The 225,410-nt window shown below is 72.4% G+C and carries 201 protein-coding genes, 1 tRNA gene and 5 pseudogenes (1 of these 207 running past the window's edge); 78 read left to right on the top strand and 129 right to left on the bottom strand.

What is annotated here, in order from left to right; genetic code table 11:
• On the bottom strand, positions 1-463 hold the beginning of the coding sequence (locus ACTYVM_RS07610) for a glycerophosphodiester phosphodiesterase (RefSeq protein ID WP_445525151.1). 761 nt of this gene lie to the left of the window's left edge; only the first 463 of its 1,224 coding nucleotides appear in the window; its start codon is at positions 461-463; its stop codon lies beyond the left edge, outside the window.
• Between the two features lie 319 nt (positions 464-782).
• Here ACTYVM_RS07610 and ACTYVM_RS07605 point away from each other — a divergent pair, with 319 nt between their 5' ends.
• Complete coding sequence (locus ACTYVM_RS07605) at positions 783-1,544, top strand: lysophospholipid acyltransferase family protein (protein ID WP_445525150.1); 762 nt, start codon at positions 783-785, stop codon at positions 1,542-1,544.
• Positions 1,545-1,583: 39 nt separating this feature from the next.
• Here ACTYVM_RS07605 and ACTYVM_RS07600 read toward each other — a convergent pair whose 3' ends face one another.
• The 5 genes from ACTYVM_RS07600 to ACTYVM_RS07580 all read right to left on the bottom strand — a co-directional run bounded on the left by ACTYVM_RS07600 (position 1,584) and on the right by ACTYVM_RS07580 (position 7,654).
• Positions 1,584-3,095 (bottom strand): MFS transporter, encoded by a 1,512-nt coding sequence (locus tag ACTYVM_RS07600; RefSeq protein ID WP_445525149.1) that lies wholly within the window; start codon positions 3,093-3,095, stop codon positions 1,584-1,586.
• Positions 3,092-3,658 (bottom strand): TetR/AcrR family transcriptional regulator, encoded by a 567-nt coding sequence (locus ACTYVM_RS07595; protein WP_445525148.1) that lies wholly within the window; start codon positions 3,656-3,658, stop codon positions 3,092-3,094. The genes ACTYVM_RS07600 and ACTYVM_RS07595 overlap by 4 nt, the downstream gene beginning before the upstream one ends.
• A 111-nt stretch (positions 3,659-3,769) precedes the next feature.
• Positions 3,770-4,741 carry an aldo/keto reductase gene (locus ACTYVM_RS07590; protein ID WP_445525147.1) on the bottom strand — a complete coding sequence of 324 codons (972 nt, stop codon included), beginning with the start codon at positions 4,739-4,741 and terminating at the stop codon, positions 3,770-3,772.
• Between the two features lie 142 nt (positions 4,742-4,883).
• Positions 4,884-6,311, bottom strand: a complete 1,428-nt coding sequence (argH, locus tag ACTYVM_RS07585; RefSeq protein WP_445525146.1) for an argininosuccinate lyase — start codon at positions 6,309-6,311, stop codon at positions 4,884-4,886.
• Between the two features lie 149 nt (positions 6,312-6,460).
• Positions 6,461-7,654: an argininosuccinate synthase gene (locus ACTYVM_RS07580; protein WP_445525145.1), complete on the bottom strand. Its 1,194-nt coding sequence runs from the start codon at positions 7,652-7,654 to the stop codon at positions 6,461-6,463.
• Between the two features lie 160 nt (positions 7,655-7,814).
• Between ACTYVM_RS07580 and ACTYVM_RS07575 the strand changes: the two genes are divergently transcribed.
• Both ACTYVM_RS07575 and ACTYVM_RS07570 read left to right on the top strand, forming a co-directional pair.
• Positions 7,815-8,402: a pyridoxamine 5'-phosphate oxidase family protein gene (locus ACTYVM_RS07575; protein WP_445525144.1), complete on the top strand. Its 588-nt coding sequence runs from the start codon at positions 7,815-7,817 to the stop codon at positions 8,400-8,402.
• 3 nt (positions 8,403-8,405) lie between these two features.
• On the top strand, positions 8,406-8,840 hold the full coding sequence (locus ACTYVM_RS07570; protein WP_445525143.1) for a hypothetical protein: 435 nt from the start codon (positions 8,406-8,408) through the stop codon (positions 8,838-8,840).
• Here ACTYVM_RS07570 and ACTYVM_RS07565 read toward each other — a convergent pair.
• Both ACTYVM_RS07565 and ACTYVM_RS07560 read right to left on the bottom strand, forming a co-directional pair.
• Positions 8,794-10,332, bottom strand: a complete 1,539-nt coding sequence (locus ACTYVM_RS07565; RefSeq protein ID WP_445525142.1) for a sensor histidine kinase — start codon at positions 10,330-10,332, stop codon at positions 8,794-8,796. The two genes, ACTYVM_RS07570 and ACTYVM_RS07565, sit on opposite strands and share 47 nt — an antisense overlap.
• Positions 10,333-10,379: 47 nt before the next feature.
• The gene (locus ACTYVM_RS07560; protein WP_445525141.1) at positions 10,380-11,129 is read right to left on the bottom strand and encodes a response regulator transcription factor; all 750 of its coding nucleotides are present in this window, start codon (positions 11,127-11,129) and stop codon (positions 10,380-10,382) included.
• Between the two features lie 155 nt (positions 11,130-11,284).
• Between ACTYVM_RS07560 and ACTYVM_RS07555 the strand changes: the two genes are divergently transcribed.
• From ACTYVM_RS07555 to ACTYVM_RS07535, 5 genes and pseudogenes are all read left to right on the top strand, one after another.
• The gene (locus ACTYVM_RS07555) at positions 11,285-12,637 is read left to right on the top strand and encodes a ferredoxin reductase family protein (protein WP_445525140.1); all 1,353 of its coding nucleotides are present in this window, start codon (positions 11,285-11,287) and stop codon (positions 12,635-12,637) included.
• A 7-nt stretch (positions 12,638-12,644) separates the two neighbouring features.
• On the top strand, positions 12,645-13,157 hold the full coding sequence (locus ACTYVM_RS07550) for an FMN-binding protein (protein WP_445525139.1): 513 nt from the start codon (positions 12,645-12,647) through the stop codon (positions 13,155-13,157).
• A 93-nt stretch (positions 13,158-13,250) separates the two neighbouring features.
• Positions 13,251-14,633 (top strand): ferredoxin reductase family protein, encoded by a 1,383-nt coding sequence (locus ACTYVM_RS07545; protein ID WP_445525138.1) that lies wholly within the window; start codon positions 13,251-13,253, stop codon positions 14,631-14,633.
• Between the two features lie 74 nt (positions 14,634-14,707).
• Positions 14,708-15,163, top strand: a pseudogene (locus ACTYVM_RS07540) (FMN-binding protein); the annotation flags it as partial.
• 67 nt (positions 15,164-15,230) lie between these two features.
• A complete protein-coding gene (locus ACTYVM_RS07535; protein ID WP_445525180.1) occupies positions 15,231-15,968 on the top strand; it encodes an FAD:protein FMN transferase in 738 nt (245 codons plus the stop codon).
• Between the two features lie 24 nt (positions 15,969-15,992).
• Here ACTYVM_RS07535 and ACTYVM_RS07530 read toward each other — a convergent pair whose 3' ends face one another.
• The 5 genes from ACTYVM_RS07530 to argC are packed head-to-tail and all read right to left on the bottom strand — an operon-like array spanning position 15,993 to position 20,859.
• The gene (locus ACTYVM_RS07530) at positions 15,993-16,532 is read right to left on the bottom strand and encodes an arginine repressor (protein ID WP_400031684.1); all 540 of its coding nucleotides are present in this window, start codon (positions 16,530-16,532) and stop codon (positions 15,993-15,995) included.
• Between the two features lie 19 nt (positions 16,533-16,551).
• Positions 16,552-17,736: an acetylornithine transaminase gene (locus tag ACTYVM_RS07525; protein WP_445525179.1), complete on the bottom strand. Its 1,185-nt coding sequence runs from the start codon at positions 17,734-17,736 to the stop codon at positions 16,552-16,554.
• Between the two features lie 41 nt (positions 17,737-17,777).
• Positions 17,778-18,686, bottom strand: coding sequence for an acetylglutamate kinase (gene argB, locus ACTYVM_RS07520; RefSeq protein ID WP_445525137.1), 909 nt, complete (start codon positions 18,684-18,686; stop codon positions 17,778-17,780).
• Positions 18,683-19,834, bottom strand: coding sequence for a bifunctional glutamate N-acetyltransferase/amino-acid acetyltransferase ArgJ (argJ, locus tag ACTYVM_RS07515; RefSeq protein ID WP_445525136.1), 1,152 nt, complete (start codon positions 19,832-19,834; stop codon positions 18,683-18,685). Before argJ ends, argB begins: the two co-directional genes overlap by 4 nt.
• Entirely contained in the window at positions 19,831-20,859 is a 1,029-nt protein-coding gene (argC, locus tag ACTYVM_RS07510) for an N-acetyl-gamma-glutamyl-phosphate reductase (RefSeq protein ID WP_445525135.1), read from the bottom strand. The genes argJ and argC overlap by 4 nt, the downstream gene beginning before the upstream one ends.
• 232 nt (positions 20,860-21,091) lie before the next feature.
• On the opposite strand from argC, the gene ACTYVM_RS07505 reads away from it, so the two are divergent.
• From ACTYVM_RS07505 to ACTYVM_RS07475, 7 genes are all read left to right on the top strand, one after another.
• Entirely contained in the window at positions 21,092-22,468 is a 1,377-nt protein-coding gene (locus ACTYVM_RS07505) for an extracellular solute-binding protein (protein ID WP_445525134.1), read from the top strand.
• Entirely contained in the window at positions 22,446-23,429 is a 984-nt protein-coding gene (locus tag ACTYVM_RS07500; RefSeq protein ID WP_445525133.1) for a carbohydrate ABC transporter permease, read from the top strand. Before ACTYVM_RS07505 ends, ACTYVM_RS07500 begins: the two co-directional genes overlap by 23 nt.
• Entirely contained in the window at positions 23,426-24,304 is an 879-nt protein-coding gene (locus ACTYVM_RS07495) for a carbohydrate ABC transporter permease (protein WP_445525132.1), read from the top strand. Before ACTYVM_RS07500 ends, ACTYVM_RS07495 begins: the two co-directional genes overlap by 4 nt.
• Positions 24,304-25,404 carry an ABC transporter ATP-binding protein gene (locus ACTYVM_RS07490; protein WP_445525131.1) on the top strand — a complete coding sequence of 367 codons (1,101 nt, stop codon included), beginning with the start codon at positions 24,304-24,306 and terminating at the stop codon, positions 25,402-25,404. The genes ACTYVM_RS07495 and ACTYVM_RS07490 overlap by 1 nt, the downstream gene beginning before the upstream one ends.
• Complete coding sequence (locus tag ACTYVM_RS07485) at positions 25,401-26,717, top strand: CehA/McbA family metallohydrolase (RefSeq protein WP_445525130.1); 1,317 nt, start codon at positions 25,401-25,403, stop codon at positions 26,715-26,717. Before ACTYVM_RS07490 ends, ACTYVM_RS07485 begins: the two co-directional genes overlap by 4 nt.
• Before the next feature lie 96 nt (positions 26,718-26,813).
• Entirely contained in the window at positions 26,814-29,507 is a 2,694-nt protein-coding gene (locus tag ACTYVM_RS07480) for a glycoside hydrolase family 38 N-terminal domain-containing protein (protein ID WP_445525129.1), read from the top strand.
• A 123-nt stretch (positions 29,508-29,630) separates the two neighbouring features.
• Positions 29,631-30,098, top strand: coding sequence for a DUF6314 family protein (locus ACTYVM_RS07475; protein WP_445525128.1), 468 nt, complete (start codon positions 29,631-29,633; stop codon positions 30,096-30,098).
• Here ACTYVM_RS07475 and ACTYVM_RS07470 read toward each other — a convergent pair.
• Together ACTYVM_RS07470 and ACTYVM_RS07465 are read right to left on the bottom strand one after the other, a co-directional pair.
• A complete protein-coding gene (locus tag ACTYVM_RS07470; RefSeq protein WP_445525127.1) occupies positions 30,080-30,673 on the bottom strand; it encodes a histidine phosphatase family protein in 594 nt (197 codons plus the stop codon). The genes ACTYVM_RS07475 and ACTYVM_RS07470 overlap by 19 nt on opposite strands.
• A gap of 178 nt (positions 30,674-30,851) precedes the next feature.
• The gene (locus tag ACTYVM_RS07465) at positions 30,852-32,327 is read right to left on the bottom strand and encodes an aminotransferase-like domain-containing protein (RefSeq protein WP_445525126.1); all 1,476 of its coding nucleotides are present in this window, start codon (positions 32,325-32,327) and stop codon (positions 30,852-30,854) included.
• Between ACTYVM_RS07465 and ACTYVM_RS07460 the strand changes: the two genes are divergently transcribed.
• Together ACTYVM_RS07460 and ACTYVM_RS07455 are read left to right on the top strand one after the other, a co-directional pair.
• Positions 32,326-33,240, top strand: coding sequence for a DMT family transporter (locus ACTYVM_RS07460; protein WP_445525125.1), 915 nt, complete (start codon positions 32,326-32,328; stop codon positions 33,238-33,240). The two genes, ACTYVM_RS07465 and ACTYVM_RS07460, sit on opposite strands and share 2 nt — an antisense overlap.
• Positions 33,241-33,363: 123 nt before the next feature.
• Entirely contained in the window at positions 33,364-33,564 is a 201-nt protein-coding gene (locus tag ACTYVM_RS07455) for a DUF1918 domain-containing protein (RefSeq protein WP_400031712.1), read from the top strand.
• Position 33,565: 1 nt separating this feature from the next.
• Here ACTYVM_RS07455 and ACTYVM_RS07450 read toward each other — a convergent pair whose 3' ends face one another.
• A complete protein-coding gene (locus ACTYVM_RS07450) occupies positions 33,566-34,810 on the bottom strand; it encodes a glycoside hydrolase family 10-like protein (RefSeq protein ID WP_445525124.1) in 1,245 nt (414 codons plus the stop codon).
• 171 nt (positions 34,811-34,981) lie between these two features.
• Between ACTYVM_RS07450 and ACTYVM_RS07445 the strand changes: the two genes are divergently transcribed.
• Positions 34,982-35,854, top strand: a complete 873-nt coding sequence (locus tag ACTYVM_RS07445; protein WP_445525123.1) for a 3-hydroxybutyryl-CoA dehydrogenase — start codon at positions 34,982-34,984, stop codon at positions 35,852-35,854.
• Positions 35,855-36,200: 346 nt separating this feature from the next.
• On the opposite strand, the gene pheT is transcribed toward ACTYVM_RS07445, so the two are convergent.
• From pheT to infC, 7 genes and pseudogenes are all read right to left on the bottom strand, one after another.
• Complete coding sequence (pheT, locus tag ACTYVM_RS07440; protein WP_445525122.1) at positions 36,201-38,714, bottom strand: phenylalanine--tRNA ligase subunit beta; 2,514 nt, start codon at positions 38,712-38,714, stop codon at positions 36,201-36,203.
• Positions 38,714-39,835 carry a phenylalanine--tRNA ligase subunit alpha gene (gene pheS, locus ACTYVM_RS07435; protein WP_445525121.1) on the bottom strand — a complete coding sequence of 374 codons (1,122 nt, stop codon included), beginning with the start codon at positions 39,833-39,835 and terminating at the stop codon, positions 38,714-38,716. The genes pheT and pheS overlap by 1 nt, the downstream gene beginning before the upstream one ends.
• 158 nt (positions 39,836-39,993) lie before the next feature.
• Positions 39,994-41,148 carry a sensor histidine kinase gene (locus tag ACTYVM_RS07430; RefSeq protein WP_445525120.1) on the bottom strand — a complete coding sequence of 385 codons (1,155 nt, stop codon included), beginning with the start codon at positions 41,146-41,148 and terminating at the stop codon, positions 39,994-39,996.
• A gap of 50 nt (positions 41,149-41,198) precedes the next feature.
• Positions 41,199-42,062 carry a TrmH family RNA methyltransferase gene (locus ACTYVM_RS07425; RefSeq protein ID WP_400031722.1) on the bottom strand — a complete coding sequence of 288 codons (864 nt, stop codon included), beginning with the start codon at positions 42,060-42,062 and terminating at the stop codon, positions 41,199-41,201.
• 183 nt (positions 42,063-42,245) lie between these two features.
• A complete protein-coding gene (gene rplT, locus ACTYVM_RS07420; RefSeq protein WP_006141703.1) occupies positions 42,246-42,629 on the bottom strand; it encodes a 50S ribosomal protein L20 in 384 nt (127 codons plus the stop codon).
• Between the two features lie 111 nt (positions 42,630-42,740).
• On the bottom strand, positions 42,741-42,935 hold the full coding sequence (gene rpmI / locus ACTYVM_RS07415) for a 50S ribosomal protein L35 (protein WP_007829094.1): 195 nt from the start codon (positions 42,933-42,935) through the stop codon (positions 42,741-42,743).
• A 113-nt stretch (positions 42,936-43,048) separates the two neighbouring features.
• Positions 43,049-43,712 (bottom strand): annotated as a pseudogene (gene infC / locus ACTYVM_RS07410) (translation initiation factor IF-3).
• 400 nt (positions 43,713-44,112) lie between these two features.
• On the opposite strand from infC, the gene ACTYVM_RS07405 reads away from it, so the two are divergent.
• Positions 44,113-44,481, top strand: coding sequence for a DUF1844 domain-containing protein (locus ACTYVM_RS07405; RefSeq protein ID WP_445525119.1), 369 nt, complete (start codon positions 44,113-44,115; stop codon positions 44,479-44,481).
• Positions 44,482-44,528: 47 nt separating this feature from the next.
• On the opposite strand, the gene ACTYVM_RS07400 is transcribed toward ACTYVM_RS07405, so the two are convergent.
• The gene (locus tag ACTYVM_RS07400) at positions 44,529-45,281 is read right to left on the bottom strand and encodes an SseB family protein (RefSeq protein ID WP_445525118.1); all 753 of its coding nucleotides are present in this window, start codon (positions 45,279-45,281) and stop codon (positions 44,529-44,531) included.
• 189 nt (positions 45,282-45,470) lie between these two features.
• On the opposite strand from ACTYVM_RS07400, the gene ACTYVM_RS07395 reads away from it, so the two are divergent.
• A complete protein-coding gene (locus ACTYVM_RS07395) occupies positions 45,471-46,148 on the top strand; it encodes a serine hydrolase (protein WP_445525117.1) in 678 nt (225 codons plus the stop codon).
• 59 nt (positions 46,149-46,207) lie between these two features.
• Here ACTYVM_RS07395 and mycP read toward each other — a convergent pair whose 3' ends face one another.
• Positions 46,208-47,380, bottom strand: a complete 1,173-nt coding sequence (gene mycP / locus ACTYVM_RS07390; RefSeq protein WP_445525178.1) for a type VII secretion-associated serine protease mycosin — start codon at positions 47,378-47,380, stop codon at positions 46,208-46,210.
• Between the two features lie 38 nt (positions 47,381-47,418).
• Complete coding sequence (locus ACTYVM_RS07385; RefSeq protein WP_445525116.1) at positions 47,419-48,252, bottom strand: hypothetical protein; 834 nt, start codon at positions 48,250-48,252, stop codon at positions 47,419-47,421.
• Between the two features lie 1,235 nt (positions 48,253-49,487).
• Between ACTYVM_RS07385 and ACTYVM_RS07380 the strand changes: the two genes are divergently transcribed.
• Positions 49,488-50,690, top strand: coding sequence for an amino acid deaminase/aldolase (locus tag ACTYVM_RS07380; RefSeq protein WP_445525115.1), 1,203 nt, complete (start codon positions 49,488-49,490; stop codon positions 50,688-50,690).
• Positions 50,691-50,724: 34 nt separating this feature from the next.
• On the opposite strand, the gene ACTYVM_RS07375 is transcribed toward ACTYVM_RS07380, so the two are convergent.
• Genes ACTYVM_RS07375 through ACTYVM_RS07365 form a run of 3 tightly spaced genes read right to left on the bottom strand, consistent with a single transcriptional unit; the run spans position 50,725 to position 52,734 of the window.
• Positions 50,725-51,654, bottom strand: a complete 930-nt coding sequence (locus ACTYVM_RS07375; protein ID WP_445525177.1) for a DUF2510 domain-containing protein — start codon at positions 51,652-51,654, stop codon at positions 50,725-50,727.
• Between the two features lie 37 nt (positions 51,655-51,691).
• Positions 51,692-51,829 (bottom strand): hypothetical protein, encoded by a 138-nt coding sequence (locus tag ACTYVM_RS07370; RefSeq protein ID WP_445525114.1) that lies wholly within the window; start codon positions 51,827-51,829, stop codon positions 51,692-51,694.
• Complete coding sequence (locus tag ACTYVM_RS07365; protein WP_445525113.1) at positions 51,826-52,734, bottom strand: LysR family transcriptional regulator; 909 nt, start codon at positions 52,732-52,734, stop codon at positions 51,826-51,828. The genes ACTYVM_RS07370 and ACTYVM_RS07365 overlap by 4 nt, the downstream gene beginning before the upstream one ends.
• Before the next feature lie 71 nt (positions 52,735-52,805).
• Between ACTYVM_RS07365 and ACTYVM_RS07360 the strand changes: the two genes are divergently transcribed.
• Positions 52,806-53,978 (top strand): TDT family transporter, encoded by a 1,173-nt coding sequence (locus ACTYVM_RS07360; RefSeq protein WP_445525112.1) that lies wholly within the window; start codon positions 52,806-52,808, stop codon positions 53,976-53,978.
• On the opposite strand, the gene ACTYVM_RS07355 is transcribed toward ACTYVM_RS07360, so the two are convergent.
• The 4 genes from ACTYVM_RS07355 to ACTYVM_RS07340 all read right to left on the bottom strand — a co-directional run bounded on the left by ACTYVM_RS07355 (position 53,890) and on the right by ACTYVM_RS07340 (position 59,168).
• On the bottom strand, positions 53,890-54,609 hold the full coding sequence (locus ACTYVM_RS07355; protein WP_445525111.1) for a helical backbone metal receptor: 720 nt from the start codon (positions 54,607-54,609) through the stop codon (positions 53,890-53,892). The genes ACTYVM_RS07360 and ACTYVM_RS07355 overlap by 89 nt on opposite strands.
• Positions 54,609-55,175 carry a helix-turn-helix domain-containing protein gene (locus ACTYVM_RS07350; RefSeq protein ID WP_445525110.1) on the bottom strand — a complete coding sequence of 189 codons (567 nt, stop codon included), beginning with the start codon at positions 55,173-55,175 and terminating at the stop codon, positions 54,609-54,611. Before ACTYVM_RS07350 ends, ACTYVM_RS07355 begins: the two co-directional genes overlap by 1 nt.
• A gap of 293 nt (positions 55,176-55,468) precedes the next feature.
• Positions 55,469-58,087 carry an ABC transporter permease/substrate binding protein gene (locus ACTYVM_RS07345; RefSeq protein ID WP_445525109.1) on the bottom strand — a complete coding sequence of 873 codons (2,619 nt, stop codon included), beginning with the start codon at positions 58,085-58,087 and terminating at the stop codon, positions 55,469-55,471.
• On the bottom strand, positions 58,080-59,168 hold the full coding sequence (locus tag ACTYVM_RS07340) for a quaternary amine ABC transporter ATP-binding protein (protein ID WP_445525108.1): 1,089 nt from the start codon (positions 59,166-59,168) through the stop codon (positions 58,080-58,082). The genes ACTYVM_RS07345 and ACTYVM_RS07340 overlap by 8 nt, the downstream gene beginning before the upstream one ends.
• A gap of 205 nt (positions 59,169-59,373) precedes the next feature.
• Here ACTYVM_RS07340 and ACTYVM_RS07335 point away from each other — a divergent pair, with 205 nt between their 5' ends.
• Together ACTYVM_RS07335 and ACTYVM_RS07330 are read left to right on the top strand one after the other, a co-directional pair.
• Positions 59,374-60,303 carry a 5'-3' exonuclease gene (locus ACTYVM_RS07335; protein ID WP_445525176.1) on the top strand — a complete coding sequence of 310 codons (930 nt, stop codon included), beginning with the start codon at positions 59,374-59,376 and terminating at the stop codon, positions 60,301-60,303.
• A 103-nt stretch (positions 60,304-60,406) separates the two neighbouring features.
• Positions 60,407-61,255: a siderophore-interacting protein gene (locus ACTYVM_RS07330; RefSeq protein ID WP_445525107.1), complete on the top strand. Its 849-nt coding sequence runs from the start codon at positions 60,407-60,409 to the stop codon at positions 61,253-61,255.
• 50 nt (positions 61,256-61,305) lie between these two features.
• Here ACTYVM_RS07330 and ACTYVM_RS07325 read toward each other — a convergent pair whose 3' ends face one another.
• The 4 genes from ACTYVM_RS07325 to ACTYVM_RS07310 form a co-directional block, all read right to left on the bottom strand.
• The gene (locus ACTYVM_RS07325) at positions 61,306-62,082 is read right to left on the bottom strand and encodes an ABC transporter permease (RefSeq protein WP_445525106.1); all 777 of its coding nucleotides are present in this window, start codon (positions 62,080-62,082) and stop codon (positions 61,306-61,308) included.
• Entirely contained in the window at positions 62,079-63,107 is a 1,029-nt protein-coding gene (locus ACTYVM_RS07320; RefSeq protein WP_445525105.1) for an ATP-binding cassette domain-containing protein, read from the bottom strand. The genes ACTYVM_RS07325 and ACTYVM_RS07320 overlap by 4 nt, the downstream gene beginning before the upstream one ends.
• A 190-nt stretch (positions 63,108-63,297) precedes the next feature.
• A complete protein-coding gene (locus ACTYVM_RS07315; RefSeq protein ID WP_400031752.1) occupies positions 63,298-63,945 on the bottom strand; it encodes a PadR family transcriptional regulator in 648 nt (215 codons plus the stop codon).
• Positions 63,946-64,063: 118 nt separating this feature from the next.
• Positions 64,064-64,645 (bottom strand): GNAT family N-acetyltransferase, encoded by a 582-nt coding sequence (locus ACTYVM_RS07310; protein WP_445525104.1) that lies wholly within the window; start codon positions 64,643-64,645, stop codon positions 64,064-64,066.
• A gap of 77 nt (positions 64,646-64,722) precedes the next feature.
• Between ACTYVM_RS07310 and ACTYVM_RS07305 the strand changes: the two genes are divergently transcribed.
• Entirely contained in the window at positions 64,723-65,673 is a 951-nt protein-coding gene (locus ACTYVM_RS07305; protein ID WP_445525103.1) for an RluA family pseudouridine synthase, read from the top strand.
• A 17-nt stretch (positions 65,674-65,690) separates the two neighbouring features.
• Here the strand turns inward: ACTYVM_RS07305 and ACTYVM_RS07300 are convergent, their stop codons facing one another.
• The 14 genes from ACTYVM_RS07300 to ACTYVM_RS07235 all read right to left on the bottom strand — a co-directional run bounded on the left by ACTYVM_RS07300 (position 65,691) and on the right by ACTYVM_RS07235 (position 80,223).
• The gene (locus tag ACTYVM_RS07300; RefSeq protein ID WP_445525102.1) at positions 65,691-66,260 is read right to left on the bottom strand and encodes a DUF742 domain-containing protein; all 570 of its coding nucleotides are present in this window, start codon (positions 66,258-66,260) and stop codon (positions 65,691-65,693) included.
• Positions 66,257-66,664, bottom strand: coding sequence for a roadblock/LC7 domain-containing protein (locus tag ACTYVM_RS07295; protein WP_445525101.1), 408 nt, complete (start codon positions 66,662-66,664; stop codon positions 66,257-66,259). Before ACTYVM_RS07295 ends, ACTYVM_RS07300 begins: the two co-directional genes overlap by 4 nt.
• Entirely contained in the window at positions 66,661-68,277 is a 1,617-nt protein-coding gene (locus tag ACTYVM_RS07290) for an ATP-binding protein (RefSeq protein ID WP_445525100.1), read from the bottom strand. Before ACTYVM_RS07290 ends, ACTYVM_RS07295 begins: the two co-directional genes overlap by 4 nt.
• A 353-nt stretch (positions 68,278-68,630) precedes the next feature.
• Positions 68,631-71,483, bottom strand: a complete 2,853-nt coding sequence (locus ACTYVM_RS07285) for a DEAD/DEAH box helicase (RefSeq protein ID WP_445525099.1) — start codon at positions 71,481-71,483, stop codon at positions 68,631-68,633.
• A gap of 75 nt (positions 71,484-71,558) precedes the next feature.
• Positions 71,559-72,533 carry a twin-arginine translocase subunit TatC gene (tatC, locus tag ACTYVM_RS07280; protein ID WP_445525098.1) on the bottom strand — a complete coding sequence of 325 codons (975 nt, stop codon included), beginning with the start codon at positions 72,531-72,533 and terminating at the stop codon, positions 71,559-71,561.
• A gap of 49 nt (positions 72,534-72,582) precedes the next feature.
• Positions 72,583-72,879, bottom strand: coding sequence for a Sec-independent protein translocase subunit TatA (gene tatA / locus ACTYVM_RS07275; protein WP_445525097.1), 297 nt, complete (start codon positions 72,877-72,879; stop codon positions 72,583-72,585).
• Between the two features lie 255 nt (positions 72,880-73,134).
• On the bottom strand, positions 73,135-73,329 hold the full coding sequence (locus ACTYVM_RS07270) for a hypothetical protein (protein ID WP_400031764.1): 195 nt from the start codon (positions 73,327-73,329) through the stop codon (positions 73,135-73,137).
• Positions 73,330-73,339: 10 nt separating this feature from the next.
• Positions 73,340-73,633, bottom strand: coding sequence for a hypothetical protein (locus ACTYVM_RS07265; protein ID WP_445525096.1), 294 nt, complete (start codon positions 73,631-73,633; stop codon positions 73,340-73,342).
• Positions 73,630-74,715, bottom strand: coding sequence for a helix-turn-helix transcriptional regulator (locus tag ACTYVM_RS07260; protein WP_445525095.1), 1,086 nt, complete (start codon positions 74,713-74,715; stop codon positions 73,630-73,632). The genes ACTYVM_RS07265 and ACTYVM_RS07260 overlap by 4 nt, the downstream gene beginning before the upstream one ends.
• Positions 74,716-74,734: 19 nt before the next feature.
• Entirely contained in the window at positions 74,735-75,760 is a 1,026-nt protein-coding gene (locus tag ACTYVM_RS07255) for a helix-turn-helix transcriptional regulator (RefSeq protein ID WP_445525094.1), read from the bottom strand.
• A gap of 139 nt (positions 75,761-75,899) precedes the next feature.
• Entirely contained in the window at positions 75,900-76,271 is a 372-nt protein-coding gene (locus ACTYVM_RS07250; RefSeq protein WP_400031770.1) for an FKBP-type peptidyl-prolyl cis-trans isomerase, read from the bottom strand.
• Positions 76,272-76,362: 91 nt separating this feature from the next.
• Complete coding sequence (locus ACTYVM_RS07245) at positions 76,363-77,364, bottom strand: FKBP-type peptidyl-prolyl cis-trans isomerase (protein WP_445525093.1); 1,002 nt, start codon at positions 77,362-77,364, stop codon at positions 76,363-76,365.
• Between the two features lie 219 nt (positions 77,365-77,583).
• On the bottom strand, positions 77,584-78,945 hold the full coding sequence (pafA, locus tag ACTYVM_RS07240) for a Pup--protein ligase (protein ID WP_100567758.1): 1,362 nt from the start codon (positions 78,943-78,945) through the stop codon (positions 77,584-77,586).
• A 9-nt stretch (positions 78,946-78,954) separates the two neighbouring features.
• Positions 78,955-80,223, bottom strand: a complete 1,269-nt coding sequence (locus ACTYVM_RS07235) for an MFS transporter (protein ID WP_445525092.1) — start codon at positions 80,221-80,223, stop codon at positions 78,955-78,957.
• A gap of 121 nt (positions 80,224-80,344) precedes the next feature.
• Between ACTYVM_RS07235 and ACTYVM_RS07230 the strand changes: the two genes are divergently transcribed.
• Positions 80,345-81,361 carry a LacI family DNA-binding transcriptional regulator gene (locus ACTYVM_RS07230; RefSeq protein WP_445525091.1) on the top strand — a complete coding sequence of 339 codons (1,017 nt, stop codon included), beginning with the start codon at positions 80,345-80,347 and terminating at the stop codon, positions 81,359-81,361.
• An 80-nt stretch (positions 81,362-81,441) separates the two neighbouring features.
• Here ACTYVM_RS07230 and prcA read toward each other — a convergent pair whose 3' ends face one another.
• The 6 genes and pseudogenes from prcA to arc all read right to left on the bottom strand — a co-directional run bounded on the left by prcA (position 81,442) and on the right by arc (position 87,327).
• Entirely contained in the window at positions 81,442-82,194 is a 753-nt protein-coding gene (gene prcA / locus ACTYVM_RS07225) for a proteasome subunit alpha (RefSeq protein ID WP_445525090.1), read from the bottom strand.
• Positions 82,195-82,251: 57 nt separating this feature from the next.
• Positions 82,252-83,097 carry a proteasome subunit beta gene (gene prcB / locus ACTYVM_RS07220; protein WP_445525089.1) on the bottom strand — a complete coding sequence of 282 codons (846 nt, stop codon included), beginning with the start codon at positions 83,095-83,097 and terminating at the stop codon, positions 82,252-82,254.
• Positions 83,049-83,234: pseudogene (locus ACTYVM_RS07215) on the bottom strand (endonuclease domain-containing protein); the annotation flags it as partial. The pseudogene ACTYVM_RS07215 and the gene prcB, both read right to left, overlap by 49 nt.
• A gap of 181 nt (positions 83,235-83,415) precedes the next feature.
• Entirely contained in the window at positions 83,416-83,634 is a 219-nt protein-coding gene (locus tag ACTYVM_RS07210; protein WP_100567752.1) for a ubiquitin-like protein Pup, read from the bottom strand.
• A gap of 180 nt (positions 83,635-83,814) precedes the next feature.
• On the bottom strand, positions 83,815-85,326 hold the full coding sequence (dop, locus tag ACTYVM_RS07205) for a depupylase/deamidase Dop (RefSeq protein WP_445525088.1): 1,512 nt from the start codon (positions 85,324-85,326) through the stop codon (positions 83,815-83,817).
• A 234-nt stretch (positions 85,327-85,560) separates the two neighbouring features.
• The gene (gene arc, locus ACTYVM_RS07200) at positions 85,561-87,327 is read right to left on the bottom strand and encodes a proteasome ATPase (protein WP_445525087.1); all 1,767 of its coding nucleotides are present in this window, start codon (positions 87,325-87,327) and stop codon (positions 85,561-85,563) included.
• A gap of 242 nt (positions 87,328-87,569) precedes the next feature.
• On the opposite strand from arc, the gene ACTYVM_RS07195 reads away from it, so the two are divergent.
• A complete protein-coding gene (locus ACTYVM_RS07195; protein ID WP_445525086.1) occupies positions 87,570-87,875 on the top strand; it encodes a ferredoxin in 306 nt (101 codons plus the stop codon).
• 68 nt (positions 87,876-87,943) lie between these two features.
• Here the strand turns inward: ACTYVM_RS07195 and ACTYVM_RS07190 are convergent, their stop codons facing one another.
• The 3 genes from ACTYVM_RS07190 to ACTYVM_RS07180 all read right to left on the bottom strand — a co-directional run bounded on the left by ACTYVM_RS07190 (position 87,944) and on the right by ACTYVM_RS07180 (position 91,347).
• A complete protein-coding gene (locus ACTYVM_RS07190; protein WP_445525085.1) occupies positions 87,944-88,522 on the bottom strand; it encodes a hypothetical protein in 579 nt (192 codons plus the stop codon).
• Between the two features lie 174 nt (positions 88,523-88,696).
• Positions 88,697-89,599, bottom strand: coding sequence for a tRNA (adenine-N1)-methyltransferase (locus ACTYVM_RS07185; RefSeq protein ID WP_392305983.1), 903 nt, complete (start codon positions 89,597-89,599; stop codon positions 88,697-88,699).
• A 50-nt stretch (positions 89,600-89,649) separates the two neighbouring features.
• Positions 89,650-91,347: a site-2 protease family protein gene (locus tag ACTYVM_RS07180; protein WP_445525084.1), complete on the bottom strand. Its 1,698-nt coding sequence runs from the start codon at positions 91,345-91,347 to the stop codon at positions 89,650-89,652.
• A 171-nt stretch (positions 91,348-91,518) separates the two neighbouring features.
• Between ACTYVM_RS07180 and ACTYVM_RS07175 the strand changes: the two genes are divergently transcribed.
• Positions 91,519-92,721, top strand: coding sequence for a RecB family exonuclease (locus ACTYVM_RS07175; RefSeq protein WP_445525083.1), 1,203 nt, complete (start codon positions 91,519-91,521; stop codon positions 92,719-92,721).
• Between the two features lie 14 nt (positions 92,722-92,735).
• Positions 92,736-93,407 (top strand): response regulator, encoded by a 672-nt coding sequence (locus tag ACTYVM_RS07170; protein WP_225076125.1) that lies wholly within the window; start codon positions 92,736-92,738, stop codon positions 93,405-93,407.
• A 93-nt stretch (positions 93,408-93,500) separates the two neighbouring features.
• Here ACTYVM_RS07170 and ACTYVM_RS07165 read toward each other — a convergent pair whose 3' ends face one another.
• From ACTYVM_RS07165 to metH, 3 genes are all read right to left on the bottom strand, one after another.
• A complete protein-coding gene (locus ACTYVM_RS07165; RefSeq protein ID WP_445525082.1) occupies positions 93,501-95,105 on the bottom strand; it encodes an ABC transporter substrate-binding protein in 1,605 nt (534 codons plus the stop codon).
• Between the two features lie 419 nt (positions 95,106-95,524).
• Positions 95,525-96,226, bottom strand: coding sequence for an HAD family hydrolase (locus ACTYVM_RS07160; protein ID WP_445525081.1), 702 nt, complete (start codon positions 96,224-96,226; stop codon positions 95,525-95,527).
• Between the two features lie 177 nt (positions 96,227-96,403).
• The gene (gene metH / locus ACTYVM_RS07155; RefSeq protein WP_445525080.1) at positions 96,404-99,922 is read right to left on the bottom strand and encodes a methionine synthase; all 3,519 of its coding nucleotides are present in this window, start codon (positions 99,920-99,922) and stop codon (positions 96,404-96,406) included.
• 303 nt (positions 99,923-100,225) lie between these two features.
• Between metH and ACTYVM_RS07150 the strand changes: the two genes are divergently transcribed.
• The 5 genes from ACTYVM_RS07150 to ACTYVM_RS07130 all read left to right on the top strand — a co-directional run bounded on the left by ACTYVM_RS07150 (position 100,226) and on the right by ACTYVM_RS07130 (position 106,843).
• Complete coding sequence (locus tag ACTYVM_RS07150) at positions 100,226-100,990, top strand: IclR family transcriptional regulator (RefSeq protein ID WP_445525079.1); 765 nt, start codon at positions 100,226-100,228, stop codon at positions 100,988-100,990.
• A gap of 648 nt (positions 100,991-101,638) precedes the next feature.
• Positions 101,639-102,433, top strand: a complete 795-nt coding sequence (locus tag ACTYVM_RS07145) for an MIP/aquaporin family protein (protein WP_445525078.1) — start codon at positions 101,639-101,641, stop codon at positions 102,431-102,433.
• Between the two features lie 81 nt (positions 102,434-102,514).
• A complete protein-coding gene (glpK, locus tag ACTYVM_RS07140; RefSeq protein ID WP_445525077.1) occupies positions 102,515-104,074 on the top strand; it encodes a glycerol kinase GlpK in 1,560 nt (519 codons plus the stop codon).
• Positions 104,075-104,092: 18 nt separating this feature from the next.
• Complete coding sequence (locus ACTYVM_RS07135; RefSeq protein WP_445525076.1) at positions 104,093-105,709, top strand: glycerol-3-phosphate dehydrogenase/oxidase; 1,617 nt, start codon at positions 104,093-104,095, stop codon at positions 105,707-105,709.
• A gap of 144 nt (positions 105,710-105,853) precedes the next feature.
• Positions 105,854-106,843: a PAC2 family protein gene (locus tag ACTYVM_RS07130; protein ID WP_445525075.1), complete on the top strand. Its 990-nt coding sequence runs from the start codon at positions 105,854-105,856 to the stop codon at positions 106,841-106,843.
• 61 nt (positions 106,844-106,904) lie between these two features.
• Here the strand turns inward: ACTYVM_RS07130 and mshC are convergent, their stop codons facing one another.
• The 4 genes from mshC to ACTYVM_RS07110 all read right to left on the bottom strand — a co-directional run bounded on the left by mshC (position 106,905) and on the right by ACTYVM_RS07110 (position 110,369).
• The gene (gene mshC / locus ACTYVM_RS07125; RefSeq protein WP_445525074.1) at positions 106,905-108,134 is read right to left on the bottom strand and encodes a cysteine--1-D-myo-inosityl 2-amino-2-deoxy-alpha-D-glucopyranoside ligase; all 1,230 of its coding nucleotides are present in this window, start codon (positions 108,132-108,134) and stop codon (positions 106,905-106,907) included.
• A gap of 75 nt (positions 108,135-108,209) precedes the next feature.
• Positions 108,210-109,049: an Rv2133c family protein gene (locus ACTYVM_RS07120; RefSeq protein WP_445525073.1), complete on the bottom strand. Its 840-nt coding sequence runs from the start codon at positions 109,047-109,049 to the stop codon at positions 108,210-108,212.
• A complete protein-coding gene (locus ACTYVM_RS07115) occupies positions 109,013-109,603 on the bottom strand; it encodes an Rv2134c family protein (protein WP_445525072.1) in 591 nt (196 codons plus the stop codon). Before ACTYVM_RS07115 ends, ACTYVM_RS07120 begins: the two co-directional genes overlap by 37 nt.
• Before the next feature lie 79 nt (positions 109,604-109,682).
• Entirely contained in the window at positions 109,683-110,369 is a 687-nt protein-coding gene (locus tag ACTYVM_RS07110; RefSeq protein WP_445525071.1) for a histidine phosphatase family protein, read from the bottom strand.
• Positions 110,370-110,430: 61 nt separating this feature from the next.
• On the opposite strand from ACTYVM_RS07110, the gene ACTYVM_RS07105 reads away from it, so the two are divergent.
• A complete protein-coding gene (locus ACTYVM_RS07105) occupies positions 110,431-111,432 on the top strand; it encodes a magnesium and cobalt transport protein CorA (protein ID WP_445525070.1) in 1,002 nt (333 codons plus the stop codon).
• A 13-nt stretch (positions 111,433-111,445) separates the two neighbouring features.
• Here ACTYVM_RS07105 and ACTYVM_RS07100 read toward each other — a convergent pair whose 3' ends face one another.
• Both ACTYVM_RS07100 and ACTYVM_RS07095 read right to left on the bottom strand, forming a co-directional pair.
• Positions 111,446-112,234, bottom strand: a complete 789-nt coding sequence (locus ACTYVM_RS07100) for a ferritin-like domain-containing protein (protein WP_445525069.1) — start codon at positions 112,232-112,234, stop codon at positions 111,446-111,448.
• Positions 112,235-112,507: 273 nt separating this feature from the next.
• A complete protein-coding gene (locus ACTYVM_RS07095) occupies positions 112,508-113,563 on the bottom strand; it encodes an LLM class F420-dependent oxidoreductase (protein WP_445525068.1) in 1,056 nt (351 codons plus the stop codon).
• A 172-nt stretch (positions 113,564-113,735) separates the two neighbouring features.
• Here ACTYVM_RS07095 and ACTYVM_RS07090 point away from each other — a divergent pair, with 172 nt between their 5' ends.
• Both ACTYVM_RS07090 and ACTYVM_RS07085 read left to right on the top strand, forming a co-directional pair.
• Positions 113,736-114,719 (top strand): aldo/keto reductase, encoded by a 984-nt coding sequence (locus ACTYVM_RS07090; protein WP_445525067.1) that lies wholly within the window; start codon positions 113,736-113,738, stop codon positions 114,717-114,719.
• A complete protein-coding gene (locus tag ACTYVM_RS07085) occupies positions 114,716-117,250 on the top strand; it encodes a helix-hairpin-helix domain-containing protein (RefSeq protein WP_445525066.1) in 2,535 nt (844 codons plus the stop codon). Before ACTYVM_RS07090 ends, ACTYVM_RS07085 begins: the two co-directional genes overlap by 4 nt.
• An 84-nt stretch (positions 117,251-117,334) precedes the next feature.
• Here ACTYVM_RS07085 and ACTYVM_RS07080 read toward each other — a convergent pair whose 3' ends face one another.
• Positions 117,335-118,033: a hypothetical protein gene (locus ACTYVM_RS07080; RefSeq protein WP_445525065.1), complete on the bottom strand. Its 699-nt coding sequence runs from the start codon at positions 118,031-118,033 to the stop codon at positions 117,335-117,337.
• A 47-nt stretch (positions 118,034-118,080) separates the two neighbouring features.
• Between ACTYVM_RS07080 and ACTYVM_RS07075 the strand changes: the two genes are divergently transcribed.
• Complete coding sequence (locus ACTYVM_RS07075) at positions 118,081-118,269, top strand: DUF5703 family protein (RefSeq protein WP_003989151.1); 189 nt, start codon at positions 118,081-118,083, stop codon at positions 118,267-118,269.
• Positions 118,270-118,343: 74 nt separating this feature from the next.
• Here the strand turns inward: ACTYVM_RS07075 and ACTYVM_RS07070 are convergent, their stop codons facing one another.
• From ACTYVM_RS07070 to ACTYVM_RS07060, 3 genes are all read right to left on the bottom strand, one after another.
• Complete coding sequence (locus ACTYVM_RS07070; RefSeq protein ID WP_445525064.1) at positions 118,344-119,198, bottom strand: chaplin; 855 nt, start codon at positions 119,196-119,198, stop codon at positions 118,344-118,346.
• Between the two features lie 191 nt (positions 119,199-119,389).
• A complete protein-coding gene (gene chpH / locus ACTYVM_RS07065) occupies positions 119,390-119,623 on the bottom strand; it encodes a chaplin ChpH (protein WP_445525063.1) in 234 nt (77 codons plus the stop codon).
• A 168-nt stretch (positions 119,624-119,791) separates the two neighbouring features.
• Entirely contained in the window at positions 119,792-121,117 is a 1,326-nt protein-coding gene (locus ACTYVM_RS07060; protein ID WP_445525062.1) for a M20/M25/M40 family metallo-hydrolase, read from the bottom strand.
• A gap of 195 nt (positions 121,118-121,312) precedes the next feature.
• On the opposite strand from ACTYVM_RS07060, the gene ACTYVM_RS07055 reads away from it, so the two are divergent.
• Positions 121,313-121,400, top strand: a tRNA-Leu gene (locus ACTYVM_RS07055).
• 99 nt (positions 121,401-121,499) lie between these two features.
• Here ACTYVM_RS07055 and ACTYVM_RS07050 read toward each other — a convergent pair.
• Positions 121,500-122,792, bottom strand: a complete 1,293-nt coding sequence (locus ACTYVM_RS07050) for a phosphoribosyltransferase family protein (RefSeq protein ID WP_445525061.1) — start codon at positions 122,790-122,792, stop codon at positions 121,500-121,502.
• Positions 122,793-122,799: 7 nt separating this feature from the next.
• Complete coding sequence (locus ACTYVM_RS07045) at positions 122,800-123,111, bottom strand: dsRBD fold-containing protein (RefSeq protein WP_400031841.1); 312 nt, start codon at positions 123,109-123,111, stop codon at positions 122,800-122,802.
• Positions 123,112-123,288: 177 nt separating this feature from the next.
• Here ACTYVM_RS07045 and ACTYVM_RS07040 point away from each other — a divergent pair, with 177 nt between their 5' ends.
• On the top strand, positions 123,289-123,663 hold the full coding sequence (locus ACTYVM_RS07040; RefSeq protein ID WP_400031843.1) for a YchJ family protein: 375 nt from the start codon (positions 123,289-123,291) through the stop codon (positions 123,661-123,663).
• Positions 123,664-123,675: 12 nt separating this feature from the next.
• On the opposite strand, the gene ACTYVM_RS07035 is transcribed toward ACTYVM_RS07040, so the two are convergent.
• Positions 123,676-124,380, bottom strand: coding sequence for a FadR/GntR family transcriptional regulator (locus tag ACTYVM_RS07035; protein WP_445525060.1), 705 nt, complete (start codon positions 124,378-124,380; stop codon positions 123,676-123,678).
• A gap of 142 nt (positions 124,381-124,522) precedes the next feature.
• On the opposite strand from ACTYVM_RS07035, the gene ACTYVM_RS07030 reads away from it, so the two are divergent.
• Together ACTYVM_RS07030 and ACTYVM_RS07025 are read left to right on the top strand one after the other, a co-directional pair.
• The gene (locus ACTYVM_RS07030; protein WP_445525175.1) at positions 124,523-125,062 is read left to right on the top strand and encodes a gluconokinase; all 540 of its coding nucleotides are present in this window, start codon (positions 124,523-124,525) and stop codon (positions 125,060-125,062) included.
• A gap of 79 nt (positions 125,063-125,141) precedes the next feature.
• On the top strand, positions 125,142-126,539 hold the full coding sequence (locus ACTYVM_RS07025) for a GntT/GntP/DsdX family permease (protein WP_445525059.1): 1,398 nt from the start codon (positions 125,142-125,144) through the stop codon (positions 126,537-126,539).
• A 130-nt stretch (positions 126,540-126,669) separates the two neighbouring features.
• Here ACTYVM_RS07025 and ACTYVM_RS07020 read toward each other — a convergent pair whose 3' ends face one another.
• The 4 genes from ACTYVM_RS07020 to ACTYVM_RS07005 all read right to left on the bottom strand — a co-directional run bounded on the left by ACTYVM_RS07020 (position 126,670) and on the right by ACTYVM_RS07005 (position 130,688).
• Positions 126,670-127,296: a cytochrome b/b6 domain-containing protein gene (locus tag ACTYVM_RS07020; RefSeq protein WP_445525058.1), complete on the bottom strand. Its 627-nt coding sequence runs from the start codon at positions 127,294-127,296 to the stop codon at positions 126,670-126,672.
• Complete coding sequence (locus ACTYVM_RS07015) at positions 127,280-128,023, bottom strand: molybdopterin-dependent oxidoreductase (protein ID WP_445525057.1); 744 nt, start codon at positions 128,021-128,023, stop codon at positions 127,280-127,282. The genes ACTYVM_RS07020 and ACTYVM_RS07015 overlap by 17 nt, the downstream gene beginning before the upstream one ends.
• A gap of 87 nt (positions 128,024-128,110) precedes the next feature.
• Positions 128,111-129,682 carry an APC family permease gene (locus ACTYVM_RS07010; protein WP_445525056.1) on the bottom strand — a complete coding sequence of 524 codons (1,572 nt, stop codon included), beginning with the start codon at positions 129,680-129,682 and terminating at the stop codon, positions 128,111-128,113.
• 55 nt (positions 129,683-129,737) lie between these two features.
• Positions 129,738-130,688: a hypothetical protein gene (locus tag ACTYVM_RS07005; protein WP_445525055.1), complete on the bottom strand. Its 951-nt coding sequence runs from the start codon at positions 130,686-130,688 to the stop codon at positions 129,738-129,740.
• A gap of 436 nt (positions 130,689-131,124) precedes the next feature.
• Between ACTYVM_RS07005 and ACTYVM_RS07000 the strand changes: the two genes are divergently transcribed.
• The 4 genes from ACTYVM_RS07000 (at position 131,125) to ACTYVM_RS06985 (ending at position 135,122) form a co-directional block, all read left to right on the top strand.
• The gene (locus tag ACTYVM_RS07000) at positions 131,125-132,036 is read left to right on the top strand and encodes a DMT family transporter (protein ID WP_445525054.1); all 912 of its coding nucleotides are present in this window, start codon (positions 131,125-131,127) and stop codon (positions 132,034-132,036) included.
• Between the two features lie 206 nt (positions 132,037-132,242).
• A complete protein-coding gene (locus tag ACTYVM_RS06995) occupies positions 132,243-132,758 on the top strand; it encodes an NUDIX hydrolase (protein WP_445525053.1) in 516 nt (171 codons plus the stop codon).
• Positions 132,759-132,870: 112 nt separating this feature from the next.
• Entirely contained in the window at positions 132,871-133,893 is a 1,023-nt protein-coding gene (locus ACTYVM_RS06990) for a phosphotransferase family protein (protein WP_445525052.1), read from the top strand.
• Positions 133,894-133,898: 5 nt separating this feature from the next.
• Positions 133,899-135,122 carry an acyl-CoA dehydrogenase family protein gene (locus tag ACTYVM_RS06985; protein WP_445525051.1) on the top strand — a complete coding sequence of 408 codons (1,224 nt, stop codon included), beginning with the start codon at positions 133,899-133,901 and terminating at the stop codon, positions 135,120-135,122.
• Positions 135,123-135,210: 88 nt separating this feature from the next.
• Here ACTYVM_RS06985 and ACTYVM_RS06980 read toward each other — a convergent pair whose 3' ends face one another.
• Together ACTYVM_RS06980 and ACTYVM_RS06975 are read right to left on the bottom strand one after the other, a co-directional pair.
• Entirely contained in the window at positions 135,211-135,804 is a 594-nt protein-coding gene (locus tag ACTYVM_RS06980; RefSeq protein WP_445525050.1) for a TetR/AcrR family transcriptional regulator, read from the bottom strand.
• A gap of 155 nt (positions 135,805-135,959) precedes the next feature.
• Complete coding sequence (locus ACTYVM_RS06975) at positions 135,960-136,724, bottom strand: SDR family oxidoreductase (RefSeq protein WP_400031865.1); 765 nt, start codon at positions 136,722-136,724, stop codon at positions 135,960-135,962.
• A 187-nt stretch (positions 136,725-136,911) separates the two neighbouring features.
• Here ACTYVM_RS06975 and ACTYVM_RS06970 point away from each other — a divergent pair, with 187 nt between their 5' ends.
• Positions 136,912-138,153, top strand: a complete 1,242-nt coding sequence (locus ACTYVM_RS06970; RefSeq protein ID WP_445525049.1) for an exo-beta-N-acetylmuramidase NamZ family protein — start codon at positions 136,912-136,914, stop codon at positions 138,151-138,153.
• 96 nt (positions 138,154-138,249) lie between these two features.
• Here the strand turns inward: ACTYVM_RS06970 and ACTYVM_RS06965 are convergent, their stop codons facing one another.
• Positions 138,250-141,045, bottom strand: a complete 2,796-nt coding sequence (locus tag ACTYVM_RS06965; RefSeq protein WP_445525048.1) for a penicillin acylase family protein — start codon at positions 141,043-141,045, stop codon at positions 138,250-138,252.
• A gap of 251 nt (positions 141,046-141,296) precedes the next feature.
• Between ACTYVM_RS06965 and ACTYVM_RS06960 the strand changes: the two genes are divergently transcribed.
• Entirely contained in the window at positions 141,297-141,899 is a 603-nt protein-coding gene (locus ACTYVM_RS06960) for a hypothetical protein (protein WP_400031871.1), read from the top strand.
• Between the two features lie 185 nt (positions 141,900-142,084).
• On the opposite strand, the gene soxR is transcribed toward ACTYVM_RS06960, so the two are convergent.
• Entirely contained in the window at positions 142,085-142,561 is a 477-nt protein-coding gene (gene soxR / locus ACTYVM_RS06955; RefSeq protein WP_400031873.1) for a redox-sensitive transcriptional activator SoxR, read from the bottom strand.
• A 111-nt stretch (positions 142,562-142,672) separates the two neighbouring features.
• On the opposite strand from soxR, the gene ACTYVM_RS06950 reads away from it, so the two are divergent.
• Positions 142,673-143,134, top strand: a complete 462-nt coding sequence (locus ACTYVM_RS06950) for a MaoC family dehydratase (protein WP_445525047.1) — start codon at positions 142,673-142,675, stop codon at positions 143,132-143,134.
• A gap of 20 nt (positions 143,135-143,154) precedes the next feature.
• On the opposite strand, the gene ACTYVM_RS06945 is transcribed toward ACTYVM_RS06950, so the two are convergent.
• Complete coding sequence (locus tag ACTYVM_RS06945) at positions 143,155-143,778, bottom strand: TetR/AcrR family transcriptional regulator (protein ID WP_445525046.1); 624 nt, start codon at positions 143,776-143,778, stop codon at positions 143,155-143,157.
• Between the two features lie 101 nt (positions 143,779-143,879).
• Complete coding sequence (locus tag ACTYVM_RS06940; protein ID WP_400031879.1) at positions 143,880-144,167, bottom strand: YiaA/YiaB family inner membrane protein; 288 nt, start codon at positions 144,165-144,167, stop codon at positions 143,880-143,882.
• 159 nt (positions 144,168-144,326) lie between these two features.
• Here ACTYVM_RS06940 and ACTYVM_RS06935 point away from each other — a divergent pair, with 159 nt between their 5' ends.
• Entirely contained in the window at positions 144,327-144,968 is a 642-nt protein-coding gene (locus ACTYVM_RS06935) for a TetR/AcrR family transcriptional regulator (protein WP_445525045.1), read from the top strand.
• Between the two features lie 94 nt (positions 144,969-145,062).
• Complete coding sequence (locus ACTYVM_RS06930) at positions 145,063-145,986, top strand: DMT family transporter (protein WP_445525174.1); 924 nt, start codon at positions 145,063-145,065, stop codon at positions 145,984-145,986.
• A gap of 21 nt (positions 145,987-146,007) precedes the next feature.
• On the opposite strand, the gene ACTYVM_RS06925 is transcribed toward ACTYVM_RS06930, so the two are convergent.
• From ACTYVM_RS06925 to ACTYVM_RS06895, 7 genes are all read right to left on the bottom strand, one after another.
• A complete protein-coding gene (locus ACTYVM_RS06925) occupies positions 146,008-147,090 on the bottom strand; it encodes a Zn-dependent alcohol dehydrogenase (protein WP_445525044.1) in 1,083 nt (360 codons plus the stop codon).
• A 14-nt stretch (positions 147,091-147,104) separates the two neighbouring features.
• Complete coding sequence (locus ACTYVM_RS06920; RefSeq protein WP_445525043.1) at positions 147,105-148,493, bottom strand: aldehyde dehydrogenase family protein; 1,389 nt, start codon at positions 148,491-148,493, stop codon at positions 147,105-147,107.
• Between the two features lie 152 nt (positions 148,494-148,645).
• On the bottom strand, positions 148,646-150,022 hold the full coding sequence (locus ACTYVM_RS06915) for an ABC transporter ATP-binding protein (RefSeq protein WP_445525042.1): 1,377 nt from the start codon (positions 150,020-150,022) through the stop codon (positions 148,646-148,648).
• Positions 150,023-150,246: 224 nt separating this feature from the next.
• A complete protein-coding gene (locus ACTYVM_RS06910; RefSeq protein ID WP_445525041.1) occupies positions 150,247-151,077 on the bottom strand; it encodes a class F sortase in 831 nt (276 codons plus the stop codon).
• Entirely contained in the window at positions 151,064-151,729 is a 666-nt protein-coding gene (locus tag ACTYVM_RS06905; protein ID WP_445525040.1) for a hypothetical protein, read from the bottom strand. Before ACTYVM_RS06905 ends, ACTYVM_RS06910 begins: the two co-directional genes overlap by 14 nt.
• Positions 151,730-151,906: 177 nt before the next feature.
• On the bottom strand, positions 151,907-152,524 hold the full coding sequence (locus tag ACTYVM_RS06900; protein WP_445525039.1) for a TetR/AcrR family transcriptional regulator: 618 nt from the start codon (positions 152,522-152,524) through the stop codon (positions 151,907-151,909).
• A 7-nt stretch (positions 152,525-152,531) separates the two neighbouring features.
• Entirely contained in the window at positions 152,532-153,188 is a 657-nt protein-coding gene (locus ACTYVM_RS06895) for a nuclear transport factor 2 family protein (RefSeq protein ID WP_445525038.1), read from the bottom strand.
• A 142-nt stretch (positions 153,189-153,330) separates the two neighbouring features.
• On the opposite strand from ACTYVM_RS06895, the gene hmgA reads away from it, so the two are divergent.
• From hmgA to ACTYVM_RS06880, 3 genes are all read left to right on the top strand, one after another.
• Positions 153,331-154,641 carry a homogentisate 1,2-dioxygenase gene (gene hmgA, locus ACTYVM_RS06890; protein WP_445525037.1) on the top strand — a complete coding sequence of 437 codons (1,311 nt, stop codon included), beginning with the start codon at positions 153,331-153,333 and terminating at the stop codon, positions 154,639-154,641.
• A gap of 280 nt (positions 154,642-154,921) precedes the next feature.
• Positions 154,922-155,671, top strand: a complete 750-nt coding sequence (locus ACTYVM_RS06885) for a GntR family transcriptional regulator (RefSeq protein ID WP_445525036.1) — start codon at positions 154,922-154,924, stop codon at positions 155,669-155,671.
• A gap of 26 nt (positions 155,672-155,697) precedes the next feature.
• Positions 155,698-156,870, top strand: a complete 1,173-nt coding sequence (locus ACTYVM_RS06880) for a type ISP restriction/modification enzyme (protein WP_445525035.1) — start codon at positions 155,698-155,700, stop codon at positions 156,868-156,870.
• Between the two features lie 10 nt (positions 156,871-156,880).
• Here the strand turns inward: ACTYVM_RS06880 and ACTYVM_RS06875 are convergent, their stop codons facing one another.
• The gene (locus ACTYVM_RS06875; protein ID WP_445525034.1) at positions 156,881-157,594 is read right to left on the bottom strand and encodes a TetR/AcrR family transcriptional regulator C-terminal domain-containing protein; all 714 of its coding nucleotides are present in this window, start codon (positions 157,592-157,594) and stop codon (positions 156,881-156,883) included.
• Positions 157,595-157,658: 64 nt separating this feature from the next.
• Between ACTYVM_RS06875 and ACTYVM_RS06870 the strand changes: the two genes are divergently transcribed.
• From ACTYVM_RS06870 to ACTYVM_RS06860, 3 genes and pseudogenes are all read left to right on the top strand, one after another.
• On the top strand, positions 157,659-158,651 hold the full coding sequence (locus ACTYVM_RS06870; protein WP_445525033.1) for an ATP-binding cassette domain-containing protein: 993 nt from the start codon (positions 157,659-157,661) through the stop codon (positions 158,649-158,651).
• Positions 158,648-159,430, top strand: a complete 783-nt coding sequence (locus tag ACTYVM_RS06865) for an ABC transporter permease (RefSeq protein WP_445525032.1) — start codon at positions 158,648-158,650, stop codon at positions 159,428-159,430. The genes ACTYVM_RS06870 and ACTYVM_RS06865 overlap by 4 nt, the downstream gene beginning before the upstream one ends.
• Positions 159,431-159,587: 157 nt before the next feature.
• Positions 159,588-160,819 (top strand): annotated as a pseudogene (locus tag ACTYVM_RS06860) (CaiB/BaiF CoA transferase family protein).
• Positions 160,820-160,861: 42 nt separating this feature from the next.
• On the opposite strand, the gene ACTYVM_RS06855 reads toward ACTYVM_RS06860, so the two are convergent.
• Together ACTYVM_RS06855 and ACTYVM_RS06850 are read right to left on the bottom strand one after the other, a co-directional pair.
• Complete coding sequence (locus ACTYVM_RS06855) at positions 160,862-161,128, bottom strand: hypothetical protein (protein ID WP_390828021.1); 267 nt, start codon at positions 161,126-161,128, stop codon at positions 160,862-160,864.
• 278 nt (positions 161,129-161,406) lie between these two features.
• The gene (locus ACTYVM_RS06850; protein ID WP_445525031.1) at positions 161,407-162,216 is read right to left on the bottom strand and encodes an SGNH/GDSL hydrolase family protein; all 810 of its coding nucleotides are present in this window, start codon (positions 162,214-162,216) and stop codon (positions 161,407-161,409) included.
• Between the two features lie 262 nt (positions 162,217-162,478).
• Between ACTYVM_RS06850 and ACTYVM_RS06845 the strand changes: the two genes are divergently transcribed.
• From ACTYVM_RS06845 to ACTYVM_RS06820, 6 genes are all read left to right on the top strand, one after another.
• The gene (locus tag ACTYVM_RS06845; protein ID WP_445525030.1) at positions 162,479-162,901 is read left to right on the top strand and encodes a hypothetical protein; all 423 of its coding nucleotides are present in this window, start codon (positions 162,479-162,481) and stop codon (positions 162,899-162,901) included.
• Position 162,902: 1 nt separating this feature from the next.
• A complete protein-coding gene (locus ACTYVM_RS06840; RefSeq protein ID WP_445525029.1) occupies positions 162,903-163,997 on the top strand; it encodes a GNAT family N-acetyltransferase in 1,095 nt (364 codons plus the stop codon).
• A 392-nt stretch (positions 163,998-164,389) separates the two neighbouring features.
• The gene (locus tag ACTYVM_RS06835; protein ID WP_445525028.1) at positions 164,390-165,211 is read left to right on the top strand and encodes a glycosyltransferase family 2 protein; all 822 of its coding nucleotides are present in this window, start codon (positions 164,390-164,392) and stop codon (positions 165,209-165,211) included.
• Entirely contained in the window at positions 165,208-166,278 is a 1,071-nt protein-coding gene (locus ACTYVM_RS06830; RefSeq protein ID WP_445525027.1) for a glycosyltransferase family 2 protein, read from the top strand. The genes ACTYVM_RS06835 and ACTYVM_RS06830 overlap by 4 nt, the downstream gene beginning before the upstream one ends.
• On the top strand, positions 166,275-167,090 hold the full coding sequence (locus ACTYVM_RS06825; RefSeq protein WP_445525026.1) for a polysaccharide deacetylase family protein: 816 nt from the start codon (positions 166,275-166,277) through the stop codon (positions 167,088-167,090). Before ACTYVM_RS06830 ends, ACTYVM_RS06825 begins: the two co-directional genes overlap by 4 nt.
• A complete protein-coding gene (locus ACTYVM_RS06820) occupies positions 167,083-171,132 on the top strand; it encodes a lipopolysaccharide biosynthesis protein (protein WP_445525025.1) in 4,050 nt (1,349 codons plus the stop codon). Before ACTYVM_RS06825 ends, ACTYVM_RS06820 begins: the two co-directional genes overlap by 8 nt.
• Positions 171,133-171,162: 30 nt before the next feature.
• On the opposite strand, the gene ACTYVM_RS06815 is transcribed toward ACTYVM_RS06820, so the two are convergent.
• Positions 171,163-172,581, bottom strand: coding sequence for a GH39 family glycosyl hydrolase (locus ACTYVM_RS06815; RefSeq protein ID WP_445525024.1), 1,419 nt, complete (start codon positions 172,579-172,581; stop codon positions 171,163-171,165).
• Positions 172,582-172,724: 143 nt separating this feature from the next.
• On the opposite strand from ACTYVM_RS06815, the gene ACTYVM_RS06810 reads away from it, so the two are divergent.
• Positions 172,725-173,819, top strand: a complete 1,095-nt coding sequence (locus tag ACTYVM_RS06810; RefSeq protein ID WP_445525023.1) for a DUF5925 domain-containing protein — start codon at positions 172,725-172,727, stop codon at positions 173,817-173,819.
• 37 nt (positions 173,820-173,856) lie between these two features.
• Positions 173,857-174,648 carry a DUF72 domain-containing protein gene (locus ACTYVM_RS06805; protein WP_445525022.1) on the top strand — a complete coding sequence of 264 codons (792 nt, stop codon included), beginning with the start codon at positions 173,857-173,859 and terminating at the stop codon, positions 174,646-174,648.
• Positions 174,649-174,676: 28 nt separating this feature from the next.
• Here the strand turns inward: ACTYVM_RS06805 and ACTYVM_RS06800 are convergent, their stop codons facing one another.
• Positions 174,677-175,048: a GntR family transcriptional regulator gene (locus ACTYVM_RS06800; protein ID WP_445525021.1), complete on the bottom strand. Its 372-nt coding sequence runs from the start codon at positions 175,046-175,048 to the stop codon at positions 174,677-174,679.
• Between the two features lie 85 nt (positions 175,049-175,133).
• Here ACTYVM_RS06800 and ACTYVM_RS06795 point away from each other — a divergent pair, with 85 nt between their 5' ends.
• Complete coding sequence (locus ACTYVM_RS06795) at positions 175,134-176,063, top strand: GNAT family N-acetyltransferase (protein WP_445525020.1); 930 nt, start codon at positions 175,134-175,136, stop codon at positions 176,061-176,063.
• Positions 176,044-176,562, top strand: coding sequence for a ribonuclease FAU-1 family protein (locus ACTYVM_RS06790; RefSeq protein WP_445525019.1), 519 nt, complete (start codon positions 176,044-176,046; stop codon positions 176,560-176,562). The genes ACTYVM_RS06795 and ACTYVM_RS06790 overlap by 20 nt, the downstream gene beginning before the upstream one ends.
• Positions 176,563-176,585: 23 nt before the next feature.
• Here ACTYVM_RS06790 and ACTYVM_RS06785 read toward each other — a convergent pair.
• A pseudogene (locus tag ACTYVM_RS06785) lies at positions 176,586-176,750 on the bottom strand (SAM-dependent methyltransferase); the annotation flags it as partial.
• A 182-nt stretch (positions 176,751-176,932) separates the two neighbouring features.
• On the opposite strand from ACTYVM_RS06785, the gene ACTYVM_RS06780 reads away from it, so the two are divergent.
• A complete protein-coding gene (locus tag ACTYVM_RS06780) occupies positions 176,933-177,067 on the top strand; it encodes a hypothetical protein (protein ID WP_445525018.1) in 135 nt (44 codons plus the stop codon).
• A gap of 171 nt (positions 177,068-177,238) precedes the next feature.
• Here the strand turns inward: ACTYVM_RS06780 and ACTYVM_RS06775 are convergent, their stop codons facing one another.
• Positions 177,239-178,099: an esterase/lipase family protein gene (locus ACTYVM_RS06775; RefSeq protein ID WP_445525017.1), complete on the bottom strand. Its 861-nt coding sequence runs from the start codon at positions 178,097-178,099 to the stop codon at positions 177,239-177,241.
• A gap of 290 nt (positions 178,100-178,389) precedes the next feature.
• Between ACTYVM_RS06775 and ACTYVM_RS06770 the strand changes: the two genes are divergently transcribed.
• Positions 178,390-178,968, top strand: coding sequence for a maltokinase N-terminal cap-like domain-containing protein (locus ACTYVM_RS06770; protein ID WP_445525016.1), 579 nt, complete (start codon positions 178,390-178,392; stop codon positions 178,966-178,968).
• An 86-nt stretch (positions 178,969-179,054) separates the two neighbouring features.
• Here the strand turns inward: ACTYVM_RS06770 and ACTYVM_RS06765 are convergent, their stop codons facing one another.
• From ACTYVM_RS06765 to ACTYVM_RS06750, 4 genes are all read right to left on the bottom strand, one after another.
• Complete coding sequence (locus tag ACTYVM_RS06765; protein WP_445525015.1) at positions 179,055-180,035, bottom strand: DNA polymerase Y family protein; 981 nt, start codon at positions 180,033-180,035, stop codon at positions 179,055-179,057.
• The gene (locus tag ACTYVM_RS06760; RefSeq protein ID WP_445525014.1) at positions 180,032-183,484 is read right to left on the bottom strand and encodes a DNA polymerase III subunit alpha; all 3,453 of its coding nucleotides are present in this window, start codon (positions 183,482-183,484) and stop codon (positions 180,032-180,034) included. Before ACTYVM_RS06760 ends, ACTYVM_RS06765 begins: the two co-directional genes overlap by 4 nt.
• Positions 183,485-183,695: 211 nt before the next feature.
• Positions 183,696-184,811: a sensor histidine kinase gene (locus ACTYVM_RS06755; RefSeq protein ID WP_445525013.1), complete on the bottom strand. Its 1,116-nt coding sequence runs from the start codon at positions 184,809-184,811 to the stop codon at positions 183,696-183,698.
• Entirely contained in the window at positions 184,804-185,553 is a 750-nt protein-coding gene (locus ACTYVM_RS06750; RefSeq protein ID WP_445525012.1) for a response regulator transcription factor, read from the bottom strand. The genes ACTYVM_RS06755 and ACTYVM_RS06750 overlap by 8 nt, the downstream gene beginning before the upstream one ends.
• 179 nt (positions 185,554-185,732) lie before the next feature.
• Here ACTYVM_RS06750 and ACTYVM_RS06745 point away from each other — a divergent pair, with 179 nt between their 5' ends.
• A complete protein-coding gene (locus ACTYVM_RS06745; RefSeq protein WP_445525173.1) occupies positions 185,733-186,815 on the top strand; it encodes an endonuclease/exonuclease/phosphatase family protein in 1,083 nt (360 codons plus the stop codon).
• A 117-nt stretch (positions 186,816-186,932) separates the two neighbouring features.
• Here the strand turns inward: ACTYVM_RS06745 and ACTYVM_RS06740 are convergent, their stop codons facing one another.
• The 5 genes from ACTYVM_RS06740 to ACTYVM_RS06720 all read right to left on the bottom strand — a co-directional run bounded on the left by ACTYVM_RS06740 (position 186,933) and on the right by ACTYVM_RS06720 (position 192,112).
• The gene (locus ACTYVM_RS06740) at positions 186,933-188,012 is read right to left on the bottom strand and encodes a S1 family peptidase (protein ID WP_445525011.1); all 1,080 of its coding nucleotides are present in this window, start codon (positions 188,010-188,012) and stop codon (positions 186,933-186,935) included.
• Between the two features lie 285 nt (positions 188,013-188,297).
• Positions 188,298-189,134, bottom strand: coding sequence for a slipin family protein (locus ACTYVM_RS06735; protein ID WP_445525172.1), 837 nt, complete (start codon positions 189,132-189,134; stop codon positions 188,298-188,300).
• A gap of 166 nt (positions 189,135-189,300) precedes the next feature.
• Positions 189,301-190,209 (bottom strand): S1 family peptidase, encoded by a 909-nt coding sequence (locus ACTYVM_RS06730; RefSeq protein ID WP_445525010.1) that lies wholly within the window; start codon positions 190,207-190,209, stop codon positions 189,301-189,303.
• A gap of 270 nt (positions 190,210-190,479) precedes the next feature.
• Entirely contained in the window at positions 190,480-190,719 is a 240-nt protein-coding gene (locus ACTYVM_RS06725) for a hypothetical protein (protein WP_445525009.1), read from the bottom strand.
• A gap of 190 nt (positions 190,720-190,909) precedes the next feature.
• Positions 190,910-192,112, bottom strand: a complete 1,203-nt coding sequence (locus tag ACTYVM_RS06720) for a DUF5685 family protein (protein WP_445525008.1) — start codon at positions 192,110-192,112, stop codon at positions 190,910-190,912.
• Positions 192,113-192,402: 290 nt separating this feature from the next.
• Between ACTYVM_RS06720 and ACTYVM_RS06715 the strand changes: the two genes are divergently transcribed.
• Positions 192,403-192,840, top strand: coding sequence for a cell division protein SepF (locus ACTYVM_RS06715; protein WP_445525007.1), 438 nt, complete (start codon positions 192,403-192,405; stop codon positions 192,838-192,840).
• A 36-nt stretch (positions 192,841-192,876) separates the two neighbouring features.
• On the opposite strand, the gene ACTYVM_RS06710 is transcribed toward ACTYVM_RS06715, so the two are convergent.
• Both ACTYVM_RS06710 and ACTYVM_RS06705 read right to left on the bottom strand, forming a co-directional pair.
• Positions 192,877-194,070 carry an acyl-CoA dehydrogenase family protein gene (locus ACTYVM_RS06710; protein WP_445525006.1) on the bottom strand — a complete coding sequence of 398 codons (1,194 nt, stop codon included), beginning with the start codon at positions 194,068-194,070 and terminating at the stop codon, positions 192,877-192,879.
• A 361-nt stretch (positions 194,071-194,431) separates the two neighbouring features.
• The gene (locus tag ACTYVM_RS06705) at positions 194,432-196,027 is read right to left on the bottom strand and encodes an MFS transporter (RefSeq protein ID WP_445525005.1); all 1,596 of its coding nucleotides are present in this window, start codon (positions 196,025-196,027) and stop codon (positions 194,432-194,434) included.
• 316 nt (positions 196,028-196,343) lie between these two features.
• Here ACTYVM_RS06705 and ACTYVM_RS06700 point away from each other — a divergent pair, with 316 nt between their 5' ends.
• Together ACTYVM_RS06700 and ACTYVM_RS06695 are read left to right on the top strand one after the other, a co-directional pair.
• Positions 196,344-197,546: a mannosyltransferase family protein gene (locus tag ACTYVM_RS06700; RefSeq protein WP_445525004.1), complete on the top strand. Its 1,203-nt coding sequence runs from the start codon at positions 196,344-196,346 to the stop codon at positions 197,544-197,546.
• 233 nt (positions 197,547-197,779) lie between these two features.
• Positions 197,780-198,817 (top strand): phosphatase PAP2 family protein, encoded by a 1,038-nt coding sequence (locus ACTYVM_RS06695; protein ID WP_445525003.1) that lies wholly within the window; start codon positions 197,780-197,782, stop codon positions 198,815-198,817.
• Between the two features lie 38 nt (positions 198,818-198,855).
• Here the strand turns inward: ACTYVM_RS06695 and ACTYVM_RS06690 are convergent, their stop codons facing one another.
• Positions 198,856-199,071, bottom strand: a complete 216-nt coding sequence (locus ACTYVM_RS06690) for an I78 family peptidase inhibitor (protein WP_445525002.1) — start codon at positions 199,069-199,071, stop codon at positions 198,856-198,858.
• A gap of 564 nt (positions 199,072-199,635) precedes the next feature.
• Here ACTYVM_RS06690 and ACTYVM_RS06685 point away from each other — a divergent pair.
• On the top strand, positions 199,636-200,466 hold the full coding sequence (locus tag ACTYVM_RS06685) for a DUF8842 C-terminal domain-containing protein (protein ID WP_445525001.1): 831 nt from the start codon (positions 199,636-199,638) through the stop codon (positions 200,464-200,466).
• Positions 200,467-200,503: 37 nt separating this feature from the next.
• Complete coding sequence (locus tag ACTYVM_RS06680; protein ID WP_400031982.1) at positions 200,504-200,917, top strand: hypothetical protein; 414 nt, start codon at positions 200,504-200,506, stop codon at positions 200,915-200,917.
• Between the two features lie 89 nt (positions 200,918-201,006).
• Here ACTYVM_RS06680 and der read toward each other — a convergent pair whose 3' ends face one another.
• The 5 genes from der to aroH all read right to left on the bottom strand — a co-directional run bounded on the left by der (position 201,007) and on the right by aroH (position 205,498).
• Complete coding sequence (der, locus tag ACTYVM_RS06675) at positions 201,007-202,491, bottom strand: ribosome biogenesis GTPase Der (protein WP_445525000.1); 1,485 nt, start codon at positions 202,489-202,491, stop codon at positions 201,007-201,009.
• Between the two features lie 112 nt (positions 202,492-202,603).
• The gene (locus tag ACTYVM_RS06670) at positions 202,604-203,191 is read right to left on the bottom strand and encodes a lysophospholipid acyltransferase family protein (protein ID WP_445525171.1); all 588 of its coding nucleotides are present in this window, start codon (positions 203,189-203,191) and stop codon (positions 202,604-202,606) included.
• A 77-nt stretch (positions 203,192-203,268) separates the two neighbouring features.
• Positions 203,269-203,964 carry a (d)CMP kinase gene (gene cmk / locus ACTYVM_RS06665; protein ID WP_445524999.1) on the bottom strand — a complete coding sequence of 232 codons (696 nt, stop codon included), beginning with the start codon at positions 203,962-203,964 and terminating at the stop codon, positions 203,269-203,271.
• An 89-nt stretch (positions 203,965-204,053) separates the two neighbouring features.
• A complete protein-coding gene (locus tag ACTYVM_RS06660; RefSeq protein ID WP_445524998.1) occupies positions 204,054-205,139 on the bottom strand; it encodes a prephenate dehydrogenase in 1,086 nt (361 codons plus the stop codon).
• Positions 205,136-205,498 (bottom strand): chorismate mutase, encoded by a 363-nt coding sequence (gene aroH, locus ACTYVM_RS06655; protein ID WP_445524997.1) that lies wholly within the window; start codon positions 205,496-205,498, stop codon positions 205,136-205,138. Before aroH ends, ACTYVM_RS06660 begins: the two co-directional genes overlap by 4 nt.
• A gap of 217 nt (positions 205,499-205,715) precedes the next feature.
• Here aroH and ACTYVM_RS06650 point away from each other — a divergent pair, with 217 nt between their 5' ends.
• The gene (locus tag ACTYVM_RS06650; RefSeq protein WP_400031992.1) at positions 205,716-206,171 is read left to right on the top strand and encodes a Rieske (2Fe-2S) protein; all 456 of its coding nucleotides are present in this window, start codon (positions 205,716-205,718) and stop codon (positions 206,169-206,171) included.
• 150 nt (positions 206,172-206,321) lie between these two features.
• Here ACTYVM_RS06650 and ACTYVM_RS06645 read toward each other — a convergent pair whose 3' ends face one another.
• The 10 genes from ACTYVM_RS06645 to pyrG form a co-directional block, all read right to left on the bottom strand.
• On the bottom strand, positions 206,322-207,383 hold the full coding sequence (locus ACTYVM_RS06645; protein WP_445524996.1) for a pseudouridine synthase: 1,062 nt from the start codon (positions 207,381-207,383) through the stop codon (positions 206,322-206,324).
• A complete protein-coding gene (gene scpB, locus ACTYVM_RS06640) occupies positions 207,383-208,057 on the bottom strand; it encodes an SMC-Scp complex subunit ScpB (protein ID WP_400031996.1) in 675 nt (224 codons plus the stop codon). The genes ACTYVM_RS06645 and scpB overlap by 1 nt, the downstream gene beginning before the upstream one ends.
• Positions 208,054-209,316, bottom strand: a complete 1,263-nt coding sequence (locus tag ACTYVM_RS06635; protein WP_445524995.1) for a segregation and condensation protein A — start codon at positions 209,314-209,316, stop codon at positions 208,054-208,056. Before ACTYVM_RS06635 ends, scpB begins: the two co-directional genes overlap by 4 nt.
• A gap of 38 nt (positions 209,317-209,354) precedes the next feature.
• Positions 209,355-209,924: a hypothetical protein gene (locus ACTYVM_RS06630; RefSeq protein WP_400032000.1), complete on the bottom strand. Its 570-nt coding sequence runs from the start codon at positions 209,922-209,924 to the stop codon at positions 209,355-209,357.
• On the bottom strand, positions 209,909-211,045 hold the full coding sequence (locus ACTYVM_RS06625) for a ParA family protein (protein WP_400032002.1): 1,137 nt from the start codon (positions 211,043-211,045) through the stop codon (positions 209,909-209,911). Before ACTYVM_RS06625 ends, ACTYVM_RS06630 begins: the two co-directional genes overlap by 16 nt.
• Before the next feature lie 398 nt (positions 211,046-211,443).
• A complete protein-coding gene (gene ald / locus ACTYVM_RS06620) occupies positions 211,444-212,568 on the bottom strand; it encodes an alanine dehydrogenase (RefSeq protein WP_445524994.1) in 1,125 nt (374 codons plus the stop codon).
• Between the two features lie 135 nt (positions 212,569-212,703).
• Positions 212,704-214,800: a tetratricopeptide repeat protein gene (locus ACTYVM_RS06615; protein WP_445524993.1), complete on the bottom strand. Its 2,097-nt coding sequence runs from the start codon at positions 214,798-214,800 to the stop codon at positions 212,704-212,706.
• Between the two features lie 185 nt (positions 214,801-214,985).
• Complete coding sequence (locus ACTYVM_RS06610) at positions 214,986-215,429, bottom strand: hypothetical protein (protein WP_445524992.1); 444 nt, start codon at positions 215,427-215,429, stop codon at positions 214,986-214,988.
• A complete protein-coding gene (locus ACTYVM_RS06605; protein ID WP_445524991.1) occupies positions 215,426-216,058 on the bottom strand; it encodes an NUDIX domain-containing protein in 633 nt (210 codons plus the stop codon). Before ACTYVM_RS06605 ends, ACTYVM_RS06610 begins: the two co-directional genes overlap by 4 nt.
• Positions 216,059-216,143: 85 nt before the next feature.
• Positions 216,144-217,811: a CTP synthase gene (pyrG, locus tag ACTYVM_RS06600; RefSeq protein ID WP_445524990.1), complete on the bottom strand. Its 1,668-nt coding sequence runs from the start codon at positions 217,809-217,811 to the stop codon at positions 216,144-216,146.
• Positions 217,812-218,327: 516 nt separating this feature from the next.
• On the opposite strand from pyrG, the gene ACTYVM_RS06595 reads away from it, so the two are divergent.
• Positions 218,328-220,130 carry a glycoside hydrolase family 15 protein gene (locus ACTYVM_RS06595; protein WP_445525170.1) on the top strand — a complete coding sequence of 601 codons (1,803 nt, stop codon included), beginning with the start codon at positions 218,328-218,330 and terminating at the stop codon, positions 220,128-220,130.
• Between the two features lie 116 nt (positions 220,131-220,246).
• A complete protein-coding gene (locus ACTYVM_RS06590; RefSeq protein ID WP_445524989.1) occupies positions 220,247-221,914 on the top strand; it encodes a PucR family transcriptional regulator in 1,668 nt (555 codons plus the stop codon).
• Positions 221,915-221,917: 3 nt separating this feature from the next.
• On the opposite strand, the gene ACTYVM_RS06585 is transcribed toward ACTYVM_RS06590, so the two are convergent.
• Positions 221,918-223,078 carry a glycosyltransferase family 4 protein gene (locus tag ACTYVM_RS06585; protein ID WP_445524988.1) on the bottom strand — a complete coding sequence of 387 codons (1,161 nt, stop codon included), beginning with the start codon at positions 223,076-223,078 and terminating at the stop codon, positions 221,918-221,920.
• Between the two features lie 287 nt (positions 223,079-223,365).
• On the bottom strand, positions 223,366-225,117 hold the full coding sequence (recN, locus tag ACTYVM_RS06580) for a DNA repair protein RecN (RefSeq protein WP_445524987.1): 1,752 nt from the start codon (positions 225,115-225,117) through the stop codon (positions 223,366-223,368).
• Positions 225,118-225,410 lie beyond the last annotated feature (293 nt).

Below are 225,410 nucleotides of genomic sequence, written 5' to 3'. Positions count from 1 at the left end.
AGTCCTCGGTGAACCAGCCGGTGGTGGGCACCCCGTCCAGGGTCTTGGTGGTCCTGCGGGCGGCGAACTCGGGGTGGTCGGCGACATCGGTGGTGCCGCCGATCTCCGGCTCGTGCCGGCACACGAGGTGACCGTCCTTCGTCGGCACCACATCACCGGCCTCGACGACATGGGCGCCGAGGTCGAGGGCCAGGTCGTAGGAGCCGAAGGTGTGCTCGGGCCGGTAGCCGCTGGCGCCCCGGTGGCCGACGATCGTCGGCACGGGCAGACTCTTCAGCCCGCCGCCCTTCCGGCCGCCGCCCTGCTGCCCGTCGCCCTGTTGCCCGCCGGCTGTCGCGCCCTGGGCGGCTCTGGCCGCGCCGGGCAGTCCGAGGACCGCTCCGCCCGCGCCCAGCACCGCGGCCCCGAGCACCGCCCTGCGTCCGGTGCCGCGTCCCTGCTCGTCCGACTCCCGCGTACCCATGACCGCCTCCTGGTCTCGTGTCGTCCGTGCGCGCCGATCGTAGGGGGGCGCGGGTGACGGACGGGAGGCCGCGTGGCGAACACCGGCGTGACGCCGGGTGTCGTCGGAGGCCTTACGGGACACAAGGGGCGCCGTCCGCCGGACGGGTGACGGCCCGTCGGCATGTTCCGGCCCGGCCCGGGAAGGCGCACTCAGGGCCTTTCGCTCTGCGCGGACGGCGAGCGACCTCCATCACACCGTTCCGTTCGGGTTACCGGGGCGAAACGTACTCCGTCGCAGGTAAACGTATGTCAACAGTGTGTAAGAGGCGGTGAGCCCGATGTGCATTCGGCCCCGAGCCGCGAGTATCGTCCTCACCTGCACAGACTCATACTCAATCCCTCGACATCTCCAGACACCGGAGGGCCCGTTGTCCCGCTTCGCGCTCATCAAGGCAGTGCTCGGCCCGATCATGCGCCTGATGTTCCGCCTACGGGCGGAGGGCGCGGAGCGGATTCCGGGCGACGGCCCGGTCATCCTGGCCGGAAACCACCTGACCTTCATCGACTCGATGATCCTGCCGCTGGTCTGCGACCGTCAGGTCTTCTTCATCGGCAAGGACGAGTACGTCACCGGGAAGGGCCTCAAGGGCCGGCTGATGGCCTGGTTCTTCACCGGCGTCGGCATGATCCCCGTCGACCGTGACGGCGCCCGGGGCGGTGTGGCCGCGCTGATGACCGGCCGCCGGGTGCTGGAGGAGGGCAGGATGTTCGGCATCTACCCGGAGGGCACCCGCTCCCCCGACGGCCGCCTGTACCGCGGCCGCACCGGCATCGCCCGGCTCACCCTGATGACCGGGGCGCCCGTGGTCCCGTTCGCCATGATCGGCACCGACAAGCTCCAGCCGGGCGGCACGGGTCTGCCCCGGCCGGGCCGCGTCACCGTCCGTTTCGGCGAGCCGATGGAGTTCTCCCGGTACGAGGGCATGGACCGGGACCGGTACGTCCTGCGGGCCGTGACCGACTCGGTGATGACGGAGGTCATGCGGCTGTCCGGGCAGGAGTACGTCGACATGTACGCGACCAAGGCGAAGGCCGCGTAGGCCTCCGGCGGCCGGGGTTCAGGGCCTTCGGCCCTTCGGTCAGAGCTTCTGGCCCTTCAGCAGGAACCACGCCGCCAGTGCCGTGGCCAGCAGTACCGCCGCTCCCGCGCCCGACGCCAGGTGCAGGCCGTGGACGAAGGACTCCCTGGCCGCGTGCAACAGGGCCGCGGAGGCGTGCGCCGGCAGACCCGCCGCCGCCTCGACCGCGCCGCCCAGCGACTCGTGGGCGGCGGACGGCGTCCCCTCCGGGCCGGTGAAGCCGCGGTAGACGCCGGTCACGATGGAGCCCAGCAGGGCGATGCCGAGGGCCGCGCCCAGTTCGTACGCCGTCTCGGAGACCGCCGAGGCGGCGCCCGCCTGCTCCTTGGGCACGCTGGAGAGGATCACGTCGGCGGTGACCGTGAAGGAGAAGCCGGCACCGACGCCGACCAGCAGCAGGGCCGTGCCCAGCAGCGGGTAGCCGGTGCTCCCGCTGAGGGTGGTCAGCGCGGCCAGCCCCACTCCGATGGCGGCCAGCGAGCCGGAGACCACGCCCCGCACCGAGAAGCGCCGGGCCGCCCGGCCGGCGATCAGTCCGGCCGCCACCGCGCCCAGGGCGGCGGGCAGTTCGAACAGGCCCGCCTCGAACGGCCGCCTGCCCTGGACCAGTTGCAGGTACTGGGAGAGGAAGAACACCAGGCCGGACATGCCGAGCACGGTCAGCAGGTCGGCGAGGACGGCGCCGGAGAACCCCCGGTCGCGGAAGAGCCGTATGTCCAGCAGCGGCTTCGGCAGCATGAGCTGACGGCGCAGGAAGCCGTACAGCGCGGCCGCGCCCAGCAGTCCCGTGGCGAGGGCCGGCCAGGTGAACCCGCGTGCCGCGGCCTCCTTGACCGCGTAGACGACGCCGACCACGCCGACCAGTGACAGCACGACGCTCGCCAGGTCCCACGGGCCCGGGTCGGGGTTGCGGGACTCGGGCAGGGTCCTGATGCCGACCAGGACGAGGACCGCCATCACGGGCAGGTTGATGAGGAAGACCGAGCCCCACCAGAAGTGCTCGAGCAGCAGGCCGCCCACGATCGGGCCGAGGGCCGTGCCGCCGGAGGCGGTCGCGCCCCAGATGCCGACGGCGAGGCTGCGCTCGCGCGGGTCGTGGAAGAGGTTGCGGATCAGGGCGAGCGTGGCGGGCATCAGGGTGGCGCCCGCGACGCCGAGCAGCGCCCGGGCCAGGATCATCAGTTCCGGCGTGGTGGCGTAGGCGTTGAGCACGGAGACGGCGCCGAACGCGGTGGCACCGCCGAGCAGGATGCGCTTGCGGCCGATGCGGTCGCCGAGGCTGCCCATGGAGACGAGCAGGCCGGCGATGACGAAGGAGTAGACGTCGCCGATCCACAGCAGCTGGGTGCCGGAGGGCCTGAGGTCCTCACTGATGAAGGGGGTCGCGAGACCGAGGACGGTCGCGTCGACGGCCACCAGCAGCACGGCGAGCACGAGGACGGAGAGCGCGAGCCAGCGGCCCGGACGCTGCTCCACCTCCGCCGCGCGAGCCGGCTGCAGGGTGCTGGTCATGATTCCTCGTTCCGTGATGTGTCCGTGCGCAGTGCGCCGCCGAGCAGCAGCTCGGTGATCATGTGAGGGAAGTCCTTGGGGGCGACCTTGCCGCTCAGTACGACGTAGGCGCCGGAGGCGATGAGGCCGAAGAGGGCCTCGGTGAGCCAGGCGGGGGTGAGGTCGATACGGAACTCGCCGCTGAGCTGGCCGCGCCGGAAGACCTCGGAGATGCGCTCGTCGAGCCGGGCCCAGCCCTCGTTCTGCTCCTCGCCCTCGAAGAGCTGGTTCTCCGTGTAGAGGAAGGAGAGCAGCCCGGCCGCCGGTTCGATCTCGCGGACCAGGCGCCGTACGGCGTCACCGGCCGGCCCCTCCCCCAGGCGGGCTGTGTCGAGGGCGGCCTCGCACTCGGCGATGCCGAGCGCCTCCAGCGCCCTGACGAGCGAGTCGCGTCCGGCGAAGTGGCGGTGCAGCGTGGCCCGGCTGATCCCGGCCGCCTTGGCGACCTCGTCCATGGTGGCGGTGGACTTGTGGGCGAGCAGGGTGGCTGCGCTGCGCAGCACGTGGTCACGATCGACAGCCATGAGACAACAGTAGCCCATGTGAGACATCAGTGTCTCATCACGGGCGTGCGCGTCTCACGCTCACGGACGGGAATAGCTCACCTCAGGTGGAAAAAGGGGTGCCGCGGGTGCTCAGTGCCAGGGCAGCTGCCCTCGCCGCTCCCAGTAGGCCCGAGGTTCCTCGGCCAGCGCGTCGAGGCGGGCGAGCTGGTCCTCGTCCAGGTCGACGGCCGGGGCCTCGAGGTTGGAGACGAGCTGACCCGGGGTGGCGGCGCCGGAGAGGACCACTCCCACCCACGGCCTGCGCAGGATCAGGGCGAGGGCGACCGCGTCGCAGCCCAGGCCCGTCTCCCGGGCGACCGCCTTGAGCGCCTCGGGGGCGTACGGCTCGGCGAGCCGCCCGTTGGCCATGCCCTCCTTGACGATCACCGTCAGCCCGGCGTCGTGCGCCTCGGCGAGCGCGGGGGCCGCGGAGGTCTCCAGGGCGTTGTACGTCGACTGGACGGTACGGAAGAGGGGGGCGCCGTCGACCGTCACGCCGAGCGCGGCCCGGACGGTGTCGGCCTGGGCGGGCCCGCTGGTGGAGAAGCCGATCGTGAGGCCGTCCGCGGCGGCCTCGGCGAGCCTGGCGTGCAGTTCCCTGTCGGTGAGCGCCGGGCTGTCCGGGGTCAGCGAGTGGATCTGGTACAGGTCGAGGCGGTCGCCGAGGAGTTCGGCGGTCTCGGCACGCTGCCGCTCGTAGGTGGCGAGGCTGTGGTCCTTGACCTCGTGCCGGTCGGCGTCGGTGGTCCAGTTCGCGGTGTAGGTGTAGCCCCACTTGCTGCCGACGACGACGTCGGCGGCGTCGGGGCGAGCCCTGAGCCACTCGGCGAGGAACTCCTCGGCGCGGCCGTAGGAGCGGGCGGCGTCGACGTAGCGGACGCCCTGCGCGTAGGCGGCGTCCAGGAGTTCGTGGGTGCGCTCGCGCAGGGCGTCGACGGTGCGGTCGGCCGGGAGGTCGCGGTCCCGGCCGAGGTTGACGTAACCGGGCCGTCCGACGGCGGCGAGCCCCAGGCCGATGTGGCAGGTGGGCGTCGTGACCGAGGCCAGTCTGGCGAAGGGCATCGCGGGCTCCGTCCGGTCGCTTCCTCACGGCTGTCGACCCAACGTAGCCCGTGATGCCCCGGCAGGCGCGTACCGCCGTTTCCCGGCGTCCGCCGCTTCCCGGTGTCCGCTCCCTCTCGGGGCCGATGCTTCCGGGCGTCCGCTACTTCCCGGCGCCCGCCCACTGGTGCTGCGCCGCCACGTCCGCCTTGACCTCGACGAGCTGGACGGCGACCGCGCTCGGGGCGGTGCCGCCGCGGCCGCTGCGGGAGGCGAGGGCGCCGGGGACATTGAGGACGGTGCGCACCTCGGGCGTCAGATGGGCGGAGATCTTGGCGAACTGCTCGTCGGTCAGCTCGTCGAGTTCCTTGCCCTCGGCCTCCGCGGCCTTCACGCACTCGCCGGCGACCTCGTGCGCCACCCGGAACGGCACGCCCTGCTTGACCAGCCACTCGGCGATGTCGGTGGCCAGCGAGAAGCCGGCCGGGGCCAGCTCCTCCATCCGCTCGCGGTGCACGGTGAGCGTGGCCATCATGCCGGTGAAGGCCGGCAGCAGGACCTCCAGCTGGTCGCAGGAGTCGAAGACGGGCTCCTTGTCCTCCTGGAGGTCGCGGTTGTACGCCAGCGGCAGGGCCTTGAGGGTGGCGAGCAGACCGGTCAGGTTGCCGATCAGCCGGCCGGACTTGCCGCGCGCCAGCTCGGCGATGTCCGGGTTCTTCTTCTGCGGCATGATCGACGAGCCGGTGGAGAAGGCGTCGTGCAGGGTCACGAAGGAGAACTCCTTCGTGTTCCAGATGATGACCTCCTCGGCGATCCGGGAGAGGTTCACCCCGATCATCGCGGTGACGAAGGCGAACTCCGCGACGAAGTCACGGGAGGCCGTGCCGTCGATGGAGTTGCCGGCGCTGCCGCGCTCGAAGCCGAGGTCCCGCGCCACCGCCTCCGGGTCCAGGCCGAGGGAGGAACCGGCCAGGGCGCCGGAGCCGTAAGGCGACACCGCGGTCCGCTCGTCCCACTGGCGCAGCCGCTCGGCGTCCCGCGACAGGGACTGGACGTGCGCGAGGACGTGGTGGGCGAACAGCACCGGCTGGGCGTGCTGGAGGTGGGTGCGGCCGGGCATGGCCACGTCCGGGTGGGCCTCGGCCAGGCCGATGAGCGCGTCCTGGAGGTCGGCGATCAGGGCGCCGATGATCCGGGCGTGGTCGCGCAGGTACATGCGGAACAGGGTGGCGACCTGGTCGTTGCGGGACCGGCCGGCGCGCAGCTTGCCGCCGAGGTCGGCGCCGAGGCGCTCCAGCAGGCCGCGCTCCAGGGCGGTGTGCACGTCCTCGTCGGCGATGGTGCCGGTGAAGGAGCCGTCGGCGACGTCCGCCTCCAACTGGTCGAGGCCGGCCAGCATGCGCCGCAGTTCGTCGTCCGTGAGCAGCCCCGCCTGATGCAGCACGCGCGCGTGGGCGCGGGAGCCGGCGATGTCGTAGGGCGCGAGGCGCCAGTCGAAGTGGACGGACGCGGACAGCTTCGCCAGGGCCTCGGCGGGACCGTCGGCGAAACGGCCGCCCCAGAGCCGTACGTCACCGCTGTTGCTGCTCACTTGGGTTTGCTCCTCGGAGATGGCGATGTGCGCGACCGCCTCCCCACCGGTGAGTGAGGAGGCGGCTGTCAGGCTAGTGCGTGCGAGGCGACCCGGCGCCGTGACGCGAGGCCCGCGCCGGGTCGGGCCCGTCGGGGCCCGGTCGGGGCCTAGGCCAGATCGCGCCGCGCGGCGATCTTCGACGACAGGCTGTAGATGTCGATGAAGCCCTTGGCCGCGGACTGGTCGAAGGTGTCGCCGGTGTCGTAGGTGGCGAGGTTGAAGTCGTACAGCGACTCCTGCGAGCGCCGGCCGGTGACGACCGCGCGGCCGCCGTGCAGGGTCATGCGGACGTCGCCGGAGACGTGCTGGTTGGCCTCGTTGATGAAGCCGTCCAGGGCGCGCTTGAGCGGGGAGAACCACTGGCCGTCGTAGACCAGTTCGCCCCAGCGCTGCTCGACCTGCCGCTTGTAGCGGGCGAGCTCGCGCTCGACGGTGACGTTCTCCAGCTCCTGGTGGGCGGTGATCAGGGCGATCGCGCCCGGAGCCTCGTACACCTCGCGGGACTTGATGCCGACGAGGCGGTCCTCGACCATGTCGATCCGGCCGATGCCCTGGGCGCCGGCGCGCTCGTTGAGCTGCTGGACGGCCTGCAGGACGGTGACGGGCTTGCCGTCGATGGCGACGGGGACACCCTCCTTGAAGGTGATGACCACCTCGTCGGCCTCGCGGGCGACAGCCGGGTTCTGGGTGTACTCGTAGATGTCCTCGATCGGCGCGTTCCAGATGTCCTCGAGGAAGCCGGTCTCCACGGCGCGGCCGAAGACGTTCTGGTCGATGGAGTACGGGGACTTCTTGGTGGTCGCGATCGGGAGGTTCTTCTCCTCGCAGAACGCGATGGCCTTGTCCCGGGTCATCGCGTAGTCGCGGACCGGGGCGATGCACTTCAGGTCGGGGGCGAGGGCGACGATGCCGGCCTCGAAGCGGACCTGGTCGTTGCCCTTGCCGGTGCAGCCGTGGGCGACGATGCCGGCACCGTGCTTCTGGGCGGCGGCGACCAGGTGCTTGACGATCGTCGGCCGCGACAGCGCGGAGACCAGCGGGTAGCGGTCCATGTACAGGGCGTTGGCCTTGATCGCCGGGAGGCAGTACTCGTCGGCGAACTCGTCCTTGGCGTCGGCGACCTCGGCCTCGACGGCACCGCAGGCGAGCGCGCGCTTGCGGATGACGTCCAGGTCCTCGCCACCCTGGCCGACGTCGACCGCAACGGCGATGACCTCGGCGCCCGTCTCCTCGGCGATCCAGCCGATGGCGACGGAGGTGTCCAGACCGCCCGAGTAGGCGAGTACGACGCGCTCGGTCACGGGATTCTCCTCACACTGCATTCGCTGATATGCATGAGTATGCAGAACTCTGCATGGTTCGTCAATCTCGTCCGCGGCGCGTCGCGGCGCCGGGGACACGCGAGACGCCCGCAGCGATCCTTTAGACAGGCGAACGACTTTTCCTTGATAATCACTGGACATGGGAAAGACGTATGAGCGCATCGACGGCAGGCTGCGCACGTTCATCGAGCAGCAGCCCCTCTTCTTCACCGCGACCGCCCCGCTGTGCGGCGACGGCACGGTCAACCTCTCCCCCAAGGGCCTCAAGGGCTCCTTCGCGGTGCTCGACGAGCACACCGTGGCCTATCTGGACTTCGCCGGGTCCAACGCCGAGACGATCGCCCACCTGCGCGAGAACGGCCGGATCACGCTGATGTGGTGCGCCTTCCAAGGCCCGCCCACCATCGTGCGCGTCCACGGCCGGGGCGAGCCCGTCTTCCGCGACGACCCGCGCTTCGGCGAGCTCCTCACCCGTTTCCCCGACATCGACCCCGCCCAGCACGGACTGCGCGCGATCATCGTCGTGCACGCCGAACTCGTACGGGACACCTGCGGCTACGCCGTGCCCTTCATGGCGTACGAGGCGGACCGGGATCTGCACGGCAGGCGCTTCGCGCGGGAGGACGACGCCTCGCTGAGCGACTACTTCACCAGGAAGGAGCACGTGGCCACCAGCCTGGACGGACTGCCCGGGCTGCCGTTGCCGCTGCCGCCGTCCACGGTCTGAGCCATGCGCCCCGGTCCCGCCTCGATCCTCGCCGCCCTCTCCCTCCCCACGCTCGGTACCGCTCCCGCGGGCGAGGTGCCGCTGCCGGCGCGGATGCGGGACACCGGCGGCGGCACCCAGCTGATCACCGCTTCCGCGGCCCGGACCGACGCCACGTCGGGCACGGTCACCTGGTGGGACCGGCGCGGCGGACGCTGGGTGCGTACCGGTTCGGCACCGGCCCGGTTCGGCGCGCGGGGGCTCGTCGAGGGGACGGCGCGGCGGCAGCGGACGAACACACGGCCGGCTGCGTGTCGGTGCCGCGGGAGGCCATACGGCGGATCCTGGCGTGGGCGGATCCCCGCACGCCGGCCGCACATCGCGATCGGCACGGCGGGCGGGGCGACCGCGATCAGCCGTTACCGACCTCTGCGCCGCCTGCCGGAAGCCGGACCGTGAAGGCCGTGGAGCCGGGGCGGCTGTCCAGTCCGACACCGCCGCCGTGGGCCTCCGTCACGGCCGCCACGATCGACAGGCCCAGGCCGGCCCCGGCGCCACCGAAGGAGTCGGCGCGGCGGCGGTCGGCCCGGGTGAAGCGCTCGAAGACACCCGGCTGGACCTCCTCCGGCACGCCGGGCCCGTCGTCGTGCACCCGCAGGACGGCCGTGGCGGCAGTCTCCGGGTCCGTCCCCCGGTCGGACTCCAGCTCCAGGGACACCGTCACCTTCGTGCCCGCGGGCGTGTGCGCACGCGCGTTGGCCAGCAGGTTGGCGAGCACCTGCTGGAGCCGGTGGGCGTCACCGGTCACCGTCACCGGCTCCTGAGGCAGCTCCAGCGTCCAGCGGTGCCCCGGACCCGCGGCCCGGGCGTCCGTCACCGCGTCCAGGACCAGGCGGGTGAGGTCGACCGGGTGGCGTTCCAGGGGACGTCCGGCGTCAAGACGGGCCAGGAGCAGCATCTCGTCGACCATCTCGCCCATGCGGGCGGACTCGGCGGCGATGCGTTCCAGGGCCCGGGTGACCTCGGGCGGCACCGGCCCCGGGTGCAGCAGGGCCAGCTCGGCGTGGCCGCGCACCGTGGCGACCGGGGTGCGCAGCTCGTGGCTGGCGTCGGCGGCGAAGCCGCGCAGCCGCTCCTCGCTCGCGTGCCGTTTGGTCAGCGCGTCCTCGACGTGGTGGAGCATCCGGTTGAAGGCGGCGCCGACCCGCCCGACCTCGCTGCGCGGGTCGGCGCGCGGCGCGCGGGGCGGCAGCGCGACCTCGCCGCTGGCGAGCGGCAGCTCGCTGACCCGGGCGGCGGTTTCCGCGACCCGGGTCAGCGGCCGCAGCGACCAGCGCACCCACAGGGCGCCGGCGACCCCGGCGACGGCCAGGGCCAGCCCGGAGACGGTCCCCGCGACCAGCTCCAGCCGGTGCACGGCGGCCCGCACCGGCGCCATCGGCAGCCCGGTGACCAGCACGTCGCCGTCCTGGCCCGGCCAGGCCGCCAGCCGGTACTCCCCCAGGTCGGACAGGCGCACCGTGTGCCCGTCGCGGTCCACCGGGAGCGCGGCCAGAGCCCTGCGGTCGGCGCCGGTGAGGGTGACCTCGAAGCCGGGACGGGACCCGGAGGGGACCACGGCCGTATGGGTCACCGTGCCGCCGAGGAGCCGAGCGCCGAAGGTACCGGCGGCCTGGCGGCGGGTGTCGCCGCGCTCGTCGCCGTCGTGGTCGGAGGGCTTGGTGGGCGTGGCGGTGCCGTGCTCGAGGCTCTCCGGGAAGCCCGGTCCTGTCTGCTGGAGCTGCTGGTCGATGCGGCCGGTGAGGAAGCCGTCCAGTTCGAGGACCGCGGCCACGCCGACGGCGGCGCAGCCGACGGCCAGCAGCACCACCAGGCCGAAGGTGAGCCTGGCCCGCAGGGTGTGCGGCCTGGGCAGACGCCGTATCCGCCGCGCCAACGCCCGTCGCGCCATCGCCTGTCGCACCTTCGTCCGTCGCGCCTTCGCCTGTCGCGGCGCGGTCATCGCACCGCCGGTTTCAGCACGTACCCGGCGCCGCGCACCGTGTGGATCATGGGTTCGCGTCCGGCGTCCACCTTCTTGCGCAGGTAGGAGATGTACAGCTCCACCACATGGGCCTGGCCGCCGAAGTCGTAGGACCACACGCGGTCGAGGATCTGGGCCTTGCTCAGCACCCGGCGCGGGTTGTCCATCAGGAAGCGCAGCAGCTCGAACTCGGTCGGGGACAGCTCGATCAGCTCTCCCGCCCGGGTGACCTCACGGGCGTCCTCGTCCATGACCAGGTCGCCCACGGTCAGCCGCGGGCCGGCCGCCGGCTGTCCGGCCATCCCGGCGCGGCGCAGCAGTCCGCGCAGCCGGGCGACCACCTCCTCCAGGCTGAACGGCTTGGTCACGTAGTCGTCGCCGCCCGCGGTGATCCCCGCGATACGGTCCTCCACCGCGTCCCGTGCCGTGAGGAAGAGCACACAGACGTCCGGCCGCACGGCGTGCAGCTCGCGCAGCACGGCGAATCCGTCGGTGTCCGGGAGCATCACGTCGAGGACGACGGCGTCGGGCTGCACCTCCCGGGCCGCGGCGACGGCCGCGGCCCCGTCGCCCGCGGCGCGCACCTCCCAGCCCTGGTAGCGCAGGGCTCCGCAGAGCACTTCGGCGAGGTCGGGGTCGTCGTCGACGACGAGGACGCGCACGGGGGTGCCGTCGAGGCGGGTGAGGGCGGGCAGGCCGTGAGGGCTCGGGCGGAAGCTGTCCATGGCCCCTCCAGCATCGCCGGTCCGCGGTCCGGACGGCGAGGGAAGGGGCCTCTGAGTTTCCTGTGAGTGCGCCCACACGGCCCTCGGCTCAGAGCTCCTTCAGAGGTTCGCCCCGCACAGTTGTGTCCGGACCGGCGAAGGGAACGGGAGAGCGGATGACCACGGTGTACGAGCGGCGGACGGCTCCGCCGGTGCGGCTGGCGCCCCGGCGCTCCCCGGCGGGCGCGGTGCTGGCGCTGCTGTGGGCGGGGGTCGCCGCGGTGGTCGTGCTGTGGTGGTCCGGCACCGCCTCCGTCGTGGGTGCGGCGGGCTGGCTGACCGGTGCCGGGCGGATCGCGGGCCTGCTGTGCGGGTACGCCTGCGCGGTGCTGGTGGGCCTGATGGCGCGGGTGCCGCTGCTGGAGCGCCGGATCGGCTCGGACCGGGTGGCGCGCTGGCACGCGATGGCCGGCCGGTACACGGTGTGCCTGCTGGTCGCCCACGTGGGGTTGATCCTCGCCGGGTACGCCGCCCAGGACGGTTCCTCCGTGCTGCGCGAGGCGGTCACGGTGGTGCTGGACTACCCGGAGATGCTGAAGGCCACCGCCGGCACCGTGATCCTGTTCGCGGTCGGCGTCACCTCGGCGCGCGCGGTGCGCCGCCGGACCAGTCACGAGTTCTGGTACTACACGCACCTGCTCACCTACGCCGCCGTCTTCCTGGCCTTCGGCCACCAGGTCGCGCTGGGCGCCGAGTTCACCGGCAGCACCCTGGCCACGGTTGTCTGGTACGCGCTGTACCTGGGCGTCGCGGCCCTGGTGCTGTGGTTCCGGATCCTGGTCCCGGTGCGGCTCAACCTGCGTCACCGGATGCGGGTCGAGGCGGTGCACAAGGAGGCACCGGGCGTGTACTCGGTCGTCGTGCGCGGTGAGCGGCTGGACGAACTGGACGCGTGGCCGGGGCAGTTCTTCCGCTGGCGGTTCCTCGCCGAGGGCCTGGGCTGGACGTCGACGCCGTACTCCCTGTCGGCGCCGCCCCGTCCGGACCTGCTGCGCATCACGGTGAAGGCGCTCGGCGACCACAGCGCGGCCGTGCCGCTGCTGCGGCCGGGCACCCGGGTGTGGGCGGAGGGACCCTACGGGTCGATGACCGCCGACCGGCGCACCTCGCACAGGTCCCTGCTGATCGCCGCCGGGGTCGGCATCACCCCGCTGCGCGCGCTGTTCGAGACGCTGCCCGGTGACGTCACCCTGCTGTACCGGGCGCGGACCGCCGAAGACCTGGCGCTGGGACGCGAGTTGGAGGCCATAGCGGGGTGGCGCGGGGCGCGGGTGCTGTACGCGCTCAACGGCCCGCGCGGCGAACGCCCCTCCCTCACCGTGGAGTCCCTGCGCGCGGCCGTCTCCGACCTGTCAGGACACGACGTGTACCTCTGCGGCCCGCACGCCTTCGCCCGGGACGTGTACGAGGTGCTGCGCGCGGCCGGGGTGCCGGACCGCCGTATCCACCACGAGTCGTTCGAGCTGTGAGGCCCTGTTGCACGCGTTGAGGAAGAACCGTCCGCTGCGCCGGATCGTGCTGGCGAGCGCCGCCACCGTCTCCGGGCTGGTGATGCTGCTGTCGCTCAAGCCGCACACGCCGCCGCAGTTCGCCGCGGCTCCCGCGCCGGCCCCGACCAGCGGTCCGAGCACGTCAGGCGGGTCCGGTCAGTCCGGTCAGTCCGGTCAGTCCGGTCAGTCCGGTCAGTCCGGTCAGTCCGGTCAGTCCGCCGGTACCAGGACCGTCACCGGCGACACGGTGCAGACCCGCTGGGGTCCGGTCCAGGTGCGGGTCACCCTCGTGAACGGCCGGATCACCGACGTGACGGCACTCGCCCAGCCCTCGGACAACCCGCGGGACCGGGAGATCAGCGGCTACGCCATCCCCCAGCTGCGCAGGGAGGCGCTGACCGCGCAGAGCGCGAGCATCGACACCGTCTCGGGCGCGACGTACACCAGTGACGGATACCGCCGCTCGCTCCAGTCCGCGCTGGACGCGGCCGGGCGCTGAACCTCACCGGACACTGAACGCGAGGCCGCCGTGGCACGTATTGCAGGGCCAAGGGACCACGCCGCCCCCCTTGCCCCCGTCCACGGAGGAACCGTGACCACCACGCTCGCAGGAGGCCGCGCCGCCCGGCGCCAGACGATGCGCCGCATCCGGCCGCGCCGCTCCCCCGCCGTCCCGCTGCTGGCCGCCGTCTGGGCGGGCGCGGCGGGCGTCCTCTGGCTGTGGTGGACGAACACCCCGACCGTCGACGGCACCGCCGGGCGGGTGCTGAACGCGGGCCGGATCACCGGCCTGCTGGCCGGCTACCTGATGGCGCTGGTCGTGCTCCAGATGGCGCGGGTGCCGGCCCTGGAGCGGCGGGTGGGCTCCGACCGGGTCGCCCGCTGGCACGCCATGAGCGGCCGGTACACGCTCTGCCTGGTCCTCGCGCACGTCCTGCTCACCATGTGGGGCTACGCGCTCCAGGGCGGCAGGTCGCTCGGAGACATCGTGGGGCAGACCGTGGAGTCCGTCGAGCAGCTGCCCGACCTGGGCAAGGCCGCGATCGGCACCGGTCTGCTGGTGGTCGTCGGGCTGGTCTCGATCGGCCCGGTGCGCCGCCGGATGCCGTACGACACGTGGTACCACGTGCACCTGTTCACCTACGCCGCGGTGTTCCTGACGTTCTGGCACCAGATCACCACCGGCAACGACTTCGCCGTGGAGCCGGCCGCGCGAACCTTCTGGTACGGCCTGTACGGCGCGGTGACCGCGCTGGTCGTCTGGTACCGGATCCTCACCCCGGTCCGGCTGAACCTGCGCCACCGCATGCGGGTGGAGACGGTGATCGAGGAGACGCCGGGCATTGTGTCGGTGCTGATCGGCGGCAACAGGCTGCACCGGATGGGCGCGGAGGCCGGGCAGTTCTTCCGGTGGCGGTTCCTGGCACCGGGCATGCGGTTCTCCTCCCATCCGTACTCGCTGTCGGCGGCGCCCCGCCCGGACACGCTGCGCATCACCGTCAAGGCGATCGGCGACCACAGCGCCCGGCTGCGTGAACTCGCCCCCGGCACCCGGGTGTGGGCGGAGGGACCCTACGGCGCGCTGACCGCGTCCCGGCGCAGCCGCGGCAAGGTGCTGCTGGTGGCGGGCGGGGTGGGCATCACGCCGATGCGTGCGCTGTTCGAGACGCTGCCCGGCGCGGCCGGCGACATCACGCTGCTGTACCGGGCCAACAGCACGCAGGACCTGGCCCTGTGGGGCGAACTGTCGAAGATCGCCGACGAGCGCGGCGCCCGGCTGATGTACGCGGTGAACAGCCCGGACGGGGAACGCCCCGACATCTCCGCCGAGTCGCTGCGCCGCAAGATCGCCGACATCGACCGCCACGACGTCTTCCTGTGCGGCCCGCCCGGCTTCGCGCAGACGGTGTACGAGGCACTGCGCGGCGCGGGGGTCCCCGCCCGCCGCATCCATCACGAGTCGTTCGAGATGTGAGCGACGGGAACGCGGAACGTCCGCGAAGACCACAGGACCTACGGGACTCACGGGAATTCAGGAGCTCATCGGCGATGAGGAAGAGCCACCCCATCCGACGTGCCGTGCTGGCCGGCGCCGCGACCGTGTCCGGCATCGTGCTGCTGCTGTCGCTGAAGCCGGCCTCCGACCCGGCGTCCGCCGCGGCGGCCGGCGCGGCGCCGCAGCGGACTGCGGCGGCGCAGGAGTCGCCGCAGGGCGGCAGCGGCGCGCCGCGCACGGGCACGGGCACGCGGTCCGTCACGGGCGACGTGGCCCGGACCGAGTACGGCGACGTGCAGGTACGGCTGACCGTCAGCGACGGCAGGATCACCAGGGCGGAAGCCGTCCAGGCTCCGCAGGGCGGGGTCAGCGGGCAGAAGAGCGCGCTGGCCGTACCCCGGCTCAACCAGGAGGCCGTCACCGCGCAGAGCGCGGACATCGACACCGTCTCCGGAGCGACCTACACCAGCGGCGGCTACAGGAAGTCGCTCCAGTCGGCTCTGGACAAGGCCGGTGGCTGAGGCCGTGTCCGGGTCGGCGCCGGGCCCCGCGGCGGTGCGGCACGCGGAGGAGGTCATGGGGACCGTCTTCTCCTTCGACGTCCGCGGCGGCCGGTCCGACGCGGTGGCCGGGGCGCTGGGCGAGGCGGTCGCCGGACTGCACCGGGTCGACGAGGTGTTCAGCGCCTACCGGCGCGACAGCCAGCTCTCCCGCCTGGCGCGCGGTGAGCTCACTGTGGCGGAGTGCGACCCCGAGGTCGCCCAGGTGCTCGCCCTGGGCGCCGAGGCGGAACGGGTCAGTGACGGCTGGTTCAGCCTGCGTTACCGGGGTGGCCTGGATCCGACCGGGATCGTCAAGGGCTGGGCCGCCGAACGGGCCGCCCGGCGGATCGCGGCGGCGGGGGTGAGCGGGGTCAGCGTGAACGGCGGCGGAGACGTGCAGGTGCTCGGCGCCCCCGACGCGCAGCGGCCCTGGCGGGTGGGGGTGTCGGACCCCCTGCGCCCCGGCGGACTCGCGGCGGTGGTCTCCGCGGCGGGTACGAGCGAGCTGGCGGTGGCGACGTCGGGCACGGCCGAGCGCGGCGCCCACATCGTCGACCCGCGCACCGGCAGGTCGGCGATCACCGACCTGGTCGCGGTCACCGTGGTGGCCCCCAGCCTGACCTGGGCGGACTGCTGGGCGACGGCCGCGTTCGCCATGGGCTCCCGCGAGGGCCTGGCCTGGCTGGACTCGTTGCCGGACGTGGAGGCGCTGCTGATCACGGCGGGCGACGAGGTCAGGTGCACGCACGGGCTCGCCGCCCGGCTGGGCTGAGAGCCGGCCGGCCTCGCGCCGGGGTCACTGGCCGTTCTGCGCGAGCCTCAGCAGGTGGTCCGCCAGCGCCTGTCCCCCCGTGGGGTCCCGGCTGATCAGCAGCAGCGTGTCGTCGCCGGCGATGGTCCCCAGGATGTCGTGCAGCTCGGCCTGGTCGATGGCCGAGGCGAGGAACTGCGCCGCCCCCGGAGGCGTCCGCAGGACGACGAGGTTGGCGGACGCCTCCGCGGAGATCAGCAGCTCCTGCGAGAGCCGCCGCATCCGCTCCTCCTTCACCGACTCCCCCAGCGGTGCGCGCGGGGTGCGGAAACCGCCCTCGCTGGGCACCGCGTAGATGAGGTCGCCGTCGGTGTTGCGGATCTTCACCGCGTTCAGCTCGTCCAGGTCGCGGGACAGGGTCGCCTGGGTGACGCTCAGCCCGTCGTCGGCCAGCAGCTTCGCCAACTGGCTCTGCGAGCGCACCGGTTGCCGGTTGAGGATGTCCACGATCCGGCGGTGGCGCGCGGTGCGGGTCTGCGGCACCGCCGGCCCGGCCTCGCTCTGACCGTTCTGCGGCTGACTCATCGTCGTCTCATTCTCCGGATCATCCGTCCCCGTTTGCCACGTCCAGGACGCCGGGCAGTGCCCCGAGGAAGGCGTCCACCTCGTCGTCGCCGAGGTTCAGCGGCGGCATCAGCCGAACGACGTCGGGGGCGGGCGCGTTCACCAGGAACCCGGCTTCCTGAGCCGCCTGCTGCGCCTGGGGCGCGCGCGGCTCGGTGAGCACGATACCCAGCAGCAGGCCCGCGCCCCGGACGTGGGCGACCAGCGGGTGGTCCAGGGACTCGATCCCGTCGCGCAGCTTCTCGCTCTGCCGCTTGACGTTCTCCAGCAGCCCCTCGCCCGCGATCGTGTCCAGGACGGCGAGGCCGGCGGCGCAGGCGACCGGGTTGCCGCCGAAGGTCGTGCCGTGCTGACCGGGCTGGAGCAGGTCGGCGGCGCGTCCGAAGGCGACGGTGGCGCCGAGCGGCAGCCCGCCGCCCAGGCCCTTGGCGAGCGTGACGACGTCGGGCAGGACGCCCTCGTGGGCCTGGTACTCGAACCAGTGCCCGGTGCGCCCGACCCCGGTCTGCACCTCGTCGAGGACCAGCAGCGAACCGGTGGCCGCCGTGATCGCCCTGGCCGCCTTCAGATAGCCGGGCGGGGGCACCACGACCCCGTTCTCGCCCTGGATGGGCTCGATGACGACGAGGGCGGTCTCCTCGGTGACCGCGGCGGCCAGCGCCCGCGCGTCCCCGTAGGGCACGTGGGTGACCTCGCCGGGCAGCGGCAGGAACGGCTCCTGCTTGCCGGGCTGGCCGGTGAGCGCGAGGGCCCCCATCGTGCGGCCGTGGAAGCCGCCGTGGGTGGCGACCATGTGCGGCCGGCCGGTGAGCCGGCCGATCTTGAAGGCGCCCTCGTTGGCCTCGGCGCCGGAGTTGCAGAAGAACACCCTGCCGTCCCGGCCGAAGAGCTGGAGCAGCCGTTCGGCGAGGGCGACGGGCGGTTCGGCGACGAACAGGTTGGAGACATGACCGAGGGAGGCGATCTGCCGGCCGACCGCCTCGACGACGGCGGGGTGGGCGTGACCGAGCGCGTTGACCGCGATGCCGCCGACGAAGTCGACGTACTCCCGCCCGTCGGCGTCCCACAGCTTCGCGCCCGCGCCGCGGACGAGGGCGAGCCGCGGGGTGCCGTAGTTGTTCATGAGGGCGCCCTGCCAACGCGCGGTCAGTGCCTGGTTGCTCATGCCCTGGTTGCTCACGTCTGGATTACTCACGTCCTGGTCGCTCACGACTCCCCCTGTTCGTCCGGCACGACCATCGTGCCGATGCCCTCGTCGGTGAAGATCTCCAGCAGGATCGAGTGCTGGACCCGGCCGTCGATGACGCGGGCGGTGGTCACGCCGCCGCGCACCGCGTGCAGGCAGCCCCGCATCTTCGGCACCATGCCGGAGGACAGCTCCGGCAGCAGCTTCTCCAGCTCGCTCGCGGTCAGGCGGCTGATCACCTCGTCGGAGTTCGGCCAGTCCTCGTAGAGGCCCTCGACGTCGGTGAGGACCATGAGGGTCTCGGCGCCCAGCGCCGCAGCGAGTGCCGCAGCCGCCGTATCAGCATTGACGTTGTAGACATGCCCGTCGTCCCCGGAGCGGGCGATCGAGGAGACGACCGGGATGCGGCCGTCGGCGAGCAGCGCCTCGATCGCGCCGGTGTCGATCTCGGTGATCTCGCCCACCCGGCCGATGTCGACCGACTCGCCGTCGATCTCGGGGGTGTGCTTGGTGGCGGTGATGGTGTGCGCGTCCTCGCCGGTGATGCCGACGGCGAACGGCCCGTGCTGGTTGAGCAGGCCCACCAGCTCCCGCTGCACCTGCCCGGCCAGCACCATGCGGACGACGTCCATGGCCTCCTCGGTGGTGACCCGCAGGCCCGCCTTGAACTCGCTGACGATGCCGTGCTGGTCGAGCGCCCGGCTGATCTGGGGGCCGCCGCCGTGCACGACGACGGGCCTCAGGCCGGCGTGCCGCAGGAAGACGACGTCCTGGGCGAAGGCCGCCTTCAGCTCCTCGTCCACCATGGCGTTGCCGCCGAACTTGATGACGACGGTCTTGCCGTGGTGCCGGGTCAGCCAGGGCAGCGCCTCGATGAGGATCTCGGCCTTGGGCAGCGCGGTGTGTTTGCGAGTGGTTCCTGAGCTCATGACGAGTAGGCGCTGTTCTCGTGGACGTAGTCGGCGGTGAGGTCGTTGGTCCAGATGGTGGCGGTCTCGGAGCCGGCGGCGAGGTCGGCCACGATGTGGACCTCGCGGTAGCGCATGTCGACCTTCTCCCGGTCCTCGCCGACGCCGCCGTTCTTGCAGACCCAGACGCCGTTGATGGCGACGTTCAGCCGGTCCGGCTCGAAGGCGGCCTTCGTGGTGCCGATCGCCGACAGGACGCGGCCCCAGTTGGGGTCCTCGCCGTGGATGGCGCACTTGAGGAGGTTGTTGCGGGCGATGGAGCGGCCCACCTCCACGGCGTCCTCCTCGCTCGCGGCGCCCACCACCTCGACCTTGATGTCCTTGCTGGCGCCCTCGGCGTCCCGGATCAACTGCTGTCCGAGGTCGTCGCAGACCGCCCGTACGGCCTCGGCGAACTCCGCGTACTCAGGGCTGACTCCGGAGGCGCCCGAGGCGAGCAGCAGCACGGTGTCGTTGGTGGACATGCAGCCGTCGGAGTCGACGCGGTCGAAGGTGACCTTCGTGGCGGCGCGCAGCGCCTTGTCGAGCACGTCGGCCTCGAGGTCGGCGTCCGTGGTGAGCACGACGAGCATGGTGGCCAGGCCCGGGGCGAGCATGCCGGCGCCCTTGGCCATGCCGCCGACGGTCCAGCCGTCCTTGGTGACCACGGACGTCTTGTGGACGCTGTCGGTGGTCTTGATGGCGATGGCGGCCTTCTCGCCGCCGTGCTCGGAGAGCTGGGCGGCGGCCGTCTCGACGCCCGGCAGCAGCTTGTCCATGGGTAGCAGGACGCCGATCAGGCCGGTGGAGCAGACGGCGACCTCGACGGCACCGACGCCGAGCACGCCGGCGGCCTTCTCGGCGGTGGCGTGGGTGTCCTGGAAGCCCTTGGGTCCGGTACAGGCGTTGGCTCCGCCGGAGTTGAGGACGACCGCGGAGAGCCTGCCGGTCCTGAGCACCTGCTCGGACCACTGCACCGGGGCGGCCTTGACGCGGTTGGAGGTGAAGACGCCCGCGGCCGCGCGGCGGGGCCCGGTGTTGACCACGAGGGCCAGGTCCGGGTTGCCGTTCTCCTTGATCCCGGCGGCGATGCCCGCCGCCTGGAACCCCTTGGCTGCCGTGACACTCACGGTGCGACTCCGATCGTCGAAAGCCCGGTGGTCTCGTCGAGTCCGAGGGCGATGTTCATGCTCTGCACCGCTCCGCCCGCGGTGCCCTTGGTCAGGTTGTCGATGGCGCTGATCGCGAGGACCCGCTGCGCGGCGGGGTCGTGGGCCACCTGGATCTGCACGGCGTTGGAGCCGTAGACGGAGGCGGTGGCGGGCCAGCGCCCCTCGGGGAGGAGGTGGACGAAGGGCTCGTCGGCGTAGGCCTTCTGGTACGCGGCGCGCACGGAGTCGGCGGTGACCCCGGGGCGCGCCTTGGCGCTGCACGTGGCGAGGATGCCGCGGGGCATCGGCGCGAGGGTGGGGGTGAAGGACACGGTGACGTGCTCCCCCGCCGCGGCGCTGAGGTTCTGGATCATCTCCGGGGTGTGCCGGTGCAGGCCGCCGACCCCGTAGGGGGACATGGATCCCATCACCTCGGAACCGAGCAGGTGCGGCTTGGCCGCCTTGCCGGCGCCGGAGGTGCCGGAGGCGGCGACGATCACCGCCTCGTTCTCGACGAGTCCGGCCGCGTAGGCCGGGAAGAGGGCGAGGGAGGCGGCGGTCGGATAGCAGCCGGGCACCGCGATGCGCTTGGCGCCCTCCAGCGCGGCGCGGGCACCGGGAAGTTCCGGCAGGCCGTAGGGCCAGGTGCCGGCGTGCGGGGAGCCGTAGAAGCGCTCCCAGTCGGCGGGGTCCTTCAGCCGGAAGTCGGCGCCCATGTCGATGACGAGGACGTCGGGGCCGAGCTGCTCGGCGACGGCGGCGGACCGGCCGTGCGGCAGGGCGAGGAAGACGACGTCGTGCCCGGCGAGGACTTCGGGGGTGGTCTCCTGAAGAACGCGGTCGGCGAGGGGCAGCAGGTGCGGCTGCAGGGCGCCGAGCCGCTCTCCGGCGTTGGTGTTCCCGGTCAGGGCGCCGATCTCGGCCTCGGGGTGCGCCAGCAGCAGACGCAGCGCTTCTCCGCCCGCGTATCCACTCGCTCCGGCGACCGCCACACGTACAGCCATGAACCCTCCTCCTCGATGGCATGACTATACGTTTCCCTGCACGTTTATGCAATCCTGCCGGGCTTGTCGCAGGCGATGACGGGGCCGTCCGGCCGCTGAGGGGAGTCGCGCACACCTCTGATGCGTTACGCAGACGTTAAGACATCAGGTCTTCACGGCCCGCTCCGGAGCGTGCGAGCCTCCAGGGGCACTCACCGAGGCAGCACCAGCCGACGAAGGGTATGACATGCCCATGCTGACCAGACGTGCAACGGCGCTCGCCGCAGCGGTCTCCCTGACGCTTCTCGCCGGCGCGTGCGGCGGCTCAGGGGACGACGCCGGATCGGGCACGACCCTGAAGATCGCGACCAACGCCATCTCCGGCGGCAAGAACGGCCCTCAGGCGGACTGGCTCCAGAAGTGGGCCATCCCGAACTTCGTCAAGGCCGAGAAGGCCAAGGGCGTCGACGTGAAGGTCACGTTCCAGCCCAGCGGCGTGGACGACGAGCAGTACAAGACCAAGCTGGCCCTCGACCTCCAGTCCGGCTCCGGGCCCGACGTGTTCGACATCGACGGCATCTGGGTCGGGGAGTTCGCGCAGGCGGGATACATCAAGCCCATCGATAACGTTGTCAAGGACAGCGGCGCCTGGGACGGCTGGAAGCAGATCCCGGATTCCGTGCAGCAGCTGGCCGCCTTCCAGGACAAGCGCTACGGCATCCCCAACGGCACCGACGGCCGGGTGCTCTTCTACAACAAGGACCTGTTCAAGAAGGCGGGCCTGCCCGAGACCTGGCAGCCGACCGGCTGGGACGACATCATCCGGGCCGGCGAGAAACTGAAGTCGGTCAGCGGCGTCACCCCGATCCAGCTCAATGCCGGTACGGCGATGGGCGAGGCCACCACCATGCAGGGCTTCCTGCCGGTGCTGGCGGGCACGGGCGAGCCGATCTGGGCCGACGGCAAGTGGACGGGCGCCACCCAGGGAATGAAGGACGCCCTCGGCGTCTACCAAAAGATCTACTCCGAGAAGCTCGGCGACCCGCTCCTCCAGCAGGAGGCGCGGGGCCGCGACAAGTCCTTCGAGCGGTTCGCCCAGGGCAGGATCGGCATCCTGATGGAGGGCGACTACTTCTGGCGCGGTGTCGTCAACCCCGACGGGGGCGTCGCACCGATGAAGAACCGCGACGCGGTCGTCGGCTACGCCAAGATCCCGGCGATGGCACCGGGCAGGGGAGTCAACGGCCAGGACTTCGTCTCCTACTCGGGCGGCAGCGTGCAGACGCTCAACCCCAAGTCCAAGAACCCCGAACTCGCCTTCGAACTGATGAAGTTCCTGAACTCCGCCGAAGCCATCAAGTCGAAGCTGGCCGGCCAGGTCCAGATCACCGCCCGCACCGACGTCAACAACGAGGTGCTGACGCAGGACCCGATGCTGTCCTTCATCGCCAAGGACGTGCTGCCCCTCACCACCTTCCGTCCGCCGCTGGCGCAGTACACGCAGGTCTCGACGCTGCTGCAGGAGGCCACCGCGGCGGTGGTCGGCGGCAAGAGCCCGCAGGCCGCGGCCGAGGAGTACGCGAAGAAGCTGGAAGGGGCCGTGGGCGGTGCCGACGACATCAGGTCCTGAGCTCCGCACCGAAGAGGCGGACACGCGGGACGCGGACGGGCACGCGACACCGCTCCGCGCGTCCGCCCGGGTCCGGGCCGGCGGCGACGCCGCCGGCCTGGGCCGGGCCCGCGCCACGGCGTTCCTCGTTCCGGCGCTCCTGCTGATCGCGGCGTTTCTGCTCTTCCCGGCGATCTGGACCATCTACCTGGGGCTGACCGACTACCGGCTCACCGGCCTCGCCGCAGCACACCCGACGTTCGTGGGCCTGGACAACTTCACGGACGCGGTGAGCGACGACCGGTTCGGCAACTCCCTCTGGCTGACCGTGCAGTTCGTCCTCGGCTCGGCCATCGTCGGCCAGTCGCTCCTCGGCTTCGCCGTCGCCTGGGTGATGCGCGAGCGGCGCGGCGCGCTGCGCCGCCTCGTCGAGGCGCTGATGCTGCTGGCCTGGGTGCTGCCCGGCTCGGTGGTGACCTTCCTGTGGATCGCGCTGCTCGACCGGGACAGCGGCTCACTGAACGCCCTGCTGCACACGCCGGGCACCGCCTGGCTGCTGCAGTACCCGATGGCGTCGATCGTCGTCTTCAACATCTGGCGGGGTGCCGCCTTCTCGATGATGCTCTACGCGGCCGCGATCGGGAACGTGCCGCCCTCGCACCTGGAGACGGCACGGCTGGCCGGGGCATCCGGCCTGCAGCAGCTGCGGGACGTGGTCCTGCCGCGGATCAAGGGACACATCCTGACCAACCTGCTGCTGATCAGCCTGTGGACGTTCAACGACTTCACCCCGTTCCTGCTCACCGCGGGCGGACCCGAGGACAGGACCGCGATCATGCCGGTGTTCATCTACAAACTCGCCCTGAACAACGGCGAGCTCGGCTTCGGTGCGGCGATCTCGGTGCTGATGCTGCTGTTCAACCTGGTCATCGCGCTGTTCTACCTACGGATCCTCCGGCAGCGGAAGGACGGCACCGCATGACCGCCCCCCTCGCCGGGTCCGCCGCCGTCGACGCGTCGCACGAGGCCGGCCTGGAGCGGGCGCGGCGCACCGTGCGCACCGTCGGGCACTACACCTTCGTCTGTCTGGTGATCGCGTTCTTCGCGCTGCCGCTGCTGTGGCTGGCGTCCGCGCCGTTCGACGCCACGCCCAGTGTCACGGCCTCGCTGCCGGACTTCACCCTGCGCAACTTCCGCGTCCTCGCGGACAACCCGTACGCGCTGCGGTCACTGGGCAACTCCGTCGTCCTGGCGGCCGGCGCGGGCGCCCTGACCCTGGTGCTGTCGGCGCTCGCCTCGTACGCGCTGAGCCGGGTGCGGCTGCCGGGCCGGGACGTCCTGCTGTACGTCCTGCTGCTGCTGTCCTCCATCGTGACCGGCACGGCGGCCATGGTGCCCCTGTTCAACCTGGCGTTCGAGCTGCACCTCATCGACTCCCAACTGGGCGTGGTGCTGGTGATGACCGGCGGCATGCTGCCCGGCGCGATCTTCATCCTGAAGGACTTCATGGACGGCACGCCGGCGTCGTACGAGGAGTCGGCCCGTGTCTTCGGCGCCTCCCCGCTGCAGATCGTGCGGCACATCGTGGTGCCGGTGGTGCGGCCGGGCCTCGCGACGATCGCGGTGTGGGCGGTGGCCCAGGTGTGGGGCAACTTCCTGGTGCCGTTCCTGCTGCTGCGCACGCCGGAGAAGTCCCCGGCCGCCGTGGTGATGTACACGCTCTACACCGAGGGAGGACAACCGAACCTCGCGCTCATCTCCACCTTCTCCCTGCTGTACTCACTGCCGGTGGTCCTGATGTTCCTGTTCGTCAGTTCCCGGTACGGATTCCGGTTCCACGGAGGGATCAAGCGCTGATGGCACCGATCACCATGAGCGAGCTCGTGAAGATCTACCCCGGGGGCGTCCGGGCCCTGGACGCCATCGACCTGACGGTCGAGGACGGGGAGTTCTTCGCGCTGCTCGGCCCGTCCGGCTGCGGCAAGACGACCCTGCTGCGCACCGTCGCCGGTCTGGAGGCATCCAGCGGCGGCTCGATCCGCATCGGCGACCGCGACGTGACGGCCCTGCCGCCGGGGCGGCGCGATGTGGCGATGGTCTTCCAGGACTACGCGCTCTTCCCGCACATGACGGTCACCGACAACATCGCCTACCCCCTGCGCATCAAGAAGGTGCCCTCCGCCGAGCGTGCCCAAAAGGCCGCCGGGACCGCCGCCGAACTGGGCCTGTCCGACTATCTGGGGCGCCGCCCCGGCCAGTTGTCCGGCGGCCAGCAGCAGCGCGTGGCGCTCGCCCGGGCGATGGCCTGCCACCCGCAGGTGTTCCTCTTCGACGAGCCGCTGTCGAACCTGGACGCGCGGATGCGACTGGAGGCCCGCACGTTCCTCAAGCGGCTGCAGCGTGAACTCGGCGTCACGACCGTGTTCGTCACCCACGACCAGGCCGAGGCACTGGCCCTGGCCGACCGGATCGCGGTGATGGAGGGCGGCCGGATCCGCCAGCTGGGCACCCCGAAGGAGGTGTTCCACCGCCCCGCCAACACCTTCGTGGCCTCGTTCATCGGCTCCACCCCGATGAACCTCCTGGACGCGGCGGTGTCGTCCTCGGGCGAGCACCTGGCGATCGGGAACGACGTGCTGCCCGTGCCCGCCGCGTACGCCCGGGCACTGACCGACGGCGAGAAGCTCGTCCTCGGTGTCCGGCCGGAGTACCTGTCCTACTCCGCCGAGCCGGTGAAGCAGGCGCTGTCGGGCGAGGTCACCGTCGTGGAGAACCTCGGCAGCGCACAACTGGTCACGCTGAGCGGCGAGGCGGGCTTCGTCCAGGTGGTCGTCGACGAGGACACCGTCCTCGTGACGGGCGACCGGGGCTACGCGGTGCCCCGCCCGGACCGGATGCTGCTCTACCGGGACGGCGACCTCATCGGCACCGGCACCCCGGCCGGGGCCGCCGCGTGAGCGCCCGCACCACCACGGTCCACCGCGGTCGCTGGTCGTTGCAGGACCGGCTGGACGCGATGCTGCGGGAGCTGCCGTTCGAGGTGGCTCCCGGTACCGCGGCCGTCACCGTCGAGCTGTCCTACGACCGGTCGGCGGGCGTCCTCGACCTGGGCTGCCTGGGAGCGGACGGTTTCCGCGGCTGGTCGGGCGGCGCCCGGACGACGTACACGATCGCGGCCGACTGGGCGACGCCCGGCTACCTTCCGGGCGAACTGGAACCCGGTGTCTGGCGGGTGCTGCTGCGGCTGCACCGCATCCCGCCGGACGGCCTCGACCACGAGGTGCGGGTGACCACCGCGACCGCCCGCCCGGCACCGCCCGGCCCGCCGGCCGCACCGGAGCCGGACCTGGCTCGGCGTCCCGCCGCACGCCGGCGGCGCGACATTCCCTCGGTCGACGGGCTGCACTGGTACGCGGGCGACCTCCACAGCCACACCGTGCACAGCGACGGCGCGCTCACCGTCCCCGAACTGGCGTTTCTGGCCGCCGACCGCGGCCTGGACTTCCTCGCCGTCACCGACCACAACACCGTCAGCCACCACCCCGAACTGGCGGGCGCCGGCGCCCGTTACGGCATCACCCTGCTGCCCGGTCAGGAGGTCACCCGCGACGAGGGCCACGCCAACGTGTTCGGCGACGTCGGGTGGGTGGACTTCCGCGAAGGGGCCGACTCCTGGCACGCGCACGCCCGCGGCAGGGGCGGCATCCTGTCCGTCAACCATCCGCTGGGCGGCGACTGCGCGTGGCGGCTGCCGCTCGCCGACCGCCCCCGGCACGCGGAGATCTGGCACTCCGGCTGGTTCGACCGGCGCTGGGGCGCACCGCTGTCGTGGTCGGGCGCCTGGCGTCCGGACGTCATCGCCGTCGGCGGCAGCGACTTCCACCGCAAGGGCGACGACCACCTGCCCGGTGCCCCCACCACCTGGCTGCTGGCCGAGGACGACAGCCCCGCCGCCCTGCTCGCCGCGCTGGCCGCCGGCCGCACCGCGGTCAGCGCCGGACCCGACGCCCCGCTCCTGCTGCGGCGGGGGGACCGATGCGTCGCGCTGGGGGCCGACGGCGCGGTACTGGTCCGCCCGGACGGGCGGCGGTCAGCGCCGGACCCGACGCCCCGCTCCTGCTGCGGCGGGGGGACCGATGCGTCGCGCTGGGGGCCGACGGCGCGGTACTGGTCCGCCCGGACGGGCGGCGCCAGGTCGTCCATGGGGACCGTACGACCCTGCCGGCCGACGCGGGCCCGTACCGTCTGGAAAGCCACGAGAACGAGGTGATCGCGCTGTGCCAGTGAACATCCGGGTGGCGAACGCACCGGTCGGCTCCACCCGCCGCGTACGTGACCGTCTCAAGACCACAGGGGAGGTGCGCCCATGAACGACAGCGCTCACGACCACGACGCCCACGACCGTGAGCTCGTCGTCGTTCCCCACACCCACTGGGACCGGGAGTGGTACCTGCCCTTCCAGCGCTTCCGCCTGCAACTCGTCGCCCTGCTGGACGAACTGCTGGACCGGATGGAGGGCGACCCGCGCCACCGGTTCACCCTGGACGGGCAGCTGGCCGCCGTGGACGACTACCTGGAGGTGCGTCCCGAGGCCCGCGAGCGCGTGGTGTCGCTGGTGAGGGCCGGGCAGCTGGCCATCGGACCGTGGGACATCCTGATGGACGAGTTCCTCTGCTCCGGCGAACAGATCGTCCGCAACCTCGAACGCGGTATCCGCCGCTCCGGCGAGCTGGGCGGCACCATGCCCGTCGGCTACCTCCCGGACATGTTCGGCCACATCGCGCAGATGCCGCAGATCCTGCGCGGCGCGGGTCTGGACCACGCCTGTGTCTTCCGCGGTGTGCCCGGCACGGTCACGACCGACACCTTCGCCTGGACCGCGCCGGACGGCACGGCGGTCCGCACCCGGTACCTGGCCGCCGGCGGGTACGGCAACGCGGCGGGCCTGCTCGCCGACCGCGACGCGGTGGCCGGGAGGCTGCGTGAACTGCACCACCGGATGTCCGCCTGGGCACTGCCCGGGAGCGGCCCGCTGCTCGGCATGTACGGCTCGGACCACAGCGCGCCGGAGAGCGACGCCCCGGATCTGCTGGCGCGGGCGGGACGCGCGACCGGCGTCACCGTCGGGCTGGCCACGCTCACCGAGTTCTTCGAGGGGCTGCCTCCGGCCACGGACGGGCTGCCGGTGCTGCACGGCGAACTCCGCTCGCACGCCCGCGCGAACATCCTGCCGGGCGTCCACTCCGTACGCTCTCACCTGAAGCAGGCGATGAGCCGCGCCGAGCGCCGCGTGGAGCGGTACGCCGAGCCGATGGCCGCGCTGTACGGCGACGGCGGCGAGCAGCGGTTCCTCGACATGGCCTGGCAGCGCCTGATCGCCGTCAGCGGCCACGACTCGGTCACCGGCTGCGGCTGCGACGAGACCGCCGTACAGGTAGGAGCGCGGATGGCCGAGGCCGAGCAGCTGGGCCAGGCGGTCTGCGACCTCATCGGACGGCGCCGCGCCGCGGCCGTGCCCCAGGACGCGCTGCTGGTGTTCAACCCCTCGCCATGGCCGCGCCGCGGTGTCGTGTTCGCCGATGTGGACCGGCCGGGCGTGCAGGTTCTCGCGGACGACGCCGACGTGCCGGCGCCGATCGCGCTCACCCGCGTGCACGGAACCGAGCTGTACGGGCGGCACATCGCCTCCTGGTCGCTGAGCGAGGACGGCTCGACGCTCACCTTCGAGGTGGCCCGGCACCCGTCGGCCGCCTTCGACGTGGCCGAGGTCCGCGAGGCGCTGGGCGCCGACTGGCGCGAGCGGAGACTGCGGGTGCGCATCGTCACCCCGCCCGGCGCGACGGTGCCGGTGTGGGCTCAGGTGCCCCCACTGGGCTACGCGGCCGTGCGCCCGGCCGCCGAGGGCTCGCCCATCAGCGCCGAACCGCCGCCGCACGATGTGCGGTCGGACGGCCGGGTGCTGGACAACGGCCTGGTGCGGATCGAGGTGGCCGGTGACGGCACCTTCGGCCTGCGGGGCCCGGACGGCACCGTCACCGCGGGCCTCGGCGCCCTGGTCGACGGCGGCGACCTGGGCGACACGTACAACTACGCCCCTCCCGCCGCCGATCTGCTGGTCACCCAACCGGAGACGGTCCGGGTCACCCGCGGCCCGGCCGGCCCGCTGCGCGCGGTGCTCGAGGTCGAGCGGCGCTACTCCTGGCCGGCCGCCGGGGACTTCGCGGTGCACGGCCGTTCGCAGCGCACCGAGCCGGTCGCCGTCACGATGCGTATCGAACTGCGCGCGGCCGAGCCGTACGCCCGCGTCGACGTCGAGTTCGACAACCGCTGCGACGACCACCGGCTGCGCCTGCACCTGCCGCTTCCGTCCCCGGCCCGGTCGTCCTTCGCCGAGGGCCAGTTCGCGGTGGTCGAGCGCGGACCGACGGCGGAGGGCGGAGGCGGTGAGGCGCCGTTGCCGACCTTCCCGGCCGCGGGGTTCGTGGCGGCGGGCGGACTCGCCGTCCTGCTCACCGAGTACAGCGAGTACGAACTGGTCGACGGGGGCCAGGAACTGGCGCTCACCCTGCTGCGCGGTGTCGGGCAGCTCTCCCGCAACCGGCATGTGCTGCGCGACGAGCCGGCCGGCCCCCAGCTGCCGACGCCGGGCGCGCAGAGCCGGGGCCGCCGCTCGGTCTCGCTGGCCCTGCTGCCGTACTCCGGCGCCTGGGAGGAGGCGGCGGACACGGTGCTGCGGGCGGCGGACGAGTTCCGGCACGGACTGCTGGCGGTTCCGGGCACGGCCGCCCGCTCGGCGCCGCTGCCCGAACCGGTGCACGGTCTGTCCGTCGGCGGCACCGGTGTGGTCCTGACCAGTGTGCGCGAGCGGGGCGAGTGGACCGAGGTGCGGGTCGTCGCCGAGGGCGGCGTGGCCACCGAGGCACTCCTCGACGGCGGGTTCACCCGCGCCCGACGCGCCGATCTGCTGGGCCGGGCCGGCGAGGAACTGCCCGTGCGGGAGGGGAGGGTACGACTGCCGCTGCGCGCCTGGGAGATCGCCACGCTCCAGCTGGGCCGCTGACGGCCGCTCCTCCGGTGCGGTCGGGGCAGCCGGGGCACGGTGACCGGCGACGACCCGGCGGGACCGCGGAGCCCGATGTGCGGCCGGCATCCGGCGGATGCCACAGGACGTACGGTGGACGGCGTGGGAGACGACGAGCGGTGGGTGCCGGGCGAGTTCTGGCCGGTGCCGGACGTACTGGGGTACCTGACCGGGAGCTGGCTGGTCCGGCGCTCGGTGCGGGATCTGGCGAGCGGTGAGGCCGGGGAGTTCCGCGGCAGGACGGTCTTCCACGCCCTGGACGGCGGCGGTCTGCTGCACCGGGAGTCCGGCCGGTTCCTCTGGCAGGGCATCGCGCGGCCGGCCGAGCGGACGCTGCGCTTTCTGCCCCGGAGCGTACCGGGGACGGCGCAGGTGCGGTTCGCGGACGGGCGGCCCTTCCACGACCTGGACCTGCGGTCCGGGAAGCACCTGACCGACCACCCGTGCGCCGCCGACCTCTACCGCGGCGAGTTCACCGTCCAGGACGCCGGGCACTGGCGCACGGTGTGGCGCGTGGGCGGTCCCGCGAAGGACCTCGTGCTGACCACGGACTACACACGCGACGGCTGAGCGGGCACGCCGTCCAGACAGAGGCTCCAGCGGCCCGCGTGTCCGGTGACGGCGGTCGTGGACAGGGGGCGGACGTCGATGTTCCAGTATGTCGCGGGGGGCGCCTTCAGCACGTAGACGACGGCGGCGCGGATCACGGAGGGTTCGGCGACGGCGACGATGCGGCCGCCGTCCTCGACGGGCCGGGTGTCGAGCCAGGCGCCCACGCGCGTGACGAAGGACAGCAGTGACTCGCCGCCGTGCGGGGTGCCGCGCGGATCGGCGAGCCAGGCGTCCACGGCCGCGGGCTCGCGCGCCATCGCCTCGCCGAGCGTGAGCCCCCGCCAGCGGCCCATGTCGCAGTCGCGCAGGGCCAACTGGGCGAGCGGGGCGTAGCCGAGGGCGTCCCCGGTGGCGCGGCTGCGCGGGGTCGGCGAGCAGTAGCGCAGCTCGGCGGCGGCCAGCGGCAGCAGATCGCCGGCGACGCGCCGCATCTCCTCCCAGCCCGCCCGGTCGAGCTGCTGGTCGTCCTCGAAGCGCTCGGCGAGCAACGCGGAGCTGCGCGCCGCAGCGACGAACGTGACCCGGTGTGCCATGCGCAGATCGTGATCCCGGGCAGTGGGCGGGTCAAGGGGTGTCACTGGAAAACGAGCCCCGACAAGCTCCCTTCCCGTGCTCGGGGCGCTCCGGCGGCCGGGGGCCGAGCCTCTCGACCGGATCGGTGGTGTCGGCCGTTCTCCCGGCGCGGCTCCGGTCGGCGCCCCCGGCCGGATGTCAGGACAGCGCCTCCGCGCAGGCCGTCCGCAGGCGGCGCGCGCCCTCGGCGATCTCCGCCGTGCCGCCGACCGCGGCGAAGCTCAACCGCACGTGGGCGGCCGGGGGTTCGGCGCTGAAGTACGGGCGGCCCGGCGTGATCGCGACGCCCGCGCGCAGGGCGGCGGCGGTCAGGGCGGCCTCTCCCCCGGAGCCGAAGGCCTGGGAGGCGCCCCCGGTGGCGTCGGGCAGGCGCGCCCACAGGTGGTAGCCGCCGGACGGGACGTGCGGCAGGGCGAGTTCGGGAAGGTGCCGCCGCAGCGCGGTGGTCAGCGCGTCCCGGCGGCTTCTCAACTCCGCGGCGAGCGCGCGCAGATGACGCGGCCAGGCGGGTGAGCCGACCAGTTCCAGGGCGGCCTCCTGCAACGGCCGCGGCACGAAGAACGTGTCGACGACCTGGATGGCCCGCAGCCGTTCCAGCACCGGGCCGCGCGCGACCAGCGCGCTCACCCGGAAGCTGGGCGAGGTGGCCTTGGTCAGCGAGCCGACGTGCACCACGACGCCGTCCGGGTCGTCGGCGACGAGCGGGGGCGGCAGGGCGCCGGCGTCCTCGTGCGCGAGCCGCCGCACGAAGTCGTCCTCGACGACGAAGGCACCGGCCTCGCGGGCCGTGCGCAGCACCCGGGCGCGCCGGTCGGGGGCGAGGACGGCGCCGGTGGGGTTCTGGAACAGGGGCTGGCAGACGAACACGCGGGCACCGGTGGCCCGGAACGCGTCGGCGAGCAGGCCCGGTCGCACCCCGTCCGCGTCGACGGGCACCGGCACGGGCCGCAGCCCGGAGGAGCGGGCGATGGCCAGCATGCCGGGATAGGTCGGCGACTCGACCAGTACCGGCGCGCCGGGCGGGGCCAGGGCACGCAGGGCGGTGGTCAGCGCGGACTGGCCGCCCGCGGCGATCAGGACCTCGGCGGCGGTGACCGTTCCGCCCGGTCCGCCGATGTCCCGCGCGAACCACTCGCGCAGCTCCGGCAGCCCCTCCAGCGGCGGCCGCCCCCAGGCCCCGGGACGGCGGCCGGCCCGGGACAGCGCGGCGGCCATGGCCCGCTCGGGCTGCAACGAGGGGTGCAGATAACCCCCGTTGAACTCGATCACGCCCGGCGGCGGGCCGGCCAGCGAGACCGTGACACCGGAGGCGTCCACCGTGCGCGGTACGAGGTCGGCGGCGCCGTCCGCGCTCAGCGCGACCTCCTGCCAGGAGGTGTCGCCGGCGGGAGCGGCCGCCTCGCGCGCCGCCGCTCGGAAGGCGCCGGCGCCGGGACGGGTGACCACCAGGCCCTCGGCCGCCAGTCGCGCCAGGGCCCGGGAGACGGTCACCGGACTGACCCGGTACCGCTCGACCAGGACCCGGCTCGACGGGAGCTTTCCACCAGATGGGTAGCGGTCCAGTTCCGTTCGCAGCCGTTCTGCGAGTTCGCCCACGCTGCTACGCTGTTGCATGAGAGCACAGAGTAGCGCTACCGCAGCGACACCGATAGCGGTGGACACCCCGGCCCGCACGCGCGCCGGCACCCTTCAGGCGGCCCTCGGCGTGGTCGCCTTCTCCCTCACCTTCCCGGCCACCGCGTGGGGCCTGGAGGGCTTCGGGCCCTGGTCCCTGGTGGCCGTGCGCAGTGTGCTCGCCGCCGTCCTCGCGGGCGGCTGCCTGCTGGCGCTGCGCGTACCGCCGCCCGCACGCCGGCACTGGCCCGGCCTCGCGATCGTGGCCGCGGGGGTGGTCCTCGGCTTCCCGCTGCTCACCACGCTCGCCCTGGAGACCTCCACCACCGCGCACGCCGCCGTCGTCGTGGGCCTGCTGCCGCTCACCACGGCGCTGCTCTCCGCACTGCGCTTCGGCATCCGTCCCTCGCGCACGTTCTGGGCGGCGGCGCTGGCGGGCGCGGCGGCCGTGGTGGCCTTCACCGTGCAGCAGAGCGGCGGTGCGCTGACCACCGCCGACGGCTACCTGTTCGGCGCCCTGCTGGTCTGCGCCGCCGGCTACACCGAGGGTGGCCGGCTGGCCCGCGTCATGCCGGGCTGGCAGGTCATCGGCTGGGCGCTGGTGCTGTGCCTGCCGCTCGCCGTGCCCGCGGCCGCGCTGGCGCTGGCGCACGAGCCCGTGCGGCTGGGCGTCCACAGCGTGGCCGGGCTGCTCTGGGTCGCGGCGGGCTCCCAGTTTTTCGGGCTGGTCGTCTGGTACCGGGGCATGGCGGCCGTCGGCATCCCCAAGGCCAGCCAGTTGCAGCTCGCCCAACCCCTGCTCACACTGGTGTGGTCGGTGCTGCTGCTCGGCGAGCACCTCACCGCGGCCGCCCCCGTGACGGCCGTCGCCGTGCTCGTCTGCATCGCCGTCACCCAGCGGGCGCGCGGCTGACCGGCGCTCACACCGGTGCCGACCGCACACCGGCCCGGCCGCTCACCGGTTCGGCCGCGCTCCGCACCGTAGACTCGGAAGTCGAGGACCGCTGCTCCCGCACATGGTGAGGAGGCCCCGCAGATGCGCGCAACCGTGGGCGACCAGCTCGTCCAGCACGGCAGGGTGGTCGGTCAGCACGACCACGTCAGCGAAATCGTCGAGGTCATGGGCGCGGAGGGCAACCCTCCGTACCGCGTCCGCTTCCCGGACGGGCACGAGGCCGTGATGTCACCGGGCCCCGACTGCCAGGTCCGCCACAAGAAGGAACACGAGCACCACTGAGTCAGCGCGGGGGTCTCGCCGGCCGCCGGTAGTGGTCGGCGACGACCCGCGCCATCGCCCCGGCCGGGTCGGCCGCGACCTCCTTCGCGGCGAAGAAGACGTGCCCGCCCACCTCCGGGTGCGCGGCCGCCAGGGTGAGGTGGCGGGACAGCTCGTCCGGGTCCTGCCAGGCGGCGCCCTGCGCGGGGTCGCCGGCCTTGTAGAGCGCCTCCCCCACGTACAGCCGTGTGCGGCTGCCCCGTGCCGCCTCGGCCCACCAGGGCAGCAGGGCGGCGTAGTCGGCGGCGGTGGAGCCGATGGCCCAGTACAGCTGCGGGACGACGTAGTCGATCCAGCCCTCCGTGACCCACTTGCGCGTATCCGCGTACAGGTCGTCGTACGTCTGCACGCCCGCCCGGGTGTGAGAGCCGCGCGGGTCGGCCGAGGCGTTGCGCCACACCCCGAAGGGGCTGATCCCGAACCGGGTGCCGGGGCGGGTGGCCTCGACGGCCGCGGCCGTCTCGCGGACCAGCCGGTCGATGTTGTCGCGCCGCCAGTCGGCCCGGCTCGCGAACGCGCCGCCGTACCGGTGGTAGGCGGCGTCGTCGTCGAAGCTCTGGCCGGCGACCGGATAGGGGTAGAAGTAGTCGTCGAAGTGGACGCCGTCCACCGGGTACCGGGACACCGCGTCGAGCATCGCCCGCTGCACGAAGGCCCGGACCTCGGGCAGACCGGGGTTGTAGTACAGGCCCCCGCCGTGGCGGACCACCCAGTGGGGGTTCCTGCGGGCCGGATGGGAGGCGGCCAGCCGGGCCGGGTCGTGGTGCAGGGCGACCCGGTACGGGTTGAACCAGGCGTGCAGCCGCAGTCCGCGGGCGTGCGCCTCCGCCACGGCCGTGCCCAGCGGATCCCAGCCGGGGTCCCTGCCCTGCGTGCCGGTGAGGTACTGCGACCAGGGCTCGTGGGGTGAGGGCCACAAAGCGTCGGCCGCCGGCCGCACCTGGAGGATCACCGTGTTGAGCCGGCGGCGCACCGCCACGTCGAGCAGGGCGGTCAGCTCGCCGCGCTGCCGGGCGGCGCTCAGCCCGGTGCGCGAGGGCCAGTCGCGGTTGCGCACGGTCGCCAGCCACATGCCGCGCATCCCGGTGACCGCGGCGCCGCCCCGCCGGTCCGTGCCGGGGCCGCCCGCCGCGGTGGCCGTGTCGCCGGTCATCGCCAGCGTCGACAGCGCCGCCACGGTGAACGACCGTCGTGTCACTCGGGCCATCAGGGCACTCCCCGTACGCCATGGATCCGCACGGTCACGGATCGTTTCCGGGGCCAGCATGCACGACCCGGGCGACCGAACACGGCCACCACGGGGGTAACGTGCACGATCGGAGCAGGCACCGCACAACGGGCCGCCTGCCACAGCCGTAGGAACTGCGAAAGGGACGATGTGACCGGCATTTCGGGAGACATTGCACGCGTCGGAGTGGTGGGCTGCGGCCAGATGGGTGCGGGCATCGCCGAGGTGTGCGCCCGGGCCGGCCTGGAGGTGAAGGTCGCCGAGACCACCGGCGAGGCTCTGGAGATAGGCCGTACCCGGCTGTTCAACTCCCTGGCCAAGGCGGCCGAGCGCGGCAAGATCAGCGAGGACGAGCGGGACGCCACGCAGGCCCGGCTGAGCTTCACCACCGACCTCGGCGAGTTCGCCGACCGCGACCTGGTGATCGAGGCCGTGGTGGAGAACGAGCAGGTCAAGACCGAGATCTTCCAGGTCCTGGACCAGGTGGTGACCCGGCCGGACGCGATCCTGGCCTCCAACACCTCCTCCATCCCGCTGGTGAGGCTGGCGGTCGCCACCGCGCGGCCCGACCACGTGATCGGCATCCACTTCTTCAACCCCGCCCCGGTGCAGCAGCTGGTCGAGCTGATCCCGGCGCTCACCACCTCCGAGGGCACGCTGAGCCGGGCGCAGCTGTTCACCGAGAAGGTGCTCGGCAAGCACGCCATCCGCGCCCAGGACCGCTCGGGCTTCGTGGTGAACGCGCTGCTGATCCCCTACCTGCTCTCGGCGATCCGGATGTTCGAGTCGGGCATCGCCAGCCGCGAGGACATCGACAACGGCATGGAGCTGGGCTGCGCCCACCCGATGGGCCCGCTGAAGCTGTCCGACCTGATCGGCCTGGACACGGTGGCCTCGGTCGCCCATTCGATGTACGAGGAGTACAAGGAGCCGCTGTACGCCGCTCCCCCGCTGCTCCAGCGGATGGTCGATGCCGGCCGGCTCGGCCGGAAGTCCGGCTCCGGCTTCTACACCTACGCCTGACCACGAAGCACGAAGCACGAAGGACAGCGGGCCCGGCACCTAGTGCCGCGGCGGGCAACGTTTGCCCGTCAAGGAGCGGCGTCCGGTGCGTGCTCTCGGTGTGCCGGCCGGAAGTCCTCGTACTGGATGTACTCGGGCTTTCGGCCGGTGCGGCGAGAGGGCGTGCCGGGCGTCGCGACGGGGCAAACGTTGCCTGTCGCGGCACTAGATGGTGCCGGGCCCGCCGCTTTCCCTTGTCGACCCAGGCCGGCCAAAGAGGGGCGCGGGGAACTGCGCGACCAGCAACCGACCACCCGCGGCCGGCGATGGACTCGCAGCCCCCCGCGCCTCACCGATCAGTGCAGCCCTAGCTGCGCAGCTCCGCCCCGGTGCGCTCCGCGGCCAGCGCCACCGCCGCGTCGCGGGCCGCGGACGCCTCGTCCACGGTCAGCGTGCGGTCCGGCGCACGGAAGCGCAGCGCGTAGGCGAGGGACTTGCGGCCCTCGCCGAGCTGCTCGGCGTTCTCGTAGAGGTCGAACAGCCTGATGGACTCCAGGAGTTCACCGGCGCCCTCGCGCAGCGCGGCCTCGACCTCGGCGGCCGGGACCGGCCTGTCCACGACGAGGGCGACGTCCTGCGTGGCGACCGGGAAGGTGGAGATGCCCGGCGCCCGCGGGGTGTCGTCGCCGGACTCCTCCAGCACGTCCAGGTTCAGCTCCATGGCGCAGGTCCGCTCGGGCAGGCCGAGCGCCTTGACCACCCGCGGGTGCAGTTCGCCCGCGTGGCCCACGACCTGCTCGGCGCCGTCCACGACGACCGCGAACTCGGCGCAGCGGCCCGGGTGCCACGGCCCGTACTGGCCCTTGCGGACGATCAGTTCGGCCCCGGTCTCGCGGGCCACGGTCCGCGCGGCCTCGACCGCGTCGGCCCAGTCCGCCGGGCGGCCCTTGCCCCACCAGCCGGTCTGCTCACGGGCGCCCGCGAGGACCACGGCAGCGTGGCGCGGCTGCTCGGGCAGCGCGGCGTTCAGCGCGGTGAGCTCCTCGTCGGTGGGGCGCCGGTCTGCGGGCGGCTGGGCGGCGGCCCGCTGCTCCGAGCGCGGGTGGAACACCAGCCCGGTCTCGAACAGGGCGAGGTCGTGGCTGCCGCGGCCGTCGTTGCGGCGCAGCGCGCCGAGCAGGCCCGGCAGCAGCGTGGTGCGCAGCGCGGGCTCCTCGTCGCTGAGCGGGTTGACCAGCCGGACCACGCGGCGCGCGGGGTCGTCGGGCTCCAGGCCGAGTTGGTCGAAGACCTGCTCGCCCACGAACGGGTAGGTCGGCGCCTCGACGTAACCCGCGCCGGCCAGCGCGCGGCCGACCCGGCGGTGCAGCCGCTGGCGGTGGGTGAGGCCGCGGCGCGAGGGGAGCCTGGGCAGCGTGGAGGGCAGGTTCTCGTAGCCCTCCAGGCGGATGACCTCTTCGGCCAGGTCGTTGGGGTCCGTCAGGTCGGGCCGCCAGGACGGGACGGTGACGGTCAGCTCGTCCTGCCCCTCCACCCGGCAGCCGATCTGCTGGAACCTGCGGACGACGGTCTCCCGGCCGTAGACGACGCCCGCGACCTTGTCCGGGTGGTCGGCCGGCACGGTGATCGTGCGTGCGACCGCGGGTGCGGCGACCTCCGTGACACCGGCGTCGGCCGTGCCGCCCGCGAGCAGGACCAGCAGGTCCACCGTGCGCTGGGCCGCGGCGGAGGCGGCCTGCGGGTCGACACCCCGCTCGAAGCGGCGGGAGGCCTCCGAGGACAGCTTGTGGCGGCGGGCGGTGCGCGCGATGGAGACCTGGTCGAAGTGCGCGGCCTCGATGACGACCTCGGTGGTCGCGTTCTCGGTGTCCGCGTGATCCGCGATCTCGGTGTTGGCGCCGCCCATCACGCCGGCGAGGCCGATGGGGCCGCGCTCGTCGGTGATCACCAGGTCCTCGGCGTGCAGCGTGCGCTTGACGCCGTCGAGGGTGGTGAACTTCTCGCCCTCCTCGGCCCGGCGCACGCCGATCGTGCCCTGGACCAGCTTGCGGTCGTAGGCGTGCAGCGGCTGGCCGAGCTCCAGCATCACGTAGTTGGTGATGTCGACGGCGAGCGAGACCGGGCGCATCCCGGCCTTCTGGAGGCGGCGCTGGAGCCAGATCGGGGAGCGCGCCTCGGGGTCGAGGCCGGAGACGGTGCGCGCGGTGAAGCGGTCGCAGCCGTGCGGCTCGTCGATCCGCACGGCGTAGCCAAACGCGTTCGGCGCCGGTACGTCGAGCAGCGCCGGATCGCGCAGCGGCAGGCCGTAGGCGATGGCGGTCTCGCGGGCGACGCCGCGCAGGGACAGGCAGTCGCCGCGGTTGGCGGTGACGGCGATGTCGAGGACCTCGTCGACCAGCTCCAGCAGCTCGATGGCGTCCTTGCCGACCTCGGTCTCGGGCGGCAGCACGATGATGCCGTGGCTGCCGTCGTCGCCCATGCCCAGTTCGTCGCCGGAGCAGATCATGCCGTGGGAGGTCTTGCCGTAGGTCTTGCGCGCGGCGATCGCGAAGCCGCCGGGCAGTTCGGCGCCCGGGAGGACCACGACGACCTTGTCGCCGGCCGCGAAGTTGCGGGCGCCGCAGACGATCTCCTGCGGCTCGCCGGTGCCGTTGGCCCGGCCGACGTCGACGGTGCAGAAGCGGATCGGCTTCTTGAAGCCCTCCAGCTCCTCGATGGTCAGCACCTGGCCGACGACGAGCGGACCCTTGAGGTCGGCGCCGAGCTGTTCGACGGTCTCGACCTCGAGGCCGGCCGAAATGAGCTTGGCCTGGACGTCGCGCCCGGTCTCCGTCTCCGGCAGGTCGACGTACTCCCGCAGCCAAGAAAGCGGGATCCGCATCAGATCTCCATCCCGAACGGCCGGGTGAACCGGACGTCACCCTCGACCATGTCTCGCATGTCTTCGACGTTGTGGCGGAACATCAGCATCCGCTCGATGCCGAACCCGAAGGCGAAGCCGCTGTACTTCTCCGGGTCGACGCCGCAGGCGGTGAGCACCCGCGGGTTGACCATGCCGCAGCCGCCGAGTTCGATCCAGCCCTCGGAGGAGCAGGTGCGGCAGGGCCGGTCGGGGTTGCCGACGGACTCGCCGCGGCAGACGTAGCACACCATGTCCATCTCGGCGGACGGCTCGGTGAAGGGGAAGAAGTTCGGCCGCAGCCGGGTCTTCATGCCCTCGCCGAACAGGGACTGCACCATGTGGTCCAGGGTGCCCTTGAGGTCGGCCATGGTCAGGCCCTCGTCCACGGCGAGCAGCTCGACCTGGTGGAAGACGGGCGTGTGGGTGGCGTCCAGCTCGTCGGTGCGGTAGACGCGGCCGGGGCAGATCACGTAGACCGGCAGGTCGCGCTCGAGCAGGGAGCGGATCTGCACCGGCGAGGTGTGGGTGCGCAGGACGACACCGGACTCGCTGCCGCCTTCGGGGCCCTGCACGAAGAAGGTGTCGGCCTCGCCGCGGGCCGGGTGGTCCGGGCCGATGTTCAGGGCGTCGAAGTTGAACCACTCGGCCTCGGCCTCGGGGCCCTCGGCGACCTCGTAGCCCATGGCCACGAAGACGTCCTCGATGCGCTCCGAGAGCGTGGTCAGCGGGTGGCGGGCGCCGGCCGGCACGCGAGCGTACGGCAGCGTGACGTCGACGTCCTCCTCGACCAGCACGCGGGCGTCCCGCTCCGCCTCGAGCTCGACCTGGCGGGCGGCGAGGGCCTTGTTCACCGCGCCGCGAGCCATGCCGACCCGCTTGCCGGCGTCGGCCTTGGCGTGCGGCGGCAGGGCGCCGATCTCGCGGTTGGCGAGGGCCAGCGGCGAGGCGGGGCCGGTCTGGGCGACCTTGGCCTCGTGGAGCGCGTCGAGGGAGTCCGCGGCGGCGAAGGCGGCGAGCGCCTCGTCCCGCATGCGCTCGATCTCTTCCGGTTTCAACGCCTCGACCTCGACAGGGTCGTACGACTTATTGGGTGCCGACATCTCTTCCCGTGCTTCCGATTGGCTGGCTGGAGGTCCCCGTCACCGACTTGCACCGACTCGCGGACAGATCGTCTCGGTTTTCGGGACACAAAGGTGCCAAAGGCCGAGTCTAACGGGGCCGGGGAAAGCGAATGCGCCCGTGGGTCCTCGGCGGGTGCTCAGAGCAGGTGTGCCGGGGTGCCCACGGGCAGGGTAAATCGGATCTCCGCGCCGCCGCTGCGGGCGCGGCCGACCGTGATGGAACCGCCGTGCGCCTCGACGATGCCCTTGACGATGTAGAGCCCGAGGCCGGTGCCGCCGCGCTTGCTGCCCCGCCAGAAGCGGGTGAAGACGCGGTTCATGGACTCCTCCGGGATGCCGGGTCCCTCGTCGCTCACCGTGACCGACGTGGCGGTGTTCTCGATGGTGCCGGCGGCTTCCCCTTCCCGTGGGGACGGCGCCGGTGTGACGTCAATGGTGACGGATCCCTCGCCGTGGCGCACGGCATTTTCCACGAGGTTGCTCAGCACCTGGTCGATCTTGTCGGGGTCGGCCCACAGCTCGGGCAGCGGCTGTTCGACGCGCACCAGGAACCGGTCGGCGGGCTGCCCGGCGGCGACGTACGCCTGGACGTGCCGCCCGACCGCGGCGCCCATGTCGACGGGCTGGCGGCGCACCTCCAGCCGGCCGGAGTCGATGCGGGATATGTCGAGCAGTTCGGCGATGAGCCGGGTGACCCGGTCGGCGTCGGCGTCGACGGTCTCCAGCATCAGCCGCTTCTGGTCGTCGGTGAACCGCTCCCACTTGGCGAGCAGGGTCGCCGTGAAGCCCTTGACGGAGGTGAGCGGCGAGCGCAGTTCGTGCGCGACGGTGGCGATCAGCTCGGCGTGGCTGCGCTCGGTGCGGCGGCGGGCCTCGGTGTCGCGGAGGGAGACGACGAGGCGGCGGACCGGCCCGGTGGGGTGGCTGCGCACGTACTTCGCGGAGACGAGGACCTCCCGGCCGCCGGGCAGCAGGAGGTTGCGCTCGGGCTGGCCCACCCGGATGGCCAGCCCGCCGTAGGGGTCGGTCAGCTGCCACCAGCGGCGTCCCTCCAGGTCCTCCAGCGGCAGGGCCTTCTCCAGGGACTGCCCCAGGGCCTGCTCGGCGGGTAGGGCGCTGATCCGGGCGGCGGCGGCGTTGAAGCGGATGATCCGCCCGTGTTCGTCGGCGATCACCAGGCCGTCGGGCAGGTCGTCGGGGTCGACGCCGAGTGCGGCGGTCTCGTCCGGCCTGGGCGCGGGTGGTCGTCGCGCGCCCCGCGCTCCGGGCGCGCGATCGGTGCCGACACTCATCCCCTCACCCCACCTCTCAGCCGGTGCAGCAGGCCCCCGGGCTGGTCACCCTACTGGGTACGGGCGGCGGAACGGCATCCTCCGGAGCCGCGCTGCGCTCGGGCCGACGCGTACAGACATACGGCGGCGGCGGTCGCGAGGTTCAGGCTCTCGGCCTTTCCGTGGATGGGGACGCGGACGACGGCGTCGGCGAGGGCGCGGGTCTCCTCCGGCAGGCCCCAGGCCTCGTTGCCGAACACCCAGGCGGTGGGGCCGCCCATGGTGCCCTGGTCGAGTTCGTCGTCCAGGTCGTGCCGGCCCGCGCCGTCGGCGGCGAGGATGCGCACCCCGGTGTCCCGCAGCGCGGCGACCGCCCGCTCGACGGGGACGCCGACGGCCACGGGCAGGTGGAACAGGGAGCCGACGGAGGCGCGGACGGCCTTGGGGTTGTACAGGTCGACGGAGGCGTCCGTGAGGACGACCGCCTCGGCTCCGGCGGCGTCGGCGCAGCGCAGGACGGTGCCCGCGTTGCCGGGGTCGCGGACGTGGGCGAGGACGGCGACGAGCTTCGGTCGGGCCGCGACGACGTCCTCGAAGGGGGTGTCGAGGAAACGGCAGACGCCGACGAGTCCCTGCGGGGTGACGGTGGTGGAGATGTCGGCGATGACGTCGTCGGCGGCGAGGTGGATCCGGGCCCCCGCGACGCGGGCCTCCCCCACGATGTCGGCGTACCGCTCGGCGGCCTCGACGGTGGCGAACAGTTCCACGAGGGTGGGCGTCTCGCCGGCCCGGTGCGCCGCCGCCTCCCGCACGGCCTGCGGCCCCTCCGCGAGGAACAGCCGCTCCTTGCCCCGGAAGTTCCGCTTGGCCAGCCGCCGCGCTGCCGAGACGCGGGGCGAGCGGGGGGAGATCAGGTCAGGGGTGGCGGGGGGCATGGAGAGCTTCACCTTCGGTAGGAACGTTCCGCCGCGAGGGCGGTCAGCCGTGGGTCCACAGCGGTCGGCCGTGGGTTCCGGGCGGTACCGAACGCGCCTCGGGCACCGCGCGGCGCACATACGACGGACCCGCAGGCAGAGCCCACGGGTCCGTAGGATCGCGCCGGCTCGGCCGGCGCGGGGTCACGCTGCCTTGGGCGCGTTGACGTCGCTCGGCAGGGCCTTCTGCGCGACCTCGACGAGCGCGGCGAACGCGTTGGCGTCGTTGACGGCCAGCTCGGCCAGGATCTTGCGGTCGACCTCGACGTTCGCGGCCTTCAGACCCTGGATGAAGCGGTTGTAGGTGATGCCGTTGGCGCGGGCAGCGGCGTTGATGCGCTGGATCCACAGCTGGCGGAAGTCACCCTTGCGCTTCTTGCGGTCGTTGTAGTTGTAGACCAGCGAGTGGGTGACCTGCTCCTTGGCCTTGCGGTACAGGCGCGAGCGCTGACCGCGGTAGCCGGAGGCCTGCTCGAGGATCGCCCGGCGCTTCTTGTGGGCGTTGACTGCCCGCTTGACGCGTGCCACTTGATTAACTCCTTGTAGCGGGGCCGCGGTTGTCCTCACACGGCCCGGAAACGATTGGGTCCCGGTCCTGGCGTACGGCGCGCGGGGATCGGACGATCACGCGCCGCCGCGTCACTTGCCGAGAAGCTTCTTGATCTTCTTGGCGTCGCCCGGGGCCATCTCGGCGTTACCGGTGAGGCGACGCGTCAGACGGGACGACTTGTGCTCGAGCAGGTGGCGCTTGCCGGCGCGCTCACGGAGCACCTTGCCGGAGCCGGTGACCTTGAAGCGCTTGCTGGCACCGCTGTGCGACTTGTTCTTCGGCATAGCGCCGTTCTCTCCTCGTAGGTGGCGCTCCGATGCCCGGTCGCGAGAACCGGGCACGGTGGAGCGTCGCTCTTTTGTCGGTTTACATCCTGGGACGGGGGTCCCGGGGGGGGTCACGCCTCGGCGTGCTCCTCGGCCGGCGCCTCGGCGTCCGCGGCGTTCTGCGAGCGGCCCGGGTTGGCCTTCGCGTCGGCCTTGCGGGCCTCCTGCGCCTGGCGGGCCTCGGCCATCGCCTCGGTCTTCTTCTTGTGCGGACCGAGAACCATGATCATGTTGCGGCCGTCCTGCTTCGGGTTCGACTCCACGAAGCCGAGGTCCTGGACGTCCTCCGCGAGCCGCTGGAGCAGCCGGTAGCCCAGCTCGGGCCGGGACTGCTCGCGACCACGGAACATGATCGTGATCTTGACCTTGTCGCCCTGCTTGAGGAACCGGACGACGTGACCCTTCTTGGTGTCGTAGTCGTGCGGGTCGATCTTCGGCCGGAGCTTCATCTCCTTGATGACCGTGTGCGCCTGGTTCTTGCGCGCCTCACGGGCCTTCATGGCCGACTCGTACTTGAACTTCCCGTAGTCCATGAGCTTGCACACGGGCGGGCGGGCGTTCGCCGCGACCTCGACCAGGTCCAGGTCGTACTCCTGGGCAAGCTCCAGTGCCTTCGCGAGCGGCACGATGCCGACCTGCTCGCCACTGGGACCGACAAGTCGCACCTCGGGAACGCGAATCCGGTCGTTGATGCGGGGCTCGGCGCTGATGGATCCTCCTCGGTTAGCACCACACGGCGGTCTGGCGGACGGCCGCGTACTCTGTGTTCGACAGACCTAACCGCGCCGAAGCACGAAAAATGCCCCGGACGATCACAGGCGGGGCTCCTCGAACTACCGGAGCGACCGCCGCGATGGCCGCGGGGCGCACTATCGGACGGATCGCCGCCGGTGGGGCGGACCCGTCTGACCGGTGACCCGCCGCCCCGGAGGGCGGTCAGGTGGGAGTTCGAAGCCTCCACTTGTGGGCCGGGCCCGTATGCCTTGGCTACTGCCCTGGGCATACACGTCCAGCCGGTCGTCACACAAGGTTAGCAGCATCGGGTGGGAAGAGCTAATTCGGGCTGACCGCGGCCGACGACCGCCCACCACGGCCGACTACGGGAGCTCCCCGTTCTGCGCCTATCGTGTGGGGCATGAGTGAGACCTCCCCCTCCGGTACCGACGAGCAGCCCGACTTCGACGCCATGACCCGCGACATCGCGGAGGTCCCGGCGGTCGAGGTGATCGTGACGGTCGCCGTCAACCTGATGAGCGCCGCCGCCGTGAAGCTCGGTCTGACCGAGGAGGGCGACACGCACAAGGACCTGGACGAGGCGCGCAAGCTGGTGAGCGCGCTCGCCGGGCTGCTGGACGCGAGCGCCACCGAGATCAGCTCCTTCCACGCGGCGCCGCTGCGCGACGGCCTGAAGTCGCTGCAACTGGCCTTCCGCGAGGCCTCGGTCGTCGCGGACGAGCCGGGTCAGGGCCCGGGCGAGAAGTACACCGGGCCGATCTACGGCTGAGCCGCTCCCGCCGATCCCCGTTTCCCGACGCGGCGGTCACCGCCGCGTCACGCGGCCGATCCCCGCTCCTTCACGTACAAGGGCTCGCCCGGCGGCGTCGCCCCGGCCGGCAGCAGTGCCAGGTCGAGGCCGCGCACCAGGCGGGCCCTCAGTGTCTCGCTGGCGGCGAGCCGCTCGGCGACGGCGCGGGCGGCCTCGGCCGGGGCGGTCGGGACGGACGGGTCGAGCACCAGCGCCAGGGTCCCGTCGGCCTGTCCCCGCCCGAGGTGGGCGCGCAGCACGGCGGGCTCCGCGGCGACGGCCTCGCGCACCGCGGTGACGACGGCCGGGTCGGCCAGCGGGTCGGTCGTGGTACGGCCCTCGGCGAGGGCGAGCAGGGCGGGTCCGGTCAGCTCGAACGGCACCGGTCCGGCCATGTCCAGCACCACCGTGTCCGCCTTCTCGTGCGCGGCGGCCTCCAGGACCTGGTGCAGCCGTACGGCCACGGGCCGGGCGGCCGGGTCCCAGCGGGCCAGGGAGTCGGTGGAGGTGAAGGCGGGCAGGGCGGTGCGGTGCCCCGCCTTCAGGGTGGGCACGGCCATCTCGCTGGTCTTCTCCCGGCGCAGCCCGTTCTCGTCCTCCTCCACCTCGCCAAGGACGGCCACCACGGGCACGAGCAGCCGTGCGCTCCTGAGCGCCTCCAGGACGGGTCCCACGGCGGTGCGGTCCTCGGCCCAGGCGGCGAGCGCCGCGCTCAGCCCGGGGTCGACGGAGCCGTCGTCGTCGGAGAAGCCGGAGTCGGGAATGTTCTTCTTCGCCACGGTGCCGACCCTATCCGGGACCGTGCCCGTTTCCTCAGGGTCCCCCGGCCCACGTCCGACACGCCTCCCGCGGGACGTTCGGGCCCCGTATCGTCGGCGGCGGACGGGCTGGGGGCGCGGAGGCGGCGGGAGCACGGGCCACGAGCGGGGAGGCGGGCGGTGGAGACGGCGAGCGGAGGACCGGGGCCGGTGACAGTGAGCGGGGACGCGGCCGTGGCGGTGGCGGCCCGCCGTCTCGGCTCGGGGGCGAGCGCCGGGTACGGCGACGCGGTGTTCGACACGGCGAGCATCGTCAAGGTCGACATCCTGGCGGCGCTGCTGCTGCGGGCGCAGGACGCGGGGCGGCGGCTGACCACGCGGGAGAGGACGTGCGCCGCCGCGATGATCGAGCACAGCGACAACGACTCGGCGACCGCGTTGTGGCGGGTCATCGGCGGCGCCGACGGGCTGGACGCGGCGAACGAGCGGTTCGGACTCACGGAGACGGCCGGCGGCGACGGTGCCCTGTGGGGTCTGACCCGCACCACGGCCGCCGATCAGCTGGTGCTGCTGGAGCAGGTGTTCGGCGCCCGCTCGGAGCTGGGCGGGGCCTCGCGGACGTACCTTCAGGGGCTCATGGGGCGGATCGTCCCGGGCCAGGACTGGGGCGTGTCGGCCGCCGCCGACGGCTCCGGGTGGGCCCTGAAGAACGGCTGGATGCCGCGTGACGCGACCGGTCTGTGGGTCGTCAACAGCATCGGGCGGGTGACGGCCGGCGGCGACGACTACCTGGTGGCCGCCCTGTCCAGCGGCAACTCGACGAAGGAGCAGGGCATCGCCCTGGTGGAGGAGGCGGCACGGTCGGCGGTGTCGGCGTACGGCCGTTGAGGGCGCGATCCCCGGCCGTTTGAGGGCGCGATCCCCGGCGTGGCCGGGAGACCCGGGCTCTACAGCCGGAAGTCGCTCGCCCCGTCCTCGCGGCGGCCGCGCCACAGGACGACCGCCACGACCAGCATCACTCCCCCGGCACTGCCCGCCAGGGGCCCCGCCCAGCCGGAGCCGGCGTCGGCCGCCTCGGCGGAGTCGGGGCCGGGACCGAAGTACCGCTCGCCGTAGGACGCCGCGGTCAGGCCCTCGGGCCGAAGGCGGCCCGCGGCCTTGATGGCGGCGGCGGGATCGACCATGCCGAAGCCGCGGGAGTCGTCGCGGCCGCCGACGGGGGCGTTGCGGGCCGTGTCCTCCAGGAGCTTCTTGATCTGCGCGGGGGTCAGCCCGGGGTGAGCGGCCTTGATGAGGGCGACGGCGCCGGAGACGAAGGCGGAGGCGGCGCTCGTGCCCCAGCCCTCGTAGTAGCGCTGGTCGGGGTCGGCGATGACGACGTCGACGCCGGGCGCGCTGACCGTCGCGTACCAGCGGCGGGTGGAGAAGGAGGCTCGGGTGCCGAAGCGGTCCACGGCGGTCGCGGCGATCACGCCCGGATACGCCGCCGGGTAGGAGATGTGGTCGCCCTTCTCACCGCCGTTGCCGGCCGAGGCGACGACGACGGCGCCCTTGCTCAGCGCGTACTGGACCGCCTGGTCCTCGGCGGGCTCGGGGTGCGCGGAGTCCGAGTCGTCGCCGAGGGAGAGGTTGATGACGTCCGCGCCGTGGTCGGCGGCCCAGCGGATGCCCTCGGCGAGGGCGTTGCCGCGGGTGGTACGGGCCTTGCCGCGGGCGGAGTCGTCCTCCTCCAGGATCACCCGCACGGGCAGGATCGTGGCCTCGGGCGCGATACCCATGACCCCGTCGGCGTTGCCGACGCCGTGGCCGTGACCGGCGATGATGCCGGCCATGGCGGTGCCGTGGCGGGCCCAGGGGCGATCGCCGCGGCGCGCGCCGAAGCCGATCATGTCCTTGCCGGGCAGGACGTTGCCGCGCAGGTCGGGGTGGTCGTCGTCGACGCCGGTGTCCAGGACGGCGACGGTGATGCCCTTGCCCCGGGTGGTGCGCCAGGCCTCCTGGGTGTGCAGGGCGTCGAGGCCCCACTGCTGGGCGCGGATGCTGTCGGCGTGCGCGGCGGCGGACGGCACGAGGGCGAGGCAGGCGGCGAGGAACAGACTCGGCACGCCCACGGCGAGCACCCTGCGCGGCGTACGGTTCCCGGACGTCGCGGCGGCTGTCACGAGGGCTCCTCCGTGGCGGACTTGACGGTTTGGCGCAGGCCACGTCCGATGCGGTCGGCGAGGCCCTGGGCCTCGTTCCCGAGGCCTGCCTGGGCGACGGGGGTGGTGGCTCCGGACTTCGTCGCGTCGGCGGCGGCCTGCGGGGTGCCGGCCGCGCGGCCGTCGGCCCAGCCGGACACGGCGTAGACGACCACCGGGGCCTCGGTCAGCACGGAGACGGTCCACGCCGCGCGCTGCTCGTCGCCGAAGGCCGCGGCGACGGTGCCCTTGGCGGCGTACGGGCGCGGCACGAGGTCGGTGCGCCGGGCGAGCCCCTCGTTCTCGTAGCGGGTGGCGAGGGACGTCATGGCGGAGGCGTCGGCCTTGGTGAAGAGCAGGCCGACCGTGGTGACGTAGCTCTGGGTGGCGTCCGTGTAGGTGGCGCGCAGCAGGCGGGCGCAGCCGACGGGGGCGAGGACCTTGCGCAGCAGCGGATCGAAGGCGCCCGCGCAGCCGCTGTCCGGGGCGACCGCGACGCGGGTCCAGGTGCGGTCGGCTCCGCCGGGGCCGGCGCCGCGGCCGTCCACGGTGGGCGGGAAGAGCTGGTCGACGGGGACGCTGTGCCACATGGCGCCGGCCGCGGCGAAGCCGCTCGCCGCGCCGGGCCTGCCCGGCTCCCCGGTGAGCCAGCTGCCGGTCACGGCACCGCCTATGAGCCCGATCCCCAGCACCATGCAGGCGGCCGCCGCGGCGACCCGTGGCCGCACCAGCCGGCCGGTGGCACGGGCCCGCCGGTCGTGCCCCTCCGGATCCCCGAACCCCATGCCGAGCCCCGTCGTCCCCGGGGCCATGGCCGCGCTCCAGGACAGCGCCGGATCGGGCGCCGCGGGGACACCAGCGGCAGGCGGCGGTGTCCCGGCAAAGGCGGCGGCAGAATGCGGGAAGGCGCCGGACGGCTGCGTACGGCTCGTACCCGCCGCCCCGTTGCGCTGCGGGGCGTCGAAGGGGGGACGCGGCGGCACCGCGGTCCAGGCCGTCTCGGCCGGCCACTGGGGCCGGCCGGTGGGACGGTTGCGGGTGTCGTCCGGGCTGCCGGGGACGCCGGGTCCTCCGGATCCTCCAGGTCCTCCCGGAGAGGGGCTCTGGACGGAGACGGGGCGCAGGCGCGTGGTCGTCTCGGAGGGGGTCTCGACGGGCGCGCGGCCATCGCGGGCCGCCGTCGGGGGGCGGTGCCCCGGACGCGGGGGTATGTTCCCGTGCCCACGCCGGCCGGGTATCGCCGGCTCACCGGGGAGCGGAGCGGCGGTCCCGCCGTCCCCGGACCCCACGTCCCCTGACGTGCCGTCAGCAGGACCGCGGCCCTCCGGGTCCGGGAGACGCGCCGAGGCGAGGGGCGGGGGCGGTGTCGTGGGGGGCGTGGTGCGGAGGGAAGGGGGACGGAAGTCCGGGAAGCGGGGGCGGGGAGCGGTGGTGGTACGGGGGTCGTCGGTGGCGGAACCGGTGCGAGGCGAGGGGAAACCGGCACCGCGCCCCGCGCGGATGTCCGTCTCCGGACCCACCGCTCCTCCACCCGTGACGGCACGCGGGGAACCCTCCGCAAGCGAAGCCGCGGAACCCGTCGAAGCGCCGCGCGTCTGCGCGGTCGTGGCGCCGTCGGGCGCCGTCCGTGCCGGGCCCTCGGCCGTGCCGGGTGCGGCCTGGGCGGGCGGGCCGTCGGCGGCGGGGGCCGTCGCGTGCGAGTCGCCGTCGCCCCTCGCGGGCCCCACAGGCCGTGGGGGGACGGGGGCGTGGCGCGCTTCCGTGCTCATGCACCCCCCGTTTCCTCGTGCCCGTGCCGTTTCGCCGGGCACGGCCGCCCTCGTCGCCCCGTCCGGCGCGGACTCGCCGTCACCGGACACGCATGCCCGTACGAGCGAACCGCCATCCCGGCTCAACTCCACGGCCGGAATCACATCGCGGCTCCGCCGTGCGTGCGCGTCACTCTACGGGCTGCCCCGGCCCGGTCGGGAACCAGTCCACAAGCCCAGGCGGATCTGCCCGGAACATCCCCCTACCCCGCGGTAATCAGGTCTGGCAGGCTGCGACCATGACTGCGCGCGCCGCCGACCGGGCCCGTTACGACCGGGCCGCCGCCCATCTCGACGCCCCTGTCGCGATCGTGGACCTGGACGCCTTCGACGCCAACGCGGAGGACCTCGTCCGCCGGGCCGGCGGCACGCCGATCCGGGTCGCCAGCAAGTCCGTGCGCTGCCGGGCCCTGCTCGAACGCGCCCTGGCGAAGGACGGCTTCGCGGGCATCATGTCGTTCACCCTCGCCGAGTCCCTGTGGCTGGCCCGCTCCGGCTTCGACGACGTGCTGCTCGCCTACCCGTCCGCCGACCGCGCCGCCTGCGCCGAACTCGCCGCCGACCCCAAGCTCGCCCGCGCCGTCACGGTGATGGTCGACGATCCGGCGCAGCTTGACCTGATCGACGCCGCACGCGGGGACGGAGGTGAAGTTGTCCGGGTCTGCCTGGAGTTGGACACCTCGCTGAGGCTGCTCGGCGGGCGGGTGCGGGTCGGCGCGCGCCGTTCCCCGCTGCACTCCCCCGCCCAGGTCGCCGACATGGCCCGTACGGTAGCCCGGCGCCCGGGGTTCGCGCTCGTGGGGATCATGGCCTACGAGGGCCATGTGGCGGGCGTGGGCGACGCGGTCGCGGGACGGCCGCTGCGGTCGCGCGCGATCCGGCTGATGCAGGCCGCGGCGCGCAGGGAACTCGCCGAGCGGCGTGCCGCGGTGGTGCGGGCGGTCCGGGCCGTGGCACCGGACCTCGAGTTCGTCAACGGCGGCGGCACCGGCAGTGTGCAGCACACGGCGGCGGAGGACGCCGTCACCGAGGTCGCCGCGGGCTCCGGGCTGTACGCCCCGCGGCTCTTCGACAACTACACGTCGTTCCGGGGCCGTCCGGCGGCGCTGTTCGCCCAGCCCGTGGTGCGGCGCCCGGGGGTCGGCGTCGTCACGGTCCTGGGCGGCGGCTACCCGGCCTCCGGTGCGGCCGGCGCGGACCGGCTCCCGGTGCCGTACCTGCCCGAGGGGCTGCGCTACGACCCCCAGGAGGGTGCGGGCGAGGTGCAGACCCCGCTGCTCGGCTCCCCCGCCGACGACCTGCTGATCGGCGACAAGGTGTGGTTCCGGCACGCCAAGGCGGGCGAGTTGTGCGAGCGGTTCGACACGCTGCACCTCGTCGAGGGCGACCGTGTGACGGCGTCCGTTCCGACCTACCGGGGCGAGGGGCACACCTTCCTGTAACCCGGTGCTCGGGCCCCGCCGCGCCGTCTCGGGATCAGCTCGACGGGCCGATGCTGCTGCCCACGCCGCCGCTGCTCGCGGCGTCGCCGACGGGCCGGATGCCCTTGGTGATCCTGTCCATGTCGGCCAGCGGCGGGCCGTCCGGACCGGCGTCGAAGACGAAGCGGACGAGGACCGGCGCCTGGATGCCGGTGCTGGACGGGAAGACGAGCGACTCGACGTAGCCGCCCGGCCCCTTGGCGGTTCTGACCAGCCGGCGCACGAAGTAGCCGGCCCGGCCCGCGACCGCGACCTGCCCGGACGCGACGGTCCGCTGGGAGGTGATGCCGCCGTAGAGGCGCTGGCCGATCACGTTCTGCTCGTACGCCTCGTCGGTCGCGTCGTCGATGTCCCGCTTGGCCAGGGTCTCGGGGGAGGCGCCCTCGGCCGCGGACGCCGTACGGGTGATGACCAGGCCGTGCCGGCAGAACCCCACCCCGGCGGGGCAGTCGTAGACGCCGTGGGTGGTCATGACGACGTCGTCCTGGGCGACGTTCTCCGGTTTCTCCCAGCCCTCCGGCAGCGGCAGGGTGATGCCGTTGAGCTGGTCGACGGCGACGGAGGGATCGTCGTCGGGGGCGGTGGGTTCGTCGGCGGAGGAGGCCGGGGACGGCGACCCGGTCGTGGCGGGAGCGCTCGTGGGCGGGGCGGACGGTGTGCCGCCGGCCGTGTCCGCCGGGCCGCCGTCCGTGTCGTCACGGTCCAGCAGGACCGCGCCCGTGACGACCGCGGCGACCAGGACGGCACCGGCGGCGACGAGGGCGACGGCCTTGGCCCGGGACGGTCGCGCACCGGCGGGCGGTGACACGGACGGCTGCCCGGGCGCCCCGGGGGCGCGCCGGTGCTCGGTCCAGGCCCTGCCGTCCCACCAGCGTTCCTGGTGGGGGGCGTCGGGGTCGCGGTACCAGCCGGGCGGGGGCGTCATGCTCACCAGGTCACTCTATGCACCGGACCCGCCGGATTCATCGGCGCGGCGGTTCCACCGGCCGGGCGGGCGGCCCCAGTTCACGCTCCGCCGTGGCGAACACCGGTACGCCGGGCCCGGGGTGGGTGAACCGGGTGCCGTCGTCGGCGCAGGAGCCGAGGCCGTCGATCGTCACGACCGCGTCAGGGACAGCAGTTCGCGGGCCGGGCCGACGGGGCGGTGACCGGTGGGCCAGACGGCGCGCAGGTCGCGTTCGAGGGTGACGCCGTCCACGGGCACAGGGACGAGCCGGCGCAGGGACAGCTCCTCGCCCACCGCGAGTTCGCTGAGCACCGCCGGTCCCGCGCCGCTCACCACGGAGGCCTTCACCGCCGTCGTGGAGGACAGCTCGATCAGCGGGCGCGCCAGACCGCCGAGGGCCGCGTCCAGCACCTGCCGGGTGCCGGAGCCCTTCTCGCGCAGGATCAGCGGTGTGGTGGCCAGTTCCGTCGCGGGCAGCGGCCGCCGGCGGCGGGCCCACGGGTGGTCCGGGGCGGTCACCACGATCAGCCGGTCGTGGCCGATCACGACGGAGTCGAGACCGGCCGGCACGGACACCCCCTCCACGAAGCCGAGGTCCGCCTCGTCCCCCAGCAGCCGCTCCGCCACCACCGCCGAGTTCCCGGCGAGCAGGGACACCGCCGTGTCCGGGCGCCGGGCGCGCAGCGCGATCAGCCATCCCGGCAGCAGGTACTCCGCGATCGTCATGCTGGCCGCCACCCGCAGCCGCGAGTCCCGCCGGTCCCGCAGCGCCTGCGCTCCCGCGTCGAAGGCCTCCGCCGCCTCCACGATCCGCCGCGCCCAGTCGGTGACCAGGGCTCCGGCGTCCGTGGGCCGCGATCCGCGCGGCGAGCGGTCCACCAGCGCCACGCCCAGCTGCCGTTCCATGGAACGGATCCGGCTGCTCGCCGCCGGCTGGGTGATGCCCAGCTCCCGCGCCGCCCGGCCGAGGCTCCCCAGCCGCGCCACCGCCAGCAGCAGCTCCAGCGCGCCCAGGTCGGGCACCCGGTGCGCCAGCGAGGTTCTCTCGGTGTTCCCCATAAGGCCAGCTTATGTCGTGATAGACGCACATCCCCTGGTGGGAGCGGTATGGACCAGGAAAAACTGGCGTCATGGTCACCGCAGCCCACTCCCTGCCCCGGCAGGCCGCACCCCGACCCCGCTTCCCCGCCGTCCGTCATCTGGGCCCCCACTGGTACGCCTCCGTCATGGGCACCGCCGCCGTCGGCACCGCGGGCGCCGCGCTGCCGCCGCACGTTCCCGGACTGCGCACCGTGTGCACCGCCGTGTGGGCCCTCTCCCTCGTGTGGCTCACGGTGCTGCTGACCGCCCGCACGCTGCACTGGATCCACCACCGCGACCAGGCCCGCGCCCATCTGCTCGACCCGATGGCGGCGCCGTTCTACGGCTGCCTGTCCATGGGGCTGCTGGCCGTCGGCGGCGGGGCCCTGTCCGTCGGGCGGGACTGGATCGGCACCCCCGCCGCCGTCGCCCTGGACGCCGTGCTGTTCACCGCCGGTACGGTCCTCGGGCTCGCGGCCGCCGTGGCCGTGCCGTACCTGATGGTGGCGCACCACCGGATCGAGCCGCACCAGGCGACGCCGGTGTGGCTGCTGCCGCTGGTCGCGCCCATGGTGTCCGCCGCTCTGGGGCCCGCGCTCGTGCCGCACCTGCCTCAGGGGCAGGCGCGGGCGACCCTGCTCCTGGCGTGCGTGGCGATGTTCGGGCTCAGCCTGCTCGCGACCCTGGTCGTACTGCCGGTGGTCTTCGGCCGGCTGCTCACGGGCGGCCCGCTGCCGCTCGCGCTCACCCCCACGCTGTTCCTGGTGCTCGGTCCGCTCGGGCAGTCCACCACGGCCGTCGGCGCCTTCGCGGACACGGCGTCCGGTGTCGTAGCGTCCCCGTACGCCGGCGGCTTCGCCGTGCTCGCGGTCCTGTACGGCGTCCCGGTCATGGGCTTCGCGCTGATGTGGTGCGCCTTCGCCGCCGCCCAGGTGCTGCGCGCCGCCCGCCGGGGCATGGGGTTCGCCATGACCTGGTGGTCGTTCACCTTCCCGGTGGGCACCTGCGTCACCGGCGCCGCGGCCCTGGCCCGGCACACCCACCTCGCCGCCTACAGCGCGCTCGCGGTCGGCCTGTACGCCGTTCTCGTGACCGCCTGGGCCGCCGCGGGCGTGCACACCGCCCGCGGACTGATCAGCGGCGCGCTGCTCGCAGCGCCTCGCCCAGCACCCGTGGAGCCCGCGCGAGCGACGGCCCGTACCACGTCAGGTGCCGCCCGCTGACCAGCGCGCAGGGCAGTCCGGGGAAGGCCTCGGGACCGTCGTCGGCGGCGAAGCGGTACGGCTCGTCCGGCAGCACGACGACGTCCGGGGCCGCCGCGCGCAGTTCCTCCAGCGGGACGCGCGGATAGCGCTCGGCGTGCCGGGCGTAGAGGTGGTCGACGCCCAGGCGGGCCAGGACATCGCCCGCGAAGGTGTCCCGGCCGAGTACCATCCAGGGCCGCCGCCAGATCGGTACGACCGCCGTCGTACGGCGCGGGAGCACGGGCGGCGACGACCAGGCCGCCTCGGCCTCGTCCAGCCACCGGGGCCGGCCGGACCCGCCGCACGCGCGCAGCACCCGCGCCAGCTCACGGAAGGCCTGCGGCAGGTCCCTGACCTCGGTCACCAGGACCTCGATGCCCGCCGCGCGCAGTGCGTCGAGGTCGGGCGCCCGGTTCTCCTCCTCATTGGCGATCACCAGGTCGGGGGCGAGGGCGATGATCCGGTCCACCTTGGGGTTCTTGGTGCCGCCGACCCGGGTGACGTCGAGGCCCGCCGGGCGGACGCACCAGTCGGTGGCGCCGACGAGCACGCCGGGCAGGGACACGGCCACGGCCTCGGTGAGCGAGGGAACCAGCGAGACGACCCTCATCAGCGGGACCGGTCCTGTACGGCCTCGATGTGCTCGGCGACCGCGACGACGATCACCCGGGTGTCCGGAACGGTGGCCCGCCAGCGGTGGCGGACCCCGCCGGTGAGGTACATCGTGTCGCCGCGCACCAGCCGGTAGGCCCGGCCCTCCGCCTCGACCTCCACCGCGCCGTCGGCGACGTACATCAACTCGTCGTTGCGGTGCTGGAATTCACGGCCGACGTCGTGGTCGCCGGTGAACTCCGAGGCGTGCAGCTGGTGGTGGCCGCGCACCAGGGAGCGCACCAGGGGTTCGGGTTCCAGCTCGGTGGCCTCGGCGCGCACGACGTCGACGCTGCACGCCGGGTCGGCCGCCGCCAGCAGCTCCACGGCGGTGGTGCGCAGGGCGTCGGCGACCTTCTCCAGGGAGTTCTGGCTGGGCCGGGCCCGGTCGTTCTCGATCTGGCTCAGGAAGGGGACCGACAGGCCGCTGCGGTCGGCCACCACGGCGAGGGTGAGCCCCAGCGTGCGGCGGCGCCGCCGGACGGCCGCGCCCACCCGAAGGGGCCGTTCTTTGTTGTCGCCCATCGCTCCGGCTCCCTCCTTCGCTCGTCGGTCCGCTCCTCGTGGGGCCGCTGCCCGCGGGCCCGGTTCCGGGCGCACTCCCTCTGATGAGTTCTCTGCACCCTATGCATGTCCGGCAAACAGTTTCCTGTCGCCGTCACATGCCTGTAAGGATCGCGCGGCCCCGGGGCGCGTGGGGGTGGCTCTGCGTGGTTGGCCGGATTCTTCCTGTGGACAAGCGTGCGGGGCGGGCCCGTCCCGCGCATCGCGGGCGATGCGGGGCGGGCCCGCCCCTTCGGCGGTGTCCGGGTCGACGACTACTGCGGGGTCATCCGCGCCGGGACGTCCGGGTGCTGCTTCAGCCAGGCGGTGACGGCCTCGTCCTCGTGGCCCTGACCGAGCTTGTTGATCTCGCTCTCCAGGCTGCCGAGCTCGTCCTCACTCATCCTGAAGTTCTTGATCCACTCGGTGAGCTGCGGGTACTGCTCGGGGAACTTGGCGCTGGAGATGGTGCGCACGGTGTTGCCCTCGCCGAACAGCTTCTTGTCGTCGGCGAGCTTGGTCAGGTCGTAGCGGCTGTACGCCCAGTGCGGCGACCACAGCACCACGGCCACCGGCTGCTTCTTGGCGTAGGCGCGCTTGAGCTCGGCCAGCATCGCGGGCGTGGAGCCGTCGACGACCTTGTACTCCTTGTCCAGGCCGTAGCCGGGCAGGACCTTGGTCTTCAGCAGGTCCATCTCGCCGGTGCCCGGCTCGATGCCGATGATCTTCCCGCCGAACAGGCTCGCCTTGCCCTTGAGGTCCTCCAGGGACTTCACGTCCTTGACGTAGGACGGCACGGCGATCTCCAGGGACGTCGGCTCGTACCAGGTGCCGAGGTCCCTGAGTCTGTCCTTGTTCCTGTCCCAGTAGTTCTTCTGGGCGTAGGGCAGCCAGGCGTCGAAGTTGAGGTCGATGTCGCCGCCGGCCAGGCCGGTGTAGACCGGGCCCACGTCCATCTGCTTCATGTTCATCCGGTAGCCGCGGCGCTCCAGGACGTTCTTCCACAGGTGGGTGACGGCGATGTCCTCGTCCCACGGGAACCAGGCCACGTTCAGGGTCCGCTTGGCCTCGGCCGGCTTGGCGGTCGAGCCGCCGCCGGGCAGCGGGGCGAGCTTGTCGACGACGCCCGGGTTGTCCTTCAGCCAGGCGCGGACGGCGTCCTGCTGGCGGCCCTTGCCCGCCTTGTTGATCTCGGCCTCGAGGCTGGTGAGCTGCTTCTCGGTCAGCTTGAAGTTCTTCAGCCAGGCGCCGACGGTCGGGTCGTCGTTCGCGAAGCCCTTGCGGGCCAGCGTGTGCACGCCGTCGCCCGTGCCCCAGGCGCCCTTGGGGTCCTTCAGCTTCTTCAGGTCGAAGTCGCTGTACGCCCAGTGCGGTGACCAGAGCGTGACGACGATCGGTTCCTTCTTGCTGTAGGCGCGCTTCAGCTCGGCCAGCATCGCGGGCGTGGAGCTGTCGACGACCTTGTACTCCTTGTCCAGGCCGTACTCGGGCATGACCTTGCTCTTGAGCAGGCCCATCATGCCGGCGCTCGACTCGATGCCGGTGATCTTCCCGCCGAACAGGCTCGCCTTGCCCTTGAGGTCCTCGAGCGAGTTCACGTCCTTCATGTACGAGGGGACGCTCAGCTCCAGGGACGTCGGGCCGTACCAGGAGCCGAGGTCGTCGAGCTTGCTGCCGTACTTCTTCCAGTACTCGGCGTGGGTCGTCGGCAGCCAGGAGTCCGTCTCGAAGTCGACGTTGCCCTGGGCGAGCGCGGTGTAGAGCGGTCCGGCGTCGAACTGGCGGGCGTCGACCTGGTAGCCGCGCTGTTCGAGGACCTCCTTCCACAGGAAGGTGGAGGCAACGCCCTCGTCCCACGGGATGTACCCGATGGTGATCTTCTTGCCGTGGCCCACGTCGGTGCTGTCACCGGCGGCCGTCGCGCTGCCGCCGCCCGCGAAGAGGCCCATGCCGCCCGCGACCAGGGCGAGGACCACCACGCCGATCACGGCGATCTGCGGCCGCGGCCGGTAGGACCAGATCTTCAGGCCCTTGGCGGCCCGTGCCTTGGCGGCGGCACGCCGGCCGAGCGGCGAGACCTCGGTGCCCAGGGCGCTGGTCATGCGGTCGAGGTAGATCGCGAGGATCACGATGGCGATACCGGACTCGGAGCCGAGGCCGACGTTGAGCTGGCCGATGGCCTCGTTGACGTCGCCACCGAGACCGCCGGTGCCGACCATGCCGGCGATCGCGGCCATGGACAGACCGAGCATGATCACCTGGTTGACGCCGGCCATCACGGTGGGCAGCGCCAGCGGCAGCTGGACGCGCAGCAGCGTGTTGCGGGGCGTGGTGCCGAACGCCTCGGCCGCCTCGACCAGTTCCTTGTCGACCTGGCGGATGCCCAGCTCGGTCATGCGCACACCGGGCGCGAGCGCGAAGATCAGGGTGGCGACGATGCCCGCAGAGGCGCCGGTGCCGAAGAACAGGATGGCCGGGATGAGGTAGATCATCGCGGGCAGCGTCTGCATGAAGTCCAGGACCGGCCGGACGACGGCGCTGACCCGGTCGGAGCGGGCCGCCCAGATGCCGACGGGCACCGAGATCACCAACGCGATGATCGTGGCGACGAGGACCAGCGACAGGGTCACCATCGCGTCCGACCACAGCTCCATGGAGTCGATGAACGCGAACCCCACGAAGGTGAGCACTCCGGCGAAGGAGCCGCGCAGCCACCAGGCGAGCACGGCGAAGATGCCCGCGAGCAGCAGCGGCTGCGGCGCCTGAAGGACGGCGTCGATCCCGTCGTAGGTGCCGGTGAAGACGGCCTTGAAGAAGTCGAAGAGCCAGGACATGTGGCCGAGCAGCCAGTCGACCGCGGAGTTGACCCAGTCACCGAGCGGGATCCTAGGCACGGGCCACCGCCTTGTCGCCGCCCTTGCCCCGTGGCGCGTCGCAGCTCACCTGGGCGCTCTGCTCGTCGCCCAGGAAGCCGACCAGGCGCTGTCGCGGGACGATGCCGACGAGGTCGTGGTGCTCGTCCAGCACGGCGACCGGGTGGGAGACGCGGGCACTGATCGCGCACAGCTCGGTGAACGGGGTGTGCGGGGTCGCGGTGTCGCAGCCGCAGTCCGCCTCGTCGCCGCGCACGTCGCGGTCCATGACCGACTCCGCGGTCAGCACCCGGGAGCGGTCGACGTCCTGGGTGAAGGAGGCGACGTAGTCGTCGGCGGGGCGCAGCAGGATGTCCTCCGCGGTGCCGGTCTGCACGATGCGGCCGTCCCGCATGACGGCGATCCGGTCGCCCAGGCGCATGGCCTCGTTGAGGTCGTGGGTGATGAAGACGATCGTCTTCTTGAGTGTCTTCTGGAGCTGGAGCAGTTGGTCCTGCATGTCGCGCCGGATCAGCGGGTCCAGGGCGCTGAAGGACTCGTCCATCAGCAGCAGGTCGGCGTCGGTGGCCAGGGCGCGGGCCAGTCCCACACGCTGCTGCATGCCGCCGGAGAGCTCGTCGGGCCAGGAGGACTCCCAGCCGGCCAGACCGCACAGGGCGAGCGCCTCGTCGGCGCGGCGTTCGCGCTCGGCGCGGGGCACGCCCTGCACTTCCAGACCGTAGGCGGCGTTCTCACGGACGCTGCGGTGCGGGAAGAGCGCGAAGTGCTGGAAGACCATGCTGATCTTCTTGGAGCGGACGTCGCGCAGTTCGCGGTCGCTGAGCGCGGTCAGGTCCTGGCCGTCGAAGCGGACGCTGCCGGCAGTCGGCTCCAGCAGCCCGTTCAGCATCCGCAGGAGCGTGGACTTGCCGGAGCCGGACAGGCCCATGACCACGAAGATCTGGCCGGGATCGACGCTGAAGGAGGCGTCGATGACGGCGGCGGTGGTGCCGTCGGCGCGCAGGTCCTCGCGGTCGACACCCTGCCGTAGCTTTTCCACTGCCTGGTCCGGTCGTCGGCCGAACACCTTGAACAGGTGCTGGGCCTGAAGTCTTGAAGACACGCCTACCTCTTGTCTCGGGGCCAAGGACTGGATGCGGAGAGTCACTGACAGTTGAAGAAAGCAACCACCCTTCGATCCGAGTCGCGCCTGCCCAGACCCTTTTGGCTCAAACCAAACGTGGCCTGGTTCACAATGCCCTCGCCCTACGTCCACCAGGAATCCACGGTTTCCGCCTGCCCGGTGACTGTCGGTGCCGTACGGCATGATGCGGGGCGTGACCGGACGACTGATGCTCCTCGACACCGCCTCCCTGTACTTCCGCGCCTATTTCGGCGTGCCGGAGTCGATCAGGGCCCCGGACGGCACGCCGGTGAACGCCGTGCGCGGGCTGCTCGACTTCATCGACCGGCTGGTCAGGGACCACCGGCCTGATCGCCTGGTGGCGTGCATGGACGCCGACTGGCGGCCGGCCTGGCGGGTGGAGCTGATCCCGTCGTACAAGGCGCACCGGGTGGCCGTGGAGCGCACCGGCGGTCCGGACGAGGAGGAGGTGCCGGACACTCTGTCCCCGCAGGTCCCGGTGATCGAGTCCGTCCTGGACGCGGTGGGCGTCGCGCGCGTGGGCGTCCCGGGGTACGAGGCGGACGACGTGATCGGCACGTTCACCGCGCGGGCGAGCGGCCCGGTCGACATCGTCACCGGCGACCGGGACCTGTACCAGCTGGTGGACGACGCCCGCGGGGTGCGGGTGCTGTACCCGGTCAAGGGCGTCGGCACGCTTCAGGCCACCGACGAGGCGGCGCTGCGCGAGAAGTATGGGGTCGACGGCCGGGGGTACGCGGATCTCGCGCTGCTGCGCGGCGACCCGAGCGACGGCCTGCCGGGCGTGCCCGGCATCGGGGAGAAGACGGCGGCCAGGCTGCTCGCCGAGTTCGGCGACCTGGCCGGGATCATGGCGGCCGTGGACGACCCGAAGGCGAAGCTCACGCCGTCGCAGTGCAGGCGGCTCGACGAGGCGCGGCCGTATCTCGCGGTGGCGCCGACGGTCGTACGGGTCGCCGCCGACGTCCCCCTGCCGGACGTGGACACGGCGCTGCCGCGCGCCCCACGCGATCCGGCGGCGCTCGACGAGCTGGCGGCCCGCTGGGGCCTGGGAGGCTCCCTCCAGCGGCTGCTCACCACCTTGACGGCGTGACGTCCGTGGCGACGCGCGCCGCCGGAGTCCGGACGGGAGGAGTACTCACCGGGTCGAGATGTTAACTTAGGTAAACCTAAGCGAGGGGAACTGGGAGGCCGTCATGGCAGAACGTCCGGCGCGCAAGCCGCGCAGGGTTCACTCCGCGCAGGTCGTCCGGACCGAACGGCTGACCCCGCACATGCAGCGCGTGGTGCTCGGCGGGGAGGGCCTGGCCGACTTCTCGGCGGACACCTGCACGGACCACTACGTCAAGCTGCTGTTCCCGCCCGACGGGGTCACCTATGCCGAGCCCTTCGACATGCAGCGGATCCGCGAGGAACTCCCCCGCGAGCAGTGGCCGGTGACCCGGACGTACACCGTGCGTGCCTGGGACCCCGGCCACCGCGAGCTGACGCTGGACTTCGTCATCCACGGCGACGAGGGTCTTGCCGGACCCTGGGCGTTGCTGGCGCGACCGGGCGAGACCGTGCGCTTCCTGGGTCCCGGCGGCGCCTACGCCCCGGACGCGAGCGCCGACTGGCATCTGCTGGTCGGTGACGAGAGTGCCCTGCCGGCGATCGCGCGCTCCCTGGAGGCACTGCCCGAGGGTGCGACGGCCCACGCCTTCGTCGAGATCGCCGGCCCCGAGGAGGAGCAGAAGATCGCCTCCGACGTGGAGGTGGTCTGGCTGCACCGCGGCGAGCGGCCCGTCGGCCGGGCACTGGTGGAGGCCGTACGCGCGCTGCGGTTCCCCGAGGGCCGGGTGCACGCCTTCGTGCATGGCGAGGCCGGTTTCGTGAAGGAGCTGCGCCGGCTGCTGCGGGTCGAGCACGCCGTCCCCCGCGAGGACCTGTCGATCTCCGGCTACTGGCGCCTCGGCCACGACGAGGACGGCTGGCAGGCCTCCAAGCGGGACTGGAACGCGCGGATCGAGGCGGAGCAGGAGGGCGGCGCGGCGCCGGCCGCGTGAGCCGCACGCGAAGCGGCGGTACCGGGGCCGGTACCGCCGCTTCGCGTGGCTCAGACCGACCGCTGGTAGGAGCGGAACGTCCGTATCGACAGCCACACCGCGGCCACCGCGAGGCCGAGCAGCGCTCCGCCGCGGCTGCCGACGAGGCTCCAGTCGGGATGCGCGGACATCGCGGAACGTCCGGCCACCATCGCCCAGTTGAGTGGGTTGAAGTCGGCGACGTGACGCATCCAGCCGGGCATCTGCGCCGGGGCCATGAAGGCGGAGGACAGGAACGTCAGCGGCAGCAGCAGGAAGGTGTTGATCCCGATGAGGGACTCCCGCTCCTGCACCAGCATTCCGAGCGCGTTGGACAGTGCCCCGAAGACCGTTCCCAGCAGCACCGAGGCGAGCACCAGGATCAGAACGCCGCCGACTCCGCCGGGGTAGTCGGCGCCGCCCAGCAGGCCGAGCAGCACGATGACGACCGACTGGAGGGCGGTGACCAGGCCGTTGTGGACCACGTTGCCGTTCATCAGGGCGGCCCGGCTGACCGGGGTGGTCAGGAAGCGGTTGAGCGTGCCGCGCTGGATCTCCTCCAACGTGCCCATGCCGGCCCACATGTTGGAGCTGAGCGCGCTCATCACCACCACGCCCGGCACCAGGTAGTCCAGGTACGAGGTGGTGCCGAAGCCGCCGAGCTCGACGACCTTCCTGAAGAGGTTGCCGAACAGGAACAGCCAGATCACCGGCTGGATCAGGGTGATGACCGCGTAGGCCGGCTGGCGCGCGAACACCATCATCTGACGCTGGGTCATGTACCAGGTCTGGGAGATCGCGGCGCTCATCGGGCACCTCCGGCAAGGGCGAGGGCCTCGGTCCCGGCGGCCGCGCTCTCGGCTTCCGCCTCGGCGTAACGGCGGCCCGCGTAGCGGAGGTAGACGTCGTCGAGGGAGGGGCGGGCCACGGTCGCCGCGGCCACGGTGACCCCGGCGCGCTCCAGGCCCGCCAGGAGCGCGGGCACGGCGGCGGCTCCGTCGTCGGCGCGGGCGCTGATCCGGCGCCCGTCGATCAGCACCTCGTGCACACCGGGCAGGGCGCCCAGGGCGTCGGCGAGCACCGTGCGCCCGGCCTCACCGACCGCCTCGCGCAGCTCCACGTGGACCGCGTCGCCGCGCAGTTCGCCCTTGAGCGAGTCCGGGGTGCCCTCGACGACGACCCGGCCACGGTCGACGATGGCGATGCGCTCGGCGAGCCGGTCGGCCTCCTCCAGGTAGTGCGTGGTGAGCAGGATGGTCAGGCCCTCCTCGCCGGCCAGGCGGCCGATCTCGTCCCACATCGCCGCACGGGCCTCCGGGTCGAGGCCGGTGGTGGGCTCGTCGAGGAAGAGGACCTCGGGCCGGTGCACCAGTCCGAGCGCGACGTCCAGGCGCCGCCGCATTCCGCCGGAATAGCCCTTGACCGGGCGGCGGGCGGCGTCGGCGAGGCTGAACCGCTCCAGCAGTCCGTCGACCCGCCGGTCCAGGCCGGCGCCCTTCAGCCCGTAGAGCCGGCCCTGGAGCCGGAGGTTCTCGCGGCCGGTGGCGACCGGGTCGGCGCCCGAGCTCTGCGCGACCACGCCGATGGCGCGCCGCACCCGGTCCGGGTGGCGCAACACGTCGTGGCCGGCCACGGTCGCCTCGCCGGAGTCGGGGCGGGCCAGGGTGGTGAGGATCTTGACGGTGGTGGACTTGCCGGCGCCGTTCGGGCCGAGGAGGCCGAAGACGGTGCCCGGCTCGACGGTGATGTCCATGCCGTTCAGGGCGGTGACGTCCCCGGGATAGGTCTTGGTCAGCCGGCGTGCCTCGACGGCGGGCGCACGGGTGGGACTCATGGCGGAGCTCTCCTGGATGAGTGGGGTGGAGGGATGGCGAAGATCGCCGAATGATCCACGTGAGCGCGCCGGGCTATCCTGGGTGTGCCGCACCTCGATCGCCCGTTGAAGCCTCACGGTGGATTCGGCTCGGGGTTCGAGACCCTGGCGGGGCTGCTGCAACAGCCCTGCCGGGGTCTGTCTCATGGGTTCACTTCTGGTAGTGGCGTTCCTCGACTTCCTTGAACTCCGCGGGGATCTCCCCCGTCTCGTGGAACCGGCGCCAGCTCTCGACACCCGGCAGCGAGCCCTCGCGGATCTCGCGGGCGAAGCCGCGGACCCACTCCGCCTCCGCCTCGGCCATGTGCTGGTGGTACTCCACCTCGACGACGAACAGGCGCGGCAGCGTCTCGTAGAGCTTGTCCAGCACCGCCCGTCCGCTCGCCACCCGCATCTCCAGGGCGGTCAGCCGCTCCTCCAGCAGCCGCACGACGTCGTCCGGGGGCAGCGCCCCCAGCAGCGAGAGCGCGGTCTCGAAGATCGGGTACTCCTTGGCCGGTACGGCGACGAGGTCCGACAGCCAGCGCGTCATCTCCTCGCGACCGGACTCGGTGAGCGCGTAGATCGTGCGCTCGGGGCGGTTGCCCCGCCGCTCCACGTCGACCACCTCGACGAAGCCTCGCTCCTCGAGGTTCTGGACGACGGTGTAGAGCGAGCCGTAATTGATCTTGGTGCTGGCGTCCTTGCCCTGACGGCGCAGGGTCTGCGCGATCTCGTAGGGGTGCATGGGCTTCTGCCAGAGCGTGGTCATCACGGTCAGCGCGAGCGGATTGCTCAACTTCCTGCGCCCGCCGGCCATGCCCGTCACCTACCCATCACCTCGCTTCCGAATATCCGTAGCCGAACATATCGCGACTCGACTCCTTCCGTCAATGCACGCGATATATCGTGGCACCCCTGGGTGTGGGAACTCCGCCTCAGTCCCCGCGGACGCGCGCGTGCAGATGCATGTCGTGCCAGCCGTCCGCGTGGAGGCAGGAACTGCGCTTGGTGCCCTCCAGGACGAAGCCGGTCCTGGCGGCGACGCGGCAGGAGGCGCCGTTGCCCACGGAGTGCAGGAGCTCCAGGCGGTGGAATCCGGTGTCCTCGAACGCCCAGTGGACGAGGGCCGCGGTGGCCCGCGAGGCCACATGCCGGCCACGGGCCGTGGGAGCGGTCCAGTACGCCACCTCCGCCGCGCCGTCCTTCCACCGCACCTCGCGCAGCGCGACCCGCCCCACCGGGCGGCCGGTGTCCGCGTCGGCCACCGCCCACTGGGCCTCCCGGTCCGCCGCCCAGGCGGCACGCCACTCCTTGATCCAGCCGGCCGCCTCGGACTCGGACTCGGCGGCCCTGGCGTGCCACTGGTGCATGACCGGATCCTGGAAGACTTCGTGCACGAAGGGCGCGTCCTCGGGCGTCCAGGGCCGCAGGAGGAGACCGTCACCGGTGGTCAGGGTGGGCTGGGCGGTGCGTGCGAAGGTGCCGGCGGGAAGTACCGGGCTGGTGAGAAGAGGCATGGCCCCAGCCTGCCCGCCGACGGGCCGCAGGCGCAGGGGTTTTCCCGGGCCGCGGGCGGCCTCGTAGGCTTCGGTCGATGCGACGCAAGACCCGTACCCCGCCCTCCCCCCTGCCGCAGCGCCACGGGGTCGACCCGGTGCGGGTGCGGCTGCCCGCCGCCGGGGCGTGGGCCACCGTGCGGGCGTACCTCGTGGAGCGGCTGTCGGGGGCCGGGCCCGGGGTGGTCGGGGGCATGGTCGACGCGGGCCTGGTCGTCGGGGCCGACGGACGGGCCGTGGCGCCCGACGCGCCGTACGAGCCGGGGATGTACGTGTGGTTCCACCGGGAACTGCCCGAGGAGGTGCCGGTGCCGTTCCCGCTGCGGATCGTGTACCGCGACGAGCACCTCGTCGTCGCCGACAAGCCGCACTTCCTCGCCACCACCCCGCGCGGCGCGCACATCACCGAGACGGCGCTGGCCCGGCTGCGGCGGGAGCTCGGGATCCCCGCCCTGGGCGCCGCGCACCGCCTGGACCGGCTCACCGCCGGTCTTGTGCTGTTCACGGTGCGGCCCGAGGAGCGCGGCGCCTACCAGACGCTGTTCCGCGACCGGCTGGTACGCAAGGAGTACGAGGCGGTGGCGCCCTACGACCCGGCGCTGGTCCTGCCGCGGACCGTGCGCAGCCGGATCGTGAAGGAGCGCGGGGTGCAGGCCGCCCGCGAAGTGGCGGGCGAGCCGAACGCCGTCACGCGCGTGGAGCCGGCCGAGCACCGTGCGGACGGGCTCGGGCGGTACCGGCTGATCCCCCGCACCGGGCAGACACACCAGCTGCGGGTGCACATGAACGCCCTGGGCGTGCCGATCCTGGGCGACCCGCTCTACCCGGTGGTGACCGATCCCGTGCCGGCCGGTGACTTCCGGCGCCCGCTGCAACTGCTCGCGCGGACACTGGAGTTCACGGATCCGGTCACGGGGGCGGAGCACCGGTTCACCAGCGGGCGGGTGCTCCAGGCCTGGTCCGACCCCGCGGCATGGGCCGGTCGGTGACTCGGTGACTCGGTGAGTCAGGTGGTCAGTAGCCGCGCCACCAGCACAGGAAGCGCTGCCAGGTCCCCTGGGGGCGGGCCGCGCCGGCGGCCGGTGCGGGGTCCGGCTCCACGGCGCCCGCCGGCGCCGACTGGGGCGCGGGGGCCGGATCCGGCGACGGAAGAGGTGACGGACCGGGGGCCCGCCCCGGCCGCCGCGGTGCGGTCGCGGTGCCGTTGTCCCGGACCCGGCGGGGCGAGGAAGGAGTGTGCGGGGTGTGGCTCGACTTGGCCGGCCGCGAGCAGCTCGGTGATGAGGGCCGTCGTCGCGCTGAACGGCAGGTGGAGGTGGGCCGAGAGCTCGGCCACGGACAGCGGTGCGGTGCACAGCCGCAGCAGCGCGGCCTGCTCCGGGGTGGCGGACGGCGGCGGCTCGTCGCGCGCCACGATCAGGGTCACCAGGTCGACGGCCGCGCGGGTACCGCCCTCGCCCGCCCCGGCGACCACGTACAGCCGCTCGGGGTTCTTCTCCTCGCCCCGCTCGGCGCCTTCGGGGGGCGGTGGCGGTGCGTGCCCGGGGGAACGCCTCTGGCGCCGAGGAGGGGTCATACGGTCTGCCCGCCCCGCCGCGGCGGACTGGTCAGGTGGGCGCCGATGCGGACCACGAGGTCGCGCATGCGGGCGCTCATGAGACCGGGTTCGGTGCGGATGTCGGCGAGCACCGCGAGATAGGCGTTGTCCCCCGCGGACATGAGGTAGAAGTAGCCGCCGTCGATCTCGATGACGACCAGCTTCATCCGGCCGTCGCTGTGGGGGATCTCGACGGCGACGGCGCTCGCGAGGCTCTGGAGTCCGGCACAGGCCGCGGCGATCCGGTCGGCGGCGTCGGCGTCTCCTCCGTAGCGGGCGATGCGCAAACCGTCGGCCGAGAGCACGACGATCATCTCGATGCCCGGCACGCTGTCGTCGAGCTCCTTGAGCATCCAGTCGAAGTTGGCTCGCTGCTGGATCACTTGAGGTCCCCCTCGTCGTCCCGGACGTCGGCCTCGGCTCGGGCCGGCTCCTCGTTCAGGTGGCGGTACGCGGCCGGGTCCCGGGTGAACGCGCTCGGGTCCGGACCCGGGTTGTCCTTCTTCAGTCCGTCCCAGAAGGCCTCGACCCACAGGCCCGGTTCGGAGTCCTTCCTCGTGGGCGCCGGCCCTGCTCCGGGCGCGGCCCGCACCGTCCCGTCCTCCCGCCCGGCGGCGGCCTGCCCGGCGGTGCGCCGGCTCGACGGGGTCCTGACCCGGCTGCGGCGCTGCGGCAGGCCGCCCGCCGTCCACTCGGTGACCTCGGGGACCTCGTCGTCGGCCGGGGTCACGGCGGCGGGGACGCGAGGGCTGGTGGGGCGGCGCTTCTTCGGGGCGCGCTCGGGACCCTCCACCGCGTCCTCCCCCGGGGCCGGGACGGAGGTGGCGCCGATTCCGTGGGCGAGTCCGGGAGCGGGCTCGGCGGTCGTCATCTCGCCGGGCACGACGAGGACCGCGCGGACACCGCCGTACGCGGAGGCCCGCAGCGAGATCTGCATCCCGTGCCTGGCGCACAGGCGTCCCACGACCGCGAGGCCCAGGCGGGGAGTGTCGCCGAGGTCCAGCGGGTCGACCTCGGCCCGGGCCGCCTCGAGCAACCGCTCGAGACGGGCGCGTGTCTCCTCGTTCAGGCTGACGCCGCCGTCCTCGATCTCGATGGCGACGCCGGACTGCACCTCCACGGCGGTGACGTGCGCCTTGGTCTGCGGCGGCGAGTAGCGGGTGGCGTTGTCGAGGAGTTCGGCCGCGGCGTGGATGACGGGTTCGACATCGACACCCCTGATGTTGACCTTGGCGATGGAGTGCAGTTCGACGCGCCGGTACTCCAGGATCCGGGACATGGCGCCGCGCAGCACGCTGTAGAGCGTGACCGGGTTGGGCCACTGACGGCCGGCGCGGCCGCCGCCGATGACGGAGACGGAGTCGGCCAGGCGGCCGATCAGCGCGGTGCCGTGGTCGATGCGCAGCAGGTCGTCGAAGACCTCGGGGCTGCGGCCGTGGTCCTCCTCCATCTCCCTGAGCTCCCTGGCCTGTTGGTGCACGATCGCCTGGACGCGGCGCGCGATGCTGACGAAGGCACGCTGGGTGGAGTCGCGGAGGTTCTCCTCGTCGTCCACGATCTTGAGGATCACGCGCACCACCGCGCGCTGCGACTCGGGGATCGCGCGCCACTCGGGCTGGCCGTCGACGACGTCGCGCATCACCTCGGCAGGTGTGTGGCCGCCGCGCAGGTGGTCGATGGCGGCGGGCAGCAGGTCCGAGGCGAGACGATGGATCTCCCGGTCGTGGGCCGCCAGGCGCCCCTCCAGGTCCGCGGTGCGCCGGGCGTGCCGCTCCCGCTGGTCCCGCAGGGCGCGTCCGCGGCGCACCGCTTCGGCGCTCGTGCCGAGCACCAGCAGGGTGGCGACCGTGCCGCAGGAGGCGACGGCGAGGCGGGCCGGGTCCGTCACCAGGGCGACGGCGGCGCCAGTGGCCGCCGCCATCACCAGGGCGGGCAGCAACAGCACGCGCGCGTAGGGAAGTTCACGGCCACCGGGGGGCGATTGAACACTCACCATGTAAGCCCTCTGAGGAGAATCGGCTGGGTTCGGGCAGCTTCCAGTGGGGGTACGTCATGAAATCGACGCGGATTTCGGCGCGTTCGAGGACGCTTGGGAGCAAGCTCGCGAACACCCTCAACTCGCTGCGCCGCGGGCGAGCATAATCCGGTCGGATCATCGCTATGTCATATTCCGCAAGGGCCTGAAACGGGGCATGCGACAGGAGTACTCTCGGCGCATTTGCGCGGCCCGGAGCGATCCGAACGCGCACAGTGACGGGGCGCGGGCGCACGAAGCAGTGCGGGTGGACGAAAAACGGACATGGTCCCGACGGCGTCCGCCGGGACCATGTGATCGGTGCGATCGTCCGCCTAGCCGACCGAGGAGTAGGCCACGACCCCCCGCAGCAGCCCGTCCACCGCCTTGCGCGCGTTCCTGGCCACCGACGAGCCCTCCACCGGCGCCGCCGCCGAGATCTGGCCCAGCACGTCGATCACCTGCTTGCACCAGCGCACGAAGTCGCCCGCCGGCATCTCCGCCTCGCGCAGCACCTCGTCCAGGCCCTTGCCGGAGGCCCACATGTACGCGGCCCAGGCGAAGCCGAGGTCGGGCTCGCGCTGGCCCACCCCCTCGGTCTGGTTGATGCGGAAATCCTCCTCCAGGGCGTCGAGGCGGCCCCAGATCCGCACCATCTCGCCGAGCGCCGCCTTCGCCTTCCCCGAGGGGAGCTTGGGCGCCATGGCATCGTCACTGACCCGCGCCTCGTACACCAACGCCGAGACACAGGCGGCGAGTTCGGCCGGGCTCAGCCCCTCCCAGACGTGCTCGCGCAGGCATTCGCTGGCCAGCAGGTCGAGTTCGCCGTACAGCCGGGCGAGCCGCTTGCCGTGCTCGGTGACCTCGTCGCCGCGCAGGTAGTCGAGCTCGGTGAGCAGCGCGACGATCCGGTCGAAGGTGCGCGCGATGGTGTTCGTACGGCCCTCGATGCGATGCTCCAGCTGCTTGGTGTCGCGCAGCAGCCGGTGGTAGCGCTCGGCCCAACGGGCGTGGTCCTCGCGCTCGTCGCACCCGTGGCAGGGGTGGGCGCGCAGCGCGGCGCGCAGCCGGGCGATCTCACGGTCGTCGGCCGCCTGGGAGCGCCGCTTGCGGTGCCGCTCCGCCGGGATGTGCCCGGCCTTGGTGCGCAGCGCGGAGGCGAGGTCGCGGCGGGACTGCGGGGAGCGCGGGTTGAACGACTTCGGGATCCGCATCCGCTCCAGCGGCTCCACGGGCACCGGGAAGTCGATGGCCGCCAGCCGCTTGACCTGACGCTCGGCGGTCAGCACCAGCGGGCGGGGGCCGTCGTGGTACTCCAGGCCGCGGTGGCCGTTGGACCGGCCCGCGGGCAGGCCCGGGTCCAGCACCAGCGCCAGGCCCGCGAACTTGCCGGTGGGGACGTGGATGACGTCGCCCGGTTTGAGCTTCTCCAGGGCGACGGCGGCCTCGGCACGCCGCTGGACCGCCCCCTGCCGGGACAGCTCGGTCTCGCGGTCCTTCAGCTCCCGGCGCAGCCGCGCGTACTCCGTGAAGTCGCCGAGATGGCAGGTCATGGAGGCCTTGTAGCCCTCGATGCCCTCCTCGTTGCGCTGCACCTGCCGGGTGATCCCGACGACCGACCGGTCGGCCTGGAACTGCGCGAAGGACGTTTCCAGCAGCTCGCGCGAGCGGTGCCGGCCGAACTGCTCGACCAGGTTCACCGCCATGTTGTACGACGGCCTGAAGCTGGAGCGCAGCGGGTAGGTGCGGGTACCGGCCAGCCCCGCCAGGTGTTCGGGGCTCATGCCGCGCTGCCACAGCACCACCGCGTGGCCCTCGACGTCGATGCCGCGGCGGCCGGCGCGGCCGGTGAGCTGGGTGTACTCACCGGGGGTGATGTCGGCGTGCTGCTCGCCGTTCCACTTCACGAGCTTTTCCAGCACCACCGAGCGGGCCGGCATGTTGATGCCGAGGGCCAGGGTCTCGGTGGCGAAGACCGCCTTGACCAGGCCCTGCACGAACAGCTCCTCGACGACCTCCTTGAAGGTCGGCAGCATGCCCGCGTGGTGGGCGGCGATACCGCGCTCCAGGCCCTCCAGCCACTCGTAGTAGCCGAGGACGTGCAGGTCCTCGGCCGGGATGGCGGCGGTGCGCTCCTCTACCAGGGCGCGAACCCGCTCGCGCGCCTGCTCGTCGTTGAGTCTCAGGCCCGCGTACAGGCACTGCTGGACGGCGGCCTCGCAGGCGGCCCGGCTGAAGATGAACGTGATCGCGGGCAGCAGGCCCTCGGCGTCGAGGCGCTCGATGACCTCGGGACGGCTCGGGGTCCAGATCCGGGAGCGCTGTCTGCGCTCCCGCTCGCGGTCGGCCTCGCGCATCGCGCGGCCACGCCGGCGGTCCTGGAACGAGGGACGGGTGGCCTCCATGCGGGCCATGCGCGTGAGGTCGGGGTTGACGGCCTTCCGATGGCCCTCGCCCTCCTCGAACAGGTCGTACATCCGGCGCCCGGCCAGCACGTGCTGGAACAGCGGAACGGGCCGGTGCTCGGAGACGATCACCTCGGTGTCCCCGCGGACGGTGTCCAGCCAGTCGCCGAACTCCTCGGCGTTGGACACGGTCGCCGAGAGGGACACCAGGGTCACCGACTCGGGCAGGTGGATGATCACTTCCTCCCACACGGCGCCGCGGAAGCGGTCGGAGAGGTAGTGCACCTCGTCCATGACCACATAGCCGAGTCCGAGCAGGGTCTGGGAACCGGCGTAGAGCATGTTCCGCAGCACCTCGGTGGTCATCACGACCACCGGGGCCTCGGAGTTGAGGCTGTTGTCGCCGGTCAGGAGGCCGACCTTGCCACTGCCGTAGCGACGGCACAGGTCGGCGTACTTCTGGTTCGACAGCGCCTTGATCGGCGTCGTGTAGAAGCACTTCCTGCCCTGCTGGAGGGCGAGGTGGACGGCGAACTCGCCCACGATCGTCTTGCCGGAGCCGGTGGGCGCGGCGACCAGTACGCCCTTGCCCGCCTCGAGCGCCTGGCAGGCCTCGATCTGGAACGGGTCGAGACCGAAGTCGTACATCTCGCGGAAGCCCGCGAGCGCGGTGGCCTGCTCGGCAGCTCGCCTGCGCGCTGCCGCGTACCGCTCGGCCGGTGAGAGGTCCTCTGTCATCGTGCTTTCGAGCGTACCGGGCCACACCGACAACAGGACGATCATTATCCCGATCGCCCCGGGGACGAGAAGGCCGGCCGCTCGAGGTGCGAGCGGCCGGCCCGGAGCCTGCGGTGGTGATCAGGTCACGTCGTCGTACCCGTTGACCCGGCCCGTGTCGCCGTCCCCGTCCGCGTCGTTCCGCTCGGGCAGGGCGCGGCGCGCGGTGACGGGTTCGACCTCGCCGATGTCCTCGGGGGTGAGGTCGAGCTCGGACGCCTCGTCGTCCGACGGTCCCTGCGCGGCCAGCCGTTCCTTGCGCCGGTCGTTGAACAGGGAGATGACCACCGCGACGAAGTACAGCGCGCAGATCGGTGCGGCCAGCGCCAGCATCGTCAGCGGGTCGGGGCTCGGCATGGCGACCGCCGCGAAGGCCGTGATGCCGACGACCATGCCGCGCCACCAGCCGAGCATGCGCCGCCCGGACAGGATGCCGGTGAGGTTGAGCATGACGAGCAGGAGCGGCATCTCGAACGAGAGTCCGAAGACGACCACCATGCGCGTGATGAGGTTGAGCAGGTCGTCCAGCGGCAGCAGGTTGTCGACACCACTGGGGGTGAAGTCGATCAGTACCCTGGCGGTGGTGGGCAGAATGTGGTAGGCGAAGTAGGCGCCCCCGAGGAAGAGCGGGAAGCCGGCGGCGACGAACACGTAGCCGTACTTCTTCTCGTGCTTGTGCAGCCCCGGGGCGACGAACGCCCACAGCTGGTAGAGCCAGACCGGCGAGGCCAGCACCACCCCCGTCATCAGCGACACCTTCAGCGCCAGCGTGAACGGCTTCAGCAGGCCGTTGATCGTGAGGTGCGCGCAGGCGCCGCTCTTCTCCGACTTCGCCAAGTCGAGGAACGACTGCCCACACCCCACCGAGTCCAGCACCGGCTTGGTGATGAAGTTGACGATGTCCTTGTAGAAGAAGGCGGCGACGACCGTCACGACCAGGATCGCCAGGACACCTTTCCCCAACCGGTTGCGCAGCTCACGGAGGTGCTCCGCGAGCGACATCCGCCCCTCGGGGTCCTTCTCCTTCTTGTCCTTCTTGCGGGCAGACTTGAGCAACCCACATCCTCATCTCGTACAGCGGACCGGAAGGCCTCCGGTCGTCCGGTCAGCGCTGAGTCGTGTCCGTCGGCTCGTTGACCGGGCGGGAGCTGGTCACGTCGCCGGGCGCGGCCTGGATGGTGCGCTGCGCCGGGGACTGCTGCTGCTCCTCGCCGGCCGGAGTCGCCGAACCGGCCGCGGTGGTCGACTTCTCGTCCTTCATCGCCTTGGCCTCGCTCTTCAGGATGCGCGCGGACTTGCCGAGCGACCGCGCCATGTCCGGAAGCTTCTTCGAGCCGAACACCAGGACGATCACCAGAACAAGAAGCACCAGGTGCCACGGCTCAAACGCACCACGGAACATTCGTCTTCACCTTCTCATCTGAGGCGGGGCGGGCAGGTCCGACCACTGGGACAGGCGTCCGACCATTGTGCTGCCAGCGATCGTAACGCCCAGGGGTGAACGCTGAGCAATCCCTGTGCGTACTCCTGCCGGAGCGGCCCGTGCCTCTTACGCGGGCCATGACCAGCAGCGTACCCGGCCACAGGGGCGACAGGGCAGGGCGTGTCGATCGAAAGCGCACGGCGTTCGGGACTTCCAGGACTTTCCCGGCAGGACTCACCTCGACTCCATCGCCCGGGCGGCGCTCAGGCTCGCCCGCTCCAGCTCCTCGGCGGCCCGGTTGATGCGCCGCGCCGACTCCGTGACCTGCCGGCCCAGGCGCTGCGCCTCGACGAAGACCCGGACGGCGAGCACTCCGAGCACCGCCAGCCCCACGAACCCCGCCGCCACCGCGAACATCGCCCAGAACATGACGCCGAGCCTAGAGGGTCGAGTGCAGGCGCAGCGTGCTGACCCCGCCACCGGTGAGCAGTTCCACGATCCGCTCGCCGGCCGGCTTGCGGACCGCGGCACCGCAGTCGGGGCAGGTGAAGGAGTAGAAGGTGGTACGGCTGCTGGCGCCGACGACCAGGCGCAGCGCGCTCGCGGCGAACTCGAACCGGCCCCGGCAGTCGGGGCAGCCCGCCCGGAACACCACCGGAGTCACGCTCCGCATCCCGGCGAACGCCGCCGCCACCGACATCCCGGGCACCCCAGCCGTCGCCGACCTGCTCAAAGCCCCTGCTCCTGCCTGTCGTCACGCCCGTCGTGAACCACGTCCGCCCCCCGCGGCCCCCGCGCCGCCACGGCGTCCACGGGGCCCCCGGCCCCTTCGCACGCCGGCTCGTACGCCGCCAGGGCCTCACGGGCCGCCTGCCGGGCGCTGTCGGCCAGCTCCCGCGGGGCGACGATCCGCCCATCCCGGCCCAGGCGCAGCGCCAGCCGCCGGAGCGACGCCGGATCGGGCGTGCGCAACGTGATGCGCAACCCGCCGTCGGGAAGCTCCTCGGCGCTGTCGTGCGGGTAGTACTCGGCGACCCAGCGGCCACCGGGACCGACCTCCACGACCACCTCCGGGTCCTCCGCGGCCGGCTGCACCAGGGCCTGCGACAGGTCGCGCAGCTCCATCTCCGGCGGCGCCGAGGGCTCGTCGAGGATCTTGATCTCGGCGACCCGGTCGAGCCGGAAGGTGCGCCGCGCCTCGGAGCGGCGGCACCAGGCCTCCACATAGGTGTGCCCGACGCTGACCAGGCGGATGGGGTCGATCTCGCGCTCGGTGACCTCGTCACGAGCGGGCGAGTAGTAGCGGATCCACAGCCGTCGCCGCTCGGAGATCGCCCGGTCCACGTCGGCGAAGACGCCACCCTCGGACTCGAACGTCACCGACAGCCGGGAACTGGCCCCGGCGGCCTCGCCGGCCGCGGCCTCCACCTTGGCCGTCGCCCGCAGCAGCGCCTGCCGGTCGCCCTCCCGCAGGCCGGGCAGCGTCGCCACCGCGCGGGCCGCCACCAGCAGCGCGGTCGCCTCGTCGGCGGCCAGCCGCAGCGGCTCGGCCGCCTCCGCCCCGAGCGCAGCGGGGTTGTGCCACCAGATGCGCTCACCGTCGGTGTCGATGTCGAGCAGATCGCCGCCGCGGAAACTCGTACCGCACATGGGCAGCACGTCGAGGTCGGAGACCAGCTCGTCCTCGGTGATGCCGAAGGCGCGCGCCACGTCCTCGATCCGGGCGCCGGGGCGCTCCCTGAGATACGTCACCAGGGAGAGCATCCGCCGGGTCTGGTCGATGGCGCTCGCGGGCCTGACCGGTTTGCCTGCCACAGTGTCGCTCCGCTCCCCCTCAAGCCCCGGCCACGGCACGCAGCCGGTCCAGCACGTCCGCCCGCAGCTCGGCCGGCTCCAGGACCACCACGTCCGGTCCGAACTCCACCAGCCAGGCGTCCAGCCCGTGCCCGTACGGGATGTCCAACTCGTCCCAGCCGTCTCCGAGTTCCCGCACGGCGGTGGCCTTCGCCCGAAGGGGGTACCCGGCATCCGCGCGCAGCCGGATCCGCGCGGAGCGGTCGGCGCTCTCGCCGGCCCAGCTCGCCACGGTCTCACGGACGGTGACGACGTCCGGGACCGGCGCGGTGAAGCCGCTGCCCCGGGAGCGGACCCTGCCGGTGATCCTGGAGAGCCGGAAGACCCGCTCGGCGCCGCGGTCGCGGTCGAAGCCGGCCAGGTACCAGTGGCCGCGCCAGCACTCCAGCGCCCACGGCTCGACGTGCCGGGTGCCGGGCTGGGCGGCGTTGGCCTTGCGGTAGTCGAAGGCGACCGGCCGGCGGTCGCGGCAGGCCAGCATCAGCGGCTCGAAGGCGGCCTCGTGCACCGGGATGCGCGGCTCCAGCGCGCCGTGCGCCTCGTAGGGGTCGACGTCCTCGGGCAGTCCGGCCGCGCGCAGCTTCTGCAGGGCGCCGCTGGCCGCCCCGGCCAGCCGGGCCTGCTGCCAGACCTTGGCCGCCAGGCCGAGTGCGGCGGCCTCCTCGGCGTCCAGGGTGATCGGCGGCAGCCGGTTGCTGTCCCGGCGGGCCAGGTAGCCGACCTCGCCGTCGAGGCTCTCGACGGTCTCGATGACCAGCCCGAGCTCCCGCAGGTCGTCCTTGTCTCGTTCGAACATGCGGTTGAAGGAGTCGTCGGACGCCGCCGCGCCCTTCTCCGACCCGGCAGCCACGCTCCTGTCGCGGCCGGAGGCCACGCTCCTGTCGCGGCCGGAGGCCTCGACGTAAGCCTCAATGGACTCCCGCAGCTCGCGCTTGCTCAGCGGCCGCCGCGTTCCGAGCAGGCACAGCGCCAGGTTCATCAGCCGCTCGGCCTTGGCAATGGCCATCGACGCCCTTCACCTTCCCTATGGTCCCTACGACCGACGACCGTACCGCCCCGCGGCGTACGGACAAAAGCCGAGGCCCATGCCCAGGCGGGCATGGGCCTCGGCTGATCGGATCCCGCGGGGATCCGGCGCCTGACGATCAGACCGCGACCAGGTCGCAGACGAAGATCAGCGTCTCGCCGGGCTTGATCCGGCCGCCCGCGCCGCGGTCGCCGTAGGCGAGGTGCGCCGGAATGGTCAGCTGGCGGCGCCCGCCGACCTTCATGCCCTGCACGCCCTGGTCCCAGCCGGCGATGACCTGGCCGACACCCAGCTGGAAACGGAGCGGCGTACCGCGGTTCCAGGAGGCGTCGAACTCCTCACCGGTGGAGAAGGCCACGCCGACGTAGTGGACGGAGACGGTGTCGCCCTTCTTGGCCACCGGTCCGTCGCCCTCCCAGATCTCCTTGATCTCGAGGTCCGCCGGGGGCTCGCCGCCCGGGAAGTCGATCTCGGGCTTCTCGATGCTCACGTGATTCTCCTGCTCATCTACGACAAGGCAACCTGCACAGTCTTACATCCCCGCCGGGTGCGCGACCGCGCCGGGAGACCGCGGCGCGGCGCTACATCGCAGCCAGGATGTCCACCGTGAAGACCAGCACCGAGTCCTTCTTGATGCCGCTGTTGGGGGGCGGGTTGTCACCGTAGCCGAGGGCCGGCGGGACGACGATCAGGACCCGGCTGCCGACCTTCTTGCCCGCCAGCCCCTCGGCCCAGCCCTTGACGACCTGCTGGAGGGAGAACGACGTCAGCGCATCTCGCTTGTACGTCGAGTCGAACTCCTTGCCGTCCTGCCACAGCACGCCCTTGTACTGGACGAGCACGGTGTTCTCCGGCTTGACCGCGGGACCGTCGCCCTCGATCACGTAGTCGGCCACGAGCTTCTTGGGCGCGGCCGTCTTGGGCACGGTGATGGACGGGGCGGCGCCGTCGGTGTTGGTGCCGACCTTGGGCAGGTCGGCGTTGTCCTGGGCGACGATCTTGCCCTTGGCCGAGCTCTTGGAGTTGAAGGTGTTCTGGATGTCGACGACGAACACCAGCGTGTCGGTGCCCTTGATTCCGGCCTGGGCGTTGCCCTGCGTGCCGTATCCCCAGGTGGGCGGCACGGAGAACAGGACGCGGCTGCCCACCTTCTTGCCGGCCAGGGCATAGCGCCAGCCGTCGATGATCGTGCCCTGGGCGAGCTGGATGACCAGGGGCGCCTTGCGGTCGTAGGAGTTGTCGAAGAGCTTCGCCGTGTCCCAGATCTGCCCCAGGTAGTGCGCCTGGACGTAGTCGTTCTCCGCGACGGTGCGGCCGCCGCCCGCGATCACCGTCTTGACGGCGATGTCCTTCGACGGGGCACCACTGCCCTTGGCGACGGTCGGCTTCTCGCCGAACTTCGTGCCCGCGGTGATCGCCGGCAGCGGCCCGGAGACGATCTTCGGCGAGGGCGCCACGGACGGCTCGGAGGGCGACGGCGACGGGCTCTCGCTGGCCTTGCTCGAACCGGCCTTGTCGTTGCCGCAGGCGGCCAGGGTGACAAGTCCCGCGGGTACGGAAAGAAGGAGTGAGCGACGGCGCACGGTGGGGGCCTCGTAATCGGTCGATCTTCTGATGGCGTGCGCGCTACCTTACTGACGTTTCGTTGCCGAGCGGGTCTCCGGCCCGCCCCGGTTTCGGCCGGGGTCCGGGGGTTGTCCCCCGGGAAAGCACTGTCGTGGTGAGCAGGGCGCCGTACGGGGAACGTACGGCGCCCGTGTGGCGTTCCGGTTCCTCGAACCGGTATCCGCGTTTCGCCGGGCTCACATTCCGGCGATCAGTTTCTCCACCCGGTCGTCCACCGAACGGAACGGGTCCTTGCACAACACCGTCCGCTGGGCCTGGTCGTTGAGCTTCAGGTGCACCCAGTCGACGGTGAAGTCCCTGCGCTGTTCCTGCGCCCGCCGGATGAAGTCGCCGCGCAGCCGGGCCCGAGTGGTCTGCGGAGGCACCGACTTGCCCTCGAAGATCTTCAAGTCGTTGCAGATCCGGGTGGCTTGGCCCTTCTTCTCCAGCAGGTAGTACAGGCCACGACGGCGGTGGATGTCGTGGTAGGCGAGGTCTATCTGGGCGACCCGCGGATGCGACATGGTCATGTTGTGCTTGGCCCGGTACCGCTCGATGAGCTGGTACTTCATCACCCAGTCGATCTCGGTGCCGATGCGGTCGAGGTCCTCGGTCTCGATCGCGTCCAGCGTACGGCCCCACAGCTCCAGCACCCGCTCCACCGTGCCGGTGCGGATACCGCGCCGCTCGCAGAAGTCCACGGCCTTCTCGTAGTACTCCCGCTGCACCTCCAGCGCGGAGGCCTCGCGGCCGCTGGCCAGGCGCACCTTGCGGCGGCCCGTGATGTCGTGGCTGACCTCGCGGATCGCCCGGATCGGGTTCTCCAGGGTCAGGTCGCGCATCACCGTGCCCGCCTCGATCATGCGCAGCACCAGATCGGTCGCGCCGACCTTGAGCAGCATCGTCGTCTCGGACATGTTGGAGTCGCCCACGATGACGTGCAGCCGCCGGTAGCGCTCCGCGTCCGCGTGCGGCTCGTCGCGGGTGTTGATGATGGGCCGCGAACGGGTGGTCGCCGAGGAGACGCCCTCCCAGATGTGCTCGGCCCGCTGGCTCACGCAGTACACCGCCCCGCGCGGGGTCTGCAGGACCTTGCCCGCCCCGCAGAGCAGCTGCCTGGTGACCAGGAACGGGATGAGGATGTCCGCGAGGCGTGAGAACTCCCCGTGCCGTGCCACCAGATAGTTCTCGTGGCAGCCGTAGGAGTTGCCCGCCGAGTCGGTGTTGTTCTTGAAGAGGTAGACGTCGCCCGCGATTCCCTCCTCGTGCAGGCGTCGTTCCGCGTCTACCAGAAGCCCTTCCAGAATGCGCTCGCCGGCCTTGTCGTGGGTGACCAGTTCGATCACATTGTCACACTCGGGTGTCGCGTATTCCGGGTGTGACCCCACGTCGAGATAAAGCCGGGCGCCGTTTCGCAGAAAGACATTGCTGCTGCGGCCCCATGACACGACACGGCGGAAGAGGTACCGCGCCACCTCGTCAGGCGACAGGCGGCGCTGTCCCCTGAACGTGCACGTGACGCCGTACTCGTTCTCCAGCCCGAAGATGCGGCGGTCCATGACTGAACATTACGCCCGATCCTCTGCGCTCAAACGGGGTTCGGCAGCACGATTTGGATCATTTTCCGATGAAGCGGCAACCACCGCCCGCCCGACGGGAGCTGTGAGGACCCGTCCGGTGAGCAGCAGCACCAGCAGCGACACGGCCCCGGCGACGCTCGGCACCGCGAAACCCCACAGCGCGCCGCCCGCCTCGACCACCGGTCCCGCGGCACCCGTTCCGACGGACGCGCCCACGGTGAACATCGTCACCAGCCAGGAGAAGGCCTCCGTCACCGTGCCGGCCGGCGCGTGCCGGTCCACGATGATGAACGCGCAGGCGATGCACGGCGCCAGGAACACCCCGGACAGCGCCGTCAGCGCCACCATGGCCACCGCCCCCGGCATCAGCAGCAGCGGCAGGTAACACACCGCCAGAAGGCCCACCAGCAGGCGCAGTCGCCGCTCGGGCGCGCCCGCCCACTGGCGGGCGCCGTAGACGGCGCCACCGACCAGCGCGCCGAGCCCCAGCGCGGCCATCAGCCAGCCGTACACCGCGTCCCCGCCGTGGTCGTCGGCGTAGGGCACCGCCGCCACCGTGATGGAGCCCAGGGCGACACCGACGAAGAGGAACGCGCCGAGCAGCGCCAGCAGACCGGGCGAGCGCAGCGCCCCCAGCCAGTGCGCCTCCCGGGGCGCCGAACGCCAGGCCCGCGAGGGCGGCGAGACGACCACGGACAGCGCGCCGAGCACGCCGACGGCGTTCAGGACCACCAGCGCCGCCTGCGCCGACCACAGAGAGACGCAGAGGGTCACGAGCAACGGGCCGACGGTGAACATCACTTCCTGGGCCACGGCGTCCATCGCGTACGCCGTGTGCACCTGGTCCTCCCGGCGCAGCACCGAGGGCCACAGGGCCCGCAGACCGCCCTCCAGGGGCGGGGTGAAGAGCCCGGCGGCCGCCACCGCCGTGTACGCCAGGGCGGGCGACTGGGTGCCGTTCAGGGCGAAGACCGTCATCGCCAGCGCCGCGGCGAGCGCGGCCGGCAGCTGGACGCGGGGCTGCCCGTGCAGGTCCACGAGGCGCCCCAGCACGGGCTGGCCGACCGCGTTGGCGATGCCGTACACCGCCGCCAGGGCGCCCGCCAGGCTGTACGTGCCGCCCTCCGCGCGGACGAACAGCACGATGGCGATCGCCGCGGTGGCGTTGGGCAGCCGCCCGACGAGCGTGCCGGTCAGCAGCCTGGCGGCGTGCCTCGCTCTGAGGATCTCCAGGTATCCCCCGAATCCCACGGCCATCGCCCTGCCTTCCACCGGTTCGCCCGAGGCGCTGGAGCAACCTCTGGTGTTACGTATAACGTCCTCGGTCATACGTACCATGTGCGCTGTTCACCAGTCCAGACGAAGGAGCGTCCCCGCGGTGGCACCCAGCAGCACGCGCCCCACCAGCCGCGACGTCGCGCACGCCGCCGGGGTGTCCCAGGCCGCCGTCTCCCTGGTCCTCGGCGACAAGTGGCGCGGCCGGGTGTCGCAGGCGACCGCAGAACGGGTGCGCCGGGCCGCCGAGGAACTCGGCTACCGTCCCAACCTCGCCGCCCGCAACCTGCGCCTGGGCCGCACCCGCACCGTGCTCCTGGTCGTCCCCGCGCTGACCACCGAGTTCTTCGCCGGCGTCTACACCGGCGCCGCGCGCGTCGCCGCCGAGCACGGCTTCGGCCTCGTCCTCTACCCCTCCCCCGAGGGCATCGGCCCGGCGCGCAACCCCTTCGCCTCGGCCCAGGCGGCGCTGGACGGCGTGATCGCCTCCTCCATGGCCGCCGACGCGCTCACCGCGATCCGCGGCGACCAGCTGCCGCTGGTCATGCTGGACAGCGACCCCGCGGGCAGCCCGGGCGCCGCGACCGTCAACCTGGACATCGCCGACGGCGTGCGCCAGGTCGCCGACCACCTGCTCGGGCTCGGCCACCGGCGCTTCCTGCACCTCGCTGCGGACGTGGCCTCCTGGACCTTCGAGGTACGGGCGGGGGAGCTGAGCACCCGGGTGGGCACGGTGCCTGGCACCTCGGTGCGCACCGCCCGCGCCCCGATCTCCATCGAGGGCGCCAGGGCCGTCACCGAGGCCGCCCTGAGCGCCCCCGGCCCCCGGCCCACCGCGCTGGTCTGCGACGACGACAAGCTCGCCGCAGGCGCCTACAAGGCCCTGCGCCGCCTCGGCCTGCGCGTGCCCGACGACGTCTCCGTCACCGGCGTGGACGACCTCGCCCTCGCCACCGCCATCGACCCCGAGCTCACCACCGTGCGGCTGGACGCCGAGCTGTTCGGGGAACGGGGCATGCACGCCCTGCTGGCCGTCCTCGAGGGCCGCACTCCCGCCGGCGGGGACATCCCCGTGGAACTCGTGGTACGCGGCTCCACGGCGCCACCCGGCACCCCCTGAAGCCCTCCAGCCCCCGAAACGCCCGGGTGCCCCGGCCTTCCAGCAGGCCGGGGCACCCGGGAACGGGGTGAGGGGCGGGACTACTTCTCCTCGGAGCCGTCCTCCTCGGCGCTCTCCGCCTCGGTCGTCGCGCCGTCGGCCTCGAGCAGCCGGGCCAGCTGACGGCCCACGATGCGCTTGAACTTGCGCTTCTGCGGACGCGTACGGTCCAGCACCGCCACCTCCAGGCGCTCGGCGGGGATCTCCCGCTCGCTGCCGTTGGTGTCGCGGGACAGGGCCTGCACGGCCAGCTTCAGCGCCTCGGCCAGCGACATGCCGTCCCGATGGCGCTGGTCCAGGTAGCCGCTGATCTGCTCGGCGTTGCCGCCGACCGCGACCGAGCCGTGCTCGTCCACGATCGACCCGTCGTGCGGCAGCCGGTAGATCTGGTCACCGTCCGGGGTCTGCCCCACCTCGGCGACCACCAGCTCCACCTCGTACGGCTTCTCCGCGGCGCTGGAGAAGATCGTGCCCAGCGTCTGGGCGTACACGTTCGCCAGGCCGCGGGCGGTCACGTCGTCCCGGTCGTAGGTGTAACCGCGCAGGTCGGCGTAGCGGACGCCGCCGATGCGCAGGTTCTCGTACTCGTTGTACTTGCCGGCGGCCGCGAACGCGATCCGGTCGTAGATCTCGCTGAACTTGTGCAGCGCGCGGGACGGATTCTCACCGACGAACACGATTCCGTCGGCGTACTGCAGCACGACCAGGCTGCGGCCACGCGCGATGCCCTTGCGGGCGTACTCCGCCCGGTCGGCCATCGCCTGCTGAGGTGAGACATAGAACGGCGTCGACACCGGTTATCCGTCCCTTTCTGTAGAAGTCACTGGATCACCCCGGACAAGGACCGCCGGCTAGAGCAGCGCGGCCCGCGGGCCGTCCGGCTGCTCCAGGCGCCGCTGGAGCACCGAGCGGGCGATCTCGGAGGACTCGTCCTCGGTGAGCCGACGGAATCCGTCCTCGGTGATCACGGTGACGATCGGATAGATCCGGCGGGCGACATCGGGACCACCGGTCGCCGAGTCGTCGTCTGCCGCGTCGTACAGGGCCTGGACCACCAGCGTCGTGGCCTCGGCCTCGGTCAAGTCCTCCCGGAAGAGCTTCTTCATCGCGCCGCGCGCGAAGATCGAGCCGGAGCCCGTGGCCGCGAAGCCGTGCTCCTCGGAGCGGCCGCCCGTCACGTCGTAGGAGAAGATCCGGCCCTTCTCGCGGTCCAGGTCGTACCCCGCGAAGAGCGGGACCACGGCCAGTCCCTGCATGGCCATGCCCAGGTTGGAGCGGATCATGGTCGACAGCCGGTTCGCCTTGCCCTCCAGCGAGAGCTGCGTCCCCTCGACCTTCTCGAAGTGCTCCAGCTCAAGCTGGAACAGCTTCACCATCTCCACCGCCAGACCGGCGGTGCCGGCGATGCCGACGGCCGAGTACTCGTCCGCCGGGAACACCTTCTCGATGTCCCGCTGCGCGATCACGTTCCCCATCGTGGCCCGCCGGTCACCGGCCAGGACGACACCGCCCGGCAAGGTCGTCGCCACGATGGTGGTGCCGTGCGGCGCCTCGACCACGCCCTGGGTCGGCGGCAGCCGCCGCTTCCCCGGCAGCAGCTCCGGCTGGTGCTCGGCGAGAAAGTCCATGAACGAGGAGGATCCAGGCGTCAGGAAGGCGGCCGGTAGACGCCCGGTGCTACGAGTGTTGGCTTCCACGCGTTTCCTTCCGGGTAGTCGGCAGCTCGGTCCACCGCTTCGGGATCGTCCCTCAACAGGCCGAGGCCGGAGTTGCAGTTGATGCACAGTACGCCACGGACCCTACCCGCCTCGCGGCGGTGATCCACATGAACGGCCCAAGCCCTGGGGCGGCTCGGTGCGGCTCGCGCACGGCCCCTCACCGAGCCCTCGCACCGAGCCCTCACGCGGGCGGCCGACGCCCGGAAACGAGGGCCGCGCGCGGCACGGCCTCACCGCACCGCACGCAGCTGCTCTCGTCAACCGGCCCGTCCGCCACCGCCACCGCTTGTCAGGCGCTCACTGACCGCCCTTTTGCACGAACGAGCGCACGAAATCCTCGGCGTTTTCCTCGAGTACGTCGTCGATCTCGTCCAGCACCGAGTCCACGTCGTCGCTCAGCTTCTCGTGGCGTTCCTTGAGGTCGTCCGCGGCCTGCGCGTCCTGGGACTGCTCCTCGACCTCCTCGGTGGAACGCGTGGCCTTCTGCTGCCCGCCACCGGTGTCCTTCGTTGCCATAACCCTCACCCCGCTCAGTTCGCCCGACATGGTCGGCATTACGGCCGATCGGTGATGTTCCGACCCTACAAGCCGGGTCCGACATCGGCCCCGCACTTTCTCCAACGTACGAGGGCCACCTCGATGATTCCCTGCGCCGGGGATTTCCACCCCGGAGGACCCGCCCGGTCCGGGGTCCGCTCAGTTGCCGGAGAGCACCCTGACCAGGTCCTCGGCGGTTCGGCAGCGGTCGAGGAGCTCCTTGACGTGATTACGCGTTCCGCGAAGCGGTTCCAGGGTTGGGACGCGCTGGAGCGAGTCCCGGCCCGGCAGATCGAAGATCACCGAGTCCCAGGAGGCCGCGGCGACGTCGTCGGCGTACTGCTCCAGGCAGCGGCCGCGGAAGTACGCGCGGGTGTCCTCCGGCGGCTTCCTGCGGGCCCGGTCCACCTCGGTCTCGTCCAGCAGCCGCTTGATGCGGCCCCGGGCCACCAGACGGTTGTACAGGCCCTTGTCGGGGCGCACATCCGCGTACTGGAGGTCGACGAGGTGGAGGCGGGCGGCGTCCCAGTCGAGGTCGTCACGGCGCCGGTAGCCCTCCATGAGCTCCCGCTTGGCGACCCAGTCCAGCTCGCCGGCCAGGCTCATGGGGTCGTTCTCGAGCCGGTTGAGGGTGTCCTCCCAGCGGGACAGCACGTCCTTGGTCTGCTCGTCGGCGTCCGCGCCGAACCGCTCCTCCACGTACTTGCGCGACAGCTCGTAGTACTCCATCTGGAGCTGCACCGCGGTGAGTGTCCGGCCGCTGCGCAGGGTGATCAGGCGCCCCAGGCCCGGGTCGTGCGAGACCTGGTGGAGCGTGCGAACGGGCTGGTCGACGGCCAGGTCGACGGCGATGAAGCCGTCCTCGATCATGGACAGGACCAGGGCGGTCGTGCCCAGCTTGAGGTAGGTCGAGATCTCGGAGAGGTTCGCGTCACCGATGATCACATGCAGCCGGCGGTACTTCTCCGCGTCGGCGTGCGGTTCGTCGCGCGTGTTGATGATCGGCCGCTTGAGCGTCGTCTCCAGACCGACCTCGACCTCGAAGTAGTCCGCGCGCTGGCTGAGCTGGAAGCCGTGCTCGTGGCCGTCCTGTCCGATGCCGACACGGCCGGCGCCGGTGATGACCTGGCGGGAGACGAAGAAGGGCGTCAGGTGGCGCACGATGTCGGCGAAGGCGGTCTCCCGCTTCATCAGGTAGTTCTCGTGCGTGCCGTAGGAGGCGCCCTTGTTGTCGGTGTTGTTCTTGTAGAGGTGGATCGGCTGGGCGCCGGGCAGCTGGGCCGCCCGCTCCGCGGCCTCGGCCATGATCCGTTCGCCCGCCTTGTCCCACAGGACGGCGTCTCGCGGGTTGGTGACCTCGGGGGCACTGTATTCGGGGTGGGCGTGGTCGACGTAGAGCCGTGCGCCGTTGGTGAGGATGACGTTGGCCAGGCCGATGTCCTCGTCGGTGAGCTGGCTGGCGTCCGCGGCCTCGCGGGCGAGGTCGAAGCCCCGGGCGTCCCGCAGCGGGTTCTCCTCCTCGAAGTCCCAGCGCGCCCGGCGGGCCCGGTGCATGGCCGCCGCGTAGGCGTTGACGATCTGGGATGAGGTGAGCATGGCATTGGCATTGGGGTGGCCGGGAACGGAGATCCCGTACTCCGTCTCGATGCCCATTACTCGCCGTACGGTCATGCGGCCCTCCTTGCCCGGCTGCGCCCTCGGTCGTGGGCGTCGCTCAAGTACCGCTGGTGCCCGGGTGCCTGTGCGGTGCCCGTCCCCGCACTGCGCGACCCGGCGGTACGAACGAGCCTAGAACGCCTTTGCGCTGGTGGGGAGATCATTTGCGTCATTGCCTGCTCCATGCGGCGGCCCGGAAACAGCCGACTGCGGGTACCCCACCGAGGGCACCCGCAGCCACCCGTGCTTTTACAGGTACTGACCGGTGTTCGCCACCGTGTCGATGGAGCGTCCGGTGTCCGCGCCCTGCTTTCCGGTGATGAGGGTGCGGATGTAGACGATCCGCTCGCCCTTCTTTCCGGAGATCCGGGCCCAGTCGTCCGGGTTGGTGGTGTTCGGCAGGTCCTCGTTCTCCTTGAACTCGTCCACGCAGGCCTGGAGCAGGTGGGAGACGCGGAGGCCCTTCTGGCTCTTCTCGAGGAAGTCCTTGATCGCCATCTTCTTGGCGCGGCCGACGATGTTCTCGATCATGGCGCCGGAATTGAAGTCCTTGAAGTAGAGGACTTCCTTGTCACCGTTGGCGTAGGTGACCTCCAGGAAGCGGTTCTCCTCGGTTTCGGCGTACATGTGTTCCACCGCGGTCTGGATCATGCCCTGGACCGTGATGTCCTTGTCGCCGCCGTGTTCCGCGAGGTCGTCCGAGTGCAGCGGGAGACGCTCGGTGAGGTACTTCCCGAAGATGTCCTTGGCCGCCTCGGCGTCCGGACGCTCGATCTTGATCTTCACATCGAGGCGGCCGGGCCGCAGGATGGCCGGGTCGATCATGTCCTCGCGGTTGGAGGCGCCGATCACGACCACGTTCTGCAGGCCTTCCACACCGTCGATCTCGGCGAGCAGCTGGGGGACGATGGTGTTCTCCACGTCCGAGCTGACGCCGGAGCCGCGGGTGCGGAAGAGCGACTCCATCTCGTCGAAGAAGACGATGACGGGAGTGCCCTCGCTCGCCTTCTCCCGGGCCCGCTGGAAGACAAGGCGGATCTGCCGTTCGGTCTCGCCGACGTACTTGTTCAGCAGCTCCGGGCCCTTGATGTTGAGGAAGAAGCTCTTGCCCGCCGCCTGCCCTGTGACCTCGGCGACCTTCTTGGCGAGCGAGTTCGCGACCGCCTTGGCGATGAGCGTCTTGCCGCATCCGGGGGGTCCGTAGAGCAGGACGCCCTTCGGCGGGCGCAGCTCGTGCTCCTTGAACAGGTCCGGGTAGAGGTACGGCAGCTCCACGGCGTCCCGGATGGCCTCGATCTGGTTGCCGAGGCCGCCGATCTGCTCGTAGCCGATGTCGGGCACCTCTTCGAGGACGAGTTCCTCGACCTCGCTCTTGGGCACGACCTCGTAGACGTAACCGGACCTGGGCTCGAGCAGGAGGGCGTCGCCGGGGCGGATGGTGACGTCCAGCAGCGGCTCGGCGAGCCGTACCACCCGCTCCTCGTCGGTGTGCCCGAGCACCAGGGCCCGCTCGCCGTCCTCGAGGATCTCCTTGAGGGTGACGATGTCGCCGACGCGCTCGTACTCCATGGCCTCGACCACGTTGAGCGCCTCGTTGAGCATCACTTCCTGGCCGCGCCTGAGCTCGTCGAGCTCCACGCTGGGGCTCACGTTCACCCGCAGCTTGCGGCCGCCGGTGAAGATGTCGGCGGTGCCGTCCTCGTTGGCCTGGAGGAAGACTCCGAAGCCGGCCGGCGGCTGGGCGAGCCGGTCGACCTCCTCCTTGAGGGCCACGATCTGGTCGCGGGCCTCGCGGAGCGTGTTCGCGAGGCGTTCGTTCTGAGCGGACACGCCGGCCAGGTTGGTCTGCAACTCGACGATCCGCTCTTCGAGAATCCTCGTGTGACGCGGAGAGTCGGCGAGCTTGCGGCGCAGGACGGCGATCTCCTGCTCAAGGTAGGCGATCTGCCCGGCCGGGTCGTCGGACCCGCGTCCCGGGCGGATGCCGCGGTTCATGTCGTCGTCGTGGGCTGCCACGGTCCTCACCTCCTCCAAGGGGAGCTGGACGCTTCCAGACCCTACCTGGGTGGGTGTCGATTGAAACCCCTAGATCACAAAGACTGCGGGGTGTGTCCGATCTTCACCCTTGCGCTCTCCCTCACGCCAGGGGAATACCCACCGAACATGATTGGAAAGCGGGCACAGGTAGGCTCGACACGTTCAACACCCGTCAGAGCTGGCCGGATTCCCGTACGGCTCGACGTGATACGGCAGGAGAGATGACCGTGCAGCAGCGGACCTCGGACGGTGGCGAGGCACTGGAGGTCTGGATCGACCAGGACCTGTGTACCGGCGACGGCATCTGTGCGCAGTACGCGCCGGAGGTGTTCGAGCTGGACATCGACGGTCTGGCCTATGTGAAGAGCCCGGAGGACGAGCTCCTTCAGGAGGCCGGAGCGGCAACGCCCGTGCCGCTCCCGCTTCTCACGGACGTGGTCGACTCGGTCAAGGAGTGTCCGGGCGAGTGCATCCACGTGCGCCGCGTCGCGGACCGGGTCGAGGTGTACGGACCTGACGCGGAGTGACCGCGTCGGCGCGAGACGTCACTATTGTCTGGTTTCTCACATTTCCGCGGACTGTGTCCGGCATGTGGTCAGATACCGCGCGCCCCGGCGTCCGTGGAGCGGACGAACGCGCCGTTCTGCCACCGCCACTTCACGCTGTCCTTGAGGTCGGGGCAGCAATTCGGCACGTCGGGTGAGGAGTAGCCGAGCAGGGTGGCGCTCACGGCGCCGTCGCGGACGGCGAAGTCCGTGACCGTGTACCGGTCCTTGACGTCGACGAGGGTGGCGACCACGCGGGGCTCGGCGGTGTCGGCGGCCCGGGTGAGGACGTAGACGGCGTCGGGCGGGGTGCCCATGGCGGCGTCGCAGTGCACCACGGCCACGGTCTCCGGTCTGCCGTCCCCGTCGAGGTCCCCGGAGGCCTTCTTCGCCACCAGGGCCCGCACCGGGCCGCAGTCGATCGGGAAGGTGACGCCGGCGGTGCTCGGCGCCGCCTCGGTGGCGGGTGCGGAGTTCGCGCGGGTGCCCTGCGGCTGGGCGGCCGTGGCCGAGCCGGGCTGCACGAGCGAGGAGAGGGCCACCACGCCGGCGACCGCGGTCGCGGTGGCCATCCAGTGGATGGGGCGGGTGTCCGTGTGGGCCAGTTCCGGAACGGCGGACTGCTGCACTAGGAGCATCTCCTGCGAGGGCTGTGCCGGTGGGGGTGGCCAGCATCGTGCCACACGTCACAGTGCGGGGGAACGGCGGGGTGGGGTCAACGCGAGGGCGCCGTGGTGGAGTTCCCTGTGGTCGTCGGGAACTCCACCGCGGCGCCCGTGTGTTGCGTGCGGTGGCGGGCCGCGTCAGCGGGTGGCGCCGCCGTCGGCGTTGGGGCCCTCGTAGTCCTCGCCGTAGGCGCCCTTGGCGGGCCGGCGGCGGCGCATGGGGGGCTCGACGCCGTCCGCGAGCCTGCGGGCGGTGAGCAGGAAGCCGGTGTGGCCGATCATGCGGTGGTCCGGACGGACGGCCAGGCCCTCGATGTGCCAGTTGCGGATCATCGTCTCCCAGGCGGTCGGCTCGTTGAAGCAGCCGATCTCGCGGATGGACTCCACGGTCCGGGCGAGCTGGGTGGTGGTCGCGACGTAGCAGCACAGGATGCCGCCGGGGACGAGCGCCTTGGAGACGGCCTCCAGGCACTCCCAGGGGGCGAGCATGTCGAGGATGACGCGGTCGACGTCGGTGTCGGAGAGGTTGTCCTGGAGGTCTCCGACGGTGAGCTGCCAGGCGGGGTGCGGGCCGCCGAAGTAGCGCTCCACGTTCGCCTGGGCGATCTCGGCGAAGTCGGCGCGGCGCTCGTAGCTGTGCAGCATGCCCTGGTCGCCGATGGCCCGCAGCAGGAAGCTGCTGAGCGAGCCGGAGCCGACGCCGGCCTCCACGACGCGGGCGCCGGGGAAGATGTCGGCGAAGGCGAGGATCTGCCCCGCGTCCTTGGGGTAGACGACGGCTGCCCCGCGGGGCATGGACAGGACGTAGTCGGGGAGCAGGGGGCGCAGCGCGAGGTAGGCGACGTTGCCGGTGGTGCGGACAACGCTGCCCTCGGGTGCGCCGATCAGCTCGTCGTGCGGGAAGGACCCCTTGTGGGTGTGGAAGTTCTTCCCGGCCTCGAGCGTGAACGTGTAGTGGCGGCCCTTGGGGTCGGTCAGCTGTACCTGGTCCCCGACCTTGAAGGGCCCGCGGCGGCGGGCGGCACCGGTCGGTTCGGACATGTGACCAGCCTACCGGTCCCCGGCGGGCCCTCCGACCACCTGGAGTGGCCCTACGCGGAGGCCGACGGGCGGGCCATGGCCTTGACGAAGGCGCGCTCCACGTCGGCCGCGGACAGCACGCCGTAGATCTCGCCGCCCTCCTCCACCACGAGGTACTCGGTCGCCGGGGTGGCGCGCAGCATGTCCAGGAGGTCCTCGCCGGCGAGGTCGGCGGGGACGCGCATGCCGTCGGTGAGCTCCTGGGCGAGTTCGCTGGCGTAGACCCAGGGGCGGCGGTGTTCGGGTACGCCGACGATGGCGGACTCGCGGACGAGGGAGAGCGGCTCGCCGTGGCCGTCGACGACGACCAGGGCGCGGGCGCCGGCGGCGTTGGCGCGGCGCAGGGCCTCGGCCAGGGAAGTGTTGGTCTCGACCGGGACGGCGCGGCGGGTGAGGTTGCGGGCGCGCAGTTCGGGGAGGTGTTCGCGCAGCCGGGCCATGCGCAGGCTGTTGCCGGCGCCGGTCCAGATGATCGCGGCCAGGATGGCGGCGAGCAGGGCGTTGGTGACGGTGCTCATGCCGACGGTGTCCTCGGCGGTGTTGCCGAGGGCGTCGGACTGGGTGACCAGGGGCAGTCCGATCAGCACGGCGACCGCGAGCGCGCGGCCGACCCAGGCTGCGGCGACGGTGCCGCTCATCGGTCTGCCGGTGATCTTCCAGACCACGGCGCGCAGCATGCGGCCGCCGTCGAGGGGCAGGCCGGGCAGCAGGTTGAAGGCGGCGACGATGAGGTTGGAGATCATCAGACCGGCCAGCAGGACACCGACGACCGTGCCGCGTTCGAAGGGCCGCAGGGCGGCGTAGAAGACGCCGGCGAGGATCAGCGAGAGCAGCGGGCCGACGAAGGCGAGGACGAACTCGCGGCCGGGGGTCTCGGCCTCCTTCTCGATCTCGGAGACGCCGCCGAAGAACTGGAGCTGGATCCGCCGGACCGGGAGCTTGAATCGCAGGGCGGCGATCGTGTGGGCGAGCTCGTGGACGAGGACGGAGGCGTAGAAGGCGACCGCGAAGAACAGGGCGACGAGGTAGCGGGCGGCGCCGAGCTCGGGCAGGACCCGGTCGAGCTGTCCGCCGAACACCCAGGTGATCAGCGCGGCCACGAGGAACCAGCTGGGTGCCACGTACACGGGCACGCCGAAGGGGCGCCCCATGAGGAGCCCGCCGCGGGGCTCGTTCGGGCGCCGCGGTGGCGTCTGCCCGGTCCCGGAACGGGCGAGAGTGCGGTCGGGGTGGGTCTCGGGGGGCGTGCGGCCACCGGGTGCGGGGGCGGGACCCTCGGCAGGGGCACCGGCATCGCGACCGGCGGCCGGGGCACCGCCGTGGGCGTAGCCGCGCTCGGGGTGGGCGTCGTCGGTGTGGGCCGGGTCCTGCGGGGTGTCGACGGAGCGCTTCGGCTCCTCCGTCCCCTTGGGGTGCTCAGCACCCGTCGGCTCTTCAGCAGCCGTCGGCTCCCCAGCGGCCGTCGGCTCTTCCGCCCTCCTGGTCTCCTCAGCCCCAGCCGTCTCCTCGGCCCCCTTCGTCTCCTCCGTGCCGTCCTCTGCTCCGGTGGCGGCCGCGTCGGTCGGCGGGGACGGCTCGGGCGGGGCGGCGTCGGCGGGCTCGGCGCCTCGGCCCACGGAGTCGGGGGTCGGGTCCACCGGGCCCGTGCGGCGATCTGCCGACTCGTCCTTGCCGGAACGCGGCTGTCCGCTCCCGCCGCTCACGTCCACGGTGTCCCCTCGTTCGAAGCGTCTTCCGTGCCTGCCGGCCGGAAGGTCTCGGGTCGATGGTATGCGGCCGTCGCAATCGCTCACGCCCGGCACCCCATGTGTTTTCCCCACTTCACGCACAACATGACTGTCTCCGGGTCACTGTCGGTGGCGGGCCGTAGGGTCTGGGGCATGGAGACGAGCACGGAGGGCGAGCCCGGCACCCCGTACGACGCCGTGGTACCGGAGCCGACCCCGCCGGACACGGCGCGGACGGCGGTCCCGGCGCAGACGGCCGTCGGCCGGGACACGACGGCCGGCGGGGGCGACGCGGGCCCTGCGGCCGCGGACGATGCGGCTGTGGACGGCGCGGCCACGGACGGCGCGGACGGTCCGGACGGCGGTGGCGCGGCTGTGCGCGAGGTGGCCGCCGGTCGCCCCGTCGCGCACGGCCCGGCGCCGGGCGGGCGCGAGGCGTGTGCCGCGCCGGGGACGGACGTGCCCGGCGGCGACGGGGACTCCGGCGTGGGGGCCGCCCGGGCTGTCGTGCCGCCCGGTTCGCTGTCTCCTTCCCGGGCCGGGGACTTCATGCAGTGTCCGTTGCTGTACCGGTTCCGGGTGATCGACCGGTTGCCGGAGAAGCCCAGTGAGGCGGCGACGAGGGGCACGCTGGTGCACGCCGTGCTGGAGCGGCTGTTCGACGCGCCCGCCGCGGAGCGGACCGCCCCGCGGGCCAAGGCGCTGGTCCCGGGCCAGTGGCAGCGGCTGCGCGAGGCGCGGCCCGAGCTGCTGGAGCTGTTCGCCGACGACACCGACGGCGAACAGCTGGCGCGCTGGCTGGCGGAGGCCGAGCGGCTGGTGGAGCGCTGGTTCACGCTGGAGGATCCGACCCGTCTCGAGCCGGCCGAGCGGGAGCTGTTCGTCGAGGCCGAGCTGGACTCGGGGCTGACGCTGCGCGGGATCATCGACCGGGTGGACGTGGCGCCCACGGGCGAGGTGCGGATCGTCGACTACAAGACGGGCAAGGCGCCCCGCCCCGAGTACGCCGAGGGCGCCCTGTTCCAGATGAAGTTCTACGCCCTGGTGGTGTGGCGGCTGAAGAAGGTCCTCCCGCGGCGGCTGCAACTGGTGTACCTGGGCAGCGGCGACGTACTGACCTACGACCCGGTCCTCGCCGACCTGGAGCGGGTCGAGCGCAAGCTGCTGGCGCTGTGGGAGGCGATCCGGCTGGCCACCGAGACCGGTGACTGGCGGCCGCGCCCCACCAAGCTGTGCGGCTGGTGCGACCACCAGGCCCACTGCCCGGAGTTCGGCGGCACTCCCCCTCCCTACCCGCTGCCGCTGAGGGCGGCGGAGTCCGGCACCGCGTCGCAGGGCAGAATGGGGCCGGACTAGCGAAGGAGACTCACGTGGCCATCCGCGTCCTACTGGTCGACGACCAGCCGCTGCTGCGCACCGGATTCCGGATGATCCTGGAGGCCGAGCAGGACATCGCGGTCGTGGGCGAGGCCGGAGACGGTCTTCAGGCCCTGGACCAGGTGCGGGCCCTTCAGCCCGATGTGGTGCTGATGGACATCCGCATGCCGCGGATGGACGGCGTGGAGGCGACCCGGCAGATCACCGGTCCGGAGCGGAACGGTCCGGCGAAGGTGCTGGTCCTGACCACCTTCGACCTCGACGAGTACGTGGTGGAGGCGCTGCGCGCCGGTGCGAGCGGCTTCCTGCTCAAGGACGCGCCCGCCAACGAGCTGGTGCAGGCGATCCGGGTGGTCGCGGCCGGCGAGGCGATGCTGGCCCCGAGCATCACCCGCCGGCTGCTGGACAAGTACGCCACGCACCTGCCCTCCGGGGAGGAGCCGGTGCCGGACACCCTGCACACCCTCACCGACCGTGAGGTGGAGGTGCTGAAGCTGGTGGCGCGGGGCCTGTCCAACGCGGAGATCGCCGCGGACCTGTTCGTCAGCGAGACGACGGTCAAGACGCATGTCGGGCACGTGCTGACGAAGCTGGGGCTGCGCGACCGCGTGCAGGCCGCGGTGTACGCGTACGAGAGCGGACTGGTGCGCCCCGGCGCGCAGTAGCGGCGCCTGCCGGCGGTACGACGCACGCGCGACGAAGGGCGCCCCTCCCGGAAGTCCGGGAGGGGCGCCCTTGGTGGCGGGGGTGGTCGCGGGTCAGCTGCTCACACCGCGGCCGAGCTCCCAGAGCTGGAGCGTCGACGAGGAGTTGAGGGCGTACGCGGTGCCCGTGATGTTGTCGCGGGCGGCGACGTACTGCTTGCCCTGCCACAGCGGGATCATCGGGACCTCACTGGCGACGATGTCCTGAATGTCCGTCAGGCTGGCGGACGCGGAGAGCCGGTCGGCCTGGCGACGGGACTGCGGGATCAGGGTGTTGCGGATCTCGCTGTTGGCGTATGGCGTGTTCAGGGTGTTGCCCTTGTCGAGGAACGGCGCCAGGTAGTTGTCGGCGTCCGGGAAGTCCGGGAACCAGCCCATGCCGTAGACGTCGTACCGGCCCTTCTTCTCCGCCGGGCGGAAGGTGTCCCAGGGGGCGCCCTGGATGTCGATGTCGAACAGGCCGCTGTCGTTGAGCTGCTGCCGAAGGATCTCGAACTCCTTCTTGGTGGCCGAGCCGTAGTGGTCCGTCGTGTAGTGCAGCGTCAGCTTCACCGGGGTGGTGACACCGGCCTTCTCCAGCGCCGTACGGGCCTTGGCCACGCTGGGGTCGCCGTACCGGTTGAAGAAGGAGTTGGAGTGACCGGTGATGGTGGCCGGGACCAGCGAGTACAGCGGCTCGGCCTGGGTGCCGTACACCTCGGAGACGAGTTCGCCGCGGTTGATGACCTGGGCCATGGCCTCACGCACGGCCTTGGACTTCACCGACGGGGCGTCGGTGTTGAAGGCCAGGTAGCGGATCTCCAGGCCGGCCGCCTCGACGATGCCGACCTTGCTGTCCTTGGCGGCCGACAGCGTGCGGATCTGCTCGGGCGACATGGTGCGGGTCATGACGTCGATGTCGCCCTTGTCCAGCGCATCGCCCATGGCCTTGGCGTCCGGGAAGGAGCGGATCTGCACCTTGTCGTTGTTGACCTTCAACGTCCCCTGGTAGTTGGGGTTCTTGGTGAAGACCGCGTCGACCATCTCGCCGTTCTTGACGTCGGCCTTCATGGTGTACGGGCCGGAGCCGTCCACGGCGAAGCCGTCGCGGAGCTTGTCCTTCTCGTATTCCTTGGGGTTGACGATGCCCGCGACGGGCGTCGACAGCTTGTACGGGAAGATGGCGTCGGCGGTGTTGAGGTGGAAGATGACCTCGCGGTCACCCTGGGTTTCCACGGTGTCCACGGTGGACAGCAGGGCGGACGGACCGCCGTCGACATTGATGGCGAGGGCGCGGTCGATGGAGTACTTCACGTCGGCCGCGGTGACGGGGTCGCCGTTGGCGAACTTCAGGCCCTCGCGCAGGGTGCAGGCGTAGCGCTCGTTGCCGCTGTCCGTGAAGCCGCACTTCTCGGCCGCCTCCGGGACGGGGTCGCCGTCGCCCTTCGGCTGGACCATCAGGGTCTGCACGGTCTGGCGCAGGATGTTCCAGGTACCGACGTCGTAGGCGTAGGCCGGATCGACGGGTGCCGGGGCCTCCTCGTCAGCGGTGAACCGGTCCGTGGTGCCGACGACGATCGCGTCGCCGCTCTTGCTGCCGCTGTCGGAACCGCCGCACGCGGCGAGTACCGGCGCGAGCAGCCCGACCACGGCCGGCAGCACCAAAGTCTTGCGGTTCATGCTCGAGTTTCTCCAGAGCTCTCATGTCCGTGCATCCCGCATACAAAGGTGTCGCGACGGATCACGGGGGCAGGGTCGATGTTCTCGCGACGAGATTAGTCCTCCCCCGCAGAACCGTTCGCGGTCACCGGAGTTGAGTTCCCATCACGCAGCGGAACCGGGTGCGGACGGACCGGAAACCCGTCACCGGAAGGATTCGTGCAGCGTTTCACCAAACGGGACACAAGGACGCCCGCACGGCATCCGAGGGCAGGCGGACAGCACGCCCTGGACCTCTTGTCGACCCCTCGAGGAGTGGGGAACGTCACATACGAAGGGAGGGGGATGCGGACCGGAATTCAGCCAAAGGCGAGCTTCGAATTCGCTCGAACATCCGGTACGGGGCATTATCCGCGGGGCTTGGCACGCTGGGTGAACAGTTAGCGCATTTCTGTCATCAGACTGTGCAGAAATGGCAGGTTCACGTCTTCCAGGGTGGGAACGACGGTCCGCCGGAAGGCCGGGGGAATGGGGGCGACGGAGGGGACGGCGACGACCCGGCAGCCGGCGGCCTCCGCCGCGGCGACGCCGGTGGCGGTGTCCTCGATCACGGCGCACCGGGCCGGCTCCGCGCCGAGGCCGGCGGCGGCCAGCAGGTAGGGGTCGGGGTACGGCTTGGTCCGCGAGACCTCGTCACCGGCCACGGACAGGGCGAAGTGGTGGGGACCGAGCGAGGTCAGGACGCGGTCGATGATCCGGCGGTGGGAGGCGGAGACCAGGGCGGTGGGGATCCGCTGCTCGGACAGTTCGGCCAGCAGCCGTGCGGCGCCCGGCATCAGGGGGAGCCCGCCGTCGATACGGGCCTCGAAGCCCTGGTTCAGCAGGGTGGTGACCTCGGCGAGGGTGACGGCGGCGCCGGTGGCCTCGATGAGGAAGCCCGCGCTGCGGGTCATGGGGCCCCCGACGACGACGTGTCTCCAGGAGTCGTCGAGCGTGTGCCCGAGTGCGGCGAAGACCTCGACCTCGACGTCCCACCAGAAGCCCTCGGTGTCCACCAGGGTTCCGTCCATGTCCAGGAGCACGGCCTGCAAGGCCGAGCCTTCGGCCGTACGGGTTCCGAGCGCCGGTACCGTGCTGGTCATCCGCGCATACCTCCTCGAGGGACGGTCAGGCCGGTTCCCACACGGGGAACCGGCCTGCGATGGACCGACAATTGTACGGCGCCCACAACCGAAACGCCTGCACGAACCGCCCGTACCGGTCCCTGCGCAGGGGCCGGAAGGACTTCTCGACCATCCTGGTGACCGGGGGGAACCGGGTCAGCGGGCGTTGAAGTACTTGGCTTCCGGGTGGTGGATGACGAGGGCGTCGGTGGACTGCTCGGGGTGGAGCTGGAACTCCTCGGAGAGGTGGACGCCGATGCGCTCGGGGCTCAGGAGGTCGGCGATCTTGGCGCGGTCCTCCAGGTCGGGGCAGGCGCCGTAGCCGAGGGAGAAGCGGGCGCCCCGGTACTTCAGGGCGAACATGTCCTCCATGCCGGCCGGGTCCTCACCGGCGAAGCCCAGCTCGGCCCGCACGCGGGCGTGCCAGTACTCGGCGAGCGCCTCGGCCAGCTGCACGGACAGCCCGTGCAGCTCCAGGTAGTCGCGGTAGGAGTCGGCGGCGAACAGCCGTGCGGTCTCCTCGCCGATCCTGGAGCCGACGGTGACCACCTGGAAGCCGACCACGTCCGTCTCCCCCGACTCCTCCGGGCGGAAGAAGTCCGCCAGGCACAGCCGGCGACCGCGGCGCTGGCGGGGGAAGGTGAAGCGGGTGCGCTCGTTGCCCCGCTCGTCCAGGATGACCAGGTCGTCGTCCTTGGACACGCAGGGGAAGTAGCCGTGGACCACCGCGGCCTCGAGCAGGTTGTCCGTCTGGAGCCGCTCCAGCAGGCCGCGCAGCCGGGGCCGGCCCTCGGTCTCGACGAGTTCCTCGTAGGTGGGCCCGGCGCCGGTGCGGGCCTGCTTCAGCCCCCACTGGCCCTTGAACAGGGCGCCCTCGTCGAGCCAGGAGGCGTACTCCTTGAGCTGGATGCCCTTGATCACCCGCGTGCCCCAGAACGGCGGCTCGGGGACCGGGTTGTCGGTGGCCACGTCGGAGCGGACGTGGCCCTCCTCGGGCCGCTGCTCCTCGACCACCTGGGCGGTGGCGGCCCGCACCCGGCGCTGCCGCAGTTCGGGCAGCTTCGCGCCCGGCACGCCCCGCTTGACCCCGATCAGGGCGTCCATCAGGCGCAGCCCCTCGAACGCGTCACGGGCGTAGCGGACCTCGCCGTCGTACAGCTCGTACAGGTCCTGCTCGACGTAGGCGCGGGTCAGGGCGGCGCCGCCGAGGATGACCGGGTAGCCCGTCGCCAGGCCGCGGGTGTTGAGCTCCTCCAGGTTCTCCTTCATGATCACCGTGGACTTCACCAGCAGCCCGGACATGCCGATCACGTCGGCCCGGTGCTCCTCGGCCGCCTCCAGGATCGCCGAGACCGGCTGCTTGATGCCCAGGTTGACCACGTTGTAGCCGTTGTTGGACAGGATGATGTCGACGAGGTTCTTGCCGATGTCGTGCACGTCACCGCGTACGGTCGCCAGCACGATCGTGCCCTTGCCCGCCTCGTCGGTCTTCTCCATGTGCGGCTCCAGGTGGGCGACCGCGCTCTTCATCACCTCGGCCGACTGGAGCACGAACGGCAGCTGCATCTGCCCGGAGCCGAACAGCTCGCCGACGACCTTCATCCCGTCGAGCAGGGTGTCGTTGACGATGTCCAGGGCCTTGCGGGTGCCCAGGGCCTCGTCCAGGTCCTGCTCCAGGCCGTTCTTCTCGCCGTCGATGATCCGCCGCTTCAGCCGTTCCTCGAGCGGCAGCGCGGCCAGTTCCTCGGCCTTGCCCGCCTTCAGCGACTTCGCCGTGGCGCCCTCGAACAGCTGCATGAGCTTCTGCAGCGGGTCGTAGCCCTCGCGGCGGCGGTCGTGGATCAGGTCGAGCGCGGTGGTGACCTGCTCGTCGTCGAAGCGGGCGATCGGCAGGATCTTGGACGCGTGCACGATCGCCGAGTCCAGGCCCGCCTTGACGCACTCGTGAAGGAACACGCTGTTCAGCAGGATCCGGGCGGCCGGGTTCAGACCGAAGGAGATGTTCGAAAGGCCCAGCGTGGTCTGCACCCGCGGGTGCCGCCGCTTCAGCTCCCGGATGCCCTCGATGGTGGCCACACCGTCACCGCGGGACTCCTCCTGACCGGTGCAGATGGTGAAGGTCAGACAGTCGACGAGGATGTCCTCCTCGCGGATGCCCCAGTTGCCGGTGAGGTCCGCGATCAGCCGCTCGGCGATCTCCACCTTCTTCGCGGCGGTACGGGCCTGGCCCTCCTCGTCGATGGTCAGCGCGATCAGCGCCGCCCCGTGCTCCCGCGCCAGGGCCGTCACCCGCGCGAACCGCGACTCGGGCCCGTCGCCGTCCTCGTAGTTCACCGAGTTGATCACCGCTCGGCCGCCCAGCTTCTCCAGGCCGGCCCGGATCACGTCCACCTCGGTGGAGTCCAGCACGATCGGCAGTGTCGAGGCCGTGGCGAACCGGCCCGCCAGCTCCCGCATGTCCTCGACGCCGTCCCGGCCGACGTAGTCCACGCACAGATCCAGCATGTGGGCGCCCTCGCGGATCTGCTCGCGTGCCAGCTCCACGCAGTCGTCCCAGCGGCCCTCCAGCATGGCCTCGCGGAACTTCTTCGACCCGTTGGCGTTCGTCCGCTCGCCGATCGCCAGGTACGAGGTGTCCTGGCGGAAGGGCACGGTCTGGTACAGGGAGGCCGCGCCCGGCTCCGGGCGCGGGCTGCGCTCCACCGGAGCCAGGCCCCGCACCCGCTCGACCACCCGGCGCAGGTGCTCCGGCGTCGTACCGCAGCAGCCCCCCACCAGGGACAGCCCGTAGTCGCGGACGAAGTGCTCCTGCGCGTCGGCCAGCTCCGGCGTCGTCAGCGGGTAGTGCGCGCCGTCCTTGGTGAGCACGGGGAGGCCGGCGTTCGGCATGCACGACAGCGGGATCCGCGCGTGCCGGGACAGGTAGCGCAGGTGCTCGCTCATCTCGGCGGGGCCGGTCGCGCAGTTCAGGCCGATCATGTCGACGCCCAGCGGCTCCAGCGCCGTCAGCGCGGCACCGATCTCCGAGCCCAGCAGCATGGTGCCGGTCGTCTCCACCGTCACCGAGACGATCAGCGGGACCTCGTACCCGGCGGTCTCCATCGCGCGGCGTGCCGCGATGACGGAGGCCTTGGTCTGGAGCAGGTCCTGGGTGGTCTCCACCAGCAGCGCGTCCGCGCCCCCGGCGAGCAGGCCCTCGGCGTTCTGCCGGTAGGCGTCGCGGATGGCGGCGAAGGTGGTGTGGCCCAGCGTCGGCAGCTTGGTGCCCGGGCCCATGGAGCCGAGCACCCAGCGCGGGCGGCCGTCCGCGGCGGTGAACGCGTCCGCCGTCTCGCGGGCGATGCGGGCGCCCGCCTCGGACAGCTCGGCGACCCGCTCGGCGATGTCGTACTCGCCCAGGGCGGTCAGGTTGGCCCCGAACGTGTTGGTCTCCACGCAGTCCACGCCGGCGTCGAAGTAGGCGGAGTGGACCGAGCCGACGATGTCCGGGCGGGTGACGTTCAGGACCTCGTTGCAGCCCTCCAGCTGCTGGAAGTCGTCCATCGACGGCTCCTGGGCCTGGAGCATGGTGCCCATCGCCCCGTCGGCGACCACCACTCGGGTGGCGAGCGCCTCACGCAGGGCGGACACACGGGTCCGGCTGTCGGCGGAAGGGGTGGACGGCAACGAGGCCATGAAGGGGCTCCCTTGGGGTGCGACGGCTGTCGGCTTTGCGCGTTCCCGGGAGGCGAGCACAGGGCCGCCCCGGGCGAGGCGCACGCCGCCAGGGTAGCCGGGACCGGCCCCTGACGTTCGCGGAGTCCACCAAGCGGACGAGGATGACGGCCGGAACACCCCGGGTGGCCGGTGTCGCGCGACAGGAGTCGGCTCAGCATTGGCGGGGGATCGGCACGGACCGGTAGTGTTCGGCATTGTCGAACGGGCGTCACGGCGGGAGTCGTTCCGCCGGCGGTCGAAGGGGACGGAGGCGGGACGCCGATGGCACGGAACATCCAGTCGCTCGAGCGGGCGGCCGCGATGCTGCGGCTGCTGGCGGGCGGTGAGCGGCGGCTGGGCCTGTCGGACATCGCCTCCTCGCTGGGCCTCGCCAAGGGCACCGCCCACGGCATCCTGCGCACCCTCCAGCACGAGGGCTTCGTCGAACAGGACGGGGCCTCCGGGCGGTACCAGCTGGGCGCTGAGCTGCTCCGCCTGGGCACCACCTACCTCGACGTGCACGAACTGCGGGCGCGCGCCCTGGTGTGGACGGACGACCTGGCCCGGTCCAGCGGGGAGAGCGTCTACCTGGGCGTGCTCCACCAGCACGGCGTGCTGATCGTGCACCACGTCTTCCGGCCCGACGACAGCCGGCAGGTGCTGGAGATCGGGGCGATGCAGCCGCTGCACTGCACGGCTCTGGGCAAGGTGCTGGCGGCGTACGACCCGGTGGCGCACAGCGAGGCGGTCGAGGCGGACCGCAAGGCGTTCACGGACCGGACCGTGTGCGGGATCGACGACTTCGAGCACATCCTCGACGTCACGCGCGCGCGTGGCTACGCCGCCGACGTGGAGGAGACCTGGGAGGGTGTCGCCTCCATCGCCGCCCCGATCCACGACCGGCGGCGGATGCCGGTCGGCGCGGTCGGCATCACCGGCGCCGTGGAGCGGGTGTGCCGGGACGGCGAGCTGCGCCAGGAACTCGTCGCGGCGGTACGCGACTGCGCCCGCGCGGTCTCACGCGACCTGGGCGCCGGCCGGTTCTGACCCCCACGGCCCCACGGCGCGGGCAGAGCGCCGTGCCGTCGTGGTCGACGGTGCCCGGGCGGCGGGCCGCCCGGGCCTGCACGGTCCGCTCGCCGCCATGCCTTGGCGGCCGGCCACCGCGCCCTCGCAGCCCCGGCCACGCCCACTCGTGCGACGGCCGGTGTCCCCGAGGCCGGCCACAGATGCCCCCAGACGGCCACCGCCCGCCGCGCCCCGGCGGGGTCGGCCACGAGACGGCACGGCCCACCGCCGTGCCCGCACAGACGGCCACCCCGCCCTCCGGCCACCAACCCCGCCCACCTCAGTCGCCGCCTTGCCCTCCCGGCCCGTCGTCCTGCCTTCGCGGGCGGCCGCCGTGGGCGCGTGGACCGGCCGCCGTGGGCGGGTGGCCCGTGGTCGGCCGGTGGGTCCCGGTTCGGGGCGGGGATCAGTAACGATCGCGGTTTCGGTGGCAGGGCCCTTGACGGTCGCGTGATGCGAGACGAGACTCCCGTCCAGCGGTCGGCATTGTCGAACACCTTGCGGCAATACGCGTTAGAGTGTGACAACGCCAAGGGCCGGCATCGCCCTCACCCCCGAGGGCACGAGCTCCCGGACGGAGGGACCCGGGGTTCGGCTACCTCTGGACGAAGGACAAAGGAGTCGCGGGTGTCCAGCTCCGACATCTTCATCGGCGAGACCATCGGTACCGCCGTACTCATCCTGCTCGGCGGCGGGGTCTGCGCCGCGGTGACGCTGAAGGCCTCCAAGGCCCGTAACGCCGGCTGGCTCGCCATCGCCTTCGGGTGGGGGTTCGCCGTGATGACGGCCGTGTACATCTCGGGCCCCCTCTCCGGCGCCCACCTCAACCCGGCCGTGACGGTCGCCCTCGCGATCAAGAACAGCGACTGGACGAACGTCCCGACCTACCTCGGCGGCCAGATGCTCGGCGCCATGATCGGCGCGACCCTGGTCTGGGTCGCCTACTACGGTCAGTTCCACGCCCACCTCACCGACCGGGAGATCGTCGGCGGCCCCGGCGCGCAGACCACCGCCGCCAAGGCGGTCGAGGCCCAGGAGAAGGGCGCCGGCCCCGTCCTCGGCATCTTCTCCACCGGCCCCGAGATCCGGCACGCGGCGCAGAACCTCGCCACGGAGATCGTCGGCACCACCGTGCTGATCCTCGCGGTCCTCACCCAGGGCCTGAACGACCAGGGCAACGGCCTCGGCATACTCGGCGGCCTGATCACCGCGCTCGTCGTCGTCTCCATCGGCCTCTCCCTCGGCGGCCCCACGGGCTACGCCATCAACCCCGCCCGTGACCTCGGCCCCCGCATCGTCCACGCCCTGCTGCCGCTGCCGAACAAGGGCGGCTCCGACTGGGGCTACGCCTGGATCCCGGTGGTCGGCCCGCTGATCGGCGGTGCCATCGGCGCGGGCATCTACAACGCCGCCTTCGCCTGACGCCGCCCTCGCCCGACGGGCACCGCGCCGCACCAGAACGCCGTATCCCGCCCCATCGACCACGGACCCCAGGAGCAGAAAGTGACCGACGCCCACTCCGCCGGCCTCGCATCCCACGGCCAAGGGCCCTTCATCGCCGCCATCGACCAGGGCACCACCTCGAGCCGCTGCATCGTCTTCGACCGGGACGGCCGGATCGTCTCCGTCGACCAGAAGGAACACGAACAGATCTTCCCCAAGCCGGGCTGGGTCGAACACAACGCCACCGAGATCTGGACCAACGTCCAGGAGGTCGTCGCCGGAGCCATCGCCAAGGCCGGCCTCACCCGCGACGACATCAAGGCCATCGGCATCACCAACCAGCGCGAGACCACCGTGCTGTGGGACCGGAACACCGGCGAGCCCGTCCACAACGCCATCGTCTGGCAGGACACCCGCACCGACGCCCTGTGCAAGGAGCTGGGCCGCAACGTCGGCCAGGACCGCTTCCGCCGCGAGACCGGCCTCCCCCTCGCCTCCTACTTCGCCGGCCCCAAGGCCCGCTGGCTGCTCGACAACGTCGAGGGCCTGCGCGAGCGCGCCGAGGCGGGCGACCTGCTGTTCGGGACCATGGACACCTGGGTCATCTGGAACCTCACCGGCGGCACGGACGGCGGCGTACACGTCACGGACGTCACCAACGCCTCCCGGACCCTCCTGATGAACCTGCACACCATGCAGTGGGACCCGAAGATCGCCGAGTCGATCGGCGTACCGACGCGGATCCTGCCCGAGATCCGCTCCTCCGCCGAGGTCTACGGCGAGATCAGGGGCGGCGGGCTGGGCGACCTGCTCGGCGGCGTCCCGGTCGCCTCCGCGCTCGGCGACCAGCAGGCGGCCCTGTTCGGCCAGACCTGCTTCTCCGAGGGCGAGACCAAGTCGACGTACGGCACCGGCACCTTCATGGTGATGAACACCGGCGACAAGATCATCAACTCCTACAGCGGGCTGCTGACCACCGTCGGCTACCAGATCGGCGAGGACAAGCCGGTCTACGCCCTGGAGGGCTCGATCGCCGTCACCGGCTCCCTGGTGCAGTGGATGCGCGACCAGATGGGCCTGATCTCCACCGCCGCCGAGATCGAGACGCTCGCGCTCTCGGTCGAGGACAACGGCGGCGCCTACTTCGTACCGGCCTTCTCCGGCCTGTTCGCCCCGTACTGGCACTCCGACGCCCGCGGGGTGATCGCCGGCCTGACCCGGTACGTGACCAAGGCGCACCTCGCGCGCGCCGTCCTGGAGGCCACCGCCTGGCAGACGCGGGAGATCGCGGACGCCATGACCAAGGACTCCGGTGTCGAGCTGACGGCGCTGAAGGTCGACGGCGGCATGACCTCCAACAACCTGCTGATGCAGACGCTCTCGGACTTCCTCGACGCGCCCGTGGTGCGCCCGATGGTCGCCGAGACCACCTGCCTCGGGGCCGCCTACGCCGCCGGTCTCGCCGTCGGCTTCTGGAGCGGCACCGACGACCTGCGCGCCAACTGGCGCCGGGCCGCCGAATGGACCCCCCGCATGGACGCGGACACCCGCGACCGTGAGTACAAGAACTGGCTCAAGGCCGTCGAGCGGACCATGGGCTGGCTCGAGGACGAGAGCTGACGAGGAGCAAGAACCAGCATGACCAGTCAGTCCACCCTGCAGTCCGTGCCCGCCCTGGGGACGGTTCCGGTCCTCGGCCCCAATCCGAGCCGTGCCGAGACCCGGGACCAGCTCTCGAACGCGGCCTACGACCTCCTCGTGATCGGCGGCGGCATCCTCGGCATCTCCACCGCCTGGCACGCCGCGCAGTCCGGTCTCAGGGTGGCCCTGGTCGACGCCGGCGACTTCGCCGGCGCCACCTCCTCCGCCTCCTCCAAGCTGCTCCACGGCGGCCTGCGCTACCTGCAGACCGGGGCGGTGAGGCTGGTGGCGGAGAACCACTTCGAGCGCCGTGCGGTCTCCCGCCAGGTGGCCCCCCACCTGGCGAACCCGCTCACCTTCTACCTCCCCGTGTACAAGGGCGGGCCGCACGGCGCGGCGAAGCTCGGGGCGGGCGTGTTCGCCTACTCCGCGCTGTCCGCCTTCGGCGACGGCGTCGGCCACCTGCTCAGCCCGGCGAAGGCCGCGCGGGACGTGCCGGAGCTGCGCACCGAGAACCTCAAGGCCGTGGCCGTCTACGGCGACGACCAGATGAACGACGCGCGCATGGCGCTGATGACGGTCCGCGCCGCCGTCGAGTCGGGCGCGGTCGTCCTCAACCACGCCGAGGTGACCGGTCTGCGCTTCACCCGGGGCCGGGTCACCGGCGCCGAGCTGCGGGACGGGCTGTCCGGCGAGGAGTTCGGGGTCGACGCCCGGCTGGTGCTGAACGCGACCGGCCCGTGGGTCGACCACCTGCGCCGTATGGAGGACCCGAACGCGGCACCGTCCATTCGGCTGTCCAAGGGCGCGCACCTGGTGCTGAGGCGCACCGCCCCGTGGAAGGCCGCGCTGGCCACCCCGATCGACAGGTACCGCATCACCTTCGCCCTCCCCTGGGAGGACATGCTGCTGCTCGGCACGACCGACGAGGAGTACGAGGGCGACCCGGCCGACGTCGCGGTCACCGACAAGGACGTCGCCCAGATACTCGACGAGGCCGCGTTCTCCGTACGCGACCAGCAGCTCGACCGGGAGCTGATCACGTACGCCTTCGCCGGGCTGCGGGTGCTGCCGGGCGGCCCCGGGGACACCGCCAGGGCCAAGCGCGAGACGGTGGTGACCGAGGGCAGGGCCGGCATGCTGTCCGTGGCGGGCGGCAAGTGGACCACCTTCCGGCACATCGGCCGTACGGTGATGAGGAAGCTGGAGTCCCTTCCGGGTCACCCGCTGGGCGACGACTTCGAGCCGATCTCCTCGCTGCCCGGGAAGCTGCCGCTGCCGGGCATCGCCAACCCGCGCGCGGTCGCCCACCGGCTCCTCGTGGACCGTCCGGCGCCCGGCCCGCGCATGGCCGCCGACACCGCCAAGCACCTGGCCACGCACTACGGTTCGCTGGCCTTCGACATCGCCCGGCTGGCGAACGAGACCCCGGAGCTGGGCGAGCGGATCCACCCGGACGCCCCGGAGATCTGGGCACAGGTCGTCTGGGCCCGCGACCACGAGTGGGCCGAGACGGCGGACGACGTGCTGCGCCGGCGTACGACGCTGACGATCCGTGGCCTGGCCACGGACGAGGTACGGACGAAGGTGCGGGACCTGCTCGACGGGAGGTGACCCGGCCCGGCCACCGTGGGTGTTCGAAGGACTCGGACGGGGCAGTGATCCGTTCACTCCCCCGTGCAAGGGGGCTGCGGGCGCCCCCGCCGAACGCCGTAAGGTTGGTGGGTCAGGCGAGGGCACGTCGGAAGGAGGCACTGGGTGATCGAGCTCGAGGGGGTTCCCGAGCTGATCGACCCGGTCATGGTGGCCGCGTTCGAGGGCTGGAACGATGCCGGCGACGCCGCCTCCACCGCGGTCGCGCATCTGGAGAGGGAGTGGAAGGGCGAGGTGTTCGCGGCGCTGGACGCCGAGGACTACTACGACTTCCAGGTCAACCGCCCCACCGTGTTCATGGACGGCGGCGTGCGCAAGATCACCTGGCCGACGACCAGGTTGTCGGTGGTCCGGGTCGGCGGGGAGAAGCCGCGCGACCTGGTGCTGATCCGCGGCATCGAACCGTCGATGCGCTGGCGCTCGTTCTGCAACGAGCTGCTCGGTTTCGCGCACGAGCTGGGCGTGGAGCTGGTGGTCATCCTGGGCGCCCTGCTCGGGGACACCCCGCACACCCGTCCGGTCCCGATCAGCGGGACCACGTCGGACCCGGATCTGGCCCGCAGCATGGAGCTGGAGGAGACCAAGTACGAGGGGCCGACGGGCATCGTCGGGATCCTCCAGGAGGCCTGCACGCACGCGGGTGTCCCGGCCGTCTCGCTGTGGGCGGCGGTCCCGCACTACGTGTCGCAGCCGCCGAACCCGAAGGCCACGCTGGCCCTCCTCAACCGCCTCGAGGACCTGCTCGACCTGCGCATTCCGCTGGGCGAGCTGCCGGAGGACGCGCGTGCCTGGCAGGTGGGCGTGGACCAGCTGGCCGCCGAGGACAGCGAGGTCGCGGAGTACGTCCAGACGCTGGAGGAGGCCCAGGACACCGCCGAGCTGCCGGAGGCGTCGGGCGAGGCGATCGCCCGTGAGTTCGAGCGGTATCTGCGGCGCCGGGACGGCGGCCCCACGTCGGGCGGCCACGCCACGGCGGACGGCGGCGACGGCGGCCCGTATCTGCGGGACGGCCCGGGCAGCAGGCCACGGCCGTCGATGCCGCCGAAGGCGGAGTCCGACGACGGGGACGCCGGGAACGACTCGTCGGAGGAGTGAACGGATCAGGGGCGGTGCGCGCGACGCGCACCGCCCCTGATGCCGTGTCCGGCCGGACGGGTCAGACGGCCACGCCCAGCAGGGCGTCCACGGCGCGCGAGACGAGACCGGGGGCGCCGGTGTCCTCACCGCCGTGCTCCTGCTGGAGGGCCACCCAGCGGTCGACCGCGGCGAGGGCCGCCGGGGCGTTCAGGTCGTCGGCGAGGGCGTCGCGGATCTCCTCGACCAGCGCGTCCGCCGGCGGGCCGTCGGGCCGGGAGACGGCCGAGCGCCAGCGGCCCAGACGTTCGACGGCCTCCCGGAGCACCTGGTCGGTCCACTCCCAGTCGGAGCGGTAGTGGTGGGCGAGGAGCGCGAGGCGGATCGCGGCGGGGTCGACGCCGTCGCGCCTGAGCTGCGAGACGAAGACCAGGTTGCCCCGGGACTTGGACATCTTCTCGCCGTCGAGCGCGACCATGCCGGCGTGGACGTACGCCTTGGCCATGGGGAACTCGCCGGTGAGCACCTGGGCGTGCGAGGCGCCCATCTCGTGGTGCGGGAAGGCGAGGTCGGAGCCGCCGCCCTGCACCTCGAAGCCCATGCCGAGGTGGTCCAGGGCGATGGCAACGCACTCGATGTGCCAGCCGGGCCGGCCGCGGCCGAGGGAGCCCCCGTCCCAGCTCGGCTCGCCGTCCCGGGCGGCCATCCACAGCATCGGGTCGAGCGGGCTCTTCTTGCCCGGGCGGTCCGGGTCGCCGCCGCGCTCGGCGGACAGCAGCCGCATGGCCTCCGCGTCGAGGTGGGAGACCTCGCCGAAGTGGGGGTCGGACCCGACGGAGAAGTAGACGTCACCCTCGAGCTCGTACGCCGCCCCGAGGTCCCGCAGCCTCTCCACCAGCGGGACGATGCCGGGTATGGCCTCCACGGCGCCGATGTAGTGCCGGGGCGGCAGCATCCGCAGGGCCGTCATGTCCTCACGGAACAGGGCGGTCTCCTGCTCGGCCAGCTCCACCCAGTCGACGTCGTCGCGCTGCGCCCGCTCCAGCAGCGGGTCGTCGACGTCGGTCACGTTCTGGACGTAGTGCACCTGCCGCTTGGTGTCGAGCCACACGCGCTGCACGAGGTCGAACGCATTGTAGGTCGCCGCGTGCCCCATGTGGGTCGCGTCGTACGGCGTGATGCCGCAGACATAGATACGGGCGACGGGACCGGGGTCGAGAGTGACCAGGCCGCCGGTCGCGGTGTCGTGGATGCTGAGGTCGCGGCCCTCACCAGGCAGGGCGGGGACTTCGGAAGCGGGCCAGGCATGCATGTCATGAGCGTAACCGGACCGCGGTCCCGTCTACGAACCGGACCACCCCGGATGGCCGGATCACCCCGCCTGGTCTCAGACAGGGGGCCAGGGGATCGCCGGCCAGTCCCCGTTCGGCTCGGGGTGTGCGCCGGTGGTGAGCAGCGTGGTCACGCGTGCGCGGGTGGCGTCGAGTTCGGCCGGGGTGATCAGGACGGACAGCCGGGCCGCGAGGGGGGCGCCGTCGCGCAAGGCGTCCTTCAGGGCCTTGAGGACGGCCAGGATCCCGGGCGGGAGCGGTTCGCCCGCCCAGCCCCACAGGAGCGTGCGCAGCTTGTTGTCGACGTGGAAGGTGACGCCGTGGTCGATGCCGTAGAGGTGTCCGTCCGGGGTCGGCAGCAGGTGGCCGCCCTTGCGGTCGGCGTTGTTGATCACCGCGTCCAGCACCGCCATCCGACGCAGCCGCTCGTCGTCGGCGTGCACAAGGAGCGCCGTGCTCCCCTCGCCGACCTCGGCGAAGCCGATCGCCTTCCACCCCGGGCCGGGTTCCTCGGCATCCAGCAGCGCGAGCAGCTCGGCCGCAGCGTCGTCGGCGGCTGCCTCGATCCACAGCTGGACCATGCCCGGTCCGTACGGGCCGTCGCGCAGCACGGTGGGCGGCACCAGGGACCAGCCGGTCGCCTCGGAGACCTCGTACGCCGCCACCTCGCGGGCGGCGAGGGTGCCGTCGGGGAAGTCCCACAGCGGACGCTCCCCGGCGACCGGCTTGTACACGCAGGACGCCTCCCGGCCGTCGTACACGACCGTGCAGAACAGTGCCGCGTTGGAGGCCTCGCGGATGCGGCCGCGCACGGTCAGCTCACCGCGGGCGAGCAGCTCGGCGGCCTCGGCCCCGGGCGTCACGCTCCGCGGCGGTATCCGTTCTGGCGCGGACATACGTGTCCTTCCGGGTCGAGCGGGAGACTGCACAGCGGACACGGCGGCCGCCCGGCGTTGACGACGTCGAGGGCGCGCTTGGCGAAGGCCCTGGCCTGCGCGCCGGTGAGCCGGACCCGCAGCATCGGGGGGCCGTTCTCCTCGTCCTGGAGCAGCCGCTCCTCGGCCTCGGCGAGGTCCTCCTCGGACTCCGCGTCGAGTTCGACCAGGGCCTGCGCCTCGACGATCATGCGCTGTTCCTCGCCGTCCCAGGCGAGCGCCATGGTGCCCACCCGGAACTCCTCCTCGATGGGAGTGTCCAGCGGGCCGATGTCGGCGACCTCACTGGGCGCCATGGCGGGCACGGCGGCGCTGCCGCCGCTGCGCCGCAGCACCTCGTCCAGCAGTTCGTCCATGCGCTCGGCGAGCGCGGCGACCTGGGTCTTCTCCAGGGCCACGCTGGTCACCCGGGGGCCTGCGGTGGCCTGGAGGAAGAACGTACGGCGCCCGGGCAGTCCGACCGTACCGGCCACGAAGCGGTCCGGCGGGTCGTAGAGGAACACCTGACGGGACACGTCCTGTCTCCATGGGAATCGTGAGAACGTCTGAATCGGGAAGTCGAGAGCGACCGCTTCACCCTACTGCGGCCGACGATCACGGTGCGCCCGCGCCGCCGCCGACCGGTGCGTCGCCGCCTTCGGGCTCCTCGCGCGGCGCCAGGGACGCGAAGTCCCCGGTGTCGCCGAGCCGCACCAGGAAGGGCCGCAGCCTGGTGTAGCGGATCGCGGTGACGGAACAGGGTTCGACGGAGATCCTCTGGAAGAGGTCCAGATGAAGGCCGAGCGCGTCCGCGACGAGGGACTTGATGATGTCACCGTGGGAGCACATGAGGTAGACGGCGTCGGCGCCGTGGTCGCGCTCCACGCGAGCGTTCCACTCGCGTACCGCCTCGGCTGCGCGGGTCTGCATCGCGCGCATGGACTCGCCCCCGGGGAACGCGGCCGCCGAGGGGTGCGCCTGCACCACCTCCATCAGCGGCTCGTCCTTGAGCTCGGCGAGCTTGCGGCCGGACCAGTCGCCGTAGTGGCACTCGCCGATCCGCTCGTCCGTGTGCGCGGTCAGTTCCGGCCGGGCCGCCAGCAGCGGTTGTACCGTTTCCCGGCAGCGCTGGAGCGGGCTGGTGACGACTTCGGCGACCGGCAGTCCGTCGAGCCGCCCCGGCAGCGCCGCGGCCTGCGCGGTGCCGCGTTCGTCCAGGGCGACCCCGGGGGTCCAGCCGGCGAGCAGCCCGGCGGTGTTGGCGGTGGAGCGTCCGTGCCTGACGAGGATCAGCGTGGGCATGCGGCCAGGGTAGGCGTATGGACGCTCCGGGTGGCGACCGGACGAAGGGAGAACACGCTCTGTGATCGTCGACTGCGCCGTCTACCGTGACGGCCACCGCGCTTCGGGCCACGCCGACCTCTCCGGTGCCCTGGCCTCGGCCCGGGCCGCCGGGGGTTTCGTGTGGGTGGGGCTGCACGAGCCGAGCGAGCAGGAGTTCGGCCTGGTCACCGAGGAGTTCGCGCTGCATCCGCTGGCGGTCGAGGATGCCCTGAAGGCTCATCAGCGGCCCAAGCTGGAGGTCTACGACGACTCGCTGTTCGCGGTGCTCAAGCCCGTGGTGTACGAGCAGCGCGGCGACGCCGTCTCCACCGGCGAGATCATGATCTTCCTCGGCGACTCGTTCGTGGTGACGGTCCGTCACGGCGAGGGCGACGGGCTTGCCGCCGTGCGGCGCCGTCTCGAGCAGGAGCCGGAGGTGCTCGGACACGGCCCGACCAGCGTGCTGTACGCCATCGCCGACACCACCGTCGACCACTATCTGGACGTGGCCGCCGCGCTCCAGACCGACCTGGAGGAGCTGGAGACGGAGGTCTTCGCGCCGGACGGGGGCGGATCGCGGAACTCCGCCTCACGGATCTACGCCTTCAAACGGCGGATCACGGAGTTCCGGCGGGCGACGGGCCCGCTGGCGCTGCCGATGTCCCGCCTGGGCGGCACCGGCACGAGCCTGTTCACCCCGGCCGTGCCCTTCGTGGACGACAGGGCGCGGCCCTTCTTCCGGGACGTCAGCGACCATCTGACCCGGGTCAACGACTCGGTGGAGAGCCTGGACCGGCTGGTCTCGGACATCCTGTCGGCGCATCTGGCGCAGACCGGCGTCCAGCAGAACGACGACATGCGGAAGATCTCCGCGTGGGCGGCCATGGCCGCGGTGCCCACGATGATCGCCGGCGTCTACGGCATGAACTTCACGCACATGCCCGAACTGCACTGGCTCTGGTCCTACCCGGCGGTGATCCTGCTGATGGCCGCTCTGGAGGCGCTGCTGTACCGGCTGTTCAGGCGGCGGGGCTGGCTGTAGCTCCCGCCCCCCGTCAGGCGTACTCGGGTGCCGGGGACGCGGGTCCGCCGAGGGCGTCGCGGCGCTCGGGCATGCGCAGGGTCACCATCCGGCGCCTGCCCACCAGCCGCTCGTGGACGTACACGGCGTGGATACCGGCCACCAGGAGCGCCGACCTGACCGCGGACCAGCCGAGGACGCGGCCCATGCGGGCCATGACGGCGAGGCTGACGTCGCGGTGGACGCGGATCTCGGCGAGCGCGCACGCGTGCAGCGTCCGCTGGATGGTCCGGCCGTACCCGGCGGCGGCGAGGCGCAGCAGTTCCTCGTGGCAGTAGGCGAGGTGGTTGTCCTCGTCCCGCGCGATCATCCGCATCGCCCGCCCCATGTAGGGGTGGTCGCCGAAGTGACGGCACAGCAGCCTCATCTGCTCGCAGGCGCGCTGTTCGGTGACCCGGCTGTGGGCCAGGTAGACGACGATGTCCTCCACGGTGAGCGGCTCGTCGGTGCACAGCCGCTCGTGCGCCAGACCGATACCCCGCCGTTCCAGGAGCATCGTGTAGTCGGTCTCCGGGGGCACCGGAACGGGTTCCAGACCGCGCTTTTTCAGCAGGGCGCGGAAGATCCGGCCGTGCTTGTCCTCGTCCGCCCCGTGGCGGGCGATCCGCGGGGCGAGGCCGCGCTCGGCGGGCGGTACGAGCGCGGCGATCCGGCCGTTCTCCCAGCCGCCCTGCGCCTCCCCGCCGGCCGCGACGGAGCAGAACAGCCGGAAGGCCTCGTCGTGGTCGAGGATCTCCTGGAACAGGCTCCTGGGCGTAAGCACCGCGGGCCACCTCCCTGCCTGACTGCCGCGCAGCACGAGTCAAGTGCGACCACGCGGGTGCCGCAACAGGGGTGTGGCCGCACTACGCCGAACGGGGGAGCGGGTGCCGGGTGCCGGATGCCACGGAGCGGGGCCGGACGCGGGCGTAACCGCGCGGCGGCGGGCGCGTTGTTCTCCGTGACGGCCGTGGCGGGGAAGACCCCCGAGCCCCCACCACGGCCGCGAAAAGCCCCGGACGTACCGCCCGCCGCCCGCCCTTGTCGCGGCGGGCGGTCACGCCAGTCCGGAGCGCTCCAGGGCCTCGGTGCCGGCCCGGAGCGAGGCGAGCCGCTCCTCCAGCGTGAAGCCCGCGGGGGCGAGGGTCAGCGTGGTCACCCCGGCCGCCGCGTAGGCCTTCATCCGGTCCGCGATCCGGTCGACGGAGCCCAGCAGCGTGGTCTGGTCGATGAGTTGCTGCGGCACGGCGGCCGCGGCGCCCTGCTTGTCGCCGGACAGGTACTTGTCCTGGATCTCGGCGGCCTCCTTCTCGTAGCCCATGCGGCAGGCGAGCTGGTTGTAGAAGTTCTGCTTGCGGCTGCCCATGCCACCCACGTACAGCGCGGTGTAGGGGCGGAAGGTGTCGGCGAGGCGGGAGACGTCCTTGTCGTCGCCGACGGCCAGCGGCAGGGTCGGGCAGACGTCGAAGCCGTCCAGGGTCCGGCCGGCCTTCTCGCGGCCGGCGCGCAGGTGCTTGACCGCGGTCTCCTCGAGGTGGTCGGCGGAGGGGAAGATGAGCAGCGCGCCGTCGGCGATCTCGCCGGTCTGCTCCAGGTTCTTCGGGCCGATGGCGGCGATGTAGAGCGGGATGTGCTCGCGCTGCGGGTGCACGGTCAGCTTGATCGGCTTGCCGGGACCGCCCGGCAGCGGCAGCGTCCAGTGCGCACCGTCGTACGTGAGCCGCTCGCGCGTCATCGCCTTGCGGACGATCTCGACGTACTCGCGAGTGCGGGCCAGCGGCTTGTCGAACTTCACGCCGTACCAGCCCTCGGACACCTGCGGCCCCGAGACGCCGAGGCCGAGCCGGAAGCGGCCGCCGGACAGGGAGTCCAGCGTGGCGGCCGTCATCGCCGTCATCGCGGGCTGCCGGGCGGGGATCTGGAAGATGGCCGAGCCCACGTCGATGCGTTCGGTCTGCGCGGCGACCCAGGTGAGCACGGTGGCCGCGTCCGAGCCGTAGGCCTCGGCGGCCCAGCACACGGCGTATCCGAGCCGGTCCGCCTCCTGCGCGACGGCCAGGTTGTCCGCGTCCATGCCGGCACCCCAGTAGCCGAGGTTGATCCCGAGCTGCATGCCGTTCCCCTTACCGATCAGTAACGTCCGTTGTGCGGGGAACACTAGCGTGGGCCCGCCGCACGCGGCAGTGCACGGCCTGCGGCACGCCGGTTCGCGGCGCCGCCCCGGGCGGAGCCGGGTTGTCCACAGGTCACCCACGTGTCGGCCGTGGCCAGTAATCTCGGCGACCATGGAGCAGAGGCATCTCGGCCGCACGGGCCTGCGCGTGTCCCGCATCGGCCTCGGCACCCTCACCTGGGGCCGGGACACCGACGAGCATGACGCCGCGGACATGCTGAAGGTGTTCTGGGAGGCGGGCGGCACCCTCGTCGACACGGCGGACGTGTACGGCGATGGCCAGGCCGAGTACCTGCTCGGCCGGCTCATGGACGGCCTCGTGCCCCGCCGTGACCTGGTCCTCTCGACCAAGGCGGGCAGCGTGCCGGACCCGGACCGGCGCTTCGACGGCTCCCGGGGCCATCTGCTGGCCGCGCTGGACGCCTCCCTCGCCCGCCTCGGCACGGACTACGTCGACCTGTGGCATGTCCACGCCTTCGACCCGCACACGCCCCTGGAGGAGACCCTCCACGCCGTCGACCTCGCCGTCGGCAGCGGCCGGGTGCGCTACGCGGGCGTCTCCAACTTCTGCGGCTGGCAGCTGGCCAAGGCTGCCACCTGGCAGCTCGCGGCGCCCGGCGCGCGGACGCGGCTGGCGAGCACCCAGATGGAGTACTCGCTGCTGCAACGCGGCGTCGAGCGCGAGGTGCTGCCCGCCGCGCTGGACCTGGGCGTCGGCCTGCTGCCGTCCTCCCCGCTGGGCCGCGGCGTGCTGACCGGCAAGTACCGCAACGGGACACCGCCGGACTCGCGGGGCGCCTCGGAGCACCTGGCGCCGTTCGTCGAGCCGTACCTGGACGACGCCGCGGGCCGCATCGTGGACGCGGTGTCCACGGCGGCGGACGGGCTGGCGGTGACGCCCCTCGAGGTGGCCCTCGCCTGGGTCCGTGACCGGCCCGGCGTAACGGCACCGATCGTCGGCGCCCGCACCGCGCAGCAGCTCACGGCGGTGCTGTCAGTGGAGGCGCTTAGTCTTCCTGACGAGATCTGCCGGGCACTCGACGACGTGTCGGAGCCCGTGCACCGCTATCCCGATCACGACTGGAGCACGCTGTGAGCACGGAGCCGGAGACCACGGAACAGACCGGGCCTGGCACCCCGGACCCCGGGGCGGACAACGGCCCGCGCCACGACGGCCCGGCCGCGGAGAGCGACGGTACGTCGGGAGCCGGGGCGCCCTCGGAAGGCGCCGGAGCCTCGGAAGGCGGGCCGAGCCCGAAGGACGGCGCCTCGGAAGCCGAGGGGGCCGGGAAGGACGTCGCCTCCGAAGGCGGGGCGAGCGCGGAAGACGGAACCTCGGGGAGCGGAGCGGCCTCGGGTGGCGGCGACCCGGAGAGCGGCGCACGTGGCGGTGGCTCGGCGGGGGACGAGCGGCCGGGCGCGGACGCGAACGGCTCGGGCGCGGAGGCGAACGGCTCAGGCGCGGAGGCGAACAGCTCAGGCGCGGAGGCGAACAGCTCAGGCGCGGAGGAGAACAGCTCAGGCGCGGAGGAGAAGTCCGAGGCCGAGGCGGAGTTGGCGGCTCAGCGGGTCGAGCGGGCCCGGATCGAGCAGCGGAAGGCCGAGCGGAAGGGCCCGATCGAGAGCGGCGGCAAGCTCAGCGGCACGGCGGCCGACCTGCTGGCCGCCGTGCGGGCCGTGGAGGGCGGCGAGAGGCCCTCGGCCACTGTCTTCGCCGAGCCCGATCCCACACCGCGCCGCGCCGCCCCCGAACCGGCACGGGCGCCGGGGACCGCGGTGCCCGAGGCCGCCACCGCGCCCGCCGGGCCGGCGCCGGAGACGGTCCAGGCGGTGCGCCGGGTGCTGGCCCGCGGCGGCGCCCCGGAGACACTCGCCCCGCAGGTCGCCGCGTCCCTCGGCGAGGGTGCCGAGGAGCGGCTGCACGCCGACCCCTGGCAGTTGCTGCACGTCACCGGTGTACGGCCGGAGCAGGCAGACGGGTTCGCGCGCGCCCTGCTCGGCGCGGAGTGCCGCCCGGACGACGAGCGCCGCGGCCAGGCCCTCACCGTGTGGCTGCTGGAGCAGGCCGCCCTCGCCGGACACACGGCCCTGGAAGCCCCGGCCCTGACCGCCGCGCTGGCCCAGCGGGCGGTGCCCGACCCCGAGGCGGCCCTGCACGGCACGCTGGCCCAGGGCGAGGCCCTGGTGTTCCAGGACGCCCTGGAGGACGCCCCGGCCACCGAGGATGCGGGCGAGGACGACGAGCACCCAGTGCGCGCCCTCGTCGGCCTGGAGCGGTACGCACTCGCCGAGGAGAGTCTGGCCGACGGACTCGCCCGTCTGATCAACTCCGCGCCGAAGGAAGCCGGTTCGGCCTCGGACTGGGAGCGGGCCACCGCCTCCGCCCAGGGCTCGACCGCCGAGTTGCTCCGCGCCGCCGCGAGCCACGGCCTGGTGCTGCACACGGGCGGGGAGGCGTCCCGGGTGGAGCCCGCGCGGCTGCTGGGCGAGTCGGGTCGTCTCGGGCTGCGCGCCTGGGCCGCCGCCCACAGCCCGCTCGGCCGGGACTGCTTCGGGCAGCTCCTCCGGGACGTCTCGCGGGCGCGGGAGCCCGCGGAGGCACAGGAGCACTCGGAGGCCCCCGCGCCCGCCGTCGCCACGGTGGCCGGACTGCTGTCCGGCGCCGAGGGCCCCGGCCGGGACGCGGACGGTTCGCTCGCGCTGGACCTCCTCGTCGTGCTCGACGCGCCCCAGTTGGACGTGGAGACGGCGGCCTTGCTCGTCGAGTCGCTGCCGGACGGGGCGCGGCTGGTGCTGGCCGGGGATCCCGCGGTGCTGTGGTCCGTGGGGCCGGGACGGGTGTTCGCGGATCTGCTGGCGGCCCGGGTGTGTCCGCAGATCGCCTCGCGCGTGCCGGACCCGGGCCCGCTGGGAAAACTGGTCTCCGGCATCGGCGCCGGCGAGCTGAACCAGGTGGCGGCGCCCGGCAAGGAGGTCGTGATCGTCCCGGTGCGGGACGCGGGCGAGGCCGTGCACCGGACCGTGCAGCTCGTCGCGGACTCGGTGCCGCGGGCGATCGGCGTCCCGGCCGACCAGACCGTGGTGATCACCCCCGGTCACGGCGGCGCGGCCGGCACGCGTGCGCTGAACACGGCACTGAAGGAGCGGCTCAACCCGGGCCCCGGCCGCTTCGGCGGTTTCGACCCGGGCGACCGGATCGCCTACTCCCCCGCCCCGGGCCGTACGCTGCCCGGTCAAGTGGTGAAGGCCGACGCCGAGGGGCTGCACCTGTCCTGCTCGGGTGCTCACGTGGTGGTCCCGAAGGAGCGGGTGGAGACGCATCTGCGGCACGGATGGGCGCTGACGGCGCACCAAGCCGTGGGCGGCCGGTGGCCCGCGGTGGTGGTCGTCCTGCCCGGCGACGCGACGCGGGCGCTCAGCCGCCCGTGGATCTACACGGCGTTCGGCCGGGCCGCGCGGCATCTGTCCGTGGTGCACGGCGTGGAGCAGGCGCTGCCCCGAGCCGTCGCCGAGATCCCGGCCAAGCCCCGTACGACCCGCCTGCCCGTCCTGCTCCAGCCCCCGGCGCAGGACCCCGGGACGGCCCCAGGGACGGACTCCGGAACACAGGAGCGCACGGGCGGCTGACATGCCGGAACGCACGCCCCGTCCGCCGTGGACCCGCCCTGCGTGTGACCGGGCGGACCGGCGGTCGCCGGTCCGCGCGCGGCCTCAGCGGTCGTTCGCGTCCAGCGGTTCCAGGTCCTCGTCGTCGAGGGGCGCGTCGAAGCGGTCCTCGTCGAGGTCGTCGTCCTCGTCGTCCTCGTCGTCGAAGACCGCGCTGACGTCGAAGCGGCAGACGACCCGCTCGGGGTCGACGTGCTCGAAGGGCGCTTCCAGCCATTCGCCCGGGTCGGCGGGCTCGTCCGCGGCGACGACCCACAGGGTGGAGTCGCCCTCCTCCAGACCGAACTCCTTGTGCCGGGAGGCGATCTCGTCCGGTTCGAACTCGCCGAACAGGATGCCGATCGCCCCGTGCACCGTGCCGGAGGCGCCCTCGGTGGTACCCAGGACGGCCTCGGAGTCCGCGTCCTCCACCCGCTGGGCCTGTGCCCGCAGCCGCTGCGGCTCGGCCACGGCGTAGTCGCGGCGGATCAGCACGCTGAGCGCGTTCGGCTCCTCGGGACCCGTGTACGGCGGCAGCGAGTCGTCACCGGGGATCTCGAAGGGCGTGACCTCGTCGTGCCGGTCGTAGAGCAGTTCGTCGTACGCCTCCGCGGCCGCGGCCAGCTGGTTGAACGCCTCGTAGACGGCCGGGTCCTCGTCCCCCGACTTGCGTTCGACCGCGGCCAGGTGGCGGTCGAGCGCGGCCTTGACCGCCTCGGCGGCGGCGCGTACCTCGGCAGCGGTGGGCTGCGCAGCATCAGACATAGTGCAGACGCTATCCGTACCGGGCCCCAGCCCGCACAATAGATGCGATGCCGGAATACGAATTTGTCGACGTGTACGTCCCGCGCGGGGTGTCCCGCAAGGAGACGGCACGTCTGCTGACGGACCACGCCGAGTACGGACACTGGGAGTTGTACCGTCTGAGCCTGCTGCGCGACGGCAGCCGCAAGGTGCGGTTGCGCCGGCGGATCATCCGCCAGGTACGCGCCACGTGGTGAGCTGAGGCGGCCCGAGCCACAGCGGGCCCCGCCGATGCGGGGCCCGCCCTGTCATGCACGTCGCCGCATGCGGGCTACCTGGCGCAGGCCCGGGCCCTGCGGTACAGCACGACACCCGCGAGCAGCGCGCCCGCGCCCACCGGCAGGACGGCGTCCATCGGCAGTTCGCTGCCGGTGTGGGCGAGCTGTGCCCGGTCGTGGGCCGCGGCGACGGTCTGCACATCCGGCTGGTTCACCCGCGTCGAGCCGCCGGTCGACCCACCGGAGGTGCCGCTGCCGCCCCCCGTCGAGGGCGGCGTGGTCGGGGTCCCAGGAGTACCGGGGGTACCAGGTGTGCCGGGCGTACCGGGGTGGCCGGGGGTGCCCGGATGGCCGGGATGTCCCGGGTGGCCAGGGTGTCCCGGGTGGCCAGGGTGTCCCGGGTGGCCACGGTGTCCCGGGTGCCCCGGCGTGCCGGGCGGGATCTCCCGGTCGCCGCCCGGGGGCGTGGTGTGGCTCCCGCCGCCGTTGGCGCAGTGGTTGCCCAGGGCCGGGTTGGCCGCACCGATCACGTCGACGCTGTTGCCGCAGACGTTGACGGGCACGTCGACCGGCACCTGGACGTGGTTGCCGGAGCCGACGCCCGGCGAGCCGCTGGTGCGCCCTTCGGCGTGCGAGCCGCCGTGGTGCCCGGACGCGCTGCCGCCGCCGTGCTGGGCGCAGGTGTTGCCCGCCGCCGGGTTGAGCAGCCCGACGACGTCGATGGTGTTGCCGCAGACGTTCACCGGCACGTGCACCGGCACCTGCACGGTGTTGCCGGACAGCACGCCCGGTGAGCCGGACGCGGCGCCGAACGCGCCCGCGTCGGCGTGGGCGTAGCCGCTCGCCGCGGCGATCGCGCCGGTGGCCGCGGCCATCGTCATCAGGCCCTTGCGGGTGACCTGTCGCATGTTGCTGAATACCTGCCTTCGACCTTCTCGAACCTTCCGGAACGCGCGGTCACGTCCGCCGGGATTCCGCCGTCGCGACCTCGCCGATGAACCGGTCGGCCCCGGAGCGCATGGCGGGCGCTCCGGGGCCGACGGGTTCGGACCCCCCACGGAGTCGATGGAGTCAGACCCTCACGGGGCGGGGCACAACGTCAGTGGTTGGCGCAGGTGTTGCCGAAGGCGGGGTTCAGCAGCCCGATCACCGAGATCGTGTTGCCGCACACGTTCACCGGCACGTGAACGGGCACCTGGATGACGTTGCCGGAAAGGACGCCCGGGGACTGCACGGCAGCACCCTGGGCGCCCGAGTCGGCGGCGGCCATCCCCGCGCCCGCGAGAACCAGTCCACCGGTGGCGACCGCGGCAGCGACGACCTTCTTGATCATTATTCCTCCTCGTTGACAAAGGCGATCTCATGTTGCTGATCGCATCACCTGTAACGAGGAGGAACTAATCGGGATACGAGCTTATGGTCGCATTCACTCGTCCCGGTCACTCCCGCACGCGCGGTCGATTACCGAGGTCAAGCCGGTGATGACGGATCCGGGCGGATCTCAGGACGCGTCGATGAACCGGTCGAGCACGCGCACCCCGAACTTCAGGCCGTCCACCGGCACCCGCTCGTCCACGCCGTGGAACATGCCCGCGAAGTCCAGCTCCGGGGGCAGCTTCAGCGGCGCGAAGCCGAAGCCCCGGATGCCCAGGTCGTCGAAGGACTTGGCGTCGGTGCCGCCGGAGAGCATGTACGGGATGGCCTTCGCGACCGGGTCCTCGGCCAGGAGCGCGGACTGCATCGCCTCGACCAGGGCCCCGTCGAAGGTGGTCTCGACGGCCTTGTCGGAATGCACGTCCTCGCGCCTGACCTTCGGTCCCAGGATCCGGTCGAGGTCGGCGAGGAACTCCTCCTCGAAACCGGGCAGGAACCGCCCGTCGACGTGCGCGGTGGCCTCGCCCGGGATGACGTTGACCTTGTAACCGGCGCCCAGCTGCGTGGGGTTGGCGGTGTTGCTCAGGGTGGCGCCGATGAGCTTGGCGATGCCGCCGAGCTTCGCGATCGTGCCGTCCATGTCCTCCGGGTCGAGCCTGGTGCCGAGCGCGTCGCCCAGTTCGTCCAGGAAGGCGCGGGTGGTCTTGGTCACGCGCACCGGGAACCGGTGCCGCCCGAGCCGGGCGACGGCCTCGGACAGCTCGGTGATCGCGTTGTCCCGGTGGATCATCGATCCGTGCCCCGCGGTGCCGGCCACGGTCAGCTTCATCCAGTGCATGCCCTTCTCGGCCGTCTGGATCAGGTACAGCCGCCGCTGTTCGCTGACGGTGAAGGAGAACCCGCCCACCTCGCTGATCGCCTCGGTGACCCCCTCGAACAGGTCCGGGTGCTTGTCCACCAGGTACCGGGCGCCGTACGTGCCGCCCGCCTCCTCGTCGGCGAGGAAGGCGAGCACGATGTCCCGCGGGGGCCTGCGTCCGCTGCGCAGCCGGTCGCGCACGACCGCCAGCGTCATCGCGTCCATGTCCTTCATGTCGACCGCGCCGCGGCCCCACACGCACCCGTCCGCGACCTCGCCGGAGAAGGGGTGGTGGGTCCAGTCGTCGGCGTTGGCCGGTACGACGTCGGTGTGGCCGTGGATCAGCAGCGCGGGCCGGGAGGGGTCCTCCCCCTCGATGCGGGCCACCGTCGAGGCCCGACCCGGGTGCGACTCGAAGATCTTCGGTTCCAGCCCCACCTCGGCGAGCTTCTCGGCGACGTACTCGGCCGCCGCGCGCTCACCGGGTCCGGAGTGGTCGCCGTAGTTGCTGGTGTCGATCTGGATCAGCTCGCGGCAGAGGTCCACGACCTCGTCCTCGCCGGTGACGCCCCTGGCCGTGCCCGTCTCGCTCACGCTGCTTCCTCCCGCTGTGTGCTGGTGGCCACCCCGTGTACCGGTGGTCCACTCATCCTCCCCCTCCCCCGCGCCAACCCCAAGAGAGCCTCCGTCCCCGGCCGCCCGCGCGCGGGGGCGGGGTGATCGGACCTGCCCGAAAGCCTGGTAATGTTTCCTTCGTCGCCGCGGGAAGCCCCGCACGACAGACACCTGGTCCGGGTGGCGGAATGGCAGACGCGCTAGCTTGAGGTGCTAGTGCCCTTTATCGGGCGTGGGGGTTCAAGTCCCCCCTCGGACACCATCGGAAACGGTGTCGACCTTCATCGGTCGGCACCGTTTTCCGTGTTCCCGTCGCGGACCCCGCCCTGCGCGCGCCCCGCAGCCGCGCGCGGCCCCGGGGCTACACGTGCGCCGGTGCCATGTGGTCCGTGAACCAGTTCCGCGCCAGGTCGGTCACCGCCTCCAGGGTGCCGGCCTCCTCGAAGAGATGGGTGGCGCCGGGGACGACGGCGAGCCGGCTCTCGCAGCGCAGCAGGGACTGTGCCCGGCGGTTGAGGTCGAGGACGACGGTGTCGGCGCCGCCGACGACGAGCAGGGTGGGCGCGGTCACGGCCGGCAGGCGCGGCCCGGCGAGGTCGGGACGGCCACCCCGGGAGACGACCGCGGCTATGCGCGCGCCGGGTTCCGCAGCGGCCCAGAGGGCGGCGGCCGCGCCGGTGCTGGCACCGAAGTAGCCGATCGCCAGTTCCTCGGTGCCGGGCCGGCCGCGCAGCCAGTCGGTGGCCCCGGTGAGCCGGTCGGCCAGCAGCGTCGTGTCGAACACGTTGGCCCGGTCCCGCGCCTCCTCCTCGGTGAGCAGGTCGAACAGCAGGGTGCCGAGGCCGGCCCGGTTCAGGCCCTCGGCGACGAACCGGTTGCGCGGGCTGTGCCGTCCGCTGCCGCTGCCGTGTGCGAAGAGCACGATGCCGACGGCGTCGGGGGGCACGGTCAGGTGGCCGCCGAGCCGCACGGCGCCGGCCGCCACCTCCACCTCGCGGTCGAGGGGGAACCGGTGGGGACGGTTCGCCGCCCGGCGGAGGCAGGCGACCACGTCCTCGTCGTCGAGCTGGGCAAAGTCGGCGTAGAACTGGCCGACCGCGAAGAAGTCCGGCGGGGTGGCCAGGCACACGAGTTCGTCGGCCTCGCCGGCGAGCCGGTGCGTCCAGTCCGGCGGTGCGACGGGGACCGCCAGCACGGTCCGCGCCGCCCCGCGGGCGCGGACCGTCCGGCAGGCCGCCCGTGCGGTCGAGCCGGTGGCCACGCCGTCGTCGACGACCACGACGGTCCGGCCCGCGACGCCGACCGGCGGCCGTTCGCCCCGGTAGCGCGCGGCACGCCGGTCGAGCTCGCCGCGTTCGCGCTCCTCCACGCGCGCGAGTTCCCCAGGGGTGACGCGTGCCTCGCGCAGCACGTCCTCGCCCAGTACGCGTACGCCGTCCTCGCCGATCGCCCCCATGCCCAGCTCCGGGTGGGAGGGCACGCCGAGTTTCCGTACCAGGCACACGTCCAGTGGGGCGCCGAGGGCGTCCGCGACGACCTCGGCCACGGGGACGCCTCCCCGGGGCAGGCCGAGCACCACGACGTCCCGGCCGGCGAGGCCTTCCAGGCGGTCGGCCAGCCGCCGTCCCGCGTCGAGGCGATCCGTGAAGAGCACCGTTCGTTCACTCCCTGGAGGTCCACAGGGGGACGGGAGGCGTCGCCTCGGGCGCTCCCACCGCGTCGATGTCGCCCGCGGCGGCGCGCAGCAGCTCACGGCCGAGCGCGATGAGCGCGCGGCCGGCCGCCAGTTCGTCGCCGATCTCGGGCACCGCCCTGTCGTACGGATTGCGGCGGGCCTCCGCCCGGGTCTCCACGACGTTGTCGCCGGTGTCCAGGACGATCCGGGCGGTGGTGTCCGGGTCGTGTTCGGACAGGTACAGGCTGAGCCGCCACTCCTTGACGGACGGAAGCCGGCTGCCGAGGGGTCGAGTCATCGTCCGTGTCTCCTCAACTCCGCTAGGAGGCAGGGCCACACGGTCGAGGCGACGAGCCACCCCGGCGTGGCCTCCGTCTTCCACTGTGCCCCCGTCGCGCGCGTGCCGCACGGGCGCGACGGGGAAGCGGGCGCACCGGGGGCCGGGCGGTGCGCCGGCGCGGGCAGAATGGGGGGCATGACCACGCGTTCCTGCCCGTGCGGGCTGCCCGAACCGTACGAGAGCTGCTGCGGCCGCTGCCACGGAGGTGCCGCCGCGCCGACCGCCGAGGCGCTGATGCGGTCGCGGTACAGCGCCTTCGTGCGGCGGGACGCGGGCTATCTGCTGCGGACCTGGCACCCGCGGACCCGGCCGGCCCGGCTCGACCTCGATCCCGGGATGCGCTGGACGGGGCTGGAGATCCTCGGGACGACGGACGGCTCGGCCTTCCACAGCACCGGGACGGTGACGTTCCGGGCGTCCTACCGCGGGGGTTCGCTGCTGGAGCGCAGCCGGTTCGAGCGGGTCGACGGGGCCTGGGTGTACGTGGACGGGGACTTCCCCGAGCAGTGAGGACGCGCCGGGCTACGGTGCCAGGACGTCCAGTTCCTGGAGGGCGCCGACGGTGATCTCACGGGTCAGCCGCTCGGCGCGGTCCGCGTCGCGGGCCCGGACCGCCTCGGCGAGCTGGACGTGGAGGGTGACGGCGGCGGGGTCGGGCTCCTCGAACATGACCTCGTGGTGGGTGCGGCCGGCCAGGACCTCGGCGACGACGTCGCCGAGGCGGGCGAACATCTCGTTCCCGGAGGCGCTGAGGATCACGCGGTGGAAGGCGACGTCGTGGACCAGGTACGCCTCAAGCCGGTGGTGGCCGCGTGAGGTGGCGACCATGCCGAGGGCGCACTCGGTGAGCTCGGCGCACTGTTCGGGGGTGGCGAGCCGGGCGGCCAGGCCCGCGGCCACCGGTTCGACGGCGGAGCGCAGCACGGTCAGCGACCGCAGCTGCCGGGGCCGGTCCGCGCCGGCCAGGCGCCAGCGGATGACCTGCGGGTCGTAGACGTTCCACTCGGTCTGCGGGAGTACGGTCACGCCGACCCGGCGGCGCGAGGCGACCAGGTGCATGGACTCCAGGACGCGGACCGCCTCGCGCATCACGGAGCGTGACACGTCGAAGCGCTGCGCCAGTTCGTCGGTGCGCAGCACGCTGCCCGGCGGATACTCGCCCGCGGTGATGGCGGGGCCGAGGGTGTCCAGTACGCGGCCGTGCAGCCCTCGGCCCGGTGTGCTCATGCACTCAGCGTACGGGGCAGATCACGTTCCCAAAAAGTCAGACTTATATGTCACAGAGACTTGAATTAGTCGTACCTATGGGTTTCAGTGTGGCGGACGCCGGATGTCGGCGTCCCATGTCGAGGAAGACAGCGAGGCAGTGATGCGCACCCCCCACGTCGTCGTGGTGATGGGCGTCGCCGGCACGGGCAAGACCACGATCGGTCCCCTGCTCGCCGCCCGGCTCGGCGTCCCGTACGCCGAGGGCGACGACTTCCACCCGCAGGCCAACATCGCGAAGATGACGGCCGGGATCCCGCTCGGCGACGAGGACCGGTGGCCGTGGCTCGACGCCATCGGCGCCTGGGCCCACGGGCGGGCGGGGCTCGGCGGGGTGGTGAGCAGCTCGGCGCTGAAGCGGTCGTACCGGGACCGGCTGCGGGCCGCGGCTCCCGGCGTCGTCTTCGTGCACCTGACGGGCGACCGGAAGCTCATCGAGGACCGGATGGCGCACCGCCGGGGTCACTTCATGCCGACGGCGCTGCTGGACTCCCAGTTCGCCACGCTGGAGCCGCTCCAGAGGGACGAACGGGGCGTCGCGGTCGACGTCTCCGGGTCGCCCGAGGAGATCGCCGCACGCGCGGTGGCCGCGCTGGACGGCCTCGACAGCTCCACGCAGTCCCCGCAGGACCAGCGGCTCTGAGCCCCGGCGCCGCTCCCCCGCACTCGCCGACTGCGGCACTCCCCTTCCCACCGTCCCTCTTCACCTGCAAGGGAACACCGTGACCAGACTCAGCGTCGAGATGCTGGCAGCGGACGCGCCCCCGCCGATCACCTCGGCCGGCCACGCTCAGCTCGGCATCGCCGTCCTCGCGGGCATCGCCGTCATCGTCCTGCTCATCACCCGGTTCAAGCTGCACGCCTTCCTGTCCCTGACCATCGGATCGCTGGTGCTCGGCGCGGTCGCCGGGGCACCGCTCGACAAGGCGATCACCAGCTTCACAACGGGCCTGGGCTCCACCGTCGCCGGCGTCGGCGTGCTGATCGCCCTCGGCGCGATACTCGGCAAGCTGCTCGCCGACTCCGGCGGCGCCGACCAGGTCGTCGACACGATCCTGGCGAAGGCCAAGGGGCGGGCGATGCCGTGGGCGATGGTGCTGATCGCCTCCGTGATCGGTCTGCCGCTGTTCTTCGAGGTCGGCATCGTGCTGCTGATCCCGGTCGTGCTGATGGTGGCCAAGCGCGGAAACTACTCCCTGATGCGCATCGGCGTCCCGGCGCTGGCCGGTCTGTCCGTGATGCACGGTCTGATCCCGCCGCACCCCGGCCCGCTGGTCGCCATCGACGCGGTCAAGGCCAACCTGGGCGTGACGCTGGCGCTCGGCATCCTCGTCGCCATACCCACGGTGATCATCGCCGGTCCGCTCTTCTCCAAGGTCGCGGCCCGCTGGGTGGACGTCCCCGTCCCGGACCGGATGCTGCCCCAGCGTCCGTCGGAGGAGCTCCAGCGGCGTCCGGGCTTCGGCGCCACGCTGGCCACGGTGCTGCTCCCGGTGGTGCTGATGCTCGCCAAGGCCCTGGTCGACATCGTCGTGGACGATCCGACGAACCTGACCCAGCGCGTCTTCGACGTCATCGGCTCGCCGATGATCGCGCTGCTCGCCGCCGTGCTCGTCGGCGTGTTCACGCTGGGGATGCCGGCCGGGTTCAGCAAGGAGCGCATCTCCTCGACCGTCGAGAAGGGCCTCATGCCCATCGCCGGCATCCTGCTGATCGTCGGCGCGGGCGGCGGCTTCAAGCAGACGCTGATCGACTCCGGGGTGGGCCAGATGGTCCTGGACATCTCCAAGGACTGGTCGATCCCGGCGCTGCTGCTGGCCTGGCTGATCGCGGTGGCGATCCGGCTCGCGACCGGTTCGGCGACCGTGGCGACCATCTCGGCGGCCGGTCTGGTCGCCCCGCTCGCGGCCGACATGTCGACCACGCACGCCGCCCTGCTGGTGCTGGCGGTCGGCGCCGGCTCGCTGTTCTTCAGCCATGTCAACGACGCCGGGTTCTGGCTGGTGAAGGAGTACTTCGGGCTGAGCGTCGGCCAGACGATCAAGAGCTGGTCGGTCATGGAGACGATCATCTCGGTGGTGGCGGGCGCCCTGGTCCTGCTGCTGTCCCTGGTGATCTAGCCGTACGCCGTCGGCGGCGGCCGTGTCCGGACACCACCCGGTCACGGCCGCCGCCTCCGTATGCGCCCGCATCCCCGCGAACCGACGGTGGCCCTACGAGCGGCCGGTGGCCTACGAACCGCCGGCGGCCCTACGGGCGCCACAGCGGGTGCTGTTCCGCCGCCCACGCGCGCGTCACCAGGCCGGTGCGCAGGCCTCGGCGGGCCTCCGGGTCGCCGAGGGCCATGCCGATGTGGCCGGCCAGGACGACGCCGACGGTCAGGGCGAGCCAGTCGTGGACGAAGGTGGCGCTGGTGCGCCAGGCCACGGGGGTGAGATGGGTGAACCACATCATCAGACCCGTACCGAGCATGACCAGGCCGGCGCCGGCGATCCAGGCGGCGTAGATCTTCTGGCCGGCGTTGAACTTCCCGGCCGGGCGGGAGGCGGCCCGGCGGTCGCGGCGCAGGGCGGCGCGCAGCCAGACGCGGTCGTGCCGGCCGAAGCGGTTGAGGAAGCGCAGGTCGGCACGGAAGGCGCGGGAGGCCAGGCCCAGCAGGACCGGTACGGGCAGGGCGACGCCCGCGCACTCGTGGACGCGGACGACCAGTTCGCGCCGGCCGACCAGTTCGGCGAGCTGGGGGATGTACAGGAAGGCCGCCGTCATCACGCACACGCCCATGAGCGCGGCCGTGGTCCGGTGCACCCAGCGCTCGGCCCGGGTGAAGCGGCGGACGCGGGTGCCGGGCGGGGCCGGGGTGTCAGCTCGTAGGGGCATCGCCGCGTCCGTTCGAACGGCCGACCCAGGCGTCGACGTCGTAGCCGAGGTGCTCCCAGTAGCCGGGCTCGACGCGGTCGGTGACGGTGATGCCGGAGAGCCACTTGGCCGACTTGTAGAAGTACATGGGGGCCACGTACAGGCGGACCGGACCGCCGTGCGCGTAGGTCAGGTCCTCGTCCCGCATGCGCAGCGCGACCAGCACGTCGGGGCGGCGGGCCTGGGCGAGGCTGAGGCTCTCGGTGTAGGTGCCGTCGAAGCAGGTGAAGCGGACGGCTCCGGCGCCCGCCCGTACTCCGGCAGCGTCGAGCAGCCGGGAGAGCCGTACGCCCTCGAAGGGGGTGCCGGGCACCCGCCAGCCGGTGACGCACTGGACGTCGCGGACCAGGCGGGTCCGGGGCAAGGCCCTGAGGTCGTCCAGCGTGTAGGTGGCGGGGTGGTCGACGAGGCCGTCGACGGTGAGGCGGTAGTTCGTGGCGTCCTTGTGCGGGACCGAGGCGGCGACCGAGTAGTAGCGGAAGCCGCCGCCGTTCGGCAGCAGGCCGGTCAGACCGGTGGGGTCCTTGCCCGCCACCGCGCCGAGCAGGTCCTCCATGCCGCGTTGCAGCGTGGGCGCGGTGGCCACGCCGAGGGCGCCGAGGCCGAGGGTGGCGAGGAAGATGCGGCGGCCGATGGGGCGGCCTTCCTCCTCGGGCCGTCCCTCGTCCTTTGGAAGTCGGGGGTTCACTCCTCCATTCGAGCACCCGCGCCCCCGGACGGGCCAGGGATCGCGGGTGCTCGTCAGACTTCCGTCATCGTTTCCGGTGGCCGGCGCTCAGGACGCCGCCTCGGCCGCCTCCGCAGTCTCCTCCGCCTCCGCGGCCTTCTCCAGCTGGAAGGCCTCGTTGCCCAGTCCGATGCGGGCGTGCGCCTCCGGCCGGCGGGAGCGCAGTACGGCGCCCTGGACCAGGCCGACGACGAGGGCGAGGCCGATGATGCCGGGCAGCACCCGGCTCAGGGCCGAGCCGGGGCCGGCGTCGACCAGGACGTCGAAGTCCTTGACGGTGTAGGTGGCGATGACCAGCAGGGCCACCGCGGCCACGGCGGAGGTGACCAGCCGCCAGGCCTGCGCGGCCGCCGCGCCGCGCCGGACGAAGAAGACGATCACCGACACGCTGGCCGCCGCCATCAGCACGATCACACCGAGCGCGCCGAGGTTGCCGAACCAGGTGAACAGGTGCAGCACGGGCGCGGTGGGGTCGCCGGCCGGCTTGTCGTCGGTGACGGCGAAGGCGATCACGATGACCAGCGAGACGATCGTCTGCGAGAGGGATCCGGTCGCGGGCGCGCCGCTGGAGCTGGACGTGCGCCCGAAGGCGGCCGGCAGCAGGCCCTCGCGGCCCATGGCGAAGGCGTACCGGGCGACGACGTTGTGGAAGCTCAGCATGGCCGCGAACATGCCGGTGACGAACAGGACGTGCAGGACGTCGGTGAAGGTGGCGCCGAGCCGCGACTCGGTCAGGGTGAACAGCAGCCCCGCGCTCTCCTTCTCCGCCGTGCCGATGATCGCCGAGGGGCCGGTGGCGACGGTGAGGGCCCAGCTGCTGATCGCGAAGAAGACGGCGACGCCCGCGACGGCGAGGAACATCACGCGCGGGACCAGGACGTGCGGGCGGCTGGTCTCCTCGGCGTACACCGGGGCCTGCTCGAAGCCGAGGAAGGCCGCTATGCAGAAGCACAGCGCGGTGCCGATGCCGGCGCCGGCGAGCGTGTCCGGGTTGAAGGCGTGCAGGGACAGGCCCTCCTTGGCGGGGTCGGCGACGGCCGCCACGTCGAAGATCACGACGAGTACGACCTCGATGACCAGCAGCACGCCGAGCACGCGCGCGTTGACGTCGATCTTCAGCCAGCCGAGCGCCCCGACGACGGCCGCGGCCACGAGCGCGGGGATCCACCAGGCGACGCTGAGGTCGGCGTACGTGGCGAACAGGTTGGAGACCTCGAAGCCGAAGATCCCGTAGATGCCGGCCTGGAGCGCGTTGTAGGCGACGAGGGCGACGAGCGCCGCGCCGGCGCCCGCCGTGCCGCCCAGGCCGCGGGAGATGTAGGCGTAGAAGGCGCCCGCGTTGTGGACGTGGCGGCTCATCTCGGCGTACCCGAAGCTGAAGAGGATCAGGACGGTGCCGAGGAGTACGAAGAGCAGCGGCTGTCCGACGATCCCCATCACCGCGAATGTGGTGGGCATGACACCCGCGACCACCATGAGCGGGGCGGTCGCGGCGAGCACGGAGAGCAGCAGGCCCCCCGTGCCGAGGCGGTCGGCGCGCAGGGCGCGCTCCTGCCCCTTGAAGGTGCTGATGCCGCCCTCGGCGGTGGCTCTGCTCGTGCTCGAACTGCCCGTCGTCATCGGGGGTTCGTCCTTTCGGCGTCGGGGTCGTGGTGCGTACGGGATGTGCGGGGCACTACACCGCACCGAGCGCGCCGGCGCGCGCGATGCGGAAGGCGGTGTACGGATCTCGGTCGGGGTACGCCCACGGCGCCGGCGTGGGATGGTCACCGATGCGGTGGAACAGGGCGGTGGCCTCGGCGCCCCGGCCCTCGCAGTGCTTGGCGTGGGCGAGGAAGTTCAGATCGACCAGGCGGCGCGGATGGCCCTCCTGCTCCCACTCCAGCCACCAGTCGAAGGCGGACTTCATCACCTGGCGGGCCCGGCGGCCCGTCCAGTGCCCGGAGGCCGCCGGGTCGGCCTGCGCGTGGCCGGCACCGGCCAGGACGCGGTAGCGCTCGGCGTGCGCGACCACCGGGAGCATGGCCAGCGGTGAGTCGGCGGGCGCCTGCTCGGCGGCCCAGTTGGCGAAGTCGTAGACCTCGTGCAGCGGATCCGGGCCGGCGTCGGCGTGCCGCTCGGCCAGCTGGGCCACCATCAGGTGGTGGGCGTGGTGGTGCTCGGGATGGCGGTGGCGGACCTTGTCGAAGAGGCGGACCACCTCCTCCTCGTCGCCCAGGCCCCGCTCCAGCAGGAGCAGGCCGAACCACGGCGTGGGGTCGGCGGGCGCGAGCTCGGCCGCCGTCCGGCAGGCCTCGCGGGCCCGGTCGGGCTTCTCCCGGCCGCACAGGGCCTGCTGGACCAGGGACAGGCCGAGCAGGACGGAGGCGTCGGCGGACTCGGGCTCGGCGAGCAGCCAGTCACGGGTCCAGGCCGTGGTGTGGGACTCCTCGGCGAGGACGGTGAGGCGGTGCCCGCGGCGGTCCCAGTCGTCCTTGGTGCGGACCAGCAGCGAGCGCACAGCCTGCCACCGCCCCTGTGCCAACGCCGCGCGCGCCTCACGGAGTTCGGTGTCGTCGAGAGCGGTGTCGAAGACCTGGGCGGCTCGCTTGCGGCCGCGTCCGAGGGGAGGCGGGGGTGGGGACACCGCGGAACTTCCTCACGCGCTCTTTGTTCGTGGCCTGGTACGCCCAGGGAGCGGCCCCCGTTCGGCCCACCGGCCTCGGCTGCTCGTCGGTCATCGGCTTGCCATCGGCTGATCACGGACAGCAAACCCCCAGCCCATGCTCTCCGTCAAGGGTCGCCCGTGCGTTACACGCGTCAACTGCCTTTTGACAGCCGGTACTTGTGAGGGCGCCCGGCGGCCGTGCCGTGGCGCCGGTCCGTCCCGCGGGAGGGTCACTCCCCTGGCGTACGCCAGGGCGCGGTGGTGCCTCAAGTTCGCCCGCGGCCCGGAGCTGCGCCCTCGCCGCTGATCGCGGGACGTCGCGACCGGGCCGGCCGAGCGGATCCGGGTCGTCCCGGCAGCGGGGCGGGCCCCGGGACGCTACAGTCGGCCATTACGCACCCCGTGGCCCGGCCGGATGATCGAGGTACGCAGCGTGTCGGTTCTGGTTGTGATTCTCGCCGTCAGCGCCGCCTGCTGCCTGGGCTTCGGTTTCGTGCTCCAGCAGAACGCGGCCCAGCGGGCACCGCTGACCGACTTCCTCTCGCCCCGGCTGCTCCTCGACCTGATGAAGGTGCCGCGCTGGCTGGGCGGTCTGGGGCTGATGATCGGCGGCATGATGCTGGGCGCCTTCGCCCTGGGCCGGGGCGAGATCTCGCTGGTGGAACCGCTGCTGGCCACGAACCTGCTGTTCGCCCTCGCCCTGTCCCGCCGGCAGACCAGACAGCCACTGGGCGGCCAGGGCTGGGCGGGGCTCGTCCTGCTGGCCGGCGGCGTGACCGCGTTCATCGTGGCGGGCCGGCCGCGCGCGGGCAGCGCCGTCACCGATCCGCTGCGGCACTGGCTGATCATCGGTGCGGTGGTGGGCGTGGCCCTGCTGCTGACGGCCTTCGCCAAGCGCTCGCGGCTGAACTGGGGACCGGTCCTGCTGGCGGTGGCCGCCGGGCTGCTCTACGGCGTGCAGGACGCGCTGACCCGGGTGAGCGGGCAGCGGTTCTCGGCGGGCGGCTGGGCGGAGCTGTTCACCGGCTGGCAGCCGTACGGGCTGCTGGTGATCGGCGTCACCGGGCTGATCCTGGTGCAGAGCGCGTTCGAGACGGCGCCGCTGCGCATGTCCCTGCCGGCCCTGACCGCGGCCGAGCCGCTGACCGGGATCGCCTGCGGGGTGGGGTTCCTCGGCGACCGGCTGCGCACCGACACCGGGGCGCTGGCCTGGGAGGCGTCGGGCCTCGCGGCGATCGTGGCGGGCATCGTCCTGCTCGGGCTGCACCCGGCGATGCCCTACGGGTCGGGAGTACCGGCGCAGAAGCGCGACCTACAGGCACGCTGAGCCGGGCGGGGCCCGCGGCACCGGCCTGGCCGGCGGCCCGCATGAAGGCGCGGCCCGCTCAAAGACGCAGCCCGCGTGGATGTGCGGCCCGCTCGGAGACGCAGCCCGCGTGGATGTGCGGCCCGCTCGGAGACGCAGCCCGCGTGGATGTGCGGCCCGCTCGGAGATGCAGCCCGCGTGGATGTGCGGCCTGCTTGGATGGCGGCATGAGCGCTTCAGACGAGATCCTCGACATCGTCGACGAGCACGACCGGGTCGTCGGGCGGTCCCCGCGCGGCGAGGCCTACGCCAGGGGGCTGCGCCACCGCTGCGTCTTCGTCCAGGCCCGGGACGCCAAGGGCCGCCTCTTCGTCCACCGGCGCACCCCCACGAAGCTGGTCTTCCCGTCCCTCTACGACATGTTCGTCGGCGGGGTGGTCGGCGCGGGCGAGGCCTACGACGACGCCGCCCTGCGCGAGGCCGAGGAGGAACTGGGGGTGACGGGGCTGCCCCGCCCCGAGTACCTCTTCAAGTTCCTGTACGACGACGGCGCCGGCCACACCTGGTGGTCGGCCGTCTACCAGGTCCGCTGCGACCTCCCGGTACGCCCGCAGGCGGAGGAGGTCGCCTGGCACGACTTCCTTCCGGAGGCCGAGGTGGAACGCCGCCTGGGCGAGTGGCCGTGGGTACCGGACGGACTGGCCGCCTACGAGCGCCTGAAGGCCCACCGCTCGCCGGGGTGACCCGGACCCGACGACGACACCGGGCTTGTGGGGGCTTCGGTTTGCGCACTGGACGGCATACCGACCGGTCGGCATCATGTGGGGGACCCGTTCGTCCGTCAGAGGAGTGTTGATGAGCCCCGACCACCCGCCCGGACTCGATCTCGACCAGCTGCGCGGACTGCTCGACCGGGAGCGGCCCGGTCTGGTGCGGGGCCCGCTGACCGGCCGGCTGATCGAGGGCGGACGGTCGAACCTCACCTACGCGGTCTCGGACGGCGCCTCACGGTGGGTCGTACGGCGTCCCCCCTTGGGCCACGTCCTGGCCACCGCGCACGACATGGGGCGCGAGCACCGGGTGATCAGCGCCCTGCACCCGACCGAGGTGCCGGTGCCGCGCCCGGTGCTGCTGTGCGAGGACGAGGACGTGCTCGGCGCGCCGTTCTACCTCATGGAGTTCGTCGAGGGCACCCCGTACCGCACCGCGCGGCAGCTCGCCCCGCTGGGCGAGGAGCGCACCCGCGGCGCCGTGCTGTCCCTGGTGGACACCCTCGTCGAGCTGCACACGGTGGACCCCGCCGAGGTGGGCCTGGCCGACTTCGGGCGCCCCGAGGGCTTCCTGGACCGCCAGCTGCGCCGCTGGGGCAAGCAGCTGGCGGCCTCCCGCAACCGCGAGCTGGCCGGAGTCGACGAACTGCACGCGGCGCTCGGGCGCGCGCTGCCCGCCTCCCTCGCCCCGACCGTCGTGCACGGCGACTACCGCCTCGACAACGTGCTGCTCGGCCCGGACGACCGGATCACGGCGGTCCTCGACTGGGAGATGTCCACCCTCGGGGACCCGCTGACCGACCTGGGTCTGCTGGTGATGTACAGCACGCCGCTGGGCATGCCCGACTCGCCGGTGTCCACCACCGCCGAGGCCCCGGGGCACCCGTCCGCGGCGGAGCTGGTCGAGCGGTACGCGGAACGCTCGGGGCGCGACGTGCGGGCCGTCTCCTGGTACACGGCGTTCGCCTGGTTCAAGCTCGCCGTGATCCTGGAGGGCATCCACTACCGGTACACGCTCGGCCAGACGGTCGGACCGGGCTTCGACCGCATCGGCGACCTCGTCCCCGTCTTCGTCGACCACGGACTGACCACTCTTCAGGAAGGCTGACGGACATGGACTTCGCGTTCGACGCGCGCACCGAGGAACTGCGGGCCAGGCTCCTGGCCTTCATGGACGAGTACGTCCACCCGGCCGAGGCGGTGGCCGAGGAGCAGCGGGCCGCGCCGGCCTCCCCGTGGGACACCCCGGCCGTGGTCGAGGAGCTGAAGGCCGAGGCGCGCAGGCAGGGCCTGTGGAACCTCTTCCTGCCGGACGCCGAGTACGGCGCCGGGCTGACCAACCTCCAGTACGCCCCGCTCGCCGAGATCACCGGCCGCTCCCCGCACCTCGCCCCCACCGCGCTGAACTGCGCGGCGCCCGACACGGGCAACATGGAGGTGCTCGCACAGTTCGGCGACGAGTGGCAGAAGAAACAGTGGCTCCAGCCGCTGCTCGCGGGCGAGATCCGTTCTGCGTTCGCGATGACCGAACCGGAGGTGGCCTCCTCGGACGCCACCAACGTCACCACGCGCATCGAGCGCGCCTCCGACGGCTCCGACGAGTACGTCATCACCGGCCGCAAGTGGTACATCTCCGGCGCGATGAACCCGGACTGCAAGATCTTCATCGTGATGGGCAAGACCGACCCGGACGGCCCGGACATCCGCCGCCAGCAGTCCATGGTGCTCGTGCCGCGCGACACACCCGGCGTCACCGTGCGGCGCGCGATGCGGGTCTTCGGCTACGAGGACCACTCCCACGGCGGCCACGCCGAGGTGGTCTTCGACCACGCGCGCGTACCCGTCTCCCACCTGATCGGCGAGGAGGGCGGCGGCTTCGCCATCGCCCAGGCCCGGCTCGGACCCGGCCGCATCCACCACTGCATGCGGCTGATCGGCATGGCGGAGCGGGCGATCGAGCTGATGTGCCGGCGGGCCGTGTCCCGCACCGCCTTCGGCAAGGCGCTGGCCCAGCAGGGCGTGGTCCACAACTGGATCGCGGACGCGCGGGTCACCGTCGAGCAACTGCGGCTGCTGGTGCTGAAGACGGCCTGGCTGATGGACACCGTCGGCAACAAGGGGGCGCACACCGAGATCCAGGCCATCAAGATCGCCACGCCGCGCGCGGTGGTCGACATCCTCGACCGGGCGATCCAACTGCACGGCGCGGGCGGTTTCAGCCAGGACCTCCCGCTCGCCGAGCTGTACGCGGGCGCGCGCACGCTGATGATCGCCGACGGGCCGGACGAGGTCCACCAGCGGTCGCTGGCGCGGCGGGAGCTGAAGAAGTACCTCTGAGCACCCGCACGGGCGCGTGCGGGTGCGTGACGGGTCCGGCCGGCCGGCCGGACCTGGACGGCCGGCCGGCGCTACGCGCGCCCGCCCGCTACGGCCGCAGCGCCCGCAGCAGCAGGTCGGCCAGGTGGTCGGCGACCTGCTGGGGGCTGAGCGGGCCCTCGGGGCGGTACCAGGTCGACAGGTGGTGGACGGAACCGAAGTGGTAGTCGACCACCAGGTCGGCCGGGGTCGCCGTGGAGAAGACGCCGGTCCGCTGGCCCTCCTCGACCAGCGCGCGGAAGCGTTCGTGGTAGCGCCGGCGCTCGGCCCGCACCTGCTTGTTCTTCTCCGGTCCGAGGTGGTACATCGAGCGGAAGAAGATCATGGCGTCGTCGAGGTTCTCGATGGTGGTGACCACCACGTCCGCCGCCGCGTCCCGCAGCCGCTTCTCGACCGGTTCGTCTGCGTCCGCGAACGCGTCCAGGCGCTCCTGCTGGACGCGCAGCACGCGCGCGTACACCTCGTGCAGGAGGTCGTCCTTGGAGCCGAAGTAGTGGTACAGCGCCCCCTTGGTGACACCGGCCGCCTCGACGATCTCCTGCACCGAGGTGCGGTCGTAGCCCCGCTCGGCGAAGAGCCGGGTGGCGGCGGCCAGGAGCCGCTGCGGCACCGGAGCGCCGCCTGAGTCCGTCGTTCTGGGCACCTGCCGCCACCTGCCTTCCGTGTTCCTGTTCGTTTGCGTTCCTGTTCGCCCTGCTGCCTACGGGAACGCGGTTCCCGACGGAGGATCTTCCCATTCGCCGTCCCCGGCAGGTACGGCAGGATCCCGGTCGGCCCCGGTCGCTCGCGCCCCGGGTGTCACTGGATCTCCTCCCATTTCCGCTGGAGGTGGTTCATGTTCGTGAGCCAGCGGTCGGGGTCGACGGCCCGGGCCCGGTAGAACCCGGCGACCTCGGGGTGCGGCAGGATCAGGAAGCGGTCCTCGGCGATGCCCTCCAGCAGGGCGTCGGCCACGTCCTCGGGTTCGATCGCGGTGGGTCGCAGCACCAGGTCGCCGGCGCTGCCGGTGGCGGCCAGCATGTCGGTGCGCACGCCCTGCGGGCAGATCGCGTGCACCTTGATCCCGCGGTGGCGGTAGGTCAGCGACAGCCACTCGGCGAAGGCGTAGGCGCCGTGCTTGGTGACGCTGTACGGGGCTGCGCCGATCATGGTGAGCAGCCCGGCCGCGGACACGGTGGACACGAACCGGCCGCTGCCGCGTTCCAGCCAGGCCGGGAGCAGCGCCTGGGCGGCGCGGACGTGGGCCATGACGTTGACGTCCCAGGCGTGTGCCCACACCTCCTCGCCGGCCGCCTCCGAACCGCCCGAGCCGAGGCCCGCGTTGGCACAGTAGACGTCGACCGTTCCGCCGAGCGCGTCGCGGGCCGCGGCGACGACCTCGGAGGCGTCGCCCGGGAGCGCGATGCCGCCGATCTCCCCGGCGACGGACGCGGCCCGGTCGGCGTCGAGGTCGTTGACGACGACCCGGGCCCCCTCGGCGGCGAACCGGCGGGCCAGCGCGGCGCCGATGCCACCCCCGGCTCCGGTGACGACCACTCCCGCATCCCGCACGGCTCGCACCATCGGTCTCCTTCGTCATGGCTCCGACACGACACGGATCGGCTGGACTCCGCCGCATCAGACTAACCAGTCGGTATGTGGTACTGGAAGGGATCTCCGCAAGGAGGCGCGGTCCGCTTCGTTCCCTGGAGCACGGACGCACGCTAGCGTGCGTGAACATGACACCCGCAGCGATCACGGAGGTCACTGTATGAAGCTGTCCAGACGGAGCCTGCTCGCCACCACCGCCGCCGCGGCGGCCACCGGGGCCATGGCGGCCCCGGCCCAGGCCGCTCCCGGAGGCAACAGCCCGCTGCGCACCGGTTTCGAGCGCCTCGACGCCGGGGGCTACGCCTCGCTGCGCGGGCAGCGGGTCGGGGTCGTCACCAACCCGACCGGCGTCACCCGGGACGTGCGGCACATCGTGGACGTGATGCACGCCGACCGCCGGGTGAACCTGGTGGCCGTCTTCGGCCCCGAGCACGGCTTCCGCGGCACCGCGCAGGCGGGCGGCTCGGAGGGCCGCTACGACGACCCGGCCACCGGGCTGCCGGTGTACGACACGTACCTCAAGAGCGGGCAGCCGCTCGCCGACGTCTTCACGGCCTCCGGCGTGGACACGGTCGTCTTCGACATCCAGGACGCGGGCGCCCGCTTCTACACCTACATCTGGACGCTCTACGACTGCATGGAGGCCGCGGCCCTGGCCGGCAAGCGCTTCGTGGTGCTCGACCGGCCCAACCCGGTGACCGGCCGGGAGGCCCTGGGACCGGTGCTGCACCCGGAGTTCGCGACCTTCGTCGGACGGAAGCCGATCGCGCAGGCGCACGGCATGACCGTCGCCGAACTGGCGCGGCTGTTCAACGGCGAGTTCCTGACCACGCCGGTCCCGCTGGAGACCGTCCAGATGACCGGCTGGCGGCGGTCGGACTTCTACGACGCCTCCGGGCTGCCCTGGGTGCCGCCGAGCCCGAACATGCCGACCCCCGACACCGCCCTGGTCTACTCCGGAACGTGTCTGTTCGAGGGCACCAACCTGTCGGAGGGACGGGGCACCACCCGCCCCTTCGAGCTGCTCGGCGCGGCGGGCGTCGACGGGCGCTGGGCGGCCGCGGCCAACGCGCTGCACCTGCCGGGCGTGTACTTCCGGGAGGCGTACTTCGCGCCCACCTTCTCCAAGTTCCAGGACACGACCGTCGGCGGTGTGCAGATCCACGTGCACAACCGCAACGCCTTCGATCCCGTGCGGACCGGGATCGCGCTGCTCGTGACCGCCAAGCAGGTCTGGAGCGGCTTCGAGTGGCGCTCGGACAACTGGATCGACACGCTCACCGGATCCACCCGGGTGCGCACGACGATCGACGCCGGCGCGGGCACCGACGAGGTGGTGGCGGCCTGGCAGCAGGAGCTGGCCGCGTTCCGGAAGACACGGAAGAGGTACCTCCTCTACTGATGAGCCGTGCCCCCTGGTGCTGATGAGCCGTGCCCCCGGCCGGCCGGCCGCCCGGTCGGGTCGACCGGGCGGCCGCCATCCCTCGTCCACCGGCGCCTAACGGTGGCTGGTGTACTCCACGACCTGCTGGAAGGTCGGGCGGTTCTGCCAGCCGATCCTCCCGTGCCCGATGCCGCCCAGGGCACGCTGGACGATCGAGTCGGCGCACCACTGGTCGCCCGCGGAGCACTGGTCGTCGCCGGGGTAGACCTGGGCCCGGGTCGCCGCGGCCGCCTGCTTCAGGGTGCCGATCAGGGTGTCCCGGCAGGCGCTCGGGCTGCCGCCGCCGCAGAACGTCCGCGCCAGCGGACCCCGCACCGGCTGACCGAGCACCGCCCGGATGTCCTTGTCGACATAGCTCCACCAGCCGTACTGGAAGGCGCTTCCGGCGTGTGATCCGGTCGGGCCGTGCCCGGCCGACGGGGACTCGTCGACCGGCAGGTCGGCGGTGAAGGCGCCGTACAGGTCGCTGCCGAGCCCCGGTTCGAACTCGGCCTTCACCAGCAGCGGCCACCAGGCGTCCAGGATCCTGATGGCCTCGGCGTCGGCGTAGGTCCTGGAGCCCGCCGAGGTCTCGGTGCGCCTGGCACCCGCGGACAGCCATGTCTGGAGCCTGCCCACCGCCGCCGCGGCCGCGGAGTCGGTCACCGGCGAGCTGTTGATCACCTTCAGCAGGTTCGGCAGCACGTCCTCGGCCCTGAGGTCGGTCACGGCCGCGTCCTCCATCGCCTTCACCAGCGAGGCACGGGTCACCCCGCCGGCCGCGACCAGCTTGCTCACCCGGTCCTCCAGCAGGTCGCCGCGGTGCACGGAGCCGTTGCCCCAGGAGGCCGCGGAGTAGTCCAGGGCCTGCCTGTTGTTCCAGGAGACGTAGTAGTCCTGGTCGACGGAGGCGGGGTGGGCGGCGGGCGGGGTGTAGTCGGCGGTGTTGGCCGCCGGGTCCCAGTTCCGCCACTCGTACGCCGGCCGCGCCCGCACCGGGAACTCGGCGTCCACGCCGTTCGCCCGCACCGGGTTGTCGCCGCTGTTGTAGTACGCGGTGTGCCGGGAGTCGGCGTAGAACCAGTTGAACGTGTAGTTGATGTGCTGCGTGGCCTTCTGGAAGTCCTCGGGGCCCTGGACGAAGTCGGGGTCGTTGAGCATCTGGAAGCCGACGATCGAGTCGGCCTCGTGCAGGAAGGAGGAGCGCAGGGTGGTGTAGGCGACCTTCTTGCCGCCGACGGTGGCGCGGTACTCGACCGGGCCGTACTTCGTGCGCCACACGCGCATGGTGTAGGAGCCGGCCGCCGTTCCGTCGGCGACGGTGGGCTTCCAGGAGTTGGTCCGCTCGACCTCGTCCATGGCCGTGCAGGTGCCTCGGTACAGGTAGTGGTGGTCGTCCTGGCACAGTTCGACGGCGTAGGTGTCGATGATGTCCTGGCCGGAGGTCGTGGCGCTCCACGAGTAGTCCTGGCCGCGCCCGAGTTCGACGTACATGCTCAGGCCGGCGAAGGAGGCGCCGCGGGCGCTGATGCCCGGACCCTGGATCTCCTGGAGCATCAGCAGCTGGGGCGCGAAGTAGCCGGTCTGCGGGCCGAAGACGGCGACCGGGTGGCCGCTCGCAGTGTGCTCGCCGCTCACGACGAGGGCGTTGGACATGCCGCGCCGTGCGGAGGACAGGGCGCTCTTCGCGGCCGAGGAGGTGGCGCCCCGCGCGGCCGCGGTCGCCGCGCTGCCGGTGCGGTCGTACACCAGCGGCTCCTGGGTCACCGAGCCGGCGTCGGGCAGGGCCAGACCCTCGGGGGCGTCGGGCTTCGTCGCGTACGGGTAGCTCCTGCCGTCGTGCACGGTCAGGACGGCCTCGGGGTCGTTGCGCTCCCGGAAGGACTCCCAGACCCCGGTGCCCTCCTCGACGCCGAACTTGGCCTGGGCGGCCAGCAGGGACAGCGCGTTGTCCACCTCGCCGCCGCCGCCCGAGCCGAACAGGGCGCCGACCACGGAGCCCAGCGCCACCAGGTCGGTGACCTTGAAGTGGGCGATGGTGCCGGCGTTGGTGATCGAGTCCTTGTGGCCGGTCAGGACGTACTCGCCGGGGAAATAGCGGCCGGAGTCGGAGGCGTCGATGTAGGCGTTGATGCCGTCGAGGTAGGCGGTCACGTCGGCGAGGACCTGCTGCCCGCGGGCGCCGTTGCCCGCCACGGCGCGGTCGATCTGCGCCTGGAGGTCGGCCTCGGTGTACGGGGCGTTGCGCCAGAACTCCTGCTCCAGGCCCTGGTTGGCGGCCGCGCCGCCGGCGAAGGAGGTCAGCTGCCCGCGGCCGACGTGCCGGAAGACGTCCATGAGCCACAGCCGGTCCTGGGCGGCGGCGTACCCGGCGCCGAACTCGGTGCCGTAGCGGGTGGTGCCCGTGATGTGCGGTACGCCGGTCTTCCTGTCGCGGACGATCGTCACGTCGGCGCGGCCCGCGGGCCGCACGGTGGAGGCGACCTGTCCGGAGGGGACGCCGAACGAGGCGTCGTTGAAGAAGGAGTTGATCTTCGCGTCGGTGAGCGCCGGGTAGCCCGTGGCCAGGTCGGCGTACGGGCCGAGCTGGTCCTCGGCGTGGCCGGGCTGGATGCCGAAGGCCTGGTTGAGGAGGATCTCGGCGAGGGTGGCGTTGCCGTTCTCGCCGGGCGGCAGGATGTCGGAGCACTGGCCGCCGCAGTGGTCGGCCGCGCCCGCGGTGCCGGCCGGCGTCCCGGCCGCCGCGGCTTGGGAAAAGGGTGACAAAAGACCGGCAATGAGGACGCATACCGATGCGGTCTTCAGGAACCCGGGGAATCCGCGGGGAGTTCTCAGTCTGTCGAGCGCGATGCGTGGGGTGCGCCGTGGCATGGCAACTCCTCCCTGACGGGGGTGGTGCCGGACGTTACCGCCGGTATCCCCCCGAGGGAAGATGAACATGCGTCACTTTTTGGCGGCACCCCGTGAAGGTCAACCAGGGCGGCGTTATGGCGGACATCGGAAAACGGATGGAGCCGGATCGGGCGTCGGCACGTCTATCCGGCGGAGCAGTCGTGACGGCTCCGTACGACGACGCCGCAGTGACCGAAGTGCGGATGCAGGTGTGACGGAGGTGCAGGGCGATGGCCGGTTTCCGGAGTCTGGCGAGACAGGTGAGGGACCCGCGGTGCGATCTGGCGCTGCGGCGTTACTCGCTGCGCAAGTGCCTCGAGCGGTTCGCTCCCTATGGGCACAGGGCGACCTGGGACCATCTGTGCTCCCGGGCCGGGTTCGGTCCCGAGGACAGGTCCCCCGATCCGGTGCGGCTCGTGGCCGCATTGGACGAGTTGGAGGAGGCGCGTTCGGTGTGGCTCGACTACGAGGCCGGGTTCGCCAGGCGCCGTAAGCAGGAGAAGCACGACGGGCTGCGCAGGCCGGGCAGCGTCGACGACTGGCACCGGATGACCTGGGGCGGCTTCGGGGTCGCCTGGTGCGACGACCCGCGGGTGCACCCGCGCGAACCGCTGGCCGAGGTGCTGCGCCGGCTGATCGCCGCACTGGAGCGCGAACCGGGTGCCGCGTGCCCGGTGTGCGGCGGGGAGCGGCTGGCCTGGACGTACGACCTGGATCACGAGCCGTCGTCCGGACCGGTCTGCGCGGACTGCGGGATCCTGGTCCCGCTGCCCGTCCTCAAGCCCGAGGCCCTGGCGTACACGAGGCGCGGGCGGCTGCTGATGTCCGCCTGACCCACGACGACAGGCCCTCCACGAGGGGTGCGCCGGTCCTGCCGGACGGACGAGAGGACGCCGCGAAGCCCGCCCGGCAGTCCGGAGCCCGCCCGGCGGATCGGCGGCGCGCCGGCGGCGCGGGCCTGGCGGCCACGGCGCGCGGTTCGTCGAGCCACCGGTCCGCGCCCGCGCACCGACCGAGGCTACGCGCGGCCGGTACCGCTCCCCCGCTCCGCCATCAGACGTGAGCCCGTCAGACGTTCGCCGAACACGTCGTCCGGGTTGGACAGCACACACGTGTCCAGGGACAGGCAGCCGCAGCCGATGCAGTCGGTGAGGTGGTCGCGCAGGCGGTTGAGCTGCCTGATGCGCTCGTCGAGTTCGGAGCGCCAGGCCTCGGAGAGGCGGGCCCAGTCCTCCCGGGTGGGGGTGCGCTCCTCGGGGAGCCGGGCGAGCGCCTCACGGATCGTGGCGAGCGGGATGCCCACGCGCTGCGCCGCCCGGACGAAGGCGACCCGGCGCAGGGTGTCGCGGGAGTAGCGGCGCTGGTTGCCCGATGTGCGGCGGCTGCTGATCAGCCCCTTGGACTCGTAGAAGTGCAGGGCGGAGACGGCGGCGCCGCTGCGCGCCGCCAGCTGGCCGACGGTCAGCTCGTGGATCTTCTCGGGGATCTGGGGCACCTCTCAGAGCCTACCCACCGCGCTACCCGCCCGGTCCGTTGACAGGGGCCTCGCGGCCGACCATGCTAAGCAGTTGCTTAGACTTCGTCCCCGAGGTGGGAGGCCCGACACATGGCAGAGCCGAGGATCTTCACGTCCCCCGGTGAACTCAGGGCGGCGGTGGGTGAGCGGCTGGGGCACACCGACTGGCTGGAGATCGACCAGAAGCGGATCGACCTGTTCGCCGACGCGACCGGCGACCACCAGTGGATCCACGTGGACCCGGAGAAGGCCGCCGCCGGTCCCTTCGGCACCACCATCGCCCACGGCTATCTGACCCTGTCGCTGCTCCCGGTCTTCGGGCCGCAGCTGATCGAGGTCGAGGGTGTGCGGATGGGCGTCAACTACGGCACCAACAAGGTCCGTTTCCCCGCCCCCGTCCCGGTCGGCTCACGGCTGCGGTGCACCGCCGTGATCACCGGCGTGGACGACGTGCCGGACGGGGTGCAGGTGACCGTCGCCTTCACCGTGGAGCGCGAGGGCGGCGACAAGCCGGTGTGCGTGGCGGAGTCGGTGGTGCGGTACTACCGGTAGGCCGGCCCCCGGGGGACGTGCTACCCGGCCCCGACCATCCGCAGCACGAGGTCGGCGTACAGCGCGCCGACCTCCTCGGGGGTGCGGGGGCCGTCGACGTCGAACCAGCGGGCGACGTCCACGCACAGGGACAGCACGGCCAGCGTGGTGCCGCGCACGTCCAGCACGTCGAACTCGCCCGAGGCCACGCCCTCCTCGATGACCTCGCGCACCTCGGCGTCGACCTGGCGGCGCAGCGCGAGGATCTCCGCGCGGGCGGCCGGACCCAGCGAGTCGAGTTCGTACTGGACGACCCGGGCGGTGGTGCGCCCGCCCGCGTGCCAGCGCACGAAGGAGCTCACGGCGTCGGCGAGCCTCTCGGTCGCGCTGCCGTCGCGCCGGGTGGCGGTGCGCAGGACCTCCAGCGCCTTCTCATGGCCGATCCGGCTGATGCGGTGGAGGAGTTCCTCCTTGGTCCGGTAGTGGATGTAGAGGGCGGCCGGGCTCATTCCGGCCCGGCCCGCGATGTCACGGGTCGTCGTCGCGTGGTAGCCCCGCTCGGCGAAGGCCTCCACGGCGGCCACGAGCAGCCGCCGGGCCGCGTCCGGGGTGACCTCGCCCCACGGCTCCGGGTCACCGCCCGCCGTCTCCTCCGCCGTAGTCATCGCTCGCTCGCCCCTCCTGGTCGCGTCAGGGGGTCCACCATACCGCCGAGGGTGAGCGCTCGCTTAGCCTGCCGGGTCGGCACCGTGCGCGACCCACGGCCTCACAGCTTCTCGAACGGATCGTGTTCGGCGAGCAGCTTCTCCAGGCGGGCCTGGTCGACCCGGCTGACGATCCGCCCCGCCTCCTGGCGGTCCCTGATCACCTTGGCGAGCGTGAAGGAGGAGGTGACAAGGTACAGGACGGCGATGGCGAGGAAGGCGCGCACCCAGGCGTCGGCGTTCAGCCTGAAGATGCCGACGGTGGTGGCCGCCATGGCGATGGCGAAGGAGGCGACCGACTGGCCGTAGAAGGCGGCCGTGCTTTGCTGTTTGACCGGTGTGTCACTCATGGCGACCAGCGTCGGCCCACGGTCCCGCCGCCGCATCCGCCCGGATACTCAGCTCGCGTACTCAGCAACCCGGGTACCGGCGCCGGGCCCGGAGCGTCCGCGCGGGCGACGCCCGTGCGGACGGCGCCCGTGCGGTCCCGCGGCTCTACGATGTGCGCCATGGCCCGACCCCGCACCCCGCTCCTCAGCACCGGCCGCATCGTCGCGACGGCGCGGGAGCTCGTGGACGCGGAGGGCCTGGCGGCCGTCTCCACCCGCCGGCTCGCCGCCGAGCTCGGGGTGAGCGGGCCCTCGCTCTACAACCACTTCCGGACCAAGGACGAGATCCTGGAGGCGGTCGCGGACTCGGTGAGCGCCCAGGTCGACCTGTCGATGTTCGAGGACGGCCGGGACTGGCGGACCGCGCTGCACGACTGGGCCGTGTCCTACCGGGCCGCCCTGCGCGCGCATCCGAACATCGTGCCGGTCCTCGCCCGCGGCCCCGGCCGCCGTCCCGCCGCGCTGCGGCTGGCCGACGCGGTCTACGGCGCGATGGCCGACGCGGGCTGGCCCCCGGCGCAGGCGACCTCGATCGGCGCGCTGATGCGGTACTTCATCATGGGCTCCGCGCTCGGCTCCTTCGCCGGCGGTTTCGTGGACGACGCCGGCGCCTACGACCCGGCCGACTACCCGCGCCTCGGGCAGGCCCATCTGCTGGCCGAGCAGCAGGAGAAGATCGACGAACGCGCCTTCGAGACCGGCCTCGCGGCCCTGCTGGACGGGCTGGCGCGACAGTACGAGCAGATGGAGCGGAGCGCGTGAGCACACCGCCGCGCTGAGTGCGCCGCCGGCCGGTCCTGGCCGTCCGAAATCCGCGAGCCCTGCCCTTTTCACCCGCCTAGCCTCAGGAAGCATGATGAGCATCCCCCCGTCCCGCCTGGCCGCCGCGGCCGCCACGGTCACCGTGGTGCTGTGGGCCTCCGCCTTCGTCTCCATTCGCAGCGCGGGCGCCGCGTACTCACCGGGCGCGCTGGCCCTCGGGCGGCTGCTGGCCGGGGCCCTGACGCTGGGTGCGATCTGCCTGGTGCGGCGGGAGGGGTGGCCGCCGCGGGCGGCCTGGCGCGGGATCGCGATATCCGGGCTGCTGTGGTTCGGCTTCTACATGGTGGCCCTGAACTGGGGCGAGCAGCGGGTGGACGCCGGTACCGCGGCCCTGGTGGTCAACGTCGGCCCGCTGCTGATCGCGCTGCTCGGGGCGCGGCTGCTGGGGGATCCGATGCCGCCGCAGCTGCTGGCGGGCATGGCGGTGTCGTTCGCGGGGGCGGTGACCGTGGGCCTGTCGATGTCGGGCGAGGGCGGCTCCTCGGTGCTGGGCGTGGTGCTGTGCCTGCTGGCGGCGGTCGCGTACGCGTCCGGGGTCGTCGCCCAGAAGCCGGCGCTGGGTCGGGCGAGCGTGCTGCAGGTGACGACGTTCGGGTGCCTGGTCGGTGCGGTCGCCTGCCTGCCCTTCGCCGGCCGGCTGCTCCACGAGGCCGCCCGGGCCCCGCTGCCGGCCACGCTCAACATGGTCTACCTCGGCGTGTTCCCGACCGCGCTCGCCTTCACGACCTGGGGGTACGCGCTGTCCCGTACGACCGCGAGCCGGATGGGCGCGACGACGTACGCCGTCCCCGCGCTGGTGGTGCTGATGTCGTGGCTGGCGCTGGGTGAGGTGCCCGGGCTCGTCACTCTGGTGGGCGGGGCCCTGTGCCTGGCCGGAGTGGCGGTGTCCCGCTCCCGCCCGCTCCGCCGGACCCCGCGAACGGCGCGCGAGGAGCCCCGGCCGGAACGCGTGTCCTGACCCGGGCCCGGGCAGCGCGCCTCAGAACTCCACCAGCGCCCGGCCGCCCTTGCCGGCCAGCATGTTCTCGAAGGCGGCCGGGATGTCGTCCAGGGAGATCCGGTCGGTGACCAGGGTGGTCAGGTCCAGCCGGCCGGTGCGGACGTGCTCGGCGAGCACGGGCAGGTCCCTGGCCGGATCCGAGTTGCCGTAGACGCAGCCGGTCAGGGTGCGGCCCCAGTGGAAGAGTTCCAGGGCGTTGAAGGTGACCTGCTCGTCCTTGCCGCCGATGCCGACCACCGTCGTGCGGCCGCCGCGGCGGGTGGAATCCCAGGCGGCGCGGATGGTGACCGCGCGGCCCACGCACTCCACGGCGGCGTCGACCCCCTGCTTCCCGGTGAGGGCGCGGATCTCGCGGGGGGTGTCCGCGGTGGCCGGGAGGAAGTCCGTGGCGCCCGCCCGGCGGGCGAGTTCCTCCTTGTCCGGGGAGAGGTCCACGGCGACGATCCTCTCGGCGCCGGCGATCCGGGCGGCCTGGAGGGTGGCGAGGCCCACTCCGCCGACGCCGAACACCGCGACCGTCTCGCCGGGGCGCACCTTCGCCGCGTGGTGGACGGCGCCGTAGCCGGTGAGGACGGCGCAGCCGAGGAGCGCGGCGTCGGTGACCGGGACGCCGTCCGGCAGGGGCAGCACGCACGAGGCGGCGACCACCGTCTCCTCGGCGAAGGCGGCGACGTTCAGACCGGGGTGCAGTTCGGTGCCGTCGCCGGTGCGGGCGTGCACGTCGGCGGCGCCGTCCATCGCGCGGGCGCACAGCCAGACCTCGCCGAGCGAGCAGGCGTGGCACCTCCCGCAGGACGGCGCCCAGTTGAGCACCACCGGGTCGCCGGGAGCGACATGGGTGACGCCCTCGCCGACCGCGAGGACGGTCCCCGCTCCCTCGTGGCCGAGGACGGCGGGCACCGGTACCCGCAGGGTGCCGTTGGTCAGGGACAGATCGGAGTGGCAGACCCCGGCAGCGGCGAGCCGGACGCGGACCCGACCGGGCCCGGGCTCCGGCAGTTCGATCCCGGTGATCTCCAGCGGGGAGCCGATGGCGGGCAGGACGGCGGCACGTACGGCCATGACGCGGGACTCCCTTAGAACTGGAGGGACTTGGTCTGAAGGTACTCGGTGAGGCCGTGCGCGCCGAGTTCGCGGCCGACGCCGGACTGCTTGTAGCCGCCGAAGGGCGCGAGCGGGTTGAACCGGCCGCCGTTGATGTCGACCTGGCCGGTGTCCATCCGGCGGGCGAAGGCCACCGCCTCCGCCTCGTCGCCCGCCCAGACGGCGCCGGCGAGGCCGTAGACCGTGCCGTTGGCGATGCGCAGGGCGTCCTCCTCGTCGTCGTAGCGGAGGACGGTGAGGACCGGGCCGAAGATCTCCTCCTGGGCGACGGCCATGCCGGGGGTGACGTCGGCGAGGACCGTGGGGCTGACGAAGTAGCCCCGCTCGCACGGGGATTCGGGGCCGCCCGAGACGAGGCGGGCGCCCTCGGCGACACCCTTCTCGATGTAACCGCGCACACGCGCCCGCTGCTTGGCGTTCACCACGGGGCCGATGCGCTCGCCGTACTTGGCGGCGGCGGTCGCGGCCAGGGCGACGGCCTCCTCGTACTGGTCGCGGTGGACGAGCATGCGGGTCCAGGCGCTGCACGTCTGGCCGGAGTTGGACATGACGTTGGCGACGCCGACGTTCACCGCCCTGGCGAGGTCGGCGCTCGGCAGGATGACGTTGGCGGACTTGCCGCCCAGTTCCAGAGCGACCCTCTTGACGGCGCCGCCCGCGATCGCGCCGATCCGTTTGCCGACGGCCGTGGAGCCGGTGAAGGAGACCAGGTCCACGTCCGGATGCTCGGCAAGCGCCTGCCCGGCGACCGGGCCGAGGCCGGTGACCAGGTTGAACACGCCCGCCGGGAGTCCGGCCTCATCGACCGCCCCGGCGAACAGCCGGGCGGTGAGCGGGGTGTCCTCGGCGGGCTTGAGGACGACGGTACAGCCGGCGGCCAGCGCGGGGGCGGCCTTGGCGACGATCTGGTGGAGCGGGTAGTTCCAGGGGGTGATCGCGCCGACCACTCCGACCGGCTCGTGGTACACGGTGGAGTTGCCGACCTTCTCCTCGAAGGCGTACGTCGCCGCCAGGTCGGCGTAGGAGCCGGCGACCGCGATCGGCAGGCCCGCGTGGACCGTCCGGGCGAAGGCGGGCGGGGCGCCGAGTTCGGCGGTGACGGTCTCGGCGATCTCCTCCTCGCGGGCCGCCAGCGCGTCCCGCAGGGCGGCCAGGCGGGCGGCCCGTTCGGCGGGCGGTGTGGCGGACCAGCCGGGCAGGGCGGCGCGGGCCGCGCGTACGGCCGCGTCGACGTCCTCCGCGGTGCCCGCGGGCACGGTGCCGATCACCCGTTCGTCGGCCGGGTTCACCACCTCGATGACGTCCGGGCCCGCGGCGGGACGCCAGGCGCCGTCGATGTACATGCCGTCGTGTGCCTTCATCGTGCTCCTCCGGGGCGGGGGCCGTCGCCGGTCGTGTCCGCGTGGACAGGCTTCCGCGTGGACAACCTACTGACAGCCCACAAACTAGCGCCGGTAGCTTTCGGCCGCCGCACGCCCCTCACCCGGCCGGCCCGCGGCCCGCGCCGGCGCCGTCACTCCTCCAGGTCGGGCAGGCGGTCCGGGGCCGGGCAGATGCGCTCGCCGCGCTGGTCGAAGACGAACAGGCGGGCGAGGTCGACCAGGAGCGGCACCTGCATGCCCTGCCGCAGTTCGATGTCCGGCGTGGTCCGCACGACCAGGTCGCCGGGCAGGCGCGGCTCGGGCGCGGCGATCGGTTCCGGCGCGGTGTCGGCGGGGTGCTCCAGCACCACCACGGGGCCCGCGCGCAGGGCGTCCGCCCGGTCCCGCAGCCGGTTGAGGACCGTGCCCTCGCGCCGGCGCCGCCGGGTCGGGCGCCGGACGGGGCGCGGGGCCTCCAGATCCGGTACGACGGCGGGGCGGGAGCCGGTGTTGAAGTGGACGAGGACCTCGTGGCCCTGGAACTCCACGTGCTCCACCAGCCCGGTGATCGCCACCTCCCCGGGCCGGGCGACGGGCGCGGGGGCTCCCGTTCGCCGGGACGAGGCCGAGAGCCTGGGGGCGATCCGGACCGCCTCCGAGCGCAGGCCCACGATCACCTCGCGGCCCTGCTGCACGCGCAGCAACTGGTGGTCCAGGGAGAGGGGTTCGGGCAGGCGCAGGAACTGCTTGCCCAGGCTGATGGTCATGGCGCCGTCGAGCGGGGCGCGGACCAGACCTCGCAGCAGGTTGATGCGCGGGGTGCCGATGAAGGCGGCCACGAAGACGTTGCGAGGCAGGGCGTACACCGCGCGCGGGGTGTCCACCTGCTGGAGGACGCCGCCGCGCAGGACGGCGACCCGGTCGCCCAGGGACATGGCCTCGGACTGGTCGTGGGTGACGTAGACCGTGGTGACGCCCAACTCCCGGGTCAGCTTGGATATCTCGGCGCGCAGGTGGTTGCGGAGCTTGGCGTCGAGGTTGGACAGCGGCTCGTCCATCAGGAAGGCCGAGGGGTGCCGGGAGATCGCGCGGCCCATGGCGACGCGCTGGCGTTCACCGCCGGAGAGCTGGCTGGGGAAGCGTTCGAGGATGTCCTCGATGCCCAGCATCCGGGCGGTGGCGTCGACGCGGCCGCCGGGGTCCGCGCCGGGCGACTCGATGCGCAGGGGGAAGCCGATGTTGTCGCGGCTGGTCATGTTCGGGTAGAGCGCGAAGTTCTGGAAGACCATCGCCATGTCCCGGCCGGAGGGCGGCAGGTCGTTGCCGTACTCGCCGTCGAGCAGCAGCTGCCCCTCGGTGATCTCCTCGAGTCCGGCGATCATCCTGAGCACGGTGGACTTTCCGCAGCCGGAGGGGCCGAGCAGCACCAGGAACTCGCCGGGTGCGATGTCGAGCGAGAGGCGGTCCACCACGCGGACGCCCTTGGCGTAGGTCTTGCTCACGTCGTGCAGAGAGATGGCGCGTGTCATGAGGCATTCCCCCGGGACTCACCAGAGCACTGAGGCTCCGCGGGTCGAACGCCTCGTGCGGGTCGTACGGGGCGTATGAGTCACGGAAGTTAACGGAATGTACGCACCTGGGGGAAGAGACCGGGCAGGATCCGATACCGCCGTCCGCCCGGCGAGAAAGCGGACGATCGCGTTCAGGGGCGGGCGGCCGGCGGTGGACCACCCGCCCGCCGCGCCGCGCGGGGTCAGCGCGTCGAGGTCAGGTGGGCGAAGACGACGACGTTGCTGGAGTAGCCGGCTCTGTGGGTGTAGAGGCCGCCGCAGGTGATGACGCGCAGCTCGGGGCGGCGGGACGTGCCGTACACCTCCTTGTCCGGGAAGCGGGCCTTGTCGAAGACCCGCACCCTGTCGACGGTGTAGACGGCGGTGCGGCCGTCCTGGCGCCGGATCTCGATGCGGTGGCCCGGCCCCAGCTGGCCGAGCGCGGCGAAGACGGCGGCGCCGGACCTGGTGTCGCGGTGCCCGACCGCGACCGCCGTGCCGGGTTCCCCGGGCGTGGGGCCGCCGTCGTACCAGCCGACGAGCCTGGGCTTGTCGAGCGGCGGCGTCCCGAGCTCCCGGTGACCGTCGAGGCCGACCCCGATGATCGGCGCGTCGACGCGGAGGAAGGGGATGCGCAGGGTGGTCGCGCGGGACCGGGGCAGCGGCACGGGCGGCCGGGAGGAGGAGGCTGCGGGCGCCGGCGAGGCGGACGTCCCGCGGGCCGGGCCGGAGCCGTTCGCACCGTCCGTGCCCGAAGCTCCGCGATCGGGACCGCCGCGGTCCGGGCCGCGGTCGTCCCGGCCGCCGTCGTCCGTCCTGCCGCCGTCCTCCCCGCCGCCGTCCGTCCCGGAAGGACCCGGGTGGGCGGGGGCCACGGCGCCCGGCCCGGCGGCTCGCTCCGGAGCGCTGCCGTCGTGCTGCCCACCGCACCGGTTCCCTGCCGTGACCAGGACGACCGCGAGCACGGTCGTCCTGGTCAGGCGGTAGGTGCGGGTCCGGTACCAGGGCCTGCGTCCGCGCCTACGCGGCGCCATGCGGGCGCCGGCGGACCAGCCGCATGTACACGACCCCGCTGACCACGACCAGCCCCACGGCCGCGGCCCCGGTCACCGGCGAGAAGGCCGCGACCGAGGAGGCGAGTCCGCCGCCGCCCGCGTGGACGCCGCCCAGCGGGCCGCCGCGGTCGATGCGGCCCGCGCCCGGCACCTCGTGGCCGCGGCCCGGGTCCTCGATCCGGCCGCCCGGACCGTGCGCCCCCTCGCGCCGGCCTTCCTCACGGCAGTTGACACGGAAGATCTTCTCCTTGGGGGTGCCGGCGACGGTCCAGGCGAGCTTGTACTGACCGTCGGCGAGCCCCAGCGGGTCGGTGTGGCCGGCCCCGGTGGCCAGGGGGATGGTGCCGGTGACGGTGGCACTGTTGGGCAGCGGTGGCTGCGGCTGGATGGTGTAGCCGATGCTGGGCAGGACGTCGAAGTTGACGGCGTCCAGGTAGAACCGGCAGACCACGGGGTCGTCCTTCGAGACACCGAAGGGCACGCCCACCCGATGGATCTTGATGTCGCCGGCTTCCCCCTGGGCCGCGGCGGACGGCGCCGCCAGCCACACGGCGCCTGCAGCGGTCAGGGCCGTCAGGGCGGCGGCACCGACGCGGGAGCCGAAGGTGCGTGGGTTCGTCAGGGTGGGCATGCGCGTTCCTCCGAGTCAGACGATTTTCATACAAATCGCTCTTTCGTCTGACTGTCTTTCACATGCGTTCGCGACCCGTGGCGAGCGGCACCCGACGCGCCGTCAGCTTTCCCCCACCCGGCGCAACCGTTTCCCGCCCTTGGCGCCGAAGGCCGCGCGGCATGGCGGGAATCGGCCTCAGTCCAGCACCCGCGCCAGGTAGGCACGCAGCATCCGCCGCATCTCCTCGATGATCCGCTCGTCGCCCTGCGCGTCGACGCGGAAGGCGAGTTGGACCAGGGTGTCGGCGGTCTCGACGGCGATCAGGAAGGTCCGGCGCAGGTCGTCGTCGGGCGGGCGGCGCAGATGGCCGGACAGGAGGTCGGTGAGCCGGTCGGCGACGCGGTGGTTGGGTTCGGCGCAACGGGCGCCGACGGGGATCTGGTTGCCGAAGTCGACGAGGGAGAATCCGGGGGCGGTCCGCTTCATCGCCAGGTACTCGTCCAGGACGGCGTCCATGGCGGCGCGCCACCCGCCGTCCCCCGCCTCCCCCGCCTTCCTCAGCCGCTCGGTGACGCGCTCCGTGTACCGGTCGAGGTTGCGCTGGGCGAGCGCGTCCACCATCTCCCGCTTGTTGCCGAAGAACCGGTAGACCGAGCCGATGGGCACGCCGGCGCGCACCGCGACGGCACGCGTGGTCAGCTCGTCGTAGCCGACCTCGTCGAGGAGTTCGGCGCAGGCGTCGAGGATCCTGGCCAGCCGTTCGGCGCTGCGCCGCTGCACGGGCGCACGGCGAAGCGGGGTCGAGTGGGACACGGCTTCATCATGCCTTTCCCCGGCGAGCGGGTGAAGCGCGCCCGGCGGCAGGCCGGACCGCGCCCCGGCGCGGCTCCGCGATCACGGCCCGGGACGCGTCCTGCGGAGGCGGCACCGGGGAGGAGTCCCTCGACGACGCGGCCCGGGACGGCTCCGGCGGCTCCGGGGACGAGGCCGTGATGTCGACCGTGCTCTGCACCGGGTGGCCGGCGACCGCCCAGACCGTGCCGTCGTCGGCGTGGAGGCGGACGGTGACGTGATGGGTGCCGTGGGGGACGAACCGGCCCGGGAGGCGGTACTCCGGGGCGCGCAGGCGGACGACGAGCCGACCGTCCACCAGCAGATGGGCGAGGCCGCGGCCCGCCGCCGCCCGGGCCGCCGTGCCGTCCGGGGAGAAACGGAAGCGGCGCACGGTCAGCCGTACGTCCCAGTCGCCGTCGGTGTCCGGCCACACCTCGACACGGACCTCGGGAGCGGTCTTCCGGTCCACCTCGCGGTAGCGCCGGCCCTCCTCGTCGGTGTGGTCGAGGAGCTTGCCCACGGGCTCGGCCGGTTTCCCGTCCGCCGGCCCGTGCGCGGCCTTCGGTCCACAGCCCACCGCCCCGGCGAACAGCAGAGCCGAGGCCGCGAGCGCAGCGAGTGATCCCCGCGTCCACGACGACATGACGGGGAGCGTAGAGCAGGGGCAGGCCCCGCCGGATCCCCCTGGAGTCGGGTTCCCTCCTCCGCCCGGAGTAGGGGGTCTTGCGCCCCGGAAAACGCAATCCTACGGTGTCCCATAGGAATCAGGTTGCAAGGGAGCGATCATGAGCGGGGACGCACGCAGGACCGCCGGAAAACCGACCTACCTCTCCGGTTTCGGCAACGAGCACAGTTCCGAGGCGGTTCCGGGCGCACTGCCCGAGGGCCGCAACTCCCCGCAGCGCGCCCCCCTCGGGCTGTACGCGGAGCAGCTCAGCGGTACGGCCTTCACCGAGCCGAGGGCCCACAACCGCCGCTCGTGGCTGTACCGGATCCGCCCGTCGGCCGCGCACCCGGCGTTCACCCGGACCGGCAACGGCACGATCCGCACGGCGCCGTTCACCGAGACGGTGCCCGACCCCAACCGGCTGCGCTGGAACCCGTTGCCGGAGCCCGCGCCGGGCACGGACTTCCTCGCCGGACTGTGGACCCTGGGCGGCAACGGCGACGCCACCCAGCGCACCGGCGTGGCCGTGCACCTGTACCACGCCGACTCCTCGATGGAACGCGTCTTCAGCGACGCGGACGGCGAGTTGCTGATCGTGCCGGAGCGCGGTGGGCTGCTGCTGCACACCGAGTTCGGGCTGCTTGAGGCCGGGCCGGGGGAAGTGGCGCTCGTCCCGCGCGGGGTGCGCTTCCGCGTGGAGCTCCTCGACGCCACCGCGCGCGGCTACGTCTGCGAGAACTACGGCGCCCCCTTCCGCCTCCCCGACCTCGGCCCGATCGGCGCCAACGGCCTCGCGAACGCCCGGGACTTCCGCGCTCCGGTCGCCGCCTACGAGGACACCGAGGGCCCGGTGGAGGTGGTGAACAAGTTCTGCGGCAACCTGTGGACCGCGACCTACGACCACTCCCCGCTCGACGTGGTGGCCTGGCACGGCAACCTCGTGCCGTACGTCTACGACCTGCGCCGCTTCAATGTGATCGGCACGATCTCGTACGACCACCCGGACCCGTCGATCTTCACGGTGCTGACCTCGCCCTCCGACACCCCGGGCCTGGCCGGCGTGGACTTCGTCGTCTTCGCGCCGCGCTGGCTGGTCGGCGAGGACACCTTCCGGCCGCCGTACTTCCACCGGAACGTGATGAGCGAGTACATGGGCCTGATCGAGGGCGCCTACGACGCCAAGGCGGAGGGCTTCGTGCCGGGCGGCGGCTCGCTGCACAACATGATGTCGGCGCACGGTCCGGACCGCGAGACCTTTGACCGGGCGAGCGCGGCGGAGCTGAAGCCGCAGAAGATCGACGACGGGCTGGCGTTCATGTTCGAGACGCGCTGGCCGCTGACGCTCACGCCGCACGCGGCCGGGGCCGAGCACCTCCAGCGGCGGTACGACGACGTCTGGCAGGGGCTCGAGCGGAACTTCCGGCCCTAGGTCCTGGCGTCAAACTCCCGTCGTCCGCCCGGAGGGCGGGCCTCGCGGCGTCAGGTGCGTGCTCTGGGGGTCCCCCCTGCTCGAAGAGCTTGGGGGAGTGCCGGGCCCTGGCCCTCGTACTGGATGTACTTGCGTCAGGGCCCGGTGCGGCGAGTGGGGGTCCCCCCTGCTCGAAGAGCTTGGGGGAGCGTGCATGGCGTGGCGAGGCAGACGGGAGTTTGACGACAGGGCCTAGGACCTTCCCTTGCCCTGATCGATCGTCTACCGGTACGGATGACCCGTGACCTCCTTCGCCCCCGATTCGATCGTCCTGAACCGCAAGTTGCCGCTGTGGTACCAGGTGTCGCAGTCGCTGCGCGCCTCGATCCTCGGCCGCTCGCCCCAGGACCCGCTGCGCCTGCCCACCGAGGAACAACTGGCGGGGCACTACGGCGTGAGCGTGCTGACCATGCGGCAGGCGCTGAAGGAGCTGGAGGACGAGGGGCTGATCACCCGGCACCGGCGGCGCGGCACGTTCATCGAGCCCGGTGCCCGGCGGGGCGCCCCGGTGCGGCTCCTCGGCTCGGTGGACGCCATCGTGGCCCAGCAGTCCGGCATGACCACCGAGCTGCTGGCCCACGGCACGCAGGCGGTGCCCGCCGAACTCGCCGAGTTCTTCCCGGATCTGGGCGAGGTGGCGACGTACCACCGGCTGCGCGGCGACGAGAAGACCGGTGAGCCGACCAACCACGCCCGCAACTACGTCCGTCCGGAGCTGGCCCGCCGGATGGCGCCGGAGGACCTGGTGCGGTGGCCGATGACCAAGGTGCTGCGGGACGTGGTGGGCGCGGACATCAGCCGGATCACGGACACCGTCCAGGCCCGGCTGGCCGACCCGGAGACGGCGCGGCTGCTCCAGGTCCCGCTGCTCAGCCCGATCCTGCACTACACGGGGATCACCTACGACGCGGCGGGGCGGCCGCTGGACGTGGCGGTCATCCACTACCGGGGGGACCGCTTCTCCTTCACGGTCACCCTCGACGCCACCTGACCCGGCCGCCCGGGCCAGGTCGTACGATGCCCGGCGTGACGCACGACGACGCGGTGCCGCTGGCCGACCTCATGCCGTGGTCCGTCGCACCGCCGCGGCTGGGCCGGGGGTGGCCGGTGGCTCCCGACGCGGACTGCCTCAGGGCCCGCTGGGAGGCCCTGCTGAAGGCCGACGGCCCCGACCGGGCGGCCCTGTTCGAGCCGACGCGCTCGCGCACGCCGTACACGGCCGTCGGGCAGTTGCCGGGCCGTACCGGCGGCACCGGGAGGCTGATCCGCGCCTCGGGTCCCTGCCCGGAGCCGGTACGTGTGCTCGTGGCGCCCTTCGACGAGCAGTGGCTGATCCCCGACCACCGTCTGATCGACGCGGCCCGCCCCGAGTTGTGGCGGGTGGCGGACGCCCGGCAGGTCTTCGTGGCGGAGACGACCGCCGCGCCCGGCGCCGGACCGCCCCTGCAGGCGACGTCCCTGCTCCCCCTCCTGCGCCCGGGCCGCGTCCGGCCCCTGTACCGCCGCCCGGCGGCGGCGGAGCCCAACCTGGCGCCCGGCCTGCTGGACCACCTCGCCACCCGGCTCGGGCACCGCCCCGACCCGGAGGACGTCCTCGCCTGGACACTCGCGGCGGCACGCCCCGGTCCGGGCGGCCCGGTGGTCCCGCTCACCGGGGACACCGGGGTCTGGGCGGCCGGGGTGGAACTGGGCCGCCGGACGCTGTGGCTGATGCGCCGCGACGGCGAGCGCCCCAAGCTCCCCGGCGGCCGCCGCCCCTACGTCCGCGCCCCGCTGCCCGCACGCCCGCTGACCCTGCGCTACGACCGGGACGAGGAGACCCTGCACCTCGACGAGGGCCGCGTCTCCCCAGTCCCGCCCGAGGCCTGGGACTTCGAGGCCGGCTCGGTGCGGGTCCTGGAGCAGTGGTTCGCCGCGCGGACCGCGCGGGGCGCCGCGGGCACCCTCGCGGCCGTCGGCCCCGCGGCCTGGCCGCAGGCGTGGACGTCCGAGCTCCTGGAGCTGATCACGGTGCTCGCGCTGCTGGCGGAACTGCGGCCGCGCCGGGAGGCGTTGGAGATGACGGACGTGATCACCGCGGCCGGCCTGCGGTCCGCGGGTGTCCTGCCGGTACCGGACGCGGCCCGCCGGCCGGCCTCGGTCCTCGATCACCGCGAGGAGGGCCCGGAGGGCCAGTTCGCCCTGCTCTGAGAGGGCCGCCTCAGCCGCGCGGCGCGAACCCGTCCAGCACCCGCTCCAGTGCCCGCTCGAACACCGCCTCCAGGTCGATCGGCCCGGCGTCCTCCGCGAAGGCCCGCGCCATCCGCGGATACGCGCCCGTGGCGATCCGCCCGCCGAGATAGGCGATCCGCACCGCGTTCTCCTCCTCCTCCGACCAGGGCAACGACCGGGCCCGCTCGGCGGTGGCCAACTCGTTCGCCACGTACGTGGTCACCACGCCGTTGAGCATCGCGACCAGTTCCATCTTGGTGCCGTAGGACACCTCGAGCGGGTCGAGGCAGACCAGGCAGTGCTCCAGGTAGCGCAGGGCGTTCGGGCTGAAGCCGTAGATGCCCGACATCAGGCGCGGCAGCCAGGGGTGGCGGTGCATGAGGCCGCGGGTCTGGTGGGCGACCCGCAGCATGTCGGCGCGCCAGTCGCCCGAGGGCTCCCACAGCTCGTGCTCACCGCCGACGGCGTCGACCATCAGCTCGTACAGGTCCTCCTTGCGGGGGACGTAGTTGTACAGCGACATGGTCCCGCAGCCCAGGTGCGCCGCCACGTGCCGCATGGAGACCGCGTCCAGGCCACCGGCGTCGGCGATGTGCACCGCGGCGGCCGCGACGTCGGCGCGGCTGTACGCCGGCCTCGGCCCCCGGCCCGCCCGCTCGGGACGGGCCCAGATCACTTCGGGTACGGCCCCTCGGCCAGCCATCGATCATCACCTCGCCCCACCATCGTAGTTACGTACACCGTACGTAGTGCGCTACCATCCCCACATGATGACTACGTACGCTGTACTTAGTGAGGGGTTGGAGAAGCGGTTCGGCCCGGTCCACGCCCTGCGCGGGCTGGACCTGGCCGTGGCCCAGGGCACCGTCTGCGCGCTGCTGGGGCCGAACGGGGCGGGCAAGACCACGGCCGTACGGCTGCTGACCACGCTGCTGCGCCCGGACGCGGGATCGGCCCGGGTCGCCGGGCACGACCTCGTCCGGGAGGCGGCGGCGGTGCGCCGCAGGATCGGCGTCACCGGGCAGTACGCGTCGGTCGACGGGGACCTCACCGGGCGTCAGAACCTGCGGCTGTTCGCCCGGCTGCACCGGGTCGGGAACGCGGCCGCGCGCGCCGACGAACTGCTGGAGCGGTTCGACCTCGCCGAGGCGGCCGACCGGACCGCGGCCACCTACTCCGGCGGCATGCGACGCCGGCTCGACCTGGCGGCCGGCCTGATCCGCCGCCCGGACGTGCTGTTCCTGGACGAGCCGACCACCGGGCTCGACCCGGGCAGCCGCAACCACATCCACGACGCGGTGCGCGACCTGAGGGAACAGGGGACGACGGTGCTGCTGACCACCCAGTACCTGGAGGAGGCCGACCAACTCGCCGACGACGTCGCCCTGGTGGACCGGGGCCGGGTCGCACACACCGGCTCGCCCGCCCAGCTCAAGTCGCTGATCGGCTCGTACGCGGAAGTCGTCGTCGCGCAGGCCGACGCGATGGTGCGGGCCACGGGCGTCCTCGACCGTCTCACAGGCTCCGAGCCGGCTCTCAACCACGAACGGCGCACCGTCGGCGCGGTCACCACCGATCCGACGCTCACTCTCCCCCGGCTGGTGCGCGAACTCGACGCGGCCGGCGTGCCGTTGCTCGACGCGAGCCTGAGGCCGCCGACCCTCGACGACGTCTTCCTCCGGCTGACCGGGCAGTCGGCCGACACCTCCCCCGGTACCTCCGCCGGCACCTCCCCCGACACCGAGGAGCTCGTGGCATGAGCGCGTTGACGTACGACGGCATGGCGATGGTGGGCCGGCAGTTGCGCCGGGTCCGCAACAACCCGGGACTGGCGATCCTGACCCAGGTCATGCCGATCAACATGCTGCTGTTCTTCGGCTACGTCTTCGGCAGCGCGCTCGCGATGCCCGGCGGGGAGTACCGCTCCTTCCTGGTGCCGGGGCTGCTGGCGGCGACCGCCGCGGGCGGGATCATGACCGGGATGTTCCAGGCGGCCCAGGACACGCACCGGGGCGTGATGGTCCGGTTCCGCACGATGCCGGTGAGCCGCTCCGCGGTGCCGCTCGGGCAGGCCGTGGCGGACCTCGTCGTCACCGCGGCCGGAACGGTGCCGCTGCTGCTGGTCGGGCTCGCGGTGGGCTGGCGGGTCGAGGGGTCGGCACCCGAAGCTCTGGGCGCCGTGGGCCTGTTGCTGCTGTTCCGGTTCGCGTGCACCTGGATCGGGATCCTCCTCGGGCTGCTCACCCGCAGCGAGGAGGCCGCCGGGCAGCTCGGCGCCGCCACCTTCGTGCTGCCGCTGCTGTCCAACGCCTACATCCCGACCGGCAACCTGGCGGGCTGGCTGCGCACCACGGCCGAATGGAACCCGATCAGCGCGGTGACCACCGCCCTGCGCGACCTCTTCGGCAACGCCCCCGTCCCCGAGGGCGCCGCCTGGCCGGTGGCCCACCCCGTCGCCGGATCGCTGGCCTGGTGCGCGCTCCTGATCGCCGTGTGCGCACCCCTCGCCGTCCGGCGTTACGCCCGCGGAGAGGGCTGACAGCGGCCGCCCGAACGCCCTGACCGCCTGTCGGCGCGTGCCCCCGGTCGGCGGTCAGGCACCCCGGCCGTGCCCCCGGCACGCAGGGCGATCCCGTCGGTGACCGGCCACGCCCCGCTGCTGACAAAGCCACCGGGCGCGGGTGATGATCCAGGGCATGGATCAGCTTCCGCCGCCCCTGGAGGGCATCACCGTGGTCGCTGTCGAGCAGGCCGTGGCGGCGCCGTTCGCCACCCGGCAGCTCGCCGATCTGGGAGCCCGGGTCATCAAGGTCGAGCGGGTGGACGGGGGTGACTTCGCGCGCGGGTACGACACCGCGGCGGGCGGACTCGCCTCGCACTTCGTGTGGTGCAACCGGGGCAAGGAGTCGATCGCGCTGGACCTGAAGGACCCGCGGGGTCTGGCCGTCGTACGGCGTCTGGTCACCCAGGCGGACGTGTTCGTGCAGAACCTCGCCCAGGGCTCGGCGGCCCGGCTGGGGCTGGACGCGGCGACGCTGTGTGCCGAACATCCGCGGCTGATCGCCGTCGACATCTCGGGCTACGGGTCAGGGGGTCCGTACGCTCACAAGCGGGCCTACGACATGCTCGTGCAGTGCGAGGCGGGGCTGGTGTCCGTGACCGGCACAGCGGAGCAGCCGGTGAAGGCGGGGATCCCGGCGGCGGACGTCGCGGCGGCCATGTACGCGTTCTCCGGCGTGCTGGCCGCGCTGGTGCGGCGCGGCACGACCGGGCGCGGCGGTCCGGTGGAGGTGTCGATGCTCGAGGCGCTCGCCATGGGGGTCCCCCCCCCACGCCGTTGAGGCAGTGGGGGAGGATGGGGCATCCGCTGCATCACGCGCTGCACGCCGGGACCGCCCCGGCGCGCACCGGCCTCGCGCACGCCGTCATCGCCCCCTATGACGCCTTTCCGGCCGCGGACGGCGTCCTGGTGCTGCTGTCGCTGCAGAACGACCGGGAGTGGCGCAGGCTCGCCGAACAGGTGCTGGGCCGGCCCGAGCTGGGGACGGATCCGGCCTTCGCGACGAACGCGGCGCGGGTCGAGAACCGGGAGCGCACCGACGAGCTGGCCGGAAAGGCACTGGGTGCGCTGGACGCCGACGAGGCGATGGCCCGGCTGGAGGGCGCGGGCATCGCCTGCGCGCGGCTGAGGGACGTGCACGCGCTCGCGGAGCATCCGCAGCTGGCGGCCCGGGAGCGGTGGCGGGAGGTGGGGACGCCGGTCGGGCCGCTCAGGGCGCTGCTGCCCCCGATCACGCTGCCGGGCGGGACCGGGCCGAGCATGGGGGACGTGCCCGCGCTCGGACAGCACACCGGGCCGCTGCTGCGCGCCGTGGGGATGACGGACAGCGAGATCGCGGAACTGCGCCGGGACGGCGTGGTGGCCTGAGCGCGGGTCAGGTGAACGGGCCGAGGGGGCGCCGGTCGGGACTCAGCGCGCGCCGAACAGCGAGCGGCGCAGCCGGCGCAGCGGTGCGAACAGCGACACACGGTGGACCCGAGCGCGCCTGCCGGTGCGGTCGTGCGGACCGCGTGCGGTCAGCTCGCGCATCAGCGACGTCGCCTCGACCGTCTCCCGCTGCGGCACGGCGGGGCCGGCCAGCACCGACAGATGGCGGTCGAGACGCGAGCTGGTCGCGCTGCTCCCGCAGGTGATCGCAGGGACTCTGGCCCTGCTGCGCACTGTTATCTGCTCCATGTCACTCCCCACCCGTACGAGTCCACCCGGCCCGGGCAGAGTAACCCTATCGCCCCGGCCGGGCACTCGTGTATCGCGGTGGCAGGATTCACCTTCTGTGGAGGGGTGTTGACGAATATTCTCCGAATCCAACAGATTTCAAGGCGAGTTGAACAATTGCGCCCACAGTGGGCCGAAGTGACCCATGGCCGGCACGCGCAGCCGCGTGAGCGGGCGGAGGCCCCCGCGGTCAGGGCCCCCGCTTCAAGCGCGAAGGGCGTTCTGTCGGTGACGGAAGGTCAGGCAGCGCTGTTGAGCACCGGCAGGTAGCCGCCGGACTGGCCGGCCGCCGTCGGGTGGTACGAGTCGCTGATGTGGAGCCAGTCCACACTGTGCAGCCAGGAGTTGCCGGAGCAGATCTCGTGGCCGGTGAAGGTGGAGCGGACGTCACCGAAGGTGAAGCCGTGGTTGGCGGCGACCTTGGCGATCGCGGTGTCCATGTAGTCGGAGGCGGCGTTGATGGCGGAACGCTTGGTGTCGGAGAGTCCGAGGCAGAGCTGCCCGATCAGGTAGAAGCGCGGGTACCCGATCACGACCACGCGCGCGTTCGGCGCCTTGCCGCGGATCGTCGAGTAGAGGTTGTCGAGCTTGCCGGGCAGCGTCGAGTCGATGTACGCCCTGGCGGTGTTGATGCGGTCGATGCAGCCGCTGTCGGACTGCAGCACACAGGTCGTCATGACGTCGGCGAATCCGGCGTCGTTGCCGCCGATGGTGATCGAGACGAGAGAGGTGGCGGAGTTGAGCGAGCCGAGCTGCTTCGCCAGCACGTCGTCCGTACGGGCGCCCGAGCAGGCCTGGAAGTCGAACGAGGACGGCGAGTGGGCCGCGTTCCAGAGGTAGGGGTAGGCGTTCGTGCTGCGACTGCAGTCGCCGCTGGAGCTGATGTAGTTGCCGGCGCCCACCCCGGAGGAGTAGGAGTCACCGAGGGCCACATACGGGCCGCTCGCCGCCAGTTGGGATGCCTGGGCCGCCGCCGCCCCTGTCAGGGCGAGGCAGACTGCCAGGAGGAGAGAGCCGACATAGGCGGAAACGCGGGAACTTCGTCTCATGGAACCTCCCTATTAGCAGGAACTCTGCGGTAACCGTGGTAGCAGCTACGCGTGTTGACTGGGAAGTGTCCATGTCAAAACTCTTATGCGATCAACGAAAACCGTTGTGACGCACGAGGCCCGGGAGGTCGGGAACCGGCCACTCGAAAGGGTTGCGCGGGCGGGCGAGAGCCCGTACGGGCGGCTTCCGCATCTTGACGGGCGCCGTGGGCTGCGCGACATTGAAGCCCGGCATCCGGCGCTTCGGGGGGCAAAGTCGCCAATGCAGACCATACGCATCAAGACAGCTTCAACACCGGGGACACAGCGGGCGCGGCCAGGGCCGGGGAGGGACCTGTCACCGCTGCTCGCGGGCGCCGCGACGGCAGTCGCGGGGATCGGCGCGCTGCTCGCGCTCACCGGCTCCGGCTCATCGCTGCGCGGTCCGCTGACGCTGTTCTTCCTGCTCACGGCGCCGGCCGCGGCCATCGCCGCCGCCCTGCGCGGGCTGGATCCTTTCGGCCGTGTCCTCGTCTCGGTGGCGGGCGCCGTCGTTCTCGACATGCTGGTGGCCCAGGGGATGCTGGCCGTGCACCGATGGTCCGTCAGCGGCGGACTGCTGGCCGTCACCGCGTTCAGCTCCCTCGTTCTCCTGCTGGTTCTGGTGCGGCGGCGCGGCCGTACGGCGAGAAGACAGGGCTCCTGACGTGGACATCAGCGTGTACCGCCCCGGCGAGCTGACCGCCGCCGACCGCACGGCGTGGACCGCGATGCAGTCCAAGGCCCATCTGCATGGTGCGGAGGAGTTGGCGAACCCCTTCCTGTCCCCCGAGTTCGCGCTCGCGGTGGGCCGGTGCAGACGCGGGGTGCGGATCGCGGTGGTCCGGGAGGACGGCGAACCCGCCGCGTTCTTCCCGTTCCAGAGATCGGCCGCCGGCGTCGGCCGGGCCGTCGGGCTCGGCGTCTCCGACTGCCAGGGCCTGGTGCACCGGCCCGGCTTCACCTGGGACGCCCGCGAACTGCTGCGGGCCTGCTCACTGGCCGTCTGGGAGTTCGACCACCTGGTGACCGGTCAGGAGCCGTTCGAGGCGGGAGCCTCCGGCAGCTTCCCGTCCCCGGTCATGGACGTCGACCGGGGCTACGCCACCTATCTGAGTGAACTGCGCGCGCGCTCACCGAAGTTCACCCGGACCACGCTCGCCAAGGAGCGCAGGCTGGGCCGTGACACGGGCCCGGTGCGCTACGTCCACGACGAGCGCGACCCCGCCGTGCTGCACAAGCTGATGGCCTGGAAGTCCGCCCAGTACCGGCGCACCGGGCGCAGCGACCGCTTCGCGCACAAGTGGATCACCCGTCTGGCCACCCGGCTGTTCCACACCCGCTCCGATCCCTTCGCGGGAATCCTGTCGGTGCTGTACGCGGACGGCCGGCCGGTCGCCGCCCACTTCGGACTGCGCACCGAACGGGTCCTGGCCTGCTGGTTCCCGGCCTACGACCCGGCGTTCGCGAAGTTCTCCCCGGGGCTGGTCCTGCATCTGCGCATGGCCGAGGCGGCCGCCGCCGACGGCATCGCGTACCTGGATCTCGGCCGGGGCCAGAAGGAGTACAAGGACTCCCTGAAGACGCGCGAACTCAGCGTGTCCGAAGGATGGGTGACCAGACGTCACCCGGTAGCGGTCGGGCATCGGGCGCGCCGCGCCCCGGTCCGGGCGCTGCGCAACACGGTGCTGTCGCGGCCGGAACTGTTCGGGCCCGCGGACAGGATCCTCCGACGCGTGGGGCACCTTCGCTCCAGGCACTGAACCGCACATACAGGGTGGCGTTACGGCAAAACCAACAAAAACGTGAGGCCTCGTTCCAGGTCTTGCCATACTGGTTCAATCATCAATACCGTCATACATCTCACCCGCATCGGATCGTCGGCAAGCGGCTCAAGGGGAGGGCTCGGGGCCGAGACGTTCCGGCGCGGAGCGCGGTAGGGGGGTGCCGTGCTCGGTGACCGCAGGTGTGACCGGGCCGTGCCGCGCGACCGGCTGCCGTTCTTCCGGCAGGCCGGGCAGCTTCGCCAGCTCACCCGGCGTGTCAGGAGAACCGTTCCGGCGCGCCCCGGGTGATCAACCCCCCTTTCGAACCGGACACACAGCCGGGCCGCCCGAGGGGCGGGCGACCCGCCGGACGAGAGGGAACACGACTCATGAGCTCCGTTCTGCGCCCGCCTTCGTCGGGACAGGGTCCGACGCTCACCACGGAATACCGGCCCATCTCCTCGCACCTGGCCATCACACCGCCGGTGAGCGTGGTGATCCCCGCCATGAACGAGGCGGAGAACTTGCCCTACGTCTTCAAGACGCTTCCGGAGTGGATCCACGAAGTGGTTCTCGTGGACGGCAACTCCACCGACGGCACCGTCGAGGTGGCCCGGGAACTGTGGCCCAAGGTGAAGGTCGTCGGGCAGCACGGCAAGGGCAAGGGGGATGCCCTGATCACCGGCTTCGAGGAGTGCACCGGCGACATCATCGTGATGGTCGACGCGGACGGCTCGGCCGACGGCGGCGAGATCGTCTCCTATGTCTCCGCCCTGGTCTCGGGCGCGGACTTCGCCAAGGGCTCCCGCTTCGCCAACGGCGGGGGCACCGACGACATGACCTTCATCCGCAAACTCGGCAACCGGGCCCTGTGCGCCGTGGTCAACCGCAAGTTCGGCGCCCGCTACACCGACCTGTGCTACGGGTACAACGCGTTCTGGCGGCACTGCCTGGACAAGATCGAGCTGGACTGCACCGGCTTCGAGGTCGAGACGCTGATGAACATCAGAGTGGTCAAGACCGGACTGAAGGTGCAGGAGATCCCCAGCCACGAGTACCTGCGCATCCACGGCACCAGCAATCTGCGCGCCGTGCGGGACGGGCTGCGGGTGCTGAAGGTGATCCTCGCGGAGCGCTCCAACCGGCGTGAACTGCGCCGGCGGGTCCGCCGGTCCCCGATGCTCGAAGCGCTGCGGGGAGAGGTGTCTTGAGCGGTCTCGGCATCTCCGTCGTGATCTGCGTCTACACCGAGGACCGCTGGGAGGACATCCTCGCGGCGGTCTCCTCGGTGCGGGCGCAGTCCCGGACCGCCCTGGAGACCCTCCTGGTGGTGGACCACAACCCGGCGCTGCTGGAGAGGCTGGCCGAGGAGTACAAGGAGTACAGGGAGTACCGGGACGGGGGCGGGGTGCGGGTGCTCGCCAACGCGGGCCCGCGCGGCCTGTCCGCCGGCCGCAACACCGGCATCGCCGCCTCCCGCGGCGAGATCGTCGCCTTCCTCGACGACGACGCCGTGGCCGAGCGCGACTGGCTGCGGTACTTCGCCGAGGGGTACGCGGACCCGCGGGTCATGGCCGTGGGCGGCCGGACGGTTCCGGTCTGGGCGTCGGGCCGCCGGCCGGCCTGGTTCCCGGAGGAGTTCGACTGGGTGGTGGGCTGCACCTACCGCGGCCTGCCGCCCGGCCGGGTCCGGGTGCGCAACGTGCTCGGCGGCAACGCCTCCTTCCGTCGCACGGCGTTCGAGGCGGCGGGCGGCTTCGCCACCGGCATCGGCCGCGACGGCGACAAGCGCCCGCTGGGCTGCGAGGAGACGGAGCTGTGCATCCGGCTCACCCGGGCCCGGCCGGACGCGGTCCTCCTGATCGACGACCGGGCCGTCATCCACCACCGGGTGCCCGAGGCACGCGAGCACTTCCGCTACTTCCGCACCCGCGCCTACGCCGAGGGCCTGTCCAAGGCGCTGGTCGCGCGGAGCGTCGGCGCGCAGAAGGGCCTCGAGTCCGAGCGCCGCTACAGCACCCGGGTGCTGCCCGCCGGGGTGGCCCGCGGGCTGCGGGACGCGCTGCTGGCCCGACCGGGCGGCGCGGGCCGGGCCGGAGCGATCGTCGCCGGGGTACTCACGGCCGCGGGCGGCTACGCCGTCGGCAGCGCCAGGGCCCGGCGGACCGGCACGACGTTCTCGGCGACCGCAATCGACCAGACCCCGCCGAGCGGGACGACCGCGCGGACGGCGCCGGATGGAAGGGCCGCGCAGGACAAGGGGGGACCTACCGCATGAACGGCCGTATCGACGTGCCCGTGCCGGTGCTCATGTACCACGCGGTCGCGCCGGAGCCCCACGAGGCCACCCGCGAACTGTCCGTGGCGCCGGAGGCGTTCGCGGAGCAGATGGCCGTGCTCAAGGACCGGGGCTTCCAGCCGGTCACCACGGCCCGGCTGGCCGGGCACTGGCGCGGCACGGGCCTGCCGCCGCTGCCCCCGAACCCCGTCCTGATCACCTTCGACGACGGGTACGAGGGCGTGCACCGCTACGCCCTGCCGACACTGGACCACTACGGCTTCCCCGCCACGCTGTTCGTCTCCACGGGCTGGATCCGCGGCGCCCACGACACCGGCGGGGGCCTGGACACCATGCTCGACTGGGACCAGGTGCGCGAACTCGCGGCCGGCGGGGTCGAGATCGGCGGGCACAGCCACACCCATCCGCAGCTCGACCAGCTCGACGACGCCACCCTGTGGTCGGAGCTGATCCGCTGCAAGGAGATCGTCGCCGGTGAACTGGGCACCATGCCCGCCTCGTTCGCCTACCCCTACGGCTACTCCAGCAGCCGGGTACGGGCCCGGGTGCGGGCGGCGGGCTTCACCCAGGCCCTCGCCGTCGGCAACGCCCTGGCCCGCCGACGGCAGGGCCCGTACGCCCTGCGCCGACTCACCGTGCGCCGCACCACCACCACCGAGGAGTTCGAGCGGATCGTCCAGGGCCGCGCGATCACCCGGAACTTCGCCAGGGACCGTGCCCTCACCAAGGGTTACGCCATGGTCCGCAGAGCCCGACAGGTCCGCCGGAAGGCCATCCGTACCCGTGTCTGACACGACCACCACCACCGAGGCATCGGCCACCGGGCCCGAGGCGCCCGAGCAGCAGGGGCGCCGTCTGCGGCTGCCCGGACGGGGCCGGTCCCCGGGCGGCAACCCGCTGTTCCGCAACGCCTACGCGCTGATGCTCAACACCGGGATCTCCGCGGTGCTGGGCCTCGGCTACTGGCTGGTCGCCGCCCGTTACTACTCCGACGACGCGGTCGGCCAGGGCTCGGCCGCCATCGCCGCCATGAAGCTCCTCGCCGGGCTGACGGCGGTCACGCTCACCGGCGCCCTGGCCCGCTTCATCCCCATCGCCGGCTACGCCACCAGGCGCCTCATCGCCCGTACGTACGCCGGCAGTTCGGTGATCGTGGCGTGCGCGGCCGGGGTGTTCCTGCTGACCCTCGACATGTGGGGGCCGTCGTACCGCTTCCTGCACGGGCTCAGCCACGGCCTCGGCTTCGTCGTCGCCGTCATGGCGTGGAACCTGCTCACCCTCCAGGACGGGGTGCTGACCGGGCTGCGCAACGCGCCCTGGGTGCCCGTGGGCAACACCGTGTTCTCGGCGGTGAAGCTGGCCCTGCTGGTGGGACTCGCCGCCGCGATCCCGACGACCGGCGTCTTCGTCTCCTGGGTCGCGGCGATCGCCTTCTCCATCGTGCCGCTGGGCTGGCTGGTGTTCCGGCGTCTGGTGCCCCGGCACGTACGGGCGACCGAGGACCACGCCAAGCCGCCGACGGCCAAGGAGCTCGGGCGGTTCCTGGCCGGCGACTACACCGGCTCGCTGTTCTCCCTCGCGGTCGTCTACCTGGTGCCGGTGATCATCGCCGCGCAGGTCAGTTCCGCCGACAACGCGTACTTCTACATCACGACCACGATCGGCGGCACGGTCAACCTGCTCGCCATCAACATGGGTGCCTCGCTGACCGTCGAGGGGTCGCACGACCCGGCCCGGCTGGCCGCCAACACCCGCGCGGCGCTGAAGCGGATGGCCCGCATCATGCTGCCCATCTGCGGACTGCTGTTCCTGCTGGCTCCGTACATCCTGCACGTCTTCGGCGAGGGCTACGCGCACGCGGCCACCCCGCTGCTGCGCTGGTTCGCCGTCGGCGCGCTGCTGCGGGTCGTGATGGAGACGTACTTCGCCGTGCTGCGTGCCCAGAGCCGTACCGCCGGACTGGCCTGGTTGCAGGGTCTGTTGTGCGCGCTGGTCCTTGGCCTGACGGTGCTGCTGCTCCCCCGGATGGGACTGACCGGTGCCGGCGTCGCGGAGATCTCCAGCCTGGCCGTGATCGTCGCGATCGCCGCGCCGAGGCTGTACCGGACCGTCAGGGCCGCGCCCGCCGCAGGCGTCCTGGACGAGGCGGCGCCCGACGGGGACCTCGCCGACCTGGGGGCGCGCGAGGTCCCCGCCGACACCTCGCCGCCCCGGCGGCCCACCTGGGCGCTGGACTCCGACACCCTCGCCCTGGGCCTCCACGTCGACTTCGACCACGTGGAGCGCCGGCCTGACGTACGCCCCGGACCGGGCACCCCGACCGGCGGCACCGCCGCGGCGGACCCCGACCTGCCGCCGGCCGGGCCGCACGGCCCGCAGGCGCTGGGACTGCCGGTGGAGGAGAGGAAGCCGGACCCGCCCTCCTCGCCGGAACCGGCCGAACGGGAGGTGGACGCCCCGTTCGGGACGGAGGAGCGGGCCGTGCTACCGGACGGCTCGTACTCCCCCGCCGAGCGTGCCGCCGCACCGAACGGCCCCTGCTCCCCCGGCGAACGGGCCGCCGCACCGGACGAGCCGTACACCACCGACGAGCGTGCCGCCGCACCGGACGGGTCATGCACCACCGATCCGGCCGTCGCACCGGACGGCCCGTACTCCACCGGCGAGCGTGCCGTCGTACCGGAGGCTGGCTTGGCGGCCGGGGGCCGGGGCGTCGTGTCGGAGGTGGGGGTGGGGACCTCGCCGCGGGAGGTCGCGGCTCAGGAGGACGCCGTCGCCCCGAGCGGGCCCGGCCCGTCCTGGCGGCGGCGGCTCGTGCCCACCCGGGCCGGCGTCCTGCTCGGCTGTCTGCTGACCGCGGCCCTGCTGCTGTACTGGGAGCCCGCGCTGCGTCTGGACGACTCCGACCTGGACCGGATGGGCGGCCTCGGCCTCGTCTCGGTGCTGCCGCTGCCGACCCTGGCCGGCGCCGCGCTGCTGATCGGGGTGTTCGCCGCGCTGCTGTGGCTGCGCCGCGAACACCGGGCGCTGCTGCTGGTCACCCTGGTCGCCACCGTCGTCTCCCTGCACGCGCTGCCCGCGGTGATCGAGAGCGAGCCGCGCTTCGCCACCGCCTGGCAGCACCTCGGCTTCCTCGACTTCATCGACCGCACCGGAGCGGCCGTACCGGACCTGGACGCGCGGTGGAGCTGGCCCGGGTTCTTCGCGGTGGCCGCCTTCGTCGCCCGCGCCTGCGGTCTGAGCGACCTCACCGAGGTCATCCGCTGGTGGCCGCTGACCGTCCAACTGCTTTACCTGCCGCCCATGTTCCTGCTGACCCGCTCACTGCGGGCGAGCTGGCGGGCCAGGTGGACCGGCGTGTGGATCTTCGTGCTCGGCGGCTGGGTGGGCCAGGACTACTTCTCCCCGCAGGGCTTCACCTATCTGCTGTACCTGGCCTTCGTGGCGATCCTCCTCGTCTGGTTCCGGGCGCCGCGGATGCTGTGGACCAAGGCCCGGCCCGGCGAGGCGGAGGTGGAGCCGACCGACCGCCGGCAGCGGGCGGTGCTGCTCCTGGTGCTGATCGGCCTGTTCGCCGCCAGTGTCCCGGCGCACCAGCTCACCCCGTTCGTGATGCTGGGCGTGCTGGCCGTTCTTGTCCTGGTCCGCAGGTCCGAACTGCGCGGTCTGCCGGTGCTGTTCGCGGTGCTGGCGGCGTTCTGGCTGGGGTTCATGGCCGAGCCGTACTGGTCCGGGCACTTCGACGAGCTGTTCGGCGGGGTCGGCGGGGTCGGCAGCAATGTCTCGACGTCCGTCTCCGGCCGGATCCAGGGCGGCGACTCGACCCACAAGCTGGTGCTGTACACGCGCGTGCTGCTGGCCGGTTCCGTGATGGCCTTCGCCTGCTGGGGCTGGTGGCGGCGGCGCGAGCACAAGTACCGCGAGCGGTCCCTGCCGGTGCTCGCCTTCGTGCCGTTCCTCGGCTTCGGCATGCAGTCCTACGGCGGCGAGATGGCGCTGCGGGTCTTCATGTTCGCCCTGCCCGGGGCCGCCCTGCTCGCCGCGCTCGCGCTCTTCCCGCGCACCGGCGCCACCGCGGAGGAACGGGACAAGGACCGGGTGAGCCTGGCGCCGCTGGCCGCGCTGATGGCGGGCCTGCTGCTCATGGGCGGCTTCCTCGTCGCCCGGTGGGGCAACGAGACCTTCGAGCGGATCCGGCCCGGCGAGGTCGCGGCCATGGACTACGTGTACGCCCACGACAGGCCGACGGTACGGCTGCTGTGGCTGAGCAACGACCCGGCCACCAACGTCACTCCGGCCATGCCGTGGGGCGCGCGGGACATGGAGCGCGTCGACTACGTGCCCACCCTGGCGCCGACCGACCCGGTGCTGGTCTCCGGACTGGTCAAGTCGCTCAAGGACGCGGGCCCGAACGCGTACCTGATGGTCAACCGCAGTCAGGTGACGTATCTGCGGATGGACGTGGGCTACTCGGCCTCCTGGGAGTCGCGGCTGGTGCGCCACCTCGACGACCGGCGGGAGCTGAGGAAGGTCCTCGGCAACGACGACGTGAGCCTGTACGGGCTGCGCGAGCAGCCCTCCGGTCCCGTGCCCGAGCCGAACCCGGGGCCGATCGGGCCGCGGGTGACGTGGACGCCGTGGTCGGTGGTCGGCGCGCTGGCGGCGCTGGCGCTGACCGTGATGCTGACGGCCCGGGAGCTCACCCGGGTCGTGATGCGGCCCAGTGTGCGCCGGCTGCGGTGGCTCCAGGGCAGCTTCTGGTTCTCGCTGCCGCTGCTTGCGGTGCTGTTCGCCTCGCTGGTGCAGCGGTTCCTGACCCTGGGAGGCGGCTGAGCGGACGGCGGGCGGAGCGGCTGCGGCGGGCTACCGCCGCAGCCACTTCACCTCGTACGCCTTCATGTCGAAGCGCCTGCCGTCGACCTGCGCGCTGATCGTGCGGTTCAGGGTGTTGACCACCAGGACCGTCCGGTCGTCGGCCAGGACGCGCACGTTGGGCACGTCGTCCGGGGCGACGGAGACCGTCCGGTACCCGGTGCCCGGCGGGAACGCCCGGTGGAAGCGGGAGACCAGGTCGTGCATGGGCAGCGCCCGGCCGCCCCCGGAGGAGTCGGTCGGGGTCCACAGGCAGCCGGGGCAGTCGCCCGTGCGGTTCTCGGGGTTCCAGTAGAAGCCGGTGGAGGCGCCTCCCCTGGCCATGGCGATCAGGCCGGCGGCCTGGACGGCGACGCGGTGCGGTTCGGACCAGTCCTTGCGGTCGTCGTTGCGGTCGGCGGGCTCGACGTAGTACTCAGCCCACCACAACGGCAGGCCGCCCGTCTGCCGTCGCACCCAGCGGCCGACGTCCGTGAGCTTGTCGGTGGCGCGGAACTCGTCGGGCAGCAGGTCGTCGTCCTTGGTGTAGCTGGAGCCGTCCACGACGACGAAGTCGGCGCCCGCCTTGTGCTCGTTCCAGTAGGCGAAGGCGTCCAGGACCCGCTGGTCCATGGCTCCCCAGGGGCCCCGCAGGACGGTGGAGGCGTCCTGCTTCTGCCGCGGGTCGACGCTGTCCATCACCAGGTACGGCCCGCCCACCATGATCTTGGGGTCGACCCGTTTGAGCGCCTTGTAGACGAGGTTGTAGAGGTCGGTGTAGCCCTCGTAGTCCCAGCGGCCCTCGGCGTTGTTCCAGAAGCCCTTGAACTCGTTCCAGACGATGAAGTGGCGTACGTCCGGGTAGCGCTTGGCGACGGTCGCGGCGAGTGCCGCGTAGTCCTTGTAGTGGCCGCGGGTCGGGGCGGTCTCCAGGGCGTCCTGGCTCCAGTCGGTGTTGTCCACGCCGGCCCGGCCGCCCTTCATCCAGTCGGGCGCACAGCACAGCGTGATCACCGGGGTGCCGCCCGAGGCGCGGACGAAGTCGATCCGCCGGTCCAGTGCCTCGAAGTCGTAACGCCCCTTGACCGGCTCGGGGTTGTCGGCACCCCAGCCCATGATCGCCTGGTTCTGCGGCAGGCCGCCGTCCCGCGCCAGCAGCTCTCCGGCCCGGCCGGTCGCGGCGGCGCTGCCCTCGTCGGCGCTGAACTGGGTGTGGGTGAAGCCCCAGCCGACGTCCGGCCCGTCGTCTTCGGGCGGGGTCGCCGGTGTCCCGTGCACCCTGCCGCCGTCGCGTGTGGTGCCCTCGGTGCTCGCGCCGCCGGGAAGCGTGCTGAGCAGGGCCACGACCAGGGCCACCGCCGTCACTCCCGCGCCGAGCAGCGCGGTGAGCCGCCACCGCCCCGCCTCCGGATTCCCCCCATGACGTCTCATCAAGGACAACAGTACGGGCGGACATCATCCACGGGACAGGGTTCGGGCAGGCTCGGCCCGCCGGGTACTTTGCCGGAGCGCCGGGCGCGGGACGCGCGGGGAAACCGGGTGCGCACGGCGGCCGTGTGACAGATCATGGCGGCATGTCCGCGAACCCGCACGACGCTCTGCCGATCCGGCTCAACGTCGACGACTCCGACTCGCCGTCCGACGTCGTCGACGCGCTGTTCCTCGGCCGCTTCGCGTCGGGCGAGCAGCCGTACTCGCACGCGGTGAACATCGACCGCGTGCGCCCCGGCGCCGCCCTGCTGCCCCAGGACGCCCGGGTGCTGCGCGCGGCCCGCGACGACGACCGCAGCGCGACCCTCGCCGAGGGCGAGGGCTGGACGCTGCTGGTCTCCCGGTGGAACCGGGGCGCCGACGTCACGGTCACCGCGACCAGCGCCGAGCTGGCCGAGAAGGTGCTGGAGGAGGCGACGGACGGCGCCGCGGACGAGCCGGCGCCGCAGCCGGAGAACGTGACGATGGGCTTCTGGTACGTCTCGCCCCGGCGCGGCCCGCACCGCACCACCCGGCAGATCTCGGCGGGCACCTGGGACGAGCTGCGGCCGAACTACACCGCCCCGGTCGCCGACGCCATGGACCGGCTGATGAAGACGACCCCCGAGGACATCGCGGGCCGGCTGCTCCTGCTGCACGGCCCGCCGGGCACCGGCAAGACCTCGGCGCTGCGGACCCTGGCCCGGTCCTGGCGCGACTGGTGCCAGGTGGACTGCGTGCTGGACCCGGAGCGGCTGTTCGGCGACGTCGGCTACCTCATGGACATCGCCATCGGCGAGGAGGACACGGCGGGCAAGGGGCGCTGGCGGCTGCTCCTGCTGGAGGACTGCGACGAGCTGATCCGGGGCGAGGCCAAGCACACCGCGGGCCAGGCGCTGTCCCGGCTGCTGAACCTCACCGACGGCCTGCTCGGCCAGGGGCGCAACGTGCTGGTCGGGGTGACGACCAACGAGGACCTGGAGCGCCTGCACCCGGCCGTGGTCCGCCCGGGCCGGTGCCTGGCCCGCATCGAGGTGGGCCCGCTGACCCGCCGCGAGGCGGTGGACTGGCTGGGCACCGAGGAGGGCGTGGGCCGCGAGGGGGCGACCCTCGCCGAGCTGTACGCGCTGCGGCGGGGCACGTCGCCGACGGCGCTGCCCGAGCCGCGCGAGGGGGCCGACGCGGGCCTGTACCTGTGACGGGTCCCCGGGTGGGCACCGGTGCTTTGATGGGCGTATGACCCTGTTCGTCGGGACGTCGGGCTGGCAGTACAAGGACTGGCGGGGCGTGCTGTACCCGCAGGGGTGCCCCACGCGGCTGTGGCTGGAGGAGTACGCCGCCGCCTTCGCCACCCTGGAGGTCAACAACGCCTTCTACCGGCTGCCCGCGCGGGAGACCTTCGAGGCCTGGCGGGAGCGGGTCCCGGCGGACTTCGTGGTCGCGGTGAAGGCGAGCCGGTACCTCACCCACATCAAGCGGCTGAAGGACCCCGAGGAGCCGGTGCACCGCCTGATGTCGCACGCGGCGGGCCTCGGCGACCGGCTCGGTCCGGTGCTGCTCCAGCTCCCGCCCAACCTGCGCGCGGATCCGGACCTGCTGGACGCGTGCCTGGCGTGCTTCCCGTCCGGCACCCGGGTCGCGGTCGAACCGCGCCACGCGTCGTGGTGGACGCCGCGGGTGCGCGAGGTCCTCCGGGCCCGGGGCGCCGCCCTGTGCTGGGCCGACGCCTACGCCCGCCCGGTCACGCCGCTGTGGCGGACGGCCGGCTGGGGATACGTCCGCTTCCACGTGGGCCGCGCCCGGGCCTGGCCGCACTACGGCCGGCGGTCGCTGGAGACCTGGGTGGACCGGATCGCCACCACCTGGCCGGGCGAGCGGGACGTGTACGCCTACTTCAACAACGACCCGACGGGGGCGGCGGTCCAGGACGCGGTGGTGTTCGCGCGGGCGGCCGGGAGGGCGGGCCTGGCGGTGACCCGCACCCCGGCGCTCATGGGTGACCGGCCGAAGGTCCCGCCGGGCCGGTGACGTCGCACGGCCGCCGCCCCTGAGGGCCCTACCGCTCCCCGTAGGCCGCCCGCAGGGCGTCCCGGACGGCGGCGAGCGCGTCGTCCTCGGTGAGCCCGAGCCGGCGCACCCGCTCGGCGTACGCGTGGGCGGCGGCCGCCGTCTCCCGCGCCGCCGCCGAGTCCGCGGCGGCCACGAACGTGCCGTTGCGCCCGCGCGTCTCGATCACGCCGTCCGCCTCCAGCGCCCGGTAGGCCTTGGCGACGGTGTTCGCCGCGAGCCCGAGCGACTCGGCCAGCCCGCGCACCGTGGGCAGCCGGTACCCCACCGGCAGCACCCCCGACCGCGCCTGCTCGGAGATCTGCGCCCGCACCTGCTCGTAGGGGGGCGCCCCGTCCTCGATGTGGATCTTCAAGGTCACGGGGTGATTGTCCCGCACGCGTACGCGTCCGACCCAGCGGAAAATAGGAGGCGCCCCGGCGGTCCCCGCCGTAGCGTGCCCCACCATGACCGTGATGATCCGGGAGCTGCGCCCCGACGTGCCGGCCGACCTCGAGGGCTTCGCCCGCGTCCGGCACCTCGCGTTGCCGTACATACTCGTCACCCCCGACTCGCTCGTCCACGACCTCACCCGCATGCACCCCGACGCCCACTACCGGCCGCTGGTCGCCGTGGCGGACGGCGAGGTGATCGGCACCGCGCAGGTGCACCTGTCCCACGAGAGCACCGAGCCCGGCCAGGGCAACGTCAACGTGTACGTGCACCCCGGGCACACCCGCCGCGGCGTCGGCACACTGCTCGTGCGGGCCGCCGAGGAGCACATGGCGACGCACGGGGCGGCCCGGCTGCACTCCTGGGTCCTGGACGAGCCGGGCAACCGTGCCTTCGCCCGGTCGCACGGCTACCGCCCCAGCCGCTCCGCCTACTTCCTGCGCCTGGACCTGGCGAACGGCACGCTCCCCCCGCTCCAGGACCCGCCCCCGGGCGTGGAGCTGCGCCGGGCCTCCGACTACGCCGACGACCCGCGTCCCCTGTTCGAGCTGGACGCGGAGACGACCGCGGACGAGCCGGGCGACGTGGACTTCGAGTTCACCGACTACGAGGCCTGGCTGGAGGAGACCTGGCGGCACCCGCTGCTCGATCTGGAGCTGACCTCGGTGGCGGTGGCCGACGGCCGGCCCGCGGCCTTCACCGCGGCCCGCACCGACGGCGGCACCCGCTACAGCACCGGCATGACGGGCACCGCCCGCGCCTTCCGCGGCCGGGGCCTGGCCAAGCTCGCCAAGAACGACTCGCTGCACCGCGCCCGGGCCGCCGGGTACACGGAGGCGTTCACCGGCAACGACACCGGCAACGCCCCGATGATCGCGATCAACGAGTGGTTCGGGTACGAGGTCTGCGCGACGGAGGTGCGCCATGTCCGCGAACTCGGCTGAGACCGGCGGTCGCCCGCAGGCGCCGGCGGAGGTGGAGGTCGTCCTCGTCAAGGGCGGCCGGGTCAAGATCCGCTACCGAGGCGTGCTCGTGTCCGACGACGGCACGCGCGTCACCGTCCGGGCCGGTTGGGCGGGCGAAGGCGTCCGCGACTTCGGCTTCGTTCGCTTCGAGCCGGGCGACGTCTTCACCGAGCACTACTGGCGCGACCGGTGGTACTCGGTGAAGGAGGTCCGCGACGCCGGGGGCGCGCTGAAGGGCTGGTACTGCGACGTCACCCGCCCCGCCACCCGCTCCGGCACTGACCTCGTCGTCGAGGACCTCGACCTGGACCTCTGGCGCTCCGCCGACGGCGCGGACGTACGGCGTCTGGACGAGGACGAGTTCACGGCGAGCGGCCTGGCGGACAGCGACCCCGCGGCCGCGGCCGCCGCCCTGGCCGCCCTCGACGAACTGGAGGGGCTGGCCCGCGCGGGCGGCTTCGAGTCGCTGCTGACCTGATTCCCGCGCCGACGCGCGCCGGCTCAGTTCGAGGCCACCACCGCGTACCGCTCGTCGTCCACCTCCCGGCCCCACAGCCGTGCGTCGGCCGACAGTGACTCCAGGTGGATGTGTGCGGCGAGTGGCCGAAGAAGCATGGTCAGCCGGTCCGGGGGTATGCCGACGGGGGTGAGCGTGCCCCAGACACCCGAAGCACTGCCCGCCCACCGGCGGGTCCACCGCGTCACCGACCAGCCCCAGAGTGACACCCACCACTGACAACCGAATCGTGACAGCCGCCACAGACAGACCCGCACCGATAAGCGACTCTCGCCCGAAAGGTCCTACCTCCGTACGCAGACGGATCCGGTAGGCCTCGAAGGAGGCAGCCATGCGCCGAGCGACAGTGCACAAGCCCCTGAGGAAGACGGACACCCGCCGCGTCCGCGAGGAGGCCGACGAGCGCCCCGCAGGACGGCCCGAGGTCCGCAAGGACATCGCGCGCACGTGGTGGCCGGACACATGACCGGCGGCCGGGCCGTAAGACGTGTCGGACCAGCCGCTTGCGGCACTGGACTCGCAGCCGGACCGCAAAGGGCCCGAAGAGCCCGAAGCCGGCGGCCTGCCGGGCGGCGGTCGCGGCCGGGGGCGGGCGGGGCCCGCCCGGTGGCTCAGGACGGGCAGGCCCCGCGGCACGTCAGCTGAAGACCGACAGGCAGGTGGTGGCGGTGGCGTGCGCGGGATCGAGCGCGTTGGCCACCTCGTGGAAGGCGACGCGGTCGATCGTGCCGATCGCCACGTGCTCGGACAGGTCGACCGCGCACAGGTCCTGCAACAGGACGTTGCGCACGTCGGGGCCGCTCAGGTACTGGCTGCGCCACGGCGTGGCCACCTCGTCGTACTGGGTGGCGATGACCGTGTAGTGCACGCCGGGCACGGTGTCGCCGCCCGCGTTGAGCTTGGTGAGGAAGGCGGACCCGGTTATCTGGTCGGCGAGGCCGGGGGTCGCGGACTTGAGCAGGTCGCTCGCGCCCGGGAAGTAGGGCAGGAGGTTGGTGAGGCCGCTGAGGGTGGTGCCGTGGTTGTCGGGTGCGATGCCGACGAGGGCGTTCACCTTGGCGGCTCCACCGAGGAACCTCAGGTAGTAGCGGGGCATCATCCCGCCCTGTGAGTGGCCGACGAGGTCGGCCTTGGCGGCGCCGGTCGCGGCGAGCACCTGGTCGACGAACGCGGGCAGTTGCTCGGCCGACTGGTCGATGGGGCCGAGGCCGTGGAAGAGCGGGACGCCCGGCAACTGGCCGTAGTCGAGGGAGAAGACGCAGTACCCGCGGTCCTTCAGGTACGGCGCGAGGGACAGCCAGTTGTCGACGGAGTTGCCGAAGGTGCCGTGGACGAGGACGACGGGGCGGGGGTGGGCGGCGGAGGGCTTGCAGCTGTAGTCGTTCCAGCCCCTGCTCGGAGCGCCGGCCGCATGGACGGTGGCGGCGGGGGCGACGGCGAGGGCGGCGGCCAGCAGCAGGGCGGCGAGGGGTCTGAGGGCGCGCTTGAAGGGCAGCATCGAGTGATCTCCTTGCGGCTCAAGGGAGGTGCGACGGCACTACGCCCTGTGATCCGGATCACGGGATGCTGTTCACTCGTCAAGTTACGGACGAGTAGCCCAACTGTGAAGTTACGCGTCAGTAAAAACTTCCGCGGGTGACCGGGGGTCGTGATAACACTCCTGACGGACCGTCACGAATACGTCGCCGAGGGCCCGTTGCCATGGGCTCGGGAGGCACGGCCGTTTCCTATAGGTTCGATCACATCCCGTTGGAGGACGGGCCCGGACCCACGCGCGAGGGAGCTCGCATGGCCTACATCCACCGCACCACCATGACGCCCACCAAGCTGGGGTTGCTTGCCGACTGGCTGCCGAAGCAGAGCTGGTACGTGGGCGGCGCACCGACGCCGGAACTGGTCAAGGCCGGCGGGTTCCGCCTGGACGATCCGGAGGGAGCGGTCGGGATCGAGTTCATGGTCGTGGTGGACGCGACCGCGCAGGAGCCGGTGGCGTATCTGGTGCCGATGGGCTACCGCGGTGCGGCGCTGGAGGGCGTCCCCGGTGAGGCACTGATCGGCACCTCCGAGCACGGGGTGCTCGGTACTCGGTGGATCTACGACGGCGTCCACGACGCGGTGGTGATGGCGCAGTTGCGCGCGCTCCTGCGCGGCGAGGCGATACCGCAGCACCAGAGCAGGAGTGACACCCCCGACCCGACCGTCACCGTGCACGGCACTGACCCTGACGGCGGGCTCGACGTTCGCATCAACCGCGTCCTGCGGCCGGCGGAGGCCGCGCGGGAGTCGTCCGGATGCCTCGTCGCCGGGTGGACCTGGCCGGACGGCACGACCGCACGGAGCGTACTCGCGACCATGGCGTCACGGTAGGAGATCGCGCGGGCAGTTGGCGGGTCCGGCTGTGCGCCCACGCCATGAACGGCGCCGCCGACGTGCACGCCCGCACCGACGAACGGTCAGTCCGCCAGAGCGGCCGGCCGTACGGACTCGGGTCCGAAGCGGCGACGGGCCCGGTCCGCGGCCGCTTCGGCGGCGCGGGCCCGGGCGTCGCCCGGATCCAGCGAGAGCTGCGCGTAGGCACTGCCGGCCGACAGCAGGTCGTCGGCACGGATCGCGTAGGCGCGCACACGCGCCCGCTGCAACCCGAGCACGGCCAGCAGCCCCAGGGCGGTCGCGGCAAGGACCGGAGAGTGATTGGTGGGTTCCGGCAGCGTGCGGGTGCGCGTGGTGGAACTGCGGTCGGCGTACCGCACCGTGAGGGTGAGCCGGCCGGCGACCCGGCTCTCACCGCGCAGGCGTTGGCCGATCCGGTCGGCAAGTCCCAGGACCGCCCGGTGGTGTTGTGCGGGGTCCAGGCAGTCCCGCTCCAGCACGAGATCGGCGACCAGGTGCTCCGCCGGTTCCGTGCGGGCGACCGGGCGGGGATCGTGACCGCGGGCGCGTTCGGTCAGCAGACGGGCGGGACCCGCGCCGAGGAGCCGTTGCAGGGTCACCGGGGGCAGGTCGGCGATCTGACCGATGGTGTGCAGGCCGTACCTGGCGAGCGTCGAGGCCGTGGCGCGGCCGACCCCGGGCAGCGCGGTGAGCGGGCGCGGATACAGCCATTGGGCGGCCCGGTCCACGGGGACCCAGGTGGTCTCCTCCGGCGCGGAGGCGTCGGCCGCCATGGCCGCGAGCATGCGGTTGCCGGCGAGCCCGGCGCTGCTGTCGATGCCGTAGAGGGCCTTCAGCCTGATCTTCGCCAGCTGGACCACGTCGTAGGGAGACAGGTCGAAGTACCGGAGCGCCGACGTCAGGTCCAACTGCACGGCGTTGGGCGGGACGGCCTGGACGTGGGGCGTGATTCCGGACATCAGTTCGATTACATCGGCGTACTGGTCCTCGGTCAGCGAGGCATGCAGATGGAGGTGGGCGATGTGCCGCTGACGTGAGGTCATCCCGCACTCCCCGGACTGCGGTGGCCGAACTTCTTCAGGTCGGCCGAACGGCTGCCGGCGGGCTGCAGATCGGCGTACGGGTGCAGCCGGGCACCGGTGGTGCCGTTCACCAGGGTGCGCCGCGGCTGCGCGGGGGTCGGGTGCGGGCGGTCGGCGCCGAGGAGGGCGAGCGCGGCCTCGGGACCGTTGTCGCGGCGGGCCGCCGCGATCTCGTCCAGGTCCCACGCCATCGTGCCGACGACGGTGCGGCGGGTGCCGCGGACCTGGACCGTGCCGCGGACCAGCAGCAGCCCGCTGTGGAAGACGGTGTGCGCGCAGGCCGGGTGGGAGTCCTCGAAGAACGCCAGGTCGACCAGCCCGGAGCCGTCCTCCAGGGTGACGAAGATGATCCGCTTGCCGCTCGCGATCGGCGGGGTCTGGGTCGAGGCCCGCACACCGGCGACGAGCACCTGCTGACCGGCGCGCATCCCGGCCAGGTGCGCCGCGTCGGTGGCGCCGATCTCGCGCAGCAGCCGGTGGTGGTGCCCCATCAGATGCCTGGAGACGTCGACGCCGAGGGTGTTCAGCTCCGCGCTCAGCGCCTCACGACCGGTCATCTCCGGCAGACCGCTCGGCTCCGCGCCGCCGACCGCGCCCGCTTCGATGGGCAGTTGTCCTGATCCCGCGGTCCGGTTGCGGGACTGCCGGTGGAGTTCGGCGATCTGCAGCAGCAGGTCGCGGCGGGTGAGCCGGCCGTCGTGGAGGCAGCTCAAGGCACCGATCTCCGCGAGGCGTTCGGTGGTGGGCCTGCTGGGGCGGGCCCGCTGCCAGAAGTCGGACAGCGATCCGTACGACTGGCCCTCCTCGATCCGGGCGCACTCCTCCTCGCTGATGCCGTGCACCGCGGACAGCGCGAGCCGCACTCCCCACTGCTCCCCCTCGGCCTTCTCCACGGTGTGCTTCACCTTGGAGCGGTTGATGTCGACGGGCAGGACCTGCACGCCGCGTCGGCGGGCGTCGGAGACGAGAACACGCTTGGGCCACATACCGGGGTCGTGTTCGAGTAGGCCTGCCAGCAGGAACGCCGGGTAGTGCGCTTTGAGCCAGGCGCTCTGCAGGGCCGGTACGGCGAAGGCGACCGCGTGCGCCCGGCAGAAGCCGTACGCCCCGAAGGCCTCGACGGTCTTCCAGACCTCGTCCCGGACGGCCGCACTGTAGCCGCGCGCGCATGCCAGCCGATCGAACCAGGCCCTGATCCTGGGCAACCGGTCCTTGTCACCGAGCGCCCGCCGGGCGATCTCCGCCAGCGCCCGGTCGCAGCCGGTCATCACGGACAGCGTCTCGATGATCTGCTCGTGCCAGATGGTCACGCCGTAGGTATCGACGAGCACCGGCTCCAGATCCGGATGGGCGTACGAGGGTGTGCCGCCGTGCCGGGCGGCGATGTACCGCTCGGGCATGCCACCGGCGACCGGACCGGGCCGGAAGAGACTGATGTCGGCGATGACGTCCTGCGGATCACGCGGCTGCATCCGGGCCAGAAGATCCTGCTGCCCGGGCGACTCGAGCTGGAACAGACCCAGGGTCTGGCTCTCCTGGATGAGCTTGAAGGCGAAGACGTCGTCGAGCGGCACCTGCCGGGGGTCGTCCAGGTCGATGCGGTTGCCGGTGGCCCGTTCGATCTCGGCGACGGCGTGGGCCATGGCGGACTGCATGCGCACGCCCAGGACGTCGAGCTTGATGTTGCCCAGCGCCTCGATCTCCTCCTTCGCTGCCATGGCCATGGGGTAGTCGCCCTGCGGGGTGGGCTGCACGGGCAGCCGGTCCAGCAGGGTCGCGTCGCTGACGACCACGCCGCAGGGGTGCATGGCCATGCCGTGGACCAGGGAGTCGAGGCCTTCGGCAAGCTCCCACAGGGGCCCGTACCGGTGTGCCTCACCGGCCAGTTGCCGCAGCTCGGGCAGCTCGGCGAGCGCGCCGGTGATGTCGCAGGCCCGCAGGTGCGGGAAGCTCTTGGCGATCCGGTCGACGTCGGCCGGGGCGATCCCCAGCGCGAGCCCGGTGTCGCGCAGGGCCCGGCGGGCGCGGTAGGTCTCGGGCATGGCGGTGACCGCCACCCGTTCCTTCCCGAACCGTTCGAAGATCGCGTCGTAGCACTCCAGCCGCCGGGCGGACTCCACGTCGATGTCGATGTCGGGCAGCGAGCCCCGGCGCACGCTCAGGAAGCGTTCGAACAGCAGGCGGTGGTCGAGTGGATTGGCGGTGGCGATGTCCAGCGCGTGGCAGACCATCGACCCGGCACCCGACCCGCGGGCCGCGACCCGGATGCCCTTCGCCCGGATATCGGCGACGACCTGGCCCACCGCGAGGAAATACGAGTCGTAGGACAGCCGGGAGATCACGTCGAGCTCTTCCTCCAGCCGCTCCAGCACGGCACGGTCGCGGTCCAGGCCACGCCGGAGCAGTCCCTCCTCGCACCGCCGGCGCAGCAGCCGCGCGGCTTCTCCCGCTCCGGGTCCGGCGCCGAAGAGGGCCGGTTCCGGGAAGTGCCGGGCGCCGAGCCCGAGGTCCGCCGCCGGATCGACGACGCACGCGGCCGCCGTGGCGGCGGTGTCCGCCAGCAGACGACGCGCCCGCCGGACATCCGCCCCGGCGCACTCGGCGACCATCCGCGCCACGCCCGCCATCGCCCTCCCGTCCTTGAGCCAGCGCTGTCCGCCGTCCAGGTGGCGCCGGTCGATCGGGCGCAGCAGCCGCGCGGCGTCCAGGACATCGGCGAGCCGATGCTGTTCGGGATCGGCGTAGCGGACGGCGTTGGAGAGCACGGCGGTCGTACCGGTGCGGTCGGCCAGCGCCAACGTCCGGGCAGCCAGTCGAAGGGATCCCGGACCCATGCCGAAACGTTTCTGCGCAACAGCTTCCAGCCGGACCCCCCTCCCGAAGATCTCCTTCCAGGGCGCCAGCAGCCTCACCGCGACGTCCTCCCGCCCCACCGACAGGGCCCTCACCGGCTCCGAGAGCGGCCCGAGCAGGGCCACCAGGCCGGGACCGCCGTACTCGCGCAGCGCCTCCCACGGCACCACCGGCGCCCTGCCCCCGAGGGCGTCGGCGTGGGCGGCCGAGGTGATGCGGCACAGCCGGGCCCAGCCCTCCCGGTTCTGCGCGAGCAGCACGAACCGCAGCGGCGGCTCGACCACGTGCGCACCACCACGCACCGGAGTACGGCGCCGCTGCCCGGGCGGTGGAGGCGCGAGCGCCGCCACGGCCAGGTCGACACCGAAGACCGGCCGGACCCCCTCTTTCGCACACGCCCGGGCGAAGCGAACGGCACCGGTGACCGTGTCCCGGTCGGTCAGCGCGAGCGCCGCCACGCCCCGCTCGGCCGCCCTTCGCACCAGGTGCTCCGGATGGGCGGCGCCATAGCGGGCGGAGTAACCGGAGGCGACATGCAGATGAGCGAAGCCCGCCATGTCACACCTCCTCCACTCCACCCCTTTTCAGCTATATGCCCGATACGTTCATCGTACGCTCGTTCGATTACTCTAACCCTCGTCACCCTTGGTCGGCGACTTCGATTCGAACATATCAGCGATTACCAGGCGAGGAGGGCACCACCGGAAACGACTGCCGGGCAACGGCTTGCAGCAGAGACGGCACTTTCCGTGACCGGTCGGGTTCAGGTCACCTGTCGGTGTGCGGGGCCGTCGCGGGCAGTTCCACCGTGACGCGGATCCCGCCGGCAGGGCGCGGGGTGAGGGTGAGTGTTCCGTCGTGTGCGTGGGCGATGGTCTCGACGATGGCCAGGCCGAGGCCGACGCCCGCCTGGTCGGCGTGTGTGCGCTCGGTGCCGCGCTGGAACGGTTCGGTGAGTGTCGAGGCCAGCTCGGGAGTGAGCTTCTCGCCGGTGTTCTCGACGGTGAGCACCACCGTCCCGGGGCGGACGCTGGTATCGACCCACACGGTGCCCTGTTCCGGCAGGTTGTGGACGATCGCGTTGTGCACGAGGTTCGTGGTCAGTTGCAGCAGGAGCGCCTGCGATCCGGTCGTGGGGGTGATGTCGCCGGAGGTCTCGAGGGTGACGCCGTGCCTTTCCGCGAGGGGGAGGAGCGTTTCGGCGGCCTCTTCCACCAGCAGGGACAGGTCGACGGGTTCCCGGGTGAAGGATCTCTGGTTGGCGCGGCTGAGCAGGAGCAGTGCCTCGGTGAGGTTGATCGCCCGGGTGTTGACGGCGTGGAGGCGGTCGAAGACTTCGCCGGAGTCGTGGTCCGGATCGGTGCGGGCCACGTCGAGGAGCGCCTTCGAGATCGCCAGCGGGGTGCGCAACTCGTGCGAGGCGTTGGCCGCGAATCTCTGCTGTTCGGCGACGTGTGCTTCGAGCCGTTCGAGCATCGTGTCGAAGGCGTCGGCGAGTTCGCGGAACTCGTCCCTGCGGCCCGGCAGCCGGATCCGGTGGGAGAGCGATCCGTTCGTGGCCATGCGGGTGGCACCCGTGACGCGGGCCAGCGGGGCGAGCATCCGGCCGGCGAGGATCCACCCTCCCACAAGGCCGAACACCAGCAGGAACGCCAGCACCACGGCCGCCCTCGGGGCAAAAACGCGCAGAAGGTTGAACCGGACGGGAAAAACCCCAGGGGTGAGGGTGCCGGTGGAGCCGGGGACGATGAGCGCACGCTCGGGGACGTACCGCAGGAGGAACACCCACACCGCCGCGAGCAGCAGGACGCCGGCCAGCATGAGGAATCCGGTGTAGCTGAGGGTGAGCTTGAGGCGCACGCTCAATCCGGGTGCTCTATCCACGCTCGCCTCCCCCGGGTCCGGATCCACGCTCCTCTCCCTCATGTCCCTCGTGTCCCTCGTGTCCCTCGTGTCCGGCCTCCGGTTGCGTGTCGATGCGGTAGCCGACGCCCGGCACGGTGGCGATGATCCAGGGTTCGCCGAGGCGCCTGCGCAGTGCCGAGACGGTGATGCGCACGGCGTTGGTGAACGGGTCGGCGTTCTCGTCCCACGCGCGTTCCAGGAGTTCTTCGGCACCGACGACACCGCCCTCGGCTCCGACGAGGACCTCGAGCACGGCGAACTGCTTCCGGGTGAGCGCCACGTAGCGGCCGTCCCGGTAGACCTCGCGGCGGAACGGATCCAGCCGCAGGCCCGCGATCTCCCGCACGGGCGGCCTGTTGTGGGCACGTCTGCGGTCGAGCGCTCTGAGCCTGAGCGCGAGCTCGCGAAGTGCGAAGGGCTTCGTGAGGTAGTCGTCGGCACCGAGTTCGAACCCGGAGGCCTTGTCGTCGAGACGGTCGGCCGCGGTGAGCATGAGGATCGGCATGCCGCTGCCGGAGGCGACGATACGTTGGGCGATCTCGTCACCGGTCGGTCCGGGAATGTCCCGGTCGAGGACGGCGATGTCGTAGGCGTTGACGCTCAGCAGTTCCAGCGCGGTGTCGCCGTCACCCGCGATGTCGGCCGCGATCGCTTCCAGACGCAGGCCGTCGCGGATGGCTTCCGCCAGAAAGGGCTCGTCCTCGACGATCAGCACGCGCATGCTGTCGATGCTACGAGCCCGCGCATATCGTCGGCGTATCGAAAAACGCATACGCGCCGGCAACACCGCGCCGCCTTGACTGGCGGCATGACTCGAACCCCACCCGCGGCACGACCCTGTACCGACCCCGCTCAGGATCCGAGGACGCTGCGGTGACCGGCGGTGAGCGCGGACAGACGATGGCGCAGGTGGACACGGCGGAGGCGGAGACCGGACAGGGCGGCGCCGACCGCCGGGAGACGGGCATCGGGACCTGGCGCGCGCGCGTCCGCCGGGCGACACACGCCGTCTCCCGGCCGGGGCCGTGGAAGCGCGGCCCGCTGCTCGCGGCGCTGACGCTGCTGCTGGGCCTGGTCATGCTGCTGCACGCGAAGATCCCGAACCGGATCGGGAACCTCGGCAGCCTGGCGGAGACCTTCCTGCCCTGGCTCGGCCTGTTCGTCCCGGTGCTGCTGGCCGGGGCGCTGTGGCGCCGCTCCGCCTCCGCGGTGGTCGCGCTGCTGCTGCCGGTCCTGGTGTGGCTGCACCTGTTCGGCGGGCTGCTCAGCGACAAGTCCCACCCGGGCAGCGACCTCACCGTGGCCGCCCACAACGTCAACGCCGACAACCCCGACCCGGCCCGCACCGCCCGCGACCTGGCCGCCTCCGGCGTGGACGTGCTGGCTCTGGAGGAGATCACCCCGCAGGCGAAGCCGCTGTACGAGAAGGAACTGGCGAAGGCGTACCCGTACCACACGGTGCAGGGCACGGTCGGGCTGTGGAGCAAGCTGCCGCTGTCGGACACCCGGCCGATCGACATCGTGGACTACGGTCCGCTGGCGGACACCAAGCCGCTCGACAAGAAGATGACCACGAACCGGGCGCTGCGCACCACGGTGGCCACGGACCGGGGTCCGCTGGCGGTGTACGTGGCCCACCTGGGGTCCGCACGGGTGAATCCCCGGGCGGGCTTCTGGACGGCCTCACGGGACAGAGGCGCGCAGGCGCTCGGCGAGGCCGTCGCCGCCGAGCGCAATGAGCGGGTGGTGCTGCTCGGCGACCTGAACGGCACCATGGACGACCGCGCGTTCGCCGGCATCACCGCGCGGCTGCGCTCGGTCCAGGACGTGGCGGGGAAGGGCTTCGGCTTCACCTGGCCTGCGACGTTCCCGATGGTGCGGATCGACCAGATCCTGGTGCGCGGCGTGAAGCCGGAGAGCTCGTGGACCCTGCCGGACACGGGCAGTGACCACCTGCCGGTGGCGGCCGGGATCAGCTGGTGAACACCGCGACAAGGGCCGGCGCACCACCTGCCGAGGGGCGTGACGGCCATGCGAAAGCCCCGCCTCCGGACTCGGGGGGCGGGGCTTTCGTCGGCTGTGGGGAGGCCGGGGCCGGGGTCAGCCGATCTGGGCGCCGGTCGCCGAGAGGGCCTCGGTGACCGGCTGGAAGAAGGTCACACCGCCCGAGGTGCAGTCACCGCTGCCACCGGAGGTGAGGCCGATCGCGGTGTCGCCGTCGAACAGGGAGCCTCCGCTGTCACCGGGCTCGGCGCACACGTCGGTCTGGATCAGGCCGCTGACCGTGCCCTCGGCGTAGTTCACGGTGGCGTTCAGACCGGTGACCGTGCCGCTGTGCACCTGGGTCGTCGAGCCGCTGCGGGTCACCCTCTCGCCGACGGTCGCCGCGCCCGCCCTGGTGATCGCCTGCGTCGAGCCGTTGTAGAGGTTCACCGCGCTCGGGTGGTCGACGCTCGCGGTGTACCTGACCAGACCGAAGTCGTCGCCCGGGAAGCTGGACCGCTCGTTCTGGCCGATCACCGTGCCGGAGGCGTCCGACCAGGTGGAGATCGCCGCCGTGCAGTGGCCCGCGGTGAGGAAGTACGGCTGACCGTCCTTGACCACGTTGAAGCCGAGCGAGCAGCGGCCACCGGACCCGGTGATCGCGTCACCGCCCGCGACGAAGGGCTTGAACTCCCCCTTCGACCGCGTGAGTTCGGCCTTCTCGCCGAGCCCGTAGACGACCTTGCTCAGGGTGGTCCACTCGGCCGTGGAGACCGTGCTGTCGGCGGTGACGACGACCTTGTTGGTCACGGGGTCCGTCGCCCACGAGGTGCCGGGGATGGTCGCGTCCTTCTCCAGCGCGGCGCGGGCGCCGGCCAGTTCGGCGAGGGAGTTGCCCACGACTCTCGCCGTGGCGCCCGCCCGCTCGACGGTCTCGGCGCTGCTCGCGTCGAGCACGTTCACCACGAGGCTCTTCGTCTCGGCGTCGTAGTACGTGCCCGCGGCGTCGGCGCCGAGATCCCGCACGAGTGTCGAGGCGAGCTTTCCGGCCGCCACAGCCGAAAGAGTCCGGGCCTCGGGGGTCTTCACGGGTTCACTGGCGTTCGCACTCTGGAAGGTGAATCCCGCGACGAGCAGGGCGGCGACGCCCGCTCCCGCCACGGCCGCACGGCGTCCGGGTATGCGTCGGTGCTTCAACTGTCGTCCTCCTGTGGGGGGATCGGCCCGGGGGGCAGTGGGGGCCCGACGAGCCGAAAGGCGGTGGAACGGCGCCCACTATTCCGATGCCTCCCGGCAGCACACAAGGTCGACTTCTGGACGTGTGTACGTCAACGGACGTACTCCCCCTGCGTATCGGCCCGTCGACCAAGGTCACCGCGGGGCCGTTCACGCAACATTCACAGCGCAAACACCCCGTGCGGACGTCCGGCCCGCGTTCCCCTCTCTAGTGCCGCGACAGGCAACGTTTGCCCCGTCGCGGCACTAGTCCTGGCTCGAACTCGACCCCTCGGGCTCGGCATCCCCCCGGGGCTCGGACGCCGGGGCCGCCGCGGGCAGTTGCTGCTGCGCCCTCTCCAGGAACCGCAGCAGCTCGACCGGGAAGGGCAGGACCAGGGTGGAGTTCTTCTCGGCGGCGACCGCCGTCACCGTCTGGAGCAGGCGCAGTTGCAGCGCCGCGGGCGTGTCCGCCATCTGCTGGGCCGCCTCGGCCAGCTTCTTGGACGCCTGGAACTCCGCGTCCGCGTTGATGACCCGCGCCCGCCGGTCCCGGTCGGCCTCCGCCTGCCGGGCCATGGACCGCTTCATCGTCTCGGGCAGGGAGACGTCCTTGATCTCCACCCGGTCGATGGTGACGCCCCATTCCACGGCCGGGCTGTCGATCATCAGCTCCAGACCCTGGTTCAGCTTCTCGCGGTCGGACAGCAGATCGTCCAGCTCGCTCTTGCCGATGATGGACCGCAGCGAGGTCTGCGCCATCTGCGAGACCGCGAAGCGGTAGTCCTCCACCTGGACCAGTGCCTCGGCGGGCGAGGTCACCTTGAAGTAGACGACGGCATCCACACGCACCGTCACATTGTCCCGGGTGATGCCCTCCTGTGCCGGCACGGGCATGGTCACGATCTGCATGTTGACCTTGTGAAGCCGGTCCACGAACGGGACGACCAGTGTGAACCCGGGTCCGCGCACCTGCGGGCGCAGTCTGCCGAGGCGGAACACCACGCCCCGCTCGTACTGCTTGACGACCCGCGCCGCCACCATCAGGCCCACCGCTCCGGCGGACGCGAGCGCCACCCCCGCCGTCACCAGTTCCTCGACCATCACGGCCCCCCAATCCGGCACGGGCGCGCCGGCTCACGGTCCTTCGACCGTAACCCGCGCCGCGCCCAAGGGCGAGCCCCCGCACGCCGGTTGCGTACGGGGGCTTCGCTGTCGAGCGCGGGGCGGGCGCCGGACCGCGCACATCACGGCCCGGCACAGGGGGAGATCAGCCGATGTGGACCCCGTACGCGCTCAGCGCGGCGGTGACCGGCTGGAAGAAGGTCGTGCCGCCGGAGGAGCAGTTGCCGCTGCCACCGGAGGTCAGACCGTAGGCGATACCGCTGTTGGAGTAGAGCGAGCCGCCGGAGTCACCGGGCTCGGCGCAGACCGTGGTCTGGATGAGGCCGTTGACGATCTCGCCGTTGCCGTAGTTGACCGTCGCGTTGAGCCCCGTGACCTGGCCGCTGTGGATGCCGGTGGTCGAGCCGCGCCGGTAGACGGTGGTGCCGACGGACGGCGTGGCCGCGCTGGTGATGTTCACGCTGCCGACGGCGCTCGGGTGGGCCACCGAGGAGTTGGTGTAGCGCACGATGCCGTAGTCGTGGCCGGGGAAGGAGGAGCCGGCGGTGGTACCGAGCACGGTCGAGCCGGAGGAGTTCGCCCACCAGGTGCCCGCACCGTCGGTGCAGTGACCGGCGGTCAGGAAGTAGGAGTTGCCACTGTTGTCCTTGACGTTGAAGCCCAGCGAGCAGCGCCAGCTACTCGCATAGATGGCGTCGCCGCCGGAGATCAGCTTGTTGAACTTCCCGGGGGTGTGCTTGATGGTCAGGGCGCCGGAGTTGTTCCCCGCCTGCCGCTGGATCCGGGCGATGTCGGCCTGGGAGACCGTGCTGTCGACGGTGACGACGACCCGGTTGGTCTTGCTGTCGACGGCCCAGGCGGTGCCCGGGATGTCGGCCTTGAGCACGGAGTCGCTCGCGGTGGTGAGCTGCGCCGCGCTGAAGGTGGTGGGGGCGTCGGACGCGTTCGCGCTGGGGACCGCGAACGCGGCTGCGGCCACGAAGCCGGAGGCGATGGCGACCAGCCGGGTTCGTCTCGTCATGCCGCCGCGGGGGGTGGTGCGCTTGATCCTCACTTTACGTTCCTCCACAAAGGAAGTCGGGGGCCCGCGTGGGGTCGGGGCCCGTGAGGCGCAGTCAGAGGACTGCCGTTCGGATTCCGAACATGCCGTGCCCCTGACAAGCGCTGTGGGGGAGTATTCGGCCGAACGACCGGTCGGCGCAAGGGTGCCTTTCGGCCGTGCGACCATGAGCGATTCGAGTGAACTATGCGCGATCAGGCCGAATTGACATGCGGTCAACAGCGCGGCAACGACCCCGGGGCCGGCCGTGCTCTCCGGCCGCCGTCACGACGTCCTGACCCCCGCGCCCCCTATGCCCTCGCGGCGCCGTCCGGCCGGGCACTCTCCCAGGTCGGCCCGGGAGGCCCGCGCCGGACCTGCGCCGGCGGCGGGTCGCACCCGGCCGCCGAAAGGCCGCTCGCCGACGGTCGGTTCGCCCGCCTCGGCGGTGGCGGTCACGACCGCCCCGCCCGCGATCGTCCAGGCCCGGGAGATGTCCGGAACTCGACGCTCCGGATAGTCCACGGGCCCGCACCCGCCGCTCCGGGCGGGCGGGACGGAAACGCGGCCACCGCCCCGGTACGGGGCCCACGGCACTGCTTCCACTGGTCGGACAGGTCCCTCATGAGATGAGCCCTTCCATACGCGGCCCGGCGGCCAAACCCCGCCACCCGCACCCCGTCCGGACCCGTGACCCGCGGGCGGCCGGCCGCGGTCAGCAGTCGCAGCACGAGCAGCCGTCACAGCAGTCGCAGCCGTCACAGCAGCACTCGCAGCCGTCGCAGCAGTCGCACCCTTCGCAGCACGAGCAGTCGCAGTTGCAGCAGCCCGAGCGCTTCTTGCCCGACCACGGCCCCTCGAACTCGTTGGCACAGCACACCTTGCAGGTGCAGCACAGCCCGACGGCCACCGCGCACCCGGCCCAGAATCCGCGCCCGCGGGGCCGCGGCGGCTCACCGCCCCCGGTGTACGGGGCGTTCGGGTCGTACGGAGCCTGCGGGGTGTACGGGCTTTGCGGCGGTCCGAACGCCCCCTCGGGCGTGTGCCCGCAGGAGTCGGTACCGAAGGCGCGGTCGACGGAGCGCGGGAGTTCGTGCACGAGCAGTCGATGGACGAGCCGCCCGTCGCCGAACTCCGCCTCGCGCAGGGCGAGCCGGATGCCGCGCACCGCGTCGTCGGCGAGCCGGCGCACCTCGCCGAGCGGCGTCCGGGTGGCGGTGAGCGGGTTCCAGGCGCCGGTGGCGGCGTCGGACGCGCGGTCCTCCACGGCGTCCAGAAGGTGCGCGAGCCGCCCGAACAGGCGCCCGGCCTCGGCGAGCGGGGCGGCGTTGCCCGGCCGTCCGGCGAGGACCGCGGTGTACGCGAAGGCCGCGGCGGTCGCGGTCTCGGTCGGCTCGGTGACGGCCAGGATCGGCGTCCCGGGGCCGGCGAGCGCCTCGACGCCGGACTGCCGGTCCACCGCGTCCAGGAGGACGGTGGTGTCGAATCCGACACCGGCCCCGGTCCTGGCGCCCGCCCGGCTCCAGCGGCCGGCGACCCGGCGCGCGGCGAGAGCCACCGGCCGGCGCGCCAGCAGTCCGTCACCGTCGGCGACATGGTCGCGCACCTTGGCCGAGGCCAGCACCAGGGAGACGGCCGCCGCGAGCCGCGGCCCCTCCCCCAGGGCGACGGACGCGGTGCGCATCCCGCGCAGCGGGCACGGCCCGGCGGTCCGCCGCAAGCCGTCGGCCCCGCCCGGGCGTTCCGCCTGAGCCTCCGTCAGGACCGAGAGCAGCAGCCCGTCGTAGTTCGTCACGATTCGCGCGAACTGTCCGTGGTCACCGCGCAGAGCCAGGCACAGCCCGCACAAATGGGCCATCCACTGCGCGCCGAGTGCTTCCCCGAGGCGGTGTCGGCAGGGCCTGACGATTCCGAACACGACCATCCCCCTTGGTGTGCTGAACGTTGAGTCGCGGCATCGTATCGACCCCTTCGTTCACCCGTACGCACCGTGCATCACCCATGTGCCGAGGACAATCATATTTCACTCTCAGTCAGCAGCCGTGTAGCGCAGAACCCTTGGGGCACACGGGCTCTCGACGTATTCGCCGTGCACCAGTACCGTCACAAACCCCCCGTGCGGCGCCTGTTCGCTTGGCGCGTTGTCAGCATCATGGATGACCATAGGGATGCGGAATGCAGAAAAGACCGCTGTGAAAGGAGGCGTCCATGGGATCGGTGCGCAAGGCGAGTGCGTGGCTCGGCCTCGTCGACGACAACGATGACGAGCGCTACTACGACGACGACTACACGGAGGGGACCGAGTCCGGGGACGCCTGGGTCACCGACCCCCGGGTGAAGGTGGCGACGGACACGGCAGAGGACAGGGGCCGCCGGATCGGCACGGTGACACCGGACAGCTTCCGGGACGCCCGCGCCATCGGCGAGCTGTTCCGGGAGGGCGTGCCCGTCATCATGAACCTGACGGCCATGGAAGCCTCCGACGCCAAGCGCGTGGTCGACTTCGCGGCCGGGCTCGTCTTCGGTCTGCGCGGTTCCATCGAACGCGTCTCCACCCGGGTGTTCCTGCTGTCGCCGGCCGACACCGAGATCGTCAACGGGGACCCGGCGGTGCATCGCTCGGACGGGTTCTTCAACCAGAGCTGAGGCAGGGCCGTACACCGGCCCTGCCCCGTCCGGGGCTCACCGGAAGGCGTCGAGCCCGGTGAGCGCCTTGCCCAGCACGAGCTGGTGCATCTCGACGGTGCCCTCGTAGGTGAGCACCGACTCGAGGTTGGTCGCGTGCCGCATCACGGGGTACTCCAGGGAGATCCCGTTCGCCCCGAGGATCGTCCGCGCCGTGCGGCAGATGTCCATCGCCTCGCGCACGTTGTTGAGCTTGCCGAAGCTGACCTGCTCGGGACGCAGGCGGCCGGCGTCCATGCGCCGCCCCAGGTGGTGGGCGAGCAGAATCCCCTTGTGCAGTTCGACCGCCATGTCGGCGAGCTTGGCCTGGGTCAGCTGGAAGCCGCCGATGGGCTTGCCGAACTGTTCGCGCGTCGTCGCGTAGTCGAGGGCGGCCTGGAAGCTGGAGCGGGCCGCGCCCATGGCACCCCAGACGATGCCGTAGCGGGCGTGGGACAGGCAGCCGAGCGGTCCGCGCAGACCGGTGGCCTTTGGCAGTACCGCGTCGGCGGGCAGCCGTACGTCGTCCAGGACCAGCTCGCTGGTGACGCTTGCCCGCAGGGACCACTTGTGCTTGATCTCCGGGGCGGAGAACCCAGGGGTGCCGGAGGGCACGAGGAAGCCGCGGATGCCGTCCTCGGTCTGCGCCCAGACGACGGCGACGCCGGCCACGGAGCCGTTGGTGATCCACATCTTGCGGCCGTTGAGGATCCAGTCGGTGCCGTCGCGCTTGGCGTGGGTGCGCATGGAGGCGGGGTCGGAGCCGTGGTCGGGCTCGGTGAGCCCGAAGCAGCCGATCACCTCGCCGGCGGCCATGGGCGGCAGCCACCTCTGCTTCTGCTCCTCGCTTCCGAACCGGTGGACGGCGTACATGGCGAGCGAGCCCTGCACCGAGACCAGGGACCTGATGCCGGAGTCGGCGGCCTCCAGCTCCAGGCAGGCGAGCCCGTACTGGACGGCGGTGGCGCCCGCGCAGCCGTATCCGGTCAGGGACATGCCGAGAGCGCCGATGCCGCCCAGTTCGCGGGCCAGTTCCCGGATGACGGGCAGCTCGCCCTTCTCGTACCACTCGGCGACATGCGGCAGGACGCGGTCGGCGGCCCACTGCCGCATGGTGTCGCGGACGGCCAGGTCCTCCGCGTCCAGCAGGTCGTCGATCCCGAGCGGGTCGGCGGGATCGAAGGGGGGCAACGGGGACGACTGCGAGGACATGAGGACACCCTCCGGCGACGGCAACTGAAACCTAGTGCCCCGGCAGGCAACGTTGGCCCCGTCGCGACGCCCGGCACTCCCCCAAGCTCTTCGAGCAGGGGGGACCCCCACTCGCCGCACCGGCCGAAAGCCCGAGTACATCCAGTACGAGGACTTCCGGCCGGCACTCCCCCAAGCTCTTCGAGCAGGGGGGACCCCCAGAGCACGCACCGGACGCCGCTCCTTGACGGGCAAACGTTGCCCGCCGCGGCACTAGCACCGCTAGTTAAACGACTCCGGCCAGACGTTACGACGTGGAGCCGCCCACGTCCAGCGTGCTCCTCTGCCGCGGCACCGCCACGGGACCGGAGCGGAGGGGCACTCAGGCCGAGACGCGGGGCCGCTCGGCCTCCCGCTGCGCGGGCAGTTCGACCGCCGGCTCCTCGCAGTGCATCACCCGCGGCAGCCGCAGCGCCATCACCGCCCCCAGCAGCAACAGCCCCGCGCTCACCAGCAGCGTGACGTGCAGTCCGTGCACGAAGGCGTCCCGGGCCGCCCGCCGCAGCGCGGCCCCGACCGGCCCGCCGAGCTGTTCGGCGACCCCGTACGCCTCCCCCAGCGAGTTCGCCGCCGCTCCGGACGCCTTCGCCGGCACCCCCGGGACATCGGCGAGCCCGGGCGCGTACGCCGCGTTCATCACCGTGCCCAGCAGGGCGATGCCCATCCCCGCGCCCAACTGGTACGACGTCTCGCCGATCGCCGCCGCTCCGCCCGCCTGCGCCGCCGGCGCCTCGCTCAGCATCGACTCGTACGCCCCGAACAGCGTCGTCTCCAGGCCGAAGCCGAGCAGCGCGAAGCCGGCGAGGAGCAGTCCCGGGTTGTCGCGCCCGCCCATCGCCGTGAGCACCACCACCGCGGCGGCGGTCAGGCAGAACCCGAAGCACACCATCCGCCGCGGCCCGAACCGCCGCAGCATCCGCGCCCCGGCCAGCCCGGCCGCCATCGCGGCGAACGTCAGCGGCAGCAGCCGCAGCCCCGTGGCGAGCGGCGACAGACCGAGCACCAGTTGCAGGTACTGCGCCGCGATCAGTTCCAGCCCGACCAGCGCCAGCATGGCCAGCACGATGCAGCCCACCGACGTGCTGAACGCCGGACGCGCGAACATCCTGAGGTCCACCAGGGGATGCGTCCGCCACCGCTGCCGCCGTACGAACATCACCAGCAGCACCGCGCCGACCACCAGCGGCCCCACGGTGAGCACGCTCAGCACCGGCTCCCCGCCGCCGAGCCGCTTCACGCCCAGCACCACACCGAACAGTCCGGCCGCCGCCAGCAACGCCCCGACCACGTCCCAGGGCCCGTCCCGGTCGCCGGTCGACTCGGGCAGCAGCAGCCGGCCCACCGGCAGACTGACCAGCATCAGCGGGATGTTGACGAGGAAGACCGACCCCCACCAGAAGTGCTCGAGCAGGAAGCCGCCAAGCAGCGGCCCGACCGCCGCGCCCACCGCGGCGACCGCGCTCCAGACCCCGATCGCCAGCGCCCGCTCGCGCCGGTCCGGGAACACCTGCCGCAGGAGCGACAGCGTGGCGGGCATGATCATGGCGCCGCCGACGCCGAGCAGCCCCCGCGCGAAGATCAGCATCTGGGGGGTCGGGGCGAAGGCCGCCACGGCGGAGGCGATGCCGAAGAGGGCGTAACCCAGCAGCAGGATCCGTCTGCGGCCCACCCGGTCGCCCAGCGTGCCGAACAGGATCAGCAGCGAGGCACAGACGAGGGGATAGGCGTCGACGATCCAGAGCAGTTCGATGGCGCCGGGCCTGAGATCCTCGGTGACCGCGGGCACCGCCACGTGCAGCACGGTGGCGTCCACCGCCACCAGCAGCAGGCTCGTGCAGAGGACGATCAGGACGACCCAGCGGTTGGCCCCGGCCGCCCGACGGCGCAGCCGGTCGGTGGCCGCGGTCGTCCCGGACATGTACGTACCTCCCAGATGAGCCCTCGCGTGCGGCGACCCGCGGGGTGGGGACTCCCCGCGACCCGGCCGGGGCGGAGCGGTGGCCCCCGACCTGCGCGACGGCGTGCGAGTGACACGTCAGGGTACGCTCATTCGCCCGAATGCCGCGTGGCCCACCTCTCAGTGCACGCGATCAACCGGTGTGGCGTACGCCACTCCCCCGCCCCCCGAGTTTCCCCGAAATCCCCCGGACGTCCCCCTGGCGTCCCCCCGGACACCCCCTCGGCGCGCGCCCCGGTGGCCGGTCCGGTTCCCGGCAGCGCCGATAATCGAGTCCGTGAGCGATCTTGCGACGCGCGTGGCGGTGGCACGTGCCGGGGCCCTGCGCCGGGCCGCCCCGGCACTTCTCGGGTACGCCTCCGTGCGCGCCACGGGCCTGATCGTCCTGGCGCTGTGGAGCGCCGGGCACGGCAAGAACTGGTACACCCTGCTGACCGCCCGCTGGGACTCGCTCTGGTACACCGGCGTGGCCGGGCTCGGCTACGGATACGAGGTACGCCTGCCGAACGGGGACGTGCACTCGAACCTGGCCTTCTTCCCGCTGCTGCCCTGGCTTGAGCGGCTGCTGGCCGCGGTCGGCCCACTGTCGTACGCCGACGCGGGCTTCGCCGTCAGCCTGGTGGCCTCGCTCGCCGCGGCCTGGGGGATCTTCGCGGTGGCCGATCACGTGTACGGCCGCGAGGTCGGCATCGGGGCCGCGCTGCTGTGGGCGGTGCTGCCGGTCGGGATCGTGCAGTCGATGGCCTACAGCGAGTCGCTGTTCACGGCGCTCGCCGCCTGGGCGCTGTACGCCGTGCTCACCGGCCGCTGGGTGACGGCGGGCGCCCTGACCCTGCTGGCGGGACTGACCCGGCCGGCGGGTCTCGCGGTGGTCGCGGCGGTGTGGGTGACGGCCCTTGCCTCGTTCGTGGGAGAGCGGAGCGCGACGGCGGCGGACGGCGCACGGGACGCCCTTCGCGCCCCGGCCGTCACCGGGCAGGCCACCGCCCGCCGTCTGCTCGGCATGGCGCTCGCCCCGCTCGGCGCCGCCGGTTACGTCCTGTGGGTCGGACACCGCACCGGCAAGGGCCCTTTCGGCTATCTCGCCGTCCAGGCCGGCTGGCGCAACGGCTTCGACGGCGGATACGCCTTCGCCCGCTTCGTCGCCGACAAGTTCACCTCCTTCCCCTCGGCCCTCGCCGGGGCCGGGCTGATCGCCGGGACCGCCGGGGTGATCTGGCTGTACGTCATCGGCGTACGGCAGCGGCAGCCGCTCGCGCTGCTGGTGTACTCGGGGGTCGTGACCGCGCTCGCCCTGTGCGCGTCGAGCTACTTCGGCTCCAAGCCGCGCCTGCTGCTGCCCGCCTTCCCGCTGCTGCTGCCGCTCGCGTCGGCCCTCGCCCGGCGGCACGTGGCCCGGTCGGCGCTGGTGGTGGGCGGCGTCGCGGTGGCCTCGGCGCTCTACGGGGCGTTCTGGCTGAACGGTTCAGGCCCCCCGTGACCGGCCCCGACCGGCCGAGGGGGCGGAATTCCATCCGGGTGCGCGGCTAACACATTCATAAGAACCGCATAAGCATCCACCGGAATGATCAAAGGAAATGCGGGACGGGGTTCGACCGTGATTGCGGATTCCGCGGATATAAAGCCCCGTTGAGAGCAATCCCACATCACGTCGTCATCACAAATCACGTGCTTCGTCAGGGAACACACCTCACTCGCTGTAACGTCGATTGGGTGCGTACCGAACGAACCCTCACCCGCCTGGACCGGGTGTTCGCCAGGCTGGACCGTGAGCCGCAGCGGCCGGCGCACATCGACACGCCGCGCATGAGCCGCCACCGGTTCGTGCTCTTCTCGGCGACCCTGGCCTTCTACCTGTCGATCGTCTGGGCGGTGATCACCACCTCGTGGCTGGTCCGGCTCGACTGGCAGGTCATGTTCTTCCGGCCGTACCAGCAGTGGCCGCAGATCCACGCGTTCCTCGACTACTACGTGGTGCTCGGCCAGCGCGGCCCCACCGCCGTGATGGTCGCCGCGTGGCTGGGCTGGCGCTCGTGGCGGCAGCACACGCTGCGCCCGCTGCTGACCCTCGCCACCTCGCTGCTGCTGCTCAACGTCACGGTCGGCGCCGCGAAGATCGGCATGGGGCGCCTGGGTCCGCACTACGCGACCGTCATCGGCTCGAACGAGATGGGCCTGGGCGGCGATATATTCCCCAGCGGCCACACCGCCAACGCCGTGGTGACCTGGGGCATCCTGGCCTATCTGGCCTCCACCCCGAGAGCGCGCCGCTGGCTGTCGGCGCTGTCCGCGGTGACGGCGCTCGGCGTCGGTCTGACCACGGTCTACCTGGGGACGCACTGGCTGAGCGACGTGCTCCTCGGCTGGGCCGCGGGGTTGCTGATCCTGCTGGCACTGCCGTGGTTCGAGCCGCTGATCGCCCGGGTCGAGGTCACCCTGTTCGACCTGCGCGACCGCTGGCGCGCCCGTCGCGGCCGCCGGACACCGGTACCCGCGCCCGCCCCCGCCGCGCCGGTCGGCGCCCCCGTCGTGCTCACCCCGCGCGCCTCCGCCTCGGACGAGAAGCCGGCGGCCCGCGAGACGGTCGGCGCCGGACGCACGTCCCGGACGTCGGGCCACCTCACCCCCGGGCGGTACACGAACCGCCCGGAGCGCACACCGGGCACCCCGGCCGGCGGCCGCAGACCGCCGCACCCCGACCGCGTCCCGCGCGGCACGGCCTCGGCGGCCCGCCCCCTGACGGGCAGTTGACGACGGGCCGCCGCGGCACCCGGAGCGCCCGCGGCGGTTCAGCCCTTCCAGGCCCGCACCACGCGGCCTTCCCTGACCTCGAAGTTCAGCCGTCCGAACCGGTACTCCATGGTGATGATCGCGCCCGGCGGCAGTGACCTGACCGTGCTCCAGCCCCGTTCACGCGCGAGCCGTTCGGCCTGTGGGGCCTCGAGGCCGACGTACGCGTCGGGGTTGTCCTGGGGTTCCGCCGGCGGAGTGGGAATCGGTGCCATACCGCCACGCTAGGCGCCGTCCCGCGGCAGGGAAAGCCCACCCCGGCACGTGGGTCACTCCGGTTCACCGCACCCCCTCCTGTCACACTTCTGTCACAGGCCGGGCCCGGCGTGCGATCTCACTCCGTCACACGGACGGGCGGATCCGTCCCTCTTCCGCAGCCCTACGAACACAATTCCCAACGGCCGGGACGGCCCGCCGGGGATATCCGGCGGAATGCGCCGAGAGAAGCGTTTCCGAACCTCACCGGGACGCCCTCGCATTCCGAATCCGCGGGCGTTCCCCGGGATCTGACGCGGCAGGGGAATTCCGCCGTCCCGCTGCTGGAGCGAGCCCCCGCCGGACAGCGACCGGGCCCCGCCCGGACGGCGGACCGGGCGGGGCGAGCAGCGCCTCTCCGGCGAGAGCCGCCGTCGTGCACGGGACGGTTCGATTCCGTTCGCCGGAGGGCGTGACTCACGCCGCAGATCACCCGTTGTCTTCTTCATGAGCCGGGTCCCTCCCGGCTCATGGGCCGGGAGCCACCCGGCTCCGCCACGCACCGCATCCCGAGGGAGCCACCCGTGCCGCGCATGCTCGACGTCAGCGACGCCGTACGCGCCGAGATCGGCGACGAAGAAGCCGACCGGCTGCTCGCCGGACAGAACGCCCCGGGCAGTTACGACTGCACGTCCTGCCGCACCCCCGGCGACTCCGCACAGGAGCGCACCAGCACCGTCCTGTTCGTCGGGGACGAGACCGCCGTCCTCGCCTTCGCCCACGCCACCTGCCTGCCCTCGCAGGTCGTCCAGGTCACCGAGGAGCAGCTGCGGGGTGCGGTCCGCTCCATCAACGCGGACACGAACCCCCCCGGCAGGGTGCCGGAGCAGACCCCGCCCCAGTGGAGCGCGGCCGAGCAGGTGCCCCAGAAGGTGGTGCCGGAGCAGGCCGTGCTCGGGGTGACCAGCGGACTCGTCCTGATCAGCGGTGAGTTGCACCCCGCCCTGGTCGTCGAGCCGACCGCGCCCATCGCGCGTCCGGGCTCGCTGGGCACCAGCGACGAGTTCCTGCCGCTGCTCGTCGAGCAGGGCTATGTCCCGGTGACCGAACTCGCCGCCGTACCGCCCGTGCTGCACGGCTGGTCGGTGCTGCTCGCCATGGGCCAGCTGCACGCCGTCCTCCAGCCCCAGGCAGGCGGCGGCCAGCCGGTGGCCTGGTGGCAGGCGCACCAGCCGCTCCAGGTCACCGACGGCTGGCGGGCTGCCGCCAACAAGCACCAGCAGGTGATCATGTTCGCCGCGCCGGTCGGGTCCATCGGCCGGCAGCCGCGGGAGGACCTGCTGCGGGACGCGCTGGACAGGGCCGCGGCGGGTGGCAGGCTGGTCGCGGCGACGCTGCCGCTCGCCGGGACCTGAGCCGCATCTCTTCCGGTTCGGGGTCGTTTGGAGATACGTGCACGCATATGACGTTCCCCGCCGCCAGTCCTACCCGCCGCCCCCTCCCCCAAGTTCTCGACTGCGCTCGGGCAGGGAGGTACCCCCGCCGCGGGCGCCCCAGGACTATCACGGTGGTCCATCGGCCACGCCGATCTACGACGCGCTCTACGCCGAGTACGTCAAGTCCTACCGGACCCTGCCGGGCGACCGCAGCGGCGAGGAGGATCTGGGCTTCGTAGCCTTCGGGAACCTGCCGCACGACACGGGCTCCACCGTGTACGGCGCCTACAGTCTGGGGGCCTACAGCACCCGCCATGTCACGGGACGGCAGCAGTCGCAGTGGCAGCGGGTCGGGACGATCGGGCGGCAGGAGAGCGGGACGCACCACGTTCCGGCGGCCCTGCCACCCGCTCCGCGCCGCGGGATCTGATCCCTTCCACGGCGAAGGGGCGGCTCTGGAACCCAAGGTTCCGGGCCGCCCCTTCGCCGTATCCGCTCCGGCTTCTCCTTCTGCTTCCTCTACTTCTTCTTCGCGCCGCGCTTCTCCCGCACCCGCACCGAGATGTGGATCGGCGTGCCCTCGAAGCCGAACTCCTCGCGCAGCCGTCGCTCGATGAACCGCCGGTAGCCGGCCTCGATGAACCCGGAGGCGAACAGCACGAACCGCGGCGGCTTGGTGCCGGCCTGGGTGCCGAACAGGATGCGCGGCTGCTTGCCGCCCCGGATCGGGTGCGGGTGGGCGGCGACCAGCTCGCCGAGGAAGGCGTTCAGACGGCCGGTCGGCACCCGGGTCTCCCAGCCCGCCAGCGCCGTCTCGATCGCCGGGACCAGCTTCTCCACGTGCCGCCCGGTCTGCGCCGAGACGTTGACGCGCGGGGCCCACGTGACCTGCGCGAGCTCGGTCTCGATCTCCCGCTCCAGGTAGTAGCGGCGCTCCTCGTCGAGGGTGTCCCACTTGTTGTAGGCGATGACGAGCGCGCGGCCCGCCTCCACGGCCATGGTGATGATCCGCTGGTCCTGCACCGAGATGGACTCGGAGGCGTCGATCAGGATGACGGCGACCTCGGCCTTCTCGACGGCGGCCGCGGTGCGCAGCGAGGCGTAGTAGTCGGCGCCCTGCTGGAGGTGGACACGCTTGCGGATGCCGGCCGTGTCGACGAACTTCCAGGTCTTTCCGCCCAGTTCGATCAGCTCGTCGACCGGGTCGCGGGTGGTGCCGGCCAGTTCGTTGACGACGACGCGCTCCTCGCCCGCCACCTTGTTCAGCAGCGAGGACTTGCCGACGTTCGGGCGGCCGATCAGGGCCACCCGGCGCGGGCCGCCGATGCCGCCCCCGCCGAACGTCTCGCGCGGCGCCTCGGGCAGCGCTTCCAGGACGCGGTCCAGCATGTCGCCGGTGCCGCGGCCGTGCAGGGCCGAGACCGGGTGCGGCTCGCCGAGGCCGAGCGACCACAGGTACGCGGCGTCCGCCTCGCCGCTCTGGCCGTCCACCTTGTTGGCGCACAGCACGACGGGCTTGCCCGCCTTGCGCAGGAGCCGCACGACGGCCTCGTCGGTGTCGGTGGCGCCGACCTTGGCGTCGACGACGAAGACCACCGCGTCGGCGGCCTCGATGGCGTACTCGGCCTGCGCCGCCACGGAGGCGTCGATACCGAGGACGTCCTGCTCCCAGCCGCCGGTGTCGACGACCTTGAAGCGGCGGCCCGCCCACTCGGCCTCGTAGGTGACGCGGTCGCGGGTGACGCCCGGCTTGTCCTCGACGACCGCCTCGCGGCGGCCGATGATGCGGTTCACCAGAGTCGACTTGCCGACATTGGGGCGGCCGACGACGGCGAGGACGGGCAGCGGGCCGTGTCCGGCGGCCTCGATGGCGCCCTCGACGTCCTCGATGTCGAAGCCCTCTACCGCGGCGAGCTCCATGAACTCCGCGTACTCGACGTCGCCGAGCGCCCCGTGCTCGTACTCGTGCTCTGCCGAGCCGTCGGGCTGGATGTCGTCGTTCATGAAGTCCGTACCTCGTCGTTCATCGTGGTGGTCGGTGGACCACCACCGGTTCGCGGTGATCCACTACTCAAGTGTCGTCCAGGGCCGTCCGGCGGATCCCGCCGGAGATGCCCTAGCGCCCGGTCAGTCGCCGGGCGTTTTCCAGGTGGTCGGTGAGCTGCTTCTGGATGCGCTCGGTCGCCTCGTCCAGGGCCCGGCGCGTGCGCCGGCCGCCGTCGTCGCCCGCCTCGAACGGGTCGCCGAAGACGACGTCGACCCGGTGGCGCAACGGAGGCAGCCCCTTTATCAACCGTCCGCGCCGCTCGGAACTTCCCAGCACGGCCACCGGGACGATCGGGGCACCGCTGCGGACCGCGAAGTAGGCGAGCCCGGCCCGCAGCGAGGCGAAGTCGCCGTCGCCCCGGGTGCCTTCGGGGAAGATCCCGAGGACGCCGCCCTGCTTCAGGACGCCGAGCGCCCGCGTGATCGCCGAACGGTCCGCGGAGTGCCGGTCCACCTGAAGCTGGCCGATGCCGGTCAGGAAGGAGCCGAGCGGGCCGACGAACGCCTCCTTCTTGATCAGGAAGTGGACCGGCCGGGGTGCCACGCCCATGACCATCGGGCCGTCGACGTTGTGCGCGTGGTTGACCGCGAGGATCACCGGGCCGGTGGCGGGCACCTTCCAGGCACCCAGCACGCGCGGGCGCCACAGCCCGTACATCAGCCCGACGCCGATCCGCCGGCCGACGTCGGCTCCGCGCTCCGACGGAGGGCCCGCCCCGGGCTCCGGCGGACGGCTCACTTCGCGGCCCGCTTCTCCTCGACGAGGGTGACCACGCACTCGATGACCTGTGCCAGCGTCAGCTCGGTGGTGTCCACCTCGACCGCGTCGCCGGCCTTGGCCAGCGGGGAGGTCTTGCGGCTGGAGTCGGCCGCGTCCCGCTTGACCAGTGCCTCGCGGGTGGCGTGGACGTCGGCGCCCTTGAGTTCGCCGCTGCGCCGGGCGGCGCGGGCCTCCGGGGAGGCCGTGAGGAAGATCTTCAGGTCGGCGTCGGGCAGCACGGTGGTGCCGATGTCGCGGCCCTCGACGACCATCCCGGTCTCCGCGGCCACGGCCAGCGAGCGCTGGAGCTCGGTGATCCGGGTCCGCACCTCCGGCACGGCGCTGACCGCGCTGACCTTGGCGGTGACCTCCTGGGTGCGGATCGGACCGGCCACGTCCACGCCGTCGACGGTGATCGTCGGGTGGGCGGGGTCGGTGCCGGAGACGATCTCGGGCTTGCCGGCCACCGCGGCGATCGCGGTGGGGTCCTCCAGGTCGATCCCGTTGGTCACCATCCACCAGGTGATCGCCCGGTACTGGGCCCCGGTGTCCAGGTAGCTCAGGCCGAGCTGCGCGGCCACGGCCTTCGATGTGCTCGACTTGCCCGTGCCGGAGGGGCCGTCGATGGCGACGATCACGGGCTGGGCGGTCCGGGCGGCGCCGTTTTCCACAGCGGGGCACCTTCCTGGTGAAGGGTGGTGGGTGGTGTGCGGGACGCGAGGGCGCCCCGCACAAGGTTACTGGCTTCCCGGAGGCCCTCTTACTGGCGGATGGCCCAGCCCCGTTCCCGCAGCGCGGAGGCGAGGACCGGTGCCGCCTTCGGCTCGACCATGAGCTGCACCAGACCCGCCTGCTGCCCGGTGGCGTGCTCGATGCGCACGTCCTCGATGTTGACCCCGGCCAGCCCCGCGTCCGCGAAGATGCGGGCCAGTTGGCCGGGCTGGTCGTCGATGAGGACCGCGACGACCTCGTACACCCGCGGCGCGGACCCGTGCTTGCCGGGGACCCGGACCTGGCCGGCGTTGCCGCGCCGCAGCACGTCCTCGATGCCGGCGGCGCCCTCGCGGCGCTTGGCCTCGTCGGAGGACTGGAGGGCGCGCAGGGCCTGCACGGCCTCCTCCAGGTCGGTGGAGATGTCGGAGAGCAGGTCGGCGACCGGCCCCGGGTTGGCGGACAGGATGTCGATCCACATCCGCGGGTCGGAGGCCGCGATCCGGGTCACGTCCCTGATGCCCTGCCCGCACAGCCGTACGGCCGTCTCCTCGGCGTTCTTCAGGCGCGCGGCGACCAGGCTGGAGACCAGGTGGGGCATGTGGGAGACCAGGGCCACGGCCCGGTCGTGGGCGTCGGCGTCCATGACGACCGGGACCGCCCGGCAGTGCGAGACGAGCTCCAGGGCGAGGTTGAGGACCTCGGTGTCGGTGTCCCGGGTGGGGGTGAGCACCCAGGGGCGGCCCTCGAAGAGGTCGGCGCTCGCCGCCAGCGGACCCGACTTCTCGCGGCCCGACATGGGGTGCGTGCCGATGTAGCCGGTCAGGTCCAGGCCCATCGACTCCAGCTCGCGGCGCGGGCCGCCCTTGACGCTGGCCACGTCCAGGTAGCCGCGGGCCGCGCCCCGGCGCATGACGTCGGCGAGCACCTCTGCCACATGCGCCGGCGGCGCGGCGACGAGGGCGAGGTCGACCGGGCCGTCCGGGGCCTCCTCCGTGCCGGCGCCGAGCGCCGCCGCCGTGCGGGCCTGCTCCGGGTCGTGGTCGGCGAGGTGCACGACCACCCCGCGCCGGGCGAGGGCCAGGGCGGCGGAGGTACCGATCAGCCCGGTGCCGATCACGAGTGCGCTTCTCACTGGGCGATGTCCTTGCGCAGGGCGGCCGCCGCGCCGAGGTAGACGTGCGCGACCTCGGCGCGCGGCCGGTCGGACTCGATGTGCGCGAGGACGCGGACGACACGGGGCATGGCGCCCTCGATGTCCAGTTCCTGGGCGCAGATCAGCGGCACGTCGACGATGCCGAGCTTGCGGGCCGCGGCGGCCGGGAAGTCGCTGTGCAGATCGGGGGTGGCCGTGAACCAGACGCTGATCAGGTCGTCGGCGGTCAGGCCGTTCCGTTCCAGGACGGCGGTGAGCAGGGCCCCGACCTGCTCGTCCATGTGGCCGGCCTCGTCCCGTTCCAGTTGGACGGCTCCCCGGACCGCTCGTACCGCCACGGCGCTGCTCCTTGCTGAGGTGAATCGGGTCTCGGACGTCCAGCCTAGTCAGACCGTGTGGGACGGGTGGGTGGCGCCCGCCCCCTGAGACAGCGTGTGAAATGGGTGGTTTATCGCGCGCTGCCCGGATTTGCTTCGACTTCACCGTATTCGATGCGAGGATGCTGCTGCTCCGCTCGGAGCTCTTCCCTCCCCCCGGAACCCCCGGAGTGATGACATGACCCAGGGCTCGACGCGGCGCACGGTTCTCGCCACGAGCGCGGTGGCGCTCGTGGCGGCGGGCTGCGGCACCAACGGCAGCAGCACCTCCGAGGCGTCACCCGCCACGGGGACGACTCCCCCCTCGGGGGCGTCGCCCACCCACACCATGGAGGGGACCGCCACCGGTCCCAAGCTGGCGAGCACGACCGACATCCCGGAAGGCGGGGGCAAGGTCTTCCCGCAGCAGGAGGTCGTGGTCACCCAGCCGACGAAGGGCGAGTTCAAGGCCTTCTCGGCGATCTGCACGCATCAGGGCTGCACGGTGAGCAAGGTCGCCGGCGGCACGATCGAATGCCCCTGCCACGGCAGCGGGTTCCGCATCGCCGACGGCTCGGTGGCCCGCGGACCGGCGGTCACCCCGCTGGCCGCCAAGCAGATCAAGGTGGAGGGCAGTTCCATCCACCTGCTGTGAGGATCCGCTCCCGGACGGCCCGTGCCTGGCCACCGGGACCGAACGGGCCGCCGACCGCACCCCGCTCCCCGCGGAGCCCGATCACCGACGCGTGGCGGACTTCCTGCGCCGTGTCCGCCACGCGTCGGCCTGCCCGGGAGACGTCCGGCCCTAGAGGTCGACCTCGTTCATCAGCATGCCGACCTCGGTGTTCGACAGGCGGCGCAGCCAGCCCGACTTCTGGTCGCCCAGGGTGATGGGGCCGAAGGCGGTGCGCACCAGCTTGTCGACCGGGAAACCCGCCTCCGCGAGCATGCGGCGCACGATGTGCTTGCGGCCCTCGTGGAGGGTGACCTCCACGAGGTAGTTCTTGCCGGTCTGCTCGACGACCCGGAAGTGGTCCGCGCGCGCGTAGCCGTCCTCCAGCTGGATGCCGTCCTTGAGCTTCTTGCCCAGGTCGCGCGGGATGGGGCCGACGATGTGCGCGAGATAGGTCTTGCGCACGCCGTACTTCGGGTGGGTCAGCCGATGCGCCAGCTCGCCGTGGTTGGTGAGCAGGATCACGCCCTCGGTCTCGGTGTCGAGGCGGCCGACGTGGAAGAGGCGCGTCTCGCGGTTGGTGACGTAGTCACCGAGGCACTGGCGGCCCTCCGGGTCCTCCATGGTGGAGACGACACCGGCGGGCTTGTTCAGCGAGAAGAATTGGTACGACTGCGTGGCCACGGTCAGCCCGTCGACCTTGACCTCGTCCTTCTCCGGGTCGACCCGGCGGCCCTGCTCCAGGACGATCTCGCCGTTGATCTCGACCCGGGCCTGCTCGATCAGCTCCTCGCAGGCGCGCCGCGAACCGTATCCCGCGCGGGCGAGCACCTTCTGAAGCCGCTCGCCCTCCTGCTCGGCGCCCGGGAAGGTCTTGGGCAGCTTGACGTCCTTCTTGCCGGCGTACCGCTCGCGGTTGCGCTCCTCCATCCGCGTCTCGTACTCGCGGGAGCGGGCCGGAGCCGTACGGCCGCCCTGCTGGGACTGCCTGGGGCCGCCCTTGGCGCCACCGCGCGCGGCTCCGCCGCGCCCTGCCTTGGGGCCGTCCTTCGTCGCACCGGGGCCGACGTCGTAGCGGCGCTCCTCGGGTCGGGGCTTGCGGGGGCGGCCCTGCCCCTGCCGCTCGTCCCTGTTGTTGCCGGCACCGCGGTAGTTGCCGCGCCCGCCGTTGTTGCCGCTGCCGCTGCTTCGCATCAAAGTTCCGTCGTCGTGTTCGTCGTGTGGTCGCCGTCTGCGCCCGGCGCGTCATCGGGAGCGTCCGGGTCGAACGACGGTACGCCCTCCTGGGTCTCGGCCTCGATCGCCTCCGCCTCCGGGAGGAAGGGCGCGAGCTCCGGGAGCTCGTCCAGACCGCGCAGGCCCATCCGCTCCAGGAAGTAGTTCGTCGTCCTGTACAGGATCGCACCTGTTTCGGGTTCCGCGCCCGCCTCCTCGACCAGACCGCGCTGGAGCAGGGTACGCATGACGCCGTCGCAGTTGACTCCGCGGACGGCCGAGACGCGGCTGCGGCTGACCGGCTGGCGGTAGGCGACCACGGCGAGGGTCTCCAGGGCGGCCTGGGTGAGCCGGGCGTGCTGGCCGTCCAGGACGAAGCCCTCGACGGCGGCCGCGTACTCGGGGCGGGTGGAGAAGCGCCAGCCGCCGGCGATCAGCCGCAGCTCGAAGCCGCGTTTCTGCACGGTGTACTCGTCGGCCAGTTCGCGCAACGCGTCCGCGATCTGCCGGCGGGGCCGCTCGAGGATCTTCGCCAGGTGCTCCTCGGTCGCGGGCTCGTCCACGACCATGAGGACGGCCTCCAGGGCCGGCTTGAGGTCGAGGCCGGCGACGGTGGTCGGGCCCGCGGACGGGTCGGTGGTCTCCTCGCTCACGCTTTCTCCTCCTGCTCGGGCTGCTCGGGCTGCTCGGGCTGCTCGGTGTCCTCCGGCTCCTTGGGCGCCTCGGGCGGACGGTCGAACTCGTCCGTCACCGTGGGCGTCCCGTCCCCGTCACGGCCGGTCCAGCGCACGGTCAGCTCGCCGAGGGCGGTCTCCTGGTCCAGGGCCACGGCCTTCTCGCGGTACAGCTCGAGGAGGGCCAGGAAGCGGGCCACGACGGTGAGTGTGTCGTCGGTGTCCGCCACCAGGTCCCGGAAGTCGGCCTCACCCAGTTCCCGCAGCCGGGCGATCACGATCCCCGCCTGCTCCCGCACGCTGACCAGTGGCGCGTGGATGTGGTCGACGTACACCTGCGGCTTGGGCCTGGGCTGCATCGCCTTGACCGCGAGTTCGGCGAAGCGTGCCGCGCCGATGCCGATGACGACCTCGGGCAGCAGTTCGGCGTGGTGGGGTTCCAGCCCGACGGTACGGGGGTGGCGCCGGCCCTCCTCGTCCAGCCGGCGGCTGAAGATGTCGGCGATCTGCTTGTACGCGCGGTACTGGAGCAGCCGTGCGAACAGCAGGTCGCGTGCCTCGAGGAGCGCGAGGTCGGCCTCGTCCTCCACCTCGGCCGCGGGCAGCAGCCGGGCCGTCTTGAGGTCGAGCAGGGTGGCGGCCACGACCAGGAACTCGGTCGTCCGGTCCAGGTCCCAGTCGGGCCCCATGGCCCGGATGTACGCCATGAACTCGTCGGTGACCTTGGACAGGGCCACCTCGGTGACGTCGAGCTTGTGCTTCGAGATCAGCTGGAGCAGCAGGTCGAAGGGCCCCTCGAAGTTGGCCAGCCGAACCGTGAACACCCCGTCCCCGGAACCGTCTGCGCCCGCCGGTTGCGCGACAGCGCCGGCCGCTTGCGCGGCCTCCGCGCCGGAACCGGCAGGGGGCACGGCCGGGCCGTCCGGCTCGGCCGCCCCGCTCTCGGTGACGTCGATCGCCGGCTCGGCCGGCTGCTCGGCGGCCGGGCCCGGCGGGCCGTTCGCGGGGAGATCCGCCGAAGGCTCAGGAGCCGGCATCGACCGCTGGGAAGGCTGCTCGGCGTCCCCGGGTGCGGGCACGGGCTCCGCGGGCACGGTCGGCGGTTCGGGACGCTCGTCCCGGGGCGCGGGCGAAACCGGCGGGGCGGGTGGGTGAGCCGGGGGTGGGGATGCCGTTCCCGGGCCGCGGCCGAGGGTACGTCTGCGGCCGGTGGGGGTGGGAGCGTCGTTCGAGGTCATGGCCGTCGCAGGCTACCGCTTACCGCCCGCTCGGACGGCTAACGGCCGCGCAGCCGCCGTACCAGGATGCTCGCCTCGCCCCGGGACTCCAGGTCGGCCAGCACCACGGCGACCGCCTCGCGGACGATGCGCCCGCGGTCCACGGCGAGTCCGTGCTCTCCGCGGAGCACCAGCCGGGCGTGTTCGAGGTCCATGAGCTCCTCGGCGGACACGTACACCGTGATCTTCTCGTCGTGCCGTTCGCGTCCGCTGGGCCGACGCGCCGCGCCGCGGCCCCGCTTGCGCGGCTGTGCGGCGGCAGAACCTTCCTGCGCCGCCGCCGAACGCCGCGCGGTGCGCTCCGCGGTCGCGGACCGGCTGCGGGACTCGCCCGCGTCCGCCGGGCCCGCGTCGACCGCCACGTGCTCCGCGCCCTCGCCGTCGCCGCCCTGCGCGGGCACCGAGTGCGGCGCGTCCTCCGCCGCGGCCGCGGCGTCGCCCTCCGCCGCGGGGGCGGGCACCCGGGCCTCGCCGCCTGCCTGGCGTCGGGGAGTGGACGGCTGGAGCGCCATTCCCCCTGTCGTACGGAACAGTTCGTCGGCCCCCGGCAGACTCACTCGGCGTGACACCGGGCGAGCACCTCCCTGGCGAGCTGGCGGTAGGCGGCGGCACCGACGGAGTTGGAGGCGTACGTGGTGATCGGCTCTCCGGCGACCGTGGTCTCCGGGAAGCGGACCGTGCGCCCGATGACCGTGTGGTAGACGTGGTCGTCGAACGCCTCGACGACACGCGCGAGCACCTCACGGCTGTGCACGGTGCGCGAGTCGTACATCGTGGCCAGGATCCCGTCGAGCTCCAGCTCCGGGTTGAGGCGCTCCTGGACCTTCTCGATGGTCTCGGTCAGCAGGGCCACACCGCGCAGCGCGAAGAACTCGCACTCCAGCGGCACGATCACCTTGTGCGCGGCGGTGAGGGCGTTGACGGTGAGCAGGCCGAGCGAGGGCTGGCAGTCGATGACGATGTAGTCGTAGTCGTCCATCAGCGGCTTCAGGGCGCGCTGGAGGGTCGACTCGCGCGCTACCTCGCTCACCAGCTGGACCTCGGCGGCCGACAGGTCGATGTTGCTGGGCAGCAGGTCCATGTTGGGGACCGCCGTCTTCAGCAGGACCTCGTCCGCGGACATGCCCCGCTCCATGAGCAGGTTGTAGACGGTGAGGTCGAGCTCCATGGGGTTGACGCCGAGACCCACCGACAGCGCGCCCTGCGGGTCGAAGTCCACGAGCAGCACCCGACGGCCGTACTCCGCGAGCGCGGCACCCAGGTTGATGGTCGACGTGGTCTTGCCGACGCCGCCCTTCTGGTTGCACATCGCGATGATCTTCGCGGGGCCGTGGTCGGTCAGCGGACCCGGGATCGGGAAGTACGGCAGCGGGCGTCCGGTCGGGCCGATGCGCTCACGGCGCTGGCGGGCCGCGTCGGGCGCGAGCGTGGCCGCGTACTCGGGGTCGGGCTCGTACTCGGCGTCGGGGTCGTAGAAGTGCCCGTCGGGCAGTTCGTCGTAGTCGGCGAAGTGGTTGTGGGGCGCGCCACTTCCGTCGCCGGCCATGGCGTTCACGTGATGGCCATCCATGCTTGGGGGTGCTGGCTGAGTCACTCCTGATGTCCGGTGACTCTGGTGGGCTGCGTAGGTGCGCACAGCAACGGAGCCGACAGCCTCGAGCCGCGTGGGGCCCTGGCCCGGCGCAGGCATTCCTGGTTGACCACCCCCGGGAGAAAATGTCGACTCATTCACAAGTCGTCTTACCTCCTTGGTGACCAGGAAACTTCTAGACAGGTCAGCGTGGCACCATGCCGACGATTGGCGACTCTATGGCGTGTCGGCGGTCCGCAGCAACACAATCCGCCGGACCCGGCCCGATGTGTCGGTAATGGAACATCCCTCTGTCAAGGGCGTACGACCGTCGCACGGCAGGTTTCACCGATGCGTGAATCGGTCGAATGGTTGCGTTCGAGGCGAGTTGACCGAGTGCGGCGAAGTGACCATACACACATCAGCCGGACCTTGTGGGACAAGGTCCGGCCGGTCGTGCGAGGTTGACGACACGTGTTGACGTATCGCCTTTCGCACCTTGGCGACTTGGCGACCGCTCAGCCGAGCAGGGACTCCAGCGCGACGTGCTCCAGGCCGTGCGCCTCGGCGACCTCGCGGTAAACGACCTTGCCCTCGTGGGTGTTGAGGCCCTTGGCCAGCGCCGCGTCACGGCGCAGCGCCTCCACCCAGCCCCGGTTGGCGAGTTCGACGATGTACGGCAGCGTCGCGTTGGTCAGCGCGTAGGTCGAGGTGTTGGGCACCGCGCCCGGCATGTTGGCGACGCAGTAGAACACCGACTCGTGGACCTTGAAGGTCGGCTCGGCGTGCGTGGTCGGGTGGGAGTCCTCGAAGCAGCCGCCCTGGTCGATCGCGATGTCGACAAGGACACTTCCCGCCTTCATCCGGGACACCAGCTCGTTGCTGACCAGCTTCGGGGCCTTGGCGCCCGGGACCAGCACGGCGCCGACGACGAGGTCGGCCTCGACGCAGGCCTTCTCCAGCTCGAAGGCGTTGGAGACGACGGTCTTGATCTTCGTGCCGAAGATCTTGTCCGCCTCCTTGAGCTTGTTGATGTCCTTGTCCAGGAGGGTCACGTGGAAGCCCAGGCCGATGGCGATCTGCGCGGCGTTCCAGCCGGAGACGCCGCCGCCGATGATGACGGCCTCGCCGGCCGGAACGCCCGGGACGCCGCCCGGCAGCACACCGCGACCGCCCGCGGCGCGCATCAGGTGGTAGGCGCCGACCTGCGGCGCGAGACGGCCCGCGACCTCGGACATCGGGGCCAGCAGCGGCAGCGCGCGGTTGGGGAGCTCGACGGTCTCGTAGGCGATCGCCGTGGTGCCGGACTCCAGCAGGGCGTCCGTGCACTCCTTGGAGGCGGCCAGGTGCAGGTAGGTGAAGAGGATCTGGTCCTTGCGGAGGCGGTGGTACTCCTCGGCGACCGGCTCCTTGACCTTCAGCACCATGTCGGCGGCGGCCCAGACCTCGTCCGCCGTCTCGAGGATCTGGGCACCGGCGGCCACGTACTCCTCGTCCGGGATCGAGGAGCCGACGCCCGCGTTCCGCTCGACGACGACCTGGTGGCCGTTACGCACCAGCTCGTGCACGCCGGCGGGGGTGATGGCCACCCGGAACTCGTTGTTCTTGACTTCGCGGGGGATGCCGACCTTCACGTCGATCACGGTCCTTGACTCAGAGAATGTGGGGCAATGTCAGACGTACCCCGGCATGCGGGGGCATACCAGGGAACACCGCAGGAGAACGAGCGGCAGAACCAGTCTAATGAAGGCTTACTCTCTGTCTAGCCTTCCATTGCATCAATCTTCAGAGGATGCACTACGGATTTCGCAGGCATTGGCCTCCTCTTCCGTCAATGGGCCCTCCGGGCCGCCGTCCTCGGCCGCAGGGACCCCTTCGACTTCGGCGTCGAGCAGCCGCCGGGCCGTTCCGCGGTGCAGGGCCGCCGCGGCCGTGTCGCCCAGCCGCTCCAGGCTGTCGGCGAGCCGCAGCCGGAGCGCCGCCTGGAGCCGTACGTCCTCGGCGCGGCGGGCCCACTCGACCGCCTCCTGGCAGGTGCGCAGGCAGTCCTCGGGCCGCCCGGCGTACTCCTGGACGCGCGCCAGCTCGCTCAACGCCCGTGCGTGGGCGGCGACATCGCCCGCCTTGCGGTGCGCGGCGGCGGCCGCGCGCCAGTTGCGCAGGGCCTCGCCGTAGCGGCCCGCGTAGGTGTGCGCGGCGGCGATGCGGCCGTAGAGGCGGGCGGCGTCCTCGCGCTCCTCGCGCGCGAGCCGCTGCGCCAGGGCCCGGCCGAACCAGTCGGCGGCCCGGTCGTAGTCCCCGAGCTCCTGGTGGGCACTGCCTACGGATTCCATGGCGCGGCTGATCGCGTACGGGTCGTCGGCCTCCCGTCCGGCGTCCAGCGCGGCCCGGTAGCGGGCCAGCGCCCCGGCCGTGCGCCCGGTGCGGGCGTCCAGGTCGGCGAGGTTCAGCAGGGCGGCGGCCTTCTCCCGGGGCAGCCCGCGCCGCTCGGCCACGTCCAGGACGAGCCGGTGGATGCCGTAGAGGTCGGCGGCGGCCGCCTGGGTGCCGACGTGCGCCACCATGGCCCGCACCAGCTGCGCCATCAGACGGCGGGCCAGGGTGTCCAGTTCTCCGTCGGCGACGGCGAGGCGGGCCGCGGCGAGCAGTGCGGGCCTGCGGGCGCGCAGCCACTTCTCGGCGGCCCGCGGCGTGGCGAAGCGCAGCCCGGGAGGCAGGCTCTTCAGCTTCTCCCTGGTCTCGGGGCTGTCGGTCTCGGTGATCGCCCGGCACGACTGGAGCAGCCGAACGGTCCGCTCCAGCATCCGGGCCCGGGCGAGCCGCAGTTCGGCGGGGCGGTCCTGGCGCTCGGCGAGTTCCGTCAGCAGCGGGTGCAGGCAGCCGGGTACCTCGTAGCACGGCAGCAGCGAGGGGACGGCGCGCACCACACCGAGGTCGGCGAAGTCGTCGAGGAAGCCGCGGGCGGCCTCGACCGAGCAGCCGGCGAGCGCGGAGGCGGTCTGCGGGTCGACGTCACCGGCCGGGGCGAGGCAGAGCAGGCGCAGCAGCCGGGCGGCCTGACCGGACAGGGTGCCGTGCACGAACCGCAGCACCCGGTCGAGGACGGGGCCCTCGTCGGGGTCGGTGCGCAGCTGTTTGGCGAGGTCGGCGACGGCCGCCTGGGGGTGGGCGGCGAGCCAGCCGCCGGCCAGCGTGAGCGCCGCGGGCTGCCCCTGGCAGACCTCGACCAGGCTCTCGGCGGCGCGCGGGTCGACGGTGATGCGCACCGGGTCGATGCGCTGCGCCAGCAGTTCCACGCCGGACTTGGTGTCCAGGCCGCCCAGGGTGCACGGGCGGACGTCGGCGATCCCGGTGAGCGGGCCCCGCGAGACGGCGACGAGCAGACAGTCGGCGTTCTCCGGCAGCAGCGCGTCGACCTGGTCCGCGCCGGCCGCGTCGTCGAGCAGGAGCAGGGCCCGGCGCTCGGCGAGCGCGGTGCGCAGGGCCTCGGTCAGGTCGTCCTCGTCCGCGCCCGGCGGGGTCGGCAGATCGAGGTCGGTGAGCAGGCCGCGGGCGACGGCGTCGACCGGTACGGGGGTGCCGTCGGGCTCGGAGAGCCTGGCGCGCAGCACACCGCCGGGGTAACGCTGCGCGACCTGCTCCACCAGTTCCTCGGCGAGCGCCGTGCGGCCGGAGCCGGGCCTGCCCGCGATCAGCAGGACGCGCGCGCGTGGCTCCTTGCGGCCGGCCAGGGTGTCGAGTCCTGCCCGCTCGATGTCGGCGCGCAGCTCCTTCAACTCCCGTGTGCGGCCGAGGAAGAGGCTCGTCGCGGCGGCGGGGAATCGTTCCCCGCCGGACAGGTCCACGCCGCCTGTGTCCACCGCCTGGTCCGTCACGGGCCACACTCCCGTCCCACCGCACGCGCAAGCCCGCCGGGACTCCGGTCCGGGCGCTTCCAGAGCCTAGTTCACGCTCTGCGACGTACCGTGCGGAGCAGGGCGGACACATCGCCCGATCGGATCAGGCGATCGTCACACCGGGACGGGACGGGGCGGACGTCCGGCGCCGCCGCCCGTCCGGGTCAGGCAGCCGAACGCCGCAACAGGAAGTCGCACAGCACTCCCGGGTCGCCCGAGCCCACGCACAGATGCGTGGCGCCGCCGGTCTGGACGATACCCAGACCGATGTCGTCCGTCTCCGTGCCGGTCGTGCCGGCCCGTTTCAGCGGTACCCAGCCACGGCTGTCGCCCAGCGCCCAGGTCCCGGTGGCGCTCGTCACCCCGCCCACCCACGGGCCGGGGGCGAACACCTGCGCCGGAAGGCCCACCGCCCGGAAACGGCCGTCGGCGCCGAGCCGGATCCAGCCGTCCCCGCCCTCGACCTGCCAGGTACCGACCACGGCGGAGCGGGAGACGACGGTCGCCAGGTGCACCGTCCGGCTCTTGACGGCGGCCACCGCCCATGCGGCGCCCGCCGCCGTCACCGCCACGGCCAGCACGGCCGCCGCGAGGCGTCCGCGCCTCAACGTGCGGATGCGAAGGGGCGCGCCGGCCAGGGCGCCTCGGCCGGGCGCAGTGCGTCCAGCCCGTCCTCCTGGCGCGCGGCGACCAGCGACAGGACGCCCACCACCAGGCAGCTGTTGTGCAGTTCGCCCGCGAGCACGCCCCTGACCAGTTCGTCCACCGGCATCCGCGCGTGCTCCATGTCGGTCTCCTCGTGCTCCGCCGCGAAGCGCTCGCCGACCGCCTCGGACAGGCCCCGGGCGAGGAAGATCCGCACGGACTCGTCGCAGCCGCCCGGGGTGGTGTAGACGTCGGTCAGCACCCGCCAGTCCTCGGCCTTGACGTGGGCCTCCTCGTACAGCTCACGCTGGGCGGCGTGCAGCGGGTTCTCGCCGGGCACGTCGAGCAGGCCGGCCGGGATCTCCCACAGCCGCTGCCGCACCGGGTGGCGGTACTGGCGGATCAGCAGCACCCGGTCCTCCTCGTCGAGGGCGAGGACGGCCACGGAGCCCGGGTGCACCTGGTAGTCGCGGGTGACCACGGAGCCGTCGGGCATGACCACGTCGTCGGTGCGGACGGAGGTCTTGCCCCCGACGAACGGGGTGCTGGTGGCCCGGATCCCCCACTCCTCCGGGGTGTCCTTGATCGTCATGCCCTGCCCTTTCCGACGTGCGCAACCAGAACGGGGGTGCGCACCTTCGCCGGTGCGCACCCCCGCAACCGTACAACCGGGCGTGCTACTTGGAGATCTTCCGCTCGACGGCGGCCTTCACCAGGCCGGCGAACAGCGGGTGCGGACGCGTCGGGCGCGAGCGCAGCTCCGGGTGCGCCTGCGTGGCGACCAGGTAGGGGTGGACCTCGCGCGGGTACTCCACGTACTCGACGAGCTTGCCGTCCGGGGAGGTGCCGGAGAAGAGGATGCCCGCCTTCTTCTCCAGCTCCGCGCGGTAGGCGTTGTTCACCTCGTAGCGGTGGCGGTGGCGCTCCTCGACGTACTCCTTGCCGTCGTAGACCTCGCGCACGATCGAGCCCTCGGCCAGCTTGGCCGGGTACATGCCGAGCCGCATGGTGCCGCCCATGTCGCCCTCGCCGGCGACGATGTCCATCTGCTCGGCCATCGTGGAGATCACCGGGTGGCCGGTGGCCGGGTCGAACTCGGTGGAGTTGGCGTCCGCGATGCCGGCGAGGTTGCGGGCGGCCTCGATCACGATGCACTGCAGGCCCAGGCACAGGCCGAGCAGCGGGATGCCGTTCTCGCGGGCGTAGCGGATGGCGCCGACCTTGCCGAGCACGCCGCGGTCGCCGAAGCCGCCCGGGACGCAGATGCCGTCGACGCCGGCGAGCTGCTGCTCGGCGCCGGCCGCGGTCTTGCAGTCGTCGGAGGTGACCCACTTGATCTTCACCCGCGCCTTGTTGGCGAAGCCGCCCGCGCGCAGCGCCTCGGTCACCGACAGGTAGGCGTCGGGCAGGTCGATGTACTTGCCGACCAGGGCCAGGGTGACCTCGTGGTCGGGGTTGTGGACGCGGTCCAGCAGGTCGTCCCAGGTCGTCCAGTCCACGTCGCGGAAGGGCAGGTCCAGCTTGCGCACGACGTACGCGTCCAGGCCCTCGGTGTGCACGACCTTCGGGATGTCGTAGATCGACCGGGCGTCGGGGCAGGCGACCACGGCCGCCTCGTCCACGTCGCACATCAGGGAGATCTTGCGCTTGATCGCGGTGGGCACCTCGCGGTCGCAGCGCAGCACGATCGCGTCCGGCTGGATACCGATGTTGCGCAGCGCGGCGACGGAGTGCTGGGTCGGCTTGGTCTTCAGCTCGCCGGAGGGGCCGATGTAGGGCAGCAGCGAGATGTGCACGACGAAGACGTTGTCCCGGCCGACCTCGTGGCGGACCTGGCGGACGGTCTCCAGGAACGGCAGCGACTCGATGTCGCCGACCGTGCCGCCGACCTCGGTGATGACGACGTCCACCTCTTCGGTGGCCATCCGCCGGATGCGGTGCTTGATCTCGTTGGTGATGTGCGGGATGACCTGCACCGTGTCGCCCAGGTACTCGCCGCGCCGCTCCTTGGCGATGACCGTGGAGTACACCTGGCCGGTGGTGACGTTGGCGGAGCCGTCCAGGTCGCGGTCGAGGAAGCGCTCGTAGTGGCCGATGTCCAGGTCGGTCTCGGCGCCGTCGTTGGTGACGAACACCTCACCGTGCTGGAAGGGGTTCATCGTGCCCGGGTCGACGTTGAGGTACGGGTCGAGCTTCTGCATCACGACGCGCAGACCCCGCGCCTTCAGCAGCATGCCCAGGCTGGAGGCGGTGAGGCCCTTGCCGAGCGAGGAGGCGACACCCCCGGTGACGAAGATGTGCTTGGTCGTCGTGGCTGTGCTGTTTCGGAAAGCAGCGGGCGGCATGGCCAAGAGGGGGCTCCCGTGGTCGCGGTCGGACGTGCGGTACGGCTGGCCGGTCCGGGGAACCCGGGAGTCCGGCTGAGGTGCCGTCGCTGCGGTTCGGGGGTTTAGAGCCCACCGGTCCACGGGCTACCAGGGTATCAGCGCCTGACGGGCGTGGCTCACGGCCACGCTCCGCGCACGAGCCGACACGTGTGCGTACCGCGCACAGCTCCCTCACCCATGGCTCACTCGTTCGGCGCACCCGGGTTGCCCGGAGCGGCACGCAGATCATCTACGTGCGTCGTATCCTGCTCGGACACTCGCTGAGGAGCCCGGCCGGCAACACGGCACCACCCCTGTCCGTATGACCCGGAACAACAAGAGCTCGTCAGTTCGTTGAGCAAGGGTTGTCGTTCTGCCCCCGCGGCCGACCGGCGGATCCCCCCACCGCTCGACGACGCTTTACAACCACCCCTTGACCGCACTAGCGACAGCCCCTTCGCGGGGTGTGACGTGGCCGTTCGACTGGAGTTGCACGTGGCCGGGCGCATCGAAGACTACGCACTCATCGGAGACATGCAGACCGCTGCCCTGGTCTGCCGGGACGGGACAGTCGACTGGCTGTGCCTGCCCCGCTTCGACTCCCATGCCATCTTCGCCGGCCTGCTGGGTACCGAGGAGCACGGTTTCTGGCGGATCGGCCCGGTGTTCGCGGACGGCACACAGCCGCCCGCGGCGGCCCGGCGCAGCTACCGCGGCGACTCGCTGATCCTGGAATCCGAGTGGGACACCCCGCGCGGCACGGTCCGCGTGACCGATTTCATGCCCCCGCGCGACGGCGCCCCGCAGGTGATCCGCATCGTGGAGGGCGTCAGCGGCCGGGTGCCGATGCGCTCGACCCTGCGCATGCGCTTCTCCTACGGCCGGGTCGTGCCGTGGGTGCACCGGCACGAGGGCCGCACGGTGGCGGTGGCGGGCCCCGACTCGGTGTGGTTCGACACATCGGTGAAGACCTACGGCGAGTCGCTGACCACGTACGCGGACTTCACCGTCGCTCCCGGTGACCGGATCGCGTTCACGATCTCCTGGCAGGCCTCGCACAAGGAGCCGCCGCCGCTGCCGGAGCCGGAGCAGTCGCTGGAGGCGACGGAGGAGTTCTGGCGCGAGTGGGTCGGGCACTGCACGTACCACGGCCCCTACCGCGAGGCCGTGGTCCGCAGCCTGATCACGCTCAAGGCCCTGACCTACGCTCCGACCGGCGGCATCGTGGCGGCCCCCACCACCTCCCTGCCGGAGGACATCGGCGGCGTGCGCAACTGGGACTACCGCTACACCTGGCTGCGCGACGCGGCGATCACCCTGTCCTCGCTGCTGCGCACCGGCTACCGCGAGGAGGCCCGCGCCTGGCGCGAGTGGCTGCTGCGCGCCGTCGCCGGCGACCCCGACAACCTGCAGATCATGTACGGCATCGCCGGCGAGCGCGAGCTGGGCGAGGCCGAGCTGGACTGGCTGCCCGGCTACGAGAACTCCGCGCCGGTCAGGGTGGGCAACGGCGCCGCGCACCAGCTCCAGCTGGACGTCTACGGCGAGGTCACCGAGGCCCTGCACCTGGCCCATATGACGGGCCTGGCCCGCAACGACTACGCCTCCCTGCTCCAGCTCAAGCTGATCCAGTACCTGGAGAAGCACTGGCAGGAACCGGACGAGGGCATCTGGGAGGTGCGCGGGCCGCGCCGCCACTTCGTGCACTCCAAGGTCATGGCGTGGGTCGCCGTCGACCGCACCATCAAGCTCATCGAGTCCGGGGAGGCGGACGGCCCGCTGGAGCGCTGGAAGGTGCTGCGCGACGACATCCACCGCGAGGTGTGCGAGAAGGGCTACGACAAGGAGCGCAACACCTTCACGCAGTCCTACGGCTCCCGGGAGCTGGACGCGTCCTTGCTGCTCATCCCGCAGATGGGCTTCCTGCCGCCGGACGACAAGCGGGTCATCGGCACCATCGAGGCGATCCAGCGCGAGCTGTCCACCGCGGACGGGTTCATCCTGCGGTACCCCACCGACGGCGACCACGCGGGCGTCGACGGCCTGCCCGGCGACGAGGGCGCCTTCCTCGCCTGCTCCTTCTGGATGGCCGACGACCTGGCGATGATCGGCCGCGTGGACGAGGCGCGCAAGCTCTTCGAGAAGCTGCTGTCGCTCCGCAACGACCTGGGCCTCCTCGCCGAGGAGTGGGACCCCCGCCGCAAGCGCCAGGTGGGCAACTTCCCGCAGGCCTTCAGCCATGTGCCGCTGATCGACACGGCCCTGCGTCTGACGGCGAGCGGCGCCTACGGAGGCTGATCCGGCACCGGGCGGGCGAGCGCGCCCGCCCGGCGCTCACTCCGGCTCGGGGCGGCCGGACCGCTCCGGCCACCCGACGCTGCCGCCGTGCCGCGGGCACAGGTAGCGTCCGCTTCATGGACCGCAGATTCGACACCGAGGGCACCGGCATCACCGTCCGGCGCGCCCTCGAACTGCCCGGCCTCCGCAGCGGCCTCCCCGAGGTCCTCGCCGGCGCCGACAAGCTGACCCGCACCGTCCGCTGGGTGCACGCCGGCGAGGTCCCCAACATCGCCTCCCTCCTCAAGGGCGGCGAACTCCTGCTGACCACCGGCTACGGCCTCGGCACCCGCCCCGCCGACCAGCGCGCCTTCGTGCGCACCCTCGCCGACCGCGGCATCGCGGCCCTGGTGGTGGAGCTGGGCCCGCGCTTCACCCGCCTGCCCGCCGCCCTCGTCGAGACCGCCCTGACCGCGGGGCTCCCCCTCGTCCAACTGCACCGCGAGGTGCCGTTCGTGGCGGTCACCGAGGAGATCCACACGGAGATCGTCAACGGCCACTACGCGCTGCTCCAGCGGGCCGAGGAAGTGCACCGCCGCTGCACTCAGGCCCTGCTCGGCGGCGGCGGGGTGCCGCAGGTGCTCGGCATCCTGGCCGACTTCGGCGGCAACCCGGTCTTCCTGGAGACCCCGGACGGGCAGTTGCTGTACGCGGCCGGCTCCGGCCCCGAGGGCGCCGATCCGCTTCAGGTCTGGGAGGGGCTGCGCGGCCAGCGCAAGGACGCGGCCCCGCCGGCCGGTTCGGTCGTCGTGGACGTGCCCGGCGGCGGCCCGGGCACCGGCTCGGTCCGCGCCCGGCTGGTGCTGCTGCCGGTCCGCTCGCCCCTGGCCCCGGTGCACCGCATGGCCGCCGAGCGGGCCGCGGGCCTCCTGGCCGTGGTGCTGATGCAGGCCCGCCAGGAGGAGGAGCTGGCGGCGCGCGGCCGCGGCGACTTCCTCACCGACCTCGCCGAGGGGCGCATCGCCGCCGAGGACGCGCCCGCGCAGGCCCGGGTCCTCGGTTTCAAGCCGGGCAACAGCCCGCTGCTGCCGGTGGTGATGCGGGTCGGCGACGCGCTCGCGGCCACCGGGGGCGCCACCCGGCCGAGCGCGGGCGCCGGCGGAGGGGGCTGGGCGGTCCTGGCCCGTGCGGTCGCCGAGGAGCTCGCCTCGGTGGGCGTGCCGGTGCTGCTGGGCGTGCGGCCGGTCGAGGGCCGGGTGCCGCTCCTTGTCGGGCTGCGCTCGGAGGCGGAGCGGGCCACCGTCGCGGACCGGGTCGCGGCCGCCCTGCGGGCGGGTGTGGAGCGAGCCGGGATGCGCCGCCCCAGCGGGCAGCCCGAGGTGGTGGTCGTCGGTGTGGCGGGCGGCTGGGCGGCCGCCTCGGCGGGTCTGCGGCACGCGGCCGAGGCGGCGACCGCGGCGCAGGGACTGCCGGACCGGCCCTGGTACGACGCCCGCCGCCTCGACATCGACCTGCTGCTGTGGCGGCTGCGCGACCATCCCGACCTGGCGGCCTTCGTGGACCGTGCGATCGGCCCGCTCCAGGAGCACGACCGGCGCTCGAAGCCGCCGCTGCTGCCCACCCTCCAGACCTATCTGGCGCATGCGGGCCGCAAGGCGGAGACCGCCCGCGAGCTGCACCTGAACCGGCAGACGCTCTACAACCGCCTCGCCCGGATCGGGGAGTTGCTGGGCACCGACCTCGACGACCCGCAGACGGTCCTGGCTCTGAGCCTGGCCCTGCGGGCCCGCCGGCACGTCACCTGAGCGTCAGGTCAGCGGCCGGGGGCGGGTCAACTCGTCGTACACGCTGAGCACCTGGGCGACCGTGTCGTCCTCGCTGGGCCAGGTGGCGGCCTGCCGCGTGCCCAAGTTCCGCAGAGCTTCCCGGCGTTCGGGGTCGTCGAGCAGCCGTATGACGGCGCCGGTGAACGCCTCCACGTCCTGGTCCGGCACCAGTTCGGCCGCGTCGCCCACGAGTTCGGGGATGCCGCCGGTCCGCGCCGCGACCAGCGGCACGCGCGCGTGCAGCGCCTCCTGGGCGAGGACGGAGCGGGCCTCCCCGCACCTGGGCAGCAGCGCCAGGTCGGAGGCGGCGAGCAGCTCGCCGACGTCGTCGCGCCGCCCGAGCAGCCGGACCGGCAGTTCCTCGTCCTCGATCCGCCGCTGGAGCTCCGCACGCAGGGGCCCCTCCCCCGCGACGAGGAGCAGCGGCACGGGTTCCAGCAGCCGCCAGGCGCGGGCAGCGTCCAGCAACAGCTCATGGCCGCGGCCCGGGTCCAGGGAGGCGACGGCGATGAGCAGCGGCCGGTCGGTGGCCCCGAGTTCGGCCCGCACCTTGGCGCGCGGACGGTCCGGGTGCTCGTATCCGGCGGCCGGCCGGGGCACCGCGACGGCGGCGAGCCGGGCGTCCCGCGCGCCCCTGCCACGGGCCCGGTCGACGAGTTCGGAGGTGGTGCCGAGCACGACGGTGGCGGCCCTGACCACCCGGCGCTCCAGCAGCCGCAGCAGGTGCGCCCGGGCCCCCTCGGCGTGCGCGTGGTTGTGCCAGGTGACCACGAGGGGCGTGCTGCGGCCGCTGAGCGCCAGCACCGCGCGGAAGGAGGCGTGCAGGCCGTGCGCGTGGACCAGGTCGGCGTCCGCGCACACCGTGCGCAGCGCGGCCACGGACACCGGGTCGCTGCTGCGGGGCACGTGCACGTGCTGGGCGCCGACTCCGGTGAAGGAGTAGGCGCGGTCGGCTTCGGCAGGGGCGCACACCGTCACGCGCACGCCGCGGGCGACCAGCCCCGCGGCCAGCGACCGCACGTGCGCTCCCCCAAGCTCTCCGAGCAGGGGGTACCCCCAGCTGTCGGCACTGCCTCCGCCCAGCACCTGCACGGTGCGCAGCGTCGACTGACCGTGCGATACGTGGCTGCTCACGGGGCTCACGCGGCCGGGGCTCCTGGTTCGGCGTCGGGCGGTTACGGGGAAACGTACAGAAGGTATCGAGCCGGGGGGCACAGCCGCACCCGCTGTCCCGGCGCACTGCCCCCGGCCTCCAAGGATGCCAGTACGTACGGGTGTTCCGGGTCGCCCCGAGGTGCCGGACGCCTGGGGGAACGGTACGACAGCTTGACACCGGATCACTCACACGAGTGAAACCAACGGGCCGGCGCCGCGCCCACGGCGCGCGCCCCCCGTGCCACCGATCACCACCCGCTCCCCGAGTGCGCCGGCTAGGCGTCCGCGCGGGCCGCCGCGAGGAGTTCCTCGGCGTGGGCGCGGGCCGTCTGCGAGTCCTCCTGGCCGGCCAGCATCCGGGACAGCTCCCGGACGCGGTCCTCGCCCTCGAGCACCTTCACGCCTGACCGGGTCACCGAGCCGTCGTTGGTCTTCTCCACCAGCAGCTGCCGGTCGGCGAAGGCGGCCACCTGGGGCAGGTGGGTGACGACGACGACCTGGGCGCTCTTCGCCAGCCGGGCCAGGCGCCGTCCGATCTCCACGGCCGCCTTGCCGCCGACGCCCGCGTCGACCTCGTCGAACAGATACGTCGGCACCGGATCCGTCCCGGCGAAGACGACCTCGACGGCCAGCATCACGCGCGACAGCTCACCGCCGGAGGCGCCCTTGGCGATCGGCCGGGGCGGCGCCCCGGGGTGCGGGGCGAGGAGCAGTTCGACCTCGTCGGCGCCGGTCGGCCCGCAGGCGACCGTGCGGCCCCCGACCTCGACGCCCTCGGGGTCCTCGGTCTGCCTGATGTCGAACGACACGCGCGCGTGCGGCATGGCCAGCGAGGCCAGCTCGGCCGTCACGGCGGCGGCGAACCGCTCCGCGGCCTCCGTCCGGGCGTCCGTCAACGCCTGGGCCAGGCCGCCCAGTTCGGAGCGCAGTACGTCCCGCTCCGCGGTCAGCTCCCCGATCCGCTCGTCGTCGCCGTCCAGCTCGGTGAGGCGGGCGGCGCTCCGCTCGGCCCAGGAGAGCACGGCGGCGACGCCCTTCTCGTACTCGCCGTACTTGCGGGTCAGCGCGCCGAGCGCGGCCCGCCGCTCCTCCACCGCCGCCAGCCGCAGCGGGTCGGCGTCCAGGTCGTCCGCGTACCCCGCCAGCTCCCCGGCCACGTCGCCGAGCAGGATGCCGATCTCTCCGATGCGGTCGGCGAGCGCGGCCAGCGCCGGATCGTGCGACCGCACGGCCTCCAGGGCCCGCTGGGCGCCCGCGACGAGGGTGGCCGCGTCGATGCCCTCGGGGTCCTCCGGATCGCCCGCGAGAGCGGCGTGCGCGGCCGTCGCGGCGGAGGACAGCGCCTCGGCGTGGCCGAGGCGCTCCGCCTCCTCGGCCAGTTCGGTGTCTTCCCCGGCCCGCGGCTCGACCCCGGCGATCTCGTCCAGGCCGAAGCGCAGCATGTCGGCCTCCTGGGCCCGCTCACGCGCACGCGTGGTGATCTCGTCCAGCTCCGCCGTCACGGCGCGGAGCCGGCGGTAGGCCTCGGCGTACTTGGCCAGCGGCACGGCGACGGCGTCGCCCGCGTACCGGTCGAGCGCCTGCCGCTGCCGGGTCAGTTTGAGCAGCCCCTGCTGGTCGGTCTGCCCGTGCACGGCCACGAGTTCGTCGGCCAGTTCGGCGAGCAGCCCCACCGGCACGCTCCGCCCGCCCAGGTGCGCCCGGGAGCGGCCCTCGGCGGAGACGGTACGGCTGATCAGCAGCGCCCCGTCGTCGAGTTCGGCGCCGGCCTCCTCGGCCCGTACGGCGGCGGAGGCCTCCGCGGGCACGGTGACCCGCCCCTCCACCACCGCCTTCCCGGCGCCGATCCTGACCAGCGCCGGATCCGCGCGTCCGCCCAGCAGCAGTCCCAGACTGGTGACCACCATGGTCTTGCCCGCACCCGTCTCACCGGTGACGGCGGTGAACCCCGGCGACAGCTCGACGACCGCGTCGTCGATCACTCCGAGTGACCGTATCCGCATCTCCTCCAACACGACCACGACCATACGAGGTTTTGGTCGCCTCGTGCGACGCCACCCCACCCATAGAGGGCGCCCGGGGGGCACGCCCGTCCACTCGCGTGCCGGGGCGGCACTCCTAGTACTCCAGCAGGATTTTGCTGTCTGGCCTGGGGTTTCGCTGGGCGGCTGGAGTGTAGCGGGCCGCGGAGTAGTCAGGGGTGGCCTTCGGCAGGCCGCCCCTCGATCGTGCGACAGTGCCGCAGGTAGCGACAGGGTGCGGGGCAGCCTTCTCACGTGATCACCGCGCGTGTTGCCGAGCAGTGGGACCTGGAACTGGA

The organism is Streptomyces cyslabdanicus (genome assembly GCF_052663305.1).
Note: the sequence above shows the minus strand (reverse complement) of the source record. Positions and strands in the feature narration are given on the sequence as shown.

What these genes read in the sequence shown, in the direction of transcription:
- ACTYVM_RS07605 (WP_445525150.1), top strand. Translation starts at nt 783, where the DNA reads ATGTGCATTCGGCCCCGAGCCGCGAGTATCGTCCTCACCTGCACAGAC.
- ACTYVM_RS07600 (WP_445525149.1), bottom strand. Translation starts at nt 3,095, where the DNA reads ATGACCAGCACCCTGCAGCCGGCTCGCGCGGCGGAGGTGGAGCAGCGT.
- ACTYVM_RS07595 (WP_445525148.1), bottom strand. Translation starts at nt 3,658, where the DNA reads ATGGCTGTCGATCGTGACCACGTGCTGCGCAGCGCAGCCACCCTGCTC.
- ACTYVM_RS07590 (WP_445525147.1), bottom strand. Translation starts at nt 4,741, where the DNA reads ATGCCCTTCGCCAGACTGGCCTCGGTCACGACGCCCACCTGCCACATC.
- ACTYVM_RS07575 (WP_445525144.1), top strand. Translation starts at nt 7,815, where the DNA reads ATGGGAAAGACGTATGAGCGCATCGACGGCAGGCTGCGCACGTTCATC.
- ACTYVM_RS07570 (WP_445525143.1), top strand. Translation starts at nt 8,406, where the DNA reads ATGCGCCCCGGTCCCGCCTCGATCCTCGCCGCCCTCTCCCTCCCCACG.
- ACTYVM_RS07565 (WP_445525142.1), bottom strand. Translation starts at nt 10,332, where the DNA reads ATGGCGCGACGGGCGTTGGCGCGGCGGATACGGCGTCTGCCCAGGCCG.
- ACTYVM_RS07560 (WP_445525141.1), bottom strand. Translation starts at nt 11,129, where the DNA reads ATGGACAGCTTCCGCCCGAGCCCTCACGGCCTGCCCGCCCTCACCCGC.
- ACTYVM_RS07555 (WP_445525140.1), top strand. Translation starts at nt 11,285, where the DNA reads ATGACCACGGTGTACGAGCGGCGGACGGCTCCGCCGGTGCGGCTGGCG.
- ACTYVM_RS07535 (WP_445525180.1), top strand. Translation starts at nt 15,231, where the DNA reads ATGGGGACCGTCTTCTCCTTCGACGTCCGCGGCGGCCGGTCCGACGCG.
- ACTYVM_RS07530 (WP_400031684.1), bottom strand. Translation starts at nt 16,532, where the DNA reads ATGAGTCAGCCGCAGAACGGTCAGAGCGAGGCCGGGCCGGCGGTGCCG.
- ACTYVM_RS07525 (WP_445525179.1), bottom strand. Translation starts at nt 17,736, where the DNA reads ATGAGCAACCAGGCACTGACCGCGCGTTGGCAGGGCGCCCTCATGAAC.
- argB (WP_445525137.1), bottom strand. Translation starts at nt 18,686, where the DNA reads ATGAGCTCAGGAACCACTCGCAAACACACCGCGCTGCCCAAGGCCGAG.
- argC (WP_445525135.1), bottom strand. Translation starts at nt 20,859, where the DNA reads ATGGCTGTACGTGTGGCGGTCGCCGGAGCGAGTGGATACGCGGGCGGA.
- ACTYVM_RS07505 (WP_445525134.1), top strand. Translation starts at nt 21,092, where the DNA reads ATGCTGACCAGACGTGCAACGGCGCTCGCCGCAGCGGTCTCCCTGACG.
- ACTYVM_RS07495 (WP_445525132.1), top strand. Translation starts at nt 23,426, where the DNA reads ATGACCGCCCCCCTCGCCGGGTCCGCCGCCGTCGACGCGTCGCACGAG.
- ACTYVM_RS07490 (WP_445525131.1), top strand. Translation starts at nt 24,304, where the DNA reads ATGGCACCGATCACCATGAGCGAGCTCGTGAAGATCTACCCCGGGGGC.
- ACTYVM_RS07480 (WP_445525129.1), top strand. Translation starts at nt 26,814, where the DNA reads ATGAACGACAGCGCTCACGACCACGACGCCCACGACCGTGAGCTCGTC.
- ACTYVM_RS07470 (WP_445525127.1), bottom strand. Translation starts at nt 30,673, where the DNA reads ATGGCACACCGGGTCACGTTCGTCGCTGCGGCGCGCAGCTCCGCGTTG.
- ACTYVM_RS07460 (WP_445525125.1), top strand. Translation starts at nt 32,326, where the DNA reads ATGAGAGCACAGAGTAGCGCTACCGCAGCGACACCGATAGCGGTGGAC.
- ACTYVM_RS07465 (WP_445525126.1), bottom strand. Translation starts at nt 32,327, where the DNA reads ATGCAACAGCGTAGCAGCGTGGGCGAACTCGCAGAACGGCTGCGAACG.
- ACTYVM_RS07455 (WP_400031712.1), top strand. Translation starts at nt 33,364, where the DNA reads ATGCGCGCAACCGTGGGCGACCAGCTCGTCCAGCACGGCAGGGTGGTC.
- ACTYVM_RS07450 (WP_445525124.1), bottom strand. Translation starts at nt 34,810, where the DNA reads ATGGCCCGAGTGACACGACGGTCGTTCACCGTGGCGGCGCTGTCGACG.
- pheT (WP_445525122.1), bottom strand. Translation starts at nt 38,714, where the DNA reads ATGCGGATCCCGCTTTCTTGGCTGCGGGAGTACGTCGACCTGCCGGAG.
- pheS (WP_445525121.1), bottom strand. Translation starts at nt 39,835, where the DNA reads ATGTCGGCACCCAATAAGTCGTACGACCCTGTCGAGGTCGAGGCGTTG.
- ACTYVM_RS07430 (WP_445525120.1), bottom strand. Translation starts at nt 41,148, where the DNA reads ATGAGTGTCGGCACCGATCGCGCGCCCGGAGCGCGGGGCGCGCGACGA.
- ACTYVM_RS07425 (WP_400031722.1), bottom strand. Translation starts at nt 42,062, where the DNA reads ATGCCCCCCGCCACCCCTGACCTGATCTCCCCCCGCTCGCCCCGCGTC.
- rpmI (WP_007829094.1), bottom strand. Translation starts at nt 42,935, where the DNA reads ATGCCGAAGAACAAGTCGCACAGCGGTGCCAGCAAGCGCTTCAAGGTC.
- ACTYVM_RS07405 (WP_445525119.1), top strand. Translation starts at nt 44,113, where the DNA reads ATGAGTGAGACCTCCCCCTCCGGTACCGACGAGCAGCCCGACTTCGAC.
- ACTYVM_RS07385 (WP_445525116.1), bottom strand. Translation starts at nt 48,252, where the DNA reads ATGGCCCCGGGGACGACGGGGCTCGGCATGGGGTTCGGGGATCCGGAG.
- ACTYVM_RS07380 (WP_445525115.1), top strand. Translation starts at nt 49,488, where the DNA reads ATGACTGCGCGCGCCGCCGACCGGGCCCGTTACGACCGGGCCGCCGCC.
- ACTYVM_RS07375 (WP_445525177.1), bottom strand. Translation starts at nt 51,654, where the DNA reads ATGACGCCCCCGCCCGGCTGGTACCGCGACCCCGACGCCCCCCACCAG.
- ACTYVM_RS07365 (WP_445525113.1), bottom strand. Translation starts at nt 52,734, where the DNA reads ATGGGGAACACCGAGAGAACCTCGCTGGCGCACCGGGTGCCCGACCTG.
- ACTYVM_RS07360 (WP_445525112.1), top strand. Translation starts at nt 52,806, where the DNA reads ATGGTCACCGCAGCCCACTCCCTGCCCCGGCAGGCCGCACCCCGACCC.
- ACTYVM_RS07355 (WP_445525111.1), bottom strand. Translation starts at nt 54,609, where the DNA reads ATGAGGGTCGTCTCGCTGGTTCCCTCGCTCACCGAGGCCGTGGCCGTG.
- ACTYVM_RS07350 (WP_445525110.1), bottom strand. Translation starts at nt 55,175, where the DNA reads ATGGGCGACAACAAAGAACGGCCCCTTCGGGTGGGCGCGGCCGTCCGG.
- ACTYVM_RS07335 (WP_445525176.1), top strand. Translation starts at nt 59,374, where the DNA reads ATGCGGGGCGTGACCGGACGACTGATGCTCCTCGACACCGCCTCCCTG.
- ACTYVM_RS07330 (WP_445525107.1), top strand. Translation starts at nt 60,407, where the DNA reads ATGGCAGAACGTCCGGCGCGCAAGCCGCGCAGGGTTCACTCCGCGCAG.
- ACTYVM_RS07325 (WP_445525106.1), bottom strand. Translation starts at nt 62,082, where the DNA reads ATGAGCGCCGCGATCTCCCAGACCTGGTACATGACCCAGCGTCAGATG.
- ACTYVM_RS07320 (WP_445525105.1), bottom strand. Translation starts at nt 63,107, where the DNA reads ATGAGTCCCACCCGTGCGCCCGCCGTCGAGGCACGCCGGCTGACCAAG.
- ACTYVM_RS07315 (WP_400031752.1), bottom strand. Translation starts at nt 63,945, where the DNA reads ATGGCCGGCGGGCGCAGGAAGTTGAGCAATCCGCTCGCGCTGACCGTG.
- ACTYVM_RS07310 (WP_445525104.1), bottom strand. Translation starts at nt 64,645, where the DNA reads ATGCCTCTTCTCACCAGCCCGGTACTTCCCGCCGGCACCTTCGCACGC.
- ACTYVM_RS07305 (WP_445525103.1), top strand. Translation starts at nt 64,723, where the DNA reads ATGCGACGCAAGACCCGTACCCCGCCCTCCCCCCTGCCGCAGCGCCAC.
- ACTYVM_RS07300 (WP_445525102.1), bottom strand. Translation starts at nt 66,260, where the DNA reads ATGACCCCTCCTCGGCGCCAGAGGCGTTCCCCCGGGCACGCACCGCCA.
- ACTYVM_RS07290 (WP_445525100.1), bottom strand. Translation starts at nt 68,277, where the DNA reads ATGGTGAGTGTTCAATCGCCCCCCGGTGGCCGTGAACTTCCCTACGCG.
- ACTYVM_RS07285 (WP_445525099.1), bottom strand. Translation starts at nt 71,483, where the DNA reads ATGATCGTCCTGTTGTCGGTGTGGCCCGGTACGCTCGAAAGCACGATG.
- tatA (WP_445525097.1), bottom strand. Translation starts at nt 72,879, where the DNA reads ATGTTCCGTGGTGCGTTTGAGCCGTGGCACCTGGTGCTTCTTGTTCTG.
- ACTYVM_RS07270 (WP_400031764.1), bottom strand. Translation starts at nt 73,329, where the DNA reads ATGTTCTGGGCGATGTTCGCGGTGGCGGCGGGGTTCGTGGGGCTGGCG.
- ACTYVM_RS07255 (WP_445525094.1), bottom strand. Translation starts at nt 75,760, where the DNA reads ATGGCCATTGCCAAGGCCGAGCGGCTGATGAACCTGGCGCTGTGCCTG.
- pafA (WP_100567758.1), bottom strand. Translation starts at nt 78,945, where the DNA reads ATGGACCGCCGCATCTTCGGGCTGGAGAACGAGTACGGCGTCACGTGC.
- ACTYVM_RS07235 (WP_445525092.1), bottom strand. Translation starts at nt 80,223, where the DNA reads ATGGCCGTGGGATTCGGGGGATACCTGGAGATCCTCAGAGCGAGGCAC.
- ACTYVM_RS07210 (WP_100567752.1), bottom strand. Translation starts at nt 83,634, where the DNA reads ATGGCAACGAAGGACACCGGTGGCGGGCAGCAGAAGGCCACGCGTTCC.
- dop (WP_445525088.1), bottom strand. Translation starts at nt 85,326, where the DNA reads ATGACCGTACGGCGAGTAATGGGCATCGAGACGGAGTACGGGATCTCC.
- ACTYVM_RS07195 (WP_445525086.1), top strand. Translation starts at nt 87,570, where the DNA reads ATGACCGTGCAGCAGCGGACCTCGGACGGTGGCGAGGCACTGGAGGTC.
- ACTYVM_RS07185 (WP_392305983.1), bottom strand. Translation starts at nt 89,599, where the DNA reads ATGTCCGAACCGACCGGTGCCGCCCGCCGCCGCGGGCCCTTCAAGGTC.
- ACTYVM_RS07175 (WP_445525083.1), top strand. Translation starts at nt 91,519, where the DNA reads ATGGAGACGAGCACGGAGGGCGAGCCCGGCACCCCGTACGACGCCGTG.
- ACTYVM_RS07165 (WP_445525082.1), bottom strand. Translation starts at nt 95,105, where the DNA reads ATGAACCGCAAGACTTTGGTGCTGCCGGCCGTGGTCGGGCTGCTCGCG.
- ACTYVM_RS07160 (WP_445525081.1), bottom strand. Translation starts at nt 96,226, where the DNA reads ATGACCAGCACGGTACCGGCGCTCGGAACCCGTACGGCCGAAGGCTCG.
- metH (WP_445525080.1), bottom strand. Translation starts at nt 99,922, where the DNA reads ATGGCCTCGTTGCCGTCCACCCCTTCCGCCGACAGCCGGACCCGTGTG.
- ACTYVM_RS07150 (WP_445525079.1), top strand. Translation starts at nt 100,226, where the DNA reads ATGGCACGGAACATCCAGTCGCTCGAGCGGGCGGCCGCGATGCTGCGG.
- ACTYVM_RS07135 (WP_445525076.1), top strand. Translation starts at nt 104,093, where the DNA reads ATGACCAGTCAGTCCACCCTGCAGTCCGTGCCCGCCCTGGGGACGGTT.
- mshC (WP_445525074.1), bottom strand. Translation starts at nt 108,134, where the DNA reads ATGCATGCCTGGCCCGCTTCCGAAGTCCCCGCCCTGCCTGGTGAGGGC.
- ACTYVM_RS07120 (WP_445525073.1), bottom strand. Translation starts at nt 109,049, where the DNA reads ATGTCCGCGCCAGAACGGATACCGCCGCGGAGCGTGACGCCCGGGGCC.
- ACTYVM_RS07110 (WP_445525071.1), bottom strand. Translation starts at nt 110,369, where the DNA reads ATGCCCACGCTGATCCTCGTCAGGCACGGACGCTCCACCGCCAACACC.
- ACTYVM_RS07095 (WP_445525068.1), bottom strand. Translation starts at nt 113,563, where the DNA reads ATGCAGCTCGGGATCAACCTCGGCTACTGGGGTGCCGGCATGGACGCG.
- ACTYVM_RS07090 (WP_445525067.1), top strand. Translation starts at nt 113,736, where the DNA reads ATGGAGCAGAGGCATCTCGGCCGCACGGGCCTGCGCGTGTCCCGCATC.
- ACTYVM_RS07080 (WP_445525065.1), bottom strand. Translation starts at nt 118,033, where the DNA reads ATGTCTGATGCTGCGCAGCCCACCGCTGCCGAGGTACGCGCCGCCGCC.
- ACTYVM_RS07075 (WP_003989151.1), top strand. Translation starts at nt 118,081, where the DNA reads ATGCCGGAATACGAATTTGTCGACGTGTACGTCCCGCGCGGGGTGTCC.
- ACTYVM_RS07070 (WP_445525064.1), bottom strand. Translation starts at nt 119,198, where the DNA reads ATGCGACAGGTCACCCGCAAGGGCCTGATGACGATGGCCGCGGCCACC.
- chpH (WP_445525063.1), bottom strand. Translation starts at nt 119,623, where the DNA reads ATGATCAAGAAGGTCGTCGCTGCCGCGGTCGCCACCGGTGGACTGGTT.
- ACTYVM_RS07045 (WP_400031841.1), bottom strand. Translation starts at nt 123,111, where the DNA reads ATGACTCGACCCCTCGGCAGCCGGCTTCCGTCCGTCAAGGAGTGGCGG.
- ACTYVM_RS07040 (WP_400031843.1), top strand. Translation starts at nt 123,289, where the DNA reads ATGACCACGCGTTCCTGCCCGTGCGGGCTGCCCGAACCGTACGAGAGC.
- ACTYVM_RS07035 (WP_445525060.1), bottom strand. Translation starts at nt 124,380, where the DNA reads ATGAGCACACCGGGCCGAGGGCTGCACGGCCGCGTACTGGACACCCTC.
- ACTYVM_RS07030 (WP_445525175.1), top strand. Translation starts at nt 124,523, where the DNA reads ATGCGCACCCCCCACGTCGTCGTGGTGATGGGCGTCGCCGGCACGGGC.
- ACTYVM_RS07020 (WP_445525058.1), bottom strand. Translation starts at nt 127,296, where the DNA reads ATGCCCCTACGAGCTGACACCCCGGCCCCGCCCGGCACCCGCGTCCGC.
- ACTYVM_RS07010 (WP_445525056.1), bottom strand. Translation starts at nt 129,682, where the DNA reads ATGACGACGGGCAGTTCGAGCACGAGCAGAGCCACCGCCGAGGGCGGC.
- ACTYVM_RS07000 (WP_445525054.1), top strand. Translation starts at nt 131,125, where the DNA reads ATGATCGAGGTACGCAGCGTGTCGGTTCTGGTTGTGATTCTCGCCGTC.
- ACTYVM_RS06995 (WP_445525053.1), top strand. Translation starts at nt 132,243, where the DNA reads ATGAGCGCTTCAGACGAGATCCTCGACATCGTCGACGAGCACGACCGG.
- ACTYVM_RS06990 (WP_445525052.1), top strand. Translation starts at nt 132,871, where the DNA reads ATGAGCCCCGACCACCCGCCCGGACTCGATCTCGACCAGCTGCGCGGA.
- ACTYVM_RS06985 (WP_445525051.1), top strand. Translation starts at nt 133,899, where the DNA reads ATGGACTTCGCGTTCGACGCGCGCACCGAGGAACTGCGGGCCAGGCTC.
- ACTYVM_RS06975 (WP_400031865.1), bottom strand. Translation starts at nt 136,724, where the DNA reads ATGGTGCGAGCCGTGCGGGATGCGGGAGTGGTCGTCACCGGAGCCGGG.
- ACTYVM_RS06970 (WP_445525049.1), top strand. Translation starts at nt 136,912, where the DNA reads ATGAAGCTGTCCAGACGGAGCCTGCTCGCCACCACCGCCGCCGCGGCG.
- ACTYVM_RS06965 (WP_445525048.1), bottom strand. Translation starts at nt 141,045, where the DNA reads ATGCCACGGCGCACCCCACGCATCGCGCTCGACAGACTGAGAACTCCC.
- ACTYVM_RS06960 (WP_400031871.1), top strand. Translation starts at nt 141,297, where the DNA reads ATGGCCGGTTTCCGGAGTCTGGCGAGACAGGTGAGGGACCCGCGGTGC.
- ACTYVM_RS06950 (WP_445525047.1), top strand. Translation starts at nt 142,673, where the DNA reads ATGGCAGAGCCGAGGATCTTCACGTCCCCCGGTGAACTCAGGGCGGCG.
- ACTYVM_RS06945 (WP_445525046.1), bottom strand. Translation starts at nt 143,778, where the DNA reads ATGACTACGGCGGAGGAGACGGCGGGCGGTGACCCGGAGCCGTGGGGC.
- ACTYVM_RS06940 (WP_400031879.1), bottom strand. Translation starts at nt 144,167, where the DNA reads ATGAGTGACACACCGGTCAAACAGCAAAGCACGGCCGCCTTCTACGGC.
- ACTYVM_RS06935 (WP_445525045.1), top strand. Translation starts at nt 144,327, where the DNA reads ATGGCCCGACCCCGCACCCCGCTCCTCAGCACCGGCCGCATCGTCGCG.
- ACTYVM_RS06930 (WP_445525174.1), top strand. Translation starts at nt 145,063, where the DNA reads ATGAGCATCCCCCCGTCCCGCCTGGCCGCCGCGGCCGCCACGGTCACC.
- ACTYVM_RS06925 (WP_445525044.1), bottom strand. Translation starts at nt 147,090, where the DNA reads ATGGCCGTACGTGCCGCCGTCCTGCCCGCCATCGGCTCCCCGCTGGAG.
- ACTYVM_RS06920 (WP_445525043.1), bottom strand. Translation starts at nt 148,493, where the DNA reads ATGAAGGCACACGACGGCATGTACATCGACGGCGCCTGGCGTCCCGCC.
- ACTYVM_RS06915 (WP_445525042.1), bottom strand. Translation starts at nt 150,022, where the DNA reads ATGACACGCGCCATCTCTCTGCACGACGTGAGCAAGACCTACGCCAAG.
- ACTYVM_RS06910 (WP_445525041.1), bottom strand. Translation starts at nt 151,077, where the DNA reads ATGGCGCCGCGTAGGCGCGGACGCAGGCCCTGGTACCGGACCCGCACC.
- ACTYVM_RS06905 (WP_445525040.1), bottom strand. Translation starts at nt 151,729, where the DNA reads ATGCCCACCCTGACGAACCCACGCACCTTCGGCTCCCGCGTCGGTGCC.
- ACTYVM_RS06895 (WP_445525038.1), bottom strand. Translation starts at nt 153,188, where the DNA reads ATGTCGTCGTGGACGCGGGGATCACTCGCTGCGCTCGCGGCCTCGGCT.
- hmgA (WP_445525037.1), top strand. Translation starts at nt 153,331, where the DNA reads ATGAGCGGGGACGCACGCAGGACCGCCGGAAAACCGACCTACCTCTCC.
- ACTYVM_RS06880 (WP_445525035.1), top strand. Translation starts at nt 155,698, where the DNA reads ATGCCCGGCGTGACGCACGACGACGCGGTGCCGCTGGCCGACCTCATG.
- ACTYVM_RS06875 (WP_445525034.1), bottom strand. Translation starts at nt 157,594, where the DNA reads ATGGCTGGCCGAGGGGCCGTACCCGAAGTGATCTGGGCCCGTCCCGAG.
- ACTYVM_RS06870 (WP_445525033.1), top strand. Translation starts at nt 157,659, where the DNA reads ATGATGACTACGTACGCTGTACTTAGTGAGGGGTTGGAGAAGCGGTTC.
- ACTYVM_RS06865 (WP_445525032.1), top strand. Translation starts at nt 158,648, where the DNA reads ATGAGCGCGTTGACGTACGACGGCATGGCGATGGTGGGCCGGCAGTTG.
- ACTYVM_RS06855 (WP_390828021.1), bottom strand. Translation starts at nt 161,128, where the DNA reads ATGGAGCAGATAACAGTGCGCAGCAGGGCCAGAGTCCCTGCGATCACC.
- ACTYVM_RS06850 (WP_445525031.1), bottom strand. Translation starts at nt 162,216, where the DNA reads ATGAGACGAAGTTCCCGCGTTTCCGCCTATGTCGGCTCTCTCCTCCTG.
- ACTYVM_RS06845 (WP_445525030.1), top strand. Translation starts at nt 162,479, where the DNA reads ATGCAGACCATACGCATCAAGACAGCTTCAACACCGGGGACACAGCGG.
- ACTYVM_RS06835 (WP_445525028.1), top strand. Translation starts at nt 164,390, where the DNA reads ATGAGCTCCGTTCTGCGCCCGCCTTCGTCGGGACAGGGTCCGACGCTC.
- ACTYVM_RS06825 (WP_445525026.1), top strand. Translation starts at nt 166,275, where the DNA reads ATGAACGGCCGTATCGACGTGCCCGTGCCGGTGCTCATGTACCACGCG.
- ACTYVM_RS06815 (WP_445525024.1), bottom strand. Translation starts at nt 172,581, where the DNA reads ATGAGACGTCATGGGGGGAATCCGGAGGCGGGGCGGTGGCGGCTCACC.
- ACTYVM_RS06810 (WP_445525023.1), top strand. Translation starts at nt 172,725, where the DNA reads ATGTCCGCGAACCCGCACGACGCTCTGCCGATCCGGCTCAACGTCGAC.
- ACTYVM_RS06805 (WP_445525022.1), top strand. Translation starts at nt 173,857, where the DNA reads ATGACCCTGTTCGTCGGGACGTCGGGCTGGCAGTACAAGGACTGGCGG.
- ACTYVM_RS06795 (WP_445525020.1), top strand. Translation starts at nt 175,134, where the DNA reads ATGACCGTGATGATCCGGGAGCTGCGCCCCGACGTGCCGGCCGACCTC.
- ACTYVM_RS06790 (WP_445525019.1), top strand. Translation starts at nt 176,044, where the DNA reads ATGTCCGCGAACTCGGCTGAGACCGGCGGTCGCCCGCAGGCGCCGGCG.
- ACTYVM_RS06780 (WP_445525018.1), top strand. Translation starts at nt 176,933, where the DNA reads ATGCGCCGAGCGACAGTGCACAAGCCCCTGAGGAAGACGGACACCCGC.
- ACTYVM_RS06775 (WP_445525017.1), bottom strand. Translation starts at nt 178,099, where the DNA reads ATGCTGCCCTTCAAGCGCGCCCTCAGACCCCTCGCCGCCCTGCTGCTG.
- ACTYVM_RS06770 (WP_445525016.1), top strand. Translation starts at nt 178,390, where the DNA reads ATGGCCTACATCCACCGCACCACCATGACGCCCACCAAGCTGGGGTTG.
- ACTYVM_RS06765 (WP_445525015.1), bottom strand. Translation starts at nt 180,035, where the DNA reads ATGACCTCACGTCAGCGGCACATCGCCCACCTCCATCTGCATGCCTCG.
- ACTYVM_RS06760 (WP_445525014.1), bottom strand. Translation starts at nt 183,484, where the DNA reads ATGGCGGGCTTCGCTCATCTGCATGTCGCCTCCGGTTACTCCGCCCGC.
- ACTYVM_RS06750 (WP_445525012.1), bottom strand. Translation starts at nt 185,553, where the DNA reads ATGCGCGTGCTGATCGTCGAGGACGAGCCCTTTCTGGCGGAAGCCATC.
- ACTYVM_RS06745 (WP_445525173.1), top strand. Translation starts at nt 185,733, where the DNA reads ATGGCGCAGGTGGACACGGCGGAGGCGGAGACCGGACAGGGCGGCGCC.
- ACTYVM_RS06735 (WP_445525172.1), bottom strand. Translation starts at nt 189,134, where the DNA reads ATGGTCGAGGAACTGGTGACGGCGGGGGTGGCGCTCGCGTCCGCCGGA.
- ACTYVM_RS06715 (WP_445525007.1), top strand. Translation starts at nt 192,403, where the DNA reads ATGGGATCGGTGCGCAAGGCGAGTGCGTGGCTCGGCCTCGTCGACGAC.
- ACTYVM_RS06710 (WP_445525006.1), bottom strand. Translation starts at nt 194,070, where the DNA reads ATGTCCTCGCAGTCGTCCCCGTTGCCCCCCTTCGATCCCGCCGACCCG.
- ACTYVM_RS06705 (WP_445525005.1), bottom strand. Translation starts at nt 196,027, where the DNA reads ATGTCCGGGACGACCGCGGCCACCGACCGGCTGCGCCGTCGGGCGGCC.
- ACTYVM_RS06690 (WP_445525002.1), bottom strand. Translation starts at nt 199,071, where the DNA reads ATGGCACCGATTCCCACTCCGCCGGCGGAACCCCAGGACAACCCCGAC.
- der (WP_445525000.1), bottom strand. Translation starts at nt 202,491, where the DNA reads ATGAACGACGACATCCAGCCCGACGGCTCGGCAGAGCACGAGTACGAG.
- ACTYVM_RS06670 (WP_445525171.1), bottom strand. Translation starts at nt 203,191, where the DNA reads ATGTACGGGCTGTGGCGCCCGCGCGTGCTGGGTGCCTGGAAGGTGCCC.
- ACTYVM_RS06650 (WP_400031992.1), top strand. Translation starts at nt 205,716, where the DNA reads ATGACCCAGGGCTCGACGCGGCGCACGGTTCTCGCCACGAGCGCGGTG.
- ACTYVM_RS06645 (WP_445524996.1), bottom strand. Translation starts at nt 207,383, where the DNA reads ATGCGAAGCAGCGGCAGCGGCAACAACGGCGGGCGCGGCAACTACCGC.
- ACTYVM_RS06635 (WP_445524995.1), bottom strand. Translation starts at nt 209,316, where the DNA reads ATGACCTCGAACGACGCTCCCACCCCCACCGGCCGCAGACGTACCCTC.
- ACTYVM_RS06625 (WP_400032002.1), bottom strand. Translation starts at nt 211,045, where the DNA reads ATGCCTGCGCCGGGCCAGGGCCCCACGCGGCTCGAGGCTGTCGGCTCC.
- ACTYVM_RS06605 (WP_445524991.1), bottom strand. Translation starts at nt 216,058, where the DNA reads ATGACGATCAAGGACACCCCGGAGGAGTGGGGGATCCGGGCCACCAGC.
- pyrG (WP_445524990.1), bottom strand. Translation starts at nt 217,811, where the DNA reads ATGCCGCCCGCTGCTTTCCGAAACAGCACAGCCACGACGACCAAGCAC.
- ACTYVM_RS06590 (WP_445524989.1), top strand. Translation starts at nt 220,247, where the DNA reads ATGGACCGCAGATTCGACACCGAGGGCACCGGCATCACCGTCCGGCGC.
- recN (WP_445524987.1), bottom strand. Translation starts at nt 225,117, where the DNA reads ATGGTCGTGGTCGTGTTGGAGGAGATGCGGATACGGTCACTCGGAGTG.